Consider the following 230,686-nt stretch of genomic DNA (forward strand, 5'->3'; position numbering starts at 1 on the left):
TCATCGATATCAAAACCTACCGCCATTGCGGGTTGGTTTTGCAGGCTTTGCTTAATCTGCGCTACGGATACCCAATGCACAGCATGACGTTGAGCCAACTCTGCCACAGAAACGCCTGAATCAACTTGCTCAGGCATAAACATTTTTGCTTGTGCCATGCGGTTCAAACCAAAAGTGAGCACAATTGCACTGAATACTAGAGTAACTTTACGCATCGTTATTCCTTTTCTACATTAGTAGTAACGGTGAGAAATAGTAACCTTTCTTATCACATCAAAACGAGACGTACTGCACAAGGCGACAAATAAGATCTATCTCCCTAAGGAAGGGACATAATATGTCCCCTCTTAGAAAAATATCATGCAGTGATAAAGTTATTCCTGCAATATAGGCTGTATCTGGTTTTGTGGCTGTTCAATGACCGGCACATCCTGCCCAAAACCACGCAGCCCAACAACATGTACATGTTCCTGATTATTGAAAATCTTACGTACCAGTTTATAGGTTGTCCCTTTTTCTGGGCTGATATTTTCCGGCGCAGCAATAATTAACTGCATCTGTAGACGTTCACATAGCTCAAACAGCGTTGCAATGGATTTCGCATCCAATCGGGCAGCTTCGTCAAGGAACAGCAATCGGCATGGTGAAATATCTTTACCACGCAGACGACGTGATTCCTCTTCCCAACTTTGTACAACCATGACCAGAATAGACATCCCCGTACCAATCGCTTCTCCGGTAGAAAGTGCCCCACTTTCCGCTTTCAGCCAGCCATCCGAACCCCGGTTGACTTCAACCTCCAACTCAAGGTAATTGCGGTAATCCAGCAACTCTTCACCAATGGTCTGCGGCAGACGCTGCCCTATGTCGATTTGTGGGTTCAGACGCTGATAAAGTTTCGCCATCGCTTCTGAGAAGGTCAGTCTCTGGCTGTTGAACAGATCCTGATGCTGCTCCTGCTGCTCAGAAAGTACATCCAGCAAGAGGGAATGACTTTCACGCACATTCACATTCAAGCGCACGCTGCCAACCTGTCCAAAAGAAACCGCCTGCAACCCTTGATTAAGCATGCGAATGCGGTTTTGTTCACGTTGAATGGTTTTGCGAATGATATTCGCCACGCTTTTGGAGCTAATCGCCAGTTTCTGCTCACGCGAGGTTAATTCTTCAGTCAGACGAGCCAGCTCAATTTCCATCTGTTCAATAGCATCGACGGGATCATCCGTACGAATGATATCCTGCCGAATACGTTCGCGCAGATGTTGGTAAACCGCCACGAAAAATTGGATCTTACGCTCAGGACGCTTCGGATCTTCGGATAAACGCAACGCATCGCGCAGGTGTTCATTATCGGCCACCGCTAGACGCAATGCCCCCAGCGCCTTATCCGACATTGAACGCAGCTCATCACCATCCATATAAGCCAGCTCGCGGCGATGTAAGCGACGTTCAACGCCGCTGTCTTTCACCATGCGCATAACTGCACACCAGCCCGCCTTAGAAGAGACCACCTGCTCACGCTTCTGGTCATAATCACGCTCGGATTTGCGCAGTTTTTTCTGGAGGTTTTCCATTTCTGCCTCACAGAACGCGATCTGTTTCTCAAGCTGGTTAATGCGGGAACGGTTGGCATTCACAGCGGCGTGGAGCTGATCACGACGTTCACGGGCACGACTTTCGGCGTTGGCATCGGCCTGGACACCGATATCTTTCAACTCCTGCTCAAGTTCTTTCAACATATCTTGCTTAGTGTCATAAGAACTTTTCAGTGATGCCAATACTTGATTAAATTGCGCGCATTGTGCTTGCTGCTGACGCAATTGTTCACGCGCACGGCTACGATCAGATTCTGCGTGTTCAAGGCGTTGGCGCAGTTTGTCGTTCAGGTCGGCATTTTCGTTGAGCATACCGGCGGAGTCGCTATAGCTGAAATGCGCACGACGTTGCACAACTTCCGTCAAGGCAAAGGCTTGTTGTTTAGCCTGATTCTGGCTCTGTTTCGCTGCCTCATAATTCTTCTGCAACTGCTCATGTTGCTGTGGATCACTTTGCAAGACCGAAACCAAGGGTTCAAGTTTAGCCAAAGCATTGCCGTGTTGTTGCAGGAAACGCGCCGCTTCCTGAGCCGCACTCATTTCTTCTCGGACTGTTTCCACTCGATCAAGCAGGGTTTCATCCAACAAAATCGTCATTTGTGGAATCAGGCGATTCAGCACTGACAGGCTCTCTTTCACCTGAACCAGTTTCTGTTGGTGCTGTTGAGCCTGAGTTTCAAATTGCGATAACTCACGCTCCAGTTCAGTACGACGCTGACTCTGGCGACGAATTTCTGCTTCCGGATCATCATCAAATGCAACAGAAAGATGTTTCCCCACGAAACGGCTGAAAGCCTGATGCGCACGCTGAACTTTCTGCACATCAAACGAAAGTGTCGCATAGCGCTCTGCCAGTGTATCCCGCTCAAAACTGAGTGCTTCCAGACGACTTTCCCTTGCTGCCCGTCCAAATAGCGGAACCTCAGGATAACGGGAATAACGCCACTGGCGCTCGGATGATTTCACCAGAACGGCGTTTTCCTGCTCTTCAAAATGGAATACGCTGTCGTCAAAAGACTGCGGATCTCCCTCAATTAAATAGAGATCTTCCGGGCAATCTTCCAATGTTTCCAGATGTTGACGAACCAGTGAGAGATCAGGCACGACAATGCCGTGCCGCGCAGGGCCATAGAGTGCGGAGAAATAAGGTGCGTCATCAATGGTAATGTCATCATAAATTTCAGACAATAAAACACCACCAAAACGCTCTGCCAATGCAAGCAATCGGCTATCTTCGGCACCACTTGGTTGGTTCAGACACTCAATCTGTTTTTCCAGTTCACGTTTCTGTGCAGCAATATCATCACGCTCAACCGTAATTTCGCGTTCTTGTTCGAGCAATTGCTGCATATATTCAGTCACATCGTGACTATTTTCGAATGTTTCATTGCATTGTTCACTCAGCTGCTCCAGGGCTTCCTGGGCAGCCAACCATACAGGTGCCCGTGCTGTCAGCGCTTGAATTTTTTGCTTGAGCTGTTCAAGCTCCTGACGTATTTGAATACGACGTTCACCGCTTTCATTGGCACCCAGACTCAGTTCTTCCAATTGAGCTTCCAGCTCTCCCCGTAACGCCTCCAAGTCTTCTGGCTGATATTGCTGGTTATGGCGCTTACAGAATTCCTCCAGCAAACGCTCTGCATTTTGCTGACTGTTCAGGCGTTGTTCTAGCTCGGCCAACTGGATACGCAAAGGTTGGACGCGTTCAGTCAGATGACGCAGGGATGACCATTCACGCAATGCTTCACGAGCGGCTTGCCACGCTTCACTGCGGCTTACTTCACCCACAATATTTTTTACCAGTTGGTAAGCCTGTTCAAACTGGCTATGCGCCGCGTCAGCAACGCTCAATTTCTGTTCCAGTGCCAGTAACGTCTCTGTCGCTTGCTGCGCTTTAGCCTGATAGATTTCCTGCCATTTGTCGGCATTTTCTATCGACAGATCGGGAAGCTGGCAAAGTTCACGGGTACGCTCTAACGCTTGCAGTGCTTGCTGATATTGAATAGCGCGAGTTTGCTGTACATCCAAAGCTTGTTGATAGTCAGCAAGCTGGCTTTTCAGTTCATCAACTTCTTGTTCTGTCGCTTCAAATGTGGCTTCATATTCCGCCTGAAGATCTCTCGCCTCTTCGACAACTTCACTCTGTTCTTCCAGTCGGTAAGTTAGTTCTTCAACATCAGAGTGATAGCGATCAATTTTTTCCTGCTGGCGCATCGCCGTTTGAACCAGATTCAGGTGGTCACTGGCTGCCTGATAATCCATGTCTAAATCAGAAGATGCACCGCTTTGTTCTGCCAGTTCCCTCGCCATTTCAACATGGCGGTATTGTTCAGCAACCAGTTGACGACGGCTGCCAAATAACTCACTGCGCAAAGCCAGAGCTTCATCCAGATGAACGCGGCGTTCGTTGGCATGGCGCATATAGTCAGCAGACACATAAGCCGTAGCTTCTGTGATAAGGTGCTTGAAAAGATCACGGTCAGATTGGGTGACACGGATAGCTTCCAGCGTAATGCGGTTTTCACGCAATGCGGCTTCCATATCCTGAAATGCTTTTCTGACGCCGCTGTTTTCCGGTAACAAGTAATCACGCAATGAACGGGTAATCGCACTGGAGATTCCGCCATATAATGATGCTTCTATCAGGCGATAAAACTTGCTGCGGTCACTCGCTGAACGCAAACGTTTTGGGATCACGCCCAAATCAAACATCAGGGCGTGGTAATCTGTAATCGAGTTAAATTGCTTGAACTGAACGCCTTCCATCTCATCAAGGCGTTCCTTTAATTCATTTAACGGCAGAACCCGCGCCTGACGTTCGTTGATATTGTCAGTCAATAACTGTGTTGGCTGAATCGACGCAGGAACGCCCTGGATCATAAATGGCTTAATATCAACTTTTCGATCACGTCCTGCCACTTGTTGTAAACGGACTCCGGTGATGATCCGTTGATGGCGAGAGTTAACAACATCCAGCGTGGAGTAGCAAACACCTGCCCGTAACTTACCGTGCAACCCTTTATCACGTGAACCCGAGGTGGCCCCCGCTTCTGTCGTATTGCGGAAATGGAGCAGTGTTAAATCAGGGATTAATGCGGTCACAAACGCCGCCATTGTGGTTGATTTACCTGCACCATTACCGCCGGATAAGGTCGTCACAAGCTCGTCAAGATCAAACGTTCTGGCAAAAAAACCGTTCCAGTTAATTAACGTCAGTGAGCGAAATTTACCGCGTTCAATCATGACTGTTCACCCTCCGCACCTTCTGCTGAATGCCCTGATGCTTCTTCATGTTCATTATCTTCCTGCGATGCTTCCCTTTCTACTGGCATGGCTTCGCCATCACGGATCATGCGTAATTGTGCCTCGCGTGGGTCATCACCGCTGCGTACATCTGCCCCGAAGCGAAATACCGCTTCGGTAATCGTAAATTTATTGCTGTCGTTTTGCAGGAAATAAACCATACCCAGACGGCGTAAGCGGTTTAAGGCGGTGCGCGCTTTTTCCTGCAATTTCTGTTTGTCCAGATCTGAGCCTGTCGAGCGTTGATTCATTAATTTCATTAGCTTATTTTCATCTGCCAATGACAGTAATTCTTCGTACAGCTCCTGAAAGGTAAATATTCCCTGATTAGACAGGCGCTCCGGACTAAGGTAGAGGTAGCACAGGAGCTTACCTACCATCATATCTAATTCGGACAGCACAGATCGCGGGATCAGCGCCGTCGAACGGGGACGCAGATAGAAAAAACCTTCTGGTGCACGGATTAATTCGACGTTATAACGCGCATAAAACATTTCCAGCTCTTCCTGAAAATCCATCAAAAAAGCGTGGTTATCAAGATCATCCAGACTGATATGACGCCCTGCCCGCAGTTGGCTGTCTAATTCAGGGAAAAGTGGATTGGATAATGCCTGAGCCAGTTTCACTGGCATAAGTTGTTCAATATGTGTCGATGACATGTGCCTGTACCTTGGCTCCGTAATCATTAATCGCTAACCATTCCGCTGGCAAACCAGAGAAATCCGCTTCTGCAACGCCCAACCTGACGGCTTGATCCACCAAGATACGAGCCACATCAAAATGGCGTTTACGTGGATACTGGACAAGGTAGTCGCGCAGTACAGCCCCCAAATCCAGAGGAAGTTTTGCCTGTTGGTAAACTGCCAGCGCCTGCTCTACCATTTCAGCTAATTGTTCATTGATTTCACTAAACTCTTCATATTCCATTTCTGGCGGTAATTCTCCCATTACCTCTTCATTACGCAGAGTCAACTCTTCATCACGCATATCCAGAAAACGTTCTGCATTAGCAACAGTCAGAGTCCACGGGCTGTCAAAATAGTGTTGAATGGATTGACGAAGGCGCTGGGCAAAAATGCGGTTTTTATCCATATCAATAGCGGTTCGGATAAATTTGTGAACGTGGCGGTCATAACCTATCCACAGATCAATGGCTTGTTGCCCCCAACTGATAATGCGATCCAGTTTGCTTTGCAAGTCAAAAACCAGTTTATCCACCAACTCAGAGCCACCGCTGTCCATATTCGCAGCCTGGATGCGTAATAGATTAGCCTGCAATTTATCACCCGCAGCTTCTAACGTATCCTGAAGTTCCCGCAGTGTGCCGGAGGTTTCAGACAGTAGTTGTTCACAATTAGCGATAGCGGCCTGCCAATCCTGATTGAGTAGTGCAGCGATATCGGTTTTTACGCTGTGTTGCTGTTCATCCATCAAGCGCTGAGACATATCGATGCTGTCAAAAATTTCAGCGACAGAATATTTAAGAGGGGCAAAAACATTGCGATGCCAATGTAATTCATCCCCCCCTTCTTCGGCTGCCTCTGCGGCTCGGTGCAATTCGTTAGCAACGATAGATAACTGCATAGAAAGACGCAACGTGGAGAATTCACGCTGACGGATGTAATAATCACTGATACCAATTCCCAACGGTGTCAGGCGATAAATGGCATTGCCATCCGCCAATTCACTGGTAAAACGGTTAAGTAACTTCTGGCGAACCATATCGTTAATGGCATTATTCGCCCTGACAGATACGGCTTCCGAAGTCTGCTCAAAACCCTTGCACACTTCACGAAAGGCATCCACCAGCTCCCCTTCACTCATTTCACCATCAAGCCGTTCACTGTTTAATACGGCAATAGCCAGCAAAAAAGCCAGGCGTTCCGGGGGTAACGAAATTGAAAAATCATTTTTTCTGGCCCAGGACACAAGTTCAGGAACCGTCTGGGAATATTCACTCATAATTCGCTCTTTAAGGCAGGCTTGCGTGCCATCACATGAATGTAACGCCCCAGGCTGATATAGGGCTCCTGTCTGCAATAACGCTGTTCAAGTTCAAGCAACGCGGGAAAATCTGTGTCTTGTAATTGACGATTTTGCAGGTAATCGTGAAAAACTCTCACGCCTGTTTTACCTGTTATTTCCATCTTAAGTTCAGTTAGCCATTGATATACCTGTTCCGGTATTAATGGATGCTGTGGCGACAGAGAACGTTTCCGACGACGCTGGATATTAGGTGTCGCCAAATGAAAATTACCCAAGATAGCGTTACGCATGACCAGCCCATTAGCATTATAAAACATTAATGAAAGTGCACCACCGGGCGTTATTATCTCTTCCAATGTCTCTATTGCCCCTTTTTGGTCGGTGATCCACTCCAATACAGCATGAAATAAAATCAGATCAACGGGCTGTTCAATATGCTGGTGAATTTCCTGTACCGGGCTTTGGATAAATTGTATCTGATCGAGAAGACCCCGCTCTTCGGCGTTATGTTCCGCTCTCTGAATCATCTTTTTTGATAGATCACAAAGTATGACCTGATGTCCCAATTCGGCTAATTGGCAGGCCATATTACCTTCACCGCCCCCCGCATCCAAAATGCGCAAAGGCCGTTGAGGCAAATGATTCAGCAATTCGTTAATATCCTGCCAGACAACGGCCTGCCTGATTTTACCTTTGGTTGTGCCGTAAATATTACGCGAAAATTTGTCTGCAATATCATCGAAATTGCGATCCCGCATGAAAAGCTGCCCCACTTATAATCTAAGTTTAATTTATCTATTGAGTAATTATGCTATCTACTGCTATTTTAACTACTGCTATTTTAACTACTGTTATTTTGGCACAGTAATCATTTAATTAACTACTTTTAGCCTTAAATTTGCCATTGCGCGATTATCATTTAACCAATCCAAGGCCAATCAATGTTATTTCTGCTAAAAAAATATATCGGTTCGCTATTAATGCCTTTACCGCTGATTATTATCGTTTCTTTTGCCGCGCTGTTATTACTCTGGTTTACCCGCTGGCAAAAAACAGGAAAAACCATTTTATCACTCAGTTGGCTGGCATTACTTTTATTTAGTTTACAGCCTATCGCCGATAAATTCTTACTCCCTGTCGAGGGAAAATATGTTCAGCGCTATGAACCAGACACAACATCTATCACTCCCGTAAAATATATTGTGGTTCTTGGGGGCGGATTTACTTATAACCCCCAATGGGCTCCCAGCGCCAACCTTATCAATAACAGCTTGCCCAGAGTGACTGAGGGGATTCGGTTATATCATCTCAATCCTGGCGCTAAAATGATTTTTACTGGCGGTAAAGGTGTTAATACCATTAGCAGTGCCGAAGTTGCTGCTATGGTAGCACAATCTCTGGGAATTCCTGTAGAAGACACGATAGCACTAAAAAAACCCTTGGATACAGAAGAAGAGGCTGCTGAAGTTGAAAAAATCGTCGGGCAACAACCTTTCATTCTCGTCACTTCTGCCAATCATATGGAACGATCTCTCACGTTTTTTGCACAACGAGGTCTGCATCCAATGGCGGGTCCTGCCAATCAATTGGCTGTCACAACGCCTTTATATTCGTGGGAAAAATATCTTCCTTCTTCCTACTATTTATCACACACTGAGCGTGCCTGGTATGAGACATTAGGGCGCATCTGGCAGACTATTAAACCGGCAAGTCAGGATATGCGTATTGAACAATCAGAAGGCGCTCAGCAAAAAGGTGATGAGAAATAACATCAGAATTAGAAGCGAAGCGTGACGAAACGGGCAAGAAAAAAGAGAATGCGGTATAAACGTTAGGCATTCTCTTTTAAATCTCACCCGATTTCAGACAAGAAGGTCAGAGCGTGGCAAAAACTTTTCTGACGGTTTCCAGATCTTCCGGTGTATCAACACCCGCACCGGGCGCTTGCAGTGCTTTTGCCACATGGATCTTTTCACCGTACCAAAGCACTCTTAACTGTTCGAGCATTTCGATACTTTCCAATGGACTTGGTGCCCACTGAATATAGCGCCTAATAAACCCAGCCCGATACGCATAAATCCCAATATGGCGTAGGAAATACTCTCCAATCGTTTCTGTTGATTGCATAAAACGATCCCGTTCCCACGGGATCGTAGCGCGGGAAAAGTAGAGAGCATAACCTTGTGAATCCATCACAACTTTAACGGCATTAGGATTAAATGCCTCTTCGGCATCCTGGATCGGTACAGCAAGCGTTGCCATTCCTGCATCACTGCCAGCTAAATTATCAGCCACCTGCCTGATGATCTGTTCTGGAATAAGGGGTTCATCGCCCTGAACATTCACAATAATTTCGTCATCAGCAAATTGGTATTTATCGATAACCTCAGCCAGACGCTCCGTACCTGAATGGTGATTTTCACGTGTCATACAAGCCTCACCGCCTGCGGCGATCACTGCATCAAACACGTCTTGATTATCTGTCGCCACAATAACCCGATCAGCACCAGAACGGATAGCCCGTTCCATCACACGCACTATCATTGGCTTACCATGAATATCAGCCAATGGTTTTCCAGGTAAACGGGTTGAGGAAAAACGTGCCGGAATGATAACGGTAAACATAGGTTACTGGTTTTCCTCTGTCGGCAAGACACGTGCTTCATTTTCCAGCAACACAGGGATACCATCACGGAAAGGAAAAGCGAGACGATCAAACTTACAAATCAGTTCAAAGTTTTCTTTATCATAACTAAGTTTGCCATGACATAGCGGACAAGCAATGATTTCGAGTAAACGGTGATCCATATATCCCCCAAGTAACGGGCCTCAAATTTAATGTGGGTCAGAATACCACAAGCAATGTATCACCGTTAACTTTGTTGCTTTGTTTAATTTCCCTGATTTTCTTTAGTATGATGAGAATAGCCCAACATCATTAACGAATATTTAATTCTGGCAATAAAGCACAGATATCGTTCAATACCTTTTGCCCTTTTTCTTCTGGCAATTCAGCGTGTACAGGTAAATACCACCAGTTAGGTTGCGCAAATTGAAAACATTTAACCGCATCTTTTTCTGTCATCAATAAATTTTGATCACTCGTTGCCAGAGCCAATAATTGAGATTTTTCGTACGCCTGATGATCAGCAAAAGCGTGTGTTTTCTGTAATCTCGCCCCTAATTGCTGCAATGTTGCAAAAAAACGGGGGGGATGCCCGATCCCAGCCATCGCAATACCATTGGGAAGATCTGTCACTTTTCGCGTTTCACCAGTCAGTAAGTTAACCACCAAATCCCCCTTTAAGGTCATTGGCTTTTCACCCGCTTCCGGTGTCCCACCATTAACAATGATGGCATTGACACTATTTAAGCGCCCTGCCAATTCTCGCATAGGGCCAGCTGGCAACCAACAGCCATTACCAAAACGACGAACCCCATCAATCACCACAATCTCATAATCACGCTGCAAAGCATAATGTTGCAGGCCATCATCGGTAATGACGATATCAACCGGAGCATATGCCAGTAATGTCTGAATGGCTTCGGCTCGCTTTGGTGCTACCGCAACAGGCGCACCGGTACGACGGCGAATTAAAACCGGTTCATCTCCTGCTTGTGCCGTTGTCACTTCATCGGTAACCAGTAACGGATAATGTTCCGACTTCCCACCATAACCACGCGAAACAACACCAACCCGATAGCCTCTTTGCTGCAACTGTTCAACCAGCCAAATCACAACCGGGGTTTTGCCATTTCCCCCTGCTGTCAAGTTACCGACAACAACAACAGGCACCGGTGCCTTCCAGGAGCGACGCCATCCTCGCTTATAACTTAAACGACGCAAGCCACTTATCAGCCCATAAAGGGCTGATAATGGTAATAATACGATGTAAAGCCATGATCGGCCTGACCATATGCGTTCAATCATTGGCCAAATTGCATCCTGTGTAATTGTGCATATGCCCCATCATGTTGCACCAGAGTCGCATGGTCGCCCCTTTCTATGATATTCCCATCTTCAATGACGATAATTTCATCGGCATTTTCAATAGTAGAAAGACGGTGAGCAATGACCAATGAAGTTCTGTTTTTCTGCAATTCATCTAATGCAGCCTGAATTGCACGTTCAGATTCCGTATCTAATGCAGAGGTTGCTTCATCCAAAATTAAGATCGGAGAATCACGCAATAAAGCACGGGCAATCGCAATACGCTGACGCTGTCCTCCAGAAAGCAAAACGCCATTTTCACCAATCATAGTATCAAGGCCATTATCCATCTTTTTGATAAAGTCCATTGCATAAGCCATTTCTGCCGCCCGTTCTATCTCTTCACGGCTAAAGCATCCTTCACTGGCGTAAGCAATGTTATTGGCAACCGTATCATTGAATAAATGGACATTTTGCGATACCAGCGCGATTTGGTTACGCAGTGAAGCCAGGGTATATTCACGCAGGTCATGACCGTCTAATACTATCTCACCTTCATTTATGTCATAAAAGCGCGTCAGGAGATTGGCAATTGTCGATTTACCTGATCCTGAGCGCCCAACTAATGCAATCGTCTTTCCTGCCGGGATCGTCATTGAAATATTTTTCAACGCAGGATGATCCTTGGTGGGATAACAGAAGGTGACATTACGGAATTCAATGTTGCCTTTTGCCTTTTTAATTTCCAATTTACCTTCGTCTTTTTCCTGCTCCATATCCAGGATAGTAAATAAGGTCTGGCATGCCGCCATACCACGTTGGAATTGGGCATTAACGTTAGTTAAGGACTTTAATGGACGCATCAGGGCAATCATCGATGAGAATACAACGGTGATTTTCCCCGCAGTTAAGGCACCCATAATTTCAGGGAAACTGGCCGCATACAGGATAAATGCCAGTGCAAAAGAAGCAATAATCTGGATAATCGGATCTGAAATGGAATCAGCAGAAACCATCTTCATACCCTGCTGGCGCATATGATTACTGACTTTGTCAAAGCGTTTAGTTTCAACTTTTTGACCACCAAAAATTAAAACTTCTTTATGCCCTTTCAGCATCTGTTCCGCACTGGTTGTTACCATTCCCATGCTGCTTTGCATATTTTTACTGATATTACGAAAACGCACGGAAACAAGACGAATAACTCCCGCAACTATCGGCGCAATAACAATCAAAATAAGGGAGAGTTCCCAACTGTAATAGAACATCAGTATAAACAGGCCAATAATTGATGCTCCTTCCCTGACAACCGTCACTAAAGCACCGGAGGAAGAAGAGGCAACCTGTTCTGAATCGTATGTAATACGGGAAAGCAAAGTTCCCGTGGATTGCTGGTCAAAGAAGGAAACAGGCATTCCCATCATATGATTGAACAGGCGGCGACGCATCTGCATGACCACTTTGCCTGATACCCAAGAGAGACAATAACTCGATACAAAACCGGATATGCCACGCAACAACATCAATCCGATAACAACCAGTGGCATCCACTTCAATACGCTAATGTCTGCCTTGCCAAAACCCTCATCAAGCAAGGGCTTCAATAAGGAAAGCATCAATGTATCACCGGCAGCATTAATCACTAACGCAACCGCCGAAACTATCAGACCGATTTTAAAAGGAGTGACAATCGGCCACAATCGGCGAAAGGTCTGCCAGGTAGAAAGGTCTTTATCATTCATTATTGAGTTACCAAAACCAAAAGAAATAGCGGATCATTCTACTCATGATCGCCACGAATACCAAACCACTGATGATACCATCGTGACACTATTTGTTGTCGATAACCTTCTAATTTAATGTCATCACGATAAAAATAACCGGTTATCTGACCAGAAACGGCTGTGCTATGCCATTCAACTCCGGCATTTTTATAGCGTTGTTTCACTTTCACTGAAGGTAGCCTCCACGGGCTATAGCGTGCAACTGAAGCCAAAGCATATTGAGGCATAACTCTGCGTATAAATACCGAAGTAGAAGAGGTGTTACTCCCATGATGAGGTACTTGTAGTACTGTTGCATGTAGATGATTCTTCTCAAGCTCCAATAAGCGGTATTCGCCCTGCTTTTCTAAATCTCCTGTTAATAACAGACTGTATTTACCATCATCAATGCGGATCACGCAAGATTGATTATTGCCAACAATAGCTGACTTTTCTGGTGGCCAGAGAACGGCAAAATTTAACCCCTGCCATGTCCACCGTTCACCACGGATACAAGGCAAATGAGTCTGATTCAAGGAAGGGCTTCTAATTTGGATATCAGGATATTTTTCAAGTAGATATTCCATTCCTCCCGTATGATCCAAATGATCATGACTCAGGATTATCTGCCCTGGTGTTAAACGATGCCAACGTAAATAAGGTTCAATAACTTTTTCTGCCATGCTGCCCGTTTCCCAACGATTTCCTGTATCAAATACAATCGCTTCTCCTCCCTTGTCAATGACCACCGCTAATCCATGCCCCACATCCAGCATGGAAAAACGCCATTGATAATCATTGGAACGTTTGGAATAACACACAATAATACCAATGCAAACGCCCAACAACCATTTATAAGATCGCCACCAACCTAAGCGCCAAATCACAACAAAAAACCAGCCTACTAACGTAGTGACTATCGGATAGTGCCCTGTTTCAAACCATGAATATGTCAAAATAGGTAAGGGGGCCAAAGCAAATAAAATGCTGTAATCAACAAGCTGCCATAAAAACGGTTGGATAACCGGAAGAAAGAGACAAACTATCCCCAATATCACCAACGGAACAGATAAAAAAGAGATAATCGGAACAGCCCACAGATTAGCCACCAATGATGCAATATTAACGCTCTGAAATAACAAAAGCTGCAACGGCAACAACATTAGCAACATGCCCAGCTGCATATGCAATCCGCGCAGCCATGACCACTGCCAACCATGACGTATTTTTTCTGGCAAAGGCATCCAATAAAACCAAAATAACAGTGCCATCACCGCAGTAAATGAGAGCCAGAAACTGTCAGAAAGTATTGCCAAAGGATCGAAAAATAAAATAAGGGCGGCACTCCATAAAGCCCATTGCCATGAAAAACAATGCCTGCTTTTGCACCGTAAATAAATCCATAAAGTTAGCCCCAATATTGCCCGAATGGCTGGAATTCCCCAACCAGACAACCATCCATACAGCATTGCGGTTAACCAGCCCATGATCAATGGAAAGCGAAACCCAATCCATTTTGCCGGAAAGAAAAATTGCGTCATTCTTGCCAAACCCCAGCCAAATAAGCTGGCCATTGCAATATGCAGCCCTGAAATTGCCATCAAATGAGCAATACCTGTCTGCTGTAATAGCAAGCGAGTGGATTTATCCAACCACGTCCTTTCACCAAATGAGAGTGCTAATGCAATACCTGCCTGTTTTAATGGCTGAATTTCTGGTAACAACTTATTCATGAAACTTTGTCGAAGATTACAATTTGTATCGAGTGGTTTTGCCTCAATAATTTTTCCATTCAATGGCTGACGAATAGAAAGTGAATATCGTTGGCTATCAAAACTACCGTGGCTTAGTTGAGCATGAACAGGCCTGAGTTTCATTGTCATCTGCCACTTCTGACCAGCGCATAGCAACTCTTGAGAGTTCCATGATACTGATGCATATAAGGCAGGAATAATATATTTCCCATCACTCTTAATCAGCCTGATACGATAACGCGTCTTTTTATCATCTTCTTTCGTATTATTTTCCAACGATACACTATCAATCATAACGATTGCAGTACGGGACGTTTCGCTGAAATAAGTGATTTGTGCCAATATATGATGACCATGCCAACATCCGAAGATAAACGCCCATAATCCTAATGATATTAGTCGTATAATTTTATAAGGAAAAAATAATAAGCAACATGCAATGGTAACCAGATATTGGATGACTTTTTGTTGAGGAAGCTCTGCAAGGAATAATAAGGGAAAAATTCCCAATATAATGGCTAACGCAGCCAAATTTAGACTGATAAGTGGCGTCGGTTTTCGCCAAATGGCAAATAAATAGGTAAAAAGAGAAAATATTATCGGCTGCATCCATTATGCCTCTGTGCTGACATTCCATTCACGCAAGAGAGATTATGACATAGTCAATCTTACTGCCAGTTCGAGAAATGTTTCTGTGGAATCGCTTCGCAAATTAACGTTTAAACAGAAGAAACGATGCCAAAAAAATACGTCTATTCTCACAAAAACCAGAGAAACAAAATTTGGATATACAAAAAACGGCACCCTAGGGTGCCGTTAGTTTAATTAAGTAATAACTGATATCTTAGCTATCGCTATAGATATTCACGCGGTCACGTAACTCTTTACCGGGTTTAAAGTGGGGGACATATTTGCCGTCCAATTCCACTTTTTCACCTGTTTTGGGGTTACGCCCCACACGCGGAGCCCGGTAGTGAAGAGAAAAGCTGCCGAATCCGCGAACTTCAATACGTTCACCTGCGGCTAGTGTTTCTGCCATATGATCAAGCATTTCTTTCACTGCATCTTCAACGGCTTTGGCCGGCATGTGAGATTGCTGCTCTGCAAGTCTTTCGATTAATTCAGACTTGGTCATGGTACCTCCCTAAACTACCGTATTCGGGTAATATTCTCATTATAGAGAATATTACCCGTCGTTATTGACTTAGATTATTCGCCTTTAGCTGCTTTGAAAGCTTCAGCCATTGCGTTGTTAGCAAAGTTTGTGTCTTCTTGTTTGTTCACAGAAGCGATAGCGTCTTTTTCATCAGCTTCGTCTTTTGCACGAACAGACAGGTTGATTATGCGGTTTTTGCGATCAACGCCAACATATTTAGCTTCAACTTCATCGCCAACGTTCAGAACTTGAGTTGCATCTTCAATGCGGTCACGAGAAGCTTCTGATGCACGCAGGTAACCTTCAACGCCGTCAGCTAATTCAACTGTAGCACCTTTTGCGTCAACTGCAGTGACTTTACCAGTAACAATTGTACCTTTCTTGTTTACAGACAGGTAATTGTTGAATGGATCTTCTGCCAGTTGTTTGACACCCAGAGAGATACGCTCACGCTCTGCATCTACTTGCAGAACTACAGCAGCGATTTCGTCGCCTTTCTTGTATTCACGAACTGCTTCTTCACCTGCAACGTTCCAGGAGATGTCGGACAGGTGAACCAGACCGTCGATGCCGCCGTCCAGACCAATGAAGATACCAAAGTCAGTAATAGACTTGATCTTACCTTCAACGCGATCGTTCTTGTTGTGCGTTTCAGCAAATTGCTGCCAAGGGTTAGACTTGCACTGTTTCAGGCCCAGGGAGATACGACGACGTTCTTCGTCAATATCCAGAACCATAACTTCCACAACGTCACCCACGTTAACAACTTTGGATGGGTGGATGTTTTTGTTGGTCCAATCCATTTCTGAAACGTGTACCAGACCTTCAACGCCTTCTTCGATTTCAACGAAGCAGCCATAATCAGTCAGGTTAGTTACGCGACCAGTCAGTTTAGTACTTTCTGGATAACGTTTAGCGATTGCTACCCATGGATCTTCACCCAATTGTTTCAGACCCAGAGATACGCGAGTACGCTCACGGTCGAATTTCAGTACCTTAACTGTGATTTCATCGCCCACATTGACAATTTCGCTTGGATGTTTAACACGTTTCCAAGCCATATCAGTAATGTGCAGCAGGCCATCAACGCCGCCCAGATCAACGAATGCACCGTAGTCAGTCAGGTTCTTAACGATACCTTTAACTTCCATGCCTTCTTGCAGGTTTTCCAGCAGCTGATCGCGTTCTGCGCTGTTTTCAGATTCGATAACTGCACGACGAGAAACAACTACGTTGTTGCGTTTCTGATCCAGCTTGATGACTTTGAACTCAAGCTCTTTGCCTTCAAGGTGAGCAGTGTCACGAACTGGGCGAACGTCAACCAGTGAACCTGGCAGGAACGCACGGATACCGTTCAGTTCTACAGTGAAGCCACCTTTTACTTTGCCATTGATAATACCAGTGACAGTTTCAGCTTCTTCGTATGCTTTTTCCAGCATCAGCCATGCTTCGTGACGTTTCGCTTTCTCACGAGACAAGACAGTTTCACCGAAACCATCTTCCACCGCATCCAAAGCTACGTCGATTTCATCGCCAACTTGGATTTCCAGCTCACCTTGAGCATTTTTGAATTGTTCTACAGGAATTGCAGATTCTGATTTCAGGCCTGCGTCAACCAATACAACGTCTTTATCGATAGCAACCACGACACCACGGACGATGGCACCTGGACGAGTTTCGATAGTCTGTAGGGATTCTTCAAAGAGTTGAGCAAAAGATTCTGTCATGTTTATGATCTTCAAGATTCTTAATTAACGTCCATTTAGCGTCCCGCCGAATGGGGTTGTTTTACATACCTCGCAACTTTTTCTTTTTCCCTGTTACAAGGTGTTTTAGTGTACCAGAATATTTCACTACCAATACACCAGAATTCTATATACATCTTCTTGATACACTACTGCAATAGTGTACTTGAAAAATTAACAATTATGCGGATATTTCCAGCGCGTTTCTCGCATAAGCCAGTGCATTATCAATCACTTCTTCGATAGACATGCTGGTCGAGTCCAGGATTAATGCATCTTGTGCAGGCACTAAGGGTGCGACTGCCCGATTGCGATCACGATAATCCCGTTCTTGTATCTCGGACAAAAGATTTTCAAAGTTAACACTAAAACCTTTCTCCTGCAACTGTAACATACGTCTGCGGGCGCGTTCTTCTGCACTTGCATCAAGAAATATTTTCACCGGCGCATCAGGAAATACGACCGTTCCCATATCACGACCATCAGCTATCAGCCCAGGTGCAATGCGGAAGGCTCTCTGCCGACGTAAGAGTGCTTCACGGACACGTGGGAATGTTGCCGCCTGTGAAGCCGTATTTCCAACGGTTTCGGTACGGATTTCATTGCTGACATCTTCGCCTTCCAGAATGACCCGGAGTTTGCCATTTGCAGGTACAAAACGAACATCCAGGTTTGCAGCCAGAGGAACCATTGCGTCTTCAGACTGAATATCCACCTGATGATGGATGGCAGCCAAGGCCAATACACGATAAATGGCACCTGAATCAAGCAACTGCCAATTTAACGTTTCAGCCAATGCCTGACATAGTGTTCCCTTGCCAGCACCACTTGGCCCATCAACGGTTATTACTGGGGCTATCGCCGCCATCATTATCCTCCTTTTCGCATAACATTCGGATAACAGACAGATCATTTACCGAATGCAAAAAATTGCTCAATTAGCAAGCAATAAAACCTGTCCTATTATACGCGCTCAATAGATGAGAGAAACAGGGAAAGCCCGTTTATTTCTATCCCTACCGATTTTTGCTTCTCCATTTATTTTGCGTACTGGCTGAGTTTTTCAAGCTGATTGAAATAGTCTGGGAATGTCTTTGCTGTACAGCCTGGATCAAGGATAGTGACTGGCGTATCCGATAGAGCTACCAACGAAAAACACATCGCAATGCGATGATCATTATAGGTCTCAATTTCAGCATGATTAAATTTTTCTGGCGGAGAAATTCGAATATAATCATGTCCCTCTTCCACTTCGGCACCTATTTTTTTTAATTCAGTTGCCATTGCATTTAGCCGATCGGTTTCTTTTACCCGCCAATTGTAGATATTGCGGATAACAGTTTCTCCCTGTGCAAACAACGCGGTTGTCGCAATCGTCATTGCCGCATCAGGAATAGCATTCATATCCATATCAATGCCTGCCAATGTACCGCGTTCGCATTCGACAAAATCGTCCCCCCAACGAATCGTTGCCCCCATCTGTTCCAACACATTGGCAAATTTGGTATCCCCTTGCAGGCTATTTCTGCCAATGCCCGTGACACGAACGATCCCGCCTTTAATTGCCGCCGCAGCCAGAAAATAAGATGCCGATGAAGCATCGCCTTCTACCAGATACTGCCCCGGAGACAAATATTGCTGCCGGCCTTTAATGTGAAAAACCTGATATTGTTCATTGTCTACCGTTACACCAAAACTTTTCATCAGTGCCAATGTAATATCAATATAAGGTTTAGAAACCAAATCACCTTGTATGTGGATTTCCGTGTCGTTTTTTGCCAATGGCGCTGCCATCAACAAAGCGGTCAGAAACTGGCTGGAAACAGTGCCATCAACGGTCACTTTTCCACCTGAAAATCCCCCTTTGATATGTAAAGGTGGGTAATTTTCCTGTTCAAGATAATCAATTTCTGCCCCTCCTTGACGCAATGCATCGACCAAGTGACCAATTGGACGTTCTTTCATCCGCGGTTCACCGGTCAATACCACGCTTATGCCACTGTCTCCCAAACTGCTGTCCCCTAAACATAGAACCGCAGCCAATGGGCGCATTGCTGTACCCGCATTGCCCAGAAACAGTTCAATATCATTTTTGCCCGTCATGCACCCGCCAATGCCATCGACTTCACAGATAGTACGATCGGCAGAAAGGCGATAGGAAATACCCAATACAGCCAGAGCATTGAGCATGTAACGGATATCATCGCTGTCCAACAAATTGGTCAATCGGGTTGTTCCCTTAGCAAGAGCAGCGAGTAACAAAGCGCGGTTAGAAACGCTTTTAGAGCCAGGCAAGTTAATCGTTCCATTAATATGGGAAACAGGTTGTAACGTCAGGGATTGCATAATAGAGAGGAATCTCCAGAGGTGATTTTCGTTTTTAGGATAGATCGAGGATTTTGAGATCGGGAGGTTTTATCCCTCCCGACGATAAAAAATTATGCATTGCGGCGTTCAAAATCAGCCATAAATTCAACCAATGCGTTCACACCCTCATAAGGCATAGCGTTATAAATCGAAGCACGAGCGCCACCCGCAACTTTGTGCCCTTTCAATGCATGTAACCCGTGTGCATAGGCTTCCTCCAGAAACTGACCATCTAACGCTGGATTAGCCAGTTGGAAGGGGACATTCATGATAGAACGGTTTTGAGGAGCAACACGGTTGATATACAACTTGCTGTTATCAACGGCATGATAGAGGTGTTTCGCTTTAGCATGATTGCGTTTACTGATTTCTTGTAGCCCTCCCTGCTCTTTCAACCACTTAAATACCCTACCAGACAGATACCATGCAAATGTCGGCGGCGTGTTATACATAGAGTCGTATTGAACCTGCACAGTATAATCCAGAATGGATGGCGTATGCGGGTGTGCTTTACCCAGGAGATCTTCACGAATAATAACGACGGTAATCCCTGCTGGCCCGATATTTTTTTGTGCCCCGGCATAAACAACACCATAACGGCTAACATCAATAGGGGCAGAAAGGATGGTTGAAGAATAATCGGCTATGACAATTTTATCGTCACCAAAATCAGGCTCTTCAAAAATAGCAATGCCTTCAATCGTTTCATTAGGACAATAATGAATATAGGCAGCGTCACTGCTTAAGGCCCATTCACTCATTGGCTTCACACTTTTGACGCCGTCCGTTTCTGTTCTGATATCAATGATGTTTGGCGTGCAATATTTTTCTGCTTCTTGCGCTGAACATTCAGACCAGTAACCACTAACAATATAATCTGCTGTCGATTTATCACCCAGTAAATTCAGTGGTAATGCCGAAAATTGCCCACGAGCACCGCCGTGACAAAACAGCACCTTGTAATTCTCAGGTATTGCTAATAAATCTCGGAGATCTTTTTCTGCTTCTGCCGCAACAGCCACAAATTCTTTGCTGCGGTGACTAATTTCCATTACAGATGTTCCCAAGCCGTGCCAGTTGCAAAGTTCCTGTTCTGCACGTCGTAACACTTCTGCCGGCAACATAGCTGGGCCAGCGCTGAAATTATATACCTGACTCATTAACTTCACCCTATCAATGGATACAATAAAATCGGACGTATTGGTTTTATCATTCTCGCCCTGCCGCTGCAATAATTATTGAACATTTGTTACAAGAGACAGTATCACTTTCTGATAGACCCACTTATTATAAATAACGCAATGAATTATAAATAAAATAACAATCGCTCAGGAAAGACAATCTGGATAATATCAGCCTTATTTAATACCAAAGAATAAAAAGCCATTTATACCCATCCAACTTCAAGATGTGTGTTATATTTCCACGCGCAACGAGGAAATATAAAGCCTCGCGTCGTCTTGCGTATTACAACTTGAAGTTCATCGAGTATAAAAGATAATTTATCTAAAAAAATACGAATAAAAAAGAATATAAAAAGGCGCATTAAATGCGCCTTTTTATATCGTTAAATCAGGAATTAATACTGACTAAACATTTCCTGAATTTTTTCTACATCAGAAGTTTGCGTCAGAGCCAATTGCAGAAGAACGCGAGCTTTCTGTGGGTTCAAACGCTCTGAAGCCACAAAGCCATATTTGCTGTCGTTAACTTCAGCATTTTGGGTCGTGTAGCCGAAAGGAATACGGCTGGAACGAACAACAACAACACCCTCTTTAGCGGCTTTAGACAACGTGTCAAGAATAGATTTATAGATGTTACCGTTACCGACACCTGCGCTGATAATACCCTGATAGCCATTTTCAGCGAATGCTTTTGCTGGCAGATCAGAGGCGTTGGAGTAGTTATAAACAATACCTACTTTCGGCAACTTATCCAATTTGCTTACATCAAAAACGGCTTTATTTGCCTTTACTGAAGCCGCAGAATAATAGCGTACTTTGCCATTGTGAACGAAGCCCTGGGCGCCGGCATTCACAGCCTGAAACGCCTGAACTTCCGTTGTGCTCAGTTTACCGATATCACGGCCATGAATAACGGAATCATTCATCGCCAGCAGCACACCACGGTTTGCCGAATTTTTATCAGCAGCAACAACCACAGCGTTATACAGGTTCAACGGACCGTCAGCCCCCAGCGCGGTAGATGGACGCATTGCGCCAACCATCACAATAGGCTTCTGGCATTGGGTGGTCAGATCGAGGAAATACGCCGTTTCTTCCATGGTATCAGTACCGTGGGTGATCACAAACCCGTCGGTTTTGTCACAATCTGCATTGATTTTCTTCGCCAGAGTCAACCATACCTGATCGTTCATGTCCTGAGAACCGATGCTGACAACCTGCTCGCCTTTCAAATCAGCAATATTTTTAATTGCCGGTACAGCATTCAGCAGAGCATCAATGCCTACTTTACCCGCTGTATAATTAGATTGCGTTGCGGATTCACCACCCCCAGCAATTGTGCCCCCTGTTGCCAAAACAGTAACGTTTGGCAAAGCGAATGCAGAACCGCTAACTAAAGCCAGAAAACTGGCTATTGCTGTTATTTTAGTCTTTTTCATTATTCAACCTCTTGTAAAAAAGCCATTTTATTATGTAAACCAAGAATAAATAAACTCTAATTAACAATAATTTTTGGGAATTGATAGAGCGGATAAAAAAAACGCCGTATGATATGCGCCTTTAACATAATTTGAAGTGAACCACGATGACGCAAACCTATATCCCAGGCAAAGACGCCGCGTTAGAGGACTCCATTAATCGCTTTCAGCACAAACTGAAGTCCCTCGGTTTTAATATTGAAGAAGCCTCATGGCTGAATCCTGTCCCGAATGTTTGGTCAGTACATATCCGCGATCGTGACTGCCCGCTGTGCTTTACCAACGGCAAAGGGGCCAGCAAAAAAGCGGCATTGGCTTCTGCACTGGGAGAATATTTTGAGCGCTTGTCGACAAACTATTTCTTTGCTGATTTTTATCTGGGTAATACCGTTGCCAATGGCGAGTTTGTTCATTACCCAGATGAAAAATGGTTCCCGTTGCCAGAAGATGACTCTCTGCCAAAAGGTATCTTAGACGAACGCCTGCATCGTTTTTACAACCCAGATAACGCGCTCTGTGCCAGCCAGTTAGTGGATCTGCAATCGGGCAATGAAGAGCGGGGGATCTGTGCCCTGCCATTTACCCGCCAGTCAGATAATCAAACGATTTATATTCCAATGAATATTATCGGAAATCTGTATGTTTCAAACGGTATGTCAGCCGGCAATACCATGAACGAAGCACGTGTACAGGGATTATCTGAAGTATTCGAGCGCTATGTGAAAAATCGCATTATCGCAGAATGCATCAGCCTGCCTGAAATTCCACAAGATATTATGAATCGCTACCCAAGCGTCGTTGAATCAGTCAATAAGTTGCAGGAAGAAGGTTTCCCACTCTATTGTTACGATGCCTCGCTGGGTGGACAGTTCCCGGTCATTTGCGTCGTCCTGTTCAATCCTGATAATGGCACGTGTTTTGCCTCCTTTGGTGCCCATCCCGATTTTGGTGTTGCACTGGAGCGTACCGTCACAGAACTGTTGCAAGGCAGGAGCCTGAAAGATCTGGATGTCTTCACCCCACCAAGCTTTGATAATGAGGAAGTGTCTGAACATACTAATCTGGAAACGCATTTTATTGATTCAAGCGGTGTAATTAGTTGGGATCTATTCAAGCAAGATGCTGACTATGCGTTTGTTGACTGGAATTTCAGCGGAGCAACAGAAGAAGAGTTCGACACCCTGATGGAGATCTTCAATAAACTGGATGCTGAAGTTTATATTGCTGATTATGAACACCTTGACGTTTATGCCTGCCGCATTCTGGTGCCTGGTATGTCAGATATTTATCCGGTGGAAGATCTGCACATTGCCAATAACACTATGGGGAGCCATCTGCGCGACACCATTCTGGCATTGCCGGAGAGTCAATGGCAGCCAGAAGAATATCTGGCTCTCCTCGAACAGTTAGATGATGAAGGCTTGGATGACTTTACCCGTGTCCGTGAGTTATTGGGCATTGCAGTGGGTAAAGATAACGGTTGGAGCAACCTGCGTATCGGCGAATTGAAATCTATGCTGGCACTGGCTGGTAAAGATTTGGAGCAAGCTTTGATTTGGGTTGAGTGGACACAGGATTTCAATGCTTCTGTTTTCACCACTGAACGAGCTAACTATTATCGCTGCCTGCAAACGTTGTTACTGTTAACCCAAGAAGAAGATCGCCAACCAGATCAATATTATCAGGCATTTGTAAAAATGTACGGTCAGGGTACTGTTGATACTGCCTCTGCTGCCATTGCCGGAGAAAACAGCTTCTATGGTCTGTGGACTATTGATTTAGAATTAAAAGCATTGGCTGCCCATCAGGCATTATTAGATGCTTATGAGAAGTTGCAAAAAGCCAAACGTGAATTTTGGGCGAATAAATAACCCATCGCATGAGCGCTTATACGCGATAAACTTCAAGTTGCAATCCGCAAGACGACGCGAGGCCTTATATTTCCCCGCTGCACGGGGAAATATAACACGCATCTTGAAGTTGGATGGGTATATGACCATAAAAAGTAAAATACAATTTATTTTTAAATAACAAATAAATGACAATTTAACCTGTTATTTTACTTTTAATATCTAACAGGCCAAAACTGCTTATATAAAATATTTTTATAAATTTTAAAAAATATTTTCCTTTAAAAATCATATCATTAATCTTATATCACCACTTTTAGGCTGTCATATCTCATCAGACTTTCGGTCTAATATGATCCATATCAAATTCAGGTCAATCCCCGTTTGTTACTATCAACGCGTGCTATGATTAATTAAGGATAAAGAGAGTGTTAGGATGAAAACTGACAACCCTTTCAATTTATTTTCACCTGCTGTAATGGCACAAATCGCTGATGATATTGGTGTATATAAAGTCAATAAACATCCCGCAGTGACTTATTTATCGGCAATCATGGCAGGTGCATTTATTTCCATCGCTTTTGTTTTTTATATTACAGCAACAACAGGAACCTCTTCCATTCCCTATGGGGTAGCTAAATTAACGGGTGGGATCTGTTTTTCCCTTGGTTTGATGTTAGTGGTGATATGTGGCGTCGATCTCTTCACTTCCACTGTGTTGACGATCATTTCAAAAGCAACAGGACGTATTACCTGGTCTCAAATGTTCAAAAACTGGATTAACGTCTACATCGGTAATTTAATTGGCGCCCTGTTTTTCGTCGCTTTGGTCTGGTATTCCGGCCAATATACTGTCGCCAATGGTACTTGGGGGCTAAATGTATTACAAACAGCAGATCATAAAATGCATCACTCCTTTATTGAGGCTGTATGTCTGGGTATTTTAGCTAATCTGATGGTATGTCTTGCTGTCTGGATGAGCTATGCCGGACGCAGTCTGATCGATAAGTTATTCGCGTTGATCCTGCCAATCGGTATGTTTGTCGCCAGCGGTTTTGAGCACAGTATCGCTAACATGTTTTTAATTCCGTTCGGGATCATTATCAAAAACTTCGCCCCCGATGAATTTTGGCTGAAAACAGGGACAAGTCCTGAACGATTTCCACAACTTAATGTTTCAAGCTTTATTACCGATAACCTGATCCCTGTCACGATAGGTAACATTATTGGTGGGGCGGTATTGGTTGGGTTGACCTATTGGTTGATTTATTTACGTGGCGGCAAAAATCATTAATTCGCCTCCAAGTCAGATTTCTTAAAAATTCCACTGTTAAAAGGTAGAAGTATCATGTCCGAGTTAAACGAAAAATTCTCAGTAGCATGGCAAGGCTTTAACGAGGGTAGCTGGCAGAATGAAGTCAACGTCCGTGATTTCATTCAGAAAAACTATACCCCGTATGAAGGTAATGAATCATTCCTTGCGGGTGCCACAGAAGCGACAAAAGCTTTGTGGGAAAAAGTCATGGAAGGTATCAAAATCGAAAACCTCACCCATGCGCCGCTAGACTTTGATACTGACATTGCGTCTACAATTACCTCTCATGATGCGGGCTATATTGAAAAAGATCTGGAGCAAATCGTTGGTCTGCAAACCGAAGCGCCCCTGAAACGTGCCATTATTCCATTTGGTGGCATTAAAATGGTTGAAAGTTCTTGTAAAGCCTACAACCGTGAACTGGACCCAACACTGAAACAAATTTTCACTGAGTATCGTAAGACTCATAATCAGGGGGTATTTGATGTCTACACCCCTGATATCCTGAAATGCCGTAAATCTGGTGTATTGACTGGCTTGCCTGATGCCTATGGCCGTGGGCGCATCATCGGTGATTACCGTCGCGTTGCGTTGTATGGTATCGACTTTCTGCGTGATGAGAAATTTGCCCAATTCACTTCCCTACAGGAAAAACTGGAAAATGGCGAGGATTTGGAAGCAACCATTCGTCTGCGCGAAGAACTGGTTGAACAACATCGCGCACTTGGCCAAATCAAAGAGATGGCAGCGAAATATGGCTATGATATTGCCAATCCCGCTACCAATGCCCAACAAGCCGTGCAATGGACTTATTTCGCCTATCTGGCAGCCGTTAAATCCCAAAACGGGGCTGCAATGTCCTTTGGTCGTGTTTCCACCTTCCTGGATATCTACATCGAACGTGATATTCAGGCAGGTAAGTTGACTGAACAACAAGCCCAAGAACTGATCGACCATTTGGTCATGAAACTGCGTATGGTGCGTTTCCTGCGTACTCCAGAATATGATGAACTGTTCTCTGGTGACCCAATTTGGGCAACCGAATCACTGGCAGGTATGGGTTTGGATGGACGTACTCTGGTCACCAAAAACAGTTTCCGTTTCCTGCATACGCTATATACCATGGGACCATCCCCAGAGCCTAACATGACCATCCTGTGGTCTGAAAAACTGCCCATTGACTTTAAAAAGTTTGCAGCAAAAGTCTCAATCGATACTTCATCCCTGCAATACGAAAATGACGACCTGATGCGCCCTGATTTCAACAGCGATGATTACGCTATCGCGTGCTGTGTCAGCCCAATGGTGGTTGGTAAACAAATGCAGTTCTTTGGTGCCCGTGCAAACCTTGCAAAAACCATGCTATATGCCATCAACGGCGGTGTGGATGAAAAAATGAAAATACAGGTTGGCCCGAAAGAAGAGCCAATGAAAGACGCTGTGCTGGATTATGACAAGGTTATGGCACGGATGGATCATTTCATGGACTGGCTGGCAAAACAGTATGTCACTGCCCTGAATATCATCCACTATATGCATGATAAATACAGCTATGAAGCTTCATTAATGGCACTGCACGATCGTGATGTATACCGTACCATGGCATGTGGTATCGCCGGTCTCTCTGTTGCTGCTGACTCATTATCTGCCATTAAATATGCGAAAGTTTCCCCAATCCGCGATGAAGATGGTCTGGCAATTGATTTCAACATTGAAGGTGAATACCCACAATTCGGTAACAACGATCAGCGTGTCGATGATATCGCGTGTGATCTGGTTGAACGTTTCATGAAGAAAATTCAGACGCTGCAAACATATCGCAATGCTGTTCCAACTCAGTCTGTACTGACCATTACCTCAAACGTGGTTTATGGTAAGAAAACGGGGAATACCCCTGATGGACGTCGTGCTGGCGCACCATTTGGACCTGGTGCCAACCCAATGCACGGACGCGATCAAAAAGGGGCAGTTGCTTCATTGACTTCGGTCGCTAAACTGCCGTTTGCTTATGCCAAAGACGGTATTTCATACACTTTCTCTATCGTACCTAATGCACTGGGTAAAGATGACGATGTGCGTAAAGCAAATCTGGCGGGTCTGATGGATGGTTATTTCCATCACGAAGCAGATATCGAAGGTGGACAGCATTTAAACATTAACGTGATGAACCGTGAAATGCTGTTGGATGCCATGGAAAATCCTGAGAAATATCCGCAATTGACGATTCGCGTCTCGGGTTACGCTGTGCGGTTTAATTCTTTGACGAAAGAACAGCAACGAGATGTTATTACCCGTACATTTACTCAAACCATGTAATTATTAAAAATGACAGACAATAAAGGCACCCTAATACCTGGGTGCCTTTATTAGCTTGCTAGCTTTGGAGAAGTCCTTTTATGTCCGTACTTGGTCGTATCCACTCTTTTGAATCTTGCGGAACCGTAGATGGTCCCGGTATCCGCTTTATCGCGTTTTTCCAGGGTTGCCTTATGCGCTGCCTCTATTGCCATAACCGCGATACCTGGGATACCCATGGCGGAAAAACGGTAACAGTTGAAGAATTAATAAAAGAAGCTACGACCTATCGCCATTTTATGAATGCTTCGGGGGGTGGAGTTACCGCTTCCGGTGGTGAAGCCATTCTTCAGGCCGAATTTGTTCGTGACTGGTTCAGGGCTTGCCATGAAGAAGGCATTCACACTTGCCTGGATACCAATGGCTTTGTTCGCCGTTACGATCCGGTGATTGATGAACTACTGGATGCTACCGATCTGGTTATGCTGGATTTAAAACAACTTAATGATGATATTCACCAAAAATTAATTGGCGTGTCCAATCATCGAACCCTCGAATTTGCACGTTATCTGGCAAAACGCAATCAGAAAACCTGGGTCCGTTATGTGGTTGTTCCTGGTTGGTCTGATGATGATCAATCCGTTCATTTACTGGGTGAGTTTACCAAGGACATGAAAAATATTGAAAAAATAGAGTTATTACCTTACCACGAACTGGGTAAACATAAATGGATTGCTATGGGAGAAGACTATAAACTGGAAGGTGTCAAACCTCCTCCAAAAGAAACAATGGAGCGGGTAAAAGAAATTTTAAGAAGTTATGGGCACCACGTGATTTATTAGATTCATTTCCACTTACATTGTTTGTTCCCTCTATGAACGTTGCAAACTTTGATCATATCAGGCTGGATATACCTGATATGATCAAAGTAAACCTTAAATCAGAACAACCTACTCACAATGTGTAAAATATTTTATTCTAAAAACACACCATATCTGATGCCAAAGATAAAATCATTTACTTTATGTAAAGATAAATTAGGAAATTAAGTCAAAACGATATCAGCATAATTAACAAAAAAACCGCACATATTCATTATTACCGATAGAAACATCTCTTTCTCCACCGGCAAGGATTGAAATCAATACTTGTTGATTAATAATTTTTATATGATAATCCCTCTGTTTTCTATAACGATTTGCATCAATGAAATAGAAATAGAGAAAAATCAATTCAGTAATTGCTATTCAGCAAAATAAATCGGAAAAATATGGATACTCAAGATATGAATCTCAATTCAGGAGAGAATAGCGTCTCTCTGAGCAAGGAAAAGGATACATTCATTCCTGGTGGTCGGGCTGTAAGAGCTGGAACGGCAACAGAGTGGATTGGTAATGCTTGGGAAATGTTTAAAGCAAAGCCAATGAAATGGATACTGCTAACCTTAATCTATTTCGCTATAATGCTAGCCCTGCAGCAATTCATACCTACCATCAGTATTGTTGCTGCTCTGTTTAGTTCAGTATTTATTGCTGGATTTATTGCTGCCAGTGAAAAACAGCGAACAACCGGTGATTTTGACATAGAATTACTTTTCTATGGGTTTAAAAATAAGCTCGGTTCATTAGTTGCTGTTGGTGCGCTAGCCTTCGGCATAAATGTACTGGGTATCATTGCTGCTGTTATACTTGGAGGGACAAGCCTATTTCAAATATTTTGGGCAGGACAGGATCTAGACCCGATGCTAATAATGGGTGGTCTTTCTACTTTAACGCTGGCAATGCTGGTTGTGTTGTTCTTTAGCATCGTTGCCCTTGCGTTTAGCTGGTTTGCTCCTGCTCTGATTATCATTAATGATTTGAAATTTGGTGAAGCAATATCAATGAGCTTGAGTGCAGTAAAGAAAAATCTATTCGGTGGTTTTCTGTTCTTCTTACTGATGGGCATTCTGATGTTTATTTCTGCAATTCCACTTGGTTTAGGTTTGCTTGTTACTTTACCTATGTTTATGGCGACCTATTATACCACTTATCGCAGCATTTTTTATGCGCCAAAAAGCCAAGAGACAAAATCTCACTTAATCAATTAAATATTTTCCAATAGATATTGATATGTAAAAAGCGCTATTTTTAGCGCTTTTTTATTACTATTCAATGACATTTTTGTCCCAAACTTGGTATGCAGGTGCTGATGGGGATTATCTATGGTGTTATTAATTTAAGTCTTTTCATTCCTGATTTTGGCTTTCTCCTGTTTAATTTATTGGATCCGTTATTCTCTGCTGGAATTATTGCCATTTGTGAAACGCAAAGAATGACTGGTAAATTTAAGTCCGGGAGGTTATTCATTGCCTTCACGATAAATGTAGTGCTTTATTGGCAATCGGTATCATTGTTTGTGGAATAAAAATATTAGGAAATCTTATTTCTGTTCTGATAATTTTTACGCTCCCTCTGTTCTTAAGAATCCTATTCACAGTTCCATTGAGCCTGGCAACATCTTATATCTCCTGTCTCAGTGTTTTTTATAAAAAAGAAACTCAAAAAGATGATGTCACTGTGACAAGTTAGCTTATGATAGTACTCGTAAAAAAGCGCCATATTCGGCGCTTTTTTATTAAGAATAGATGATATTAACCAATATATTCCAATCCATTCATATAAGGACGCAATACTTCTGGGATTTCAATGCGGCCATCTGCTTGCTGATAGTTTTCCATCACAGCAACCAGGGTACGTCCTACCGCAAGACCAGAACCATTCAATGTATGTACCAACTGAGTTTTCTTGTCATCTTTACCACGGAAACGCGCTTGCATACGGCGAGCCTGAAAATCCCACATGTTAGAACAAGAGGAAATTTCACGGTAAGTATTTTGCGCCGGTAGCCAAACTTCCAAATCGTAAGTTTTTCTTGCGCTTGCCCCCATGTCACCCGTGCACAGCAACATTTTACGGTAAGGAAGATTCAGTAACTGTAATACTTTCTCAGCGTGCCCTGTTAATTCTTCCAGAGCTTCCATGGATTTTTCTGGATGAACAATTTGAACCAACTCAACTTTATCAAACTGGTGCATACGAATAAGGCCACGGGTATCACGGCCATAAGAACCGGCTTCAGAACGGAAGCAAGGTGTATGCGCCGTCATCTTCAATGGCAATACGCTTTCATCCAAAATTTCATCACGAACTAAGTTAGTGACCGGGACTTCCGCTGTTGGAATCAAAGCATAATGACTGCCAGATTCTTCTTCCAATGGTCTGGTATGGAACAGATCTTCACCAAATTTAGGTAACTGACCTGTACCATATAAAGAATCATGGTTAACCAGATAAGGAACGTAAGTTTCCAGATAACCATGCTGCTCTGTATGCAGATCCAGCATGAACTGGGCGATGGCACGGTGCAGACGAGCGATCTGCCCTTTCATAACGACAAAACGTGAGCCAGTTAATTTAACCGCAGCCGCAAAATCAAGGCCGCCTGTCAGTTCACCCAGAAATACATGGTCTTTGATTTCAAAGTCATATTGGCGTGGTTCACCCCAACGGCTAATTTCCAGGTTATCACTGTCATCTTTTCCGTCCGGACAAGAATCATCTGGGATATTCGGCATGCTTAATGCGATATTACGGATTTCAGCCTGCAACGTTTCCAGTTCAGCTTTTGCTGAATCCAATTTTTCTCCCAATTGATTCACTTCGTGACGCAGTGGTTCAATATCTTCACCACGGGCTTTCGCTGCACCAATAGCCTTCGATCGGGAATTACGTTCTGCTTGCAGGGTTTCAGTTTCAACTTGTAAAACTTTGCGGCGCTCTTCTAGTTTGCGCAGCATCTCCACATCAAGGGTATATCCCCTGCGAGCCAGTTTTTCGGCGACTGCGTCTAGCTCATTACGCAGTATATTTGGATCGAGCATGCTAGTCCTGTGCTTGTTGTTATTGAAAAATGGTTATTGAAGAATCGTCAAAAACTACAGCTTTTCGCTGTAATTTGGCATTGTTGGATATAAACCTTACCGTAACAGGAAAATTAACGATAGCGTTTTATTGGGCTATTTTGATCCTGTTCCATTAACCAGTTTAACTTTTCACCTATCTTACCCTCCAGCCCTCTGGCAGCCGGATAATAATAACGTGTTTGTGGCATTTCTGGCGGAAAATAGACTTCACCGGCGGCATACGCATTCGCTTCATCATGGGCGTAGCGATACTCTTCACCAAATCCAATTTCCTTCATCAGCTTAGTCGGGGCATTACGTAGATGGGCAGGAACGTCATAATCCGGTTTGTTTTGCGCATCCGCCATAGCTGCCTTGAATGCGGTATAAACAGCATTACTTTTCGGTGCACAAGCAAGATAAACAATTGCCTGTGCGATCGCCCTTTCTCCTTCAGCCGCTCCTACACGCGTAAAACAATCCCATGCAGCAATAGCGATCTGCATTGCGCGTGGATCAGCATTACCCACATCTTCAGAAGCAATTGCCAGTAACCGACGGGCAACATAAAGGGGATCACCGCCTGCGGTAATAATTCGGGCGTACCAGTAAAGAGCGGCATCAGGTGCTGAACCACGGATTGATTTATGCAAAGCAGAAATTAAATCGTAATATCGATCACCTTTATTATCAAACCTGGCACTTCTTTCTCCGCTCACTTCTTTCAATAATTCAGGCGTCAAAACCCGTTGCGCTTGCGCATTGCTTTCTGCCATGTCTGACATCATTTCCAGCAAATTCAGTGAGCGGCGTGCATCTCCTGCCACAAGCTCTGCTATCATCTGGCGAGTATTATCTGGTAATACGATATTTTGCCCGCCAATGCCATGCTCTGTATCATTAATGGCCTGAATAAGTACCTGTTCAATTTCTGCCTTCGAAAGTGATTTCAATAAATAGACACGAGTCCGTGACAACAAAGCTGAATTTAATTCGAAGGAGGGGTTTTCGGTAGTTGCACCAATAAATGTGATTGTACCGTCTTCAATATGGGGTAAAAACGCATCCTGCTGACTTTTATTAAATCGATGAACTTCATCAACAAATAAGATGGTTCTACGCCCTGAATTACGATTTTGTCGTGCTCTTTCTATGGCTTCACGAATTTCTTTTATGCCAGAAGTGACTGCTGAAATACGCTCAATATCAGCTTGCGCGTAATATCTAATAATTTCAGCCAGTGTTGTTTTTCCTGTTCCGGGCGGTCCCCATAAAATCATGGAATGAAGATGACCGGCTCGGATTGCTCGCGGCAAAGGTTTTCCTTCCGCCAGTAAGTGTTGCTGACCGATATATTGATCTAATGTGACTGGCCGCATTCTTGCGGCCAGTGGCTGAAATTCATTTTGTGAAAAATCGAGAGAAAGATTGTCCACTTAAACCTCACTGGCGTTGATCATCCAGCGTGACACCTTCCGGTACGGTAAATTTGAATTTCTCCGTATCCACGTTTACATTTTGCTGCCCTTTCAACTGGTAAGCACTCTTTTGCCCATCCTGTTCAACAGCAGTAAATTTTTGGATTGTTCCTTCTGGTGTCACAGTAATTGAAAAATGTTTTAAATTGCCATTGGCACGATGAGGCGTCAGCTCAAAGCTATTACCGTTTTGCATAACCTTGTACTGTTTCCAGTCGGCAGGATCATTGCGGGCAATCAGCATAAATGGCGTGTTTCCCGTTACTTCTTTTAACCAATTCGCCGTCACCTGTTCAACAAAAGGATTATAAAACCACAGCGTCTTACCATCAGAAACCAAAACACTCTCATCTGGTGATGTCATATGCCAGTTAAACAAATTAGGGCGTTTGATCCAAAGTTCTCCCTCTCCTTTTTGGACCGTTGAACCATCATTGCTAGTCACTGTTTGAGTAAAACTGGCATGAAAACTATTCACCTTTCCCAAGCGCCCTTGCAAATCCTGTGTCGCATCAGCCCAAGCAGAACCTATGCTCACCCCCATCATCAGGCAACCAATCAACATCAGTTTTTTCATGTGTGAGATACCTTCAATTCGTTTTATTATCAGCTATCAATTGCCGATACTGTTTACATTTCACAGCGATAATTAATGTTCATGGGGCGGAGGTGCCAAAACTTCACGATTGCCATTATGCCCAGGTGCACTCACTATCTGTTGTGCTTCCATTTGTTCGACAATCCGGGCTGCCCGGTTATATCCAATCCGGAATTGACGTTGCACGCCCGAAATAGAGACACGACGTTTTTCGACCACAAATTCAACCGCTTGATCAAACAGGGGATCTAGCTCTTCATCGCTATCAAATCCCATACTGCCTTCACCATCTTCTCCCCCTTTGACAATACTGTCTATATATTGAGGGCGGCCACGAGCTTTCCAGTCATTCACAACTTCATGCACTTCTTGATCGCGCACGAATGCACCATGAACACGTACAGGAATGGAAGAGTTTGGTGCCAAATAAAGCATATCCCCCATACCAAGCAATGATTCTGCACCACCTTGATCAAGAATGGTACGGGAATCTATTTTACTGGATACTGTAAATGCAATACGTGTCGGAATATTTGCCTTAATCAGTCCGGTGATAATATCAACAGAAGGGCGCTGAGTTGCCAATACTAAGTGGATACCTGCTGCCCGTGCTTTCTGAGCCAAGCGTGCAATTAATTCCTCCACCTTTTTCCCGACTGTCATCATTAAGTCGGCAAATTCATCAACCATAACAACAATATAAGGCTCTTTTTTCAGCATAGGATGCGTTGTATCCATACTGTCACCGGGTTTCCAGAACGGATCAGGGATCGGTCGCCCCATATTTTCAGCTTGCTTGATCTTGTCGTTATAGCCCGCAATATTGCGCACCCCCAAAGCTGACATCAACTTATAACGTCGCTCCATTTCATTTACACACCAACGCAATGCATTGGCTGCATCTTTCATATCGGTGACAACTTCAGTCAATAAATGTGGAATGCCCTCGTAAACCGATAACTCAAGCATTTTCGGGTCAATCATAATAAAGCGAACATCCTCTGGTTTCGCTTTATACAGAATGCTGAGGATCATCGCATTGACCCCTACCGATTTCCCCGAACCCGTCGTTCCTGCTACCAATAAGTGAGGCATCTTACCCAAATCAGCCACAACCGGCTGCCCTGCAATGTCTTTTCCTAAGACGATGGTTAACGGTGATGGGTTATCACGGAATTTCTCACAGTCCAAAACTTCCCGCAGATAAACTGTTTGGCGTTTTTTATTGGGTAATTCCAAACCAACATAAGGTCGTCCCGGAATAACTTCCACGATACGGACGGCTACCGCTGAAAGCGAACGCGCGAGGTCGCGTGATAAGTTAGAAATACGCGAAGCCTTCACTCCAGGAGCTAAATCCAATTCAAATCGTGTGATAACAGGCCCTGGAGAGAATCCAACAACATCCGCTTTAACGCGATAATCATTCAAACGCGCTTCAATTAAACGAGAAGTTTGCTCAAGCGCAAACATATCAACCGGTTCTTCTTCCGCTGGTGGTTCTGCCAAAAGATCCAAAGAAGGCATCGGCGTCGTTGGCTTTGGTAATGGCTGATCATTGCGCATCAAAAATGGATGGAACAGGCTATCTTGCTGCGGTTGCTGCGGTTGCTGCGGTTGCTGCGGTTGCTGCGGTTGCTGCGGTTGCTGCGGTTGCTGCGCAAAAATATGCTGATTTCTCGATTCGTGAGAATCAAGCGCCGTCGCTATATTTTTTTCCTGAGCTTGTTGATTCAGTGGCTCTGTTGGCATAAGTACAGATTCAGTAGGCGCAGGTTGATTTACTTGGTAACGTTCACGTTGCTGTTGCTTAAATGCTATCCGCAACGCTTCTTCCTGTGCTTTTTGTACGTCTATCGGCTGTTCGTTTACTATTTGTTCGTTTACTATTTGTTCGCCTATGATCTGGCGATCGGCGCTATTTTTCGTACACTCATCAGCTGCCGTTGGTTGCTTATGTATCAGCGTACTTGCTTCACGAGACGCTGACTCTCTGTTTCCTTCCTCAAAATCAACACCATAGCGCTCACGTTGCTGATAGAGGAATTGCTGACGCAACATGTCTTGCTGTTGGGCATCCATTCGCTGTTCATTAGCTTCTGCAACCAACTCATTCAGCCTCTCTTCTTCTTTTCGTTGCATGTGTTCTGCCAAGCGGTGAGAAGGCACTTTTATACCATACAATTCGCGACGGGTTGGGATCCTAACCGGATTAGGGCGTGGCATTTCAGGTCCAATACCTTGTTTAATCTGTGGATTCTTTACCACAATAGCAGAACTCGCAATATCCGCTGCCGTATTTTTCAAATGAACATGATCATTTGCAGGAAGAGTAAATGTCTCTGTTACATCATCTTGTGAATGCGTATTTGTGTCAGCAGAACTGTTTGTGGATAGATTTGAAATCGCCTGAGAAGAGTCATCGGATTGTGGATTGGTATCTGATTGGTCATCATCCGGTAATTCAAAAGAATAGCGAACCGGTTCCTGTTCCTGTTCCTGAAATTGATCCAATGCTGGAGAGGTTGGAGAAGCGGCTGTAGGCTGTAACGCTGAATCTGTATTAGCTAATTCGGTTAATGTTGGCGCTGTCAATAATACATCATCTTCATCTGCGTCTGGCATTTCAGTAGCAACCGCAGATTTAACGATTTCAGGTTTATCTGCTTGCTCTGCGGGTTTTTGTTCACTGGCTGAAAGTTCAGAACCTAACGTATTCTCTAAATTGTTTTCGTCATATTCAACATGATTACGGCCACGATTGACGACAAAACTCAGTGAATCCAGAATAACTGCACCAATTTTTTCTGCAATCGTAAGCCATGACCACCCTGTAAACAATGTGAATCCAACGATCCAAATACCAAGCAGGGCCAATGTTGCCCCCAGGGTGCTAAACCAGGGCAGAATCGCATTGCTGAATAAATTACCAATGACTCCGCCCGCAGCAAAGTCATTTAAATCATCAATATTGAGGGCAGCCAAACCACATGACGTCAGTATCAGGGCTAAAGCACCAATAACGCGTAATGCAAGTGTGAAGAAATCAATGTACTCTTGCCTATCTTTCTGACGGAAAGCATTCCAGCAACCTAACAACATAAAGGGCGGGACTGCATAGGCAAGAATACCAAATGCCGAGAATAGCGTGTCAGATAACCAGGCACCAACACTGCCCCCCCAATTGTGGACGGGTTCATGCCATGACGTCTGTGACCAACTGGGATCAGATGGATTGAAGCTGATAAGCGCTACCATCAAGTACACAGCACAGATAGCAATAACCAACAAAACGGCTTCCAGAAACCGGCGGCCACTACTTATCTTCTTTAATTTAACACGTTTGTCTTCTGTATATTCCTGGTTCAAGAAAGGCTCTCCAGGTTTTTCTGTTGATTAAACGGAACAACGCTGAGGGTAGCTCAGCGTTGAAACTGTATGCATAAACAGGAGTGTACCTAAGTTTTTCCTGTTTTGCATCTGTACATTTTAGATGAAAGTTTAGCGAGTCTTAATCACTAAACGATTACTCTGCTTCACCTCTTCCATTACAACATAAGTACGGGTGTCATTAACACCAGGAAGACGTAACAGAGTTTCTCCGAGCAATTTACGATATGCAGACATATCTGGCACGCGTGTTTTCAGCAAATAGTCAAAATCACCAGAAACTAAATGACACTCTTGGATTTCTTCTAGTTTCTGAACAGCGGTATTAAATTGTTCAAATACATCTGCTGCACCCCGGTTCAGCGTAATTTCAACAAATACCAGCAATGATGCATCCAAATAATGAGGATTCAGCAAAGCCGTATAGCCAGAGATAAAGCCCTGACGCTCTAAACGACGCACACGTTCCAAGCAAGGTGTGGGTGACAAACCAACTCTCTTGGATAACTCCACGTTAGAAATACGACCATCTTTTTGCAACTCGTTAAGGATATTACGATCTATACGATCAAGATCTTTTCCTGGACGCTTCTTATTATCTATCATCTTATTGCTCTCTCTTTAATATTCCTACACCTAAAACATTTTCCCTATCTCTTTCAATCGGTTGAGCTGGAAAAGATGTCTTCAAAGGTTAACGCTCAATCTGCAACCAAGGTTTAAGAACTACTACAACTCTAGAAACAATCTCCCAGAATACGATTCCCCAGACCATAATCTCCCAGAATTCGATTAATTATCCCTTTTGCCTTCCAAGTTGCTGCTATGTTAGCTGTGCTCACTCACCCCAATCACTCAGTTACTCATATATCAGCCACTCATCACTCATATTAGTTTCTATGCGCTTGAGGGTTTGTTCCCTTGCCGCCGCACGACAACTTGGATCCATTAGGAATACGACACGATTTACCAGAACATTGTCTCTCAGAAACATCATTTCCCAGAACACGGTTTCTTAAGATACCAGCTCCCAAAACACTAAGTTTTTCAGAAACAAATTAACGGCAATTTTTATATTCTATGAGAAAATCACCCATCCTAGTTTGTCTATTTTATAGAAACAATTGATTAGCAGGAGAGATAATTATCTCTTGCACTGATGTTTTCGCAAATGCACAGCCGATTGTCAAAGTAAATGAACAAAAATCAGAACAACCTGCCAAATAAATTTTCAGTAAATCGTTTCGATAGCTTGTTTTATGTCTCATATGTATAAATGATGTTCAATTCAGAAAGTTAAACAATCGTCTCTTACAATACGATTACATCATAGTTACTATCTATCGGTAAAATCGTTAATAACATGAATATTTTATCTGATAATTGCTTTTTTTAACTTATTATTTCTCCTACAATCCCCAAATCTGCAATATGCGATAATGGAAATGAGGTATTCATGAGCACAGCCAAACACAGTAAACTTATCATTCTTGGCTCAGGTCCTGCTGGCTATACCGCTGCGGTGTATGCAGCCCGCGCTAATCTAAATCCCGTCCTCATTACCGGGGTTGAAAAGGGCGGCCAATTGACCACCACGACTGAGGTTGAGAACTGGCCCGGAGATCCTGAAGGGCTGACTGGCCCTGGCTTGATGGAGCGCATGTTCCAACACGCCGAAAAATTTCAAACAGAAATCATTTCTGACCATATTCAGAAAGTTGATTTCTCAAACAGACCATTCCGCTTATTGGGTGATGATCAGGAATATACCTGTGATGCTTTAATCATCGCGACAGGAGCATCTGCCCGTTATCTCGGATTGCCTTCCGAGGAGGCTTTCAAAGGTCGTGGGGTATCTGCCTGTGCAACATGTGATGGATTTTTCTATCGCAAACAAAAGGTTGCTGTAGTCGGTGGAGGCAATACTGCCGTTGAAGAAGCACTGTATTTGGCAAACATTGCCTCTGAAGTACATTTGATTCACCGTCGTGATACTTTCCGTTCAGAGAAAATCCTGATTGACCGTATGATGGAAAAAGTGAAGAACGGCAACATTATTCTGCATACTGATCGTACGTTGGATGAAGTTCTGGGTGACGATATGGGGGTTACTGGCATCCGTATCCGCGACACGAAAAGTGATAATACCGAAGAACTGGATGTTACCGGCGTTTTCATCGCCATCGGCCATAGTCCAAACACAGGCATCTTTGATGGCCAGCTGGAACTGGAAAACGGCTATATCAAAGTCCAATCTGGCTTGCATGGTAATGCCACCCAGACTTCTATTCCTGGTATCTTTGCCGCTGGAGATGTGATGGATCATGTGTATCGCCAAGCTATCACCTCAGCAGGCACGGGCTGTATGGCTGCACTGGATGCTGAACGTTTCCTTGACGGGCTGGCAACTAAATAATCTATCTTTCCCAAAGCGCTATTCCGGTAGCGCTTTTTAACAGGTAACATACAGCTTGTTTTGATATTCCGTATCATCACCCGCTAATCAGAAATTTATCTTATGGACAAAACAAGACAATCTGAACTGGTTCGATGGCTGAAACAGCAAACTGCGCCTGCCCGTCGGTGGCTTCGTTTATCAATGTTCCTTGGCTTAATCAATGGATTGCTGATTATTTCTCAGGCCTGGCTCTTAGCGACAATCCTGCAAGCCCTGATTATGGATAATGTTCCCCGTGAAAACCTTATCGACCAATTCCTAATGTTGGCTGCTATTTTTGCATTACGAGCGATTGTCAATGCTGTTCGGGAGCGTGTCGGATTTATTTGTGGCAAAGTTGTACGCCAACATATTCGCAATATGGTACTGGATAAACTTGAACAACTAGGTCCACTGTGGGTTAAGGGGAAACCCGCCGGAAGTTGGGCAACCATTATCCTAGAGCAGATAGAAGACATGCAGGATTTCTACTCTCGCTATCTACCTCAAATTGCTCTTGCTACGATGATCCCTATCTTAATCCTGATTACTGTATTTCCAATTAATTGGGCCGCAGGATTGATTTTATTTGTAACCGCGCCATTGATTCCGCTATTTATGGCATTGGTGGGTTTAGGCGCCGCAGATGCTAATCGGCGCAATTTTGTTGCTCTCAGCCGATTAAGCGGTAATTTTCTCGATCGTTTACGGGGTTTGGAAACGTTGCGCCTGTTCCATCGAGGGGCAGCGGAAGTTGAACAAATCACCGAGTCAACAGAAAGTTTTCGCCGCAGAACGATGGAAGTTCTGCGCATGGCATTTTTATCTTCCGCGGTTTTAGAATTTTTTGCCGCAATTTCTATTGCCGTTGTTGCTGTTTATTTTGGTTTTTCCTATTTGGGAGAATTGCACTTTGGTAGCTATGGCGTAGGTGTTACGTTGTTTGCAGGTTTCCTCGCGTTAATCCTCGCACCCGAGTTTTTTCAACCACTGCGCGATTTAGGTACGTTTTATCACGCCAAAGCCCAGGCAATAGGGGCGGCAGAATCTCTCTTCACCTTACTTAGCAGCGATGGAGAACAGATCGCAAGGAGTGGCGAGCAAATACTATCAGATAAAGAACCCGTTACCATTGAGGCCTACGGACTGGAAATTATGTCCCACGATGGACATTGTCTTGCTGGCCCTTTGAATTTTACCATTGATAAGCGCCAACGGATTGCTCTGGTTGGAAAAAGTGGGGCGGGAAAAAGTTCATTAATCAATGTATTGCTGGGATTTTTACCTTATCATGGTTCCTTGAAAATCAATGGCATTGAGTTGCGTGAACTCAACCTCACCAAATGGCGTGAACGCTTAAGTTGGGTTGGGCAAAACCCACACCTGCCAGAACAGACACTGCTCGATAATATTCGTCTTGGTCAATATGACGCAACACAAGAGCAAATCAATGATGTGATGGAACAGGCTTATGTCAATGAGTTTATTAACGACCTTCCAGATGGTATTAATACGGTAATAGGTGACAATGCTGCTCGTCTGTCTGTCGGACAAGCCCAGCGTATTGCGCTAGCGCGAGCATTGTTAAATCCTTGCCAATTATTGCTATTGGATGAACCCGCCGCCAGCCTTGATGCCCATAGCGAACAGCGTGTGATGATGGCCTTAAATCAGGCCTCGCATCAACAAACCACATTACTGGTTACTCACTTGCTAGAAGAAACGCTGGCATATGACCAGATTTGGGTAATGGAAAATGGATTGCTTATAGAACAAGGTGATTATCAAACTTTAAGCCGGTCTCAGGGTGTATTTTCTCGTTTGTTATCTCACCGTAGTGTGGAGCTTTAATCATGCGTGTATTACTTCCATTTCTCGCGCTCTATCGCCGCCATTGGTTTCTCATCAGTTTAGGTATGCTATTGGCGATTGTGACGCTGCTAGCCAGTATTGGCTTGCTAACACTCTCGGGTTGGTTCCTTGCCGGCACAGCCCTGGCTGGGTTCGCTGGGTTATATACGTTTAACTATATGCTGCCTGCTGCCGGTGTTCGCGGTGCTGCCATTTTTCGTACTGCGGGTCGTTATGGTGAGCGGCTTGTCAGCCATGATGCAACATTACGGGTATTAGCTCATTTACGTGTTTTCGCGTTTCAAAAAATACTGCCTCTTTCTCCTGGAGGCATTGCTCGTTTTCGTCAAGGTGAATTGCTAAATAGGCTTGTTGCTGATGTCGAAACACTGGATCATTTGTATCTGCGAGTTATTTCCCCTGTTCTCGCTGCTTTCGTCGTCATTTTCGTTCTGACATTCGGCCTGAGCTTCCTTGATTTCACCCTCGCCTATACTATTGGCGGTATTATGTTAGGGTTGCTGCTGGTATTACCTTACGTGTTTTACCATGCAGGAAAACCTTATGGCAGAAACATGACTCAACAACGCGGTCAATATCGTACATTACTGACCAGCGCCTTGCAGGGGCAAGCTGAATTAAGTGTGTTTGGTGCCCTCAAACGCTTTCGTCAATCCATGACAGAGATTGAAAATGATTGGTTGAAAAACCAGCAAAAACAAGCCGGTTTAACCGGCCTTTCACAAGCTATCATGATTTTTTCCACCGGTATGACAGTGACGCTGATACTGTGGCTAGCGGCGGCAGGTGTGGGAGAAAATAGTCAGACGGGCGCATTAATCGCACTGTTTACATTTTGCACCCTTGCTGCGTTCGAAGCACTTGGCCCAGTCACCGTGGCATTCCAGCACATGGGGCAAGTCATTGCATCTGCGACTCGTGTTTCTCAGTTGATGAATCAAAAACCGGAAGTCACCTTTCCTTCTCATGGACCGCAAGCAAATAGCGATCTCAGCCTTGAAATAAAAAATGTTGATTTCACCTACCCGGGCCAGCCACAGTCAGTATTGAAAAATATCTCTCTATCCCTGACATCCGGCGAACATCTTGCTTTACTGGGAAAGACAGGGTGCGGAAAATCCACGCTTTTGCAATTATTGACGCGGGCCTGGGATGTCAATAGCGGTGAGATTCAACTCAATCAGCACCCGATCGCCCACTATGATGAGTCAACATTGCGTTCAATGATGTCTATCGTTCCCCAGCGGATACATGTTTTTAGTCATACTTTGCGTGAAAATCTCTTATTGGCAAAACCAGGTGCTGATGACGCTGAATTAACAACCGTACTGCAACAAGTAGGTTTAGGATACTTGTTAGACACTGATAAAAAGCTAAACTGTTGGATGGGAGAAGGTGGACGTCAGCTTTCCGGTGGAGAACAACGGCGCCTGGGTATTGCCAGAGCATTGTTGCACAATGCCCCTTTAATGTTGCTGGATGAGCCAACTGAAGGGCTTGATGCCGATACAGAACAGCAAATTCTGGCGCTGCTACACCGTAGTTGCCAGCACAAAACCTTGATTATCGTTACCCATCGACTCACAGGCTTACAATTCATGGATCGAATCTGCGTTATGGATGAAGGACGCATTATCGAGCAAGGTAAGCATGATGCGCTGCTGGCTCAACAAGGGCGTTACTATCAATTTTATCAGCGGCAACAATTTTATCAGCTACAGAGCTATCCTGAGCAAAGGTGATGCAACTGATGTCGATAGCTCAACTGGGTAACTCATATGAATTCCCCCATCCCACTAATGCGCTGGTTGAACCTAATGGTTTATTGGCATTTGGCGGAGATCTAAGTGCAGAACGTTTACGAGTAGCGTATCATGGGGGGATTTTTCCGTGGTATTCGCCTGATGAGCCGCCTTTATGGTGGTCTCCCGATCCCAGGGCCGTGTTAATTCCAGGAGAATTGCATATTGGCCGAACACTACGTCGATTTATTCACAAACATACTTACCAAATTACGGTAAACTATGCTTTTGATGAAGTGATATATCATTGCGCTCAACGACAAGAAGGCACCTGGATTGGGTCAGATGTTCAAAAAGGTTATCAAACCTTACATAAAGAAGGATTAGCCCATTCAATTGAAGTCTGGCATGACCATCAACTTGTGGGTGGTTTATACGGCGTTTGTGTCGGTACACTATTTTGTGGTGAATCGATGTTTAGTAAAATGGAGAATGCTTCCAAGTGTGCTTTTGTTGCATTCTATCACCATTTTTTACGTCATGGCGGCCAACTATTTGATTGTCAGGTGTTAAATCACCATACAGAATCATTGGGCGCTAAAAATATTCCGAGAGAAAAGTTTCTCCAGTATCTTTATCAATTAAGAAAGCAGTCATTGCAATCAGGCTGCTGGTCTGTACAAAAGCTGGTTTTATAATCATCTCTTAGAAAGAGATGCTGTTCATGGTGGGAATGTCACTAGCCATCATAGTATCGTAGGTAAAATGATGGCTTAAAATACGACATTCCTTTACATAGTGATGGTTTTTCGGCATTATCTTGCCGGTTAAAAACTATGGTTGTTACATTTAGAGGATTAGATGGCCAAAGAAGACACTAATTTTGAAATGCAAGGTACTGTTTTAGAAACACTGCCAAATACTGTGTTTCGCGTTGAATTAGACAACGGACACATTGTCACTGCTCATATCTCAGGAAAAATGCGCAAGAACTATATCCGCATCCTGACAGGAGACAAGGTTACAGTTGAGCTAACTACATATGATCCGGAAAAAGGACGCATTACTTTCCGTAGCCGCTGATTAAGATATCCTAGCACCACAGGTGATCGTATTTTTCAAAATTCACCTGTGGTGTAGCTGCTAATTTTTACTTTTTATCACCAGTCAGTTACCCGTTTCTATCACTGATACTATTTGTGCTTATTCCGTTTATATCGATATAGCATGTTACAATACAGCATCTTCTGATCTCTTTTTATTCGATTTTTGGGCACGCTTAAAATCGTATACCAATATCTGTTTAGCTTTATCAAGTTTAATCTTGACTGAGCCGCCACGCACCAAAGAGCCAAATAGTAACTCATTCGCCAGTGGTTTTTTGAGATTGTCCTGAATGACACGGGCCATAGGTCGTGCTCCCATCGCCTTATCATAACCTTTGTCACATAACCATTGGCGGGCTGCTGCACTGACTTCCAAAGAGACGCCTTTTTCATCCAATTGGGCTTGTAACTCGACAATAAATTTATCAACAACTTGCTGAATAACTTCAGGAGAGAGCGCATCAAACCAAATGATGCTATCAAGACGATTGCGGAATTCAGGTGTGAAAATCCGTTTTATCTCTTCCATACCATCCGGGCTATTATCCTGTTCAGTGAATCCAATGGATTTACGCTGTATTTCACGTACCCCTGCATTGGTTGTCATCACCAAAATAACGTTGCGGAAATCCGCCTTGCGGCCATTATTGTCAGTCAATGTACCATTGTCCATCACCTGTAACAGCAGGTTAAAGACATCAGGGTGGGCTTTTTCAATCTCATCCAGTAACAAAACAGAATGAGGATGCTTGATGATTGCATCGGTCAATAATCCTCCCTGATCATAACCAACATAACCCGGAGGAGCACCGATTAAACGACTGACAGTATGACGTTCCATATACTCTGACATATCAAATCGCAATAACTTGACATTCAAAACCTTGGCAAGTTGAACTGTGACTTCTGTTTTCCCCACTCCTGTTGGCCCTGCAAACAAGAAAGATCCTACTGGCTTATGATCTTGCCCCAATCCAGCACGGCTCATCCTAATGGCTTCCGTCAAAGCAGTAATCGCTTTTTCTTGACCAAAGACCAACATTTTCAAACGCTCATCCAGTGTCTTCAATACATCTTTATCACTGGCTGACACCGTTTTTTCTGGAATACGGGCTATGCGGGCAACAACAGTCTCAATATCGGCAACATTGATCGTCTTCTTACGGCGGCTAGCTGGCACTAATCTGGTCCTTGCACCAGCCTCATCAATAACATCAATGGCTTTATCCGGTAAATGACGATCGGTAATATACTTCACAGATAACTCGACTGCTGCCCGGATGGCCTTCGCTGTATAACGAACATCATGATGTACTTCATATTTAGCACGCAGCCCATTGATAATTTGTACCGTTTCTTCAGAAGAAGGTTCAAGAATGTCAATTTTTTGGAATCGACGAGCCAAGGCCCGATCTTTTTCAAAAATATTGCTGAATTCGTGGTACGTCGTTGAACCAATTACCCGTATACGCCCACTGGACAACAGCGGTTTAATGAGATTAGCTGCGTCCACCTGCCCACCCGATGCGGCACCTGCGCCAATAATAGTATGGATTTCGTCGATAAAGAGAATGCTTTTACTGTCCTGTTCCAATGTTTTTAACAAAGACTTGAAGCGCTTCTCAAAATCACCGCGATACTTTGTTCCCGCCAACAATGAGCCAATATCAAGAGAATAGATGGTACAATCCAGCATCACTTCGGGAACATTCTTTTGCACAATACACCATGCAAGCCCCTCAGCAATGGCCGTCTTACCCACACCCGATTCGCCAACAAGCAGAGAATTATTTTTGCGGCGACGACAGAGCACCTGAATAGTTCTCTCCAATTCACTCTGACGGCCGACAAGCGGATCAATTTGTCCTTTCTGTGCCAATTGATTCAGATTAGTCGTGAAATTTTCCAACCGATCTTCACTAATTACCGGCTCTTCCTGAACTGGATTGATACTGTGGTGAACATCATTATCTGATTCATCTTTGCGCGTTCCATGAGAGATAAAGTTCACAATATCCAAACGACTGACGTCGTACTTACGTAGTAAATAAGCAGCCTGGGATTCCTGTTCACTAAAAATAGCAACTAAGACGTTCGCCCCAGAAACCTCCGAGCGCCCCGAAGATTGAACATGAAATACCGCACGTTGCAAAACACGCTGAAAACTTAATGTAGGTTGTGTATCCCTGTCATCGTTTTCAGATAACAAGGGGGTGGTTTGTGCAATAAAACTTTCTAATTCTTGGCGTAACATCGCCAAATCGACTTTACAAGCCTCCAGTGCTTCTCGCGCTGATGTGTTACTTAACAACGCCAGCAACAGGTGCTCTACAGTCATAAATTCATGTCTGTTATCCCTTGCTTTGGCAAAAGCAATATTGAGACTAAGCTCCAGTTCTTGATTGAGCATAAGCACCTCCTCCTAAATTTCAATAAGCCAGATCAGACCTTTTCCAGCGTGCAAAGTAATGGATGCTCGTGCTCCTTAGCATACATGTTCACTTGCGCAGCTTTAGTTTCTGCGACCTCTGCCGTATAAATTCCGCAAACTGCTTTTCCTTTATAATGGACATCCAGCATTAGTTGCGTTGCTCGTTCAACATCATAAGAAAAGAACTTTTGCAATACGTCAACCACAAACTCCATAGGGGTATAATCGTCATTGTTAAGAATAACCTTATACATTGATGGTGGTTGTAGTTTTTGTTTTACATCATCCTCAATAAATTCTTCAACTTTCAAATCGTTATAAAACTCAGTCATTATTCTTCCGCTGGGTATTAACTGTCCGCTGGATTTTAGTACGAACTCATTCATTCTACTGCTATATATTTTATCACTTCATAAAGCACTCTGCTTACCCCTTCCTTGATTAGCAGAGCAGGATTTTGCCTAAAAATCGGATACCGTTATCTATATCAAACTTTAGTCATTTGAGACAACCTGACGTTGTTTATATGCTTGACGACGTAATGAATTTCACTACAGTATGTTTTATGAACACCGCTTTCTGTCTGGGCGTTTGTTCATATTTTAAAATTTTTAGTGACGCCTAAATCCGAAATCGTGATACGAGGGATAGAGAAGTATGGAAACAGGTACTGTTAAATGGTTCAATAATGCAAAGGGCTTTGGATTTATTTGCCCGGCCAGCGGTGGCGAGGATATATTTGCTCACTATTCAACCATTCAGATGGATGGTTATAGGACGCTGAAAGCGGGGCAAAAAGTGAACTTTAGCGTTCATCAAGGCCCCAAAGGTAACCATGCCAGCCTTATTGTACCTCTGGAAAATGGTTCAAAATCAAAAAATAGTGACCCGATAAATTCGTAATTTCCACGCCACAAATAGACAATAAGCTTATTTGTGGCGTGCTATTTTATTCCCTTGCCAGTGCTTCTATAGGATCGAGGTGAGCTGCATTTTTTGCCGGCAGGAAACCAAAGATTATCCCTATTGCCGTTGAACAACCAAATGCAATGATAAATGCAGTGAAGTTATAAACGAAATCCCAGTTCGGTAACATCAATTGCACCATAAAAGAAATGCTGTATGACAGAATAATCCCCAGTATCCCCCCTATTAAACAAACCAAAACAGCTTCAATAAGGAATTGCTGCATAATGTCACTGGTTCTGGCCCCTACTGCCATACGAATACCAATTTCCCTTGTACGCTCGGTAACTGATACCAACATGATATTCATGACACCAATTCCCCCGACAACCAAGGATATTACCGCAACTAACGTTAAAAATATTTGCATCGTCCGTGTTGTTTTATCCATTATTTTAATGGTTTTATTCATGTTATAAGTGTGAAAGTCTTTTTTACCATGACGGAATATCAGCAATTGATTAATTTTTTCTTCGGCTTCATTGGACGCATGGTCATCTTTCAACCTGACAGCAATCGAATTCAAGTAGTTTTGATTCATTAAACGGCTATTCATCGTACTGTAAGGCACCCAAACTTGTAAGGTATTACTGCTATAAAGACTTTGCCCATTAGCAATGACACCTATCACTGTCAAGGGCATATTTATTAACAGTAACTCTTTGCCTACCACATTACCCTGGTAAGGAAAGAACTTCTTACGTGTATTATCATCAATGATAACCACTTGAGACTGACGCTCAATCATGTCTGAAGTAAAAGGAATGCCTTGAGAAAATTTCATTGCATATACCTGAAAAAAATCACTTCCTACCCCCGATATTTGTGCTTTAGCATCCATATTGCCTTGACGCAAACGCCCCTCATTCATAAATTCGGGAGAAACAGCCTGAACATAGGGCTGAGATTTTATTGCTGGAATATCAGTAAGTTTCAGTGCCTGCATATCCAAAGCGTTATCACTGCCAAAATCTTTTCCTGGATAAATTGATATAGAGTTAGTTGCGATAGATTTAATATGTGATAACACCATCGATTTTGCCGCATCACCAATCACTACGATCGTTACAACAGAGGCAATGCCTATTATGATCCCAAGCATTGTCAGCAGAGTCCGTAGCTTATTCACATTCATGGCACGCCATGCCATCAATAACGCTTCATTAAAACGTCCCCAGATTTGTTGCACTGAAGAGGTTTTTACATTGACCGTTTTTGTCTCTACAGAAGAAGGGAGGGGTAATTTGGGGCGTTCAGAAGAGCGTACCTCACTCATGATACGCCCGTCTTTAATTTCAATCACCCTTTGTACCTGTGCAGCAATATTAGGATCGTGCGTAACAATAACAACCGTATGTCCTCGTTGACAGAGTTTCTTCAAGATATCCATCATTTCCTGGCCGGAAGTACTATCTAATGCTCCGGTCGGTTCGTCAGCAAGGATGACCTGACCGCCATTCATAAGTGCTCTGGCAATACTGACCCGTTGTTGCTGTCCTCCTGAAAGCTGGCTTGGTCGATAATCAATCCGATTTTCCAATCCAAGGCTTTTTAGCAATTCAATAGCCCGCTCACGACGTTGTATTTTGGAAACACCGGAATAAATCGCCGGAATTTCAACATTTTGCTCGGCGGTTAAATGAGTCAATAAATGGTAGCGCTGAAAAATGAACCCAAAATACTCCCTGCGTAACTCAGCCAATTGATCACTATCCAAATCAGCAATATTTCTTCCCGCGACCCAATATTCTCCACTGCTAGGTTTATCCAAGCAGCCAAGTATATTCATTAAAGTAGACTTACCTGAACCAGAAGCGCCGACAATAGCCACCATTTCTCCGGCTTGTATCGATAACGAAATATTATCCAGCACAGTGAGTTGCCCTTCTCCAGCAGGATAATTACGACTAACGCCTTTTAGTTCCAGTAATGTATCCATTATTACTCCTCTACACTACTATCACTGAGACTGGTGATCACACGTTCGTTTTCCTTCAAGCCAGAGAGCACCTGAACATTCACGTTATCAAAGGCTCCTATTGTGATTTTACGTTTTTCTGCTTTGCCATTATGCAAAACACTCACTTCATATTGCGTAGAAAGTACATGCTGAGTTGAAGACGTATATTGGTGAGAAGCTATCTCCAAAGCTGAAATTGGGATCATCAATACATTATGCAAAGTTTGAAGCGCTATTTTTACTTGCGCAGTCATCTGCAAACGCAGAATATGTTCGGGATTAGGTACTTCAAAGCGGGCATAGTAGAAAATGGCGTTATTCTCAACTTGTGGTGTTGGCAAGGTATCTTTCAGGACGCTGTGAAATAGCTTTCCTGGTGCCCCTAAGATGGTAAATGAGACTTTCTGTCCCGGCGCTAAATTGATGACATCAGCCTCCGATATTTCTGCATTAACAATCATAGTATCAAGATTTGCGAGGGTCAGGATAGTCGGTGCTTGCTGTGCAGCAATCACGGTTTGTCCCTGAAATGTTTTGATATCTGTCACAATGCCCGCGATTGGGGCAGTAATTCTGGTATATTGCAAATTCGTTTTTGCCGTATCAAGTTTGGCCTTATTTTGCTTAATTTGCGCCGCTAAATCGTCAATTCTGGCGGCCTTAAACTGCATATCTGTTATGCTGGAGTCCAATTCTTGCCGGGAAATTAAATGTAATTTAAACAAATGATTCAGGCGATTTACTTTGAGTTGTGCAAGTTTTAGTTCAGCCTGTGCGCCACGGAGATTAGCCTCCAGTGATTTTGCTGTTTCCTGAATTTCAGCCACAGTGTTTTTTGCTGTTTGTGGATCAATCAATGCCAATAATTGGCCTTGCTTAACTTTATCCCCCAATTTCACATAAAGCGCTTTCAACTGACCACTAACCTGAGCCCCTACGTCAACTTTACTGACCGCATCCAATTTACCCACCGCTAAGACACTTCTTTCGAAATCTCCCTTTATCACTGCACTCGTCTGATATGTGATAGGCTTCGGCAGGTAGAAGAAATAGAACCACACAGAAGCAATAGCTATGAGAACAAACCCAGCTCTGACCCAGCGATATTTGGCAAAAAGAAGTTTCATCAATAAATACCTACCATTAAAAGTATGTCATCTCATTTAATGACTTCATTTGAACTTTACTGTATAAACCATAAACAAACTCTATCAACGGGATATTTCTGATAAGAAAAATTTCTAATATCTCTTCTTAAAAAAAACCAACGTCAATAGCCAAAATGACGTTCAATTGACTTTCCCTCTCACCAGCCAAACAATCCTGGAAAATATCTCTTTTAAAGGTAATGGAATAGTCGCAACACCCTGTTCTACTGTGTCATTCCATATCGGATTCACTTAGTTTTATTTATAACATCCATTCTGTCAGAGATTAAAAATGCATTGAATTTCAGTATGTTTCTCTTTATCCTACTTGTTATTTTGGTGTAAATTTTTTGTTTCTGTCTGTTTTCTGGTTTTTGTGCTTAGTTTTCGTGATTAAGACGTGATTAAGATTAGATAAAAGACGTTTTTTATTGGATTAAGGATGAGGATCATGTATTCAGGATTAATAATTATTCTCCTGCCTTTGGCTCTGGGCTACCTTATTCATCTGAATGATAAATCGATGTTAACCTTCGTGCATAAGCTACTCAATGTCATGGTCTATATCATTCTCATTCTGATGGGTATCAGTCTGGCTATACTGGAAAATCTGAGCAGTCATTTACTTTCTATTTTGCTGTATGCAACAACATTTTTTCTATGCACCTTTATAATTAATATGCTGGCCCTCTTCCTCTTGGATATACGAGATCCATGGATTATTAATGCACATAAACAGGAAAAACCCCCTTCCAGATTACATATGGCGCTGGATTCCGTCAAATTATGTGGTGCATTAGTCTTGGGGTTTCTTATTGGATTAACAGACTGGTCAGGGTTTCACTTTTCTAGCCTAGCCAGCAAAATTGCCCTGATTTTTTTACTATTTCTCGTTGGGATTCAACTGCGTAATAACGGTATGAGCCTAAAGCAAACCCTGCTGAATCGCCGTGGTACGATTATTGCCATCGTGGTTGCCATAAGTTCTCTGTTGGGTGGCGTATTGGCTGCATTTTTGTTGGAATTACCAACCAAAACCGGCCTTGCCATTGCATCAGGATACGGTTGGTATTCCCTTTCCGGCATTTTAATTTCCGACGCTTACGGACCTATGCTTGGTAGCACCGCATTTTTCAATGACTTAGCTCGTGAATTGGCGTCCATCATGCTTATTCCCATGTTAATAAATCGCTATCGTTCAACCGCATTGGGTTTAACCGGAGCCGCTTCAATTGACTTTACCTTACCAATCTTACAACGCTGTGGTGGTGTAAATATCGTGCCCGCCGCTATCGTTCATGGTTTTATATTGAGTCTACTGACGCCTTTGTTCATCGCATTGTTTACTCAATGAAGGATTTACCCAATAAAAAAAGCAAAAAAAGATCTAAAAAATGCAGGCAATTTGATGAGTTAACTTACTAATTCGATTAAAATAACAATTTTATGCCGATGTTATTGCATAGTTATGCTTGCGGGATTAATATCGCATCAATCAATTAACTATTCATATTTTTCGCATGAGCATTCAATTAAAAAACATCAATTGTTTCTATGGCTCACAACAGGCTCTGTTCGATATCGATTTTGTATGTACATCGGGAGAAACAGTCGTGTTACTAGGCCCAAGTGGAGCTGGAAAGAGTTCTTTGCTGCGTGTCTTAAATTTACTCGAGCTGCCTCGTTCCGGATTACTCAATGTGGCAACGCACCAATTTGATTTCAAACAACAACCAAACCACAAAGAAATTCTCGCATTGCGCCAAAAAGTTGGCATGGTTTTCCAACAATACAATTTGTGGCCACACTTGACCGTGATGGATAATTTGATTGAAGCACCTTGCCGAGTATTGAAGCAATCTAAACAACATGCACGGGAAAAAGCGGCCAAACTCCTTTCCCGGCTTCGTTTGGGCGAATTCGCCAACCGTTTTCCACTGCACCTTTCCGGTGGGCAACAACAACGGGTTGCCATTGCACGTGCCTTAATGATGGAACCTCAGGTTCTCTTGTTTGATGAACCCACTGCTGCACTCGATCCTGAAATCACGTCTCAAGTTATTGACATTATTAAAGAGCTGGCAGAAACCGGGATCACCCAGGTTATAGTGACTCATGAAGTGGAATTTGCTCGCAAAACAGCAAGCCAAGTTGTATATATGGAACAAGGACACATTCTCGAAAAAGGAGATGTCACTCATTTTATGCATCCTCAAACAGAAGCCTTTGCTCACTATTTATCACATTGAAATACCATACTGGATCTATAAACTCGATAGATTTCAAGCTACGGTTTCCCTGTAAGGTAGCAGATTGAAAGATGAAGTAGATATATCGATAATCGATTATAAAACAAACATCAAAGCAGTTATCAACCATTAAGTTCATAAACAACAGGATATTGCTATGAAGAAATTATTGTTTGCAGCCTTATTGAGTGTAGTGACCTTGTCAGCAACCGCAACAGAAAAAGCAACACTCCGTTTTGCGACGGAAGCGACCTACCCTCCATTTGAATTTATTGATGCAAATAATCAGATTCAAGGATTCGACGTCGATTTGGCGAATGCCATATGTACAAAGCTCAACGCAGAATGTACATTCACCAACCAGGCTTTCGATAGCCTCATTCCCAGCTTAAAATTCCGCCGTGTTGATATTTTGATGGCGGGTATCGACATCACACCGGATCGGAAAAAACAAGTTGATTTCACCCAAACCTACTATGATAACTCTGCCATTTTCGTTGCTATCAAAGGGAAGTTTGCTCAAGTTGCCGATCTCAAAGGTAAACAAGTCGGTATCCAGAATGGCACTACACACCAGAAGTATTTGATGGAACAGCATAAGGAACTGAAAACCGTACCTTATGACAGCTACCAAAATGCCATTCTTGATTTAAAAAATGGCCGTATTGATGCGTTATTTGGTGATACTGCTGTCGTCAATGAATGGCTAAAAAAGAATCAAGAATTAAGCACAGTTGGTGATAAGGTGACAGACAAAAACTACTTTGGTATCGGTTTAGGCATTGCAGTTCGCAAAGGTAATACTGAGTTGCTGGACAAACTGAACAAAGCATTAACGGAAGTTAAACAAGACGGTACTTACGATACCCTCTACAAAAAATGGTTTAAACAATAAACTCAATCCTAATGAATGAACTTCTCTCTTTAATCCATGCCGCCGGTGTCACCGTCGGCCTTGCCATTTCCTCGCTTATCGTCGGTTTAGTTCTGGCAATGTTTTTTGCTGCATGGGAATCCATTCGCTGGAAATCTATTGCTTTTTTAGGCTCCTGCTGGGTTACCGTGATCAGGGGATTGCCTGAAATTTTAGTTGTTCTCTTCATCTATTTTGGCAGTTCCCAACTTCTCATTACGCTGTCGGACGGTTTTGATATCAATCTCATTGTTTGGCACTTTAGAATACAGATGGAAATTGACAACTTTGATGTCAGCCCTTTTCTGTGCGGTGTTATTGCCCTGTCTCTGCTCTATTCTGCTTATGCTTCACAAACACTGCGCGGAGCATTAAAAGCAGTTCCAATAGGGCAACGGGAAGCGGGCCAGGCTCTGGGATTAAGCCAAAGCCGCATCTTTTTTTCGCCTGATTATGCCTCAAATGTGGCGTCATGCCCTGCCAGGGCTTGGTAATCAATGGCTGGTTTTATTAAAAGATACGGCTCTGGTTTCATTAATCAGCGTTAATGATCTGATGTTACAAACAAAAAGCATCGCTACCCGAACTCAGGAGCCGTTCACATGGTATATGATTGTTGCTGTGATCTATCTGATAATCACCCTGATCAGCCAATTTATTCTCAAACAGCTTGAAATACGCGCCACCCATTTTGAACGGAGTGCTTCATGATGTTTGAATATATCAAGGAAATTTTACCCGGCTTGCAAACCAGCCTCAGTTTGACTTTCTCTGCATTGCTGGCTGCATTCATACTATCCATTGTCTTGACCATGATCCTGACAATGAAACTGCCTGTACTTTCTCAGTTGGTAAGAAGCTATATCACACTATTTACCGGAACCCCACTCCTCGTTCAGTTCTTCTTAATTTACTATGGGCCGGGGCAATTTCCATCGCTCAAAGAATATCCGTGGTTCTGGCAACTTATGTCAGAGCCGTGGCTATGTGCAATGGTTACACTTACATTGAATAGTGCAGCTTACTCAACCCAGCTATTTTACGGCGCTGTCAAAGCAATTCCTGCCGGACAATGGCAATCTTGCCAGGCCCTCGGTATGTCCAAAGTGCATTCTATGCGCATCTTGTTACCTTATGCTTTTAAGCGAGCACTTTCTTCCTATTCCAATGAAGTCGTGCTGATTTTCAAGAGCACTTCACTAGCCAGTACCATCACCTTATTAGACATCATGGGATATAGCCAGCTTCAATTTGGGCGTAGTTATGATGCAACAATATTTATTGCCGCAGGTATTATTTACCTCTGCATAAATGGTCTTCTGACACTGCTGATGCGTATAATTGAACAGCGAGCCTTATCATTTGAACATCGCAATTAATCAGCATTCATCCTTAATTATCTGATTTCCCCCTTCCTGCCCGTGGTAACTTATTGTTATCATGGAGTAATTAAGATATACCCATCCAACTTCAAGATGCGTATTATATTTCCCCGCGCAGCGGGGAAATATAAGGCCCCGCGTCGTCTTGCGGATTGCAACTTGAAGTTTATCGAGTATATAAGGTTGTTAGTTTACATTAAGAACTAACAGTGCCAATGCTTCATAATGTTCGGTATGAGGAAACATATCGAATAACTGTACTTTTTCTATTCGATATTGTTTAAGCAAAGTGATATCTTTTGCCATCGTCTGAGCATTACAGCTCGAATAGAGAACAAATTTAGGTGCCATCCGGCTAAGGTATTCGCATAGCTCTTTACCAATACCTCTTCTGGGAGGGTTTACCAGTACTAACTCAGGTATTTGTGATTTATCAAGGGCAAACTGAGTGGAATCCAATGCCTGAAAATCCACCTGCTCCAATCCCAGGCTTTTGGCAGAACTTTTCGCACAACTAATGGCTTCAGCACTGATCTCAATCCCTGTCAATCGGGTCTTTTTATCTGCACAATGCAGACCAAAACCGCCAGCACCGCAAAACAGATCCCACATACTGTTGATGTTTAATTCCCTAACCCAACGCCCCGCTGTTGCATACAGCTCTGAAGCAATATCTGGATTTGTCTGGAAAAAACTACGCGGGCGGATGTACAGCGGAATACCATTAAAAGTTTCCTGTAACATCTTACGTTCGGTAAAAATGATTTCCTTCTCACCTTCCAGAATTGCCATATGGGTTGGCTGAATATTAGCGGAAATCACAGTTGCTTGTGGCAATTGTTCCTTCAGCCAAGACAAAACCTGCTCTAATTGAGCCAGCTTTGTTTCCGAACGCAAGACAAAGCGCAGCATTATTTCGCCATTAGCACGACTTTCCGTCAGAAGAATATATTTTAATTCCCCTTTCCGGCGTTCAACGTTGTACGGAACTAAACCCGCTTTGGCGATAAATGTTTTTATGACTGCAAATACCGTCTGAAAGTATTTTGGATACAACGGACAGTCACAAAGATCCACCGTTCTGCCATCACGATGCAGCATACCAAGTAATGGACGCTCAACACTGCCACTGACTACCATCTTGGCTTTATTACGGAACTCACTTGTTTTGCTACTTACGGGTGGCAACCAATGTATTCCTGACCCTTCCTGTAAAAGTTGCTTTAAATGTTGTTGTTTATCAGATAATTGCTGTAAATAGGACTTATCGAGCCACTGGCAAGAGTGACAATGCCCCGCGGTATACTGCGCACATTGCATAGTAAAAACCATATCAAAAAAATATTAGTGCAAAGTAAATGTTGATGTTTTCGTTGAAATTAAGGATTCTTCAGCTTCTTCAATTTCCTCAACTTCCATCTCACTTTCCATATCATTATTGACATAGAGAAGGTTATTGCTGTGAATTTCAAAAATCACATTCGCAATTTGTTCTTCACCCTGCTGCATAAAATTGGAGAATTGTCTGAAAGTCATTCCAGCAGCAATAGGGAAAGCCTGACACACAATCAACTTAGGCAAGTTTTCATCCTGAACATCGATAAATGCCTTCACAGTAAGAGAGCAAGCATTAATCTGACTCAAATTAGCAACCAATGGAATTATCGCAGTTGGCCTGACTTCGGCCAAAGCAGAAAGCAATACTACATCACCCAACAGATCGATCTTGGCATCAAACAAGCCGTCAATATTCTGCATATGAGGCAAATGCAAGACTGTGCCTGAATCATTCTCAAAATAAGAGATCTTGAGCTGTTCAAGCCACGTGCACAAAATTGACAAATCGGGAATAACCATAGAATCCATCGAATTAACCTCATATGACCGAGAAGTTACACATGCTACCTAAGGGAACGTCCCAGCAAGCAGCCGTATGTACAATAATTAATCTATTTTGTTTTTTCATCATCAGTGACAATCTGATGGTTTTTATCTGCTTTCTTATAATCAATTCCTAAAAAGGAAGATTATAGACTGCACGCCAGATAATATGGATAGCTGCTGGTATCAAGCAACCGATACCCAATAAAATCATAGCAATGTGTGCTTCTGTCGTCATTAGTAAAGGTGATAAAAATATACTATCAGTTATTGACAAGTAAGCCAGAACCAACAGCCCCACGCCCAATATTTCCAATAAAATAACTAACTTAGGCATATCAGCCAATGAGCGCATCTCTTTTGATGGGTTCACTTTCATTCTTTAACCTGTTGCAGCCTAAAAATAGAATTTCTGTTACTTAATAAATCTCTGTCACCGGGTAAGTCTATCATACCTGAATCCCACTTATTGGCAGGACTAATTACAACAAAAGGCAATTCCTGCTTTTTTTTATTAATACATACAGGCATAGTAACTCTAGATGACATTCTATGAATGTTCATGATCATTACCACTAAGGAGTTTGTATGTACACTGTCATTTTTGGCCGCCCTGGTTGTCCTTACTGCGTTCGCGCCAAAGAACTCGCTGAAAAACTAAAAAAAGTGCGCGACGACTTTGATTATCGCTATGTCGATATCTGGGCTGAAAACATCACCAAAAACGACTTATCAAAAACGGTGGGCAAACCTGTTGAGACGGTTCCCCAGATCTTCATTGACGAGAAACATATCGGTGGCTGTACAGATTTTGAAGCTTATGCTAAAGACAATCTGAAACTGTACCAATAATCGAACCCAATAATTAGTTATAAAACCAGCCGTCAAAAAAAACCGCTATCCAGCCAGAAACCGTCCCTCTACTGGATAGCGGGTGCCTTAACCATATTGCCCTTCGAAAAAACTCCACCTTTTTGAAAAGATTTTGCGATTTTTTTCTCAAGGATGAGAACTTTCACATCATAATGCAGTCTTAATTATTGCCACTGCTTTTCTTTGATGTCCCCATATTGAGGAGCCCGATAGTCATCCACTTTGGTTAAAGACTATCGGGTTTTTTGTTAGTCACGAGTGACTTGCAAGATAGCGGTTATCTTCCATTATTATTACAATCCCTATATTATTTACTCATGCAACATCAACAAACATTAAATAAAATTACAAATCAATATAATTCGCTTTTTCATGTGAAATTATTATTGTTAACAATGAGTTAATAAAATAAAATCGCCCTGTGTATGTAAATATCTCGCTTGTGAGGCTGACTTTGCTAGAACAACTTAACCACATTTTGTTTACTTTTATCAATGCAACCCCAGATTCACCACCAGCAATGATCTCGCTTGCTATCTTTATAGCGAAATATTGCGTATTTATTTACCCTATCACATTGGTCATTTGCTGGCTTTGGGGAAAAGAAAGCGCCATCACATCTCAACGCATCGTTGTCAGTAAATATTGCATTGCTTTTGCCTTTGGCATGGCAACCTCCTATATCATCGGGGTAACCGTTCCACATGCCCGGCCATTTGTCGAAGGTGTTGGCTATCATTTTCTCTACCATGCTCCGACAGAATCTTTTCCCAGTAACCACGGCATAGCAGTCTTTACTTTTGCTCTGGCATTTATATTTTGGCACCGCGTTTGGTCAGGTTTATCTCTGATGGTCATCGCCTGTGCCATTGCCTGGTCTCGTGTCTATGTGGGCGTTCACTGGCCAATCGATATGATTGGGGCATTTTTAGTCAGCCTGTTGGGGTGTGCTTTTGCCCAAATATTTTGGGGCCAATACGGAGCGCATTTACAAAGCAAACTTACCCGACTCTACCAATTTTGCTGCGCATTTTTTATCAAAAAAGGGTGGGTAAAAAATTAATCAAATGTAAATATGCACTGGTCATATATCCAGGGCAAGCGGGTCTAAATTGACCAACGGGATTAACTGAGTGCATTCGGTACATAGAAATAGGATTGATAGCTGTTTGTGATTTATAATCAGCATCCTGTCAATGATAACCGTAGAAACTGCCATGCAAGCAACTACCCTCAGCAAGGCCTTTGGGCACCTCACTGATCCACGTGTTAGCCGAACGAAACAGTATGCCCTCATCGATATTCTGACCATCTCGATTTGTGCCGTGATCTGTGGTTGTGAAGGCTTCAATGCGATTGAAGAGTACGGTAAATCCAAAGAAGATTGACAGGGGATACTGGCACCGCCGACAAAGGATATCATAGAGGGTCTCTGGCGGTTAATGCAGTCCTGTTTGACAACCTCAATAAATCAATGGACACACCACAGGGCCAATTAGTTACTACTCTGACAGCCATCATCACCGATGAGCGAAACTTTTTTATCAACCTCCTGAACAGTTTCGATCCCCGGTACGCTGACGGCATGATGCAGGATGCATTAGGCTATATCTATTTTCTCCAGCGTCACCGGGCGACAAAATCTGTTACTGAGGTCACGATTAACGGACTGGCAAACACGGTTATTCCTGCCGGATTTCTGTAGCGCGGCGGCCAATTTTGCACTATTTAGCGGTATATTCTGCACTATTTAGCGGTATATTCTGCACTATTCTAAGTGAAAATTACCGCCCCATAATGCACAGTGCAGAATAAAACGCCTGATTAAAATTACGATGTTTTTATCAAAACACGCGGTATATTTAGATTGTTTTTTACCCATTAACGCCGATGTTCCTCCAAACTCACATTTTGCACATTTATTGAACTGAAAATTTGTTTAATTTCAACCCGTTCAATAGTCAATTACCCGTTTCTACTGCCCAAATCAACCCAGTGCGTAATTCTAGAAAACCTCCATTTATTGCAACTCAAATGGGGCATGTTTCATCACAAATGGTTCACAGTGTTTACGGTGCGTGGATGAGTGAAAATAGCGATGACCAAATTAAATTGCTAAATGAAAAACTCGCAATTGCCCCACATGTGCCCCAAGCAATTAATGAAAAATAAATATTTATTTTAAATCAATTGGTTAAACTTCTAAACCTGCATATTCATAATTTCGTGATAGGCACTCACCAGCTTATTCCTTACCTGGATACCCATTTGCAGGGAAATGCTCGATTTTTGCATATTCACCATAACATCATTTAGCTCCACACCAGGTACGCCCAGGGTGAAATCTTGTGCCTGCTTCGTCGCACTCAAGCGGTTTTGGTTTATTTTTTCCACTGCCGTCGTCAGTTGGCTGGCAAAACTGCCTTGTATTGGCATGGGTTTGGCAATGTTTGCTGCTTGGAACGCCTGAACCTGCATCTGTTGCAGTACACCTTCAATTGCCGGAATTGACATAAAAACCTCGCGTTAAATCACCCTATTGATTATGTGATTAAGTGCCATATTAGCCGTAGCCTGGTTGACAGTTTTCCACGACTGCCACCGTAACATAGCCTTTCTAAACTAAAGCGGGTAATTGAAGTAAAAATTCGAAGCTTATTGTGCCATTAAAAGAGGTGTGAACAGCGAATAATGATGGGATTAATAATAGGAAGAATCTTTTCGCTTGCGTATGGGGAGTCTGTTTTGTTACGCCACGCTTTTAGTATTCATGTTGACCAGCAAGGCAAGGATCGTCTATGAGTGCAGCAACAACCGACGTTGAAAACCAAAATAAAGGCTTCAACGCTATTATCAGCAGGATAAAAGCTGATCCAAAAGTTCCGTTATTAGTTGCTGGCTCTGCTGCCATCGCTATTGTTATCGCCCTGTTTCTCTGGTTGCGCAGCCCCGACTATCGGGTGCTTTACAGCAATCTGAGCGATAAGGATGGTGGCGAGATTGTTACGCAATTAACCCAAATGAATATCCCTTACCGTTTTGCCGAGAACGGCGCGGCGCTCATGATACCTACCGATAAGGTGCATGAAACACGTCTGAAACTGGCACAACAAGGATTGCCCAAAGGGGGCACTGCGGGTTTCGAACTCTTGGATAAAGAAAAATTCGGCATCAGCCAGTTCAGTGAGCAGGTCAATTACCAACGTGCGCTGGAAGGTGAGTTGGCTCGCACCGTGGAATCACTTGGCCCAGTCCAGAGCGCCCGTGTCCATCTGGCACTGCCTAAGCCGTCTTTGTTTGTTCGTGAACAAAAATCACCCTCAGCCTCGGTGACGGTAGGATTGCTGCAAGGCCGGGTGCTGGATGAAGGGCAAATCAATGCCATCGTGCATATGGTTTCCAGTAGTGTTGCCGGCTTACCGGCAAGCAATGTCACGATTGTGGATCAATCTGGGCGCTTACTGACACAAAGCGATGCAACCAGCCGTGATTTGAATACCACTCAGTTGAAATATACCCAAGAAGTGGAAAACCGTTTCCAACATCGAATTGAAACCATTCTGGCCCCTGTGGTTGGCCGTAGCAACGTTCATGCTCAGGTCACTGCACAAATTGATTTCTCCCGGCGCGAAGAAACAGCTGAAGAATATAAACCTAATCAGCCACCGAATCAGGCTGCTGTCCGTTCTAAGCAGAGCAGCACCAACGAGCAAAGCGGCGGGCCATTAGTCGGTGGCGTACCGGGTGCGTTGTCAAATCAGCCAAGTGCTGCCCCGAGTGCACCAATCGAAAAACCGAACGCAAATGCCAAAAACAACGGTGATGAAAAAACTGACCAACAGCGCAGTAACGCTAACAAAAACAATAGTTACGAGCGTATGTTAAGCAACAACCGCAATAACCGTTATGACGAAACCACTAACTATGAAGTAGATCGCACCATTCGTCATACCCAATTGCAGGCTGGCGCAGTGGAACGCCTTTCGGTTGCCGTTGTGGTCAACTATGCCACCGTGAAGGGAGAGAATGGCCCTGAAACACAAGCGCTGACACCAGAACAGCTATCACAAATCGAAGCATTGACGCGTGAAGTTATGGGCTTCTCTGCTGACCGTGGCGATAGCCTGAATGTGGTTAACACACCGTTCAATGACACCACCGAAGTGATAGAACCTTTGCCGTTCTGGCAGCACCCTGCCCTGCTGGAAAAACTGTTAGAAGCCGGTCGTTGGTTACTGTTGGTACTGGTTGCATGGCTACTGTGGCGTAAGATGGTCGTGCCACAAATCGCTAAAAAACGGGCTGCGGAAAAAGCGGCGCTGGAAGCACAAAAGAAACAACTGAAACAGCATACAGAAACCAATCCTGAATTGGACGAAAAAATGCGCCGTAACATGGCTCGCCAGCGGGTCAATGTTGAGCTTCAAAGCCAGCGTCTGCGCGAACTTGCAGAAAAAGATCCTCGCGTCGTCGCGCTGGTGATCCGTCAATGGATGAGTAACGAACAATGAGCCTGACAGGAACAGAAAGAAGTGCCGTCATGTTAATGACCCTGGGAGAAGATCAGGCGGCCGAGGTGTTCAAGCACCTGAATTCCCGCGAAGTACAACAACTGAGTGTTGCGATGGCGGGGATGAAACAAGTCTCCAATCAACAACTGGTTGAAGTGCTGGCAGAGTTTGAAGAAGATGCGGGACAATTTACAGCCCTCAGCATCAACGCCAACGACTATCTGCGCAACGTACTGATTAAGGCATTGGGGGAAGAGCGGGCTTCCAGCCTGCTTGAGGATATCCTGGAGTCCCGTGATACCACGACCGGCATCGAAACGCTTAACTTTATGGAGCCACAGATGGCAGCTGATATGATCCGCGATGAACATCCGCAGATCATTGCCACCATTCTGGTTCACCTGAGCCGGGGTCAGGCCGCTGATATCCTCGCCCTGTTTGATGACCGTCTGCGTAACGATGTCATGTTGCGTATCGCTACTTTTGGTGGTGTCCAACCCTCCGCGTTAGCGGAATTGACGGAAGTCCTGAATAACCTGCTGGATGGTCAGAACCTGAAACGCAGCAAGATGGGGGGTATTCGTACAGCGGCAGAAATCATCAACTTGATGAAAAGCCAGCAGGAAGAAGGTGTCATTGACGCCGTTCGTTCCTATGATAACGAACTGGCACAGAAGATCATTGATGAGATGTTCCTGTTCGAAAACCTTATCAGCGTGGACGATCGCAGTATCCAGCGTCTGTTGCAGGAGATTACCACCGATTCCTTGCTGGTGGCATTGAAAGGTTGCGATCAGGCATTGCGCGATCACTTCCTCAATAATATGTCGCAGCGGGCGGCTGAAATCATGCGCGATGATTTGGCAAATCGTGGCCCTGTGCGGATGTCTCAAGTGGAAGCTGAACAGAAAGCCATCCTGCTTGTTGTTCGTCGTCTGGCAGAAAGTGGCGAAATGATCCTAACCGGTGGTGATGATACCTATGTCTGATAAGTCGAATAATGGCAACTGGCGGCCGTGGCAGCCGGGCGAATTGACTCAGTGGGAAACTCTGCGAACAAAACTGGAACCCATAGATGAGAAACAACAGCCAAGCGAACAAGATCGGCTGCGGGAACAAGCAAGAATACTGGACGAGCTAAAAGAGCAGGCGCGTCATGCTGGTCATGCACAGGGTTTTGCAGAAGGCCAGATACAAGGCTATGAACAAGGGGTTCAGGAAGGCCGCCAAGCCGGACTGGAACAAGGTTTGCAGGAAACCAGACAACAACAGCAAGTTATTACTGATCAGTGGAAAACCTTGCTAACGGACTTTAGCCATTCACTGGATGGGTTGGATACCGTGATTGCTTCCCGCCTGATGCAACTTGCATTGACTGCGGCTCACCATATTCTGGGGCAACCTGCGGTTTGTGATGGTACCGCCCTGCTGAACCAAATCCGCGAATTTATCCAGCAAGAACCTATGTTCAGTGGCAAACCCCAATTGCGTATCCATCCACAAAACATCCCGCTGGTTGAACAGCAACTGGGGGAAGTTTTGGCGCTACACGGCTGGCGTTTAGTTGCGGATAACAAACTGCATCCGGGCGGCTGTAAAGTCAGCGCCGATGAAGGGGATATGGACGCCAGTTTAGCTACCCGCTGGCATGAAATGTGTCGTCTGGCAGCACCGGGAGAATTGTGATGACGGCAAGATTGGGTCGCTGGCTGGCAACGCTGGATTCCTTGGAGAAACGACTGGAAAAAACCCCCAAAGTGCGTCGCTACGGACGCCTGACCCGCGCCACAGGCTTGGTACTGGAAGCCATTGGCTTACATATGCCCCTCGGCGCTACCTGCCTGATCGAGCGCCAAAATGGCAACGCCATTGAAGAGGTTGAAAGTGAAGTCGTCGGCTTCAATGGCGAAAAACTGTTGCTGATGCCACTGGAAGAATTGGAAGGCATTGTGCCGGGCGCTCGCGTCTATGCCCGTTCTTATGGCGAAGAGGCGGGTGCCGGACGCCGTTTGCCTCTGGGAGCGGAATTACTCGGCAGGGTTCTGGATGGTGCAGGCCGGCCACTTGATGGTTTACCTGCCCCTGATACAGGTTATCGTGCCCCTTTGACAACGACGCCATTTAATCCCCTGCAAAGAACCCCTATCAGCAATGTATTGGACGTTGGCGTCCGTGCCATTAATGCCCTGCTGACCGTGGGCCGTGGGCAACGTATGGGATTATTTGCCGGCTCTGGCGTCGGTAAAAGTGTGCTGCTTGGTATGATGGCGCGTTATACCCAAGCCGATGTGATCGTGGTGGGATTAATTGGTGAGCGTGGCCGTGAAGTTAAAGACTTTATCGAAAATATTTTGGGTACGGAGGGATTATCCCGCTCAGTCGTTGTTGCCGCTCCCGCCGACGTTTCACCTTTGCTGAGGATGCAAGGTGCCGCTTATGCCACGCGCATCGCCGAAGATTTCCGCGACAGAGGCAAACATGTCTTGTTGATCATGGATTCCCTGACCCGTTACAGCATGGCACAGCGTGAAATTGCGCTGGCTATCGGCGAACCACCGGCAACTAAAGGTTATCCCCCGTCTGTATTTGCCAAGTTACCGGCACTGGTGGAAAGAGCCGGAAATGGTGTCAGTGATGGTGGCTCCATTACGGCATTTTACACCGTGTTGACAGAAGGTGATGACCAGCAAGATCCGATTGCCGATGCGGCGCGAGCCATTCTGGATGGTCATATCGTACTATCACGTTCACTGGCGGAATCGGGGCATTATCCTGCTATTGATATTGAGGCTTCTATCAGTCGTGCCATGACCGCGCTGATCGACAATACCCATTATCGGCGGGTACAACATTTCAAACAGTTACTTTCCAGCTATCAACGTAACCGAGATCTGATTAACGTCGGTGCATATGCTGCGGGCAGTGATCCCCTGCTTGACAGAGCGATTGAGCTTTATCCTCATATGTCCCAATTCCTGCAACAAAGCATTGACGAGCATAGCGAATACGATAAGGCCTGTACTGAGCTTCAACAATTATTGCCAACATAATATTTTACTCAGGGGAAATTAACAGAAAAATACTTTTGCCAAGAGGTATAACGTTTATCGATACGATGCCGATATAACTTTACTATTGATGTCATTCAGTAACGCGTCTGTTTGGTGATTAAAACGAGGAAATACATGCAACAACACTCCCCTCTCAAAACTTTGCGTGAACTTGCCCAGGATGCGGCAGAAAAAGCGGCATCGCAACTTGCACAGATTCGGCAAAGTCATCAACAAATGGAACAACAACTCACGGCGTTAATGAATTATCAGGATGAGTATCGTACCCGTCTGAATAACACACTTAGCAATGGTATGTCCTGCTCGACCTGGCAAAATTACCAGCAGTTTATGAAAACGCTGGAAATGGCCATTGAACAGCACAGATTACAACTCAATCAATGGAAAAAACGTCTTGAGCAAGCCATGTCACAATGGCAGGAAAAACAGCAACGCCTGAACGCCTTCGACACTCTGCAACAGCGGGCAGAGCATAATTTGAAGTTACACCAAAATCGCATGGAGCAAAAACAAATGGATGAGTACGCACAACGCGGTGCACAACGGAGAATGAAACAATGAACCTCACTCTTTTGCCTACTGATTTAAAACTCACAGACAAAGGTACGGATAAAAGTCAACCGACTCTGAATAATGCCGTGATCGGTCACCATTCTTCTCAATTTGGGCAACTTCTCAATGCAGAAACAGCCGCTATGCATAAGCCCATTACTCAGGCGGATAAAAATAGTCTGAAAGAGGAAAAATCCACTGCTGATAAAACAGCAGAAAACAACTGGCCGCAATTGGCCGTCGTGTCAGATAACAGTGTAGTCAAGGATAAATCACCGGTAGAAACAGCACCACAAGAAAACAGTGCCAAATTTGCTGTATTAAAAGATGAAGATCTCTTATCAGCCGAAGCATTAAGTGCGGCGATCCCCATCCAGCTTGCCGGGCTGCTTAACTCTGATCCCCATTCCGCGCTTCTTGCTGAAAACTCACAGGGTTTGATGGGCAATGGATCGTTAGAAAATACATTATTGGGGAATTCTTCATCAGAAGATGCCTTACTGAAAAATGAATGGCTGGATAGCGAAGGCAGCACGGTTGACACACTGTTGGACAGAAATACCGAAATTAGCCGGCTAACTGACACCAACCTTGCTGAACAATCTAAAGTCAGTGAACAAGATAAAGGCATTCAGCTTTCTGCTAAACAGGATATCCCCCTGAATACTAAGACAGAAGACTCTGCCAATCTTCAATCTGAATTGGCACCGCTGGCCGGACAAATCAGACAGGCCGCTAATCACTTTGCCACCCATAACAAAACCGAATCTGAACATACTCTTAAAAACACCGATTCAGGCAATAGCAAAGAGTCAAATCTGCTCCAGATGGCCAGTCAGGCCGGCCTTGCCTTAACAACCTCCACGACAGAAACAACGTCTATCGACTCACCGATGGTATTGGCAACCCCTTCCCTATTTTCAGTAGGGCAACACCCGACAGGGCAATTTCCGCTGAACAGTGCAACAACACCTTTATTAAATGCTCATCCTGGCAGTGAAGAGTGGCAACAACAACTCAATCAACATGTGCTGTTTTTTAATCGTAATGGATTGCAACAGGCTGAACTCCGCTTACATCCTCAAGAGCTGGGGGCGCTGCATATCCGTATGAACGTTGAAGACAATCAGGCTCACTTACATTTTGTTTCCGCCCATCAGAATGTTCGTGCGGCGCTGGAAGCCGCATTACCCGGATTACGCCATGCACTGGCTGAAAATGGCATTCAACTGGCGCAAAGCAGCATTAACAGCAATGCCCAGGGAAGCGGGCAGCAAGAGCACTTGGCTCATGATCATGCCAATAACCCGAACAGCCATTCCAATCCCCATGCTGAAACGCAAGCGTCTGGTTTAGTGGCCGCGACAGGGCGCACAGCCTCTCAGATATCAGCCATCAGGGTAACCCCTCAGCAACTCACCTCGATCCGAGGAGGCATTGATACTTTCGCCTGATTATTCACCTAAATATTAAGCCTAATTTCGTGAGGCATCGGAATAAAACGAAAATGGATCGATAACAAACGTGCGAGTTAATGGTTTTTTCCTCGTTTGTTCCAGCCATTGCCGGAACAAAGACGCGGGATAATTGATATCGATTTTGATGGATAGGGACTCCGCCACGGAATGAGCGGTGACTTATTTGCAACAGAAAACAGGAATTTATCTGTCCATGTCTGATTATAGCTACGAGCATAAACGCAAAAATCCAATTTGGATGATACTGTTAATACTGATTGCTGTTCTTGGTGTTGCCATCGGAGGGTATAGCTGGTGGGTAATGAACCAGTCAACCAACAACAGTACAGAAAAAACCAAGGTCATTGACGCCCCCGTATTTATGACTCTGGAACCATTTACCGTCAATTTGATCGACAACGAAGCGCATTTCGATCGTGTGCTGTACGTTGGCATCACATTGCGTTTGACTGACGAGAAAACCCGTCAGCGATTTCATGCATATCTGCCCGAAGTTCGTAGTCGTATGTTGCTGCTATTATCTCGTCAGAAAGCGGCTGATCTGGCAAAAGATGACGGTAAGATGCGTTTGGTAGCAGATATCAAACAGGCACTACACCCGACACTAATACCCGGTGAACCCGATCAGGAAATCACCGATGTGTTATTTACCACGTTTATTCTGCGATAATCACAATGAGCGACAATATTCTTTCACAAGCAGAGATCGATGCTCTGCTCAATGGTGACAGTGCCTCTGCGGATGACGCAGAACAAGCTGCGTCCCAAGAAAGTGAGGTTCGCCCTTACGATCCCAATACCCAACGCCGTGTTGTACGCGAGCGTTTGCAGTCACTGGAAATCATCAACGAACGTTTTGCCCGCCAGTTCAGGATGGGGTTGTTTAACATGCTGCGCCGTAGCCCGGATATTACGGTCGGCGCTATCAAAGTTCAGCCTTACCTCGAATTTGCCCGCAATTTGGCGGTGCCAACCAACCTCAATCTGGTTCACCTGAAACCATTGAGGGGCACTGCACTATTCGCTTTCGAGCCTAGCTTAGTTTATATCGCTGTTGATAACCTGTTTGGCGGGGATGGCCGTTTTCCAACCAAAGTGGAAGGTCGTGAATTTACCCATACCGAACAACGGATCATTAACTGGATGCTAAAACTGGCACTGGATGCCTATCGTGACGCCTGGGATTCCATCTTTAAACTTGAAGTGGAATACGTGCGTTCCGAGACGCAGGTGAAATTCACCAATATCACCACTTCACCGAATGACATCGTGGTGACCACCCCGTTCCAGGTAGAGATCGGGGCATTGACCGGGGAATTCAATATCTGTATTCCATTCGCCATGATCGAACCGCTGCGCGAGCGCCTGACCAATCCCCCTGTGGAAAATGTACGTCAGGAAGAGAGCCAGTGGCGTGAAAGTTTAGTGAAGCAAGTTCAACATTCAGAATTAGAGCTGGTGGCAAACTTTGTTGATATTCCTCTGCGGCTGTCAAAAATCCTTCAATTGAAAAGAGGCGATATCTTGCCGATTGAAAAACCTGAACGCCTGATCGTTCACGTTGATGGTGTGCCTGTGCTCACCAGTCAATATGGAACACTAAACGGGCAATATGCCCTGCGTGTTGAACACCTGATTAACCCTGTTTTAACTGCTCTGGATGAGGAAAAGCCCAATGAGTGATGCTAAACAACCTACAGATACCAGCTCGACTGAAGATATGTGGGCGGAAGCGCTGGAACAACAGGCCGCACAGCAAACCTCTGACGGCGGCGCATCAATATTTGAGAACCTGGAAGCGCAGGATGCGTTGGCCCAACTTTCCGATATTGATTTGATCATGGATATTCCGGTCAAGCTCTCTGTCGAGCTAGGCCGTACTAAAATGACCATCAAACAACTGTTGAGACTGTCACAAGGCTCAGTTGTTCCTCTTGATGGCCTGGCGGGAGAACCATTGGATATTCTGATTAATGGTTATTTGATCGCGCAGGGAGAAGTGGTTGTCGTATCGGATAAATACGGTATCCGTATTACAGATATCATCACGCCTTCTGAGCGTATGCGTCGCTTGAGTCGTTAACTATGATGGCGAACCAGCCCTCCGTTCATACTTCTTTTCAGCCTGGTGCGGCATCTGATGCTGCACCTGTTAACACCGCAGCCAGCCATGTTCATGTCAATACAATCAAACAGGTCCCTCTTTCGGCCAGCCAAACGCTGATGCAAGTCAGCAGTGCCCTGGGCGGCATTTTATTACTGATTTTCTTCATAACATGGCTCGTTCGCCGTTTGGGTTTTTCCCCTGCCAAAAGCAAAAATCATCGTTTGCTAAACGTTAAGGCAAGCTGCGCCCTTGGACCGAAAGAACGGGTCGTCGTGGTAGAAGTTGAGGATAACTGGCTGGTTTTGGGCGTCACATCCCAACAGATCAGTATGCTGCATCAAATGCCTGTACCACCTGACAACGTGGACAAGGAACCCGCGCTCAAGCCGCTGCCATTTGGACAGATGCTAAAAAAGATACTCCAGAAAAAACAAGAATAACAAGGACGATGATGAAAAATAGCGTTTTTATGACAGGCAAGAAATTGGTTTCACGGCTTTATCCCATGCGTTTGACGACGCTGTTTATGGTGCTCCTGCTGCCACTGTTCCCTATGAACGCGGCGGCTGAGTTTCCTGGTATCATCAGCCAGCCCTTAGCCAATGGTGGACAAAGTTGGTCATTGCCAGTCCAAACCCTGATTTTCATCACGGCACTGGGATTCATCCCAGCTGCCCTGCTAATGATGACCAGTTTTACCCGCATCATCATTGTACTGGGTTTGCTGCGCAATGCGCTGGGAACACCTTCTGCCCCGCCTAATCAGGTTATGTTGGGTTTGGCGTTGTTTATGACTTTTTTTTATCATGGCGCCGGTATTTGATAAAGTTTATCAAAACGCTTATCTGCCCTACAGCGAGGATAAAATCACGCTGGAAGTCGCACTGGATCAAGGTGCCAAACCCCTGCGCCAATTCATGTTACGCCAGACACGGGAAAATGATTTGGCACTGTTTGCCCGCTTGGCAGATCAGGGGGCATTTGAAACGGCGGATTCAGTTCCAATGCGCGTGCTCGTTCCCGCATTTATTACCAGTGAATTGAAAACCGCATTCCAGATTGGCTTTACGCTCTTCATTCCGTTCCTGATCATCGATCTGGTTGTTGCCAGTGTCTTGATGGCGTTGGGGATGATGATGGTTCCGCCCGCTACCATTTCATTGCCGTTCAAACTTATGCTGTTTGTTCTGGTCGATGGCTGGCAACTCTTGCTGGGTTCACTGGCACAAAGTTTTTATGTTTAATCAACAACTTTATATCTAACGTGAAATCTTATCGGAATAAAGATCAAAAAGCGGTTTAAGGAAATTATGACTCCAGAATCGGTAATGGCCCTCGGTGTTGAGGCGATGAAAGTGGCGTTAGCACTGGCCGCCCCTCCCCTTTTATCCGCCTTAATTAGTGGCTTAATCATCAGCTTATTACAGGCGGCAACTCAGGTAAACGAGATGACCTTATCGTTTATTCCAAAAATCCTGGCCGTCTTCGTGACTATCGTCACTGCCGGACCCTGGATGTTAAATTTATTGCTGGATTACATGCGCACGCTGTTTAGCAGTATTCCGGCTATCATCGGTTAATTATGATCCCGTTTGATAGTGAAACCCTTTCCCGCCTTGTCAGTGATTTTTTCTGGCCAATGGTGCGCCTGTTGGCCTTGTTCAGCACCGCCCCCATTTTCAGTGAAAAACAGATACCGATAAACGTTAAAATTGGCTTGGCCTTAGTGATCACAGCGTTACTCGTTCCAACCCTTCCCTCCCCGCAAATTCCGATTTTTTCTGTTGCCGGAATTTGGGTTTTGATACAACAAGTATTGATTGGTATGGCTCTGGGATTGACCATGCAGATCGCCTTTGCCGTAGTGCGTCATGCAGGTGAAGTACTCGGCTTACAAATGGGGCTTTCATTCGCCACTTTTTTTGATCCTACCGGTGGCCCGAATATGCCTATCTTAGCCCGCATCCTCAATATGATGATGATGTTGCTGTTCCTGGCTTTTGATGGGCATTTATGGCTATTATCAATTCTGGCCGATACATTTTATTCTATTCCCATTCAATCAACCCAATTGAATCCAAAGGGTTTCTTACTGCTATCCCAAAGTGCCAGCCTGATTTTTATCAATGGCATGATGCTGGCAATGCCAATGATTACCCTACTTCTGGTTCTGAATTTTTCTCTGGGCATGTTAAACCGCATGACACCCCAACTTTCTGTATTTGTGGTCGGTTTTCCATTAACGCTGACAGTGGGGATTTTCACGCTTTCCCTGTTATTTCCAACATTGGTGCCATTCACTGAGCGGTTATTTGGTGAAATGTTTGACCATTTGGCGATCATTATTCGTGAACTGGTACGGTAGCTGTTATTTTTCTGATAAACCCGTCAATCTGGCGGGATAACCTCTATCTTATCCTGATACTCCTCTTCAACCATCCGCTATAGCACCCGCATTCAACATTAACATTTAAGCTACAAAAAATATCGACACACGGTATTTATTTCAGTTAATTTAATTTCAAAATGTTACTATCAGGCGTGTATTTAGCATAAAAAACCACCAAATTGTCGATAATCAGTTCATTTTTACAAAAAAACAGTTACAGGCGGTGTTTAATTTACTTTCAAACGGATGCAACAAATAAAAATCAAATAACTACAAAGGAGTAATGAAAATGTTACACAAAAATTCTTCACAAACTTCTTCAGACGCTTGTCATAACCATTCTCTCTCCTTGTCTGCCTCTCCTCTTAGTTCTTATCCTCTTAGTTCTCCCCAGCAAGCCATCTGGTTTGATCAGGCTATTCATCCCAATTCTTCCAACTACAACCTCAGCATTTTTATCTGCATTGAAGGAGAATTGAATGAAGCATTATTTGCCCGTGCCTTTGAATCCGTTGTTTATTGTCATGACACTCTGAAGTTGCAGTTTCTCAACACCCACGCTTTACCCAGGCAAAAAGTGGTGCATTCTCTCCCGGTAGCTATAGATATACAGGATTTTTCATTGCATCCAGAGGCTGAAACCAAAGTAAAACAATACATGGATGACGAGTTCATGCATCCATTTCGCCTGAACGAGACACTGTGGCGTTCCAGATTATTGCGGATCAGCAATACCTGTCGGTACTGGCAATTTTGCTGTCATCATTTAGTCATTGATGGCACGGGTATGTTCATCCTCATCAACAAGGTTATCGATGCCTATAACCGCCTGATGAAAGGAGAAACCCTGAACAACTCCGCTCATTCTTATCTGGATTTTATTACGGATAACCTCAATTATCTTGCTTCCGAACACTACTCACACGATAGGCAATTTTGGTTGAAGCGCTATGAAAACCCGCCGCCTCCCTTGCTCCAGCCTGTCAATTGCACTAACACGACGGGCCATAAACAAATCAAACCCACGGCTGCCCAGTCTGTCATTTGGTCAATCGACCATGCTCTTTTTAAACGTATCGAAAACGTAGCGGGTGGGCAGGGATTGCCCTTCCTGCATTTCATGTATGCCATTCTGGCCTGCTATTTCACCCGAGTCACCGATGTCAATGAAATTGTCATTGGTGTTCCCGTGCACAACCGCAAAAATACGCGACAAAAGTACACGATGGGTATGTTCGCATCCGTGATCCCTATTGGTATCACCCTTTCACCGGAAGATACGTTTCGTGATGTCATGCGCAAAGCCGCAACCGAAATGAGTCTTTGCCATGAACATGACCGTTTTCCCATCGCAGAACTCAACCGACAAATACCCTCGCGGCAACAAGTCGGAAATGCGCGATTATTTGACGTGACTTTATCTCTCGAACCGTTTAAAGCTAATTTGCATATGGAAGGAGAAAACGTCAGCGCCAAACAGTTCGACCTGCGTTCCGGCACTCCCTATCCTCTTTGTGTCAGAATGAAGCAATACACAAACACCGCGCGCCCTGAAGATACCTATTCTCCGGTTTCCATTGAGTTCTATTTTTCTCCTGATTATCTGAGTATCCCGGAGGTTACGGCGCTCCGCTCTCGTCTTGCTGTCCTGCTTGACGCCGCCCTCACTTCTCTGGAGACCCCCTCTCTTGCGCAGACAAAAATAGTCAATCTGCCAATCCTGCCCGATATCGAACGCCAGCAGGTATTAAGGGATTTCAATGCCACTCAAACCGAGTTCCCGCAAGATACGCTGATTCATCAACTGTTCGAAGCACAAGTGCGACGCACACCCGATGCCACCGCCGTGGTTTTTGAAGAGCAATCTCTGAGCTACGATGAACTGAACAAACGCGCCAACCGTCTGGCGTATCATCTGATTGCTCTCGGTGTGCGTCCTGATGATCGGGTGGCAATTTGTATTGAACGTAGTCTGGAAATGGTGGTCGGTTTATTAGGTATCCTCAAGGCCGGTGGCGCTTTCGTTCCCCTTGACCCGACTTATCCGACCTCGCGGCTGGCCTATATGCTCAATGACTCAGCCCCCGTGGCGCTGATAACCCAAACAACGATGACAGGAATAGGGAACAGTCACCTGCCTGTCATTCTACTGGATATCCCAGACGATCCTGTTTTGGATGGAAGATCGGAAGAAAACCCAGAAGCCCCGTCATTAGGACTCACCTCCCGTCATCTGGCTTATGTTATCTATACCTCCGGCTCCACAGGGCAACCCAAAGGGGTTATGATCGAACATCGCAGTTTGTGTAACCTGATTACCACCCAGCAAGACCGACTCTCCATCACGTCAGACAGTCGGATCTTGCAGTTTGCCTCAAACAGTTTCGATGCCTGTATTTGGGAATTCGGCATGGCTCTACTGGCGGGCGGACGCCTTTACCTTGCCAGGCGGGAAAACCTGCTGCCGGGAACAACCCTGTCTCACTATTTAGAGACTCACACCATGACTCATGCCCTCTTGTCCCCCACGGCTCTGGCAACGATGGACTCGCTTCCGGCAACCCTGCAAACCTTAATGGTGGGAGGAGAAGCCTGTCCACCTACGCTGACCAAACGCTGGGCATCAGGACGACAGATGATCAATGCATATGGCCCGACGGAAGCCACTGTTTGTGCTACTCTTTGCCGATGTGAAAGTCAGGGAGATAATGCCCCGCCGATTGGTCGCCCCATCGCCAATACCCAGATCTATATCCTTGACAGGCACGGCCAACCCGTTCCGTGGGGAGTGGCAGGAGAAATATATATCGCGGGCGTCGGCGTTGCCCGTGGTTACCTGAACCGTCCCGAACTCACTGCCGAACGTTTCCTCATTAATCCGTTCTCTTCTGAGCACAATGCGCGTATGTACAAAAGCGGGGATCTGGGACGTTGGCTACCCGATGGCAAAATTGAGTATCTCGGCCGTAATGATTTCCAGATCAAACTGCGGGGTTTCCGCATTGAGCCGGGAGAGATCGAAGCAAGGCTGCGGCAATGCCACGGCGTACGTGAGGCTTTGGTACTGCCTTGTGAAAAATTACCTTGTGAAAACAGTCCGGTATCAAAACAGCTAATCGCCTACTTGTTACCGAAGACCGGTGTTGAACTGGAACCCATGACATTAAGGCAGCAACTCGCACAACACCTGGCTGAATACATGATACCCGGTGCCTTCGTGACACTCGACGCTTTCCCACTCACACCCAATGGCAAACTTGACCGTCAGGCTCTTCCCAAACCCGATCATACGGCAATTGTCACACGCAGTTACCAGACCCCCATAGGCGAAGCAGAAACTCTCCTGAGTCAAATTTGGCAAATGTTGCTCGGCGTGAAATATGTCAGCCGCTGCGATCACTTTTTCGAGCTTGGCGGGCACTCACTGACAGCCATTGGCCTGATCGAAAAACTTCGTGAATTGGGGTGGTCTCTTGACATTCAGAATGTATTCACCAAACCCGTATTGAAAGAGATGGCTAAAGCGCTACTGTCGGTGCAAAAAGATACCGTTCAAGGGAATACCGCGCAAGAAAATGCAACTGTGTTCACTGTACCACCTAATCTCATTCCAGAAGGTTGTACTGCCATTACCCCCGACATGTTGACTTTAGTTTCCCTGTCCCGGCACGAGATTAATGCCATCGCTGCGACTATTCCTGATGGTGCGGCCAATATTCAGGATATCTATCCTCTTGCACCGCTACAGGAAGGTATTTTGTTCCATCATCTGCTACAAAAACAAGGTGATACTTATCTGTTACGCGAGTTGCTTGCCTTCGACACCCGCGAACGGCTCGATATCTTTCTGGCAACCTTACAACGGGTCATTAACCGTCACGATATTCTGCACACGTCAATCTACTGGCAGGGGTTAGCACAACCTGTGCAGGTTGTCTGGCGACAGACATCTTTGAACATCAAGACATTCTTACCCGATGACGATCAGGATATTCCTCGCCAATTACTGGCGCGTACCGATCCCCATCACTACCGCCTTGATGTGAGTCAGGCACCACTATTTTCCGCTGACATCGCCTATGACCCGCATCAGGATGAGTGGTTACTGGTTTTATGCATCCATCATTTAGTCTGTGATCATATAACACTGGAACGTATCATTGATGAAATTGATCTATTATCACCCGACCATAGCGAAAAGGGATATCCTGACCATCGTCATTCTGTAAAATTACCCCCAATATTGCCTTATCGTCATTTTGTGGCCCAATGCCTGCATTGGCCGAAGTCAGATCATGAAGCCTATTTTCGTAAAATACTCTCTGACATAGATGCACCCACAGCGCCTTTCGGGATACTGGATATTCACAGTGAGGATAAGCAGATAACCGAGGCCAAACAGCCACTGGATGCGGCACTGTCCAGAGCTATTCGCACCCAAGCCCGTCGTCAGGGTGTCAGCCCCAGTATATTGTTTCATGTTGCTTTGGCGCTGGTGCTGGCAAAAACCAGTGGGCGCGACGATGTCGTCTTTGGTACGGTATTGTTGGGACGTATGCAGGGCAGTACCGGCATTGATCACATGATGGGGCTGCTTATCAATACGTTGCCCATTCGGATCGGACTGATAGATAATAGTGCACAGGCGATCGTTCAAGAAACCTACCTCAATTTGATGAACCTGCTGGAACATGAACAGGCAACACTGACACTGGCGCAACATTGCAGCCGCGTGTTACCCCCTTTGCCGCTCTTTAACACACTACTCAATTATCGTCATAGCCAGGCAGATATTACTCTGGCTAAATGGGAAGGTGTGCGTCTGCTGATGGAAGAAGAGAGGATCAATTATCCTATCGGTTTATTTGTTGATGATTGGGGCGATGGATTTAGTTTAGTTGCTCAAACCGTATCGGGCATCGATCCGATTCGGCTGATCGGCTATATGACCACTGCCCTGACGGGGCTACTCGAAGCGCTGGAAACCGCCCCCCACCAGCCAGTTTTGGCTATTCCGATTTTGCCCAATGCGGAACGTCAACAAGTGCTGGTGGATTTTAACGCGCTCCCATCTTCTCCAGACCTTGTATTCTCTCAAAATACAGCAACCGACGTCCCACAAGATGCATTTATTCACCAACTGTTTGAAAAGCAAGTACAGCAAAATCCCGATGCGATTGCTGTCATCTTTGAAGAGCAATCATTGAGTTATGTTGAACTGAACCGTCAAGCCAATTGTTTAGCGCATTATCTGATTGCCTTAGGTGTTCGCCCGGATGATCGTGTGGCGATTTGTTCTGAACGCAGTCCGGTTATGATGGTGGGATTACTCGCTATCCTTAAGGCCGGCGGGGCCTATGTTCCGCTCGACCCAAACTATCCAGCCGAACGACTGGCTTATATACTTGGAGATGCCGCTCCCGTTGCCTTGCTCACCCAAACTTTATTCACCCAAACAACGTTAATCAATCGCCTGACCAACGTCCCCATTGTGGATCTCAACCATCTTGCATTTCTTAGTGCCGACATGCCAGATAGCAACCCTGATCCTCAAGTGCTTGACCTAACCTCACGCCATCTGGCTTATGTGATTTATACCTCGGGTTCAACAGGCCTGCCTAAAGGGGTAATGAATGAACATCGCGGGGTTGTGAATGGTCTGCTCTGGTCACAGAAGACTTATCAATTAACCCCGCAGGATCGGGTCTTGCAGAAAACACCCTTTAGTTTTGATGTTTCCGTTTGGGAGCTATTCCCGCCCCTGATGTCTGGGGCACAATTAATTCTGGCTCGTCCCGATGGTCATAAAGATCCGCACTATTTACGGTCTGAGATAGAAAAACGCCAGATTACTCTTCTCTACTTCGTGCCTGCCATGCTACAGCAATTTGTCCATGCTATTCCTGCCGGTTGTTGTCCTTCCTTGCGTCATATTTTATGCAGTGGTGAAGAATTTCCTTATGCTTTACAGCAGAAATGTCTGTCTCATTTTGCTCACTGCCAGTTACACAATTTATATGGCCCGACTGAAGCTGCGATTCATGTCACCGCCTGGCAATGCGTGCCGGATCGTTATATCGGACGAGTACCGATTGGGAAACCCATCGCCAATATCCAAATTTATCTGCTTGATAGTCACAAAAAACCCGTGCCAATCGGTGTTACAGGGGAGCTTTACATTGGTGGGATCGGTGTTGCCCGAGGTTATCTGAACCTTCCAGAACTAACCGCAGAACGCTTCCTTGCTGATCCTTTTTCTTCAGATCCTGATGCCCGCCTCTACAAAAGTGGTGATCTGGCGCGTTGGTTGCCTGACGGTAATATTGAATACCTTGGTCGTAATGATTTTCAGGTCAAGATCCGGGGTTTTCGTATCGAACTTGGCGAAATTGAGACGACTCTGGCGCAATGTCACGGTGTACGGGAAGCGGTTGTAATTGTCCGAGAAGATATCCCGAATGAAAAGCGCCTGGTAGCTTATCTGCTCGCCGAACCCAATGCGACACTGGTGCCAGCAGAACTACGCCAGCAACTGGCGCAACACCTTGCCGAATATATGCTGCCCAGCGCCTTTGTCACGCTAGCGACTTTCCCGTTAACCCCTAACGGTAAACTCGACCGCCAGGCACTGCCAGAGCCAGATCAAACAGCACTCGCAACCCGCAATTACGCAGCACCCATCGGAGACATAGAAACAGCGCTGGCCGGCATTTGGCAACAATTGCTGAAACTGGAACAAGTCGGTCGTCATGATCATTTCTTTGAACTCGGTGGTCATTCTCTGCTCGCCATTCAGCTTGCCGCACGAATACGCCAGAAACTGGCGCGAGAATTGCATTTGCAGCAACTCTTTTCCCATCCTGTTCTGGCTGATTTGGCTGCCTTGCTCATCGACACGCCGGTCACAACCCACATCGTTATTCCCGCTACCGATCGCAATCAACCACTACCACTCTCTTTCTCCCAACAACGCTTGTGGTTCCTTACCAGACTCAACAGCAAAGCCAGTCTGGCCTATCATATCCCGATAATCCTGCATCTCAGCGGAGATCTCGATCATGCGGCGTTTACGTCTGCACTTGACCATCTCGTTAGCCGACATGAAAGTCTGCGAACCCGTTTTGTCCTGATTGATGACCAACCTTACCAACACATAGATAATGCCGATACGGGTTTTTCTCTGACCTGTCAGGATCTGCGCGGGCTAGACGAAATTTCTCGTATGGCCCGCATTCACGAATTAGCGGAACTTGAAACACAAATCCCATTCGATTTCGCTAATGAGCCAATGATTCGAGGTCATTTACTGCAACTGTCTGATAAAGAACATGTGCTGATCCTTACACAGCACCACATCATCACCGATGGCTGGTCAGTAGGGATATTGCTCCGCGAACTGAGTGCCCTCTACCGTACCGCACAAGGGAAGTGTGGCAATCCTTTGCCCCACCTTCCCATCCAGTATGCGGACTATGCCGTCTGGCAACAGAAATGGCTACAAGGTGATGTGCTTACTGCACAACGGGATTTCTGGCAGAAACAACTGCAAAACGCACCGACATTGCTGACTCTCCCTATTGATCATCCACGCCCGCCAGAACAAAGTTACACCGGCGCTCATGTGCCCGTGCACCTGAATGTTGATTTATTGTCGGCTCTCAAAGCGCTCGGACAACGGCAGGATGCCACATTATTTATGATGTTGCTTGCAGCCTGGAGCATCGTGCTGGCCCGTTTGAGTGGGCAGGATGATGTTGTCATTGGCACCCCCGTTGCCAATCGTTCATTGAGTGACCTTGAAGGCTTGATTGGCTTTTTTGTCAATACCCTGCCTTTACGCATCAAACTGGAACAGGCCAACCCGGTGGCCAATCTGCTTGCCCATGTTCGGGAACAGACGCTGGCAGCTTATGCACATCAAGACCTGCCTTTTGAACAATTGGTGGAAATCCTAAAACCCGAACGCAGCTTAAGCTACAACCCCATTTTTCAGGTTATGCTGGCCCTGAACAATACCCCCACTCAATCCCTTGAATTACCGGGTTTATCTGTCTCGAAGATAGCGCCGCCACACCGCAGCGCGTACTTTGACCTGACATTGTCACTGACCGAAAGCCGGGAGGGTCTCAGTGGTTATCTGGAATATGCATCAAGCCTGTTCGACCGGCCGACGGTTGAACGCATGGTGGGTTATCTCATCCATGTACTGACTGCCATGACAACGAATGAAACACAGACTATTGCCCGTCTGCCGGTGTTGTCCGTGGCAGAACGCCAACAATTATTGATTGATTTCAATGCCCCTCAAGCGGATTTTACGCATAATGCGCTGATTCACCAGCTGTTCGAAGCTCAGGTACAACGCACACCAGATGCTACGGCGGTGATCTTTGAAGAACAATCCTTGAGTTATGACGAACTGAACTGCCGGGCCAACCAACTGGCACATAGTTTGATGGCTTTTGGTGTACGCCCTGATGACCGCGTGGCCATTCAGGTTGAACGAGGTTTGGATATGATCATTGGTCTGTTCGGGATCTTAAAAGCAGGTGCCGGTTATATCCCGCTTGATCCAGAATATCCTGCCGAGCGGCTGATTTATCAGTTGTCAGACTGCAAGCCTGCCATATTGCTGACCCAGAAACATTTACAGACACGCTTACCAATACAAGGTATTCCTATCTGGCTGCTGGACGATGAAATTCATCAAAATAATCTGCAAAAACAGCCTGATTATAATCCTGACAGCCGGCAAACAGGCGTTCAGCCTCATCATTTGGCCTATATCATCTATACCTCCGGTTCAACCGGAAACCCCAAAGGCGTCATGCTGGAACATCGCAATGTTGTCAGCCTTATCCATGCTCATTGCCAGATCAGTGAACCTGGCTTGGGGGATCGTATTCTGCAATTTGTGACTTTCGCGTTTGACATTTCAGTGTCAGATATTTTTCCTACTCTGGCATCAGGTGCCACGCTGGTTCTGCGACCACCTCATATCAAAATACCGAATAGCACGTTTGTTAATTTTTTACGTGAACAGAAAGTAACGATCATCAATATACCGACGGCTTTCTGGCACCATTGGGCGCAAGAAATGAAAGCTGAACGTGTCGGTTTCAGCCCCTATATACGTACCGTTATTGTGGGGGGGGATAAAGTAGAATACCGTTATTTAGTGGATTGGCTGTCGTACCCGGAAACCCAATCTTGCCGCTGGTTCAACGCTTATGGTCCGACAGAAATCACCATCACGGCTACCGCTATGCAGATAGATAAAGAAATGGTGATAGATAACCAATGTACTCCGCCTATCACCAACAATATTCCGATTGGCCGACCACTGTCCAACACCCTTATTTATATTTTGGATGCCTCTGGTCAGCCAGCGCCGGTTGGCGTAAGTGGCGAAATCTATATCGGCGGAATGGGGGTCGCCCGGGGTTATTCCAACCAACCGGCGCTGACAGCCGAGAAATTTGTTGCCGATCCCTTTAGTGAACATCCCAACGCTCGCATGTATAAGACCGGAGATTTGGCTCGCTGGCGATCTGACGGCAATATTGAGTACCTCGGCCGCAATGATTTTCAGGTTAAGCTGCGCGGCTTCCGTATCGAGTTAGGAGAAATCGAAACCCGATTAATGCAATGCCGCGGTGTGCGTGAGGCTATCGTGCTTGCCCGCGAAGATAAGCTGGGTGATAAACGTCTGATTGCTTATCTGATCGCTGAACCGAATACCAAACTGATACCGACAGAACTGCGCCAGCAACTCGCACCACATCTCGCCGACTATATGCTGCCCAGCGCCTTTGTGACACTGCCTGCTTTTCCGTTAGCGCCTAATGGCAAGATTAACCGCCAAGCCCTACCGATGCCGGATCAGACATCCATTGCAACCCACACTTATGAAGAACCGCTCGGTGAAATGGAAATTGCGCTGGCTGAAATTTGGCAAGCATTATTAGGACTGAAAAAGGTTGGCCGTTATGATCATTTCTTTGAACTCGGTGGTCATTCTCTGATGGTTATCAACCTGATTGAGCGGTTGCGCAATCGAGGTTGGCACCTTGATATTCGTGCTGTATTTTCCACACCAACATTGGCGGAAATAGCGAAAATAATGCGGGCCATTCAAGATGATGAGGTCACTTTTACCCTCCCCCCCAATCTTATCCCTGATGACTGCACCGCCATCACTCCTGATATGCTGCCGCTGGTTTCGCTGACGCAACATGAGATTGATACCATCGCGGCGACTATTCCTCATGGTGTCAACAATATTCAGGATATCTATCCACTTGCATCATTACAGGAAGGTATGCTGTTTCATCATCTGCTGCAAACACAAGGGGATGTTTATCTGTTGCACCTTTTGCTTGCTTTCAACACCCGCGAGCGTCTTGATGCTTTTCTGGCTGCTTTGCAACAAGTTATTAATCGTCACGATATTTTACGCACTGCCATCTGCTGGCAGGGTTTAACACAGCCCGTACAGGTTGTCTGGCGCCAGGCTTCTCTGCGCATCAATACGTTTGTGCCAGATAACGATAAAGAAGATGTATCGTCTCAATTGCTGGCACAGACAGATCCATCCCAACACCGCCTCGATATCAGCCAGGCTCCACTATTCTCTGCTGATATTACCCATGATCCGAATCAGGGAGAGTGGTTGTTAGCGTTGTGTTGTCACCATATCCTCAATGACCACATATCGCTGAATATCATCATGGCTGAAATCAATGAACTTCTGCACTATCGTACTGAGCCATTACCGCCTGTATTACCGTACCGCCATTTTATCGCCCAATCCTTGTGTGTGCCGAAGCCCGATCACGAAGCCTATTTTCAGGAAATACTCGCTAGTGTGGATACGCCAACAACACCTTTCGGCATATTGGATGTTCACCGTGGGGACAGGCCCGTCACAGAGGTCATTAAGCCACTTAATGCAGCACTGACTAACGCTATTCGCAAACAGGCACGCCGTCAAAGTGTTAGCCCCGGTGTTCTGTTTCATGTTGCGTTGGCACAAGTTCTGGCAAAAATAAGTGGGCGAGATGATGTCGTCTTCGGGACAGTTTTGTCAGGACGGATGCAGAGCAGTGCCGATATTGAGCGAATTCTGGGAATGTTCATCAACACCCTGCCCGTGCGGATCACGCTGGCGGGGAACAGCACACAAGAAACCGTGCAAGCAACTTACCGCAGTTTGACGCAGTTACTTGAACATGAACAGGCACCACTGGCACTGGCTCAACGTTGCAGCGGTGTAGCACATCCTCTGCCGCTTTTTAATACACTCCTTAATTATCGCCATAGCCAATCGAATGCTATCAATACCCTATGGGAAGGTATACGTCTGGTAACCGGGCGAGAAAGGACTAACTATCCCATCTATCTGGCTGTCGATGATTTGGGTAAAAGTTTCCTGCTGACCGCTCAGGCCATATCAGGAATCGATCCGGCACGCCTGATTGCTGATGTAACGACTGCTTTAGCGGATCTGGTAAAAACATTGGAAACCGAACCCCAAAAACCAATCATGAACATTACGACCCTGTCTGCCACTGAGTGCCGGCCGCTACTGACTGATTTCAACGCTATTCAGGCGGGCTTACCGCAAGATACACTGACATCAGGACACTCTACTGTTGGAACAACTTCCGGTTACGAAGCGCCACGCGGTGATGTGGAAACTGCACTGGCTGAGATTTGGCAGAAATTGCTAAAACGGGAACGGGTCGGTCGTTATGACAATTTCTTTGCATTGGGAGGTCATTCATTGACAGCAATACAATTGTTGGCGCGTATGCGTGAACAAGACATGGAAATGCCATTAGCAACTTTGTTCACTCACCCTACACTGTGTGAACTGGCCGGGGCTATAAACCCAAATCGCTCAACGGTAGTGAGTCGCCTAAACTGATACTCTGGGCCAAAACGAAATTAAGTGGTTCCACTCCCCGTGGAGCCACTTTTCAATCAATCATCTAACAGGCAATGTTTGTGGCAAACTCAGTTAAAATTAGGTTGACCATTGGATGCATTTACCCCGCCATCTATCGGCAAGTTCACCCCATTAATGAAACTGGCATCTTCGCTGGCCAAAAATGCAATGGCTGCTGCCACTTCAGAAGGTTGGCCCGCCCTTTTTAACGGAATACGACTATCGAAATGCGCAAGGGTTTCATCATCAAAGCGGGCAACCATCGGAGTCAATACCAGGCTCGGGCAAACCGCATTGACACGGATCCCTTGTGAACCATGATCCAGCGCCATCGCACGGGTTAAATTCACGACAGCACCTTTTGCTGCACAATAGTGAGCGCCGCCCCAATCGCCCCCCAAGCCAGATACCGAGGCATTATTGACAATACACCCTTTGCTTTTCAGCAAATGAGGCAAAGCAGAATAGCTACAATTGAGTACACCATTGAGATTCGTAGCCAGTACTGCATTACCGTCTTCTTGTGAAGTACTCAATAAATCACCAACCACATATAACCCGGCGTTGTTCACCAGAATATCTATCCGGCCAAAATGCCTGACGGTTTCATCAACCATATTTTTAGCCGATTCCCGGTCCGCGACATCTGTCTGAATCACTAACGCTTTGCTCGAAGGCAACTCGCTCAGTACACGATTAAGCTTCTCTGTATCCCGCCCAGCTAACACCACAATGGCTCCCTCTTGTGAGAAACGCTTTGCTGTAGCCTCACCAATACCACTACCTGCACCAGTAATAATGACAACTTTATCCTCAAATCGAATCATTTTATTACCCTCATTGATATATATTCAAAGCTTACCGTGTAATATCAAACACCAGAGTCTTCCCTCAATAAACTTATATTCATTAGTTAATCACAATATAAAATATTACTTATTTAACGCGATGCTCGACTTTTAGGGTGAGTTGAAATGACATAGCCGCTCCTTTATAACTTTAAGTCGACAAACATAGAGAAATAAAGGAACAAAAGGCTATGTCACAAAAAGATTTTATCATTTGGGTGTTTTGTTGGGCAGGATCAGTGAAATTGTATGTTCCTTCAGTGTAGACACAATGACGTCAAAGCCATCAGGATCATTACTGATAGTGAACGCGCTTATTGTTGTACTGGCGGCGATATCCAATGAAGCTTTGGAAACATCAATGTCTACACAAAGTGGACTTGGCTGACTTATATTACCCTGCCTTGCAAATGCGTTATGGATAACAGACAACTGTTCGGGTTTCGAGTGGCTCAGTGTATGCGCCAATAGCTTTAAAACGGGCTTAAAACCCCAGGGCAACTCAGACTGCGTACACTGTGCCAAATCTAATCGTATTTATTTTAACCTACTTTTAAGATACAAGGGCCGCGTCAGTTTATCCACGGCGCTTAAGATCACTTGCAGGCGTAAATTTCGGTCACTCATCGGCACCACTCCGCTTCATTGCCCGGTAACGCCATTCCAGCAGCTCCGGCAGGGGCATGTCAGCGGTTACGGCAGGCGACCAGTGAAAGACGGTGGCAATGTCTGCCACCAGTTCATCAACGGTTAGTTGGTCTGGAAATCGGACTTCACCGACTTCGGCAGCAAAAAACTGACCACCTCGATACTCAGGTTAATCAGGTCGCCCGGTGACATCAGCAGCAAATCGCCTTTGGTCAACGCCGGCGCGGTGACGCGGGGTAACACCAGCATCATGGAGTCTACGTCCATCTCCATCAGGGCTTGCAGACGGGCACCGCGCAGGGCACCACTGTTAGGCTTGCGCACAATCACGTCCGTAATGGTGGTAGCACCCCGTATAATCGGCTCTTCCAGTGTGACGGAGGCCTGTTCAGGCAGGGCAACAGGGGTTTGTTCGGTCATGATAAAAGCTCCTCAGATGAAAAAGGTTAATATTTACAGGCCAATAGCACGGCGATGCGCTTCGAGACGGTCAACGCCGCCGACGATTTCCACCATATTTACGGTGTCGATTTCGACCAGCACTTCCCCGTCCCACGTCAGTTTAAAGTAAGTATTTTTGGCGCTGACCTTAGTCTGGGTGTTGTCACCCTGTTTGTAGCTGCCGTGGTCAAATTCGGAAAATCGCCCGCGCATGACGACCTCGATGGCAATCACTTCGCCGGTATCGTCACGCTGGAAAGAGCCATTGAAACGCAGGGCCACGCCATCGACTTTATCAATGCCCCACTGTTTGTAGAGCTGGGCGTCAACCCCGCCTAACGTAAATTCGGCATCCAGTGCGCCGTCATCCAGCCCCAAATCGACGTTCGCCGCGCCGGGCATTCCGCCGCCGCGATAGGCTTCGAGCTTGCGACCCAGTTTGGGTAACGTCAGTTCTTCGACAATCCCAACGTAATTGTTGCCGTCATTGAAGAGGTTTAAGTATTTCAGTTTGCGTGGTAATGCCATATGCAGCCCCTTAGCTGTTAATGCTGTTGGCGAAGTTCATCAGGTACTGGTCAGTAATGCGCTGGCGCAGCAGCAGGTTTTCCAGTGGCGGCACTGGGGTGTAGTTATAGTCGATATAGAGCTTGCCAGCTTTCAGGGTGTCCTTGCTGTTGGCGCTTTCGTCATACCAGCATTGGCCATCAATCAGGTAGCCGTTAGATTTGAGTTCACGCAGCTTGGCGTTGATGCCTTCGATAATGTCACGCACCAGCGAGGGCGTCAGTGGTTTATCGATAGCCCACATATGGGCCTCGGCCATCGTGTCAGCCAGCACCTGGGCGGTGCGGGTGTAGCTTTCAAACTGGAACAGCGGATCATCGGAGCAGGTGCGGGAACCCCAGAAACGAAATCCGTCTTTGCGGATCAGCGTGGTCACGTCGTTCTGGTTGAGCAGGTTGGCGTCGGTGGCGACGTCCTGTAAATCCCAGAAGACATCCGCTGAAATGCCGGTCACCCCATTGACGCCCACGTTGGACAGGGTTTTGTGCCAGCCGGTTTCCTCGTCGATTTTCGCCCGCAAGCCTAATGCCCGTGCTGTGGCATAAGCAACAGCTTCACGGCTGATCACGGTATCCCAGCTCAGGAAGTCCGGCCAAATCAGCATCAGCTCACGATACTTGAAGTTTTTACGATAGTTGATAACTTCTTCGATTTTTTTGCAGCCATAAGCGCTCACATACGCCATGGCTTTCAGTTTCTCGGCAATGCCGGCCAGCGCCTCGGCCACGGGCTGGGTATCGTGACCGGGCACACCGAGAATACGCGGCTTAACACCCAGCTGACCTTGTGCGGCCAATAACGCCTGCATGCCGGTTTTTTTTGCCCTCATCGGTGACGCGGCCAATGATATTGGATGTGGTTTCGGCTTCGGTTTCGCCCTGGGCGACACGCACCACTACGGTTACGGGTTTGGCCTGATCGGCAATCGCCCGCAAGGCATGGAATAGCGTTCCGGTTTCGCCGGCCTTGCCGCTGGCGGTAAGGACATCGGTTAACAAGACCGGAGTGTTTGGCGGCTGGGGCTGGCTCTCTATATGGCATGAGTCGCTTTATTGCGCCGGGCAGGGATTTTGATGCACGTATGGCCAATGTCCAGGCGCTCACCAATCTGGATAAAGGCGATACTCGCCTCCAGATGTTACGCGATCAAGCAAAGCAACTTGGCGCCAACACGGCATACACTGCTACCGATGCAGCGATGGGGCAAAAGTTTCTGGCGACTGCCGGCTTTACCCCTGAATCTATCAAAGCAGCCTTGCCCGGCATTTTGAATATGGCGCTGGCAGGTGAAGTCGATTTGGGTGAAGCCTCGGACATGGGGGCGAAAATTCTCTCACAGTTCAAACTGAACCCGGATCAGATGGACAGAGTTTCAGATGTCTTGACAGCAACATTCACCGGAGCAACCACCAATCTACAGGCACTCAGTGAAGCGATGCGAGAGGCTGGCTCACTGTCGTCACAATTGGGAATTAGTCTCGAAAGTACAGCAGCGATGTTAGGCGTGATGGCGGATAATGGATTAGAAGGCGGCATGGCCGGCACCGCTTTTCGTGGTGGGATAGCCAGAATGCTTGCCCCAACAGGGGCAGCTATGGATGCCATGACTGAGTTAGGCGTCAAAGTAAAAAAAATCCAATGGCGAACTACGTGACGCTGACGAAATTCTTAAAGATATGGCGATTAGTCTGCGCAAATATGACCCAACTAGCCAGCTGAGACTAAAAAAAAGATATCTTTGGCGAAGAAGCCATGATTGCCATGAGCGGACTAATGGATGGTGTGGCAAGTGGAAAATACGCCGAAAAAAAACGAAATAACGATAATGCCAAAGGTCGCGCAAAGAAAATTGCCGATACCAATACGGATAGTTGGGATGGCGATATCAAAAACATGACGTCTGCTTGGGAAGGCTTACGCATAGAAGTAAAAGAACAGGTAGATCCTGTACTACGTACTGTTACCCAAAGCATTACGGATGTTTTACGCAAGATAACAGCATGGACAAAAGCGCACCCTAATTTAGCTAAGGGATTGGCTCTGGGCGCGGCTGCAATTGGGATTGTAGTGACTGCTCTCGGCGCACTGGCTCTGGCAGCCGCAACAGTCATTGTGCCACTTGCTGCATTCCGGCTCAGTGTTTTTATGCTGACTCAGGGCGGTGGGTTATCTGCTCTATTACCATCACTCGGAAATGCTACGCGTGGTGTATCAGGTTTAGGAGGCATTTTTCGTAATGCCGGATCAGCCATTGTCATGCTAGGTAGTGGACTAAAAGGCTTAGCAACTGGCGGCTTTGGGATGCTTTTCAATGTGGTTCGGATGGGTTTTTCAGCAATGGCGGGCGGGTTTTCCCTGCTATTCAGTCCACTGGGTATATTGATTGCGGTGATTGTCGTCGCTGCTCTATTGATCTGGAAATACTGGGAACCCATCAAAGCATGGTTTGCAGGTTTTTTCGCTGGATTGATGGAAGCTATCGCCCCGGTACGTGACACGCTCGCCGCTGCCTTTGCGCCATTCGCCCCTATTTTTGATGCTATTGGTAATGCGATCAGTAAAGTCTGGGAATGGTTTAAATCCCTGTTTGAACCGGTGCAGGTTTCTTCTGAAGGACTAAAAGCCGCCACCGAAGCCGGCCAGACCTTCGGCCGACTGGTTGGCAAGGCCATTGCTGGTGTCGTAGATGTCATTGCAGCCGTCGCCAAGGGCGTGGGTTGGTTGCTGGAAAAACTGGGCATGATCCCGGATGCGACCAAAGCCGCCGCCGAAGCCGCTACCTTACAGGCGCAGTTATTTGCGGATAAAGCGATTAACCATGAGCGTATTGCCAAAAACCATGCACAGTTGATCGCCTTACTGGAAACACTGTCGTTAGTCTTACCCGTGGAAGCGGCGCATATACGCCAGACCCGGGATTTTATTATTGAGTTGGCCAAACAACGTGTTCAGGCCATTCAACTGGATCAACCGCCCGTCATGGAGTTCTGGGATATGTTTGATTACTTGCAGGATAATGAGCCGTATGGCGTGAACCACAGCAGCGAACCGGGCGTTTATGCCGTGAACTTTAACCATATTGCGCAGGTTGCCAGTGAACATCGCCAGTCAATGCTGCTGAATACCGATATTAAAAACCTGCTTAAGGCTGGAAGAATGCGTAAGTTTGTGGGTGTCAAAACAGTGAGAAGTATTGTGAACAACCAGTTTAACAGTGCACTGGCTACCGGGAGTACATTGAAGAAACCGGAAGTGATTAAGTGCTGGGTATTTCAGGAAAACAGTGAAAGCTAGTTTGTTGTCGATTCCCTCTCTATCGGCTGCCTTGTGCAGCCTTTCTTTTGCCTGTCAATAGTCCTCCAATTCATCAATTCATCAGCAATATTCTGAATAAGCGCAAAGTCAGTGAATCTGTCAATAACAGAGCCAAAATTGAGTGTTATTTGATCTCTTTTATAAATATTGAGAATTGATGGGGGGGTTCGGAAAACGGTTACAACGGTTACAAAATTAAAATAGTCTTATATCTTATTGATTATAAATGGAAATATAGAACTCTAAAAAGGTTACAAATGGGTTACTTTGCGGTTACGTGTAACCGTTCTGAAAGGTTACAAATTAAAAATGTAACTTATTGATTTATAAAGGTGTAACTTTTTTAACCCTGTTTTGTAACCCGTTGTAACCGAGAAAAGGTTACATTATAACTGTTTATTATCAGTAGGTTATAGGCTACTTTGGGGGGATGTAACCGTTGTAACCGTTTTCCGAAGGGGTGGGGGAAATCGGAAATCAAGATCAGGCATAACGTAGGTGTGAGCGTGTGATATGTCACGTTATTGATAAACCCGTTATTGCTTTTTATGACTTCACTGTTTGACTTCTATCTACAGTGGTACTAATATGACTTCATTATTTGAAGTCATGGCGTTTTGAAATATGGACAAACAAGTTTCAGCGCTTCGCAAGAAGCAACTACGCACATTAGAGCAAATTTTTAAAACGCCAGTGTCCGCTACGATCAAGTGGTCTGATATTGAATCACTTATCAAGGCGCTAGGCGGCGAAGTCAGTGAAGGACGCGGTTCGCGTTGCCGTTTCATTCTCAATGGACATATTGCCAAGTTTCATCGTCCCCACCCGTCACCCGATACAGACAAAGGCGCTATCGTCAGTTTGCGGGAATGGTTGGAAAGTATAGGAGTCATACCATCATGAATAAACAACCCACTAATGTTATGGAAATAGCCGGATCGCAGGCGATTATCAGTTATGTTCCTGAGATTGGTATGTTTCGTGGTAAATTTTTAGGTTTGTCGGGGTATTGTGATTTTGTTGCTGACAGTATTATCGGCTTACAAGCCGAAGGAAAGATATCGCTGGAAGAGTATTTGGAGGATTGCCGAGACGCCAATATCAATCCCTACCAGCAGCGTGAGAAAACTAAAACCTTTACTTTGCGTTATCCTGAGTCGTTTGGGGAGTGTTTAAATCAGGCGGCTGCCGGGCACCATGTTTCCGTTAACGCATTCATTCTGGAAACGCTGACGGAACGGTTGAGAAGCGAATAAAATCGCTTCACAATTTCTCACAACATTGCACAATTTTTCTTGACATACCAACCCCACACCAGGCCAGTACAGGCAAGGCTCCCCCGCCCCTGCACAACTGCACAAAAACACGCCCTTTTTGTGTGCGGGCGAGGCGGGGGAGCAAGCGCGAGCAAAGGGGTGGGATAGGCCTCTTTCCGGGCAGGGTGTGGAATAGTCGAAAGAGTGCCTTTATACCGCATGAGTAAAGCATTGCAGCGTGTTGTGTGAGTAGATGAGGGAGCAGGCGAAAGCAGAGGAAAAATCAACACAGCGCGATTGAGTGAGTGCTATCGGCTGTGCTGTTATCAGTGAGATAAGTCAGGCAGGTTATGGCTTACCCGTCAGGGCATCGAGCAGAGCATAAGGGGCGAAGCGCACCACTTCTTGCCCCGCCCATTCGTTGATCGCTTTCAGGCTTTCCATAATCGGATGCAGTTCATTAATGGCAAACACTTTCGCCGCTTTCTCCACATCACCGAAGTTACCACCGTTGGAGGGAGAAAAGCCCATCAGTTGCGGCGGGACGCGGTGCATGGCGAGCAAATCATCGCGGGTGGCTTCCTTCACATTGGTAAACTCATCTTTAGCGCTGATCTGGCTGAATGGCAGGATTTGCAGGCCGTCTTTCTTACCGTTGGCGGCATACACAAACAGGTTCTTGAATGCGCAATCGCGCCGGGATTTTTGCAGGGATGCTTTCAGGTTATCGACGCCTTTCGGGTCAGCCAGCGGATCAGTCAGGTAGACGATAACGCCCGCATGACTGCCGTTTTCGTAGTAGTTCATGCGGAACATGGTCGCGGAGCGGTTCAGGTTGGCCGACAGCAATCCCGCCAGATATTCCGGCAGGCCGTATATTTCCTGATGAATATCGGGATTCATCAGATGAAACAAGCTGTCTGGGTGAAATTCAAACTCTTTGTTCCAGCTTTCCACAAACCAATATCGCCCGGCTTTCTCGCCCCGGCGTGTATACTTGGCGGGTGAATGCCGGAGCGTTAACAGCCCGCCCAGCCGGTTGCTGCGCTTTTCCAGATAGGCATTGCCGAAGACCAGATAATCCAGCACATACGCCGCCATATCCTGCCGGGACAGTAACGGGTGCGGCAGAAAGCAACCCATGATCACATTGCGCTTAAAATACAGCGGCGACTGATGATAGACCGCCGATGAGAACGCCCGCGCCAGCCCGTAAAAATCAATCGGGGTTTCATACCAGCGGCCATTTTTGGCGCACTCCATACAGTCCAGTAAATCCCCGCCGGATGTCATCGGCGTCGGTGTGTCAAAAGTAAACGCCTCACATTGAACTGCATCGTCAGGCAGGTTCGCTCTGGGGTTGTTCATTGCGTCAGGTTGACTCTCAGCAGGCAGAAAGGTGCTCATAGTTAAAACTCCGTAACAAAAGACTGATATCCGCCCGAATCGCTGGCGATAGGCTCGCCATGCAGGACGTTCATAGTGGCCCACGCAATATCACCGTGATCCACACCGCGCGTCCGGTCGGCGTCATAGGTGACAATGCCGCCCTGCGTAATGACTTTCTTGATAGCCATAAACGAAGTCGCAACCTGCTGCATGCCGGCGTCATACTCGAACCGGCCGGAGCGGATCAGCATTTGCGCTTTCATAACCAGCATTCGTTTCAGCGGTGCGGAATATTTCAGTAAGGTGGCTGCCGGGAAAAATTTACACACCAGCTCGTGCACTGCTTCACCCGTCCCGCCCGTGCCATCTAGGGCAATGCCCAGCACATGATAACGTTCGGTCAGTTTGCGGATTTCCTCGGCCTGTTTCTCAAAAGCCATGCCCCGGAAACGCAACGCGTCAATCACCCGCCACTTGCCGCCACTGACGGCAGGCGGTGACATCACCACCAATCCCAGACCATCACCATTGCCGCCCGTACCCGTCGGATCAGCGCCGATATAGACGCCTTTATGCCCCAGCGGGCGTGGTGCGTAAGGCTTCCAGTCCGGCCAGACATCATCGTTATAGCCGTCAACCCCGCATTTAATCAGGTCGTTATAATCAAAGGCCCGTTCACCGGATTTCACAAAGATACAGCGATATAAGTTATCGAAGTCTGCCGGGCTGTTTTCACCTTTGATTTCCTCCAGATCGACCCGGTTTAGCCCCAGTTCGATAGCATCATGAATGGTGACAATCTGCCGCCAGATGTTATCGCCGCACAGTGTACCCGGTTGCAGGGTTTTATGGCTTAAATCGAAGGTGATTTGCTCTTTTTGAGGGCGGCTCTTATTGAAAAAATCCCCTGTCCAGAATGGGTAGGCTCCGTGCTCTTCGCTGGATGGGGTGGAAAAATAAGTGCGCCGTAGTCCGATTTGAGTCGCCATCCCTGCCGCCACTTTACGCAGGTTCATAAAATTGCTGACCCAGAAGAACTCATCAAAATAGAGATCCCCTGAGTAAGATTGTGCTGTCGCTGCTGACGTCCCGAGAAAATAGAGTGTCGCGCCATTGGACAGCATAATTTGGTCGCCGCCTTTAAGTTCTACGCCCACCTGACTGGCAACCATTTGAATGCATTTTTTGAACTCGTACGCCTGCTTGCGGCTGGCTGACAGAAATATCTGATTATTGCCGGTTTCCAGTGCCGTGATCAGGGCTTCGCGGGCAAAGTACCACGTCGCCCCAATCTGGCGTGATTTTAATATCATACGGTTACGGCGTTCTTTCTGTTTGTACCAGCGTTTCTGGTACTCAAACAGCGATTCATACACCATTGCCCGCAGTTCCGCGATTTGCTCTTCCGTAAAGTGATTTTTCGGTGTCTTGGCCTTTTTGGTGCTCTCTTTTTTCTCTTCATGGCGATCAAAGCGTTGTAACTGGCGGTAGAAAAAATCCAGTGTCTTGAAATCGTGCGGGGTCAGGGCGTCTTTTGCCTGCATCCTCAATATTTTCACATGCAGATCATCGCTTACCCGCTCTATCGGGTTGGTCATGCTCCCAATCATTAGATTGTTGTAGTAAACTCCCCACTTTTTATTACTGGTGAGATATGGCTAAAGTTGATGTGGTTTGTCGTTACTGTCACAAAGCGGAAGAGGTCAAAGGGCATGGAAAAGGAAGCAGCGGACATCAGCGTTATCACTGTTATGCCTGCCGTAAAACCTTTCAACTGAATTACACCTACCAAGCCTGCAAACCCGGAATGAAAGATCAGATTGTGGATATGGCTGCGAATAATGGCGGTATCAGAGACACCGCTCGTGTCCTGAAGGTGGGTATCAACACCGTTCTTCGTACCCTAAAAAACTCGAACCCAGACAGGTAACTACACTGCCGCTGGCCGCAAATAATATTCATATTATCTGCGAAATTGATGAACAATGGTCTTTTGTCGGTAACAAGAAGAATCAGCGCTGGCTTTGGTATGCCTGGGAACCGGAGCAAAAGCAAATAATCGCGCACGTATTGGGGGATCGCAGCAGGAAAACACTGAGCAAATTGCTGGCACTTCTGGCTCCTTTCGAAATTCAATTTTTCTGTACCGATAATTATGCCGTTTACGATTGCCTTTCTGAGGAAAAACACTTTAGAGGGAAGAAATTTACTCAACGTATCGAAAGAACCAATCTGACCTTACGTACTCGCATCAAGAGACTGAATCGGAAAACGATCTGTTATTCCAAATCCGAAGAAATGCATGACAAAGTGATAGGCACTTTCATTGAGCGTGAATACTATCTTCCAAAGGTTATCTAACTATTGGGTGCATGACCATAAAAAGTGGGGAGTTTACTACAACAATCTAATGATTGGGAGCATGACCGTATATTCTTTAACAAAATTTGCACTTTATTTTTCTTAATATTTAATCAACATTTCTATGAATATTTTTAACAATTTTCCTTTTCTATATAAATCTTGCAATTGCGAGAGTGATCACGGTACATTTCACTGAAAATAACTATATTTCCCCTACCAAAAGTCTGGGGTTAAGTTTTTTGGATGTAGTAGTAAAAACGTTTAGATAAACACCAACGCAATATCTGACAACTTATTATTCATATAAAAATCCAACTCGCACATTTAATTAATGTGCGGGTTTAGTAGTTTTTAAATTTTACTTTACCGCGTTATTTCGGAGATACTTATGGACTCATCTCAAGCAGGTTCGATAGCATCCTCTGCGTCCAGCAAAAGCAATCACACTACCTGGCGTAAATCAGACACAGTATGGATGCTGGGATTATATGGCACAGCGATTGGTGCCGGCGTTTTGTTTCTTCCCATCAATGCAGGTATTGGTGGTTTAATTCCACTCATTATCATGGCAATTCTTGCTCTTCCCATGACATTTTTTGCACACCGTGGAATGTGCCGTTTTGTTTTATCTGGTAAAAGCAGTGGTGATGATATCACCGGCGTGGTAGAAGAACATTTTGGTAAAGTTGCAGGCTTTCTGATCACCGTCCTCTATTTTTTTTGCTATTTATCCTATTCTGCTCGTGTACAGTGTTGCATTGACCAATACAGTAGAGAGCTTTCTTGTGCATCAACTACAGATAGATGCTCCACCACGTGCATTGCTGGCATTAGTATTGCTTCTGGGTGTGATGAGCATCATCCGTTTCGGTGAGAAAGCCATTGTTAAGGCCATGAGTATATTGGTATTCCCATTCGTCACCGTTTTGATGTTGTTGGCCTTATACTTAGTCCCTCACTGGAACACTACCATTTTTGATAGCCTGTCGCAGAATAGTATCATGTCTGCGACAAGCAATAATGGTCTGCTGCTTACCCTGTGGCTGGCAATCCCTGTTATGGTTTTCTCTTTTAACCATTCCCCAATTATCTCAGCATTCGCAGTTGCAAAACGTGAAGAATATGGTGAGCACGCAGAGAAAAAATGCTCACGCATTCTAGCCTATGCTCATATCATGATGGTGCTGACAGTTATGTTCTTTGTTTTCAGTTGCGTACTGAGTTTGTCACCAGAAAATTTGGCAGAAGCAAAAGCACAGAACATCACTATTCTGTCCTACCTGGCTAACCACTTCCGTGTACCAACTATTGAGTATATTGCGCCATTTATCGCATTTATTGCTATAACCAAATCTTTCCTCGGTCACTATCTGGGTGCCCGCGAAGGCTTTAACGGTATTGTGAACAAAGCAATGATTAACACACGTGGCAAGACTATTCAGCATAAAACGCTGAATCGTATCACTAGCCTCTTCATGCTACTCAGTGCCTGGCTCGTCGCTACACTTAACCCAAGCATCCTGAATATCATTGAGTCACTGGGTGGACCCGTTATTGCGATGATCCTATTTATCATGCCAATGTATGCAATCAAAAAAGTTCCAGCTATGCGCAAATATGCAGGTAAACCAAGCAATATTTTTGTTATTGTGACCGGTTCAATTGCTATTTCAGCGGCAATTTACTCAGTCATGTGATCTGTTTTCTTCGTTGGTAGCATCTAAAAAACGCCAAATGCCAGTCGATCTTTTGATGACTGGCATTTTTTTCATCTAGATGTTACCCGAAGATCGAATTAAACCAGCCGCTGACCGTTTTTACAACGAAATCCCACATACGTCCAAAGAAACCACTTTCTTCCACCGCTTCTTTAACGACCAGTGGGCGCTGGTCAATCATCTTATCATTCAGTAAAAAGTTCACCGTACCCACCACTTGATTCTGAGCTAATGGTGCCTCAAGTGAGGTATTATCCAGAGTAAAGCTCGCTTTCAAATTCCCTACTTGCCCACGGGGAACTATCACGGAAGCCTCTTTTTCTACTCCCAATGCGACTTCTGGACGAGTCCCGTACCATACTTTCTTCGTTACCAAAGTATCACTGGCCTTCAACGGTGTCGCTGATTCATAAAAACGAAATCCCCATGACAAAAGTTTTTCACTATCAGAAAAACGTACGCGATCACTAGGCGCACCCAATACCACTGAAATCAAACGCATTGGCCCTTCGGTTGCCGATGCAACAAGATTATAACCCGCGCCACTAGTGTGTCCGGTTTTGATACCATCCACATTTATTTTTTCATTCCACAACAGACGATTACGATTAGGCTGACGGATGTTGTTAAAAGTGAACACTTTTTCTTTATTCAGGGCGTATTCTTCCGGCACATCACGGATCATGGCCTGACTTAAAAGCGCCATATCATGGGCAGTACTATACTGCCCTGCTGCATCCAGACCATGCACTGTCTTGAAATGAGTGTTCGTCAATTTTAGTGTTTCTGAGTATTTATTCATCAAATCAACGAAAGCATCCTGACTGCCTGCAACATAATCTGCAAGTGCAATACTGGCGTCATTACCGGATTGGATAACAACACCGCGGTTCAGATCAATCACCTTCACCCTGTCACCCGGTTTCAAAAACATTAGCGATGAACCCTTAAGTATTGGATTCCCTGTAGCCCAGGCATCTTTACCAACCGTTACCCTATCTTCGGTGGAAATTTTCCCTGACTTGATCGCCTGTCCTACAACATAGCTGGTCATTATCTTCGTCAAGCTGGCAGGATCTAACCGCTCATCCGCGTTATTTGAGGCCAGGATTTTTCCACTGGCATAATCTATCAACACATAGGCTTTTGCATCAATTTCAGGTGTAGCGGGCTGTTCCATTGCATATACACTGATATTCGCCAACCAAAAAATACCCAAGCCAAAAGTAAAAGATTTAATTATCGGTATCTGCTGTCTTTTTTTCATCATCGCTCGCCCTTTTTCTCTGCTAAAACTCTATTAATATAGGATGTTATGAAAGAAGACTCCAACCCAATAACGTAAAGATTTTTCTGTTATTCAACAGGTTTTATTGTCATATTATCAATCATCGAAAAATGTACTGATCTTAAGGAGCAAATGATGCTGACAATTTGGGGCCGTAAAAATTCATCAAATGTGAAAAAAGTGCTTTGGTGTCTGGAAGAGCTAAATGTGCCGTATCAGCAAATTGATGTTGGTGGCAAATTTGGCAAACTCAACGATCCTGAATACCTGCGTATGAACCCCAATGCAGTTATTCCTTGTTTACAAGAAGACGATTTTATCTTATGGGAATCCAATGCAATTGTTCGTTACATTGCTGCAAAATTTGGTAAAGATAGCCTTTATCCCGCCGATCTCCAAGAAAGGGCCAGCGTTGAAAAATGGATGGATTGGGTAGGCTGCAACCTCTTCGCGCCTATAAAACAATTTGTAATCAGCTTCATTAGAACACCGGCAGATCAACGTGACCCTAAAATTATCGCCCAATCTGTAACTGAAATTGAAAAATGGCTAAAAATTGTCGATGACACCCTCAGCAATCAACAATACCTTGCCGGCGACAAATTTGGTATGGCTGATATCTCTCTGGCTCCGCTGGCTTACTTATGGTTAAACGTAGAAATAGAGCGCCCATCCCTGCCAAACTTAGAACGCTGGTATCAATTACTGACCGAAAGACCCGCTTTCAAAAAGATTGTTATGATAGAAATAAATTGAGATTTTACTTGTTATTTCATTAACTCATTGGCATCCTGCCGGGATCTGGAAACTGATATTCAAACCCTAGTTCCCGACAGATGCGGCTACCATCAACGATTTTCTCTATCTTACTTTCGATTTCTGCACTTTCTGACTGTAAAAACTCTGGCGGTATCAGATCGAGCTGGCGACTGGCTGATTGATAAAATTCAGCTCTTTTCGGGTGTATTGGTGCACACAAATTAAGAAGATGCCCACCTTCCGATCGTTGAATAAGCAGCTTAATGGCAGAAATAGCATCATCTTGATGTACCAAATTGACCGCACTTTCTCCTCCGCTGAGTGCCTTCTTTCCCGCGAGAAAACGCCCAGCATGGCGCTCATTCCCGACCAATCCGGCCAAACGTAAGATATCGACCGATGTATTGGGCAGTTGATGCAGCCAGTTTTCCAGCTCAACCAGTGCCTTGGCTGATTCAGTTTCGGGGGACACGGACTCATCTTCATTGAGATAACCAACCGATGAACCATAAACTGAAGTCGAACTGGTGAAAATAATTCGTGGAATCGAATACGAAAGCGCAGTATCAACAACCAGTTGTACTGCTTTTACATATCCCTTCCCCCCACCAGCAACACCACTAACAGGCAATGTCAAAACCAGTACATCAACAGACATCAGTTGATCAAGATCATCCGCATCGCAAACAATCTGAGGCTCTAAATTGAGCTGGTAACAATCTACGCCACACATACAAGCCGCTTCAACACCATCTGGTGTTGTTTTACTACCAACTACCTGCATTCCTCCGCTTTGGAGTGCTTGTGCCAATGGCATTCCTAACCACCCTAATCCAATAATGGAAACTTTTCTCACCCCATCCTCCCAAAAGCAATGCCATTTTGATTCTTAGGCCATTATATAACCACGGCTAACATTACTCATATATTCGTTTAATAGCAACCAAACACATTTTACTTTAAAAACAATATGTTATTAAGAAATGAATATCCTCTTTAAAATAAAGTTTGCTTTTTATACACAAAATCGTATAGGTTAAACAACAAGCAACCCATCCCTAGTCACAAACATAACGTTACGTACAGCCATTATTCAGTACAGCATATTTTTGTATAAAACTTTTTATAAAAAACAACTTTTTGTAAAAAACAACTTTGTAGAAAAAATAGAGAACGCGTATATATGAACCGTATTCAATTTAACCATCGCCACCATCATCATCCTGACTAGTCTTTCAGGCTGCTGTGTGCTGGAAGACATTTAACCCGTCTTCCGGTGGTACGAATACGATAAAAACCCTCGGAAGATTTTCCGGGGGTTTTTTGTTTCTGATTGTTAGGAATTAATTACTGACTGAATCTTGAGATAGGACAAAACATGCTAGATAAAACACGTTTACGTATAGCCATTCAAAAATCAGGCCGCCTGAGTGATGATTCCAGAACATTACTGGCAAGTTGCGGCATCAAAATTAACTTACAGCAACAACGCCTCATCGCGTTCGCTGAAAATATGCCTATCGACATTCTGCGTGTCCGTGATGATGATATTCCGGGCCTTGTGATGGATGGGGTTGTCGATCTGGGCATTATTGGGGAAAACGTGCTTGAAGAAGAGCTACTGACCCGCCAGGCACAAGGAGAAGATCCTCGCTATCTCATATTGCGCCGACTCGATTTTGGCGATTGTCGGCTTTCCCTAGCAATGCCTTTTGATTGCGATTATACCAATGTGGAATGCCTGCAAGATGCCCGTATCGCCACCTCTTACCCGCACTTATTGAAACGTTATTTAGACCAAAAAGGCATTCTCTTCAAATCTTGTCTTCTCAATGGTTCAGTCGAAGTTGCCCCCCGTGCCGGGCTTGCAGACGCTATCTGTGATTTAGTCTCCACAGGAGCCACGTTGGAAGCCAATGGTTTGCGGGAAGTTGAGGTTATTTATCGGTCAAAAGCCTGTTTGATTCAACGTGATGGCGAGATAGCAGAAGCCAAACAACAGCTTATTGACAAATTGATGCTCCGCATCCAAGGCGTCATTCAGGCACGAGAATCCAAATACATCATGCTGCATGCTCCCAACGACAAATTGGAAGAGATTATATCCCTGCTACCAGGCGCAGAACGTCCCACTATCTTGCCGCTGGCAGGGGCACAAAATCGCGTAGCCATGCATATGGTCAGTAGTGAAACTCTGTTCTGGGAAACGATGGAAAAACTCAAGGCATTAGGTGCCAGCTCTATTCTGGTTTTGCCCATTGAAAAAATGATGGAGTAACCTTGATGAACGCTAATTTTAACACCATCATTCGCTGGCAATCATGTACGCCAGAACAACAAAAAATATTGCTGACCCGTCCAGCTATTGCTGCGTCCGACGATATTGCCGGTACAGTAAAACAGATTCTGGCAACCGTAAAAACTCGCGGCGATCAAGCATTAAAAGAGTTCTGCCAACGTTTCGATAAAACCACTGTTGAAACCATCCAGATTTCTGCCAATGAGGTAAAGGCAGCGGTCACTCGCCTGACGCCTGAAATCAAGCAGGCGATGCAACAGGCTATGAATAATATCCGTCAATTCCACGAAGCACAAAAACCGGCAGAAGTTGATATCGAAACACTGCCAGGGGTTCGCTGCCAACAAGTGACGCGTCCAATAGATTCAGTTGGACTCTATATTCCCGGCGGCTCTGTTCCCCTGCCCTCAACGGTACTGATGTTAGGTACACCCGCCAACATTGCCGGTTGCCGTAACGTTATCTTGTGTTCCCCCCCTATTGCCGATGAAATACTCTATGCTGCACAACTATGTGGGATCAGCGAAATATTTCAAATCGGTGGTGCTCAGGCGATTGCCGCAATGGCATTCGGCACAGAATCCGTTGCCAAAGTTGACAAAATTTTTGGTCCCGGAAATGCATGGGTAACAGAGGCCAAACGTCAGGTCAGCCAACAGATTGACGGCACGGCAATCGATATGCCCGCAGGCCCGTCCGAAGTATTGGTTATTGCTGACAGCGGAGCCAATCCCGTATTTACGGCAGCAGACCTGCTTTCACAAGCAGAACACGGTCCCGATTCCCAAGTGATACTGCTAACTCCCGATGAAAATTTAGCTAAAAAAGTTATCCATGAAATTGAAACCCAACTCATCGCTTTGCCACGCCAGCAGATCGCAATCCAGGCCTTGCAAGCCAGCCGGATAATTATTACGCAAGATCTCGACCAGTGCGTCGCAATCAGCAACCTATATGGTCCAGAACACTTGATCCTCCAAACTCGTCAGCCTGAACAACTCCTTGAGCAGATTACCAACGCCGGTTCTATTTTTCTTGGTGACTGGTCGCCTGAATCCGCCGGAGATTATGCTTCCGGCACCAATCACGTTCTGCCTACCTATGGCTATACTTCAACCTATTCCAGTCTCGGCCTGGCTGATTTCCTGAAAAGAATGACCGTCCAGCGGATCACACCGCAAGGATTAAAAAAACTCGCCCCCACTATCGAAACACTGGCACAAGCAGAACAGCTTATCGGGCACAAAAATGCTATTACGTTACGTATGGCTGCTTTGAACGGAACAATCATGAGTACAGTTTTTGATATCAATTCATTGGCAAGAGAAAACGTTCGCAAATTAGTCCCTTATATGTCTGCCCGCCGTCTGGGTGGTTGTGGTGATATTTGGTTAAATGCGAATGAATACCCCATCGCACCTGATTTCCAACTCACCGAAAATACACTCAATCGCTATCCTGAATGCCAACCAACAACCGTCATTCAACGTTATGCCGATTATGCTGGCCTGCAACCGGAGCAAGTTCTTGTCAGCCGCGGAGCCGATGAATCTATCGAACTGCTGATCCGCGTTTTCTGCGAGCCAGGGCGCGATGCGGTCCTGTTTTGCCCACCAACCTATGGTATGTACAGTGTTAGCGCCGAAACCTTCGGCGTAGAACAGAAAAAAATTCCTGCCAGCGCCGACTGGCAACCAGATATTGCCGCTATCAAAAATAATCTGGATCGCGTCAAGCTTATCTATATCTGTAGCCCCAACAATCCGACAGGCAACCTGATTGATCCTGTGGCATTACGCCAGATCCTTGAATTAGCCCGTAACCGTGCCATTGTTGCTATTGATGAGGCCTACATCGAATTTTGCCCACAACACACAACGACCCATGCTACCACCCGTTGGCTACAAGACTATCCTCACTTAGTTATTTTGCGAACCCTCTCGAAAGCTTTTGCTTTGGCTGGATTACGTTGTGGATTTACGCTGGCCTCTGCCGATATCATCGCACTGATGCTAAAAGTGATTGCTCCTTATCCATTGGCGACGCCTGTTGCTGATATCGCGGCACAAGCACTCACTAAAGCAGGCATTGCAACAATGAGAAATCGTGTAGCAGAGATCGCCAACAATCGGGCTTATCTCCAGCAAGCCCTCAGTAAACTGGCGTTGGTTGAAAACGTATTTCCAAGCGAAACCAACTATATTTTGGTGAAATTTACCGATGCAGAGCTTGTATTTAAAACGCTATGGGAACAAGGGATCATCCTGCGTGACCAGCGTAAACAACCAGGATTAACGAATTGTCTGCGCATTACCGTCGGCAACCGGAATGAATGTGAACAGTTGGTTCGTGCCATTAGTGCGCTTTCCGACCAACCTTAACAAATCAAGGAAACAGAAAACCCATGAGTCAGAAAATGCTTTTTATTGACCGCGATGGAACATTAATCACCGAACCACTCAGTGATTATCAAGTTGATCGCCTTGATAAATTGGCTTTTGAAGCTGGAGTAATCCCTGCCTTACTCGCCCTGCAAAAGGCCGATTATAAATTAGTGATGATCACTAATCAGGACGGGTTAGGTACGGCTAGTTTTCCACAAGCGGATTTTGAGCCACCTCATGCCTTGATGATGCAGGTTTTCACTTCACAAGGTCTCCATTTTGAAGAGGTCCTGATTTGCCCACACAAACCACAAGATAACTGTCACTGCCGTAAACCCAAACTTGGGTTGGTACAAAAATATCTGGCAGACAATGTCATTGATACTGACAACAGTTATGTCATCGGCGATCGGGAAACCGATCTACAATTAGCCCAGAATATGGGGATCAGAGGCATTCGCTACCAGCCCGAATCACTGGGATGGTCGGTCATTTGCGAACAACTGATCCGTAAAGATCGCCATGCTCATGTCGAACGAAAAACCAAAGAAACCGCTATCGATATTGAAATTTGGCTGGATCGTGAAGGAGGAAGTCGCATCAATACGGGCGTTGGTTTTTTCGATCATATGTTAGATCAAATCGCAACTCACGGCGGCTTCCGCATGAATATCCAGGTCAAGGGTGATCTCTATATTGACGATCATCATACTGTTGAAGATACCGGTCTCGCACTGGGAGAAGCTTTAAAGCAGGCATTGGGGGATAAACGCGGCATTGCCAGATTTGGTTTTATGTTGCCAATGGATGAATGCCTTGCTCGCTGTGCTCTGGATATTTCCGGGCGCCCACATCTTGAATATAAAGCTGAATTTAAACACCAACGAGTTGGCGATTTGAGTACAGAAATGATCGAACATTTTTTCCGTTCTCTCTCTTACACAATGGGATGCACCTTACACTTGAAAACTAAAGGCAAAAATGATCACCATCGGGCAGAAAGCCTGTTTAAAGTCTTTGGCCGAACTTTACGCCAAGCTATTCGCGTAGAGGGCAAAATCTTACCAAGTTCCAAAGGTGTTTTATAGGAAAGGCGATAAAGGAAGCTATGATGAACGTTGTTATTCTAGATACAGGCTGCGCTAACCTCGCTTCTGTTACCTATGCCATCCGTCGGTTAGGTTATGAACCCACGGTGAGTTTAGACGCGGATATTGTTCAAACAGCCGATAAACTATTTCTGCCGGGGGTAGGTACGGCGACTGCCGCGATGAAACAACTTGAACAACGACAATTAATTCCCTTGATTAATGCTCTTACCCAGCCCGTATTAGGTATCTGTCTCGGTATGCAATTGCTGGCGCGTGTCAGTGAGGAAGGAGATAATATCCCTCTATTGCAGCTCATTGACGCACCAGTCAAAAAAATGATGACTGCAGATTTGCCATTGCCACATATGGGCTGGAATCAGGTGAAAGCGTTGACAGATAATCCACTGTTTCGCTCTATCGCAAATAATTCCCGTTTCTATTTTGTTCACAGTTATGCCCTGCCTGTCGGTGAATATACGACTGCCCAAACTGAATATGGCAATACATTTAGCAGCGCCATTGCAAAAAACAATTTCTTTGGTGTGCAATTCCACCCTGAACGTTCAGGGGCAGCAGGCGCACAATTATTAACAAACTTTTTGGAGATGTAAGCGCATGATTATACCCGCATTAGATTTAATTGATGGCAATGTGGTGCGTTTGCATCAGGGAAATTATAACCAACGCCGGGATTATGGCAGCTCTCCGCTCTCACGCTTACAGCAATATGAACAGGAAGGCGCTAAATTACTGCATTTAGTAGACTTGACGGGTGCCAAAGATCCTGCCAAACGCCAAATTACACTCTTAAAAGAGCTACTGGCAGGCGTTACTGTTCCCGTTCAAGTTGGCGGAGGTATTCGTTCAGAGGCAGATATAACAACCTTGCTTGAAGCAGGTGCAAGCCGGGTTGTCATTGGTTCCACGGCAATTACACAGCCTGAATTAATCAAACAATGGTTGCAAAACTACGGGGCAGAAGCCATTGTGCTGGCATTGGATGTTCGTATCAATGCAGATGGGGTAAAACAAGTCGCTGTTAGTGGTTGGCAAGAAAACAGCAACGCTACCCTTGAGTACGTCATTGAGCAGTATCTCCCTGTCGGACTCAAACATGTTTTATGCACCGATATTTCCCGCGACGGCACATTAAGCGGCTCCAATATTGCGCTCTATCAGGAAATCAGCCAGCAATATCCGCAAATCCAATTTCAGGCTTCCGGCGGCATTGGCAGTCTCACCGATATCTCTCCCCTGCCTGCTTCTGGTGTGACAGGAGTCATTGTCGGACGCGCACTACTGGAAGGAAAATTTACCCTAACGGAGGCTATCCAATGTTGGCAAAACGCATAATTCCATGTCTGGATGTCCGTGATGGACACGTCGTTAAAGGCGTACAATTCCGCAACCATGAGATTATTGGCGATATTGTTCCCCTCGCCCAGCGCTATGCTCAGGAAGGGGCGGATGAGTTGGTATTTTACGATATTACCGCCTCTTCCGATGGCCGGGTGGTAGATAAAAGCTGGGTGGCGAAAGTCGCTGAAGTTATCGATATCCCTTTCTGCGTAGCGGGTGGTATTAAAACCGTGGAAGAAGCAGGGCAAATTTTAGCATTCGGTGCAGATAAAATTTCCATCAACTCCCCAGCCTTGGCTGATCCAGACCTGATTAACCGTCTGGCTGATCGCTACGGTGTCCAATGTGTCGTCGTGGGCATTGATACGTGGTTTGATGAGGATACTCATCACTATCAGGTTTACCAATTTACCGGAGATGAAAGACGTACAGCTGCAACCCGTTGGCAGACATTGGATTGGATCAAAGAAGTGCAACAACGCGGCGCGGGTGAAATCGTCCTGAATATGATGAATCAGGATGGGGTTCGTAATGGCTATGATCTCACGCAACTGAAATTAGTGCGTGGTGTCTGTTCTGTACCATTAATTGCTTCTGGAGGGGCCGGAACACCAGAACATTTCCTTGATGCTTTCCGGCTTGCAAATGTTGATGGAGCTTTGGCTGCCTCTGTTTTTCACAAACAGATCATTAACATCAGTGAACTCAAACAATATCTTGCCACACAGGGCATCGAGGTTAGGACATGTTGACAACACAGCAATTAACAACACAAGAAATTGAGAAACTGGATTGGGAAAAAGTGGATAATCTGATGCCCGTCATCGTCCAACATGCCATCTCCGGAACCGTGTTAATGCTGGGCTATATGGATCAGGATGCACTGAATATCACGCTCAATTCTGGCAAAGTGACCTTTTTTTCCCGCACTAAACAACGATTGTGGACAAAAGGCGAAAGCTCCGGCCACTTCCTGAATCTGGTCGGTATCTATCCCGACTGTGATAACGATACTCTGCTAGCCCTGGTCGATCCTACTGGTCCTACCTGCCATAAAGGTAATGAGAGCTGTTTTGCTCCCGCACAAACCGAATGGGGCTTTCTCTATGAATTGGAACAATTACTGGCAAGCCGAAAAAATGCCTCAGCAGACAGTTCCTATACCGCTCGCTTATATGCCAGTGGCACAAAACGCATCGCCCAAAAAGTTGGCGAAGAAGGCGTCGAAACCGCATTAGCCGCTACAGTTAATGATCGGGAAGAATTAACCAACGAAGCCGCAGATTTGCTCTATCATCTGCTGGTTCTACTCCAGGATCAAAAACTCGATCTCAGTAGTATCATCCGTCAATTGCGGAAACGACATTCAGCCAAAAAGTAATTTCCGATGCAAGAATTGAGATTAACCGCCACTTCGTCAACAAACACATAAACGAAGTGGCTTTTACTCACTGGAGCTACATTGCTGCCTTAAAGATAGTAATGATTTCTTCATGTGACGCTTGAATTGGGTTAGTAAATCCGCAGGCATCTTTCAATGCATTGGTTGCCAGTATTGGTAAATCTTCCTCTTTTACGTTCAACGCTGACAAACCTGACGGAATATTCACATCTTTTGCCAATTCACTGATTGCCTGAATACAAGCCTTAGCCCCTTGAGCATCACTTAAAGCACCAACTTCAACGCCCATAGCCGCCGCAATCTCTTTCAGGCGTGTGGCAGAAACTTTTGCATTGAAGCGCTGCACGTGTGGCAGTAAGACCGCATTACAAACACCATGGGGCAAATCATAAAATCCCCCTAGCTGGTGTGCCATCGCATGGACATAGCCCAAGGACGCATTATTGAATGCCATACCTGCCAAAAACTGGGCATAAGCCATATTCTCACGCGCTTCCATGTCATTGCCATCTTCAACAGCACGACGCAGATAATGGCTGATCATGGTTACCGCTTTCAACGCGCAGGCATCAGTAATCGGGTTTGCCGCCGTAGAGACATAAGCCTCAATAGCATGAGTCAATGCATCCATCCCCGTCGCGGCAGTCAATCCTTTCGGCATCCCCGCCATCAATGTAGAATCATTAACTGACAAAATAGGCGTTACATTTTTATCCACAATTGCCATTTTGATATGACGCTCAACATCCGTAATAATACAAAAGCGTGTCATTTCAGAAGCCGTACCCGCAGTCGTATTGATGGCAATCAAAGGTAACTGTGGTTTAGCTGAACGATCGACGCCTTCATAATCACGAATGTCTCCACCATTAGCTGCCACCAACGCAATACCTTTTGCACAGTCATGCGGTGAACCACCACCTAAAGAGATCACACAATCACAGTTATGCTGGCGCAGAACCTGCAAACCTTCTCCAACATTAATCGTAGTCGGGTTTGGATTTGTACCATCATAAATTGCACTTTTTATTCCAACATCCGCCAGTAACGCCTGCACTTTTCCAACAACACCAATCTCGTTTAGCACGCGGTCAGTGACAATTAGAGCTTGTCCGTAGCCATAATTTTTTATTAATTCAACGGCTTCAGCCATACATCCCATACCGATTTTATTCACAGGCGGGATAAAGAAAGTTGATGCTGCCATTTGAAACTCCTTAGATTTTTCGGAAGTATTCCAAATATCAAGGTGAGAGAATTGATTTACAATGTGACACTGATCTCTCTCAGTAATTTTGATCAAAATCAATATTTGCCTATGCAGGAAGGAAAAAATAGGTATCAGTTTACCTTAAGTTTATACAGGAGAATATTTTGCTATAATTTAACCAGACGAAAATAGGTGACTATTATATGAATAATATTTTTGTTCTGGTAATAATCAGCCTTGCTATCCTCGTTACCGCGACATTTCTTTATCTTCATGATGCAGAGATAGCACATTGGTTGGAGAGATTTGCCCAACGATTGCTTAAGTGGCAACCTCCAGATTGATACTTTACTTTTACTTCACGTCATTCCACCAAAAAGGTGCTGAAAACTCAGCACCTTAACTTTGGCAATAGTTATATCTTATAAAGATATCTAATGATTAGTCCAACCACTCAGTATGGAAAACACCTTCTTTATCAGTACGCTTGTAAGTGTGCGCACCAAAATAATCACGCTGTGCCTGAATCAGGTTAGCCGGCAAGACAGCGGAACGATAGCTGTCATAATAAGAGATGGCAGCGGAGAATGTTGGCGTTGGGATACCATTCTGCACACCGTAAGAAACAACATCACGCAGCGCTTGCTGATATTCATCTGCGATTTGTTTGAAGTAAGGGGCTAAAAGCAGGTTAGCAATCGCTGGGTTTTCATTGTATGCATCGGTGATTTTTTGCAGGAATTGCGCACGAATAATACAGCCCGCACGGAAGATCTTGGCAATCTCGCCGTAGTTCAGATCCCAGTTGTGCTCATCTGAGGCGGCCTTCAACTGCTGAAACCCTTGCGCGTAAGAAACAATCTTACCCAGGTACAGGGCGCGACGGACTTTCTCAATAAACGCCGCCTTATCTCCGTTAAATGGCAGAACTTCCGGGCCTGACAATACCTTAGATGCGGCTACGCGCTGATCTTTCAGGGAAGAAATGTAGCGGGCAAAGACAGATTCGGTAATAAGTGTTACCGGAATACCCAGATCCAGCGAGCTTTGGCTGGTCCATTTACCCGTGCCTTTGTTGGCCGCTTCATCCAGAATCACATCAACCAAATATTTTCCGTCTTCATCTTGCTTACGGAAAATATCAGCAGTAATTTCGATCAAGTAGCTGCTTAGCTCCCCCTGATTCCAATCACTGAACACTTCAGCCAGCGCCTGATTGCTCAGGTCCAATGAATTTTTCAACAGAGAATAGGCTTCTGCAATCAATTGCATATCACCATATTCAATGCCATTGTGAACCATCTTCACATAATGGCCTGCACCATCTGCACCGATATAAGTCACACAAGGCTCACCATCAACTTGAGCAGCGATCTCTTTTAGAATGGGGGCCACCAACTCATAAGCTTCTTTCTGACCACCCGGCATAATTGAAGGGCCTTTCAATGCCCCTTCTTCACCACCAGAAACACCCGTGCCGATAAAATTAATGCCCTGAGCGGACAACTCACGGTTACGGCGAATAGTATCCTGAAAATAGGTGTTGCCGCCATCGATCAGAATGTCGCCCTTATCCAAATGTGGCATCAGTGATGCTATGGTTTTATCCGTAGCTTCACCCGCCTTAACCATCAACAGAATACGACGTGGCTTTTCCAGCGAACCGACAAACGCTTCAATGGAATAACTTGGAACTAATTTTTTCCCTGGATTTTCAGCAATAACTTCATCTGTTTTATCGCTGGAGCGGTTAAAAATAGAAACAGAGTAACCACGGCTTTCAATATTCAACGCCAGGTTGCGCCCCATTACCGCCATACCGACAACACCGATCTGCTGTTTGGACATGAATAACTCCCGTCTAATAATGACTGCCGCCCACCCAAGATGTCATACGTAATACCCTGTGTAATACATTCCGTATGCAACAAAACAGAGTGGGCAATTTGTTAATGAGGTCACATGTTAACTCAGGAATGGACATCGGCGGTAGTTATTGATGCAATCGATATCGTCATGACGTTTTTTTGCCGAAAAAATTTCCAACTGAGATAAATCAGCTATTGATATTTCGCATTTCAGTACGCATTATTTAATAGTCGGCAAGTGCCGACCCACTAAAAGGCAAAACGAATTATATGGAATGGATCGCTGATCCGACGATATGGGCAGGTCTGGCCACACTTATCGTTTTAGAAATTGTTCTCGGAATAGACAACTTAATATTCATTGCCATTCTGGCAGATAAACTACCTGAAAAAGAGAGAGACAAAGCTCGCCTGACAGGGCTTTCCTGCGCCCTTCTTATGAGGATATTGCTGCTATTTAGCTTATCCTGGCTCATTTCCCTGACAAATCCCCTGGTGATTTTATGGGAACATCCTTTCAGTGCCCGTGATTTAATTATGCTGACAGGAGGGATCTTCTTGCTGTTCAAAGCGACAATGGAATTAAATGAACGGTTAGAAGGAGAAATGCTGCATACCAGTCAACAACGCAAAGGGGCTAGCTTCTGGGCGGTTGTTGTGCAAATTATCGTCTTAGATGCCGTATTCTCTCTGGATTCTGTTATCACTGCTGTAGGAATGGTCAATCATATTGGTATCATGATGGCTGCGGTAACCATTGCCATGATCCTGATGATATGGGCCAGCAAGCCACTGACAAAATTTGTCAATGCGCACCCCACCATCGTGATCCTGTGTCTTAGTTTCTTGCTAATGATCGGCTTTAGCCTGGTTGCAGAAGGCTTTGGCTACCCGATTCCGAAAGGCTATCTCTATGCTGCCATCGGCTTCTCCATCATGATTGAGGCACTGAATCTGTTCGCTCAGTTCAATCGCCGTAAGTTCCTGAGCGCGTCCCGTTCCCTGCGCGAAAGAACCGCAGAAGCTGTTCTGCACATTTTAAATGGCAAACGTGAAAACGCTGCGTTGGATAACCATACTTCTGACCTGATTGCAGATCATGCAGATAATAACGAACTCTTTGAGCCTCAGGAACGCCAGATGATTGCCCGCGTTCTCAGCATGGCACAACGTACCGTCAGTAGCATCATGACTTCACGCCATGATGTGATTTATCTTGATGTCCATTCCCCTGCTGAAAAGTTAACCGCGCTACTGGAGCAAAAACCACACACGCGAATTGTGGTCACCGATGAACAGAGTGGTGACGAACCGCTTGGCGTTGTACATGTGATTGATATCCTTAATCAACAACTGATGCAAAATACTTTCGATTTAAGGAAGTTAGTTCAGCAACCGTTAATTTTCCCGGAATCGCTTTCTTTACTACAGGCGTTGGAACAATTCCGTAAGGCACAAACCCATTTTGCCTTTGTCGTCGATGAATTCGGTTCTGTCGAAGGGGTGGTTACCGTCACCGATGTGATGGAAACGATTACAGGTAATCTCCCTGTAGGTAGCGGAGAGCTCGACGCTCGCCATGATATTCAGGTTATGGAAGAAGGATATTGGATTGCCAATGGATTTATGCCCCTGGAAGATTTGGTGCTTTATGTGCCGCTGCCATTGGATGAAAAACGGGAATACCAAACACTGGCTGGCTTGTTGATGGAGCATTTGCAACGCATCCCACAACAAGGTGAGCAATTGAAGATTAGTGACTATCTGTTTGAAGCGCTGGAAATCACCAGTCATCGCATCAATAAAGTGAAAATTACTCCACTGACCGTTGAAGAAACGGCAGAAATATAACTCACGATATTAAAACGATATCACTACTGAGAAAAAACCATAAGTTCAGTAAATCAGGTGATCGCCGAAGCGATCACCTATTTTTTTATTCAGTAGACCTTCCAGCGCCTTAAGGTTTTCATTGTCGCTGTTATTTTCGAGCCAATCTTTGATCGATTTTTTGGCCTTCTGCTGTAATTCATCACGCAACATGGGTTCTACATTCAACGCATATTGCAGATTGTGCCAGTCACCATAAACCCGCAGTGGAATCTGTAACTGCGCCAAACGACGCACCAATTCGTTCTGCTTACCCCATCCATTGGTTAATTGCACCCATAATGAAACATCGGTGTTCTGTTTCAATAAATTGGCTGTCCCCTGACCTTGAATATTGAACATGCCTGAAGTTGCAGCAAGTTCACTGATTTTAACCTCACCGCGCTCCAATTGGGCTTTCACTGACATATTTTTAGCTTCGGTGAAATCATTTGTATTTGTAGGTTGGCTGACTTGATCTGTTGCCCGTGCAAAAGATTGTTGAATAAGCTGAGGAATATTCAATCCTTCCAGACGTGCGTTTTTTAGCTCGATACTCAAATCACCTTGCCAATAATGAGAAATAGCGTACTCATCGTAACCTTCTCCCAAAAGATCACCGTCAACATGAAGCTGGCCGCTGAATATCGATGGCAATGCCAATGCAGTTAACAAAGGTTGTATCTCAATTCCCTGTAAGAGTGGCTTTGTGTGTAGTTTTGCAGGAACAACCGTGGCATCAATTGAAGTCGGCAGCGCAAAATGCCCACCAAACACGTTGCCACTTAGTTTTGTGATTTCCGTCAGGCCACTGTTATTAATAGTTTGCAAGTCAAAATGGTCAATATCCATACCCTGATAAACGAATTTATCTGCCGTCAATGAGATATCAGCATCAAACCCTTGCAAAAAGGTAAGGTCATAGTTAGACAATGCCGAAACCGATGTTGCAATCACCGGTTTTAAGGAATTATTTTCAACCCGATAATCATACTTTGCCTGCGGCGTATTTTTCGGTAAGGCATCCCACCCCAACACGTTATCCAAATTGAATTTTGGCGAACTCAATTTGATAGCATATTGCGGTTTATCTTGCAAAACGGCAGTAATATTCCCTTTCAGCTCATTCCCATCATTCATCGTCAATGCCATTTTTTGCAATGCAATCGATTCAGGTGCAGCCTGATATTTCACTATGGCACTGCCCGTTCCCTGAATACCCGCCGATGGTAACCCCATTCCCTGTAATTGGTATTCAAAGGAATTCATGTCGGCCGATAGCTGCTGTGGATAATCAGAGATATCTACCGACGAATTGAGTTTAAGTGACAGCTCTTGCTGATTTTTATTGATTTTACTGCGCAGACTAAGTCTCACGTGATTTTGATCACTTCGTTCCAGCAATAAATTGAGATCACGGACATTTAATTGGGAATTTTTATTGGGTTGCCAGATCAGTAGGCCATCTACTAACCTGATTCTGGCAATGTCCAGTTTCCAATTCTGGCTGCCCGTGATGGCGGGATAATGAATATCACTTTCCGGCGCAATCGGGGCTTCTGGCTGCTTTTTCGGCTGACTATCCGGTGTGAATCGCAAAACAGCCCCTTTCAACATCACCTCTTTGACTGAGAGTTGATGAGACAGCAGTGGCAGCAACTCCACATCCAGACGCATATTTTCGGCCACAATAGTCGGTATCCTAGCATTCTCAGCAGTCAAAGAGATCTCACCGGTCAGAATGCTTAATTTGGGCCAAACATGCCAGCGCAAGTCATCCCGCAACACGAGCTGGTAGCCACTCTTCTTTTGTACTTGTTTGACTATATAGCCACGAAAATCATTTGGATTAACCAGCATAACCAATGCCATCAGGCCAGCCACAATGACTACCAACAAAATAATGAGTGTCGTCAACAACCTTTTCATGACTTCCCCAGTCTCATGTTCACAAGAAGACTATTTTCACCAGAAGGCTTTTACCAGAAAAGATTAATCCTCACTGATTCGGCTACCTACGGCTCCCTGCTGATTTTTATATTTAGCATCCTGACGTCGGTTATAAGGTCGTTCAGCAGAGCCAGAAAGCGGTTCAAAACTCAATGCACCTATTACCATACCAGGACGCAAGGCTAAAGGCAGTTTGCCTGAATTGTAGAATTCCAGGACAATTTGTCCCTGCCAGCCTGGATCAATACGATGCGCAGTAACATGAACCATCAAACCAAGACGAGCCAAAGATGAGCGACCATCCAACCAACCGACTAAATTATCAGGCAGTGTGACAGATTCCAGCGTTACTGCCAAAGCCAATTCGCCAGGATGGAGGAAAAAGGCTTCTCCCGCCGGCAACGTAATTTCATCGCTCATGACACGGTCAAGTGCCGCATTGACTTCTGCCTTAGGTCCACTCAAATCAATATAAGCGGCAGTATGACCACGAAAAACACGAAACTGATTCCCAAGGCGCACATCAGCCGTTGCCCCATTAATGCGTTCTACAGGGGGACGAGGGGTAATTACCAGCTTACCTTCATCTAGCCATTTAATAATGTCACGGTCACAGAGTCGCATTATTTCCTCTCAAATACGATGATACTGATGAATACCTGGATAACAGATTATTCGCAAAATTGGCCAATCTTGGCTTTTAAGATATCAATGGCCACGCGGTTTTTTCCACCACGAGGCACAATAATATCGGCATATTGTTTCGATGGCTCGATAAATTGCAGGTACATTGGACGCACCGTTCTCTTGTACTGCTCTATCACGGAATCCAATGAACGTCCGCGTTCATTCACATCACGTTTAATACGGCGCATCAGACAAATATCCAGTGGCGTATCGACAAAAATGGAAAAGTCCAGTTCTTGGCGTAAGCGCTTATCTGTTAATAGTAGGATACCTTCGAGGATAATAACTCTTTTCGGTTCAAAATGAATGGCTTCAGGTTTGCGGGTGTGCTCAACGTAGTCATATTGTGGCAATTCAATGGATTTTCCGGCTTTCAATGCCTGAAGATGCTCGAGTAGCAAATCGTGATCCATAGAATTTGGGTGATCATAATTAACTTTATGACGCTCTTCCATCGGGGTATCCGTTTGATCTTTATAATAACAATCTTCTGGAATAACGCCGATATTGTGATCACCAACCTGAGCCCGTAATTCTCGATAAAGTGTGCTGGAAATAAGGCTTTTGCCTGAGGCGGAGGCACCTGAAATACCTACGATTGTACACTTATGTGCTTCATCAGCCATACTAAAAATAACCTGGTTAAATAAAGAAAAAAATAAAGCGGGAATATGGTATTTGCTAACACCATGTTTGGCGGATTATAGGGAGTAAATGGCTTCTATTCCAGAGTAAACAGAATAAGTCTCGTTTTTTTCGATACGCTTCGCATAAAAATCCCGCAATTTTATGCCCTGATGGAAAATATTCTGCAAATAATTTTCACAAAAATGTGCAACCGGATCTCGGATGATAAGGTGTTATATTGCGGTAGAAAATAGAGAAAACATTGAGTACTGGTCAATGACTCTGTACCCATTGAGCCATTGACCAACTTTTTCTACTCAACCGCTCAACCGCTGTTACACACAGTTAAACTCATTAATCAAACTGCACGAAAAGAAATTTCAGTCGGGATTTTTTCGCCCTGCCAATACATCTTGGCAGAAATATTGGCAGCAATTTCACGATAAATATCGGCAAATTCACTGTCAGGCTGGCTGCTTACCGTCGGTTCACCCCGATCGAGATCTTCGCGCAGTGAAATATGCAGCGGGATCTGCCCCAGTAATTGGCAATGATATTTTTCTGCCAGTTTTGCCGCCCCACCCGTGCCGAAAATGGACTCATGATGGCCGCAGTTACTGCAAATGTGGATGCTCATATTCTCAACAACACCCAACACAGGCACATTGACTTTCTGAAACATGACGATGCCTTTCATCGCATCGATCAGGGCAATATCTTGTGGGGTTGTGATAACCAACGCGCCTGTCACCGGAATATTCTGGGACAAGGTTAGCTGGATATCGCCTGTTCCTGGCGGCATATCAATCACCAGATAATCCAGATCCGGCCACAGCGTATCTTGCAGCATCTGCATCAAGGCCTTGCTTGCCATCGGGCCACGCCATACCATCGCGTTATCATCGGTAACAAGGTAACCGATGGAGTTGGTTGCCATGCTGTGAACCATAATTGGTGCCATATGCTGTCCATCAGGGGAAGTCGGGCGCTCTTTGGCTGTACCAAGCATATTGGGAATGGATGGCCCATAAATATCTGCATCCAAAATGCCCACTTTTGCGCCTTCCTGTGCCAGCGCCAGCGCCAGATTCACCGCTGTGCTGGATTTCCCTACGCCGCCTTTCCCTGAACTGACTGCCACGATATTGCGCACGCCATTAACACCCGGCAGATTATTGGCACGACGCAATGTGCTGATATTGTGGGTTAATCGCCATTCAACGGATTTTGCTCCCGTCGCGGATTGCAAGCGTTGAGTGGTTTCTTTCTTTAATATTTCGAAGGCGCGTTTCCAGACAAACGGCATGGTTAATTCAATATGCAGTATCCCATCCAGCATAGTGCAATGGTGTAATGCTTTCAGGGCAATCAAATCTTGCTCTAAGGTCACATGTTTGAATGTTGCTAATATCTTTGCAACATGTTTTTTCAGCAGGTCAGGATTGGTCTGCTCCGGGGATTGTGAGTTCATCCCAGCTCCTTTTGATTTATCTTTCTCAAACCTAAAACTGTTCAGCCATCATAACAGAAGCTAACCACTTCGGATAAAGGTAACCCGTAAAAGTGACGAAGATCTCGCGTTACCCTAGCAGCAACGCGCCTTATCAGGTAACATCAAAAACCCTTTTCACTTTACGGAAGTCTGATCCTAACTATGTCTCAAGTCGCGAACAAATTATTGGTGACCTGTGCGTTACCTTATGCTAACGGTCCAATTCATCTCGGTCATATTCTGGAACACATTCAGGCTGATATTTGGGTTCGTTATCATCGAATGCGCGGCAAAGAGGTTCACTTTGTCTGTGCCGACGATGCCCACGGTACACCAATTATGCTGAAAGCACAGCAGAGTGGCATTTCTCCAGAAGAGATGATTGCCAAGGTGAGCCTAGAGCATCAGCAGGATTTTGCCGGTTTTGCCATCAGCTATGATAATTACCACTCTACGCACAGCGAAGAGAACAGAGTTCTTGCCTCCCAAATTTATCTGGAACTAAAAAAGAACGGTTACATTAAAAACCGGACAATTTCTCAATTATTTGATCCAGAAAAAAGTATGTTCCTGCCAGACCGTTTCGTCAAAGGTGCCTGCCCGAAATGTAAGGCAGAAGATCAGTACGGCGATAACTGTGAAGTTTGCGGAACCACCTATTCCCCAACGGAATTGCTTAATCCTCGTTCTGTTGTCTCCGGCGCAACACCAGAAATGCGTGATACAGAGCATTTCTTCTTCGATCTGCCTGCTTTCAGCGATATGCTGCAAAAATGGACGCGTTCCGGCACCTTGCAGGAGCAAGTGGCTAATAAAATGCAGGAGTGGTTCGAAGCGGGGCTGCAACAATGGGATATTACCCGTGATTCACCTTATTTTGGTTTTGAGATCCCCGATCAGCCCGGTAAATATTTCTATGTCTGGCTGGATGCCCCAATTGGTTATATGGGTTCGTTCCAGAATCTGTGTGATAAACGTGATGACCTGAATTTCGATGAGTTCTGGGCAAAAGATTCCAAAACCGATCTCTACCATTTTATTGGCAAAGACATCGTTTATTTCCACAGTCTGTTCTGGCCAGCCATGTTGGAAGGCTGTAACTACCGTAAGCCAACCAACCTGTTTGTCCACGGTTATATCACGGTTAACGGCACTAAGATGTCCAAGTCCCGTGGCACCTTCATCAAGGCCAGTACTTATCTGAAACACCTGGATGCAGACTGCCTGCGCTATTATTACGCGGCAAAACTCTCTTCCCGCATTGACGATATTGATCTGAATCTGGAAGATTTTGTTCAGCGTGTAAACAGCGATGTCGTTAACAAAGTGGTTAACCTTGCTTCACGCAATGCGGGCTTTATCAACAAGCGCTTTGGCGGCAAACTGGCGGAGCAACTCGCTGATCCTGCGCTATACCAGAAATTCGTCGATGCTGCACAGGGCATTGCAGACGATTTTACCAATCGTGAATTCGGCAAGGCGATCCGTGAAATGATGGCACTGGCCGATCTGGCTAACCGCTATGTTGATGAACAAGCCCCGTGGATTGTGGCGAAACAAGAAGGCCGTGATGCTGATCTGCAAGCAATCTGTTCAATGGGAATTAACCTGTTCCGCGTGCTGATGACTTACCTGAAACCTGTACTCCCGGCTTTGGCCACACGGGCAGAAGCCTTCCTGAATACTGAACTGACTTGGGATGGCATCCAGCAACCTTTGTTGAACCATGATGTTTCACCATTCAAGGCGCTGTTCAACCGCATCGAAATGGCGAAAATTGAAGCCATAGTTGCTGATTCAAAAGAGAGCATCGAGCCACAACAAACTGTAACAGGCCCGCTGGCAGATGATCCCATTCAGGACACCATTGCATTTGATGACTTTGCCAAGGTTGACCTGCGGATCGCCCTGATCAAACAGGCTGATTTTGTCGAAGGTTCAGATAAGTTACTGAAACTCACACTTGATCTCGGTGGTGAAACTCGCCAAGTCTTCTCTGGTATTCGTTCAGCCTATCCTGATCCCAAGGCGCTGGAAAACCGTCTGACAGTGATGGTTGCCAACCTTGCTCCACGCAAGATGCGCTTCGGTATTTCAGAAGGTATGGTGATGGCAGCAGGTCCTGGTGGAAAAGACATTTTCCTGTTAAGCCCAGACAGCGGTGCCCAACCCGGTATGCAGGTTAAATGATAGTGGCATATTTTTAATAAATATCATTAATTATCAATTAGATAACAAAGCGGGTTCCAAAAAAGACCCGCTTTTTAATGTGATGTATGGCACATTTATAATGTTAGTCGTATGATAAAAACCTCGTTATATTGAGGAATTATTGATTATGTCTTTCCAAAATGTGCTGATAACAGGTTGGCAATACCTGCGCGCATTCGCGTTGCTTTATTTGTGCCTGATCGTGGGGAATATCATTTCGGCACAACTTCCTTTCTCTCTCCCCGGCAGTATTATTGGCTTACTTCTCTTGTTTGGCTTACTCGCATCCCAAATTATTCCCTCACATTGGGTAAAACCAGGCTGTAGCCTGTTGATGAAACACATGACACTGCTCTTTTTGCCCATCGGGGTGGGGATCATGGATTATTACCCACAACTTAGCCAACAAATGCTCCCTATTCTCCTTTCTTGTATCGTTAGCACAGTGATTGTTATGGTCGTTGTTGCTTATAGTTCCCACTATATTCATCGTGAACGTGTCATTATCAGTGCTCGGCAAATGGAGACTAGCCAGACTGGTACTAAGCAGCAAGAACCCATCTCAACCCCCACAAATCCATCACAACCGTTATCACAAGAACCGGAAGAGAAAGAAAAATGTTAAGCCATATCTGGTGGTCACTACCATTAACTCTGATTGTATTTTACGGCGCTAAAAAACTGTCAGTACGACTCAAACTGCCGATATTTAATCCGTTACTGATCTCAATGGCCGTTATCATTCCTCTGCTGTTGCTGACGCATACTCCTTACAAACACTATTTTGCCGGCAGCCGGATACTGAACGATGTGCTGCAACCTGCCGTTGTTGCACTGGCTTTTCCGCTGTATGAACAGCTACATCAAATCCGTGCCCAGTGGAAATCTATTATTAGTATCTGTTTTGTCGGCAGCATTGTCGCCATGGTTACGGGGACTGCCATCGCATTATGGGCAGGGGCTACACCGCAAATTGCGGCCTCTGTGCTCCCCAAATCCGTGACGACCCCAATCGCTATGGCTGTAGCCGATTCCATTGGCGGTATTCCCGCCATTAGTGCAGCTTGTGTCATTATGGTAGGGATTTTGGGGGCTATCTTTGGTCACAATCTATTTAACGCCCTGAAAATAAAAACCCCGTCGGCACGAGGGTTGGCAATGGGTACAGCATCTCATGCGGTGGGAACGGCTCGCTGTGCAGAAATGGATTATATTGAAGGGGCATACAGCTCACTGGCCTTAATGACCTGCGGCATTATTACCTCACTGATTGCCCCTTTTCTATTTCCCGTATTGCTGCATCTGTTTGGCTAATCATTTTTTGGGTTACGGGTTACAAAATCGTAGCAAGAAAGTAAACAAATCCAACAAAATAGCAAAAATTTGATATAGGTTAATAAAATGATATCTTGTTTACACGAATTTCATTAATTATATGCTATTTATCACATTGCAAACCTGAACAGACGTCCTAGAATGACCTTCAATTAATTTGGAGATCATTCTATGCAAGTTCGTTTTCACGCTATCTGGGCAAAAATCACACCTGAACTGCAAAAAGCCCTCTTACCTTATATTGGCAATGACGATTTTCCCGCCATGCTGACCGCAGAGCAAGCGGCGTCAATTAAACAGCTCTGCGGATCAGACGATCAGGCGCTGGCATTAGCCTTATTACCACTTGCCGCAGCCTATTCCCGTGCGCCTATTTCCCATTTTTATGTTGGCGCAATTGTCCGGGGAGAAAGTGGCAATCTCTATTTCGGTGCCAATATGGAATTCGCTGGGGTTCCATTACAGCAAACTATCCATGCAGAACAATCCGCCATCACGCACGCCTGGTTGCGTGGTGAGAAAAAGTTGGTTGCCATCACCGTCAACTATTCACCTTGTGGCCATTGTCGACAATTTATGAATGAACTGAATAGTGGAACACAATTGGAAGTTTGCCTCCCCAGCCGGCCACCATTGACTCTGGCCGATTACCTGCCAGAAGCCTTTGGCCCGCGCGATTTAGCCGACACACCATTGTTGCTGGATGAGGTTAATCACGGCCATCAGTTAGCTAGCAGTGACGAATTGGTGCAGGCAGCACTGGATGCAGCGAACCGTAGCCATGCGCCTTATAGCCAATCCCATGCAGGCATTGCCCTACAAGATGAACAAGGGAAAGTTTATACCGGCCGTTATGCAGAAAATGCGGCATTCAACCCAAGCTTACCACCATTACAGGCAGCTCTGATTTTCATGAATATGGCAGATGGCGATTGTCAATCCATCAAGCGAGCCGTTTTGGTGGAAAGCGAAAATAGCCATTTATCACAATGGAATGCGACAGAATGCACATTAACGGCTCTCGGCTGTACAAAAGCAGAACGGTATACATTTTGAAATGTGTATCATCCAATAACATTTTATTAGCCAATTCTGTATGTTATCTCTCATTTTTGCTCATGATAATCATATCTAAGTAACATTTACTGTACTTATTGTTTTTATCTTCTTAGGATCTATAGCCGATTTTGTTATTGATAAGTTCAAAGAGTAAGCATCATGGAACTGGAACACGAAAGTAAACGTCCTCTCTATATTCCCTACGCTGGCCCTATCTTGTTGGAATTTCCTCTGCTGAATAAAGGCAGTGCCTTTACAGAAGAAGAACGTAGTCATTTCAATTTACACGGCTTATTGCCGCAGGCCGTTGAAACAATAGAAGAGCAGGCCGAACGCGCCTACCGCCAATATTGCGATTTCAAATACGATATCGATAGACACATTTATTTAAGGAATATTCAGGACACCAACGAAACGCTGTTCTATCGTCTCCTTGATGCCCACTTAAGCGAAATGATGCCTATTATCTACACGCCAACTGTTGGTGAAGCGTGTGAACACTTTTCTGATATTTACCGCCGTGCCCGTGGCTTGTTTATCTCCTACCCAAACCGGGCTTACATTGATGATATGCTGCAAAATGCCACCAAGCAGAATGTAAAAGTTATCGTTGTTACCGATGGTGAGCGCATTCTTGGTCTGGGTGATCAGGGGATCGGCGGCATGGGTATTCCTATCGGTAAACTGTCGCTGTATACCTCCTGTGGCGGGATCAGCCCTGCTTATACCCTGCCTGTGGTTCTGGATGTAGGAACCAATAACCCACAGCGCCTCAATGACCCTCTGTATATGGGCTGGCGTCATCCACGCATTACAGGCAAAGAGTACGATGAATTTGTCGATGAGTTTATTCAGGCTGTGAAACGTCGCTGGCCTAATGTACTGCTGCAATTTGAAGATTTTGCCCAGAACAACGCCATGCCGCTGTTGAACCGCTATCGCGATGAGCTTTGCTGCTTCAATGATGACATCCAGGGCACCGCAGCGGTTGCTTTAGGTAGCCTGATTGCCGCCAGCCGGGCCGCCGGCCGCCAGTTGAAAGACCAGACCGTGGCATTCCTCGGTGCCGGCTCTGCGGGCTGTGGTATTGCAGAGCAGATCATTGCCCAAATGAAATCTGAAGGATTGAGTGATGAACAAGCTCGTGCCCGCGTGTTTATGGTTGACCGCTTTGGCCTCCTCACTGACAAGCTGCCAAACTTACTGGATTTCCAAAGTGCATTGGTACAGAAAAGCACCGTCTTGCAATCGTGGGATATCACCCGCGATTCTCTCTCATTGATGGACGTGGTTCGCAATGCCAAACCTACGGTTCTGATTGGTGTTTCTGGTCAATCTGGTCTATTTACCGAAGGGATCATCCGTGAAATGCACAAACATTGTGAACGTCCTATCGTGATGCCGCTGTCCAACCCAACATCACGAGTGGAAGCTCGCCCGGAAGACATCATCAACTGGACGGAAGGCAAAGCATTGGTCGCTACAGGAAGTCCGTTTGCACCAGTAAAATATGACGGTCAGGAATATCCAATCGCACAATGCAACAACTCCTATATCTTCCCGGGGATCGGCTTAGGTGTTATCGCTGCCGGTGCCAAACGTGTTACCGATGATATGTTGATGGCGGCCAGCCGCGCATTAGCGGATTGTTCACCGCTGGCGCAAACAGGCTCAGGCCCATTGTTGCCACTGATTGATGACATCCAGGGTGTTTCCCGCAAAATAGCCAAAGAAGTAGCAAAAAAAGCCCAAATTCAAGGCGTAGCGATTGTTACATCGGAAGATGCGTTGGATGAAGCGATTGAGCGCAATTTCTGGAAACCAGAATATCGCGTGTATAAACGCACTTCATTCTGATATTGGTAATAAATAAGCCTGCTAATAATATTGGCAGGCTTGAAAAGTAATCAAATAATAATCTGGTCAGATAAATCATAAATAATGGCTTTATATTTTTTTAATTGAATCAATTTAGTGCCGATATGCCCCCCAAAACTTGCTTCGATATTTCAAGTCAAGTAGCCTTTACGGCATTGGCTCATCAGCACATATAAGGCAAACAAAAATCATGTGGAAGCGCTTGATTACGGGTTTCATTTTTATCATTGCGGTTCTTATACTGGCAGCCATTATGCTTGACCGTTGGGTTAGCTGGAAAACCGCTCCTTACATTTTTGATGATGTCAGGCAACTGCCTGAGCGAGAAGTCGGTATGGTACTCGGCACATCCAAATATTATAAAACCGGTACATATAACCAATATTATCTCTATCGGATCCAGGGCGCGGTTAACGCTTACAACAGCGGTAAAGTCAAATACCTGCTATTGAGCGGAGATAACGCCCAGCATAGTTATAATGAGCCAATTACCATGCGAAAGGATTTGATCAAGGCAGGAATTCCGGCCAGTAATATTGTGATGGATTTTGCCGGTTTCAGAACATTGGACTCAGTTGTCAGAACCCGTAAGGTCTTTGATACCAACGATTTTACTATCATCACTCAGCGCTTCCACTGCGAACGGGCCTTGTTTATCGCTATGCATTTTGGTATAGAAGCACAATGTTATGTGGTTCCCTCTCCCAAGAATATGATGACGATCCGTCTCAGGGAAGTATTGGCTCGTCTCGGTGCCTTGACTGATCTCTATATTTTAAAACGTGAACCGCGCTTTTTAGGCCCATTAATGCCTATCCCTGCGCCACATACCGTACCAACAGGAATTCAAGGTTACCCTGCGGTATCGCCAGCGGAGTTACAGGAATTAGAAAGAAAGCCACAAAGGAAATCAGAATAGATAAAAGTGGCAGTTTACCGACAAACTTATATCCCCGCCCGCATTGGGCGAGGGTTTACGGCGGATTTCTCTAAACCTTACCTGCCAATTTTGCTGTTAAGCTGCGCCAGAGCTTTTCCATCGGTCCCTGAGAATAACGTTTCAGCCACCAGCAAGCAAACCCAATATTCAATACCCAGATAAAGGGAATAAATGCCATTAACTCCAAACGGCTAAACTGCCCAAATAACTCAAAGCGATAAAAAAGTGTGGTGCAAATCAGTGTTTGCAACACGTAACTGCTCAGTGCCATTTTTCCGACCTGCCGGAGCCAAAACGTGATTTTCCAACGCGAAATGGCAGGCCAGAATCCATAAATTAATGCGATATAAGCCAACGCCAGCAACGGTGTTGCCAGTTCAGTAATGGTGTAACGGACAGTCCAGGATGCAAAATAACTGTAGGGATATAAGTATTGTATCGACAAAGCAATACCCTGAATTGCCATACCAGCCGGGATCAGGCATAGCGCCAAACGGCGGTAATGCTTATGGCTAAACTCCCCTTTCAACCAACCATTACGCAGTAACATCGCGCCACAAAGCATGACTCCGATTAATTGCCAGCCATATTGCACAATCACCACTATCATCGCCCCGCTTATCTGACGAATACGGTACTCTATGGCCAATAATCCACCATACATTTTCCAGTAGCTTTCATAAGAAATATCTTCCTGTGTAGGCTGCCAGAATGCATTATTTTCCCCTAAGGGAAACAGCCCCAGAAGGTAAAACATCATTACGCCGAATAAATAGAATGTCGCCGCTGTACCAAACAACTTTTGGCGGGTATTGATAAAACGCCATGCCAATAAGCCAACAACGCCATATAGCAACAAAATGTCACCATCCCATAGCAAAACTCCATGCAACAAACCAATAACAGCCAAAACCAGTAATCTGGAAATATTCCAGTCTCGTCCCCGCTGCCGAAGCAATTCGAGTGATGCTCCGAACAACAGCGTCAAGATGAACAGGAATTTTCCCTGAGTAAAGGTACTCAAGACAGACCATGTCATCACATCAGAGAACGAGACTGAATCTTTATAAAACAAATTCATGGACGCGGCATATGGCAAAGCAAAACTGGAAATGTTCAGCAACAATATTCCCAAAATGGCAACACCACGCACACTATCAAGTACTTCAATTCTCTGACACATTACCCCATTACAACTCTGTTTCATGATAATAGAAATTCATCATGATAAATGCAGATGACGCACGGCACGCAGGAATTCCTGCCGTGTATTCTGGCTGGTTTTAAATAACCCTCCCAGAGAAGTCGTCGTCGTCGTACTGGTCGCATCACGAATGCCGCGCGCTTTCACGCAATAATGAACAGCATCAATGGAAACAGCGACGTTATTTGTGCCAAGCAGAGTTTGTAATGCAATCAGGATCTGCTGTGTTAAGCGTTCCTGCACTTGTGGGCGCTGCGCAAAAAACTGGACAATGCGGTTAATCTTCGACAAACCAATGACCTTATCCTTAGGAATATAAGCAACCGTGGCTTTGCCATCAATAGTGACAAAATGGTGTTCACAAGTGCTGGTCATCGTAATATCACGCACTGTCACCATTTCATCCACTTTCATTTTATTTTCTATCAACGTAATTTTCGGGAAATTGTTATAGTCCAACCCTGAGAATATCTCATCCACATACATTTTGGCGATACGACCGGGCGTATCTGCCAGACTGTCATCACTCAAATCGAGATTTAACAGCTTCATAATTTCTGTCATGTGTGCCTTAATGCGTACCTTACGCACCTCTGGCTCCAAAGTTTGTTCACGCAATGGGGTTTCAAGACCACGCTCAGCCAGTGCCGAATGCACCAGTGCAGCTTCTGTACTTAAGGATGACATCAGTTTCTCCAGGGTAAATATTTTCGTTACTTGACGGGAAATCAGGGCGCTTATTTTACGCAGATATCAGCGAATGTAATACCACACAATATCGACTTTATTTATCTTGTTCTACGCATATACCAATCCAACTTCAAGATGCGTGTTATATTTCCCCGTGCAGCGGGGAGATATAAGGCTCTGCGCCGTCTTGCGGATTGCAACTTGAAGTTTATCGAGTATATATCGTATACGCGAGCGCATAACTATACCCGTACATCATCAATGCACCAAATCAGGATGGTTCACGATAGGTATTGGTGCGATAAAATACCAGTAAACCGGCAATGAGCAACCCAATAAATGCGATATACAAAGCAGGTTCTAATTTGCCTGTCAGCCATGTCGAAGTCGCGGATAACATTGGCCCTACCAATTGCCCCAGCGCATAGCCCGTGGTCAGCAATCCCGCCATATAACGGGCATGATTGGGCGCCAATTCACGGCCATACTGTAAAGCAAGCTGTACCACACACATAAATCCACCGCCTATCAGCAATGCCCCAATCATCAAACCACCAATGCCCGGTAATATTTCCACAATCAGGATGCCGAGTGCCTGGAGCCATAACGTAACCGCCAGACGGATTCGGGATGTTGATACATTACGCAACAAAATTCCCAGCATGATGCCAACGACCGACGCACCGCCAAATATTGGCCAGACAAATTGGGCAAACAAGCTATCAGGAAAACGCGCTGCCGCCATTTGGGAAAGAAACGTCGCAGGCAAAATATAGCCGAATCCAGCCAGGCTATAACACCACACCAATCGCTTGATTTCCGGTGTCAGGCTCAGTGTTTCGCCCGCCGTCTGTGGACGGTGCAATTCACCGCTGCGGGGCAGATAGCGACTGATGTAAACACTGAATAACAGCGCCAAAATACCATATAACATCCACGCACTGGCTGCGCTCATCTGCCAGGATTGGATGCCAATTGCCAGCATACCACTAATAAAAATCCCCACGCCTGTCCCTGAGAAAACGGCTGCACTCAACCCCGGACGACTCAATTTTGCCAATTCATCATTCGCCCATGCAGCTACCAATACCAACGTCCAACCACTGGCCCAACCTATAAAAAAGCGGGCAATACTATGCAATATCGGTCCATCCAACAAGGCAGAAAGCAGGGTGATAATGACGGCTCCCCACAAACCGCTCCACAAACGGTATTCCACAAAACGTTGCGCCCGCATGGCATCATAAGAACCCGCCAGATAGCCGAGGTAATTGAATGCGGCGACTATCCCCGCACTCGTTAATGTGAGTTGTGATTCAGCAATCATCAATGGCACTTGTGGGGTAAAAGTGAAGCGTCCTATTCCCATTGCAACAACCAAAGCGAGAAAACCGCTTAATGCAATCTGAACAGCTTGATAATTACGATGAAGAGATGTAACCGTTTGATTTTTCATAGTGATTAAAGAGTAATGAAATTAATTGTTTGGGGGCATTATTTAGTTATAACAAACCATAAATATAATATACATCTTTTCTTAACAACCCTCTCTGTGGCAGTCACCACTGCCTGTCATTCCCCATCAATGCAATCTTTGCCATAATGCATCCAATACAAGAATAAACACTTGTCCGCAATTTGCGGCATATAGGGAGTTTCTTATGGATCACTGTCATACCTCAGACTTAATCTCTCTTGAGCAAGCACTGGAAACATTACTGACACACACCGTTCCCCTCACTGCAACTCCTCTGATCACGACAGAAACTATTAACCTGACCGAATCTATGGGCAGAATTACCGCCACTGATATCGTTTCCCCGATCAACGTCCCCTCGTTTGATAACTCAGCAATGGATGGTTATGCGATTCGCCTGGCAGATCTTAACGAAAACCATATCTTACCCGTGGCAGGCAAAGCGCTGGCAGGTATGCCGTTTCAGCAGGAATGGCCGAACGGCAGTTGTATCCGCATTATGACCGGTGCTCTCATTCCTGCTGGTGCTGATGCCGTTGTGATGCAAGAACAAACGGAGGCTACCGAAATGGGAATTCGCTTCACCCATCCGGTAAAACCGGGGCAGAACATTCGCACCATTGGGGAAGATATCAGCCAAAATGCGGTGGTATTACCAAAAGGGATCAAGCTCTCCACAGCACAATTAGCGCTGATTGCTTCACTAGGCATTGCAACGGTTGATGTTGTCCGCAAGCTGAAAGTTGCCATTTTTTCTACCGGTGACGAGTTACAAGCCATCGGTGAACCCTTACAGGCAGGCCAAATTTACGATACCAACCGATTTGCTATTCGCCTGATGCTGGAAAAACTGGATTGTGAAATCATCGATCTTGGCGTAATCCGCGATGATCCTGAAGCCTTGCGCCGGGCCTTTATTGAAGCAGATAAACAAACTGATTTAGTGATCAGTAGCGGTGGCGTTTCTGTTGGTGAAGCGGATTACACCAAACAGATTTTAGACGAAACAGGAAAAATCAGTTTTTGGAAACTCGCCATCAAACCGGGTAAACCTTTCGCCTTCGGTAAATTGGAAAATGCCTGGTTCTGCGGCTTGCCTGGCAACCCGGTATCAGCCGTGCTCACGTTCTACCAATTGGTACAACCGTTGATTGCCCACCTATCGGGTTTTACTGCATGGCAATCACCTATGCGTCTCACGGCCAGGACGACGACACCTTTGAAAAAATCCCCCGGCAGGCTGGATTTCCAACGTGGTATTGCTTCACTTAATGAACAGGGTGAATTAGAAGTGCAAACTACGGGGCATCAAGGCTCCCATATATTTAGTTCATATAACTTCGGCAACTGTTTTATTGTGTTGGAACGGGAACGTGGGCATGTTGCTGCTGGTGAAACCGTGCAAATCGAGTTTTTTAACTATTTATTAAAAAATAAATAGTTAAAAAACCAATAACCGAAAAACCAATCATAAGAAGATAGTGAAAAATGGCGGTCGAACTTACTGATGAAGAAACCTTGCGTTATAACAGACAAATTGTCTTACGTGGTTTCGATTTCGACGGACAGGAAACATTAAAATCAGCCAACGTGTTGATAGTGGGTGCTGGCGGGCTGGGTTGCGCCGCTTCCCAGTATCTTGCGGCGGCGGGTATTGGGACAATGACCCTGCTGGATTTTGACACGGTTTCCCTTTCCAATCTGCAACGGCAGATCCTCCACCGCGATGAGCGCATTGGTATGGCAAAAGTGCATTCCGCCGCACAAACCCTGCGGGAGATCAATCCACACATCACTATCAATCCCATTGAAGGGCTGTTGGATGATCCGGCGTTAGATGAATTAATCAGCCAACATGAAATGGTGCTCGACTGTACAGATAATGTTGCCATTCGTGAACAACTCAATCGCCTCTGTTATGGGCGTAAGATAACATTGGTTTCGGGTGCTGCGATCCGCATGGAAGGCCAGCTTGCTGTCTTTACTTACCAACCGAAAACGCCCTGTTACCGTTGCCTGAGCCGCTTGTTTGGTGAAAACAGCCTGACTTGTGTTGAAGCAGGTGTCATGGCGCCATTGGTAGGAACTATCGGTTCATTGCAGGCAATGGAAACCATTAAGCTATTGACTCAATACGGGCAAACCTGTCACGGCAAAGTATTACTTTTTGATGCAATGACAATGCAATTTCGCCAAATAACATTGCTGCAAGATCCCTTATGTGAAGTTTGCCAGTCACAATGAATATGTCGTTGGAAACTTACTTCTGATAAAGAAACATCCAGCCCAATTAAGCCGGATGTTTCTCTTCCAATACAAAAAGCTTACCCGACAATCCCCTGACTTCTCAGATACTCATCATAAGTACCTTTAAAATCAATCACCTTGTCGGATTTAATTTCTAAAATACGGCTAGCCAATGAACTCACAAAAGCACGGTCATGGGAGACGAAAATCAGCGTTCCCTGGTAAAGTTCCAGCGCCAGGTTCAAAGATTCGATAGATTCCATATCCAGGTGGTTAGTTGGTTCATCCATCACCAGAATATTAGGCTTGTGCATCATCAGTTTGCCAAACAGCATCCGGCCTTGTTCACCACCGGAAAGCACACCCACTTTCTTCTTGATATCATCCTGCCCAAACAACAAGCGACCAAGAATACTGCGTACTGCCTGCTCATCATCGCCTTCGCGCTTCCATTGGCTCATCCACTCAAACACCGTCATATCACAGTTAAAATCACTGGCATGATCCTGTGCATAATAGCCAATCGTGCTATTTTCAGACCATTTAATGGTGCCGCTATTTGGCGTTTCCTCACTAATCAGTGTCTTCAGGAGGGTCGTTTTACCGATACCGTTTTCACCAATTACCGCCATCTTTTCGCCGACTTCTATCAGCATATTTAGATTTTTAAACAGTGGGTTGTTATCGTATCCCTTGGTCAATGCCTCCAACTCCAGCGCATTGCGGAACAGTTTTTTCTCTTGTTCAAAGCGGATATAAGGATTCTGACGGCTGGAAGCCTTCACCTCTTCCAACTGGATCTTATCAATCTGACGGGCACGGGAAGTCGCCTGTTTAGACTTGGAAGCATTAGCACTGAAACGGCTAACGAATGCCTGCAAGTCAGCAATTTGCGCCTTTTTCTTGGCATTATCGGCCAGCAGACGTTCACGCGCTTGCGTTGCAGCAATCATATACTCATCATAGTTGCCAGGGAACAAGCGCAGCTCGCCATAGTCCAGATCGGCCATATGTGTGCATACCGTATTCAGGAAATGACGGTCATGGGAAATGATGATCATCGTGCTGTTACGTTCGTTGAGCACTTGCTCCAACCAGCGGATAGTGTCGATATCCAGGTTGTTAGTTGGCTCATCGAGCAGCAAGACATCAGGATTGGAAAACAGGGCTTGTGCCAGCAATACGCGCAATTTCCAGCCCGGAGCCACTGCACTCATCAAGCCATAATGCTGTTCAACGGGAATGCCGACCCCCAACAACAATTCGCCGGCACGCGCTTCTGCACTGTAACCCTCCATCTCACCATAAGCGACTTCCAGATCTGCGACGCGATAGCCATCTTCTTCGCTCATTTCTGCCATCGCATAAATACGGTCACGCTCCTGTTTGACCTCCCACAGCTCCTTATGCCCCATGATGACGGTATCCAGCACGGTATATTCTTCGAAAGCAAACTGATCCTGACGCAACTTACCCAAACGCTCATTAGGATCAAGGCTGACATTACCGGAAGTTGGGGTTAAATCCCGGCCCAAGATTTTCATGAAAGTAGATTTGCCTGCCCCATTCGCCCCAATCAAACCATAGCGGTTACCGTTGCCGAATTTGACAGAAATATTTTCAAACAGTGGCTTACTGCCAAACTGCATAGTGATGTTGTTTGTACTTAACACAACTGTTGCTCTTAAAGTGGATAAAAAGGGAAATGTAAAATCGATAGCCGCGCATTATGCCACAACAGAAGAAAAGTATCGCCAGAATGCGTTACCCACGTTTAAAATCAGGCCATCACCTCATATAACACACTGAATATTAATCATTTTTTCATAAAATAAACTAATCTATTGGACAGAGAAATATAGAATAGCAACCGGTACTGTTATAAACTTTCCGATATTATTTTACAAATCAACAAATTGATATATCGGAAAAATACAATGCAAAAAGTAAGATGGGGTATTATAGGTTGTGGTGATGTAACAGAAGTAAAAAGTGGGCCTGCTTTTTATAAATTGGAGAATTCAGAATTAGTCGCCGTCATGCGGCGCAATGCAGATTTAGCAAGGCAATGGCAATTGTCCCTCCACGGGTGAATCTGCCGCCCGCACCAGTTGGGTTATGGATGAAGTATTAAAAGAATATCGGGCTACTGCAAATAATATTTCCTAAATAGCTTGGTGTTACTGTTTAAAAACATGAAGAGTAAACTAACTAATAAAATAACCATCAAAGTATAACTTTTGATGGTTTTAATATATATTCTTTTTATTCACAAGGTAATTACCATCGTTCTGCTGGCTTCTTGATATCCTTCCCTGATATAAAAACGTATCGCATCAACATTGTGGGATAATACACTCAGTTCAAGGTGTGAATAATGGTTTTCTTGCGCCCACTTTTTCATACCAGCCAGTAACTTCTGACCAACTCCAAGGTTTCTGGCATCCTGACTTACCATCAAGTCAAAAACATAACCATAAGTTCTCGGCACCAGGCAATTAAAAGGAGGGGTCTTTTGCTCCTGGGCAATAGCAAAACCTTTAATATTGCCATTCCCATCTTCCGCAACCAGTAAATGAAACTTATCGTTATTGATATTGGAAACAATAAAATCTCTGTCTTGTTCAGCCGCCTGCATTCTATCCGGCTGTAACGCCGCCATTTTATTCAACATGGCAATCAGGGGAGCATGGCCTGCTAACAAGCATACAACTGATAATACTGTTGAGTTATATCTGTTTCACTGCGAAGATGGCGACCTTAAATAACATGTTGTAACTGAGGTTTCTTTAAAATGTCTCTTTCCAAGCATCGGGCAGCTTCTTTTTCACTGCTTCCTGTGATTTTATTGTTACTGTCAATGACATCAATTCAAGCCGGAGCTTCACTGGCTAAAACAATATTTCCTGTCATTGGTGCACCCGGTGTCACAGCCCTGAGACTTGCATTAGGCACGATTATCCTATTTCTGATTTTTAAACCGTGGCGGTTAACGTTTCAGCGTTCTTCATTGCTCCCGCTTTTTGCCTACGGCATTTCTTTGGGGGCAATGAACTACCTGTTCTATATGTCCTTATCCCGAATTCCGCTCGGCATTGCCGTTGCACTTGAGTTTACCGGACCTTTAGCAGTAGCCATGTTTTCTTCCCGCCGTCCTCTGGATTTTCTCTGGATTGCCCTGGTTATTGCCGGGTTAAGCGTCCTGCTGCCAATCGGAAATAGTGTCAATACACTCGATCCTATCGGTATTTTGTACGCATTGGGAGCCGGTGTTTTTTGGGCGCTTTATATTATCTTTGGGCAACGTGCTGGAGCAGGCTATGGAGCCGCAACAGTTTCTATCGGTTCACTCATTGCTGCCTTTATCTTCTTCCCAATCGGGTTAATACAGACTGGCCCTGAACTCCTGTTCGATGCTTCTTTACTACCGATTGCCCTGGGGATCGCCATTTTATCCACCGCCTTTCCTTACACTCTGGAGATGATTGCCCTTACTCGTTTACCAGCCAAAACATTCGGGACATTAATGAGCCTTGAACCTGTATTGGGAGCATTATCAGGCATCATTTTTCTTAATGAACATTTGGCAATGAGTCAGTGGGTTGCCCTTTTCTGTATTATTTGTGCGTCCATAGGCTCCACTTCAACCATTAAGCGAAAAACTAAAATAGAAAAAGTAGAATAACGACTTTAAAAATACGGGGATGATTTATTGAAACCGGAGAAATATTTTTCTCCGGTTTTTTATTTTCATAAATTATCAAAATGTTACCGACCAACACAATAACTATCAATTCAATAGAGGTAATCAATATGACTTCCGACAGATGATCAACTAAATTTATTCTATCTAATGAGATAACTCATTACTCAGAATTAAGGAGATATTATTATGAATACCGCGAAATTACTCAAAACCCAACCTTCTGGCCTGATTTATACCCGAAACAATCTTGATGAAGGTATTAAACAGAGAACGATTACTACCTTAAATCATATGGTGAGCCAATTTATCGACCTATCCATGCTGACTAAACAGGCTCACTGGAATATGCGTGGCCGCAATTTCATTGCCATTCATGAAATGTTGGATAATTTTCGTAATGCCGTCACAGAACACCTTGATATATTTGCAGAACGAGCTGTTCAATTAGGAGGAACCGCGCTGGGCACGGTTCAGGAAGTGTATAAACGTACCACCCTGAAAAGCTACCCAACAGATATTCACGATGTACAGGATCATCTAAAGGTGCTGGCCGATCGCTATGCGATGGTTGCTAATGATATCCGTCAGGCGATCATTGATGCGGAAGATGAAGACACTGCGGATATGTTTACCGCGGCATCCCGTGATCTCGACAAATTTTTATGGTTTATCGAAGCAAATATTGAGCAATAAAATAAAAATATTATTCTTCATTAAGTTAAGGCCACATCCGTAATACCGCTCGCTTAAGAAAACTAAGATAAGTCATAATTGGTCTTAGACAAGCATCTGAGGCCAATTTTTTTATGTCTGAATTTTCTCGTGAACTCCAAGCCACTGCGGCCTTAAATTACCCGGGATCCATGGATGCCTTTAGTCAACACATTCCGATGGCATGGGTGACTGAAGCGGTTAAAGAAACGGGGCGAGCCACTGTGCGAAAACGTCGATTTCCCGCCGAACAAGCCGTCTGGTTAGTGCTGGGTATTGGGCTCATGAGAAATCGTTCGATCAATGATGTTTGTGACAAATTAGATCTGGCGTTTCCTGACGCGAAAGGGAAACTGCCGCCATTAGCGTCAAGCAGTCTTTCAAAAGCCAGACATCGTCTTGGTATTGAACCCTTGCGACACCTTTTTCATACCACGGCCACCGAATGGGAAAAAGAAGATACGGCTTATTCTGCCTGTGGACTGAAAATCTTCTGCGTGGATGGCACCCAGTTTAAGGTGCCCGAAACGGCTGATAATCAACAGCTGGGTTATGCCTCAGGCAAAGCCCCCTTTCCCTCTGTGCTGGCGGTGACCCTGATGTCCGCCCGGACACATCTTATCTCCGATGTGGCGTTTGGCCCCATCACCCAAAGTGAGATTAGCTACGCTCAGCGACTGGTGGGCTCTGCCCCCGAAAATACCCTGACGTTGTTTGATCGGGGCTTTCTCTCTGCGGAGTTATTTCAGGCCTGGCAAGGCACCGGCAAAAATACCCATTGGCTCACTCCGATAAAAAGCAAAATGCGTTATGACGTCATTCAGGAATACAGTCCTTATGACAAACTTATCGATATGCCGGTTTCTCCCCAAGCCCGGCAACTGCATCCTCACCTTGAAAAAACCTGGCGGGCGCGCCTCGTTCTGATCCCGGAACCGAAGGGAGAAATTAAAGGGTTTATTACCTCTATGGAATGTCCCGTGACGTATCCCCTCAAAGAGATCCTCACTGTGTACTGGGAACGATGGGAAACCGAAGAAGGCTATGGTGAGCTGAAACAAAGACAGCTCAATAATACCGCCCTCCTGAGAAGCCAGACACGGGCAGGTATCTATCAGGAGTTATGGGGCATCCTGATCGCCTACAATCTGGTTCGGCTGGAGATGAGCCGGATGGCAAAGGACTATCGTGTTGAACCGCTTCGGATCAGCTTTATCAATGCGTTACGACTGATACAGGATGAATTTTTATGGTGTTCAGGACGCAGCCCCGGCACGATCCCGCAAAAATTAAAAGCCCTCAGAGAAAGTGGCAAACGGCTTATTTTACCTCAAAAGCGAAAACGCCCATCGGTTCCAAGGCAAGTGCTCTGCAAAGCACCCTGTTACCCTTATAAAAAAAGAACCGCTCGTGCTTAAGCGAGCGGTATTAGGCCACATCCGTGGCCTTTTTAGCATCAATGTCCATTGTTGATGGAAAAAACATTAAAAAAAGCAGTTATACCCTTAAAAATCCCACAAACCTTTAAAAAAATTATTTTTCTCTCTATAATCCCTGTTTGATTCAAAAATAAACATGAGGATTCTATTAGATGGATAACGAAGTCAAAGATTCTAACGGCGCATTACTGGATGACGGCGACTCAGTGCAGGTTATCAAGGACTTGAAAGTTAAAGGCACCTCCAAGACACTGAAACGCGGCACACTGATCAAAAACATTCGCCTGACCCACCGTGAAGACGAGATTGAATGCAATGCCGATAAAATTAAGGGATTAGTCTTGAAAACCTGCTTCCTGAAAAAAGTAGATAAATAACGATTACAAATCCATTTTTGCTTAAAGGATAAATAATATTAACTATTATATTATTTATCCTTTTTATACCAATCCAACTTCAGTTTTGTTGAACAGTAATTTCAAGAGGTTGTAAGTTCAAGCCCAGGTTTTTAGTTTTGGACATATCCCGTCATTATTAAGGCACTGGTGTCTTCAATAGTGACGGGCATTAAGAGCAATATAGAATCTGGTTTTAGGATAAAAAATGAATTTACTTATTGAAGATGTATTGGAACATAAAGGCAAGATAAAACAATTTGCCTCAGGTAATAAAAATAAAATCATCAAATTGGAATATTGATACAGCGCAATTGAATAAATAACTCATCCTTGAGTTATTTATTTCTTTTCTGCTGGCACCTTTGGCCGTTCGATGGGAAATACCGGCAACGCATTCAATAAACGTGAACCATAACGTTTGGTGAATAACCGATTGTCATAAATCACTACATCACCATAACACTCATGGCTGCGAATTAGCCTCCCCACTTGTTGGATCAAGTTAAAAGAGGCACTCGGCAAACTCTGAACTTCAAATGGATAACGTTTTAAAGATTTCAACCATGCGCTTTCAGTAATAATCACCGGATTAGTTACGGGAGGGAATGCAATTTTATGGATATGGACTTGTGAAAGATAATCACCTTTTAGATCCAATCCTTCTGCAAATGACTGCAATCCAACCAAAACGCTGGTTTGCCCCTCATCAATTCGCTTGCAATGTGTTTCTACCAATCGATAACGAGGCTGATCACCTTGTACCAATAACACCAACCGCAAGTCTGTAACGAAAGTCAGGAACCCTTCCATTGCTCGTTGGCTGCTAAAAAGTACCAACATTCCCCGGTGTTTCCCTGCCATCACCTGAGAGCGAAAATAGCGCGACATTTCCTCGAGATGCTGCATTTCATTTTGAATGGTCGGTTCCTGTGTCATTTGAGGAATAACCAAACGCCCTTGTCGTACATGTTCAAAAGGCGATGACAGGCTGATAAAACGATCACCCTCATTTTCGTGTAATCCGGTAAGTTCCTGAATGCGGGAAAAGCTATTCAGTGAACACAACGTGGCCGATGTCACTATAATATGGGGGATAGTACGCCATAGTATCTGAGTTAATTGTTCGCTGACCCTAATGCCTGCACAATGAAGATAGAGATGTGATTGATTTTTCTCATAGCGTCGCGTTAACCATTTGGATATCGGCGCATGGGAAGATTCTTCTTGTGAAGCCAAACGCCACAGTTTTGTCATATTCTCAAAATAGCCTAATGTTCGGCTGGCTTGCAAAATAGCACGATGCAAACGGACAATATCTTGTCTGGCAGTCTGATCACCCAAATCATTCAAAATCGCTTCAGCCAAACCACGTAATCCATCAGTGAGTTTAAATAATTGCTGGCAACATAGCAGTAAACTCTCCGGTAACTTTCCCAGTTCGAACAGGTACTCTTCCGCTTCACCACGCTCAGGCAATAGCGCCTGTGTTATCTCCGCCAATTCCTTAAAGCATTCACGGATTGTTGCACAATGGGTCTGTAATCGGGGGATATTTGCCAAAGCAGGAGGTTTTGTCGGCCGACATTGAACCAGGTATTGTTCTACATGACGGACAAATGTATCTAACTGCCCATTAAACTGGAATAAGGTTATTTCCCCTTCAACTTCCAGTGCATCCCTTGCCACTTCGGGAATATGGTGCCCTTCATCCAGAACCAACAGCATATTTTTTGCCTCCGGTAAAACCGATCCACTTTCCAGCGCAGCCATAACCAAAGAGTGATTGGCAACGATGACATCTGCATCTTCAATTTCCCTGCGGGCAAGGAAAAATGGGCAACGATGGTAAAACTGGCAATTGCGGGCCAGGCAGTTCACTTTATCCGTACTGATTTTTGCCCATAGTGGGTCCGCCAGTGCCAGTTTATGGTGATCTCGTAAGCCATCCCAGGCAAACGTCGTATAATCACTGCGCAATCGGCGACATAATTCCCGCTCTTCACTGTTCGCAATTTCAGTCTGATCTTCGACCAGAAACATCAAATCAATCTGCTCGCCTTCCGCAGCACAAATGGCCTCCAAATTACGTGGACAGACATAACGCGCACGGCCAAAAGCGCCCGTAAATTTCAGGTCAGGAATAATCTTACGCAGCAGCGGCAAATCCTTGCTGTAAATTTGATCTTGTAAGGCAACATTGGCTGTACTGACTACCAATGGTTTCTGTTCTGCCCGACTGATGGCAATCCCGGGGAGCAGATATGACAACGTTTTCCCTACTCCCGTTGGCGCTTCAATCACCAAATGCCGCCCCTCTTCATCCGCCAATGTCTTTGCAACCTCGGCAATCATTTGGCGTTGCGGAGCGCGTGGAATGAAACCATCAATATGGGTAGATAATGATTTATACCACTGACTAATCTGACTTTTTACTGAACTAGAAAGTGCCATGAGTTTTACTGCTTAAAAATTGGAGAGCTATTTTTTTCATCATACTTCTGTCTTTACTATTTAAACGCATAAGCGCAATTTGGTAAGGAATAATTTTCCCATAGAACTGATCTCAAATCAGCTTTATATGATCATTCCTGCGAAGCGGTTTCCAGTCTTTTTACTCTCAATGCAAGAAAATCGGTTATCGCTTGTCTGGAATGCAGAAGCCGATATACTTTTGACTTTTTATAACCGTTATAACTCGTTATTAAAACCTTATTGGAGACAGAGATGAAAAAAATCCTGCTCATTATCATCATATTATTTTCCATCGGCTCAATTGGCGGGATCTTTCTGGCAGGGATGAATATATATACCCGCTCAACCACACCAGCCGAAGCACCACAACAGGCTCAGCAGGAAAATGCGCCAACAGGGCAGCAATAAATACATTGGCTTGTATCGTAACACCCGATGAGGAAGCTCATGAAAAATGAATATTTTGTCAGTTCACAATGGTTAAACGAACATCGCCATGATGAGAATATCGTTGTCGTTGATGCCAGTGCCCCAATGCCTACCCAATCCATCAATTATCACCAGCTTTGGTTAGAGAAACACATTCCGGGCGCACAATTTTTTGATCTGGATGAGGTCGCTAATCTACAAATCAACCTGCCTCACATGTTGCCGGAGCCGGAAACCTTTCGTCAGGCTGTTAGCAAAATGGGCATCAGTGAAAATCATCTGGTGATAATTTACGATCAAGGCAATATGTTTTCCGCCCCACGGGCATGGTGGACATTTAAAATTTTTGGGGCTCATCATATCCGTATTCTTGAAGGGGGCTTACAAGGCTGGCAGCAAGCCGGTTATCCAACCGAATCAGGTAAAGTTATTCGCTCTCCCGAAGTTTTCAATGTTCAGTTTGCCCCTGAAAAAGTCTGTTCTCAGGCACAGATCCTTGATGCTATCCGTAACAGTAACAATGTCGCGGTACAATTTGTCGATGCCAGGGCAGAAGACCGTTTTCAGGCAAAAGTGCCGGAACCCCGTCCAGGTCTGAGAATGGGGCACCTGCCCGGCGCTAAAAATGTTCCGTGGACAGCCCTGATTGATAATGGATGCTATAAGCCAGAAGAAGAAATTGCAGCAATATTCCGCAAACAGGGCATTGATTTAAGCCAACCCATAATTACCAGTTGTGGTTCTGGTATGACAGCCGCAATTTTAGTCCTGGGGCTTGATATGATTGGTCATAAAGAAGCGGGATTATACGATGGCTCCTGGGCTGAATGGGGCGCTGATGCTTCACTTCCATTAGAAAAATAGGTTATTGACAATAATAAAGAGCAAGAAAGAGCATCAAAATAATATGCCCTTTCTTGTACTCTTGGTTAGAAATTTTAGGGTATACAAACAGAACAATTGCTGTTATTTCCCGGCAGAATCCATTTAGCGAGGATTCCGGCGATCAGACCAAAGATAATCCATGACAGGATACCCATATACCAATCCAGGCTTACTTTTTTATCCCCTCAGATTTGGAATAAGAATATGATTAAAAAACTGAAATGCATTGTCTTCTGCCGCTATATCGTTTGGGAAATTTAGATTCGGAGATAAATACCGCAAGTGATAATATAGCCACTTACATAAACTAGAATTAGAAAATTCGCTTACTTCCCACAAACGTTTCATCATATTTATAGTGTTATCGTCAAATGCAGATGCGTCTAAGAGATGAAGTCTAGTGACAAGACGGAGACGATTAACAGTGCCAATAACAGCATTAGATAGATTACGATTACTTAATATGCTGGTGTCTATAAAGTGCAAATATAATACTTCAAAATCTTCATTTCCGATATTTAATAACTGGTTAGTTCCATTTTCTAATGGCATGATATTATCAATAATTTCTATCGTAGAGTTATCCCCTCTTGGGGTAAATAATTTCCTTCTCAGGTATTGCATCTGACTATTTTCAGGTAATCCATTAGTTTCTATCCCTACAGTATAAAAACCACTCCCTCTGGGATTTTCAACTTGCCTAATCCTATTTTCAGCTATGGCGTGCCTGAACACGGCTACATAGTCATTGCTTGAGCTTGCCATTGATCCGCTTGATGTTGCAGGAGGGGTGACCAGATTCATTTGCCTTGGCCCTCCACTACTGAACCGGCTGCCAAACGCTTCACTAAACTCACCTGACTGTTGGCCCAACCGCCTCATGCTGCGGCTAAGACCGCCAATGACACTGGTCCCCAGACTGAGCGCCCCCAGTCCCAGAGAAACCCAGCCGAGAATTGCCGAGACCCGGGGGTTGCTGTCTTCTGTGGCCGCACTGGCAATCCCGGTCACATCCGCGATAATCCCCGCGAGAATGGCGGCATCACCCGCCAGTGAGGCCCCACCGGTGGGGATAGCCATCGCCAGCCCAATCACCAGCCCGATGGCGCCGCCAATAATCCCAAAAATACTGCCCAGACTGAGATGCCCCGTCGGGTCAATATGATTGATCGGATCACCGAGGCAGTAGGCATACGGATTGAGTCCCCCGGCACCAAATGGACTCCAGCTATCAGGGGCATTAAAACGCATCAAAACAGGATGATAAGTCCGGTATCCATTGCCCAGATGATAGGCTCCTCCCACCGGATCACGGCGTTCGCCATTATACGCCGGAATAGCCGGGTTACCTTTCCCTTCGGCCTGCTGCCCGTAAGGGGAATAGCAATAGCGGGTTTCCGGGTCTTCTCCCTGCTGGCTCACCAGCACGCTGCCATGACCGTCAGTGCCCAATAAATGTGTACCGGTATCCATGATGGCTGCCACGGTTTCCCCCTGTGCCCGTAACAAACGGGTCACCGCACCGCTTTCGCGCAGAATTTCGGTCACGCGGGTGGCCCCCTGATAATAAAGCTCATGGGTTTTGTCTGTGCCGATTTGTTGTAGCGCCAGTCGGTTGCCCGCATCATAGGTATAGGCGCTGGTCAGGTCACCGGCGCTCACATTAACCAGCCGCCCTAATGCATCATAGGTTAAAGCCCGGCCCGCTTCATCCTGTCTCAGACGACCGGCCGCGTCATACGCTAAGCGGATCGTGGCCGGATAATCCGGGTGGGTATGGGTGACGGTAAGTAACTGACAGGGATCTGACGGGTTGTAGATAAACGTGGCTGTATCACTGCGGCCATCATCAAGGGTGGTGAGGCATGTCAGGATATTCCCCAAACGATCGTAGGTAAAACGCTGATGGGCTATGCTAAAACCATAGGCATCACGCGGAAGCTCTAACCCCGTACAGTCATATTCTGTCAGCCAGTTGCGGATCGGATCATAGGTGTAGGTTTCCTGACGTAGCAAACCGGCACTTTGTGAACGGGTGGTGCACGACGCCACCTGATCCCTGACCGTATACGTGTGTGCCAGAGTCAGCGTATCCGTTTCCGTCTGGATGTGGCGTGCCGTCTCACGCCCAAAATCATCCCAATCCAGCGTGGTGGTCAGGGTTTTACCACTGCGTTTGTCGTGAACGCACCAGCGCCTGACCCGGCTGGCCGCATCGTAGGTTAATACCACGTCCACATCAGGATCATAAGCCGCCACCGGACGGCCGGATTTATCAAAACTGATCCGACAGTTTTTCCCGGTAACATCCTGATAAGCGGTTAACCGACCCATAGGGGAATAAGTATAGGTCGCCGCCCGTGCCGCGCCCTTGTCATCAAAACGGAAGGTCTCCTGCTGCAAACGACCGGAAGCGGTATATTCCATACCGTGAGTGACCTGCTGTACAACACTGGCTGCTGTCATCATCCCGGTCCGGGGATCGTAGGTAAAATGCTGCTGTATCGCCCCCGCCTCCACCTGTGTCAGGGCATTGCCCAGCTGCGGTTCATAGTGATACTTCACCGTTTGCCCCAGCGGATCTGTCACCTCGCGGGGGCTGGGGCTATTCCCCTGATAGGACGAAGAGTAAGTGCGCCCCCTGCTGGTGACTTCAACCTGACGGTGCAGGCTGTCGAAGCGACGGCGCCCCAGCACCTCCCCATTCACTTCAATTTGCGTGACTAAATTGCCGGTCGTGAACGGCGCATAAGATTTTCGGATAACCGTGCCATCAGCGTGACTTATCGTCAATATCCGTCCCAATAAATCGTACGTGTATTCGGTCTTTTGCCCCAATTCGTCAACGCTGGCCCGTAACTGCCCCAGACCATCATAGTAGTAGTGTTGCTGGCGGTATTGTTTCCCCTGGCTGTCGTAGAGGGTGATCGTGACCGGCTGATGACGGTTATCATACACCACGGTACTGCGACTAAAATGCAATCCTTCCGCCTGTTGGGTTATCTGCGCAGTGCGGGTCACCGGATCATAATCCTGCCGGATGCTCTCACCCGTGTCCTGGATAATCCGGTGTAATTTTCCCCAGTCATCGTATTCAATATTCTGGCTGGACGAAACCAGCGCCATCTGACCGAAGGCATGGTCATGGTCATGGTCATGGTCATGGTCATGGTCATGGTCAGTCCAACCATGATTGTCAGTACCATCTTCCACAGGTAACCAGTCATACCGGATTTGAGTGACCACCCGCCCCCAACCATCCCGTTCAGCGTCAGATGCTAACCGCCAGCCCTGTTCTTCCCGCCCCTTTTCCCATATCTCCTTCTGGCAGACATGACCCAGCCCGTTAAAGCGGAGACTCACCTGATTGCCCCATACATCGGTTTTTGTGGTCGTCGCCGTCCCTGCCTTTTCAATGGCATAGGCATAATGTACCGTCTGGGCATAGTCGGTATGCGCATTACTGGTATACGTTGAGATACGTCCCAGCTCATCATAATCATAATGAGCCGTGCATTGCTGTGCATCCACGGCCTGCCATAACTTGCCGCTGACCTGCGACTGACGACTCTCGGTTGTCAGACTGAGCCGGTCATGGCCGACCCATTGGCCGGTTTTCACCAGCGCTTCACCCTGCAGGGTATAGCTGAAAATCTGGGAGCTTGTCCATGCCTTGCCGGCCGCAAGCGCCTCTCCCGACAGGGCATGCACCGTCTCGTCAATCCGCCGGATGCGCCCGTGGTCTGGAGAGCGGGTATCATTTACATAGTGGGTCTGTGTTTCATGCAGTAACTGAGGTTTATGCTGCTGTTCACTATACCAGCCCTGATAGGTGCAGGCGACGGCATGCGCACAGGGTGCGCCGGGAAGGGTCGGCAATACCTCATAGCGATAGACTGTCCGGTGAGTCGGAACATCCTCATACGTCCCTCCCGGCGAGGCCCTGCCCGGTGTCACGGTCCTGGATTTGACAAAACGCACGAAGCCCTGCGGGGACGCCGGGCAGCCCCCTTCTTCTCCCTCAGCCGGATAATAAACCCAGTCCGTGCGGGTGCCATCCGGCGCAATTTGCACGGTCGGGTTTCCCGCTTCATCAAACTCGGTCTGGATCACCTCCACATCCGGGGTGTCATTGAAGCTGACACGGGCTGTTTTCGGCAGCTGGAACTGCGGGGGCTGTTCTTCAAACGAACGGCCCTCCTGCGCATAATAGTCGGTCTCATGCACCCGCCTGCACCCATTTTGCTCCGTCGTTTCGGACACCAATAAATGGTATTTATTATACTTTCGGGTAATATGGCGTTGCGTGGTGCCGTTGTCCCAGCTTTCGGTCGAGCCATACCAGTAATGACTTAAGACACCGTAGAGAAAATCTTCATCATCATTCCAGCTCTCGTGACTCCCATAACCCAAAAAATTATACTCGGTATATTTATAGTGCTTAATGATTTCGGAACGTTGCTTTGTATGTTGCGTGTAGCGGGTGACATAAGGCAGAGGTGGCAATTTTGCCTCTTTGGGAAACTGATGGCCGTCAAAATCGTAATCCACAAATTCCGTGGCACCTGTCGGAGATGAAACCCGGGTTAAAAAATTGCTGTCTGAGTCATATTCCAGCGTCCAGATTAACCTGTGGTGACTCGTCTCATTGCTAATCTGAGTGACTTTGTCATTCTCAAAGCGTAATCGGATATCATAAGATTCCGATGATTCGGGCCAGACCGTAATACGGGTATAGAGAGCTGTTTTATACTCAATTTTTAACAGCACCCGCCTTTCGTCCGATACCGCAGCAAGACGGGGTATCGTCCCCGTTTTATAAATCCAGTCCAGTTTCAGGGCATGGCCCAGCGGGGTAAATATCTGTGTAGGCACTTTGAGGTGATAGGCATTTTTCGGCCCGGTCAACACTTCAACTGTACCCGATTTATGGATCACCCGGTAAACATTCTGAGTGACGTCCTTTTCAAACCGCACAACATCCTGCTTATACTGTTTCAGATAGACTTTGTCCGTGTATTCATCCACTTTATAGCGCTCACCGGTGGAGAGACTTAATAACCGTTGCCGGCGGTCATACTGGGTCAGCCCCAGGGAAAAACCAATACCCAGGCCAATATCTCCGGTATTAAGCGGGTTATACGACAGCGCTATCGTTTGAGTCGGCCCGAGGTGATTGTTGCCGGTTAACTGAGCAACCAGCATCGCATACGTAAACAGGCCGGTGCGGGGGTCGACACTGCCCATGGCCGCACTTTGAAAGTTGTGGGCATTTGAGAAAAAAATCATATGGCATTTTAGCGCCTCTCTTTTCTAGTTATAGAAAAATGTATTTCTCATTTCTTAATCAGAGGATGCTCAAGGAAAACTCACTACGGCGACTGACAAAATATTATATTCAGCCCTCCTGTAGGTGAAACGAATCTGCATTGTCCATGATAACTTTTAGAAAGACAGACTCATTACCATAGATATCACGGAATTTGAATTGTGGAATTTGGTCAGCCTCATCAACCCAAAAATCAGGTCTTGGGCTTTCAAAATAAAGCCTACTCAAACTAATAGCATCTGTGCGTGTTGTTGTGACTATCTTCTCTTGTGGGGTAGCTTCCCATTTAAAACTGGAAGTACCATGTGGGTCATCAAATTCTAAGACCTGATAAGCCGCGCCAGCTGTTCTCTCAGCATTATATGTCCCCCAAAGAAACCAAAGGTAAAGATTGTTACTTCTTGTATGATGGGTAAATCTTCGGTAATCATACTTAAGGGTATCTTCATCGTTTATAGTATTTCGAATTTCAACATCATGCACTGCATAGCCCTGACTTTTTTTAGGTAAGAGATAATAATTATTTTGAGTCCATTGCGGATATTGAAATGTAATTTGAGTATTCGTTCCAAATAAACTATATGTAGTTATGGTTTGTTTAACTCCATATGTGCCAGAGGTAACTGTTTCTTCAATTACTGGCTCCAGACTATCAGAATGATAAATAATTGGTTCATGGCCTGTAACAACAATATGTGATCCCTTATGATGATAATCATCTGATGAATATGTTTTCCCATCCAATGTAACTCTTGCCATTATTGTGATGATTTCACTTTTTTTTGTTTTCAGCCAATAAATTTTTTTCTGGGGTTTAGGCTCATCACTGATCGCGTCTCTTTCATATGATAAATTGGTATCTCTTGTTATGCTACGTCCTGGAAGATGGTGACGGTAATCGTTTTCCTCTGAGCTGTATTCCCACTCACCAGATAATTTTTTATCTGTTGTTTTATCAACTAATTCAATACTATCTAATTGTTCAGTAGATAAGGTTACCACCTCCTCATTATCAGTTGCAGCTTGTATATTAACAATGATACAAACTTGCATATTTCCATTAGCAAACAGATGAACCTCCCTTTCCCCACTAGATAATTCAAGATTAAATGTGGGTAAGCTCATAATTTTTTTTAAAAAAACATTGTGTTGTTGTGTACTCATTATAATTCCTCTTTGAGAAATAATAATAAAAAATTCATTATCCTTTTAAGGAACTCTTGATTTTTTACATTATGATATTAAAAATAATGGCGACATTTCATTGTTGAAATTCGACATATATAATATTACATCCAACACTAAAATATTTCCAGAATAAATCACAAAAATAACATTACATCAATTAAGTTACTTAAATAGCCAAATGGAAATTTAAATAAAAATGGCAACAAATTATTATTTAATAATATATTTTCCCATAAAATTATTTAATTATAAAAATTCATTAATACACTCGATAAACTTCAAGTTGCCATCCGCAAGACGACGCGAGGCCTTATATTTCCCCTCTGCGCGGGGAAATATAACACGCATATTGAAGTTGGCTTGGTATATATACCATTATGCGATATAGCGATGTGCCACTGGGGAAAATAATTACCGTTAAGAAAGTTGAGGCTCTAAATTGACAGGATATCGCATTAAATCTTTATCTGTGGCGAAAGCGATAGTATTGGCGATCTCAGTAGATGTTTTTAATGCCCTGATTTGCATAAATAATTCATCCGCTTCATGGTACTCTTTGCGCAAATACCCTAACCATTGCTTGATACGGGCAACGTGATAAAGCCCCGTATCACCCTGCTTTTCCAGATAAGTATATTTTTGCAGTAGCTTGAGTACGTCACTCCACGGCATCTTCGGTTCGTTATATTTAATGACACGGCTCAAGTTTGGCACATGCAGGGCACCACGGCCTACCATCACGGCATCACATCCTGTCGTCTTGATACACGCCTGAGCGCTTTGCCAGTCCCAAATCTCACCGTTGGCAATGACAGGAATAATAAGGCGACGCCGAATCTCGCCTATCGCCTTCCAGTTGATGCGTTCTGATTTATAGCCATCTTCCTTCGTTCGTCCATGCACAACCAGTTCGGTTACACCCGCTTGCTGGACGGCATCCGCAATCTCAAACTGACGTGACGCAGAATCCCATCCCAACCGTGCTTTTACCGTTACCGGCAAATGTGCAGGCACGGCTTCACGCATGGCTTTAGCTCCCTGATAAATCAGTTCAGGATCTTTTAATAAGCTAGCACCGCCACCACTGCCATTTACCGCCTTCGACGGGCAGCCACAGTTTAAATCGATACCCCATGATCCTAACTCAACCGCCCTGAATGCGTTTTCTGCCAACCATTCTGGATATTGCCCAAGAAGCTGGATCCTGACTAGTGTGCCCGATGGTGTCCGGCTCTGATGATGCAGTTCAGGGCACAACCGGTAAAAAAGACTTTACCGGTAGTAAGCTGTCAACCACACGCAGGAATTCAGTCATGCACAGGTCATAATCATTGATTTCACTCAACAATTCTCTAACCAAAGGATCCAGAACACCTTCCATCGGAGCCAGCAAAACGCGCATGGGTTATTTCCCCGAAGTTACGGCACGTGGTGTTTTGGTTGTGATTCGCTGACGACGCTGACCGCGAGGCTGTTCACTACGTGAATGGCCATCACGAGAGCCACTGCCCCAAGGACTATTTCCATGAGAGCCGTTACCATGAGAACCATGACTACTTCCATGAGAATTGCTACGAGAATCATTACCACGAGAACTGCTACTACGTGAACTGTTGTTACCACGTGAACTGTTGCCACGATCATTGCGCCCATTTTGGATGGGTTCAGCCTTGATGGAAGGATCTGGCTCATAACCCGAAATAGCAATGCGTGGAATCTCTCGCTTCAACAGGCGCTCAATATCTTTCAGGAGCTTGTGTTCATCAACACACACCAGCGATATTGCCTGCCCGGTAGCATCTGCACGCCCGGTACGGCCAATTCGATGGACATAATCTTCGGCAACATTTGGCAACTCATAGTTGACGACATGTGGCAATTGGTCAATATCCAATCCACGGGCAGCAATATCTGTTGCGACCAATGCGCGGATTTCCCCGGTCTTAAAATCAGATAGCGCACGGGTTCTTGCTCCCTGACTTTTGTTACCGTGGATCGCGGCAGCCGTCACACCATCTTTATTCAATTGTTCCGCCAGCCGGTTTGCACCATGTTTGGTACGCGTAAATACCAACACCTGTTGCCAGTTCTGGCTGCCAATCATGTAAGCGAGCAATTCACCCTTGCGCTTTTTGTCTACAAAATGGATGGATTGTTCAATCTGTTCAGAGGCCGAATTACGCCGGGCAACCTCTACACTTACCGGCTCTTTCAGCAACTTATTGGCAAGGCTCTTAATTTCATCAGAGAATGTTGCAGAAAAGAGCAGGTTCTGGCGTTTTGCTGGCAGTTTATTCAATACACGACGAATATCGTGAATGAAGCCCATGTCCAACATGCGATCAGCTTCATCTAAAACCAGCATTTCAACGTGGGAAAGATCCACTGCATTTTGATGCTCCAAATCCAGCAAACGCCCAGGTGTTGCGACCAGAATATCCACACCACCGCGCAGTTTCATCATTTGTGGATTAATGCTGACACCACCAAACACAACAAATGAACGTAATTTAAGATATTTACTGTAATTACGTACATTCTCCCCCACCTGAGCCGCCAACTCTCGGGTAGGCGTTAAAATCAGCGCTCTGACCGGACGGCGACCTTTCGCCTGCATCGGAGCTTCACTTAAGAGTTGCAGAATAGGCAAAGTAAATCCTGCGGTTTTTCCCGTTCCTGTCTGGGCACTGGCCAGAAGATCTTTGCCGGATAACACAACAGGGATAGCCTGCTGCTGAATGGGGGTAGGTTCCACGTAGCCTTGTTCTTCAACAGCACGCAAAATGTCAGCCTTCAAGCCGAGTGACTCAAAATTCATAAATAAGAAATACTCCAGACTTCACCATACCTGATATCAATTCAGGGGCAGTTTTATGGGAAGAAAATAGACGCGATAAAACGCAAGGAAATGACACAAACTGCAATGCACCACAATAATTAGGACGGATTATAACAGATATGTCTTTCCGCGCAGACCTAAAGAGACCAATAAATCAAACTAAAATTGGCTGAACCCCGTTAACCAAGGAAAGTTAGCAAAAACTGGAAGATTATTTTTTATCGGTGTCTATTAAAAAGACAATTTGTATCAACTTTACATCGATTTACTTTGGCTTTAAAGTTAATCATACGATTGATATATTCTTCGGTACTCCCGAAAACTCTTTGTCACAGGAAATATTTTGACATGGCAGCAAAGAAGGTCCAGACATTACGTGGTGAACACGCTAAACAACAACTTCTGACAGCAGCAATAGAAATTTTTGGCAAATCAGGTCTGGATGGTGCGACTACCCGCAACATTGCCCAACACGCACAGCAAAATATCGCAGCTATTGCATACTATTTCGGTTCCAAAGAAGGATTATACCTCGCCGTCGTGCAACATATTGCCGATAAGCTAAAATCAGAGTTTGCCCCTCTTATTGAAGCCATTGATCATTTTTTTGCTAAGACAACGAAACCCTATCAAAAAGACCAAATATTGGCATTTATTCATCAGGGAATGGTGAGCTATAACCGCCTGATTTTCGAGAAAAGCAGTATCAATATCAGTCGGATCATGTCCCATGAACAATTGACGCCAACAGAGGCTTACAGTGTCATGCATGAACAGGGATTGGCCCCAATTTATTCTCGCTTGAATAAACTGATCGCCAATTATATCGGTGCCGATGAACGCCAGATTTCAACCCAGATCCATACCCATGCCTTATTGGGTGAGATCCTCTCTTTCCGTCTGGCCAGGGAAGCCTTATTGCGCCAAACCGGATGGGACAATATTGGCACCAAAGAATACGAATTAATCAATCAGGTTTTATCTCAGCACATCAATTTATTGCTTGATGGGTTAAGAAAAAATCAAGAATACATACCCCATAGTTCTTAAGCAATGGCGTAACACACGAAGCCACCACTTGAAAGATAGCGGGTATAAATTGAACAAGGCATAAGGGATGGTATGAACAGTAAAAAGTTTGCTCTTGCCCTATTGGCACTTATTGTTGTTATCAGTGCTATTGTCGGTATCTACTATTATCAGGAACAAAATAGCAGGGAGTTAACCCTGTATGGCAATGTTGATGTCAGGACGGTTAACCTCAGTTTTCGGGTTGCAGGTAAATTGGCTGATCTACAGGCGGATGAAGGTGATGCCATAACCGTGGGCCAAATGATTGGTCGCCTTGATGATGCCCCCTTTATTAATGCCTTGAATCAAGCCAAAGCGGCTCGTGATGTCGCTTTGGCAAATCTTGCCAAAGCTGAAGCGGGTTATCGCAGCGAAGAAATCGCCCAGGTGCGGGCAGAAGTCAAGCAAAAAGAGTCTGCATTCCGTTTTGCCGATAGTTTCTTAAAACGCCAGCAAGGCTTGTGGCAAAGCAAAACCCTCTCAGCCAATGATCTGGAAAATGCCAGAACCGGACGCAATCAGGCACTGGCGGCTTATCAGGCAGCAAAAGATAAACTGCGTCAATTCGAAACAGGCTATCGCACAGAAGAAATTGCAGCAGCAAAAGCCCAACTGACTCAGGCAGAAGCGGCTGTAGCACAAGCTGAACTCAATCTAAAAGATACTCAACTCACTTCTCCATCGGCAGGGATGATCCTGACCAGAGCCATTGAACCAGGCACCATGCTGGCGGCGGGCAACACGGTTTTTACCCTGTCATTGACTAATCCCGTTTGGATCAGGGCATATATTGATGAACCCAACCTCAATCAGGCTATCGCCGGGCGCGAAGTCCTGATTTATACCGATGGCCGGAAAAACCAGCCCTATCATGGCAAAATCGGTTTTGTTTCCCCAACCGCCGAGTTTACCCCCAAAAATGTCGAAACACCTGATTTAAGAACGGACTTAGTTTATCGCCTGCGCATTATTGTCCTTGATCCCGATGAGGGACTGAAACAAGGTATGCCTGTTACCTTACGTTTTGTCGATTCAAATTTAACTGAAACAAATCAGTAAGGCGATAACATGACCAGTTCAGCCTATACGATAAAACTGAACGGTGTGGAGAAAACTTTTCCCGGCCTGGGCGTTCCTGCTGTCTCGCACCTGCAAGTAGAAATTCAGGGCGGATCAGTGACGGGTCTTGTCGGTCCAGATGGGGCTGGAAAAACCACGCTGATAAGAATGTTGGCCGGATTATTGACGCCTGATAGCGGCAATATTGAAATCATGGGGCTTGATCCCATCAAGGACAGTGTTCAAGTCCGTTCTGAACTCGGTTACATGCCGCAGAAATTTGGCTTATATGAAGATTTAACTGTCATGGAAAATCTCACTTTATATGCCGATCTGCGTGGTGTACTTGGCGAAGCGCGCACAACAACCTTTCAGAAATTACTCACCTTCACGGACTTAACCCGTTTTACCGGACGGTTAGCAGGGAAATTGTCCGGTGGCATGAAACAAAAACTGGGGCTGGCTTGTACCTTATTGGGCAGCCCGAAGGTTTTGCTGCTGGATGAGCCTGGTGTGGGCGTTGATCCCATCGCTCGCCGTGAGTTATGGCAAATGGTTCATGAACTCGCTTCCGACGGCATGTTGATCTTATGGAGCACCTCTTATCTGGATGAAGCCGAGTTATGTCGTGATGTTTTGCTGATGAACCGAGGTGAGCTGCTCTATCGCGGCCAGCCACAAGACTTAACCCGCAAGATTGCGGGTCGATCTTTTTTGCTTGATGTCAAACAAGATGCACGGCGTAAAATGTTGCAGCATGCCCTCACCTTGCCGCAAGTGACTGATGGAGTGATTCAGGGAAAATATGTTCGCTTGATCTTAAAAGAAGAAGCGGATAAAAATGCTTTACTCCAACAAATAGGGGGACATGAAGCCCATCTCTTCGAGGCCGAACCCCGTTTTGAAGATGCATTTATCGATTTATTGGGTGGTGGCCCGTCCCATCGTTCCGAATTAGCGGAAATAATGCCGCAAATTCCGCCAGACCCAACCGAAACCGTGATAGAGGCCCGTAACCTGACTAAAAAATTTGGCGATTTTGCGGCGACTGACCAGGTCGATTTTCAGGTGAAACGCGGGGAAATATTTGGTTTATTGGGACCCAATGGTGCCGGAAAATCGACTACCTTCAAAATGATGTGTGGTTTGATGATCCCCTCTTCAGGCAAAGCATTAGTTCTGGATATGGATTTAAAAACCGGCTCAGGCAAGGCTCGTGAGCGCCTTGGCTATATGGCGCAAAAATTCTCACTTTATGGCAACCTGACGGTTGAGCAAAATCTCAAGTTTTTTTCTGGTGTTTACGGTCTGAAAGGGCGCCATCAACAAGAAAAGATGTCCGGCATGATCCATGCTTTCAATCTTAAGCCAATCCTGCATCAAAAGACGGATAGCCTGCCGCTCGGATTTAAGCAACGGCTGGCCCTTTCCTGCGCATTGATGCACGAACCTGATATTCTTTTTTTGGATGAACCGACTTCAGGTGTTGACCCACTGACCCGCCGCGAATTTTGGCTACATATCAACGGTATGGTAGACAAAGGGGTAACCGTGATGGTGACCACTCACTTTATGGAAGAAGCAGAATATTGTGATCGTATCGGGCTGGTATTTAGAGGCAAATTGATCGCAGCCGGAACGCCCGATGAACTGAAACAACGGGTTGCCACGGATACGCTCCCTAACCCTTCTATGGAGGATGCTTTTATCGATCTCGTATTGAACTACGATAAGGAGCCGCAATGAGTCATCCTGAACATACCACACCCCGCAAGGCGGTCAGTTTCTCATGGCGCCGATTGAAAGCGCTCTGTATCAAGGAGACTAAGCAGATTATCCGTGACCCTAGCAGTGCGTTGATTGCCGTAGTTATCCCTCTGATGTTACTCTTTATTTTTGGTTACGGCATTAACCTGGATTCCAGCAAACTTCGCCTCGGTATTCTCATGGAGCAACAGAGTGAAGACGCCAGAGAATTAGTGCATGTATTTACGGGATCGCCCTATATTGATGCCACCATCAGCGACAACCGCCCACTCTTAATCAAAAAAATGCAGGAAAACCAAATCCGCGGCATTATCGTCATCCCGGTCAACTTTGATACCCAGCTTGCCCGCACTGGCAGCCACGCTCCGATTCAGGTGATTACTGATGGCAGTGAACCCAATACCGCTAATTTTGTGCAGGGCTATACCAAAGGCATCTGGCAAACCTGGTTACAACAACGAGGACAAAATCGTGGGGTTTCAACGATCCCCTTGATAGATACACAAATCCGCTATTGGTTTAATCCCGCCGCCATTAGCCGGCATTTCCTTATTCCCGGGGCTGTTTCAATTATTATGACCGTTGTAGGCGCAATTCTTACCTCGCTCGTAGTTGCCCGTGAATGGGAGCGCGGAACCATGGAAGCCCTGCTTTCAACTCAGGTTACCCGCACCGAATTGCTGCTCGCCAAATTGTTGCCTTATCAAATGCTGGGTTCTTTTGTCATGGTACTCTGCATGCTATTTACGGTGTTTGTTCTGGGGGTTCCCTATCGCGGCTCACTCTGGATACTGGCATTAGTCTCCAGCCTTTATCTCGCTACCGCTTTGGGTATGGGATTACTGATTTCCACCCTGACACGTAATCAGTTCAATGCGGCGATGATTTCTCTCAATGTGGCTTTTTTGCCTGCCATTATGTTGTCTGGTTTCGTTTTCGAGATAGACAGTATGCCTGCGCTTATTCAGGCTTCGACTTATGTCATACCGGCACGTTACTTCGTCAGCAGCCTGCAAACGCTCTTTCTGGCTGGGAACATTGGCACTGTATTGATGACAAACCTGCTCCTGTTGATTGCCAGTTCCATCGTCTTTATCGGCCTGACCGCGTGGAAAACGCGCCGGCATCTGGATTAAAAAGGAAAGAGCATGTTTTATCGTCTGTATACACTCATCATGAAAGAGTTGCAGTCTCTTCTGAGAGAGCCGCAAACACGGAACATTTTGATTTTGACCGTGATTATACAAATGATCCTGTTTCCGTGGGCAGCAACGCTGGAAGTCAAAAATGCCACGATTGCCATTTATAATGAGGATAAAGGACAGGCATCGATTGAATTAACCCAACGGCTGGCAAAATCGAAAGCATTTCCTGATGTTCTTTTGCTAACCAGCTCGCAACAGATCCGCCCGACGCTGGATAACCGCAAGGCACTATTGCTGGTGCACTTTCCACAACATTTCAGTGCTGATCTCGCCAATCATAAACCGACATCAATTCAGGTTTTGTTGGATGGGCGTAATTCAAACAGCGCTCAAATTGCAGCCAACTATATCCAACAAATTGTGATGAATTACCAGAAACAACTGTTGGGAAATACCGCTAACTTTAATAACAGCGAGCTTATTGTGCGTAACTGGTATAACGCCAATTTGGATTATAAGTGGTTCGTCGTGCCATCGCTGGTTGCCATGATTACCACGATTGGTGTTCTCATTGTCACCGCGTTGTCAGTCGCCCGTGAGCGGGAACAAGGCACGCTGGATCAGTTGCTGGTTTCCCCACTGGCAACCTGGCAAATTTTCCTTGGCAAAGCAATTCCGGCATTGGTTGTGGCGACGATGCAAGCAAGCATTGTTTTGCTGATTGGCACGCTGTTCTATCAAATTCCTTTCGCGGGTTCATTGCTGCTATTTTATGGCTGTATGCTGATTTATGGGTTGTCTCTGGTGGGTTTCGGTTTGCTGATTTCGGCTGTCTGTTCCACCCAGCAACAAGCGTTTATTGGTGTCTTTGTATTTATGATGCCCGCTATTTTGCTTTCCGGTTATATTTCTCCGGTCGAGAATATGCCCGTTTGGTTACAAAACATCACCTGGATTAACCCGATCCGCCATTTTACTGATATCACCAAGCAAATTTATTTGAAAGGGGCTGATTTATTCGTTATCTGGCCTAATTTATGGCCTTTATTGGTGATTACTGTAACAACTGGGGGGATCGCTTATCGGCTGTTTCGCAGTAAGATTGCCTGATAAATTTAAAGCTGTGAAAAAACACCTGATTGAATTGTCTGTCATTAAGCGTGGGATAATTTTCTCTTCTGCTTTTTAATGAAAATTAAAATAGTGTTTATTATATCCCTGCCAGTTATTACTTTACTTTTTTTTCTAATGAGTGTTAATTGTTTTTATAAAATCATAAGAAAACTGGCTTCTATACTCGATAAACTTCAAGTTGCAATCCGCAATACGACGCAAGGCCTTATATTTCCCCGCGCTACGGGGAAATATAACACGCATCTTGAAGTTGGGTTGGTATATATTTTAGATAGTTCAAATTGTAATAATACCTGAGAATAAAATATGACGAAACGTAATTATTTGTCGAGTCAAACACTGACCGATAATGTTGAAGTAATTGGTTGTATTCCTCGTGATAATGGACGTTATTCCACTTGGTTGAAGTCTACAATATTTCATCCTCAAGGAAGGCATGACATTTTTGCTAAGGATGCTCCTGATAGCTTTAGGGCTAAGAGTCTTAAGGCGCAATTTGCAGCTAATGCTTATCTTTCTATGTCCAGTGAAGGGGGCGCTTTACAAATCTGGAAAGATGGACTCTCTCCAGAAGAATTTGATGCGATGCGGGGTGATAGTTATGGGATTGAGCCTTCTTGGCCTGGTGAACCAGCACGCGAGATACAACCAGTCGCAGGGGATCTTTTAATCTTTAATTCTCGTTGCATGCACTCTGTGACTGCGGGTATCGATGATCTGCGTTTGAGCCTGTCTTGTTTTATAGGCCATCGTGGAACAGAAAATTCATTGTCATTCTGGAGTTGATATGCTGTCTAACTATTGGGGGGAATTTCTGGGACTGGCAGTGATTCATTTCTTGGCCGTCGTTGCCCCAGGCCCAGATTTTGCGGTAACTATACGGCAGAGTGTAAGATTCGGACGTTGGGCAGGAATATGTACGGCAGTAGGTATTGGCGCGGGGATATCAATACATGTCATCTATACACTGGTGGGAATTAGTGCGTTAATGCATGCCACTCCGTGGTTGATGGAAATGGCAAAACTCGTTGGTGCAATTTATATCATGTGGCTTGGTATCAAATTTATCAGGAGTAAGCCTGCTAATTTGGATACCTTAGAGAGTGAAGAAAGTATTTTGGTCCCACAGAGCAGATGGAAAGCATTTCTGATGGGGTTTATGACAAATGCCCTTAATCCTAAAGCGACATTGTTCTTTTTGGCAGTTTTCACAACCGTGGTAAGCAGTAATACACCCACTCTGATACAAGTCTTCTATGGTGTTTGGATGTGTGTCGCCAATGCCGTATGGTTTATATTGGTTAGTATCATTTTCTCAAATGTATTGATTCGTAATAAATTCATACAGAAAGGCTATTGGTTTGAACGAGTCATGGGAGTCGTGCTGATTGGGTTCGCTATCCGGTTGTTATTTATGTCTGTATGATTTTCCCAAAACCGACCACTACAAATTCATTTTCATTGTTTGATTTGATGTGAAATGATCATAAAAAACCCTGACAAAGCAGGGTTTTTTATCAGAAAATCATTTAATCGATCAGTGATTAGCGGCGATCACCCAAAATACGCAACAGCATTAAGAACAGGTTAATGAAGTCCAGATACAGAGTCAGGGCGCCCGTGATCGAATATCTGCGCAGGTTTTCTTTATCGTTAACATCCAGATGTTCACCCATTTCTTTCAGTTTTTGAGTATCGTATGCCGTCAAACCAGCAAAAATCACAACACCGATATAGGTGATTACCCACATCAATGCCGAGTTTTTCAGCCAGATGTTTAACAAAGAAGCCAGAACGATACCGATTAGCCCCATAAACAGGAAGCTACCCAGACCACTCAGACTACGTTTGGTGGTATAACCATAAACGCTCAATGCACCGAACATACCCGCTGAAACGACAAATGTGCTGGCAATAGAGCCAGTAGTGTAAGCCAAAAAGATACTGGAAAGTGTCAAGCCCGTTAGCATGGAGTACAGCATAAACAGCCCTGTCGCCAATGCGCCACTCATTTTATGCACCAAACCAGACAGCACAAAGACTAATGCAAGCTGTGCGATGATTAAGCCATAAAAAACAATGGAGCTACTGAAAATGGCGAATAAAATTTCAGGGGTATTTGCCACATACCATGCAACAAATGCGGTTAACAGCAAGCCACAAGTCATCCAACCGTAGACTTGTGCCATATATGTTTGTATACCAGAACCAGTTTTCTGGACAATCGAATCATTAGAACGTTGATATCGATCCATGATGATTACCTTTTCATGACAGTGTTGAGAGATTAAGAATGTTTAAAAATAAACAATCTATTCAAAAGTTATACATTAGCATAGAACATTAATAAAACCATCCGCCAATTAATGGCAATTTCAGTGACATATTATTTAGTTGTCTAGTTTTCGAGATAGTCTGCAGAACGATCTACCAAACGCTGTTTTTCCAGCGACTTACCGCATCCTGGTCACTTTGTCTTGCCTCTACCCAGCGCTCGCCCTCTACAAGTGATTCCTTTTTCCAGAATGGGGCTTTAGTCTTTAGATAATCCATAATGAATTCAGCCGCCATAAAAGCCATATTGCGGTGAGAGCTGGTGACACCAACAAATACAATCTCATCCCCTGGGGATAATTCACCAATGCGATGAATAATGCTGACGCGTTGCAAAGGCCAACGTTGGCGGGCTTCGTCAACAATTTTTTGCAACATCTTTTCTGTCATACCAGCATAATGCTCTAATGTCAGCGCCTTAACACTATCTCCCAAATTATGGTTGCGAACTTTTCCGGTAAAAGTCACCACTGCGCCATCTTCATCACATTGTGAAAGCCATTGATATTCTTCCCCAACACTGAATGTCTCTTGTTGGACACTGATCCGCGTATTTTCCATTTTACCCCCCGGTAACCGGCGGGAAAAAAGCCACTTCATCACCATCCTTCAAAGCATGTTCAGCATGGACAAAAGATTGATTGACGGCAGACAACACCTTGCCTGCTTCCAGTGCCAGTGCCCATCGTTCTCCCTTTTCAGTCAGTGCATGACGAAGATGTGTTACAGTTGGATAATCATTAGGCAGTTCAAGTGAATCCGTTCCCACCAGTTCGCGGACTTGAGCAAAAAAAAAGTACCTTTATCATACCTCCACCTTAAAATTTCCTGATTTGCCACCCCTTTTTTCTAACAAACGCACAGGCCCGATGGCCATATCTTTTTGTACCGCTTTGCACATGTCATAAATGGTCAAAGCAGCCACGGATACCGCTGTCAAAGCCTCCATTTCTACACCTGTTTTCCCCGTCAAACGGCAGCAGGATTCAATTCTGACCCGGTTGTGCTCTGTTTGTGCTTCCAGTTGAACTTCCACTTTACTCAGCAGCAGCGGATGGCAAAGCGGGATCAATTCCCACGTCCGTTTTGCCGCCTGAATACCGGCAATACGGGCGGTCGCAAACACATCCCCTTTGTGGTGATCACCCGCAATAATCATGGCTAAGGTTTCAGCCTGCATTTCAACAAAGGCTTCTGCCCGTGCTTCACGCACTGTTTCTGATTTGGCAGAAATATCCACCATATGAGCTTCACCCGACGTATTGAGATGGGTTAATTGAGACATTTAACGCTCCTGAAAAACGGCTTTCGAAAAATAAATCTGGCAGCCAAACTAACCGCCAATAAAAGAAAGATTCGGGGTGATCCCGCTATCCCCTTGATGTAAAAAGTGAGTTTCACGCTTATGACGTAATCCGCCTTGAATACGGAGTTTAAGAGCATCCAGTGATGCATCATCAGACAATAAATCACGTAATGGAATGCCCTGTTCACCAAACAAGCACAAGTGAAGATTGCCAATTGCAGATACTCTCAGGCGATTGCAGCTTTGGCAAAAATCTTTTTCATACGGCATGATGAGTCCAATTTCTCCCTGATAATCGGGATGACGAAAAACCTGAGCCGGCCCATCACTACGCGCCCGTTGCTGTTGCTGCCACCCTTGTTGTAACAGTTGGCGGCGGATCACGTCTCCTGAAAGATGATGACGATGAAAAATGTCCCTGCCTTCTCCCGTTTCCATCAGTTCAATAAAACGCAGCTGGATAGGACGATGTTTAATCCAATCAAGAAAGGCAGGCAAGTTGGTATCATTCACATTCTTCATCAGCACGACATTAACTTTCACTGTGTTGAACCCCGCCTCAAAAGCCGCGTCAATGCCACTCATGATCTGGAAAAACTTATCTTGCCCGGTAATGGCGTAAAATTGGCGGGGATCTAAACTATCAATACTCACGTTAATCGCTGTCAGGCCAGCCGATTTCCATTGTGAGATATCCCTCTCCATACGGTAACCGTTAGTTGTGACTGCAATTTTTTTGATTTGTGGATTTTCATGAACCGCTGCAATAATGTCGCAGAAATCACGGCGCATGGTGGGTTCTCCCCCTGTCAGGCGGATTTTTTCTGTGCCGAGTTCAGCAAATGCCCGGCTAATGCGACGAATTTCTGGCAGGGAAAGGAATGATTTAGGGCCGTGAGGCCGATATCCATCAGGCAAACAATAGGTGCAACGGAAGTTACACACATCAGTAATAGACAATCTCAAATAATAGAACTTGCGCGAGAATGAATCTACAAGTTGTTCCACAATAACACCTTCCAGGTATGGGAGATGCCGGCATTTCTACCTGACATCCTGGTGACTCAGGAGTCACGGCCAGAGCATCATATCAATGTGATATCCATTTGATAGAACAGCGACTTAGACACAGAGGCCAGGAGTTAATATCAATTAAATTTTATATGAACCTAAAATAAAAAGCTAATTCCTGATTCGACATATATCTTATTATACAACGAGTTAACTAACCGCGATAACATCAGCTCCCTACGGTATTTCCAGCCTGTCATTCGCAATGATTGCATAAAATCACCTCAATGTCTGAAAGCATTATATTTTGTGATAAATTACATGCGATTTATTAAAGCCCCTATGTTTAGCCAGTAACAGGAATCCTATGCGAAATCGCACATTAGCTGATTTGGATCGCGTTGTCGCCCTCGGCGGCGGTCATGGACTTGGACGCGTTATGTCTTCCCTTTCTTCCCTCGGAGCACGCCTGACAGGCATTGTCACGACAACGGACAATGGGGGGTCAACTGGCAGAATACGACGTTCGGAAGGCGGGATTGCGTGGGGAGATATGCGCAATTGCCTCAATCAGTTAATCACGGAACCGACTATTGCTTCTGCCATGTTTGAATATCGATTCAGTGGCAATGGCGAATTATCTGGGCACAATTTAGGCAACCTGATGTTGAAAGCTCTGGATCATTTAAGTGTCCGTCCTCTTGAGGCGATTAACCTGCTCCGCAATCTACTGAAAGTCAATGCACAGTTGATTCCGATGTCAGAGCAGTCGGTTGATTTAATGGCTGTCGATGATCAAGGCAATACTGTGTATGGTGAAGTAAATATCGATCAGCTCAATTGTATACCACGAGAGTTATTGCTTTACCCTCACGTTAATGCCACTAAAGAAGCACTGGATGCCATTGAGCAGGCCGATTTGATTCTGATTGGCCCGGGCAGTTTTTTCACCAGCCTGATGCCATTGTTGCTATTGGAAGATTTGACACAATCCTTGCGGCGCAGTAATGCAAACCTGATTTATATCGGTAACTTAGGAAAAGAACTCAGCCATGCTGCTGCCAGTCTATCGTTAAAAGATAAACTGACCATCATGGAAAATAAGATAGGCCGCAAAATGATCAGTGCGCTTATTGTCGGCCCGCGTACCGATATCAGCCCTTTCAGTGGCCGCATTGTGACACAACAGGTTCTGGAAGCACAGGATATCCCTTACCGCCACGACCGTGAACTATTGCGTCAGGCAATTGAGGATACCCTGCAAAAATTGGGGTAGTTATTTCTGGTTAAGTTTAAGTATCTATAAAATGGAGAGTGCGACATTCACTCTCCATCTAAAATTAATTCCGTATATCACCAGCCCATAGCGATTCCTTGCAAAAACAATTTTCAGGAATTGGTAATAAATTGCGCCCGCAATGCCTGAACCTGGTCACGAATATTGGCGGCTTGTTCAAATTCGAGATCCCGTGCATGTTGGTACATTTTCTCTTCCAGTTCACCGATTTTTCTTTCCAGTTCTTTCGCTGACAGGTTGCGGTAATCCTCTGCACCCAAGGTAACTTTACTTTTTCCTTTGGCTTTCCCTTTGCCATTAACCGGTTGACCAATTTTCAGGATGTCACCAATTTTTTTCTTTAAACCTTGCGGTACAATGCCATGTTCCTGGTTAAATGCCTGTTGTTTGGCCCGACGGCGTTCTGTTTCTCCAATCGCTCTTGCCATCGAATCTGTAATTTTGTCACCATATAAAATGGCCTTACCATGCAAGTTACGTGCTGCACGGCCGATGGTCTGGATCAGGGAGCGTTCTGAACGAAGGAAACCTTCTTTATCTGCATCCAAAATCGCCACCAGAGAAACTTCCGGCATATCCAGGCCTTCACGCAATAAGTTAATGCCGACCAAAACATCAAATTCACCGAGACGAAGATCACGGATAATTTCCACTCGCTCTACGGTATCAATGTCGGAATGGAGATAACGCACTCGCTCGCCATGTTCTTCCAAATACTCAGTTAAGTCCTCCGCCATCCGTTTGGTTAAAGTTGTGACCAGCACACGCTCATTTTTTACTGCACGGATACGGATTTCAGACAACAGATCATCCACTTGAGTTGCCACAGGACGGACTTCAACTTCTGGGTCAATCAGCCCCGTTGGACGCACAACTTGTTCAACAACTTCATGACCGGATTTTTCCAATTCATATTTACCGGGAGTAGCTGAAACGTAAATAGTCTGCGGTGCCAAGGCCTCGAATTCCTCAAACCGCAATGGACGGTTATCCAGCGCTGACGGCAAACGGAAGCCATATTCCACCAAGGTTTCCTTGCGGGAGCGATCCCCTCGGTACATCCCGCCAATCTGTGGGATAGTCACGTGGGATTCATCCACCACCAACAACCCCTCTGCCGGCAGGTAGTCAAACAGCGTTGGCGGGGGTTCACCGGCAGAACGTCCAGACAGATAACGGGAGTAGTTTTCAATACCAGAGCAGTAGCCCAGTTCATTCATCATTTCGAGATCGAATTGGGTTCGCTGGGTGACACGCTGTTCTTCCAATAACTTGTCTGACGCCAACAGGAGCTTGCGCCGTTGTTCCAACTCAATCTTGATCTCCTCCATCGCCTGGAGGATACGTTCACGCGGTGTAACATAGTGGGTCTTGGGATAGATGGTATAACGCGGCACATGGTATTCTACCTGTCCCGTCAGCGGATCAAACAGGGAAAGGCGTTCGACTTCATCATCAAACAATTCTACACGCAAAGCGCACTCATCCGATTCGGCGGGGAAAATATCAATGACTTCACCACGTACCCGAAATGTTCCGCGCTGAAATGCCTGATCATTGCGGGTATATTGCAGTTCCGCTAAACGACGCAAGATGCCACGCTGGTCAATTAACATACCCTCAGTTAAATGAAGCATCATTTTCAAATAACTATCAGGATCACCTAAACCGTAAATCGCGGAGACAGAAGCTACCACTACGACATCACGGCGTTCCAGCAAGGCTTTCGTTGCCGACAGGCGCATCTGCTCGATATGTTCATTCACTGAAGCGTCTTTTTCGATAAAGGTATCAGAACTGGGTACATAGGCTTCTGGTTGGTAATAATCATAATAGGAAACAAAATACTCCACGGCATTCTCAGGGAAAAATGCTTTCATTTCGCCATAAAGCTGTGCCGCCAATGTCTTATTCGGGGCGAGGATCATAGTGGGGCGATTTAAGTTTGCGATAACGTTAGCAATCGTAAAAGTTTTACCCGATCCCGTTACCCCCAGAAGCGTCTGGTGAGCCAGCCCATCTTCCAACCCTTCCTGTAATTGTCTGATGGCCGATGGCTGATCGCCTCCCGGCTTAAAATCAGAATATAACTTGAATACCTTGCTCGTTTCTTTGCTCATTTTCCCCACGCCATCCATACATCGACAAAATTCTTTTTATCATACTGGATAAAAAACCAGCTTCAAGTAGTTGGCAAAATAATGTTATTGCCCGGATGTTATTAATCTTATGGTATTAACCTTTATTTAACATCAAGGATGACTATTTTTATCCCCAGCTAATAATCTGGCTTGTTTCTATTTTTGTATTAACAACTGAAATGATAAAGCACTGAATAGCAAAGGGATGGAAAAAGGAATTGATTTTATTTAACGCATTGATTTTAATTATAAAAAAATCCAAGTAGAGAATAACAGCAAATCTGTCGCAAGCCGCGTATTGCCTTGCACGAGGATACTTTTCTAAAACTAATACACAAGGTTATCCACAGGAATAGTGGATAACTCAGCAAAACCTATTAAGTATGGGCAGTTGCAGAGTTATCCCCACTGATAAATTTTTTCAATAGTGGAATATTTTTATGCTGCTTTGAGATTGATTCACGCTATTTGTTGATCAAAAATGGCTCAATCGTTGTTGAAGTAAAACATCTTCTACGCAAGAACAGCGATTAAAGAACCGCAGTCAGCAGCAATTCTAGCTAACCCACAGTAAACAATTAGTTAACCAAATAATCAATAGTCATATATTTTCCTATGTGATTTTTATCACATGATTCACTCAGATGAGGAATAATTCCCAGTAAAGGTGCAGGGATCATGCGCTCCAGTGTCGCCAGATAAGCAGCCTGACGTTTGCCGGCTGGCTCAATTTCATTGGCAACCCAGCCCGCCAGTTTTAGCCCCGCATACTGAATAGCCTTTGCGGTTAATACCGCATGGTTGATACAACCCAATTTAACCCCGACGGTTAAAATTACCGGCAAATTCTCCTGAATCACCCAATCAGCAAAAGTCGTATTTTCCGATAAGGGCGTGTACCATCCTCCTGCGCCCTCAATCAAAATCCAGTCAGATTTTTTTGCCAGTGCTGCCAGGCCCTTTGATAAAACAGAAAAATCGATTGGCTGATTAAGTTCTGCACTGACAATGTGCGGCGATGTCGGTTCTACAAATACCAGCGGATTCACTTCCTGATAAGTGAGTGGCACCGTACTATTACGCTGCAAGGCCCGTGCATCACCATTACGTATTCCTTCAGTCGTCACTTCACTGCCAGATGCCACAGGTTTATAACCGGCAGTTAAATATCCCTTTTTATTAGCCGCTTGCAGCAAAGCACAACTCACCACCGTTTTACCTACTGCGGTATCGGTTCCTGTCAGAAAATATTTATTTGTCACAATAAATGACTCCAAAAGCAATCTGATAGCTTAATGGGTACTCCCCATTGTGCCGTGGATAGGCTTCTGCAAGGGTATTGAGACGTTTTCTCGTCATTAATCCCTGCCGGCGGCCGTAATGAAGATGTGTTGCACCGATCCCTTTTAGCGAATTCAGTAAGGGCAACAATTGTGGATAGCGTTGGTCATATTGCCGGTGAATCATTTTATGTCGATAGGGCTGGCAGACCCGGGTCATTGTTTGCAGGGGCAGAAAGTGATTAATATGCCGATAATCATCCACCCGCGCCCACGCGGTTGCCAACTCATTCAGCGAACCCTGTGCCAGCGTGGAAAAGACGATAAGACCACCAGGACGGGTAACACGATAGAATTCGCGCAATGCACAGGGCAAATCATTACACCATTGTACCGCCAGATTACTGAAACAGAGGTCAACACTGTTATCCGCTAATCCCAAATGTTCGATATCCCCTTGCAAATAATAATCAGCAACTTGCTGCCCTTTTGCATGTCCCAACATACCGGAAGCCAGATCCAGTGCGATAACTTGTTTACCCTGCTGTTTCCAGCGAGCACTAAAGAAACCGGTTCCGCACCCCGCATCCAATATCCGCATACCGATATCTTCCGCTTGTGCCAACTCCATTAAATACTCACCGGTTTGCTGTTGCAATTTAGCCACCGTGTCATATTTGGCAGCCGCACGGCCAAAAGCACCGGCAATCGCTTGCTTGTCAACAGATTTAACAACCAGATCCATGCAGTGCCTCCAGTAATACCTCAATGTCGTGCCGGGTATGGCTTGCGGTCAATGTAATACGCAATCGTGCACTGTCAGAGGGAACCGTGGGGGGAAGTATCGCTTTAACCCACACTTTTTTTTGCTTAAGCCCATGAGACAGTGCGGTACAACACGCATTATCACGAACAATTAACGGCTGGATGGCCGTTTCTGAATTCATCAAGGCAAAAGGCAGATGCTGTGCTTCGCGGCGAAAGTAACGAATGTTGTCTCGCAACCGCTGACGCAATTCATCCCCAGCCTTAACTTGCCTTACTGCTTCGGAAAGTGCCACTGCCTGTGCAGGGGGCATTGAGGTACTGTAAATCAGATGCCTTGCATATTGGAGCAGGTATTCTGCGGTTTGCTCATCACATAAAATTGCGGCACCACTCAATCCGAATGCTTTACCAAAGGTGACAATCAGAATCTCCGGTTTAACTTTTTGCAGCCAGCAACTGCCGCGCCCTTCATCACCGTGAATGCCGATGCCGTGAGCATCATCCACCATCAGCCAGCTTGCCGTAGATTTCGCTTGCTGCGCTATAGCGTCAAGTGGGGCACAATCGCCATCCATGCTAAAAACACCTTCCGTTATCACCAGCGTTTTACCGGGACATGCTTTTGCCAAATGTTGCTGCAAAGATCCGATATCATTGTGCAGAAAACGTCGAAGTTGTGCGGGAGAGTGCATTGCTGCTTCGAGCAACGACGCATGGCTCAGGCGATCGGCAATAATGCGATCTTCCCTTGCCATCAACGCCGCGATCACGCCTTGATTAGCGGTATAGCCGGAAATGAAAAGCAAAGCACGAGAGTATCCCAGCCACTCAGCCAATTGTTGTTCCAGAGTATGATGCGCGACGGTGTAACCGGTAATATGCCCTGAACCTCCACTGCCGACGCCATATTGTTGGGCACCTTGTTGCCAGGCCGCAATAATCTGCGGATGTTGGCTCAACCCGAGGTAATCGTTACCGGAAAAATTAAGATAGTGACCATCCGAAGTGGCTAATAACCGTCCATCAGATCCGTGATGGACTTGCCTGTTCCGCCATAGCGGGGTGCCCCGACGCTCGGCCAAACGGCGGAAGAAAAAGTCTGACCAGCTCATCATATTGCCGCATTATAGAATTGTTCGTTATCCGCATTATGAATAATGGCTTCCGTCAAATTCTGCTGTTGTTGATTGTCACCAAATATCGTTTTTGTCTGTTGAGGATTGATGCCCAAACGGCGGAACAGTTGCAGATCTTTATCTTCATCCGGGTTTGGGGTCGTCAGCAATTTACAGCCGTAGAAAATGGAGTTAGCTCCTGCCATAAAACACATGGCCTGGGTTTGTTCATTCATCTGTTCACGCCCTGCGGATAAGCGGACATGAGATTTTGGCATCATGATCCGCGCCACCGCAATAGTACGAATAAAGTCAAAAGGATCGACATCTTCATTATCTGCCAGTGGCGTTCCTTGTACTTTTACCAGCATATTGATCGGAACACTTTCCGGCGGCTTTGGTAAATTAGCCAATTGCACCAATAATGCTGCCCGATCACGAATTTGCTCGCCCAAACCAACGATACCGCCGGAACAAACTTTAATTCCCGCATTTCGGACATGACCCAACGTCTCCAATCTGTCCTGATAACGGCGGGTAGTGATGATATTGCCGTAAAATTCTGGCGAGGTGTCTAAGTTATGGTTGTAATAATCCAGACCCGCCTCTGCCAGACGCTGTGCCTGAGAGGGGTTCAGCATGCCTAGCGTCATGCAGGTTTCCATCCCTAGCTCTTTGACTTCCCTGACCATTTTCTCCAAATACGGCATATCACGTTCATGCGGGTTTTTCCAGGCCGCTCCCATGCAGAAACGGGTTGAACCGGCATTTTTCGCTTTGCGGGCTGATTCAATGACTTTTCCCACTTCCATCAACCGCTCTTTTTCCAGACCCGTTTTATAACGGGAACTTTGTGGGCAGTATTTACAGTCTTCTGGGCAAGCCCCCGTCTTTATCGAAAGCAGGGTACTGACCTGTACTTGTTGTGGATCAAAATGTTCACGGTGTATCTGTTGTGCCTGAAATAATAATTCAAAAAAAAGGCTTATCAAACAGCTCTTGTGCTTGTTTGACTGTCCATTGTTGACGTTCGCTCACAATAACATCTCCGATGTAAAAAACGTTGTCAGTTTAAATAATGGCGTTATCATGTCAACCAAAATGAAACAAAAAAGGTTTACATCAAAGTGATTATGACCCCCTCCGATCTTGAATTTGATCAGCGCCATATTTGGCATCCGTATACCTCAATGACACATCCACTTCCCACTTATCCTGTCGTCTCCGCGACAGGTGTGGAGCTGGTTTTATCAGACGGTCGTACATTGATTGATGGTATGTCTTCATGGTGGGCCGCTATCCACGGTTATCACCATCCTGTTCTCAATGAGGCGGCAAAATTACAGATCGATAAGATGTCCCATGTTATGTTTGGCGGCATAACCCATCCTCCTGCGGTTGCACTGTGCAGACAATTGGTGGCGATGACACCGGATACTTTGGAGTGTGTTTTTCTGGCGGATTCAGGATCTGTCGCCGTCGAAGTCGCCCTGAAAATGGCATTGCAATACTGGCAGGCCAAAGGGAAAAAACGCCATCGTTTCCTGACCCTGCGTCAGGGTTATCATGGCGACACTTTTGGCGCCATGTCGGTTTGCGATCCAGACAACTCCATGCATAATCTGTACAAAGGCTATCTCCCCAATCATCTGTTTGCTGATGCTCCGCAATGCCAGTTTGGTGATGAATGGCAGTCGGAAGATATTGATTCTTTGAAACGATTATTACTGCAATATCATGATGAAATTGCTGCCGTGATTTTAGAACCTATTGTTCAGGGGGCTGGTGGGATGCGGATTTACCATCCTGAATACCTACGCCAGGTTCGTCAGCTTTGTGATGAATATCAGCTTTTATTAATTGCCGATGAAATTGCTACCGGATTCGGGCGAACCGGCAAGTTATTCGCCTGTGAACACGCACAGATCGAACCCGATATATTGTGCTTAGGCAAGGCATTGACGGGAGGATATATGACATTATCTGCAACCCTGACTACCCGTCATGTTGCTGAAACAATCAGCCAAAGTGAAGCAGGCTGTTTTATGCATGGCCCTACGTTTATGGGCAATCCTCTGGCTTGTGCCGTCGCCAGTGCCAGCCTGAAATTGCTTGCTGATACCCCGTGGCAACAGCGTATTCAATCCATTGAAACTCAATTAAAAACAGAATTATTTCCCCTCAAATCACACCGATTAGTCAAAGATGTTCGGGTGTTAGGCGCGATAGGTGTGGTTGAAATGGAACAGCCCGTCAATGTCGCTTCATTGCAACGCCATTTTGTCCGACATGGGGTGTGGATCAGGCCATTTGGCCGGTTAATTTACCTGATGCCACCTTATATTATTCAACCAGAACAACTGTCAAAACTGACAAATGCAATTACGGGTGCAATAAATTAAAGAAGAATATACTCGATAAACTTCAAGTTGCAATCCGCAAAACGACGCGGGGAAATATAACACGCATCTTGAAGTGGGAATGATATAAACGATAATCACTGACAAATATTAATGACCAAAACAGAGGCTATTGCGTCACTTAAAAAGAAATTATTTGGTATATTCATGACGTAATCACACTCATTTAAACAAAGAGGAAAATATCATGAATAGAGAAAACTTGATCACATCTTACAATGAAGAAATGCAAGATGTATTTGAACTGTCCAGAAATAAATATGAACAAGAAATTTTACATTACGAAACTCTGGCAAAAGAAAAGCCTGAATTAGCCCATTTGTTTGCAGAAAATGTCAAACCAGATTCATTAACCAGTCCTGCCCTGCAACAAACAGAATTTGTCAGTGGGTATTTTAACATTAACACATATTATCAATATGGTAGCTATCCTTTTATCCAGCTATCATCTAACTCTGCCATCATTGGACATCAACCCAATACAGGGAAAAAAACCAATTTTAATGGCTATATTCAGGGAGGGTATAATACACCTCTGTTGAATTTTAATAATATTCATCTTGGCGGTGTCGTAAAATACCCTTATTCCATTATCAACGCCCCATTAAATATTCAACTTTATATTTACCCAAGAAATATTATATTACGTCTTTTAAAAGGAAATGTTTATTTGGGGGATTTATATTCCGTCCAACAAAATCACATATTAATCACATATCCTATTGTTTTATCTGGTGTCGGATCTTTTAATTTGATCCAACATCAATAAGTTATATACTCGATAAACTTCAAGTTGCAATCCGCCTGACAATGCGAGGCCTTATATTTCCTCGTTAATCGGGGAAATATAACACGCATCTTGAAGTTGGATTGGTATATTCAGTTATTAACTTAGCGTCAATTTTTTAGCACAAGGAATAGCTTCCAGTCACAGAGTCATGTGACTGGAAGTTGAATAACTCACAATGCTAATACGGTAACCCACATCGGGCCTTTGCCAACCGGATAACGCGCCAGTTGCGTTAATTCCCCCGAATATTTATCAATACGTGATACAGAAATCTGATCTGATTTCTGGCCTGCTGCAATCAGGAAATGACCACTGTGATCGATGGCAAAACCACGAGGCTGAGTTTCTGTCGGATAATGTCCGGCTAATGTCAGGTGATAGCCATCTTCTGACACGCGGAAATGGCTGATCAGGCTCTCTGAACGTTCACTGGTATAAAGGTGTCGGCCATCCGGTGTAATGTGAATATCTGCCGACCAACGAACATTGGAAAAATCAGTCGGTAGCGAATCAACTGATTGCACAATACGATATTTTTCCCATTTACGCAGAACATCGACCGTTGAATCCAACTCATTAATGCCGTAGATAGCCTGTTTTTTCGGATGGAATGCCATATGGCGTGGCCCCGCACCCGCTGCTGTTGTCATTTCATCTGTCCGGCTCTCAGTCAGATAACCCTGCTCATCCAGATTGAAAATACGGATATGATCTTCTTTCAGGCATGGAACCAGCAATTGACGGTTTTCCCAATCAATATTGGCAGAATGCGGCGTTTGCAGCCCTTCGACAATTTGGTTTGGTGCTTTAACAGTTCCATTTTCATCAATAAGGTGGACGCTTAAGTTATTAAAGCTATAGGAAGCAGAAAATAAAAAACGCCCTGCTCTGTCAGTGGATATATGGGTCGGGCTACCCGGCAATGGTGCAATGGCCTGCTGTTCAAGACATCCATCTTCCCCAATTGCATAAGTGACAATACTAAATTGCGGACGAATTCCTGCATATAAGTGTTTGCCGGCAGGGTTGACAGCCATTGGCTGTACTTCACCCGGCACAGTGACGGTCTGGAGAAGTGCAAGTTCTCCTGCCACATTCAGCGACCATACGTGAATTTGTCGGCTACTTGGGCTAGCTGTATAAACCACCTGTTTCATGTTCTCTCCTTAATACTTCATTGCCATTTTATTGATCTGTAAAGACTCTTAAAAAACGTTAACTGCTAAACTGCCCATATGACGATTTAACTCTGTTCAACTGACGTATAATATTTCGGTTATATCATAAACAACTCAGAGGCCAACTCATGTCGTATCGCGTTATCGCGCTGGATCTCGATGGAACACTGCTCGATCCACAAAAACGTATTCTGCCAGAATCACTGGCAGCCTTAAATGAAGCCCGCCAGTCAGGTATCAACGTTTTGATTGTCACTGGACGTCATCATGTCGCCATCCATCCTTTCTATCAGGCATTGCAACTCGATACGCCTGCTATCTGCTGCAATGGGACTTATTCCTATGATTATCATGCTAAGAAAGTATTGGACTCTAATCCGCTCTCCGTTCAAGAAGCCTCTCAAGCACTTTCCTATCTGCAAGACACGGAGATTCAGCATCTGATGTATGTTGATGATGCCATTTTATATCAATTTCCTCACACTGTAGTCCGAACCCTTGCATGGTCGGATTCTCTGCCTGAACACCAACGTCCTAATGTCCAGCAAACAGAGAGTTTTCACGATGCAATCCACAATGTGAATGCGATTTGGAAGTTTGCTACCAGCTCATCCAATTTAGTAAAACTGCGTGAGATTAGTGAACAAATTGAGGAAAATGTTGGCCTTGAGTGTGAATGGTCATGGTTTGATCAGGTAGATATCGCCAAGAAAGGCAATAGCAAAGGCATACGGTTACAACACTGGGTGGAATCGCAAGGCATGAGCATGAACGATGTGATTGCTTTTGGTGATAATTATAATGATCTCAGTATGCTGGAGAACGTTGGTTTGGGTGTCGCTATGGGTAATGCCGTCGATGCCGTTAAAGAACGGGCAGATATTGTTACACGGGATAATACTCAACCCGGCATTGCGGAAGTTCTGAGAAAATACGTACTGTAATTCAATTCAACGGGAGCAAATCAGTCCACTGCTCTGCTCCCTATATAATGTCCTACCTCTTTATAGGTGACGATGTAACGAAACACTTTTTATCTGTGCATATAGCCATTGCCCTGCCCGCAAATTAAGCTCTTCCCGCGCCCACGGCGTAATTCTTGCCCACAGGCTATGTTCACTCAGTGCTAATTTGACATCAACCTGACCATTATCTTCGGAAAGCTCAATAATTTTGACTTGCAAGGTGTTACGGATGCTGCTGGCTTTTGGTGGCGCCAAGACCAACGAAACATCAGATGCATCAATGCGGATACGCAGATCAGTTCCCGGAGAAACATTAACTTGTGGCAACCAAAGAAGTTTGTCAGCCACCGCGACGGCCGTCATTTGATAACGTTGATGATGTTCCATCACAGAAACTTTTAGTATGCTACCCAAACTCTCTTTTTGCAGCCACGGACGCAGTGCACTGCTCGACCAGACCTCTTCCAGAGTGCCTGTCGCCCTGATTTTTCCGTTGTCCATGACAATAATATTCTCTGCCAAACGTAAAATTTCGTCCAAACTGTGGCTGACATAGAGGATCGGGATTTTGACGTCTTCGGACAACTTTTCAAGATAAGGTAATAACTCGCGTTTACGTGGTAAATCTAATGATGCCAGCGGTTCATCCATAAGCAGGATTTCAGGTGCAGTCAATAATGCACGGCCAATTGCTATTCTCTGTCTTTCTCCACCAGATAATGTGCTGGGGAAACGTGATAGCAAATGTTCAATGCCCAACAGGTCAATGATGCTGTCAAACTGGGGTTTCATCTCTGGTGCCATGCCATATTGTAAGTTTCCCTTCACGCGATAATGCGGGAAAAGGCGCGCATCCTGAAAAACATAACCAATTCGGCGCTTCTCTGGTGGCACAAAGATATTTTGTTCTGTATCCACTAAGGTCACGCCGTTTAAAACAAGGCGGCCTTTTTGTGGACGGCTCAATCCCGCAATTACATTGATCAGTGAGGTTTTTCCTGCCCCCGAAAGACCAAATAGGGCAGTAATGTTTTCTGTTGGCAAAGTGGTATCCACCTGCATGTGCAGCGCCCCAAAACGCTGCTCAAAATCCAGTTCTAACATGCGGTCCCCAAACGTTTTCTGCCCCAACGTGTCAGCCATTCAGAAAGCATCAATGAAACCAAAGCCAGCACAATAGCAATGACGCACAAACGGGCGGCGGCGGTTTCAGCGCCGGGCGTTTCTATCAAGGTATACATGGCAAGGGGAATGGTTCGGGTTTCCCCCGGAATATTGGAAACAAAGGTAATGGTGGCACCAAACTCGCCTAGCGAACGGGCGAACGCCAATACTATGCCAACAATGATGCCGGGCAATGACAACGGCAGGGTAATGGTGAAAAAGACTTTAAGCGGACCTGCGCCCAAAGTACGGGCAGCCTGTTCCAGACGCCGATCAATGCTCTCCAATGACAACCGAATGGCCCTGACCATCAGCGGAAAAGCCACCACAGCCGAAGCTAATGCCGCACCGGTCCAATTAAACGCAAAACTGATACCCAACCAGTCATAAAGAAATTCACCAATAACTCCACGCCGCCCCATGCTGATAAGTAATAGATATCCCACCACCACTGGCGGTAATACCAGTGGCAGATGAATAATGCTGTCAAGCAGGGATTTACCAACAAACTGGCAACGAGCCAGCATCCATGCCATTAAGATCCCAAATGGCAAACTGAATAGCACAGCAATCACTGAGATTTTTAAGCTCAGTAAAATTGCCTGCCATTCATATTCACTTAACATCTCCAAAAGATCCGTTCCTACAGTGGACTAAAGCCGTAACGTTTAAAAATGACAGCGGCTTCAGGGGTTTTAAGATAATCATAAAAATCTCGAACTGCCTGTTTTTCATGACCTTTGACTATTGCCATCGGATATTCCACCGGTTTATGGCTTTCAGGTGGGAAAACACCCACAATTTTCACCTTATTGCTGGCAACGGCATCAGAACCATAAACAATGCCCAGCGGGGCTTCGCCGCGTTCGACCAACGCCATACCACTACGTACATTGTTAGTACGCGCCATCAATGGATTAACCGTATCCCATGCATTTAAATATTGCAGCGATTCTTTGGCATAAATACCAACGGGTACATGATCAGGATCGCCAACCGCTAATCGCCCTCCCGCCAGCAAAGACTGCCATTTTGTTTCCCGGTTGATCTCAACTTGATTCAAATGACTCTCTTTAGGCGCAATCAGGACAAGCTGGTTACCCAACAAGGTATGACGGGTATTCTCAGCAATGGATTGTCTGTCAGTAGCATAATTCATCCACTGCTGATCGGCAGAAAGAAACATATCCGCCGTAGCTCCCTGCGCTATCTGGCGAGCCAGTGTTGATGATGAAGCATAAGAGGCAACAATATCGCCCCGTTGCTCTTTTTTATACTGTGCTGCAATCTCATCCAATGCATTGGTTAATGAAGCTGCTGCAAAAACCGTCACCTTATCAGCTGCCCAGACATTTCCAGCAAGCGCAAAAGAAACGACTGCCCCTGTCAGCAACGGATAAACTTTATTTTTCATTTTATACTCACCTAAGATCATCAATATGGTGCGTTGCATATAACAAGATATAACGTTAAATGAAAACGCTATTCTGAGATTAATCGGCAAGTTGTGAGCCAGTTTTAGCTTTTATGTTGATCTCAATGCAAAAGTTACAGATGAACAGTTGCATATAAAGAAAAGGCAGGAATTGATGATTACCCGGGTAACCGGGTAATAGAAATTACAAAGCTCAAGACTAACGACTGGTATTTTCCGTTTTGGAGATACAATTGAACAATTCTCCAAGCCCGTAAATCAACGCCAAAATAGCCGCCATCATCACGGGGACCATGATCAGCGCAAATCCCATACTTTTAAGCAATTCAAACATGCTAACCTCATATCCTGAGTGACTAACAAATTAACTGTGTCATATCTGAATCTGACATAACACAAACGTTAATTGGGTTATTCTATACCAATCCAACTTCAAGATGCGTGTTATATTTCCCTGCACAGCGGGGAAATATAAGGACTCGCGTCGTCTTGCGGATTGTAACTTGAAGTTTATCGAGTATAGACAATAAAACAGTAACAGTAACCGACGAAACGTGCGATTCTTAAGGTTCTGTTGTAAACACGCTCAAATAGTTACCCTAAATAAATCACTATGCAAGCCCAAATATTGTTAACACTAAAATTGCAACAACGCCTGTTCGCTGATCCCCGACGAATTGCGTTACTTAAGCAAATTAAAATCACGGGTTCTATCAGCCAAGGCACAAAACAGGCAGGGATCAGCGATAAAAGCGCCGTGGATAACCTTAACTAAAGATCATCTCTCTTCTGCTTCATTCGATAATACCCTCTCCGGCCAGATAAGCCATATTGAAACAGGAGCAGAATACAGTGAAATTATTCTGACACTTGATGACGGTGAATCCCTTTGCGCTACGCTACCTAATCAGGAAGTGGCACGTTTGCCGCTCCAGCCCTATGATGCTGTTATTGCACTTTTCGATGCTGATAAAGTGATTATTGCCACCTTATGCTAAATCAATTGCAAATGTGATTAACCCTCAATGAATAACAAACAGCTACACATTGACATTGAACATTATTCCGCTTATTTCTGGTGATCCTTTAATTAATGTTGCTTAAAAAGGAAGAAGAATGTCTGAATTGCAAATAACGCAAAGTCGTTTCCGTTTAAGTGACACCCGTACCCTACGGCTACCGTCACTGAAAATGATTTCTGGGGAAAGTTGGGCTTTTGTTGGCGCAAATGGCAGTGGAAAATCTTCATTGGCGCGTGCACTGTCGGGTGAATTAATCCAACTGGCAGGTGACCGTCATTGTTCGTTTCGCACACCAATACGTCTGTCTTTCGAACAATTACAAAAACTGATTGATAAAGAGTGGCAACGCAACAATACCGATTTGCTCAGTATAGGCGAAGAGGATACGGGACGCACTGCCGCAGACATCATTCAACTTCATCATAAAGATAATGAATTGTGTCTTGAATTAAGCGAATATTTTGGTATCAAGGATCTGCTCTCACGACGATTCAAATACCTTTCAACCGGGGAAGTTCGTAAAGTTTTGCTATGTCAGGCATTAATGGTAAACCCGGACTTGCTTATCCTTGATGAACCTTTTGATGGCTTAGACAGTTATGCTCGAGATCAACTTGCCCAATTATTAAATTCTCTGGCTGCGAAAGGCATTACTTTAGTTTTAATCTTAACCCGATTCCATGAAATTCCTGATTTTGTCGAACAAGTCGGTGTACTGGCGGATTGTCACCTGACGCTGGCCGGAAAGAAAGAACGCATTTTGGCAGAATCTCTCGTGGCACAGTTAGCACACAGTGAAGGGCTGAAAAATATTCGTCTTCCCGACAGCGATGAATACCGCACGGATGGACAACTTCCCGCTGATCAACCGTTAGTGTCAATGCGTGATGTTATAGTCCAATACAATGATAAACCCATTTTGCACGGCTTAAGCTGGCAAGTGAACCCTAATGAACACTGGCAAATCATCGGTGAAAATGGCGCCGGAAAATCGACACTTCTTAACCTGATTACGGGCGATCACCCGCAAGGTTACAGCAATGAGTTAATATTATTTGGCCGACAACGGGGAAGTGGTGAAACAATTTGGGACATCAAACGCCATATTGGTTATGTCAGTAACAGTATTCATCTGGAGTATCGTGTCAGTACCAGCGTTCGCAATGTTATTCTATCGGGTTTCTTCGATTCAATAGGACTTTATCAGGCCGTTTCAGACCGACAGCAACAGTTAGCCGATGAATGGCTGGATTTATTGGGGTTATCGGGAGCAACAGCAACCAGCCCGTTTCATAGTCTGTCATGGGGGCAACAGCGGCTGGTTTTGATTGCCCGCGCGCTGGTGAAGCATCCTGCTTTATTGATCCTGGATGAACCTTTGCAAGGGCTTGATCCTCTAAACCGCCAGTTAGTCCAGCGCTTCATTGATATCATGATTACTCATGGTGATACGCAGCTTCTGTTTGTCTCTCATCATCAAGAAGATGCGCCACAGTGCATTACCCATCGCCTGCGATTTATTCCTGACGGTGATATTTATCGGTATGAAACTGAAAATATTTCCTTAGGATCGCTGTAATCTTCATTCTTCGCTCAACATATTACTGTGATCCCTCTCTTGATGGAGAGGGGTTCCTATTACCGTTCGATTTAATCACTCTTTAATAAAATCAAGTCATATTTTTTTGATATTTTTTATGATTATTTTTGAATTTTTTAACTATTACTATAAAATCACCGTCCATTTTTAGACTATTTCATTGGTTTTTTTAAAGATAATAGGGAATTATATGGCTTGGGCATTACTTGCCATTGCATTGGCTCTTTTAGAAAGTCGCCAGAAAATTGCTTTTTTCGTCGCGCTCTTCGCAATCATTGCTGGGATCAGCACTAACGTGCTTACCTATCCTGCTATCATCACGCTGACAGTGATGGCTCTTTTAGGTATGGCATATATTTATTGCCAAAAAAACAGCAAAAAACATTTTGTCCCCAAAATAGTCATAGAGTTGTTGTTGCTCATCGGTGGTATTTTATTGTTTGTGCATTACATTCCAGGATTCCATAATCTCAAGTATCTGGATAAAGTGCAGGCAGGCCCATTCAGCGCACCTTTTTCAATGTATTTCAACTTTGACAAGGCGCTGCTGCCATTTATTCTAATATGCTGTATGCCGACTTTGTTCATCCGAAAACCGTTGGTTGATGCACCTGCTCACGGATGGGCATTATTGATCGCCGCTATTCCAGCGTTATTATGGCTTGCAACCGTATCAGGCGGTTTATCTGTTGAACTTCATTTACCGAATTGGTTCCCTGCCTTTGTGATTGCTAATCTTTTCTTTGTCTCTTTGGCTGAAGAAGCGCTGTTTCGTGGCTATATTCAGCAGAAGCTCAGTCAATGGATGAATCCTTACTTAGCCCTTGTCATGACCTCCCTGCTGTTTGGTGCTGCCCATTTTGCTGGTGGCGGTTTGCTGATGATTTTTGCTACGCTGGCAGGGTTAATTTATGGCCTGACCTGGCTGTGGAGTGGGCGTTTATGGGTGGCTGTTGCTTTCCATTTTTCACTCAATTTGATGCATCTGCTATTTTTTACCTACCCAATAAAATCCGTAATCATGCATTAAACTGAATTCCATTTGATCTGAATTGCCTCCCTCTATTCGGGGACAGTTCAGATCATAAACTGCCTGCTATCTCCTTCCTTCCAGATATATAATCGCCGTAATTATCATCAAACATGATTTTAAACAGGAGATACGAGACTATTGTTTGCCGTTTTAGCCTGTCGCGCCCTATAATGCCCGCAGCGATCTTTTCATTTTGTATTAAAAAGTACTGATAGGAGTTTAAGCTATGGCTGTAACTAAACTGGTTCTTGTAAGGCACGGAGAAAGCGAGTGGAACAAAGAGAACCGTTTTACTGGCTGGACTGACGTTGAATTGTCCGACAAAGGCCGCTCGGAAGCACAACAAGCAGGTCTTCTACTGAAAGAAGAAGGTTTCACTTTTGATGTCGCCTACACTTCTGTTCTAAAACGTGCTATTCACACTTTGTGGAACATTCTGGATCAGGTTGATCAGCAATGGCTGCCAGTTGAAAAAAGCTGGAAACTGAATGAACGTCACTACGGCGCATTACAAGGTCTGGATAAAGCAGAAACCGCAGCCAAATACGGCGATGATCAAGTTAAATTGTGGCGTCGTGGCTTCGCTATTACACCTCCTGATTTGACCAAAGATGATGAACGTTACCCCGGCCATGATCCTCGTTACGCCAGCCTGAACCCCGAAGAGCTGCCTGTTACTGAAAGCCTTGCTACTACGATTGAACGTGTTATTCCTTATTGGGAAGAAGTTATCAAGCCACGCGTAGAAAAAGGCGAAAAAGTCATTATCGCCGCTCACGGTAACTCCCTGCGTGCATTGGTGAAGTATCTGGATAATATGAGTGAAGAAGAAATTCTTGAACTGAATATTCCAACTGCTGTACCACTGGTTTATGAGTTTGATGAGAACATGAAGCCTATCAAACACTACTATCTGGGCAACGCTGATGAAATCGCCGCAAAAGCGGCGGCCGTTGCAAATCAGGGTAAAGCGAAGTAATCCTCAAAGGTTACATAAAAAGAATGTTAAAAGCCGGACTGATGTCCGGCTTTTTATGCCATTTTTGCGATAAATTAGCTTCTGCGACGCTGAACGGCCTGAGACAACTGACGCAGTAACATTTCGGTATCTTCCCAACCAATACAGCCGTCGGTCACACTTTGACCATAAACTAAAGGTTTACCATTCTCTAAGCTTTGGCTTCCTTCAACCAAGTGACTTTCAACCATAACACCCATGATCTCATTCTCACCCCCCGCAATCTGACCGCAGACATCAACACCGACATCCATTTGTCTTTTGAACTGCTTCGCGCTATTTGCATGACTGAAATCAATCATCACGCGGGGAGGCAAACCCGCTTTTTTCAGCCCTTCTTTAACGGCACTGACATGTTCGGCACTGTAATTAGGCTCTTTGCCACCACGCAGAATAATATGGCAATCTTGGTTGCCTATTGTATTCACAATTGCGGAGTGACCCCATTTCGTGACAGACAAGAAACAGTGCGATGAACTCGCTGAATTAATCGCATCGATAGCGACTTTAATTGTTCCATCTGTGCCATTTTTGAAACCAACTGGACAGGATAACCCCGATGCCAATTCGCGATGAATTTGAGACTCCGTTGTACGTGCCCCTATCGCGCCCCAGCTCATGAGATCGGCTAAATACTGAGGAGTAATCATATCCAGGAATTCACCTGCCGCAGGTAGTCCCATATTATTAATATCGAGCAATAATTTACGGGCAGTACGTAATCCGCCATTGATATTAAAACTGCAATCCATGCCTGGATCGTTAATCAACCCTTTCCAGCCGATAGTTGTACGGGGCTTTTCAAAGTAAACCCGCATGATAATTTCCAAATCGGCTTTCAATTTCTCACGTAATTTACTCAAACGCTCTGCATATTCTAATGCCGCTTGTGGATCATGAATTGAACATGGACCAATCACTACCAATAGACGATCATCTTCACCCATTAAAATATTATGAATAGATTCACGTGCATTACGAACAGTAATAGCACTTTCTTCTGTCGCCGGAAATTTTTCGAGTAATGCAACTGGTGGCAATAATTCCGTTATTTTTCTTATTTTTATATCGTCATTCTGGTAATTCATTATCCTTTCACCTAATACGTTTACAGTTATTTAAAATAATTTTGTGATCTCAATCTAACTGTTAGGCGTTGTTCTGTAAATAATCTTTGTGAGTAAAAATAGAATACTTTTTTATGGAAAATGCTATTGAAAGTAAAAGTGATGTTAATTCAAATAAATAGATAAATAAGAAGAGAATGTTTTGTAGAAAAATATCAAATAACAGGCCATAGAACGTTCATTATCTATGGCCGATGATCGCGTTTAATTTACACTTTCTTTTGGATGTTATCCGCTTGTTTCGCTGCCTTGTTCCACAGATGAGCGCCATTCAATGCAATACCTGTCAAAATAATATATTGCAGCGACATCGCCAAAACGCCTTGATAGTAATAAATCACGACACTGATAACATCAATGATGACCCAAATCAGCCAATTCTCTACATGCTTACGCGTCATCAGTATCATTGCCACAATGGATAATACTGTCATCACTGAATCCCAGAATGGGAAAGCATCAGGCTGTAAATAAGGCATGATGATATTAAAGCCCATACCCTGTAGGCCGAGCACTACCACTTTTGCCATATAACCAAATATTTGATCGATATTAAATGTCATGATTAATATGGCAAAGATGGAAACCGCAGCAAAAACAGCCATCTGTTTAGGGTTGAGCCACCGAATTTTAAGCTCTATTTGTTTTTGCTCATTGACTCGGCTCCATGCATACCAACCATAGATATTAGCCGCGAAGAAAAAGATTTGTAGAATGAGGCTAGCGTAGAGTTGAATTTGAAAGAAGATGACAGCGAATAGTGAGACATTAATTAATCCAAACAGGTAATTAATGATTTTTTCCTGACTAGCGAGCCAAATACATAACAGCCCTGCTATCGTACCAATTGCTTCAATATATGAAAGGTTATAGCCACCCGTTCCTAGAGGTATATGCACTAATATGTTATCAATGTTGAAAAAATCCATACTTTCTTATCCTTACCATAAATAATGTTTAGTATATCAATACAACAAACATGAAATGACGAGATAATCAGGCTATTTTGCGCTTTGTTGTTTTACATACTAAACAAGATAGCGAATTTAAGAAAAAAAGTCTTTAATTATTTTAACGATTTAAAAACGATAAGGAAAAAATGTGAAGTCAGTAATCAACTTATTAAGTTATCTGCTGCGATCAATTGATTAAAAGTCAATTGCTCTGCCGACTGAGCTAACAATTTATCTAAGGTGTGTTGAGATAATCATTTAGATGGTGGGTCGTGCAGGATTCGAACCTGCGACCAATTGATTAAAAGTCAACTGCTCTACCGACTGAGCTAACGACCCATCTAAGGAGTACTTGAGGTGAGAGTTTAGATGGTGGGTCGTGCAGGATTCGAACCTGCGACCAATTGATTAAAAGTCAACTGCTCTACCGACTGAGCTAACGACCCATCTAAATCTGCTTGGCAGTTATCCTTGCCAACGGCGGCATATATTACTGATTTCTCAGCATGACGCAACGTTTATTTTAGAAAACTTGTTTAAATGCTTATTTAGCAGTCAATTATCCCCCAAAAGACCAATATCTGACCTTTCGGGGATAATTATTACATTCCGGAAAGCTTTTTCTCGGCCATTTTGGCTGCATTAGTACCAGGATATTGCTTAACCACCTGCTGATAAACCGCTTTTGCTTTATCCTTTTGCCCTTTTTCCTGCATGATTAAACCCACTTTATACAGGGAATCGCTGCCTTTTGGTGACTTGGGATAGTCTTTCACGACAGTGGCAAAATAGTAAGCGGCATCGTCTTTCTTGCCTTTATTGTAATTCAACTGCCCTAACCAATAATTGGCATTCGGCAAATACTTAGACTTGGGATAGGATTTGGCAAAATTTTGAAATGCTACAATCGCTTTATCATATTCTTTGGTGTTGATAGCCAAGGAAACGGCGGCATCGTAATCACTTTTTTCACTTCCTGTACTCGTCGACGCAGCAGATTGTTTATTCCCAGCAGATGCCGAAGACGCAGCATTACGATTTTCTGGCGCTGAACTCTCTGCACTGGATGGATCCGTGATTTTATCCAATTGCAGATAAAGATCTTTTTGCCGCTCAACGATCTGATTTAATTGATACTGGTTTTCCTGAATTTGACCACGGAGTGTATCAATATCACGTTGAGAATCAGAAAGCTGTTGCTGGAGCTGGGTTAATAATTGACTATGAGCGTCAGAAATACGCTCTAATTGGGAGAGGCGCTCATCTGTGGAACCTGAGCCGACATTACTGATTGGCGCTCGGGCGGTAGCGGCCCAAGGAGCCGCTACGCCAACCAATAACGACAGACCCAACATATAACGTCTGAAGTTACTGTTCATGCATTACTCTTAGTATACGATCACAGCGCGACGATTTTTCGCATATGCTGCTTCGTCATGGCCAAGTACAGCTGGTTTTTCTTTACCGTAAGAAACGATAGCAAGCTGATCAGCGGAAACACCTTTGCCTTGCAGATACATTTTCACTGCGTTCGCACGACGCTCACCCAGAGCAATATTGTACTCTGGAGTACCACGCTCGTCCGCGTGACCTTCGATAGTCACTTTAACAGATGGGTTAGTACGCAGGAAGGCCGCGTGTGCATCCAACATTTGAGCAAATTCGCTGTTGATGTCGTACTTATCGAAACCGAAGTATACGATGTTGTTGTTTTGCAGCTCTTGCATCTGCTGACGTGCTAATTCTTCCGCAGACAGAGTCTTAGAAGAATTATCAACAGTGCTTACACCAGACTGATCATTATTGCCAGTTTTGTTAGAACTACACGCTGCTACGGCCATGATTGGTAAAGCTAACATCAGCCCTTTTAGCACTTTGTTCAGTTGCATCTCTTTGATCCTTTTATAGTTTGCTATACATATTATTATGCATCACAGATACGGCGACCAGGCAGGGGATTTTACCTGTCCATCGGTAGCCGGAAGACGCGCTTTGAAACGCCCATCAGTCGAAACTAGCTGCAATACAGTTCCCCACCCTTGAGTGGAGCTATAAATCACCATAGTGCCATTAGGTGCGATGCTCGGCGTTTCATCCAGAAACGTATCCGTCAAGACTTGGACAGATCCCGTTGCCAGATCCTGTTTGGCGATATGCTGACTGCCACTCGCTGAGCTAACCATCACAATAAAACTACCGTCAGGGCTAACATCTGCATCTTGGTTTTGTGGTCCTTCCCAAGTTAGGCGTTGTGGAGCACCGCCATTAATATCGATTTTATACAATTGTGGACGTCCACCCTGATCTGAGGTATAGACCAGCGTCTGGCTATCCGGCATCCAGCTTGGTTCAGTATTATTACTGCGGCCATCAGTGATCTGACGGATTTGACCAGACGCTAAATCCATCACATAAAGATTCAAACTACCGGTTTTAGATAATGCAAAGGCAAGCTTAGTCCCATCTGGAGAAAATGCGGGTGCTCCGTTATGACGCGGAAATGAAGCTACCTGACGTACTGCACCTGTTGCCAGGGTTTGAATAATCAGTGAGGAACGACCACCTTCAAATGTCACATAGGCAAGTTTGGCAGCATCTGGCGACCAGGCAGGTGACATCAATGGATCCGGTGAGCTATGTACGGTAAATTGATTATAACCGTCATAATCAGAAACACGCAGTTCATTTCGATACTTACCCGCACTGTTATTTTTAACGACATAAGCTATACGGGTAGTAAATGCACCTCTAATACCTGTCAGTTTTTCAAATACCTGATTACTGGCTGTGTGTGCCGAGAAACGTAACCATTTCTTTTCAACTGTGAATTGTTCTTGTGCCAATACCGTTCCTGGTGCACCAGCAACGTCAACAAGCTGATAGGAAACCAGAAATTTACCATCAGCACTGGGTTGAATATGTCCAACAACAACTGAATCGATCCCCAACGCAGCCCATGCGGCAGGCGTTACCTCTGATGCAGTCGTCGGTTGTTGCGGCATACGAGCAGAATCAATCGGATTAAATTTTCCACTGTTTCTCAAATCCGCAGCAATAATTGAACCAATATTTTCAGGTGATTCACCTGCCCCAGTCCATTTAAATGGGACAACCCCAATAGAACGGGCAGAATCAACACCCTGTGTAATTTCAATGCGAACCTCTGCATGAGCAAGTGCGGCCCACATTACCAGAAAGCCCAATATGACTTTAAACATCTGTTTAAAAGTTTGCTTCATCATCTCTCCCTTATCGCGATCTTTTATCTGCCGCAATAATCCGCCGGATTCTAACAAACGCCAACAAACAAAACTAGATACCTAAATAAAATCTAATAATTTTGTTTGTACATATAAATTATTCGAAAGTTTGCTTAGAGCATAACGATTATCTACCAAACATTTAACTTACTGCGGTTTAAATTCTAGTGTGAAACTCTTAAAATATTCATAAACCTCTTTGCTTGGTGGAGGCGGCATTTTTTTTGCCAAATTTGCGGCAGTAATTGCGGCTCGGCATAATGCCGGATCACCCGCCCCCGCTTTGATATCAATCAGTAATCCATCTGACGCCAGTTTTATGTTTAAATCACAAGTACGGCCGATATACAGGCTTGGATCACGAAAATTCTGCTGGATTGCAGCCTGAATCTGTCCCTTGTAATTGTTGATATCAGAATCCGAAGGACCGCTTTTCTTACCGCCACCTTTTCCTGCCGCAGTCGCTCCCCCCTGCTTAGGGGTATTAGACGTTAATCCACCTAACAGATCATTAACCGTTTGAGCTTGCTTTGCGGCTTCTGCCTTGGCTTTTGCTTTAGCCTCTGCTTCTGCTTTAGCCACTGCTTCTGCCTTCGCCTTAGCTTCGGCTTCCGTTTTAGCTTTTGCCTCAGCCGCCGCTTTACGTTTTGCCGCCTCTTCCGCTTCTTTCTTCGCCTGAGCTTCCGCTTTCTGGCGGGCTTCCGCTTGCTCTTTTAGAATTCGTTCTTTTTCTGCCAGTGCTTTTGCCGCCGCTTCTTCTGCCTGCTTTTGATCTTCGCGCGCTTTAGCGGCAGCAACCTCAGACTGTTTTTTCTGCGCTTCAGCTTCCTGCAATGCTTTAATTCGCTCTTCTTCAGCCGCTTTCAAGCGTTCCTGCTCTTCCGCCTGCTTTGCCCGCAACTCAGCCGCCTGTTGTTCAGCTTTTTTCTTCCGCTGTTGTTCAGCTAACTTTGCATTGGCCTGTTGCTGTTGCTGCTGATTATATTGCTGAACGACCGCATTCGGATCAACCATAACAGCATCAATGACAGTACCACTCTGTCCACCGCCGCCCATTTCTGTTTTTTGCACCCAAGAACCCCAAATCAGAAATCCGATCAGGATAATGTGCAATATTACCGAAATGATAATGGCCCGATTCAGCCTATTATTTTGCTCGCTTGTCTTTCCCACGCTCGACATCCAGAAACTTTAAGTAACAACCGCTGTCAGGCGCCGATAGGCTGGGTCATTAAGCCCACCGATTTTACACCTGCCTGACGAAGCATATTCAACGCCTTGATAATTTCATCATAAGGAACTTCCTTAGAACCACCAATCAGGAAAATTGTTTTCGGATTGGCCTTCATCACGGTTTGCGCTTCTGCAACGATTTGCTGTTCAGGTAATAATTCCAAACGTTCCTGGTTAACAACCATGTTGTACTGTCCTACCCCAGAAACTTCCACAATGACCGGCGGATTATCAGTGCTGGAAACTGTCTTTGAATCCACCGAATCAGGTAAATCGACTTCTACGCTTTGCGTGATAATCGGTGCTGTTGCCATGAAAATAAGCAGTAATACCAGCAACACGTCCAGCAAGGGGACGATATTGATCTCGGATTTTAGCTCACGTCTGCGACTACGAGTGTGCGCCATTCGCTGATTTCCCCTTACGATTTATTACGACTTATTAGTATTGGAAGCAAAAGCCTGACGATGCAGGATAGCCAGGAATTCTTCCATAAAGTTATCGTAAACTTGTTCTAGTTTGTTAACCCGCTGGTTCAGGCGGTTATAGGCCATCACCGCAGGAATGGCCGCAAACAGGCCGATAGCTGTTGCAATCAAAGCTTCAGCAATCCCCGGCGCAACCATTTGCAGGGTTGCCTGTTTAACCGCTCCCAACGCAATAAAGGCATGCATGATCCCCCAAACCGTACCAAACAACCCAATATAAGGGCTGATAGAACCTACCGTACCCAGAAATGGAATATGATTTTCCAATACTTCCAATTCACGATTTAGTGAAATCCGCATGGCACGGGAGGTTCCTGTGATAACAGCTTCCGGAACAGGGTTATTTGCCTGATGTAAACGAGCAAATTCTTTAAACCCGGAATGGAATATCTGCTCAGTGCCACTTAACGAATCACGGCGTGACTGACTTTCTTTGTAAAGGCGAGATAATTCAATACCAGACCAAAATTTATCTTCAAATGCTTCTGCCTCACGGCTTGCGGCATTCAGGATTTTTGTTCGTTGAATAATGATTGCCCAAGAGACGATAGAAAAGCCAATCAGAATCAGCATGATCAGCTGCACTAAGAAACCTGCCTTAAGAAATAAATCAAGGATGTTCATGTCAGTCACTGCTTAAACTCCGCGACAATAGACTTTGGAAGCGCAATCGGCTTCATTTGAGATGAATTCACGTAGACAACAAGGCATTCTGCACTGCTGACAACTACGCGATTACAATCAACAATTCGTTGAATAAATGTCAGAGAAGCACCACGGATATTCGTAACTTCGCTTTCAACAAACAGTTGGTCATCCAGTTTTGCTGGTTTCCGGTAGTCAATCGTCATACGACTAACAACAAAGCCAACTTGTTCATCTAGCATAGTCTGTTGCTGGAAACCTTTTTCCCGCAACATCTCTGTACGAGCTCTTTCGTAAAAACCCAAATACCGAGCGTGATAAACCACACCACTAGCATCTGTGTCTTCGTAGTAAACACGGATAGGCCAACGGAATAACATATTACTCATATAATCCTAATTAGGCGAATTGACGCTGTCACTATACTTAAGACAATAGCGCTTTGGAATGACCTGTCAGTAAAAAAAATTTATAGGCCGATGGCCTATAAAATTACAATTAGTTTACTTAAAGAAATGATATAAGCCAAAAAGAAGAATGAAAAATGCAGGTAACGGATGAAAAAATAATCGCCAAATAATACGGTTAGGATAAAAACCAACACCAAAAGTAACGCCAGAACAAACTGCCCAGATCAATAAAATACCTTGCCATATTTGTAGTGAACTGGTATTGGCGGCAAAACGTACAGGGTTCCAAAACACGCATGCAGCAAGTGTTAAAGCGATAATGAGGATAAGAGCCCTCACCAGGCTCTTATCCATAAGTTGGTAGCATTTATCAGCCAACATTATTTTTTGTCACTCTCAGAAGCGTTCTGTGATTCGCTATGCTCAAGTGCCAAAGCAGCAATGATAGCAAAGCTACAAGCTAAGAGCGTTCCGAGAATCCAAGCAAAATACCACATGCCTATGCTCCTTAGTACAGTGAGTGTTTGTTGTTATCAATGTAGTTCTTATCCAAACGCCCGAAGGTTTTGTAATAACACCAAATGGTGTAAGACAGAACAATAGGAACGAAGATAAGTGCAACAACGAACATAATTTGCAACGTCCACTGACTGGATGTCGCATCCCACATAGTCAGGCTGACATTCGGGTCAATGCTTGACGGCATCACGAACGGGAACATAGCAATCCCTGAAGTCAGGATAATGCAAGCCACTGTCAGTGATGAAAACAAGAATGCCCAGGCACCTTTATTCATCCAGGTAGCCAGCATAGTCAGCAAAGGAAGAAGCACACCCAGCACAGGTATTGCCCACAGAATCGGATAGTGATTGAAGTTGATCAGCCATGCACCAGCCTGCTGGATAACTTCTTTATGTAACGGATTCGATGCGCCATTCACATCCAGCCCACCCGTGACAACATAACCATCAATGCCATAAATCAGCCATATCCCAGCCAACAGGAATGCAATTGCCGTTATCGCTGCACAAACATGGGTTGCGGTACGGGAACGCAGGTGCAGCTCGCCTGTTGTACGCATTTGCAGATACGTTGCGCCTTGCGTCACAATCATCATCAGGCTAATCACCCCAGCCAGCAAGCCGTAGGGATTCAGCAATCCAAAGAATGAACCTTCATAGGAGACACGCAGGTAAGAATCAACCGCCAGCGGTACGCCTTGCAGCAAGTTACCAAATGCCACCCCGATAACCAATGCAGGTACGAAGCTACCAATAGTCAGCCCCCAATCCCACATATTACGCCATTTTCTGTTTTCCAGTTTCGAACGGTAATCAAAGCCAACCGGACGGAAAAACAGGGCTGCCAAGACCAGAATCATTGCCACATAGAAACCAGAGAAAGCGGCGGCATATACCATCGGCCATGCGGCAAACAGGGCACCACCCGCAGTAATTAACCAAACCTGGTTACCATCCCAGTGCGGGGCAACTGAGTTAATCATGATACGGCGTTCAGTATCATTTTTACCAATGATCCGCAGCAGGACACCTACTCCCATATCGAAACCATCAGTCACTGTGAAACCGATCAGTAACACACCAATCAGCAGCCACCATATAAATCGTAATACATCATAATCAAGCATAAGTGGACTCCTGCTTACTCAATATTATTCGCTGAAGACGCGGTTTTTTGTTCAAAATGGTAACGACCGGTCTTAAGGCTGCTTGGGCCAAGACGGGCAAATTTGAACATCAAGAACATCTCTGCGATCAAGAACAAAGTGTACAGACCACAAATCAGCACCATTGAGAAAATCAGATCGCCGACACTGCGTGTTGACGCCGCGACAGCCGTTGGCAACACTTCACCAATCGCCCACGGCTGACGGCCATATTCTGCGACAAACCAACCGGCCTCAACGGCAATCCAGGGCAATGGAATGCTGAACAGTGCAGCACGCAGCAGCCACTTATGTTGACCGATACGGTTACGGAGAACGCTCAGGAACGACAGACCGATAACCAGCAGCATAATAAAGCCCGCAGCAACCATGATACGGAATGCAAAGTAGAGCGGTGCTACGCGTGGGATAGAGTCTTTCGCCGCGGCTTTAATTTGCACTTCTGTTGCATCAGTTACGTTTTGGGTATAACGCTTTACGAGCATGCCATAGCCGAGATCTTTCTTACTTTCATTGAATGCACTGCGAACACTTGGATCAACATTACCTGCACGCAGTTCTTCCAGTAATTGATAGGCCTTAATACCGTTACGGATACGCTGCTCATGCTGGCTCATCAAATCACGCAGACCAACGACCGGTGTATCTGTAGAGCGGGTAGCAATCAGACCTAAAACGTAAGGAATTTGGATGGAATATTTATTTTCCATTTTGTCCTGATCAGGAAGGCCAATCAACGTGAATGAAGCCGGAGGTGGCTGGGTTTCCCACTCTGCTTCAATAGCTGCCAATTTGGTTTTCTGCACGTCCCCCATTTCATATCCAGATTCATCACCCAGAACAATGACGGACAGTACCGCAGCCATACCAAAACTTGCTGCAATAGCAAAAGAACGTTTGGCAAACCCTAAGTCGCGCCCTTTGAGCAGATAGTAAGAACTGATACCCAGTACAAAAACGGCACCTGTGACATAACCGGCTGCAACAGTGTGAACAAATTTCACCTGAGCAACTGGGTTAAGTACCAGTTCGCTGAAGCTCACCATTTCCATGCGCATGGTTTCGAAGTTAAAGTCAGACGCAATCGGGTTTTGCATCCAACCATTCGCAATCAGAATCCACAATGCAGAGAAGTTAGAGCCTAATGCAACCAGCCAGGTAACCGCCAAGTGTTGTTTCTTACTCAATCGATCCCACCCGAAGAAAAACAGACCAACGAATGTGGATTCGAGGAAGAATGCCATCAGACCTTCGATGGCCAGAGGCGCACCGAAAATATCACCAACATAATGTGAGAAATATGACCAGTTGGTTCCGAACTGGAACTCCATGGTCAAGCCCGTTGCGACACCCAAGGCAAAGTTAATACCAAATAACTTACCCCAGAATTTTGTCATATCTTTATAGATTTGTTTGCCAGAAAGGACATATACCGTTTCCATGATCGCAAGCAAAAACGCCATACCAAGCGTTAATGGGACGAACAGAAAATGGTACATAGCAGTTAAGGCAAACTGTAATCGTGACAGTTCGACAATATCAAACATCTTGACTCCTTGCTCCTAGCAGGAAGACACCGACTTGCGGCAACCCGACTTCGTAAAACGAAAGTCTCGTAACTACCAGCAATAAATGCCTCAAACACAACAATGAATTATTACAAAATCAAAAAATCAATAGATACCACAATGATATTACGCCTATATTCACATACAATAAATATCTTTTACGTGACTCAGCTTAGAATTCTGAATATAGATCAACAATATCATACATTCTCAGATTAATACCTATATATACTAGATCAATTTAATCAAGTTTAGCGAATACAATCCATAGTAATAAATTGATTTTAGTCAATTTTTTCTTATTTTGTTAATCTTTACAGCTATTATTTCATTATGGTTTACTTGATGTTAATAAGTTGTTATTTGCAATGGACTGTAATTTATTTTTTGCTGTAAAATGCATTAGAAAATTAACTTTTCCTTTTCATTCTTTAAAGAATATATTTTTTCGATATTTCCAATTTAATTAATAAAATAAATAGATTTTACTAAAATCCAGTTCAATTAAATTGAAAAACAACTGATCTTATAAATGAACTAACCTATTGTTAATATTATAAAATAAAATAAAAGGCTACCCTAAAGTAGCCTTTTTCTATAAAAAAGAGTTTATTTTATGCTGCTTATGCCAATAACGCTTTTACAGCATCGCCAATGTCTGCCAGGCTACGCACCGTCTTCACACCTGCAGCTTCCAGAGCAGCAAATTTCTCGTCTGCTGTCCCTTTACCCCCTGCGATAATCGCTCCGGCATGGCCCATCCGCTTACCTTTCGGTGCAGTTACACCCGCAATATAAGCAACAACCGGTTTAGTCACATGTTCTTTGATATAAGCCGCAGCTTCTTCTTCGGCTGTACCACCAATTTCACCAATCATGACAATCGCTTCTGTCTGTGGATCTTGCTGGAACAGTTGCAGAATATCAATGAAGTTCGAACCCGGGATCGGGTCACCACCGATACCAACACAGGTAGATTGCCCTAAACCAGCATCTGTGGTCTGTTTAACCGCTTCATAAGTCAGTGTGCCTGAACGGGAAACAATGCCCACTTTACCTGACTTATGAATATGACCAGGCATAATGCCAATCTTACACTCATCAGGTGTAATGACACCCGGACAGTTAGGACCAATCATACGAACACCAGCTTGATCCAGTTTTTCCTTAACGGTCAACATATCGAGTGTTGGGATGCCTTCTGTAATAGTGATGATCAGTTCAATCCCCGCATCAATCGCTTCCAAAATGGAGTCTTTACAGAATGGGGCCGGAACGTAAATTACAGAAGCGGTTGCCCCCGTGGCTTCAACGGCTTCACGTACGGTGTTGAATACAGGTAATCCTAAATGCTCAGTGCCACCTTTACCCGGTGTTACGCCACCCACCATTTGAGTACCGTAGGCTATCGCCTGTTCGGAGTGAAAAGTACCCTGGCTACCAGTAAAACCCTGACAAATCACTTTGGTGTTTTTATCGATTAAAATAGACATTATTTATTCTCCGCTGCTGCGACTGCCTGTTTAGCTGCGTCTGTCAAACTGGTCGCTGCAATGATGTTCAAACCGCTATCCGCCAGTTTTTTAGCACCCAGTTCAGCATTGTTTCCTTCCAGACGAACGACTACTGGTACGTTAACTCCCACTTCTTCCACCGCACCAATAATGCCGTCAGCGATCAAATCACAGCGAACGATACCACCAAAGATATTAACTAAAACGGCCTTAACATTTTCATCTGACAAGATGATCTTGAATGCTTCGGTAACACGCTCTTTTGTTGCACCACCACCTACATCAAGGAAATTTGCCGGTGCACCACCGTGCAGTTTGACTATGTCCATCGTTCCCATTGCCAGACCTGCACCATTCACCATACAACCAATATTGCCATCCAGTGCAACATAGTTCAGTTCCCACTGTGCAGCCTGAGCTTCACGCAGATCTTCCTGTGAAGGATCGTGCATTTCACGCAGTTCAGCCTGACGGAACATCGCATTACCATCAGCGCTCAATTTTCCATCCAAACAAACCAGATCACCTTGCGTTGTGATCACCAGAGGGTTGATTTCAACTAATGCCAAATCACGCTCTAAGAACAGGTTAGCCAATCCCAAGAAAATCTTGGTGAATTGACCAACTTGTTTACCCGTCAAACCAAGTTTGAATGCCAATTCACGGCCTTGATACGGCATAGGGCCAGAGAGTGGGTCGATAATGGCTTTATGAATGAGTTCGGGCGTTTCTTCCGCCACTTTTTCTATTTCGACGCCACCTTCAGTAGAAGCCATGAACACTACACGTCGTGTACCGCGGTCAACAACAGCCCCGAGATACAGCTCCTTGGCAATATCAGTTGCCCCTTCCACCAAGATCTGATGAACAGGTTGCCCCTGCGCATCTGTCTGGTAAGTTACCAGTCGTTTACCCAGCCATTGTTCAGCAAAAGTGCGGATATCTTCCTTACTGTTGACGACTTTCACGCCACCAGCCTTACCGCGGCCACCTGCATGAACCTGACATTTAACGACCCAAGGGCCTGAACCAATCTTGGATGCTGCTTCTTCTGCTTCGCGCGGTGTGGTACAAGCATAGCCAGCAGGTGCTGGTAAACCATACCGTGCAAAAAGTTGTTTTGCCTGATACTCGTGTAAATTCATGATGTTCTATCCATAATTTAATTTAAGAAAGGTAAATTACCTTCTATTTTGTTGCTCTGGATATGACCAGCCCCAAGGGGGCTGGCCTGCATATATTTTTACATCAGCGTCGTACTACTTCAGACTTGGCGGAGTTAACACTCTCCGCCGATAGTGATGCTATACATCCAGCAACAAACGTGTTGGATCTTCCAGCATTTCTTTGATGGTCACCAGGAAGCCGACTGACTCACGACCGTCAATCAGACGGTGGTCATAGGACAGTGCCAGGTACATCATCGGAAGGATCTCAACCTGACCATTTACTGCCATTGGACGATCTTTAATGGCATGCATACCAAGGATCGCGCTTTGTGGTGGGTTAATGATCGGGGTGGACATCAGGGAACCGAAAACACCACCGTTGGTAATGGTGAAATTACCGCCTGTGAGTTCTTCAACCGTCAGTTTACCGTCGCGGCCTTTGATAGCCAGCTCTTTGATGCTTTTCTCAATGTCAGCCATGTTCAATGCATCTGCATCGCGCAATACGGGTGTAACCAGACCACGTGGTGTAGATACAGCAATACTGATATCAAAATAGTTATGGTAAACCACATCTGTGCCATCAATGGAAGCGTTCACTTCTGGATAGCGTTTCAACGCTTCAACAACCGCTTTCACATAGAAAGACATGAAGCCCAGACGTACACCATGGCGTTTTTCAAATGCATCGCCATATTGCTTGCGCAATTCCTGAATTGGCTTCATGTTGACTTCATTGAAAGTCGTCAGCATTGCCGTATTGTTCTTCGCTTCAAGCAAACGTTCTGCAACACGCTTACGCAAACGCGTCATTGGAACACGTTTTTCACTGCGGTGTGGCAATAAGGATGGCTGTTCAGCAGATGCAGCAGGCTTATCACTCTCTTTTTTATTCGCAGCGACATATTTTTCGATATCTTCACGGACAATGCGGCCACCAACGCCACTGCCTTTAATGGCAGCAGGATCTAAATCATGCTCTGCAATCAGACGACGAACAGCAGGGCTTAGTGCATCGTTGCTTTCTTCTTCCAAAGATGCAGTCTGACGCTGCGCTGGCGTTGCCTCTGTTTTGGCTTTAACTTCGGCAGGTATCCCCGTGCTGTCACCTAAACGGATACGACCTAACAGTTGTTTGGACAGAACAGTGGCGCCCTCTTCTTCCAAAATGGCTTCCAAAACACCTGCTTCACTTGCTGGCACTTCCAGAACAACTTTATCCGTTTCAATCTCAACCAGCACTTCATCACGCTCTATGGTGTCACCGGGTTTTTTATGCCACGTTGCCACAGTGGCATCTGCAACAGATTCAGGAAGGTCTGGAACCAGAATTTCTACGCTACTCATTTTCTATCCTTAATTTATTCAACGTTCAGTGCGTCATTAACCAGTGCTTGCTGTTGCTGCTGGTGAACAGACGGATATCCCACCGCCGGGGAAGCAGATGCCGGACGACCTGCATAACGTAAAGACGCCCCAAATGGGATCGCTTCACGGAAATTATGTTGACTGCAATACCAAGCCCCTTGGTTCAGCGGCTCTTCCTGACACCAGACGAAATCATGAACATGGGCATACTGCTCAAGTTGAGCTTGCAGCTGCTGACGAGGGAATGGATACAGCTGTTCAATACGCACAATAGCAACATCGGTCTGTTCATTCTTACGACGCTGTTCCAGCAGATCGTAATAAATTTTGCCGGAACAAAGCACAACGCGCTTGATACCTTTTGGATCCAAAGCGTCAATTTCACCAATGACTGGCTCAAATTTACCATTCGCTAATTCATCCAGAGTAGACACTGCCAGTGGATGACGCAGTAACGATTTCGGTGACATAACGATGAGCGGACGGCGCATACCACGCAGAGCCTGACGACGCAGCATGTGATAAACCTGAGCGGGAGTCGATGGTACGCAAACCTGCATGTTTTGTTCAGCACACAGTTGCAGATAACGTTCCAGACGTGCCGATGAGTGCTCTGGTCCCTGCCCTTCATAACCATGTGGCAGCAGCATAACCAAGCCACACATACGGCCCCATTTCTGTTCACCAGAGCTGATAAATTGGTCAATCACAACCTGAGCCACGTTGGCAAAGTCACCAAATTGGGCTTCCCAAATCGTCAGGACACGAGGTTCAGTGGTTGCATAACCGTATTCAAATGCCAGTACAGCTTCTTCTGAAAGGACAGAATCCCATACATTAAATACACCCTGTCCATTGTGGACATTCGCCAAAGGGACATAAACAGAAGCATTGTTTTGGTTATGAATAACAGCATGACGGTGGAAGAAAGTACCACGTCCCGCATCTTCACCAGAGATACGGACCGGAATGCCTTCATCAACCAAGGTCGCGTAAGCCAGTGTTTCCGCAGCCCCCCAGTCAAACAACTTATTGCCATTCGCCATTTCTGCACGGTCGCCATAGATTTTCGCAACACGTGAGTGCATTACCACTTCGGCAGGAACAGTACTGATGCTTTTGCCAAGATCTTGCAGACGTTTCATATCCATCTTATGTGGATACTCTTCATCCCATTCGTGGTTCAGGTAGGGTTCCCATGTGAATGAGTGCAGCCCCATTGGACGCCATTCATCGACAACACATTCACCATGATCCAGTGCATCACGATACAGATTCACCATCTCAGTCACGTCATTGGCTTCCAGCAAACCTTCCGCGACCAGCTTATCTGCGTAGATTTTACGTGCTGTTGGTTGTTTTTTGATTTGCTGGTACATCAGTGGCTGAGTTGCACTTGGCTCATCAGCTTCGTTATGACCGTGGCGACGGTAACAGACCAGATCGATCATAACATCACTTTTGAAGGTATTACGGAAGTCAAGCGCCAGACGTGTGACGAATGCAACAGCTTCCGGATCATCTGCATTAACGTGGAAAATCGGGGCCTGAACCATTTTCACAATATCAGTACAATATTGTGTTGAACGGGCGTCTTTCGGGTTAGAAGTGGTGAAGCCGATCTGGTTGTTCACTACGATACGAACCGTACCGCCAACTTCATAACCGCGCGCCTGAGACATGTTCAACGTTTCCTGCACAATCCCCTGCCCTATGACTGCGGCATCACCGTGGATAGTCACAGGCAGAACCATATTACTGCGACCTTCATCAAGACGATCACGGCGGGCACGTACAGAGCCGATAACAACAGGGCTGACAATCTCAAGGTGAGAGGGGTTAAAGGCCAGAGCCAAATGCACCAAACCACCTTCGGTTTCAAAATCAGACGAAAAACCTTGATGGTATTTTACGTCGCCAGTGCCCAGATGCTCTTTGTGTTTACCCGCAAATTCGTCGAACAGATCTACCGGTTTTTTACCCAAGAGATTGACCAACACGTTAAGGCGACCACGATGAGCCATTCCCAAGACCACTTCACGGGTACTTTGTTTACCTGCGTGACGGATCAGCTCTTTTAACATAGGGATAAGTGCGTCGCCACCTTCCAGAGAGAAACGTTTCGCCCCTGGGAATTTAGCACCTAAATAGCGTTCCAAACCTTCTGCGGATGTTAATTCTTTCAGGAAACGACGCTTTTCTTCTGCACTAAACTGTGAACTTACTGCCACTGACTCCAGACGTTGCTGGATCCAACGTTTTTCTTCCGTATTGGTGATATGCATATATTCCGCACCAATTGAACCGCAATAAATGCGTTTCAGTGCGTCATACAGATCAGCCAATTTCATGGTTTCTTTACCAATGGCAAAAGAACCAACATTAAACGTTTCTTCAAAATCCGCTTTTGTTAAATTATGGAAAGCAGGATCAATATCAGGTACAGGTTCCTGTTTCCATAATCCCAATGGATCAAGGTTTGCATGTTGGTGTCCGCGGAAGCGGAATGCATTGATGAGCTGCAAAACTTTGACTTGTTTTGCATCCATTGCTGGATCGCTGACTGAAGTGTGATAACGTGTGGCATCTTTTGCCAGACGACGGAAATAATCGCGTGTCTGTGAGTGAAGTTGCTCGCCGCTAAGTCCTGCTTCCGGTAATTGTTGGAAAATTTCTCTCCAACTTTCATCAACAGAATGAGGATCGGTTATATAGTCTTCATAGATTTGCTCTATATAAGACTGGTTTGCACCAGCCAGAAAGCTTGAGTCCAGCCAGTCCTTCATTGCGCCGTTCTGCATTGTGATCCCTTAAGCTTTAAAAGCTTTAGTTTTCGCCGTGGTTAACAAATACCGCTTAATTAGCGGTGTTGATAAAAGGTTCATTTGGACGTGCTTAATGCATGTTCTTCTATGGGTTTTCCTACCCTTCAAGGAACCTTTAAAAACCGAATATCAGTTTTTAAAGATCCCTTTATTTAGAAACATACTTCGTCTTTAGCAGCAGGCAATTTATCATTTTTCATTCTTTAATGCCCTCCACTGATTTGATATTTATTTCAAAATTGTGGAGGGCAACATTATATGCACTATTTACACACTATTTATGTGTTATTTATACACAAATTTTTATTTTGCTATGCGCTATGTTTCAGCAACATAGATTTAATATGACCAATCGCTTTTGTCGGATTCAATCCCTTAGGACATACGTTGACGCAATTCATAATGCCGTGGCAACGGAAAACACTGAATGCATCATTCAGGTTATCCAATCGTGAACTTGTTTCAGTATCACGGCTATCAATCAGGAAACGGTATGCCGCTAAAAGACCGGCTGGGCCGATAAATTTATCTGGATTCCACCAGAATGATGGGCAAGACGTTGAGCAACAGGCACATAAGATACATTCATACAAACCATCCAGCTTTTCACGCTGTACTGGTGATTGCAGGTGCTCACGCGCGGGTGGATTTTTGCCATCATTAATCAGATAAGGGCGGATTTTCTCATACTGCGCGTAGAACTGCCCCATATCAACAACCAAATCACGAACTACAGGCAAACCAGGCAATGGGCGAATAACAATTTTTTTATTGCCACGACGCAATGCTGAAATGGATGTAATACATGCCAAGCCGTTTTTACCGTTCATATTCACGCCATCAGAGCCACAAACCCCTTCACGGCAAGAACGGCGGAATGACAAGGTTGGATCTTGCTCTTTTAGCTGGATGAGCGCATCCAGCAGCATCATATCGCGCCCTTCCTCTGCTTCCAATGTGTAGTCCTGCATACGAGGCACATCATCGACATCTGGATTATAACGATAAATGGAAAATTCAAGTTTCATAATCTATTTCTCCGCAACTGGAACATCAGCAATGCAATTAGTAAGAACGCACTTTCGGCGGGAATGCTTCACGCAGCGTTGGCTGCATATTCACTTCACGACGAGTCATGCTCTCAGTTTGCGGTAAGTACAGGCTATGGCACAGCCAGTTAGCATCATCACGCTCTGGATAGTCAAAGCGGCTATGGGCACCACGACTTTCTGTACGGAAGTTCGCAGCAACCGCAGTTGAATAAGCTGTTTCCATCAGGTTATCCAATTCCAAACATTCAATACGTTGGGTATTGAATTCTGATGAAGTATCATCCAGACGCGCATTTTTCAGACGTTCGCGGATCACTTTCAGCTCTTCCAGACCTCTTGCCATCGCATCACCTTCACGGAATACCGAGAAATTATGCTGCATACAAGCTTGCAATGCTTTGCGGATTTCTACTGGATCTTCACCTGAGCGGGTATTATTCCAACGGTTCAGACGTTGAAGAGCTGCATCGACATCAGATTCGCTGGCATCACGGCTCGTACCCTGCTCCATCAGGCATTCTTTCAAATGTAAGCCTGCGGAACGACCAAATACCACCAGGTCAAGCAGTGAGTTCCCCCCCAGGCGGTTCGCGCCGTGAACAGATACGCAAGCAATTTCACCCACAGCAAACAGGCCAGGGATTACCACATCTTCGCCTTTTTCATTGACTGTCAGCGCCTGACCCGTAATCTTAGTGGGAATCCCCCCCATCATATAGTGACAGGTTGGGATAACAGGGATCGGCTCTTTTACTGGATCGACATGGGCGAAAGTACGGGATAATTCAAGGATACCTGGCAGGCGGGATTCCAACACGTCTTTACCCAGATGATCCAGTTTCAGTTTGACATGCGGACCCCATGGGCCTTCACAGCCGCGGCCTTCACGGATTTCGATCATCATAGAACGTGCGACTACATCACGACCAGCAAGGTCTTTAGCATTTGGCGCATAACGCTCCATAAAGCGTTCACCATCTTTATTTAGCAGGTAACCACCTTCACCACGACAACCTTCTGTAACCAGAACCCCCGCGCCAGCAATACCCGTTGGGTGGAATTGCCACATTTCCATATCCTGAACAGGCACACCTGCACGCAACGCCATCCCCACACCATCACCGGTGTTGATATGCGCATTAGTTGTGGATTGGAAAATACGACCGGCCCCCCCCGTTGCCAGAATAGTCGCCTTCGCTTTGAAATAGACCACTTCACCCGTTTCGATACAAATCGCGGTACAACCGACAACGGCACCATCCTGATTTTTAACCAAATCTAGCGAGTACCATTCAGAGAAAATAGTCGTGTGGTTTTTTAAATTCTGCTGATACAGAGTATGCAATAAGGCGTGACCGGTTCGGTCGGCAGCAGCGGCAGTACGAGCGGCCTGCTCACCACCAAAATTTCTGGATTGCCCACCAAATGGGCGTTGGTAAATACGGCCATCATCCAGACGGGAAAATGGCAACCCCATGTGCTCCAGTTCCAAAATAGCTTCTGGGCCAGTCTTACACATATACTCAATGGCATCCTGGTCACCAATATAATCGGAGCCTTTCACCGTATCATACATGTGCCATTCCCAGTTATCGTCATGGGTATTGCCCAAAGCAACTGTGATCCCACCCTGTGCTGAAACTGTGTGGGAACGGGTTGGGAATACCTTGGAAATCAACGCACAAGATAAACCCATTTGTGAAATTTGCAGTGCCGCACGCATACCTGCGCCACCAGCACCAATCACGACAGCGTCAAACTCTCTTACCGGTAGTTTCATTTATGCACCCCACACCACAATTGTTCCGTAAATCAAATAAGTTAACAGCGCTACGATAATCACCAGTTGCAAAACCAGACGCAGTGCGAGCGGTTTGACATAATCTGTCAGTACCTGCCACATTCCAATCCACGCATGAACCAGAATGGAAAGCAGAGTCAACACGGTGAATACTTTAGTGAGGGATGAAGAAAAGAAACCTCGCCAGACTTCATAGGTAATATCCGATGTTGTTGCGACAAAACCGACGAGATAGAGGACATACAAAACAATAATAATTGCGGATGCGCGCAATAGCAGCCAATCCTGAATACCTGTACGACCCAAAGCGGATGCGTTGCTTACCATAATAACACCCCAGCCAGAATAGACAGAATAACCGCGATTGCTATTGCTACTTTGGCAGATGCACTACCGGTAGCGAGATTTTCTTCCAGGAAACCAAAATCCATCAACACATGGCGAATACCTCCACTGATGTGGTAAGCCAGCGCCGTCAATATCCCCCACAGGATAAATTTGGCGAAGAAGCCAGTCATGATTTCAGATGCTTGCAGGAAGCCTTCTTGCGACGACAGAGACATCCCCAATAACCACAGTAGAATGCCAACTGCGATAAAGGTAATGACGCCTGAGATACGGTGCAAGATCGACGCTATCGCGGAGACGGGTTGGTTAATCGTCCGCAGATCAAGGTTGACAGGTCTTTGTTTTTTCACAATTTTGCCCACAAAGCTTTTTTTTATTTTCCATCCTCCGGTCCTGGGCGGGAATCAGACAGCGCGAAGAGGATACAAAGACACAACATAATTAACTTAAACAATCCCTACTGTTCATCAAAAGTTGTGATTTGGTTACGCTGGGTGCTCCTGCATCAGGATAATCCGGAGACCTCACGGAAGTATAAGTACTTCACATTGTTATTACAATTGCCACACAATATGATTATTAACATTTAGCTTGAACAGTGAGAAAGATCACGCTTCAAACATTTTTCATAAAACCAACAATCTTGTTTGACAAAGATTAAACATTTATCTTACATATATGTCGTTATATATTATTTGCCATCATTTTAGATGCAAAATTAATCTTAACGAAAAATAAAAGTTATGTAGAAGTATCATATAAGCACAAAATGATAACATTTTATGTCAATAATACTTTAAACATAACTTCCAAAAACTTTTTAACAACCTGAAAACCATTGTCGTCCGTAATGAGATTTCAGCGTTAAATGTGATACCAGCCTGATGTTAAATTCTCTCCGGTAGCACAATGCCTTCGGCACAGTATAAATTGCGCCTATCTGGTTGTTAGGGGTTATAAAAATAAGCGCTAAGGAGATATAAATGGCTGATAAAAAGGCTACGTTGAACATAAATGGTTCAGCTGCTATCGAACTAGACGTACTAACGCCGACCCTAGGTTCTGAAGTGATTGACGTTCGTACCCTCGGCTCAAAAGGCTTCTATACTTATGACCCAGGTTTTACTTCCACTGCCTCCTGTGAGTCGAAAATCACCTATATTGATGGCAATGAAGGCATTTTGCTACACCGTGGTTTTCCCATCGATCAGCTTGCAACGGAATCGACCTACCTGGAAGTCTGTTACATTCTGCTATATGGCGAACCCCCTACTCCCGAAGAATACGAAAAATTTAAAACTACGGTGACTCGCCATACTATGATCCATGAACAGATCACCCGTCTGTTCCATGGTTTCCGCCGTGATTCCCATCCGATGGCTGTACTTTGTGGTGTTACAGGCGCACTGGCGGCCTTCTATCATGATGCTCTGGATGTCCATAATCCTCGCCACCGTGAAATCACGGCTTACCGCCTGCTGTCCAAAATGCCAACTGTTGCGGCAATGTGTTACAAATATTCCCTTGGACAACCTTTCGTTTATCCACGCAACGATCTGTCTTATGCTGCTAACTTCCTGCACATGATGTTCTCAACACCGTGTGAGGAATATAAAGTTAATCCAGTATTAGAACGCGCTATGGATCGCATTTTCATTCTGCATGCAGATCATGAACAAAATGCGTCAACGTCAACAGTACGTACTGCGGGTTCTTCTGGTGCCAACCCATTTGCTTGTATCGCTGCGGGTATTGCATCCCTGTGGGGACCAGCACATGGTGGAGCAAATGAAGCCTGCTTACGGATGCTGGAAGAGATCCAAACAGTCGAACACATTCCTGAATTCATTGCTCGCGCCAAAGACAAAAATGACTCTTTCCGCCTGATGGGCTTTGGTCACCGTGTTTACAAAAACTACGATCCTCGCGCGACAGTGATGCGTGAAACCTGCCATGAAGTACTGAATGAGCTTGGTCTGAATGACAGTCTGCTGGAAGTGGCAATGGAATTAGAACGCATTGCCTTGCATGACCCCTATTTCATTGAGAAAAAACTGTATCCAAACGTTGATTTCTATTCAGGCATTATCCTGAAAGCTATGGGTATTCCGTCGACCATGTTCACCGTGATTTTTGCTATTGCCCGTACGATTGGCTGGATTGCCCACTGGAATGAAATGCACGATGAAGGTTTGAGGATCGCCCGTCCACGCCAGCTTTATACTGGTCACACGCAACGCGATTTCAAGAGTCAGCTGAAAATTAATTGAATCAATAACACTATTCATATCCGGTCAGATTCCGGCATATTTTGAATAGCGTATTTCTGCACCTCTTATGTCAGTTTTTATTCTGATATCAGGGGTGTAGTTTTGTTTTATCTCTTTGAACCCGCCATATATTCCCGTGGCGGTCTCCCCATGATTTTGCGAAAAAATGTCACAAATGCACTATCATTAGCAAAACCGAGTTCCTGTGCAACATAGGATAATGTTTTATTCTGTGCCAATAACTCTATCGCCTTTACCAATCGCCATTGCTGCCGCCACTGTTGATAGTTCATTCCTGTCTCACGCTGAAATATCCGGGTAATGGTTTTCTCACTGGCGCCAATATAAGTAGCCAGTATGTGTAATGGTGATGGCAATTGATCAAATGACAAATGGGCTAAACGCCGATCAAAAGGTAGCGGCAATAAGGTGGGTTCCCTACGTGCCTCACGGATCTCATCAAAAAATAGTGCTAACAAATTTGCTCCTTTTCCCTGATACCAATCAGAATCCAAAGAAGATGTCGCTATACGCTCCAAAAGGGCCTGTAATAGTGGCGTGGCTTCTAATACTTCACTTTGCGTCGAAACAGAGAATGCCAAGTAACTAGAATTTAAATAAATAGAACGATAACCTACCGAGCCATGCATTTCTGCCCGATGTCGTATCCTGGGGGGTATCCATGCCACTCTGGTTGGAGGCAGAACAGACATTTGGTTTGCCAGTGTGATCTTGATACAGCCCCGCTGGGTAAACAGCAATTGCCCCATATCATGTTGATGAAAACCAGAATCGTGTTGCCCCATCTCTGCTGCGATCCCGATCACAGGCATATCCAAGCTATCAGGATCAAAATAATCACTTTGTTGCAACCACGCCATGTTGATTCCTTCTGATTTAATGTCCGATTACATAAACAAATAGTCTTTATTATCATAAAGAGACAGTAACCATACTGCTAACCTTTCACGCCATGACTTATCAGCAAAAGAAAAAAATCATGCAAACTAAACCATCACTTTGGCTCGCTATTGCCTTGATGATGTTCCCGCAGATCGTAGAAACCATCTATAGTCCCGCATTAACCAATATTGCTGCTGGGTTTTCCGTCAACTCAGAGCAAGCTGGCCAGACATTATCACTCTACTTTTTTGCTTTTGCCCTTGGTGTTGTCGTATGGGGACGTATGTGTGATGTCATTGGCAGACGCCCAACCATGATTGCTGGTCTATCACTCTATGGTCTCGCTTCCCTGCTGGCATTATTGACACAACAATTTTGGTTATTACTCGTTGCCCGAATGCTATCTGCTTTCGGAGCCGCCGTTGGCTCTGTCGGCACACAAACCATTATGCGTGATACTTATCGTGGGGAAGAGTTAGCGCGGGTTCTTTCCATCATGGGAATTGCCTTAGCAATCAGTCCTGCTATTGGTATGTTCAGTGGTTCAACATTGAACTATTTTGCTGGCTATAAGGCCGTCTTTGCTGGGTTAATTATTCTGGCGGTTATCCTGATCTGTTGGTCTATTACCCGGTTACCAGAAACCCGGCCAACTGACGTAACAAAAGTGGCTTTATTCAGCACAGTCATTATGATGCTTAAAGATATTTCAATTTGGAGAAATGCGTTTTTGATCGCACTTTTTAATCTTTGTTTATTCAGCTATTACCAATTAGCGCCATTTCGTTTCCAACACTTTGGATTATCCCCGAAAATATTTGGTTATACTGGCTTGTTATTAACTTTCGGCGTTGCATTAGGCGCACTATTAAACAAATATCTATTAAAGCAACACTGGATATCAACCCAATTAGTTACCCTTGCCTCATTAATCAGTTTATTCAGTGGGATCGGGGTATACCTGCTCGAAAATAGCTGGCTCTTTATTTTTCCAATATTGGGAATAGTTATCGCTTATGGACTGGCGATCCCGAATATTTTAGCTACTGCATTAACTGACTATTCAGACAGGCTAGGTACAGCGGGTGCTTTACTTGGGCTGTTTTACTATTTGCTGCTGGGACTTGGTTTGGCATTGGCAGGCTGGGGGCAGGCATTAGGCCGCGTATTAATATGTTGTGGGATCGCAATGATGATTTTATCTCTCTTGCAAGATAAAAAGTCCCAATTGCCAAAATGGCAATAAAATCCTGGGGCTATACCAATCCAACTTCAGAATGCGCGTTATATTTCCCCGTGCTGCGGGGAAATATAACGCCTCGCGTCGTCTTACGGATTGCAACTTGAGGTTTATCGAGTATATATAAGTTACTAAAAAATCAAGCCGGATTAGGAATATCGATAAAAATCACATCCAACCCATAATTATTCGCCAACCATTCACCGAGCGCTTTGATACCATAGCGCTCTGTCGCATGGTGCCCTGCCGCAAAAAAATGCAGCCCCATTTCACGGGCAACATGGATAGTTTTTTCCGATACCTCTCCTGTCACAAAAGCATCAACGCCAAACTCAGCCGCCTGTTCAATAAAACCCTGGCCGCCGCCTGTGCACCATGCCAGTGTGCGGATCTCTTCCGGTGCATTATCCCCACAATGCAGGACCTTTCTCTCCAGGCTTTTTTCGAGACGTTCAGTCAATTCTGCCGGCGTAACAGGCTGCTCAAAAACACCATGAGGAAGAAGGGGATCAATCTCGCCGATAACCTTTACACCCATCTGACGTGCCAATTGGATATTGTTACCCAAAGCAGGATGGGCATCTAACGGAAGATGATAGCCATACAGGTTGATATCATTGCAAAGCAGTGTTTGCAAACGGCGACGCTTCATGCCACGGATAACCGGAGATTCATTCTTCCAAAAGTATCCATGATGAACGATGACAGCATCTGCCTCAAGACGAACAGCTTCATCCAATAGTGCCTGACAAGCTGTCACGCCTGTAATAACCCGTTGAACATGGGAGCGGCCTTCCACCTGTAATCCATTGGGAGCGTAATCTTGAAATTCACGGATCTTCAATTCCGTATTGAGCGCATGCTCCAATTCAACATTGTTCATCACATTCCCCCTGTCACTTAGCATTTTCTTCATCATAAAAGACATACCTGCCATGGATTAAGTCAAAATAGATTGGTTATAAATCCAATATAAAACAAAACACCTTGCCAGCATAAACCGACAAGGTGCCAAGATACTATAGTTCAAATGCTATATTCAAAATGCCCGGTTAGGCTACATCGTCATGCAATTTTAGTGATTTCGGTATCTGACGCCGTTTCCGAACTTTCCAGCCATACTGGCTTATCACTGGTTTTTAACCATACTTTATGAAGATAGCTATAAAAGCGGGCACGGTCATGACGAAACAGCATAACAGGAAACGCAATGACACCCAGTGATATAGCGCCAATACGTCGCAAGAGAATCTGATGCCAAGAGTATGCACGATAAATAGACATTGATACCCCTCATGGGCTTGCCCTTGTAATATGCCTAAAATTTTATCCGATAAAATGAAAACTGACTACTCATCCGACCACTTTTTAGTGATATAAATTACCTTTTTTCTCTGATTTCGTAATTTAATTACAAAATTATACTTAAACAGAAACAAAACAAACAAATTGAAAACAAAAAATTAACTCAACATAGTTTGCTACACTTGCCTTATCGTTGAATTCCAAAGATCATTTATACTTTTTTTACGCTTTCAGAGACCCTTTTAATAACTTACTTGTATGGTATTTCTATGCTGTAACTGACTATTTCTTGAAGAAATAAGCAAGGAGATACACCACCATGAATATCTATCTGATCCTTGGCATTTTTCTGGTGACGCTATTACTGGGCTACCTAATTTATGCGTTATTGAATGCGGAGGATTTCTAAATGGCAGTATCCGCTTTTTTACTGATTGCCAGTTTCCTGCTCATACTATTTCTATTGGCCAAACCGCTTGGTATCCTGATTGCCAGACTCGTCGAAGGAGAGCTGCCTCCCTGGCTAACCAAAACAGAAACCTTCTTATGGCGTTGTTGTGGCCTGCAAAAACCGGGCAGCAATGTTAAAGAAATGAACTGGTGGCAATATGCTCTCACTATCCTCATATTCAATATAGCCGGGCTATTACTCCTGTTTACGCTGCTGATAAATCAAGGTCACCTGCCACTGAATCCACAACATTTTGTTGGCATGAGATGGGATCTGGCACTGAATACCGCGCTCAGTTTTATCACTAATACCAATTGGCAAGCTTATAGCGGAGAAAATACCCTCAGTTACCTGAGCCAAATGGCCGGATTAACTGTTCAGAATTTTCTGTCTGCGGCAACGGGCATTGCCGTGGCTTTTGCCTTAATGCGGGCGTTTTCCCGTCAAGGCACTAAAACAGTGGGAAATGCGTGGATAGACATTACACGCATCACGGTATATCTCTTACTTCCGCTTGCGATCATTGTGTCTTTATTCTTTGTCAGTCAAGGCGTTATTCAAAACTTTTCTCCCTATGTCCTCATCCATTCCCTTGAAGGACAACAACAATGGCTTCCTATGGGACCCGTTGCTTCCCAAGAGTCCATAAAACTTTTGGGAACCAATGGCGGCGGATTTTTTGGTGCCAACTCAGCTCATCCATTTGAAAACCCAACTGCACTCAGTAACTTTGTTCAGGTTCTGGCTATTTTTTTGATCCCCAGCGCCTTATGTTTCGCATTCGGTCTGGTTGTTGGCGACAACCGTCAGGGATATGCCCTGCTGTGGGTAATGAGTATTATTTTCATTATTGCCACCGGCGTGGTGATGTCTGCCGAAATCGCAGGCAATGCCCATCTCATCCATCCCAATATCGGTAACCACTTTAATATGGAAGGCAAAGAAGCCCGCTTTGGTATCCTTGCCTCTTCTCTCTATAGTGTTGTGACGACAGCCGCTTCCTGTGGGGCCGTAAATGCAATGCATGACTCCTTTACCGCACTGGGTGGCATGATACCGCTCTGGTTAATGCAAATTGGTGAAATTATATTCGGGGGCGCAGGTTCCGGGCTTTATGGCATATTGCTGTTCGTTCTGCTTGCCGTATTTATCGCAGGCTTAATGATTGGCCGGGCACCAGAATACTTAGGCAAAAAAATCGATGTCTATGACATGAAAATGGTCGCACTCTCGATTTTAATCACACCTTCGCTGGTTTTATTAGGTACTGCTTTAGCAATTTCAATCGATGCAGGTCGCAGCGCTATCGCCAATCCCGGCGCTCATGGTTTCACCGAAGTACTTTATGCTTTCTCATCCGCAGCCAACAACAACGGAAGTGCTTTTGCCGGACTCAACGCCAACAATGTTTTTTACAACCTGTTGTTGGGAATAGTCATGTTTCTTGGACGCTTTGGCATCATTCTGCCTGTTCTGGCAATCGCGGGTTCCATGGTTAACAAAAAACGCCAGCCGATTAGCAGTGGCACCTTACCGACCCACGGCTCGCTCTTCATCGGATTATTGATTCTGGTCATTTTACTGATTGGTGCTCTGACGTTTATTCCTGCTCTGGCTCTTGGTCCTATTGCAGAACATCTACAACTTTGGCCGTGAGGTTGAGCGAGTGAGGTAACGCATGAAAAACAAACAACAAGTACTATTTGAACCCACTTTAATTCGCCATGCCCTGATCGATTCGTTAAAAAAATGCCATCCGGCTCAACAATGGCGCAATCCGGTCATGTTCGTTGTCTATGTGGGAAGTTGTCTGACCACCGCCTTATGGATAGGCCTATTAGTGGGACAATTGACAGGCAGCGCACTCTTTACCGGCACTATTGCCCTCTGGTTATGGTTTACTGTCCTGTTTGCCAACTTTGCGGAGGCACTGGCCGAAGGGCGTAGCAAAGCTCAAGCCGCCAGTCTGAAAGGCGTAAAAAGAACCAGTTTGGCAACCAAACTGGCCTCCCCCAACCGTGAGGCAACAAAAGAAAAAGTCACTTCTGACACTTTACGCAAAGGCGATATTGTGCTGGTGGAAGCCGGAGAAATTGTTCCTTGTGATGGTGAAGTTCTTGAAGGAGGAGCTTCCGTTGATGAAAGTGCTATTACAGGAGAATCGGCCCCCGTTATCCGCGAATCCGGCGGCGATTTTTCCTCTGTCACCGGAGGGACGCGGGTTTTATCAGATTGGTTAATCGTCGAATGCACAGTCAACCCGGGAGAAACCTTTTTAGACAGGATGATCTCAATGGTTGAAGGTGCCAGACGACGTAAAACACCCAATGAAATCGCTCTCACCATTCTGCTCACGGCACTAACCATTATTTTTCTGCTGGTTTGTGTAAGTTTGCTGCCTTTTTCCTTGTTCAGTGTTCAGGCTAACCAATCTGGCGCACCGATTACACTTACTGTTTTGATTGCCTTACTGGTTTGCCTGATCCCCACCACCATTGGCGGGTTACTGTCAGCTATTGGCGTTGCGGGTATGAGCCGGATGTTGGGAGCCAACGTTATTGCTACCAGCGGACGAGCCATTGAAGCCGCTGGGGATGTCGATGTTTTGCTACTCGATAAAACGGGCACTATCACGCTAGGAAATCGTCAAGCATCCCAATTTTTACCCGCATCGGGCGTAACGGAACGGCAATTGTCTGATGCGGCTCAACTCTCTTCTCTCGCAGATGAAACACCGGAAGGGCGCAGTATCGTGATTTTAGCAAAACAACGTTTCAATATGCGTGAACGTGATCTGCGAGAATTAAACGCGACATTTGTCCCCTTTTCCGCAATGACGCGCATGAGTGGTGTCAATATGGGTAATCGTATGATCCGCAAAGGCGCTGTCGATGCGATTCGTCGCCATATTGAAGCTAATCATAGCCATTTCCCGGATGTGATTGACCAATTGGTACAACACGTTGCGCATAAGGGGGAGACCCCCTTGGTTGTTGCTGAGAACCAGCAGGTTTTGGGTGTTGTTGCCTTAAAAGATATTGTGAAAGGCGGGATTAAAGAGCGCTTTAGTGAAATGCGCAAAATGGGGATCAAGACGGTCATGATCACGGGTGACAATCATCTCACTGCCGCTGCAATTGCTGCCGAAGCAGGCGTTGATGACTTTCTGGCAGAAGCCACTCCCGAAGCGAAACTCGCCCTTATCCGCCAATATCAATCCGAAGGGCGTCTGGTTGCCATGACGGGTGATGGTACAAACGATGCGCCAGCGCTGGCACAAGCAGATGTTGCCGTTGCCATGAATTCAGGCACACAGGCGGCGAAAGAGGCAGGCAATATGGTCGACCTGGATTCCAATCCCACCAAGTTGATCGAAGTTGTCCATATTGGCAAGCAGATGCTAATGACCCGTGGTGCTTTAACCACATTCAGTATTGCCAATGATATTGCTAAATATTTTGCCATCATTCCCGCTGCCTTTTCAGTGACGTACCCACAACTTAATGTGTTAAACATCATGCACCTGCATTCTCCAGAATCTGCGGTACTGTCTGCGGTTATCTTCAATGCGATAATTATCATCTTTTTACTGCCATTGGCCCTAAAAGGCGTCAGTTACCGCCCAATGAATGCATTGTCACTCCTGCGCCGGAATCTATGGGTATATGGGCTTGGTGGCCTGCTTGTGCCTTTTGTAGGTATCAAGCTTATTGACATATTGCTTACTGCCTTAATGTTTAACTAACGATCTTTTAACGACAGCGTATTTAAAAACCGGTGCATCAAATAAGGTGATGAAAAATGATCTGGTTACGTTCTTCCATTGTTCTGCTGGCATTTCTTAGCTTAATCACGGGAATTGCCTATCCATTACTGGTGACGGGAATAGCAGAATTTTTATTCCCCTATCAAGCTAAAGGATCGCTAATAGCGCAGAATGGCAAACGGGTTGGCTCCGAATTAATTGGTCAAAATTTTACCAAAGCCATCTATTTTCATGGGCGGCCTTCCATGACAGCTGAAAAACCGTACAACACCCTGTCATCCGGAGGCAGTAATCTCGCAATAACCAACCCTGTATTGAACAGCAAAATACATCAAAACATTATCCGGGTACGCTTATTTAACCATCCCGGAAACTATCCAATCCCTGTTGATTTAATCATGGCATCGGGTAGCGGACTCGATCCCCATATATCCCCAGAGGCGGCTGAATTCCAGGCTCAACGTGTGGCGATAGCCCGTCACATGCCACTTACCGTTATCCATAAGCTGATTGAGCAACACATTCAATATCCCCTGCTGGAATATATGGGGCAACCCATCGTCAATGTACTGGCACTGAATCTGGCGTTAGATAACCTGAACCCAAAAGGCAGATCAGAATATGGAACACAATGAACCGCCGCGTCCTGATCCTGATGAATTGCTGACACTGGCAAACGAAAAACCCCGCGGCAAACTAAAAATATTTTTCGGTGCTTGTGCGGGTGTCGGCAAAACATATGCCATGCTGCAAGAAGCTCAACGCCTGCTGGCGCAGGGTTTAGATATCATTGTCGGTGTTGTTGAAACTCATGATCGACAAGAAACCGCAGCCTTACTGAAAGGGTTGCCCCGATTACCTCCCAAATATTTCCACCATAATGCTCGCCGGATAGCCGCATTTGATATTGATGCCGCCCTTGCCCGCCATCCGGCCATTATTTTGATGGACGAACTGGCATTCAGTAACCCGAAAGGTTGTCGCCATCCGAAGCGCTGGCAAGATGTCGAAGAATTATTGGAAGCTGGCATTGATGTACTGACGACCGTCAATGTGCAACATTTGGAAAGTTTAAATGATGTTGTCGGCGGCATTACCGGTATTCGCGTTCGGGAAACCGTTCCTGATCATATTTTTGATCAGGCCGATGATGTTGTTCTGGTCGATCTGCCGCCAGATGATCTGCGCCAACGGCTCAATGATGGCAAGGTTTATATTTCAGGTCAGGCTGAGCGTGCCATTGAACATTTTTTCCGCAAAGGGAACCTGATTGCCCTGCGTGAATTGGCATTGCGTCGCACGGCAGATCGCGTAGATGACCAAATGCGCGCTTTTCGTGATACCCGAGGAAAAGAACCCGTATGGCATACGCAAGAGAATTTACTGCTGTGTATTGGCTACAACGCCGGCAATGAAAAACTGGTTCGAAAAGCAGCCCGCCTGGCAGCAAAACTCAACTGTAGCTGGCATGCCGTTTACGTTGAAACCCCCAGGCTACATCGATTGCCCGAAAGCAAACGACGTACCATTTTACAAGCCTTAAAACTGGCACAAGATCTGGGCGCTGAAACCGCAACACTCTCTGATTCCGATGAAGAAAAAGCCATCCTGCGCTACGCCAGAGAGCATAATCTGGGTAAAATCCTGATTGGTCGCTATTACAATTCACAGGTAAATTTCTTTGGCTTTAAATGGCATCGTGACTTTTCAGAGCGTCTGGGAAAACTCGGTCCTGATTTGGATTTGATTATTGTTGCGTTGGAAAATAAAAAAAACAGAGACAAAGAGCCAAAAGATAACCGAACATTTAATAATAAATGGCGAGTCCCGATTCAGGGTTTTTTGATGGCTACCGTACTCTGCGCCCTCATTACCCTCTTTTCCCGAACTTTCTTGCTGACCCTCGATAAAGCCAACCTGGTCGCACTCTATCTGCTCGGCGTTGTCATTATTGCGCTGTTTTATGGCCGCTGGCCATCTGTCTTTGCGGCTTTTGTCAATGTCATCAGTTTTGATCTTTTCTTTGTCCAGCCACGTTGGTCATTGGAAGTCAAAAACATACAATATCTGCTCACATTAGCTGTAATGCTGATTGTCGGAGCCGTTGTTGGCAACCTCACTTCAGGTATACGTTATCAAGCCAGAGTAGCCCGTTATCGCGAACAACGCACACGACACCTGTATGAAATAACGCGTACACTGAGCAAAGCGCTGAACGAAGAAGACGTAGCCCGTATCAGCTATCACTTTCTATCCAACAGCTTTCAGGCAAAAACAGGTCTGCTGCTGCCAGATAGCAACCAGCATTTATATCAAGTGAAATCCACTAATGGTGGTCAGATGCAGGTCGATGAAGCGATCGCCAAATGGTGTTTTGAGAAAAAACAGCCTGCCGGCGCAGGGACGGATACATTACCGGGAGTCCCTTATCAATTACTGCCTATCGCTACGCCCTCGCAGGTTTTTGCCGTTCTTGCTATTGAATCTCCTAACCAGCGCCAGTTACTGGTACCGGAACAACAACGGCTATTACAAATCTTCACGGGACTCATTGCCAATGCGCTGGAACGCTTGTACCTTACCCGCAGTGCAGAATCCGCCAGGTTAGAAACTGAGCGGGAACAACTGCGTAATTCATTACTGGCAGCACTATCTCACGACTTACTTACGCCATTAACCGTACTATTCGGGCAGGCTGAAATACTGATGTTGGATTTATCGACAGAAAGTTCGCCCCATACCCAACAAGTTAACCAAATTCGCCAGCAAATTCTCAGCCTTTCACGACTGGTCAATAACCTGCTTGATATGGCACGACTACAATCAGGGGGCATTCAGCTTAATCTTGAATGGTATCCATTGGAAAAAATTGTCGGCAGTGCCTTGCGTGCTCTGGAACATACCCTCAATCGCTATACTGTAGCACTTTCTTTACCTGACGCTTTATTGCTGCATTGTGATGCCGTCTTACTGGAACGTGTTTTTATCAATTTGCTGGAAAATGCCATTAAATACACTAACGGACAAACCCTCTTAGGCATAAAAGCCACAATCGAGGAAAAACCTGATCAAAAACAGGTGCATATTGAAATCTGGAATGCAGGCTCAGGCAATCCATCAGGGCAAGAAAAACTGATTTTTAATAAATTCTCACGCGCCAACAAAGACACCGCCATATCCGGTGTCGGGTTAGGTTTGGCAATCTGCCGATCCATTATTGAAATCCACGGCGGAAAAATATGGGCGGCTAACAATAAAAAAGGGGGGGACAGTTTTCATTTTCTTCTACCGTTAGAAGACTCGGCAAAAATTGAAAATGCCCCCAGAGAAATATGAGTATGGTTAACGTGAATACAGCCAATGTCTGTTCGGTTAAAACCATGTATTGCTCACATCAAAAATAACCCCATTTTTTGCCGGTTTTTACTCTTTCCTGCGCACAGGCAAACCTGTTCCACGCATTCCTGCCTGCGGCAGAACCAACACGGCTGCCGACCATGCAGGCATGGTTACCTCACCATTTTCTGTTATTTGTATTCCCGCCGCTAAAGATGTTTCACCTAATTCACGTTGAATAGCGTTTAATTTCAATCCGTTGATATTAAGATCTTTGACAGTCACAGGCCAAGGTGCAGCGTTAATAACGATGACCACACCATCAAATCTTCGGTCATAATCACGTGCGGTCGTGTTACCATCATCAATCGTCATCACCAATAAACCCATTTTCTGATGAGGGCCAACATTGGCAAAATCGACCCGTTGCCTGACAGCCTCACCATCACCAAGTGTCATCAATGGTGAAAATTGACGTAACCGCAATAGCTCCTGATAAAAGGCCATCATTTGTAATAATTCAATTTGACCCGGTTTTTCTGCCTGATTTTTTACCCGATTAATCAGTGGATAATTTTGGCCGTCGTTATCACGTTCAGGTAGCCCCACATCATAGTTATTGTCTTTATAGTCATAACTAACTCGATTAAACCAATCGCCTGCGTCATAAGAATCACGGGTAAATGATTTTGAACGCAATAACTCTGAACCCTGTTGATCGAAAGCCAGGCCTTGCCCAAGAAATACCGTTGCAAGAGAGAGCGCCTGCATCCGAACCCGTGTCATTAAATCGGCTTCCTGGGCGGCTTTATAGCTAATAATATCCCACAATGTTTGATTGTCGTGCTTAGATACATAATTTAGTACTTCAGTAGGATCTGACGCATAACCCGCAGCAGTACCCTTATAATCAATTTCTCTGCCGGTTTTCACATTTCCATCTTTATCGATCATGACGAAATCAGCCAAATTGCCAGCCATGCCAAGACGTACCAGATCCCATAAATGACGAGCCTTATCCGCATCTAAGCCAGAAATTTCGTTCGGCAATATTCCGGCACCATTTCCTACGCCCTGATGACGGCGAATACTGTCAGCAACATCAAAAGGCCCACCTCCACGTACCGCATCTCGCAATCGGTCAGAGAAGGTTCCAATGCCACTTCCCTTAAGATTAACTTGTGATGCGATTTCAAATCGATCATCCTGCCCAGAATGCCAGCCCTCGCCGAAAAAGTAGATCGATGGATTAATCGCCCGTACTTTTTCCAGTGCCGATATAATTTGCGCTTTGGGGTGATAACCCATTAAATCGAATCGAAATGCATCTACCTTATAATCTTTAACCCAGGTCACCAGCGAGTCTTCAATCAGTTTGGCAAACATACGACGTTCAGGCGCAGTGTCAGCACAACAGGTATTATTTTCTACATTGCCGGTTATTTCATCTAAACGGTGGTAATACCCAGGCACGATCTTATCCAACACCGATGTCCGGGACGCAGGGCCTGCCGCATCGGTATGGTTGTAGACAACATCCATGATCACATTCATCCCTAATTGCTGTTTGATAGCCTGTATCATGGAGCGAAACTCTTTTATACGACCGGAACCTTCTGGATCAGTAGCATAAGAGCCTTCCGGTACTGAATAGTGAAACGGATCGTAGCCCCAATTATAGGAATCCGTCTTGGCCACCATCGTATTTAATTCTTGTACCTGCGGATTATTGATATTGTCATCACGCTGCAACTGCTGCAAAACTTCCCGTACAGTCAATGATCTGTGGCAATAACCCGCAAAACGGCTATTTTTCACCATAGGATTGACCCGACATAGACGTTTAAAAGAGTGATCAAGATCAGCCACCTGATGACTAAATTCGTTAATGGAAGCGTTATCGAACACAGGCAATAACTCCATATGAGTCATTCCCGCCCGGCTCAACGCTTTAAGGTGTTTGAACATATCGCTGTTCTTGTCGGTCAGTGCCAGGTATTTACCGCGCCAATCTGCGGGTATCGTACTATCTGTAACAGAAAGATCACGGATATGCGCTTCATAGATGGTCATGCGGGCAATATCCGTTGGTGTATTTTGCGGGTGTGGCGTCAACAGGCTATCCCAATTTTGTGGTTTCAGTGACGCATCATCCAAATTGACGATCTGGCTATATTCTGAATTGGTAGACAGGCTATAAGAATAGGGATCGGTCACTTCATAACGTTCCACATGACGGGAAGAGGGATGGTAGACCTTTAAGGCATAACGATAGTAAGCGCCAATCAATTCCTTGTTACCCTGCCATGACCAGGAGCCACTCGCAACATCACGCGCCATCGAATGATTAGCGACAATTTGTTTATCTTGATTATAAATAATCAAGCCAACCGCTTGGGCCGTCGGTGCCCACAAACGGAAAATCACGCCTTTTTTGTTTATCTGCGCCCCATATTCCAGGTTATCCGCCGCATCGGCGAAACGCTCATCCAATACACCCGCCGTTTGTACCTGAGTTGCCGATATTAGCAAACCTTGCTCATCGGCGGCCAAAGCGACCAAATCTCCGGTCAAAAGGAGATCAATATCTGTTCCCTCTGGCAGACGGAATGCTGCCCATTTTGCCAGATGAGGAAACTTTCTTGCCATCTCTTGACTTAAGTTCGTCGGTGTTAACGTCAGATATTTATCGGTAAAATAACCTTGCTCATTGGACGCTACTTTATTGTTGTGACTGTAATATAAGCGAACAATAGGTTGGCCCGCCCCACCTGGCCATAATAATGTTTGTCGATCAATCCAATGTGCAGAGGCCTGAGAAATTTCTGGTTCAGAATGACAACGATAGATTTGTTCACTGCCAGATATTTTCGTCAAACTATGTGCCATCATTTCCTCCTGGGTTTTGAACGAATGATTTTTATTTTGTATACAGCTATCCTGTACGCAACTTGTCAGTGATAAAATAAATAGGCTGCTAAATACAATAAGATAAACCTTTCTCCAAAAGACAGATTTCATAGCCAAACCTTTTTAATAGAAAGATTACATTAACCATTTTATTTTTTAATAAGATGAAAATAATGATTAGACATTGTATTAGATAAACTCACCTCATCCTTTATTAATAAATATCAGGAGTAGATTAAAGGATGAGCTATCTTCTGTGATATTAATTAATTGTGCTTTCATATAATTAAAAGTCACGGCAATTTGAAAAATAAAGCGCATAAATATTTTTAGCATTTTAATCGAATTATGCATATTCAGATCAACAAATTTAGCCTATGATGCATTCCTCTGGTACCACTCGTTAATATCAAACACAGGGTTAATTGAATATGAGTACATGGCTGATTTATGCCTTACTCTCCGCGCTAACGGCAGCGCTGGTCGCTATCTTTGGCAAAATTGGGTTGCAAAATTTGGATGCCAATACGGCAACCGCCATTCGTGCCGTCATTATGGCACTGTTTTTGGTAGGCGTTGTCGTTGTACAGGGAAAATTGAATCTTATCAGCGAAATTGTCGCCAATCGCAAGGCATTTATGTTTATTCTGTTAAGTGGTATTGCCGGCGCCCTCTCCTGGTTATTCTATTTTCTGGCGATCAAACATGGCAATGTGTCCCAGGTTGCTCCTATCGATAAATTGAGCGTGGTATTTGCCGTCATTCTGGCCGTCATTCTATTTGGTGAGAACGTTTCGCTGGTGGCATCTGCGGGTATCGTGCTGATTACCCTCGGTGCTTTGATGGTCGCTTTGGGATAAAAACAAAGAAGCCGCAGCAACTGCTACGGCTTGTATTTTTGCCAGCCAGAACCTGCCAGAAATAGAAACCCGTTAACCCGCAGTAAATACCTGATTGACGATTTCCTGGGCTTCATGTTCAATTTTTTCACGATGCTCCGCACCAAGGAAACTTTCGCAATAGATTTTATAGGCCTCTTCCGTACCAGAAGGACGGGCGGCAAACCAACCATTATCACTCATTACTTTCAAGCCACCAATGGAAGCGCCATTCCCCGATGCAGTGGTCAAACGAGCGGTAATCGGATCACCTGCCAATCTATCGGCCTTAACCATTTCCGGTGATAACTTGGACAATAATGCTTTTTGCTGATGAGTCGCCGGAGCCTGAATACGGCTATAGCTCGGAGTGCCAAATTTGGCCGCCAGTTTGTTGTAACGTTGCTGCGGGTTCTCACCGGTCATTGCCGTCATTTCAGCCGCCAACAAACAAAGAATGATGCCATCTTTATCGGTTGACCACGGAGTGCCATCAAAGCGCAGGAAAGATGCTCCGGCACTTTCTTCTCCACCAAAGCCTAACTCGCCTTTATATAACCCATCCACAAACCATTTAAAACCGACGGGAACTTCTACTAATTCACGCCCCAGATCAGCGACAACACGATCAATCATGGCGCTGGAAACCAGTGTCTTGCCCACGGCAATATTTTTCGGCCATTGTGGACGATGACGGAATAAATAATCAACAGCCGTTGCTAAATAGTGGTTAGGGTTCATCAACCCCGCCGGCGTGATAATCCCATGACGGTCATAGTCAGGATCATTGGCAAAGGCTAAATCAAATTTACCACGCAGCTCCAGTAACCCCGCCATTGCCCAACGGGATGAGCAATCCATACGGATCACGCCGTCATGATCCAGTGTCATAAAGCGAAATGTCTGATCGACCTTATCATTAACCAGAGTCAGATCGAGATTGTAATATTCTCCAATCCGCTGCCAATAGGCAATCCCAGAACCGCCCAGTGGATCAATACCAATCTTTAAGCCTGCTTGCTGGATAGCCGCCATATCCACAACGTCACCGAGTCCAGTGACATAAGGTTCAATCAAATCACGGGGATGCAGATAGCCACTTTTTAAGGCCTGTTCATAAGAGACACGCTGGATGCCACTAAGTGCCGTTTCCAGTAATTCATTGGCGCGCCGTTCAATGATGGCCGTCAGATCGGTATCAGCTGGCCCGCCGTTAGGGGGATTATATTTAATACCCCCGTCTTCTGGCGGGTTATGGGATGGCGTGATCACGATACCATCAGCCAAATTTTTTCCCTGACGGTTATGGCATAAGATGGCATGGGAAATGGCAGGCGTCGGTGTAAATCCATTATTTTCCTGCACAATGACATCCACGCCATTCGCCGTTAACACCTCCAATACGGAGATAAATGCGGCTTCTGAAAGCGCGTGGGTATCTTTACCCACATAACATGGCCCTGTAATTCCATGTTGCGAACGCATTTCCACAATGGCCTGCGAAATAGCCAGAATATGCGCTTCGTTAAAACTATTGCGGCCAGCACTACCACGATGGCCGGAAGTACCAAACTTGACCTTATGGGCCGGATTTTCAGAATGGGGTTGTAAGGTGTAATACTGTGAAGTGAGTTGAGCGATATTGATTAAATCATGCTGCCGGGCGAGCTGCCCTGCTCTTGGATGAATGGCCACTTTATTATTTCTCCTGGGAGACCGCACTGACTTACCGCCAGCGCAGTACTAATAAACTAAGCGATTGTATTAGTAGTAGAGCAACTAACTGAATTAAATAGTGCCACACACTTTCTCAATCAAATTTGCCGGAAACTTCATATCCTGCATAATATGTTCGATCATGCTGCGTTTACGGTCAGTATTGGTATTGGTGATCACCCAAAAAGGCGTACCGGGAATATGGCGTGGCTTCGTTTGCTTACCGCTAGCCAACAAAGTGTGTTCATCACCGGCGAAATAGGTACGGGTACGGCCATGCATCGCTTCTGTTGCGTTGGAAAAGCTTTCGCTGTTCAAACTATACACTGTAGACAAGATCAGCATAAAGCGTTCAACCGATTTTTTCTTTTCAGCGTACTCATCCGAAAGTAATAATTCACGAATAACGCGAACAGCATCACGGGAACGGGCAACTGGGGTTTTAACAACAGGTGCAGGATCGTTGGCAGGCTCTGTCTTTTGTACTGGCTGCCCGGCGTCTAACTTCAATATGCGCCGTAAAATATCAGATGCACTTTCACCGATATGCAGAGTTTGGCTTGCAATAAAGCGGTAAAGTTCTTCATCAACTTCTATCGTTTTCATTTCTATCCAGTACTGTTCTTAATGAAAAAATTATCTTGAGATTATAAGATATAATGCCACAAAACAAAACAATTAAACTTTCAATAACTTAAAGTGATTCTTTTTAAAATTGACAATCTTTAGGCAAGCGACTTTCCTTTAAAATAAATCAATTAGTTACAACTCGTTCATCCTATTGAGTTTGTCACAGCTCACGTATCATGATATTAAGCATCTCAATATTAAACATTGGATAAATGGTATTAAATTCAGGCAAATCATGAAGTCAAATTGTCAATTAAATTATCATCTTCACACTGTAGAAAACCTGCAATCTTCAACCCCCGTTGTCTTGATTCATGGGCTTTTTGGAGATTTAAACAATTTGGGCGTATTGGGGCGTGATCTACAGCAACATTATCCGGTGATCCAAATTGATGTACGTAACCACGGTATTTCACCCCGTATGGAAAATATGGATTATCGTGATATGGCGCGGGACGTCCTGGCACTGCTTGATGAACTCACCGTGTCCAAAGCCATTATTATCGGGCATTCCATGGGGGGCAAAATCGCCATGACCATGACGGCCATTGCGCCGGAACGGATTGAAAAGATCGTCGTGATTGATATGGCCCCCGTCGCTTACCCGATTCGCCGCCATGACCGCATTTTTGCAGCATTGAACAAAGTCACGGCTGCCGGTGTACAAACCCGACAGGCCGCGGCAGATATTATGCGTCAGGATATTCGGGAAGAGGGCGTTATTCCGTTTTTATTGAAATCATTCCGTCAAGGGGAATGGCAATTCAACCTGCCTGTTTTGCAAAAAGAATATGAAAAGATTATCGGTTGGGAGACTATTCCGGCATGGCACGAACCCGCCCTGTTTATCCGTGGTGGAAATTCAGATTACATTACAGAAGAATATCGGGAAGATATTATCAGCCAATTCCCACAAGCAACAGCATGGGTTGTCGCAGGTTGCGGGCATTGGGTGCATGCAGAAAAACCAGAAGCTGTACTCCGGGCTATTCATCGTTTTTTAGGCACAAAATAATGACGAATATCAACCCATTGGAATATGGGTTGATAAAAAAATGATCAATATAAAAATAATTATATCCAATTTATTACTGGCACTTTAATATACAAAAAAGAAAAACCGTCAGCCATTATTACACCAATATTAAATAATATATACCAATCCAACTTCAATATGCATGTTATATTCTGCCGCACAGCGGGGAAATATAAGACCTCGCGTCACTTTGCGGATTGCAACTTGCAGTTTATCAAGTATATCCTACAGATAAATAAAACATCTTAATTTTAATTAAGGAGATAATTATGAAAGATAACATCTTATATAATCCTATTGCTCATCTCTACGAAGATTTTTCAGACTCCAGTGCTCAAATAAAAATAGTCACTCGTACCCTCCTCAATCTGGCAGGAGATGTAAAAGGAAAATCGGTGTTAGATTTAGGATGTGGATATGGCTTATTTAGCCGGGAATTCAGAAATCGTGGCGCTGCAAAAGTGATTGGTGTTGATATATCAGATAAGATGATAGAAATTGCTAAACACAAGTCGCAACAATATAACGATGGTATAGAATATCATATCAGGGATGTCAGCAAAATGGAGTCATTCGGCAAATTTGACCTGATAGTTGCCGCCTGGTTATTTTGTCATGCGGAATCACTGGAACAACTTGAAAATATGTTTCGTGTAATTGCAGATCATCTTAAACCTTCCGGTAAACTCATCGCTTATACATTTGAACCTGATTATCGTTTAGAAAAAGGAAACTATGAAAATTATTGCATAAAGGTTCTCAGTGAAGAACCTGTGAAAGATACAACTCTTGTGAGGGCTGAATTTCTGACTACCCCACCCAGCCCTTTTACTATGCATCGTTGGAGCCGTGAACAATATAAAAATGCCATCACTAAGGCGGGATTAAAATTCGAGTGGCATAAACCCATGCTATTGGAAAGTGATATTGAGCGTTATCCCCCCGGTTTTTGGGATGATTTCCAAAGAAATTGCATTGATGCAGCCTTTGTTTGCCAATTATAATAAAATAATCCCCCATAACTATTTTATGGGGGATTATTTTATGAAATAGTTTTTTAACGACCAAACTCATAAACTCACAAAAACTTCCATAACACAAATGATATAACTTACTGATATTATTATGATGGCATTTTTATTATGCCCTACTTTATTTTTATATTCCGTTATTTAATAGTTATATATCCGATAAACTTCAAGTTTCAATCCGCAAGATGACGCGAGGCCTTATATTTCCCCGCTGCGCGGGGAAATATAATACGCATCCTGAAGTTGGATTGGCATATCCCCTGAAAACCCTCACGATAAAATCACTTAATTTTACCGCGTAACCTTCGCGTAAAAAACAACCCTATTTATTATCCTTATTAATAAAAATCATTATAATAATATACTTTCGTATAAGATTTTTTGTGATTGAAAAACGAATAATTTTCTGATTAATAATATTATTGAAATAATAAGGTAACTTATATTTCTTTTATTTTTATTCTAATTTAAATAATTATATAATAAATGAGATCTCTATGAACATTTTAAATAATAACACAGCAATTTCTAACGACACATCAGCAGCGTTACACTTACTTAATCAAACAATGGGGTATTCTTATCAAGCCGCACTTCGTGCTGCCGCAGTTCTTGGGGTAGCCGATCATTTGAACAACGGGCCAAAAACAGTGCATGAACTCGCCAAAACTGTCGGAGCCCAAGAGCAACAACTACACCGAGTTCTGCGGTTGCTTGCCACACGGAATATCTTTCATGAAACCGAAGAAAATCAGTTTTCACTCACACCAGCCGCAGCGTTCCTGCGCAAAGACACACACCACTCCCTCCGAGCCGCAGTATTGATGCTGACTGACAGGACATTTTGGCAACCTCTTGGTGAGATTGTAGAAAGTGTCCGCGGCAATCCCGCCTTTAAACACCTCTACGGACTGCCTTTCTTTGATTATTGGGCGCAGACGGACACACCGGCTGATGATTTTCACGCCGGTATGTCGTCAATGTCTAAAGTGGAAAATTTGTTCCTGGTGAACAGTTATGACTTCCCGAAAAATGCGACAGTTGTCGATATCGCTGGCGGATTTGGTGGCCTGTTATTAAGCGTATTACAGGCCAATACAACTCTGCGAGGGATCCTTTTCGACCAATCACACGTACTGACCAGACATCAACTTGACGCACTGGGTGACGATACGCGTTGGGCGATTGCTTCTGGCGACTTTTTCGAGTCATGTCCTCAGGGCGATATCTATCTGCTCAAGTACATTATGCACGACTGGCCTGATGAACAATGTATACGCATCCTACGCAACTGCCGACAAGCGATGTCCCCTGACGGCCGGGTACTGATAATGGATCCCGTAATCCCTAATGGCAATGTTTCGCACGCAGGTAAGGAAATGGATCTCCTCTGCATGGGGATCTACGAAGGGGGGCGCGAGCGTACAGAGGATGAGCTACGACAATTGCTGGCTAACGCAGATTTAAAACTCAATCGCGTCATTGATACCGGCTGTTATATTTCGATTGTCGAAGCCATTGCAAAATGAATGCCTTCACTTAAGTCAGCCGGATAAAACGTCCTTAATTTCAATATAGTTAAAATATAGGAAATAATGATGTCTTTTCAAAAAAGAAGTCTTGCGATTGTCGGAGGCGGGGCTGCGGGTGTGGCAACATTCATCGCAGCAGTGCAACATCGTGTGGCACAAGCCATTTATATTATTGAACCCGGGCCTGTTGGTCCCGGTATGGCCTTTTTCAATTTGGATGACGATATACTCTGCAATACCTCGGTTGATACCATGTCCGTCGTGGCCGGTAACCCTCTGGATTTTCTGGATTATCTGCATAAACGTGGGCATATCGTTACACCGGAATCTTTTGTACCACGGCAATGGGTCGGAAATTATCTGAATGAAAGGTTCCTGGAATTTAACTCTGTCGCTCACAAGGCCGGTATTGGTGTTTTCCATATTCCTCATTTATTCAGGCAATTGAAGATAAATTCACACCGCTGTTATACGCTTTGGCACGGTGACGTTCTGACGCCTCAATCGCTGGAAGTGACCGATGTCATTTTCTGTACAGGCTTCGGCTCTTCTCGTATCCCTGAGGTATTGAAACCCCACCTGACTCATCCAACTTTTATTCACTGCCCCTACCCAGAGCAGGATATGTTAGCCAGAATTCCCTCGCAATCGCAGGTATTGGTTATCGGCAGTAAACTCTCAGCCATCGATGCTGCTATTCTTCTCTGCCGTGAAGGCCATCGCGTCACCATGACGTCGCCATCAGGAGATATACCCGCTGTGCGTTCACGGTTTATGCGAAGTTCAGGAACCTTCTTTGAGCATGAAAACATAATGTCAATAATGACCCGTAAGGGGAATCTATCGAACCATTTTTTTCCTGATTCATTGAAACATGCCTACCTGAAATATTTCTACCGCGCACTCGACAAATACACAAAAATACCCTGGCGAGAGCAGTTTTCTAATGCCAATAGTTATCGGGAACGTCTGCGTGAAGAAATCGCTATTGCCGAGCAAGGAAAGAGTCAATGGCAAGATATGATAGTCAATTTCATGGATGTCATTAATGAAGTACATTTAAATGATAAAACCTATTTCGACGGTTCATTTCATCCCAACGTCGAAAAAATGCTTCATCGATATATCACCGCCATTGCTTTACCCAATGCACGAAAACTTCTGCACTATATGGACAGAGGTTCTCTGAACATTCAGCAGGGAGAAATTCTAAATGTTGTTATAGAGGAAGGAGAAGCCAATTCCTGGTTAGTCAACTTAGAGCAGGATTATCAAACGTTTGATGCTATTGTTGCGGCTGTTGGTTATCACCAACCTGACTTTGTCATTGACGAGGATGGGAAACTTGAGATCGACACGCACGGCCAGCGTTCAGAACGCGCCATATCGATATCATCAGAAATGATTGCCATCCACCCTGATCTTAAGGAAAAGGAAAGTATTTGGTTTGTCGGAACGCCTGCGCATAAGCGGTTATGGGTGCCCAATGCCCTCGTCGTGGTAGCGAATATTGCAACCAGGGTGATTAAGAATATGTTACAAACAGATGTTCAAGCCCTATCTGCTGTTGGTAACCACGAAAAAGAGCTAGAAATCAGCACATAATTTTAATCCGCAATTAAAGTCAATGCCAATAACACATTAATTGAATAATGGCCCACATTCATACATGGGCCATTTTGTTAACTAAGTTCAGTGAATAAAACTATCAGGCTAGTTTAGATTTCCCGTTGAGGGTATCAGACCAAGCCGTTATGACGGTTGATTTCGATTTACTATCAAGCGCATCAATAAAGCCGCTATCTCCCATAGTCGGCGCGAATCCACTCATGGCCTGCACCAGAGAATCGACTGCATTGGCAGAGAGTAACGTATATTCACGCTCGCCCTGTGCATCTTTATCCCCCATTTGGGTGATGATATCCGCACGGTTACCCTTGAAGTAATCATTAAAAGTCACAGAACCCAATGCCTCAAACTGCTCCTGTGCCGAGGTATCTTTGATATTACGCTGAGTCAACAGAACCAAATCGTAGCCGCTGCGCTGGAACCACAGGTTTTGCCAATTGATGTCGTTGAACATAATCTTGTCGCCTTGCTTGATATCTTCAACCACGTTATCAATCACATTACCGTTGACCACAAAGCTATTTACGCCCGTGCCGCCTTTGAAGCGGTTTTGATATCCGCCCAGTACCAACAGATCATCGCCATCGCCGCCGTTAAGCTGGCTGAACTTAGATACCACATCGGCAATCAGGTGATCGTTACCTGTACCCCCATTGATAACAGCGTGATAACCCATCAGTTTGATAGCATTGTCACCTTCCTTGCCATCGATCCGGTTACCGTTGCCGAAGACCGTCGCAAAGTCGTTCCCTTCGCCCAAATCAACCTGGTTGTTATTGCCAATGGCGACAACATAATCCTGATCTTCCCCTGCATCAATGCGGTTAAAGTTGCCGGAAGCCACGATATAATCACGTCCCTTACCGCCATCAATCACGCCACCTTCACCGAAGACAAAGGTCTGATCATCGCCACTTCCCATATAGGCGTAGTTAATCCGTCCAGCCAATACAGCCACATCGTTACCTGCACCGCCAAACATCATGTTTTCACGCCCCATCAGAACACCCATATCATTACCTTCACCCCCCGTGAAGATATTCGAGGTGCCTACGGAATAGAAGACGTCATCACCACGGCCGCCCCAGAAGTTGTTGTTATCGCCCAGATAGGCACCGAGATCTTTGCCGTCACCCCCCCAGTTAAAGTTGTAGTTACCCAAAGAGGCGTGGATGTCACCATCGCCTTGCAAATGACCACTCTTACGCAGGAAATCGAAGGTTTTATCCTGCATGTTTAGCAAATCGGCTGTCAGGTTCTCTTTCAGGTTAGTGACCAGCGATTTCATCTCAGCCTGCTTATCCCGGTTAAACAGCGTGGCAAACAGGTTTGGCAGGTTCAGGTTTGGCAGGTTCAGGGATGGCAGGTTCAGGGATGTCAACCCAAAGGCGCGATCTGCTTGAGACTCTGCCATTTCTGGTGCTGATTTATCCCCTTCACTGATAGAGATATGCCCTTCCTGACTCTCATCAGGGGCTTTGGCTTTCAGACCGTGGCTTTCCGCAAAAGATTTCACGCCCTCAACCCCCAATTTCAGACTGGCTTTCAGGCTATCAAGGAGTTTTTCTGGATCAGTGAAGGTTTGCAGTTGATCGCCACTGAATTCACCGATGATTTCCAGCATTTCACGCAGAATGGCAACGCCATCAACAGGCTGGCCTGAGCGGGAGACAATAGCGCCTTTCGCGGTATAATCCACGCCAAAGATATCCGCCAGCGTGGTATCCGCGCTGACACCTGCCAGATTGCCCAGCAATTTATTTTTGAGCTGACGTGGCAAGTCCGTTGGGCTAAAGGTAAAGGTGGTTTTTGCCATACCCGTTGAGGTATATTCCTGCGTCATTAAGCCAAACAGCGATCCCAGGTTGGTATCCAGAATCGACTGGATATTGTCACCGAACATCAAGTTCCAGTTACCCGTCGTAACCTGAATATCAGCACCTTGTCCACCCACGGCAAAGTTGAAAGCCAGTTTTTCATTCGCTTGACGGAATTTATCTGCCCGACTGACTGTCCCCATTTCTGGGGTATTACCCTTTCCACCCAGCCATTGGTTGTATTTTTTGTTCAGTGTGCTTTCGAGATCATTTTTCAGGCCACGGCTGCTACGTTCATTTTGTGAGTCGAGATCCGTCAGGGTTTTATAATCCACACTGCTGGTCAAATCGAGACCAGACAGATCACTGACATATTTCTTCGCACTTTCCAGTGTCCATTGCTGGTTTTGGGTCGCTGGCCAATCTGGTGAGTTAAACTTTCCGGCAATGTTTTGCAGGACACCCGAAATACGGGCTGCACCATCAAATGGGTTAACCAACGGTGGGGTTGGAATGGATTTTTCCAGCATGACGATCAGATCATTACTGCGTCCCATGTTGAAACTGATGTTGCGGTTGCCGACAAACAGTTGTGCCCCCTCAAGTGCCTGATAACCGGCAATATCAACGCTGTGCTTGCTGTCACCATTGCCAATGTGAACCATCACATTGTTATCACCGAAGGCCAGAGACTTAAAGCCACCTGTACCAACCTTGATGCCTACGTTAGTCGTGCCCCAGTTAATCGCCGTAAACTCACCATCACCCGCCTGCACCTGAATATTGCCGGAATAGCTCAGTTGGTTATTGGATGATGCCGCCGCTGAAGGGTTATCCACCGTATTGCGTTGTTTTGGTGCATGGAATGTCTCTGCATTATCCGCAATCGCGCCTTGCGCTTTTGCATCCACATCTGCCTGACCGACGCGGGACAAGTTGATGTCACTTTCAGCGATACCACGACGAACGCGTTCGGAGTGGCTTTCCACTTCACCCTTGTCATTCCACCCCAACACGAGCTTATTATCCGTGAGCTTGTGAACCCACTGTTCTTGCGCATCTTTCGTGTATTTACGGCCAATACTGTCTACCGCAACTTCACTGCTGCGTGCCGATATGGTGGTTTGGATACCCTGCTCATCCAGTGCTGAAATAAAGCGACGGGCAAAACCATCCCGTTTGTCATCACTGATCAAGGAACAACTGACAAGGCTGATATGATCAGGCATGCCAACCTGTTTGAAATCAGTACTGAACTGTTTCAGTTTCAGGGCCAGTTCATCCGCACTGTAACCGCTGACGCGCGTGTGGTTTTGTAGCGATTTTTCACGCCCATGCCCCACAATCTGCCAGCGTAATTTGCCGGACTGTAATTTATCGGCCAAGACAGCCGGATCACCATACACCACGCGGTATTGACCATGAGCATCAAGCTGAACAACCACAGTGGAATCCGGGTGCTTACCGGCCAGATCCGCAGCAGCTTGCGCAACCGTAGGATCATTTTCAGTCTGGATAATGATCTGCCCGGCAAAGCGGCTGTCGCTATTTTCAGGCTGTGGTTTGACCTCAATATTTCCCCAAGAATTGACGTCCTGATTATTCACATGAATATGACTTTCCAGCGCGTCATCACCTAATGGTTTTTTCACGCCATGAGTTGCATCAGTCTCGGTCGGTTTCTTGATTGGGGTATCATCAAACACGGGCAGTGCTAAGATGTCCCGCATCGTGAATTTATCAGCCCATCTTGGACGATAAGTTGCCAAAACTTCACCATCGATCACCACCGTACGCTTGAAGATAGTTTCCCCTGCCGCATTTTTTGGCAATCCGTAACCTTGTGCCATATTCAGGCCGGACTCACCGAAGAAACGCGTCAGGTAGGCGCCAAATTTCTCCGCCGACGAAAACTCAACAATCCCTACGTTTGGATCATAGAAACCATAAACACGATTTTCACCACTGCCTTTCGCCCACGCTGCCATTGCGTGATCCGGGCCATCCAGCTCAAGCAGCACGGATTTACCTTCTGTATTGCCAGCGGTAATTTTCTGGACGACGCCATCGACTGTCAGTGCTTTCGTGTCTTCCAGTTTCTCTTTCCATACCTTGATGGAAGTATCTGTCATTGGGTTCCTGGCATGGAGTGCCGCCAGCGATCCCAACAATTTATTCGCGTTGGCTTGTTCAGTGGCAGAATACAGGTCTGGATTATTGAGTACCGCTGCCGCAGAATACATTTTTTCCAGCAATTGACGGGCAACACCTTCCTGACCCTCATTTTCAAGTTGTTTCGCCACCAGGACCAATTTCGACAACGGGTCACAACGTCCGCCAAAACCATCATTTGACAGATTCAACAAGAACAATTGTGGTGCCTGTTGTTCACTTGCTTTCGTGTCAGCAATACCCGTTGACGTGATATCACGGAACAGACGATTGAACTTCTCAGCTTTTGGCTGGAAGCCGATTTTCAAAGCGCGGCTTTCAATTTCCCAAGCCAAAGCCCCTTTTTGTTCCGGACTCCAGTTACCTTTAACCAGCAAATTCACCAGTTGCTTGATATTCATATCTGGACGGAAACCCTCCACCACCTGCTGTGCATGGCCTTGCTGGTAACCCGTCAGGAAATCTTTTGTTGCACGGATATCCTTTGTCGTTATGCCTGCATCATTCTGTGGTTTCAGTGATTCTTGGTAACGTTTCAGGTCATCCTTAACGCCTTTGAGAACCTCTGATTCGTCAGCTTGGGGTTTCACATCAAACGGATCAGTCGCAACCTGCCCTGTATTTGGCTGTTGGGTAATCTTCTCTGCCGATGCTTTGAGTATAAATGTGCCATTTTTCGAATGAGCAACCACTTTGTCGATATTCGACCGCACAAGGTGTGCCACCTGCTTGAAATTGTGACCTTCAACTTCAACCCGTATTTTCTCACCTTTCTTGGTCGTCACTTCCAACGTCACGGCATCGTTACCATAATCAACTACACGTCCCGTTACGTTTGCGCCCAGCTTAAAGGGCTTACCCTGCTCTTTCAGCGCCCGCAATACGTACTGTTGTTCACCGGCACGTGCCTGTTTCCAGACTCCGTCATACTGGGTAATGGTGCCATCTTCAAACGTATTGTAGTTAACATAGAAACTTTGATTTTCCTCTCTGCTATCTATGTAATTATAGCCAAATAGAGATCGATATCCCGTTATCACTCCCTTATGGAAAGAGTCCATAAAGTGTTCAAAATCGCTATAGTTATCGAATGATTTGATGCCAGCGTTAGGATCATAAAATGACCAGACAGTTTGATCTTCCCCT

The 230,686-nt window shown here is 45.1% G+C and carries 184 protein-coding genes, 2 tRNA genes, 13 pseudogenes, 1 riboswitch and 1 other annotated feature (2 of these 201 running past the window's edge); of the genes and pseudogenes, 97 read left to right on the forward strand and 102 right to left on the reverse strand.

Annotated elements, in window-relative coordinates:
• From aphA to cmoM, 5 genes are all read right to left on the reverse strand, one after another.
• Positions 1–215, reverse strand: the 5' end (the start) of a protein-coding gene (aphA, locus tag PXH59_RS07970; protein ID WP_285811138.1) for an acid phosphatase AphA. It extends 499 nt beyond the left edge of the window; 215 of the gene's 714 nt are visible here — the first part of the coding sequence; its start codon is at positions 213–215; its stop codon lies off the left edge, out of view.
• A gap of 159 nt (positions 216–374) precedes the next feature.
• Positions 375–4,838, reverse strand: a complete 4,464-nt coding sequence (mukB, locus tag PXH59_RS07975; protein ID WP_285811140.1) for a chromosome partition protein MukB — start codon at positions 4,836–4,838, stop codon at positions 375–377.
• Entirely contained in the window at positions 4,835–5,557 is a 723-nt protein-coding gene (gene mukE, locus PXH59_RS07980) for a chromosome partition protein MukE (RefSeq protein WP_285811142.1), read from the reverse strand. Before mukE ends, mukB begins: the two co-directional genes overlap by 4 nt.
• Positions 5,538–6,860: a chromosome partition protein MukF gene (mukF, locus tag PXH59_RS07985; RefSeq protein ID WP_285811143.1), complete on the reverse strand. Its 1,323-nt coding sequence runs from the start codon at positions 6,858–6,860 to the stop codon at positions 5,538–5,540. Before mukF ends, mukE begins: the two co-directional genes overlap by 20 nt.
• Complete coding sequence (gene cmoM / locus PXH59_RS07990) at positions 6,857–7,642, reverse strand: tRNA uridine 5-oxyacetic acid(34) methyltransferase CmoM (protein WP_285811146.1); 786 nt, start codon at positions 7,640–7,642, stop codon at positions 6,857–6,859. The genes mukF and cmoM overlap by 4 nt, the downstream gene beginning before the upstream one ends.
• A 183-nt stretch (positions 7,643–7,825) precedes the next feature.
• On the opposite strand from cmoM, the gene elyC reads away from it, so the two are divergent.
• Entirely contained in the window at positions 7,826–8,653 is an 828-nt protein-coding gene (elyC, locus tag PXH59_RS07995) for an envelope biogenesis factor ElyC (protein WP_285811147.1), read from the forward strand.
• A 106-nt stretch (positions 8,654–8,759) separates the two neighbouring features.
• Here elyC and kdsB read toward each other — a convergent pair whose 3' ends face one another.
• The 11 genes from kdsB to ansB all read right to left on the reverse strand — a co-directional run bounded on the left by kdsB (position 8,760) and on the right by ansB (position 22,223).
• Positions 8,760–9,509, reverse strand: coding sequence for a 3-deoxy-manno-octulosonate cytidylyltransferase (gene kdsB / locus PXH59_RS08000; RefSeq protein ID WP_285811149.1), 750 nt, complete (start codon positions 9,507–9,509; stop codon positions 8,760–8,762).
• Between the two features lie 3 nt (positions 9,510–9,512).
• On the reverse strand, positions 9,513–9,692 hold the full coding sequence (locus tag PXH59_RS08005; RefSeq protein ID WP_099133267.1) for a Trm112 family protein: 180 nt from the start codon (positions 9,690–9,692) through the stop codon (positions 9,513–9,515).
• Between the two features lie 130 nt (positions 9,693–9,822).
• Positions 9,823–10,815: a tetraacyldisaccharide 4'-kinase gene (gene lpxK, locus PXH59_RS08010; protein WP_285811150.1), complete on the reverse strand. Its 993-nt coding sequence runs from the start codon at positions 10,813–10,815 to the stop codon at positions 9,823–9,825.
• Positions 10,812–12,560: a lipid A ABC transporter ATP-binding protein/permease MsbA gene (gene msbA / locus PXH59_RS08015; RefSeq protein WP_285811685.1), complete on the reverse strand. Its 1,749-nt coding sequence runs from the start codon at positions 12,558–12,560 to the stop codon at positions 10,812–10,814. The genes lpxK and msbA overlap by 4 nt, the downstream gene beginning before the upstream one ends.
• Before the next feature lie 35 nt (positions 12,561–12,595).
• Entirely contained in the window at positions 12,596–14,941 is a 2,346-nt protein-coding gene (locus PXH59_RS08020) for a ComEC family protein (RefSeq protein ID WP_285811151.1), read from the reverse strand.
• Positions 14,942–15,176: 235 nt separating this feature from the next.
• Positions 15,177–15,467 carry an integration host factor subunit beta gene (gene ihfB / locus PXH59_RS08025; protein ID WP_047767557.1) on the reverse strand — a complete coding sequence of 97 codons (291 nt, stop codon included), beginning with the start codon at positions 15,465–15,467 and terminating at the stop codon, positions 15,177–15,179.
• 74 nt (positions 15,468–15,541) lie between these two features.
• Positions 15,542–17,215, reverse strand: coding sequence for a 30S ribosomal protein S1 (gene rpsA, locus PXH59_RS08030; protein ID WP_285811153.1), 1,674 nt, complete (start codon positions 17,213–17,215; stop codon positions 15,542–15,544).
• A gap of 199 nt (positions 17,216–17,414) precedes the next feature.
• On the reverse strand, positions 17,415–18,101 hold the full coding sequence (gene cmk, locus PXH59_RS08035) for a (d)CMP kinase (protein WP_285811155.1): 687 nt from the start codon (positions 18,099–18,101) through the stop codon (positions 17,415–17,417).
• Between the two features lie 170 nt (positions 18,102–18,271).
• The gene (aroA, locus tag PXH59_RS08040) at positions 18,272–19,579 is read right to left on the reverse strand and encodes a 3-phosphoshikimate 1-carboxyvinyltransferase (RefSeq protein WP_285811157.1); all 1,308 of its coding nucleotides are present in this window, start codon (positions 19,577–19,579) and stop codon (positions 18,272–18,274) included.
• Positions 19,580–19,671: 92 nt separating this feature from the next.
• Positions 19,672–20,760, reverse strand: coding sequence for a 3-phosphoserine/phosphohydroxythreonine transaminase (gene serC / locus PXH59_RS08045; protein WP_285811160.1), 1,089 nt, complete (start codon positions 20,758–20,760; stop codon positions 19,672–19,674).
• 419 nt (positions 20,761–21,179) lie between these two features.
• Positions 21,180–22,223 carry an L-asparaginase 2 gene (gene ansB, locus PXH59_RS08050; RefSeq protein ID WP_047767547.1) on the reverse strand — a complete coding sequence of 348 codons (1,044 nt, stop codon included), beginning with the start codon at positions 22,221–22,223 and terminating at the stop codon, positions 21,180–21,182.
• Between the two features lie 146 nt (positions 22,224–22,369).
• Here ansB and ycaO point away from each other — a divergent pair, with 146 nt between their 5' ends.
• The 5 genes from ycaO (at position 22,370) to PXH59_RS08075 (ending at position 29,811) form a co-directional block, all read left to right on the forward strand.
• Positions 22,370–24,133 carry a 30S ribosomal protein S12 methylthiotransferase accessory factor YcaO gene (gene ycaO / locus PXH59_RS08055; protein WP_285811162.1) on the forward strand — a complete coding sequence of 588 codons (1,764 nt, stop codon included), beginning with the start codon at positions 22,370–22,372 and terminating at the stop codon, positions 24,131–24,133.
• Between the two features lie 415 nt (positions 24,134–24,548).
• Positions 24,549–25,406 carry a formate transporter FocA gene (gene focA, locus PXH59_RS08060; protein ID WP_047767543.1) on the forward strand — a complete coding sequence of 286 codons (858 nt, stop codon included), beginning with the start codon at positions 24,549–24,551 and terminating at the stop codon, positions 25,404–25,406.
• Between the two features lie 54 nt (positions 25,407–25,460).
• Positions 25,461–27,743: a formate C-acetyltransferase gene (gene pflB, locus PXH59_RS08065; protein ID WP_285811164.1), complete on the forward strand. Its 2,283-nt coding sequence runs from the start codon at positions 25,461–25,463 to the stop codon at positions 27,741–27,743.
• 80 nt (positions 27,744–27,823) lie between these two features.
• Positions 27,824–28,564, forward strand: coding sequence for a pyruvate formate lyase 1-activating protein (gene pflA / locus PXH59_RS08070; protein ID WP_047767539.1), 741 nt, complete (start codon positions 27,824–27,826; stop codon positions 28,562–28,564).
• A gap of 428 nt (positions 28,565–28,992) precedes the next feature.
• Complete coding sequence (locus tag PXH59_RS08075) at positions 28,993–29,811, forward strand: BPSS1780 family membrane protein (protein ID WP_285811166.1); 819 nt, start codon at positions 28,993–28,995, stop codon at positions 29,809–29,811.
• A gap of 543 nt (positions 29,812–30,354) precedes the next feature.
• On the opposite strand, the gene serS is transcribed toward PXH59_RS08075, so the two are convergent.
• The 5 genes from serS to lrp form a co-directional block, all read right to left on the reverse strand.
• A complete protein-coding gene (serS, locus tag PXH59_RS08080; protein WP_047767533.1) occupies positions 30,355–31,644 on the reverse strand; it encodes a serine--tRNA ligase in 1,290 nt (429 codons plus the stop codon).
• A 113-nt stretch (positions 31,645–31,757) separates the two neighbouring features.
• A complete protein-coding gene (locus PXH59_RS08085) occupies positions 31,758–33,101 on the reverse strand; it encodes a replication-associated recombination protein A (protein ID WP_285811168.1) in 1,344 nt (447 codons plus the stop codon).
• Between the two features lie 7 nt (positions 33,102–33,108).
• Positions 33,109–33,720 carry an outer membrane lipoprotein periplasmic chaperone LolA gene (lolA, locus tag PXH59_RS08090; protein WP_285811169.1) on the reverse strand — a complete coding sequence of 204 codons (612 nt, stop codon included), beginning with the start codon at positions 33,718–33,720 and terminating at the stop codon, positions 33,109–33,111.
• 72 nt (positions 33,721–33,792) lie between these two features.
• Complete coding sequence (locus PXH59_RS08095; RefSeq protein WP_285811171.1) at positions 33,793–37,110, reverse strand: DNA translocase FtsK 4TM domain-containing protein; 3,318 nt, start codon at positions 37,108–37,110, stop codon at positions 33,793–33,795.
• A 132-nt stretch (positions 37,111–37,242) separates the two neighbouring features.
• Complete coding sequence (gene lrp / locus PXH59_RS08100) at positions 37,243–37,737, reverse strand: leucine-responsive transcriptional regulator Lrp (protein WP_004256338.1); 495 nt, start codon at positions 37,735–37,737, stop codon at positions 37,243–37,245.
• Between the two features lie 850 nt (positions 37,738–38,587).
• On the opposite strand from lrp, the gene trxB reads away from it, so the two are divergent.
• From trxB to infA, 5 genes are all read left to right on the forward strand, one after another.
• Positions 38,588–39,547: a thioredoxin-disulfide reductase gene (gene trxB / locus PXH59_RS08105; RefSeq protein ID WP_285811174.1), complete on the forward strand. Its 960-nt coding sequence runs from the start codon at positions 38,588–38,590 to the stop codon at positions 39,545–39,547.
• 102 nt (positions 39,548–39,649) lie between these two features.
• Positions 39,650–41,419, forward strand: a complete 1,770-nt coding sequence (gene cydD, locus PXH59_RS08110) for a heme ABC transporter permease/ATP-binding protein CydD (protein ID WP_285811175.1) — start codon at positions 39,650–39,652, stop codon at positions 41,417–41,419.
• 2 nt (positions 41,420–41,421) lie between these two features.
• Positions 41,422–43,182: a heme ABC transporter ATP-binding protein/permease CydC gene (gene cydC / locus PXH59_RS08115; RefSeq protein ID WP_285811177.1), complete on the forward strand. Its 1,761-nt coding sequence runs from the start codon at positions 41,422–41,424 to the stop codon at positions 43,180–43,182.
• A gap of 8 nt (positions 43,183–43,190) precedes the next feature.
• Positions 43,191–43,880 (forward strand): leucyl/phenylalanyl-tRNA--protein transferase, encoded by a 690-nt coding sequence (aat, locus tag PXH59_RS08120; RefSeq protein ID WP_285811179.1) that lies wholly within the window; start codon positions 43,191–43,193, stop codon positions 43,878–43,880.
• Positions 43,881–44,043: 163 nt separating this feature from the next.
• Positions 44,044–44,265, forward strand: coding sequence for a translation initiation factor IF-1 (gene infA, locus PXH59_RS08125; protein ID WP_047767507.1), 222 nt, complete (start codon positions 44,044–44,046; stop codon positions 44,263–44,265).
• Between the two features lie 147 nt (positions 44,266–44,412).
• Here infA and clpA read toward each other — a convergent pair whose 3' ends face one another.
• A complete protein-coding gene (gene clpA, locus PXH59_RS08130; protein ID WP_285811181.1) occupies positions 44,413–46,698 on the reverse strand; it encodes an ATP-dependent Clp protease ATP-binding subunit ClpA in 2,286 nt (761 codons plus the stop codon).
• A gap of 32 nt (positions 46,699–46,730) precedes the next feature.
• A complete protein-coding gene (gene clpS, locus PXH59_RS08135) occupies positions 46,731–47,051 on the reverse strand; it encodes an ATP-dependent Clp protease adapter ClpS (RefSeq protein WP_047767503.1) in 321 nt (106 codons plus the stop codon).
• A 325-nt stretch (positions 47,052–47,376) separates the two neighbouring features.
• Here clpS and cspD point away from each other — a divergent pair, with 325 nt between their 5' ends.
• A complete protein-coding gene (gene cspD / locus PXH59_RS08140; protein WP_047767501.1) occupies positions 47,377–47,622 on the forward strand; it encodes a cold shock-like protein CspD in 246 nt (81 codons plus the stop codon).
• Positions 47,623–47,668: 46 nt separating this feature from the next.
• Here the strand turns inward: cspD and macB are convergent, their stop codons facing one another.
• Positions 47,669–49,624: a macrolide ABC transporter ATP-binding protein/permease MacB gene (gene macB / locus PXH59_RS08145; protein WP_285811186.1), complete on the reverse strand. Its 1,956-nt coding sequence runs from the start codon at positions 49,622–49,624 to the stop codon at positions 47,669–47,671.
• Between the two features lie 2 nt (positions 49,625–49,626).
• The gene (macA, locus tag PXH59_RS08150; RefSeq protein WP_285811188.1) at positions 49,627–50,772 is read right to left on the reverse strand and encodes a macrolide transporter subunit MacA; all 1,146 of its coding nucleotides are present in this window, start codon (positions 50,770–50,772) and stop codon (positions 49,627–49,629) included.
• A gap of 472 nt (positions 50,773–51,244) precedes the next feature.
• Here macA and PXH59_RS08155 point away from each other — a divergent pair, with 472 nt between their 5' ends.
• From PXH59_RS08155 to artM, 5 genes and pseudogenes are all read left to right on the forward strand, one after another.
• Positions 51,245–52,147 carry a LysO family transporter gene (locus PXH59_RS08155; RefSeq protein ID WP_047767495.1) on the forward strand — a complete coding sequence of 301 codons (903 nt, stop codon included), beginning with the start codon at positions 51,245–51,247 and terminating at the stop codon, positions 52,145–52,147.
• A 166-nt stretch (positions 52,148–52,313) separates the two neighbouring features.
• Entirely contained in the window at positions 52,314–53,042 is a 729-nt protein-coding gene (artP, locus tag PXH59_RS08160) for an arginine ABC transporter ATP-binding protein ArtP (RefSeq protein ID WP_285811191.1), read from the forward strand.
• Between the two features lie 157 nt (positions 53,043–53,199).
• Positions 53,200–53,937 (forward strand): arginine ABC transporter substrate-binding protein, encoded by a 738-nt coding sequence (gene artJ, locus PXH59_RS08165; protein ID WP_285811193.1) that lies wholly within the window; start codon positions 53,200–53,202, stop codon positions 53,935–53,937.
• A gap of 11 nt (positions 53,938–53,948) precedes the next feature.
• A pseudogene (artQ, locus tag PXH59_RS08170) lies at positions 53,949–54,666 on the forward strand (arginine ABC transporter permease ArtQ).
• On the forward strand, positions 54,666–55,334 hold the full coding sequence (gene artM, locus PXH59_RS08175; protein WP_285811687.1) for an arginine ABC transporter permease ArtM: 669 nt from the start codon (positions 54,666–54,668) through the stop codon (positions 55,332–55,334). Before artQ ends, artM begins: the two are co-directional and overlap by 1 nt.
• Positions 55,335–55,523: 189 nt before the next feature.
• On the opposite strand, the gene rlmC is transcribed toward artM, so the two are convergent.
• The 4 genes from rlmC to PXH59_RS08195 form a co-directional block, all read right to left on the reverse strand.
• A complete protein-coding gene (gene rlmC / locus PXH59_RS08180) occupies positions 55,524–56,657 on the reverse strand; it encodes a 23S rRNA (uracil(747)-C(5))-methyltransferase RlmC (protein ID WP_285811195.1) in 1,134 nt (377 codons plus the stop codon).
• A 24-nt stretch (positions 56,658–56,681) separates the two neighbouring features.
• The gene (locus PXH59_RS08185) at positions 56,682–57,203 is read right to left on the reverse strand and encodes a type III secretion system chaperone family protein (protein ID WP_047767485.1); all 522 of its coding nucleotides are present in this window, start codon (positions 57,201–57,203) and stop codon (positions 56,682–56,684) included.
• Between the two features lie 148 nt (positions 57,204–57,351).
• Positions 57,352–57,597, reverse strand: a complete 246-nt coding sequence (locus PXH59_RS08190) for a YbjC family protein (protein WP_285811199.1) — start codon at positions 57,595–57,597, stop codon at positions 57,352–57,354.
• Positions 57,594–57,782 carry a hypothetical protein gene (locus PXH59_RS08195; protein ID WP_285811201.1) on the reverse strand — a complete coding sequence of 63 codons (189 nt, stop codon included), beginning with the start codon at positions 57,780–57,782 and terminating at the stop codon, positions 57,594–57,596. Before PXH59_RS08195 ends, PXH59_RS08190 begins: the two co-directional genes overlap by 4 nt.
• A gap of 24 nt (positions 57,783–57,806) precedes the next feature.
• Between PXH59_RS08195 and PXH59_RS08200 the strand changes: the two genes are divergently transcribed.
• The 5 genes from PXH59_RS08200 (at position 57,807) to PXH59_RS08220 (ending at position 60,263) form a co-directional block, all read left to right on the forward strand.
• The gene (locus tag PXH59_RS08200; RefSeq protein ID WP_285811203.1) at positions 57,807–58,070 is read left to right on the forward strand and encodes a GrxA family glutaredoxin; all 264 of its coding nucleotides are present in this window, start codon (positions 57,807–57,809) and stop codon (positions 58,068–58,070) included.
• Positions 58,071–58,545: 475 nt separating this feature from the next.
• A complete protein-coding gene (gene ybjG, locus PXH59_RS08205) occupies positions 58,546–59,154 on the forward strand; it encodes an undecaprenyl-diphosphate phosphatase (RefSeq protein WP_047767596.1) in 609 nt (202 codons plus the stop codon).
• Positions 59,155–59,287: 133 nt separating this feature from the next.
• On the forward strand, positions 59,288–59,479 hold the full coding sequence (locus tag PXH59_RS08210; protein WP_434223352.1) for a transposase family protein: 192 nt from the start codon (positions 59,288–59,290) through the stop codon (positions 59,477–59,479).
• Entirely contained in the window at positions 59,476–59,796 is a 321-nt protein-coding gene (locus PXH59_RS08215; protein ID WP_285811207.1) for a baseplate J/gp47 family protein, read from the forward strand. The genes PXH59_RS08210 and PXH59_RS08215 overlap by 4 nt, the downstream gene beginning before the upstream one ends.
• A gap of 230 nt (positions 59,797–60,026) precedes the next feature.
• Positions 60,027–60,263 carry a hypothetical protein gene (locus tag PXH59_RS08220; RefSeq protein ID WP_285811209.1) on the forward strand — a complete coding sequence of 79 codons (237 nt, stop codon included), beginning with the start codon at positions 60,027–60,029 and terminating at the stop codon, positions 60,261–60,263.
• A gap of 30 nt (positions 60,264–60,293) precedes the next feature.
• Here the strand turns inward: PXH59_RS08220 and fliE are convergent, their stop codons facing one another.
• Positions 60,294–60,605 (reverse strand): flagellar hook-basal body complex protein FliE, encoded by a 312-nt coding sequence (fliE, locus tag PXH59_RS08225; protein ID WP_047767890.1) that lies wholly within the window; start codon positions 60,603–60,605, stop codon positions 60,294–60,296.
• A 284-nt stretch (positions 60,606–60,889) separates the two neighbouring features.
• On the opposite strand from fliE, the gene fliF reads away from it, so the two are divergent.
• The 15 genes and pseudogenes from fliF to PXH59_RS08295 all read left to right on the forward strand — a co-directional run.
• Entirely contained in the window at positions 60,890–62,602 is a 1,713-nt protein-coding gene (gene fliF, locus PXH59_RS08230) for a flagellar basal-body MS-ring/collar protein FliF (RefSeq protein WP_285811212.1), read from the forward strand.
• The gene (gene fliG, locus PXH59_RS08235) at positions 62,599–63,591 is read left to right on the forward strand and encodes a flagellar motor switch protein FliG (RefSeq protein WP_047767894.1); all 993 of its coding nucleotides are present in this window, start codon (positions 62,599–62,601) and stop codon (positions 63,589–63,591) included. The genes fliF and fliG overlap by 4 nt, the downstream gene beginning before the upstream one ends.
• Positions 63,584–64,288 carry a flagellar assembly protein FliH gene (fliH, locus tag PXH59_RS08240; protein ID WP_285811215.1) on the forward strand — a complete coding sequence of 235 codons (705 nt, stop codon included), beginning with the start codon at positions 63,584–63,586 and terminating at the stop codon, positions 64,286–64,288. The genes fliG and fliH overlap by 8 nt, the downstream gene beginning before the upstream one ends.
• Complete coding sequence (gene fliI, locus PXH59_RS08245; protein ID WP_285811217.1) at positions 64,288–65,652, forward strand: flagellar protein export ATPase FliI; 1,365 nt, start codon at positions 64,288–64,290, stop codon at positions 65,650–65,652. Before fliH ends, fliI begins: the two co-directional genes overlap by 1 nt.
• Positions 65,653–65,787: 135 nt before the next feature.
• Positions 65,788–66,234 (forward strand): flagellar export protein FliJ, encoded by a 447-nt coding sequence (gene fliJ, locus PXH59_RS08250; protein WP_285811219.1) that lies wholly within the window; start codon positions 65,788–65,790, stop codon positions 66,232–66,234.
• Positions 66,231–67,679: a flagellar hook-length control protein FliK gene (locus PXH59_RS08255; RefSeq protein ID WP_285811221.1), complete on the forward strand. Its 1,449-nt coding sequence runs from the start codon at positions 66,231–66,233 to the stop codon at positions 67,677–67,679. The genes fliJ and PXH59_RS08255 overlap by 4 nt, the downstream gene beginning before the upstream one ends.
• Before the next feature lie 217 nt (positions 67,680–67,896).
• On the forward strand, positions 67,897–68,373 hold the full coding sequence (gene fliL / locus PXH59_RS08260; protein ID WP_285811224.1) for a flagellar basal body-associated protein FliL: 477 nt from the start codon (positions 67,897–67,899) through the stop codon (positions 68,371–68,373).
• Between the two features lie 5 nt (positions 68,374–68,378).
• Complete coding sequence (gene fliM / locus PXH59_RS08265) at positions 68,379–69,386, forward strand: flagellar motor switch protein FliM (RefSeq protein ID WP_285811226.1); 1,008 nt, start codon at positions 68,379–68,381, stop codon at positions 69,384–69,386.
• On the forward strand, positions 69,379–69,786 hold the full coding sequence (gene fliN / locus PXH59_RS08270) for a flagellar motor switch protein FliN (protein ID WP_047767905.1): 408 nt from the start codon (positions 69,379–69,381) through the stop codon (positions 69,784–69,786). The genes fliM and fliN overlap by 8 nt, the downstream gene beginning before the upstream one ends.
• 2 nt (positions 69,787–69,788) lie before the next feature.
• Entirely contained in the window at positions 69,789–70,250 is a 462-nt protein-coding gene (gene fliO / locus PXH59_RS08275) for a flagellar biosynthetic protein FliO (protein ID WP_434223353.1), read from the forward strand.
• A 65-nt stretch (positions 70,251–70,315) separates the two neighbouring features.
• Positions 70,316–71,054: pseudogene (gene fliP, locus PXH59_RS08280) on the forward strand (flagellar type III secretion system pore protein FliP).
• A gap of 66 nt (positions 71,055–71,120) precedes the next feature.
• A complete protein-coding gene (gene fliQ, locus PXH59_RS08285; RefSeq protein ID WP_047767907.1) occupies positions 71,121–71,390 on the forward strand; it encodes a flagellar biosynthesis protein FliQ in 270 nt (89 codons plus the stop codon).
• Positions 71,391–71,392: 2 nt separating this feature from the next.
• Positions 71,393–72,175 (forward strand): flagellar biosynthetic protein FliR, encoded by a 783-nt coding sequence (gene fliR, locus PXH59_RS08290; RefSeq protein WP_285811230.1) that lies wholly within the window; start codon positions 71,393–71,395, stop codon positions 72,173–72,175.
• 313 nt (positions 72,176–72,488) lie between these two features.
• Positions 72,489–73,844: pseudogene (locus PXH59_RS20240) on the forward strand (condensation domain-containing protein); the annotation flags it as partial.
• A 111-nt stretch (positions 73,845–73,955) separates the two neighbouring features.
• Positions 73,956–84,089: pseudogene (locus PXH59_RS08295) on the forward strand (non-ribosomal peptide synthetase); the annotation flags it as partial.
• Positions 84,090–84,217: 128 nt separating this feature from the next.
• Here PXH59_RS08295 and budC read toward each other — a convergent pair.
• From budC to PXH59_RS08330, 6 genes and pseudogenes are all read right to left on the reverse strand, one after another.
• Positions 84,218–84,976: a meso-2,3-butanediol dehydrogenase gene (gene budC / locus PXH59_RS08300; protein ID WP_200897742.1), complete on the reverse strand. Its 759-nt coding sequence runs from the start codon at positions 84,974–84,976 to the stop codon at positions 84,218–84,220.
• Between the two features lie 240 nt (positions 84,977–85,216).
• Positions 85,217–85,390, reverse strand: a pseudogene (locus PXH59_RS20245) (IS110 family transposase); the annotation flags it as partial.
• A gap of 226 nt (positions 85,391–85,616) precedes the next feature.
• Positions 85,617–85,733, reverse strand: coding sequence for a GpE family phage tail protein (locus PXH59_RS08315; RefSeq protein ID WP_072161182.1), 117 nt, complete (start codon positions 85,731–85,733; stop codon positions 85,617–85,619).
• Positions 85,734–85,747: 14 nt separating this feature from the next.
• Positions 85,748–86,065 (reverse strand): phage tail assembly protein, encoded by a 318-nt coding sequence (locus tag PXH59_RS08320; RefSeq protein WP_285811034.1) that lies wholly within the window; start codon positions 86,063–86,065, stop codon positions 85,748–85,750.
• 33 nt (positions 86,066–86,098) lie between these two features.
• Complete coding sequence (locus tag PXH59_RS08325; RefSeq protein WP_285811033.1) at positions 86,099–86,614, reverse strand: phage major tail tube protein; 516 nt, start codon at positions 86,612–86,614, stop codon at positions 86,099–86,101.
• 10 nt (positions 86,615–86,624) lie between these two features.
• Positions 86,625–87,669: pseudogene (locus tag PXH59_RS08330) on the reverse strand (phage tail sheath protein); the annotation flags it as partial.
• A gap of 23 nt (positions 87,670–87,692) precedes the next feature.
• On the opposite strand from PXH59_RS08330, the gene PXH59_RS08335 reads away from it, so the two are divergent.
• The 4 genes from PXH59_RS08335 (at position 87,693) to PXH59_RS08350 (ending at position 91,224) form a co-directional block, all read left to right on the forward strand.
• Complete coding sequence (locus PXH59_RS08335) at positions 87,693–88,307, forward strand: phage tail tape measure protein (RefSeq protein ID WP_434223371.1); 615 nt, start codon at positions 87,693–87,695, stop codon at positions 88,305–88,307.
• A gap of 80 nt (positions 88,308–88,387) precedes the next feature.
• Entirely contained in the window at positions 88,388–89,947 is a 1,560-nt protein-coding gene (locus tag PXH59_RS08340) for a phage tail tape measure protein (protein WP_434223372.1), read from the forward strand.
• A gap of 645 nt (positions 89,948–90,592) precedes the next feature.
• Positions 90,593–90,871: a type II toxin-antitoxin system HicA family toxin gene (locus PXH59_RS08345; RefSeq protein ID WP_285811244.1), complete on the forward strand. Its 279-nt coding sequence runs from the start codon at positions 90,593–90,595 to the stop codon at positions 90,869–90,871.
• Entirely contained in the window at positions 90,868–91,224 is a 357-nt protein-coding gene (locus tag PXH59_RS08350; protein WP_285811246.1) for a type II toxin-antitoxin system HicB family antitoxin, read from the forward strand. The genes PXH59_RS08345 and PXH59_RS08350 overlap by 4 nt, the downstream gene beginning before the upstream one ends.
• A 348-nt stretch (positions 91,225–91,572) precedes the next feature.
• Here PXH59_RS08350 and PXH59_RS08355 read toward each other — a convergent pair whose 3' ends face one another.
• Both PXH59_RS08355 and PXH59_RS08360 read right to left on the reverse strand, forming a co-directional pair.
• On the reverse strand, positions 91,573–92,592 hold the full coding sequence (locus PXH59_RS08355) for a phage portal protein (protein WP_285811689.1): 1,020 nt from the start codon (positions 92,590–92,592) through the stop codon (positions 91,573–91,575).
• Between the two features lie 41 nt (positions 92,593–92,633).
• Positions 92,634–94,211 carry a terminase large subunit domain-containing protein gene (locus PXH59_RS08360; protein WP_285811248.1) on the reverse strand — a complete coding sequence of 526 codons (1,578 nt, stop codon included), beginning with the start codon at positions 94,209–94,211 and terminating at the stop codon, positions 92,634–92,636.
• A 56-nt stretch (positions 94,212–94,267) separates the two neighbouring features.
• On the opposite strand from PXH59_RS08360, the gene PXH59_RS08365 reads away from it, so the two are divergent.
• A protein-coding gene (locus tag PXH59_RS08365) for an IS1 family transposase (RefSeq protein ID WP_285808308.1) occupies positions 94,268–94,974 on the forward strand; the annotation gives its coding sequence in 2 pieces (ribosomal slippage) (positions 94,268–94,517 and positions 94,517–94,974; 708 coding nt in all).
• A 391-nt stretch (positions 94,975–95,365) separates the two neighbouring features.
• A pseudogene (locus tag PXH59_RS08370) lies at positions 95,366–96,674 on the forward strand (HAAAP family serine/threonine permease).
• A gap of 82 nt (positions 96,675–96,756) precedes the next feature.
• On the opposite strand, the gene PXH59_RS08375 reads toward PXH59_RS08370, so the two are convergent.
• Positions 96,757–97,965, reverse strand: coding sequence for a serine hydrolase (locus PXH59_RS08375; RefSeq protein WP_285811250.1), 1,209 nt, complete (start codon positions 97,963–97,965; stop codon positions 96,757–96,759).
• 153 nt (positions 97,966–98,118) lie between these two features.
• On the opposite strand from PXH59_RS08375, the gene PXH59_RS08380 reads away from it, so the two are divergent.
• A complete protein-coding gene (locus PXH59_RS08380; RefSeq protein ID WP_285811691.1) occupies positions 98,119–98,739 on the forward strand; it encodes a glutathione S-transferase family protein in 621 nt (206 codons plus the stop codon).
• 19 nt (positions 98,740–98,758) lie between these two features.
• Here the strand turns inward: PXH59_RS08380 and PXH59_RS08385 are convergent, their stop codons facing one another.
• Entirely contained in the window at positions 98,759–99,598 is an 840-nt protein-coding gene (locus tag PXH59_RS08385; RefSeq protein ID WP_285811252.1) for an SDR family oxidoreductase, read from the reverse strand.
• A 327-nt stretch (positions 99,599–99,925) separates the two neighbouring features.
• Between PXH59_RS08385 and hisL the strand changes: the two genes are divergently transcribed.
• The 9 genes and pseudogenes from hisL (at position 99,926) to hisIE (ending at position 107,256) form a co-directional block, all read left to right on the forward strand.
• Positions 99,926–99,973, forward strand: a complete 48-nt coding sequence (gene hisL / locus PXH59_RS08390) for a his operon leader peptide (RefSeq protein ID WP_285811693.1) — start codon at positions 99,926–99,928, stop codon at positions 99,971–99,973.
• Positions 99,949–100,070: a sequence feature (His leader region), on the forward strand. Its footprint overlaps the gene before it by 25 nt.
• Before the next feature lie 50 nt (positions 100,071–100,120).
• Complete coding sequence (gene hisG / locus PXH59_RS08395) at positions 100,121–101,020, forward strand: ATP phosphoribosyltransferase (RefSeq protein WP_047766980.1); 900 nt, start codon at positions 100,121–100,123, stop codon at positions 101,018–101,020.
• A 5-nt stretch (positions 101,021–101,025) separates the two neighbouring features.
• Positions 101,026–102,330 (forward strand): annotated as a pseudogene (gene hisD, locus PXH59_RS08400) (histidinol dehydrogenase); the annotation flags it as partial.
• On the forward strand, positions 102,331–103,422 hold the full coding sequence (hisC, locus tag PXH59_RS08405) for a histidinol-phosphate transaminase (protein WP_434223373.1): 1,092 nt from the start codon (positions 102,331–102,333) through the stop codon (positions 103,420–103,422).
• Between the two features lie 23 nt (positions 103,423–103,445).
• Positions 103,446–104,513 (forward strand): bifunctional histidinol-phosphatase/imidazoleglycerol-phosphate dehydratase HisB, encoded by a 1,068-nt coding sequence (hisB, locus tag PXH59_RS08410; protein ID WP_285811258.1) that lies wholly within the window; start codon positions 103,446–103,448, stop codon positions 104,511–104,513.
• A 23-nt stretch (positions 104,514–104,536) separates the two neighbouring features.
• On the forward strand, positions 104,537–105,127 hold the full coding sequence (gene hisH / locus PXH59_RS08415; RefSeq protein WP_285811696.1) for an imidazole glycerol phosphate synthase subunit HisH: 591 nt from the start codon (positions 104,537–104,539) through the stop codon (positions 105,125–105,127).
• 4 nt (positions 105,128–105,131) lie between these two features.
• On the forward strand, positions 105,132–105,869 hold the full coding sequence (gene hisA / locus PXH59_RS08420) for a 1-(5-phosphoribosyl)-5-[(5-phosphoribosylamino)methylideneamino]imidazole-4-carboxamide isomerase (protein WP_285811260.1): 738 nt from the start codon (positions 105,132–105,134) through the stop codon (positions 105,867–105,869).
• A complete protein-coding gene (gene hisF, locus PXH59_RS08425) occupies positions 105,851–106,627 on the forward strand; it encodes an imidazole glycerol phosphate synthase subunit HisF (protein ID WP_285811262.1) in 777 nt (258 codons plus the stop codon). The genes hisA and hisF overlap by 19 nt, the downstream gene beginning before the upstream one ends.
• Positions 106,621–107,256 (forward strand): bifunctional phosphoribosyl-AMP cyclohydrolase/phosphoribosyl-ATP diphosphatase HisIE, encoded by a 636-nt coding sequence (gene hisIE / locus PXH59_RS08430; RefSeq protein WP_285811264.1) that lies wholly within the window; start codon positions 106,621–106,623, stop codon positions 107,254–107,256. Before hisF ends, hisIE begins: the two co-directional genes overlap by 7 nt.
• A 76-nt stretch (positions 107,257–107,332) precedes the next feature.
• Here the strand turns inward: hisIE and yiaY are convergent, their stop codons facing one another.
• Positions 107,333–108,484, reverse strand: coding sequence for an L-threonine dehydrogenase (gene yiaY / locus PXH59_RS08435; protein ID WP_047766968.1), 1,152 nt, complete (start codon positions 108,482–108,484; stop codon positions 107,333–107,335).
• 444 nt (positions 108,485–108,928) lie between these two features.
• Positions 108,929–110,335 (reverse strand): NADP-dependent phosphogluconate dehydrogenase, encoded by a 1,407-nt coding sequence (gene gnd / locus PXH59_RS08440; protein WP_285811267.1) that lies wholly within the window; start codon positions 110,333–110,335, stop codon positions 108,929–108,931.
• Positions 110,336–110,625: 290 nt separating this feature from the next.
• Between gnd and PXH59_RS08445 the strand changes: the two genes are divergently transcribed.
• Entirely contained in the window at positions 110,626–112,206 is a 1,581-nt protein-coding gene (locus PXH59_RS08445) for a TerC family protein (RefSeq protein WP_285811270.1), read from the forward strand.
• A gap of 45 nt (positions 112,207–112,251) precedes the next feature.
• On the opposite strand, the gene asmA is transcribed toward PXH59_RS08445, so the two are convergent.
• The 4 genes from asmA to apbC all read right to left on the reverse strand — a co-directional run bounded on the left by asmA (position 112,252) and on the right by apbC (position 116,959).
• A complete protein-coding gene (gene asmA, locus PXH59_RS08450; protein WP_285811272.1) occupies positions 112,252–114,153 on the reverse strand; it encodes an outer membrane assembly protein AsmA in 1,902 nt (633 codons plus the stop codon).
• A gap of 63 nt (positions 114,154–114,216) precedes the next feature.
• Entirely contained in the window at positions 114,217–114,798 is a 582-nt protein-coding gene (gene dcd / locus PXH59_RS08455) for a dCTP deaminase (RefSeq protein ID WP_047766961.1), read from the reverse strand.
• Between the two features lie 47 nt (positions 114,799–114,845).
• Positions 114,846–115,487 (reverse strand): uridine kinase, encoded by a 642-nt coding sequence (gene udk / locus PXH59_RS08460; protein ID WP_047766959.1) that lies wholly within the window; start codon positions 115,485–115,487, stop codon positions 114,846–114,848.
• Positions 115,488–115,846: 359 nt separating this feature from the next.
• Positions 115,847–116,959, reverse strand: coding sequence for an iron-sulfur cluster carrier protein ApbC (gene apbC / locus PXH59_RS08465; protein ID WP_285811273.1), 1,113 nt, complete (start codon positions 116,957–116,959; stop codon positions 115,847–115,849).
• A 183-nt stretch (positions 116,960–117,142) separates the two neighbouring features.
• Here apbC and metG point away from each other — a divergent pair, with 183 nt between their 5' ends.
• The 6 genes from metG to sanA all read left to right on the forward strand — a co-directional run bounded on the left by metG (position 117,143) and on the right by sanA (position 124,382).
• The gene (gene metG, locus PXH59_RS08470; RefSeq protein ID WP_285811274.1) at positions 117,143–119,170 is read left to right on the forward strand and encodes a methionine--tRNA ligase; all 2,028 of its coding nucleotides are present in this window, start codon (positions 117,143–117,145) and stop codon (positions 119,168–119,170) included.
• A 148-nt stretch (positions 119,171–119,318) separates the two neighbouring features.
• Entirely contained in the window at positions 119,319–119,816 is a 498-nt protein-coding gene (locus tag PXH59_RS08475; RefSeq protein ID WP_285811276.1) for a CidA/LrgA family protein, read from the forward strand.
• A complete protein-coding gene (locus tag PXH59_RS08480) occupies positions 119,810–120,505 on the forward strand; it encodes a CidB/LrgB family autolysis modulator (RefSeq protein WP_285811278.1) in 696 nt (231 codons plus the stop codon). Before PXH59_RS08475 ends, PXH59_RS08480 begins: the two co-directional genes overlap by 7 nt.
• Before the next feature lie 192 nt (positions 120,506–120,697).
• A complete protein-coding gene (cdd, locus tag PXH59_RS08485) occupies positions 120,698–121,582 on the forward strand; it encodes a cytidine deaminase (protein WP_285811280.1) in 885 nt (294 codons plus the stop codon).
• 162 nt (positions 121,583–121,744) lie between these two features.
• A complete protein-coding gene (locus PXH59_RS08490) occupies positions 121,745–123,442 on the forward strand; it encodes an NAD-dependent malic enzyme (protein WP_285811282.1) in 1,698 nt (565 codons plus the stop codon).
• Between the two features lie 211 nt (positions 123,443–123,653).
• Positions 123,654–124,382 carry an outer membrane permeability protein SanA gene (gene sanA / locus PXH59_RS08495; protein ID WP_285811283.1) on the forward strand — a complete coding sequence of 243 codons (729 nt, stop codon included), beginning with the start codon at positions 123,654–123,656 and terminating at the stop codon, positions 124,380–124,382.
• 70 nt (positions 124,383–124,452) lie between these two features.
• Here the strand turns inward: sanA and yeiB are convergent, their stop codons facing one another.
• The 3 genes from yeiB to PXH59_RS08510 all read right to left on the reverse strand — a co-directional run bounded on the left by yeiB (position 124,453) and on the right by PXH59_RS08510 (position 127,753).
• Positions 124,453–125,586, reverse strand: a complete 1,134-nt coding sequence (gene yeiB, locus PXH59_RS08500; protein ID WP_285811284.1) for a DUF418 domain-containing protein YeiB — start codon at positions 125,584–125,586, stop codon at positions 124,453–124,455.
• A gap of 39 nt (positions 125,587–125,625) precedes the next feature.
• Complete coding sequence (gene folE / locus PXH59_RS08505) at positions 125,626–126,294, reverse strand: GTP cyclohydrolase I FolE (protein WP_047766941.1); 669 nt, start codon at positions 126,292–126,294, stop codon at positions 125,626–125,628.
• Positions 126,295–126,568: 274 nt separating this feature from the next.
• Positions 126,569–127,753 carry a YbfB/YjiJ family MFS transporter gene (locus PXH59_RS08510; protein ID WP_285811287.1) on the reverse strand — a complete coding sequence of 395 codons (1,185 nt, stop codon included), beginning with the start codon at positions 127,751–127,753 and terminating at the stop codon, positions 126,569–126,571.
• A gap of 205 nt (positions 127,754–127,958) precedes the next feature.
• Here PXH59_RS08510 and moeA point away from each other — a divergent pair, with 205 nt between their 5' ends.
• Both moeA and moeB read left to right on the forward strand, forming a co-directional pair.
• On the forward strand, positions 127,959–129,215 hold the full coding sequence (moeA, locus tag PXH59_RS08515; protein ID WP_285811296.1) for a molybdopterin molybdotransferase MoeA: 1,257 nt from the start codon (positions 127,959–127,961) through the stop codon (positions 129,213–129,215).
• Between the two features lie 47 nt (positions 129,216–129,262).
• Positions 129,263–130,018 (forward strand): molybdopterin-synthase adenylyltransferase MoeB, encoded by a 756-nt coding sequence (moeB, locus tag PXH59_RS08520; protein WP_285811299.1) that lies wholly within the window; start codon positions 129,263–129,265, stop codon positions 130,016–130,018.
• Between the two features lie 80 nt (positions 130,019–130,098).
• Here moeB and PXH59_RS08525 read toward each other — a convergent pair whose 3' ends face one another.
• Positions 130,099–131,694, reverse strand: coding sequence for an ABC-F family ATPase (locus PXH59_RS08525; RefSeq protein ID WP_285811300.1), 1,596 nt, complete (start codon positions 131,692–131,694; stop codon positions 130,099–130,101).
• Between the two features lie 264 nt (positions 131,695–131,958).
• Here PXH59_RS08525 and PXH59_RS08530 point away from each other — a divergent pair, with 264 nt between their 5' ends.
• Entirely contained in the window at positions 131,959–132,114 is a 156-nt protein-coding gene (locus PXH59_RS08530) for a hypothetical protein (protein ID WP_235428274.1), read from the forward strand.
• 176 nt (positions 132,115–132,290) lie between these two features.
• Here PXH59_RS08530 and PXH59_RS08535 read toward each other — a convergent pair whose 3' ends face one another.
• Positions 132,291–132,725, reverse strand: a complete 435-nt coding sequence (locus tag PXH59_RS08535) for a GNAT family N-acetyltransferase (protein ID WP_285811303.1) — start codon at positions 132,723–132,725, stop codon at positions 132,291–132,293.
• Between the two features lie 90 nt (positions 132,726–132,815).
• Between PXH59_RS08535 and rhtA the strand changes: the two genes are divergently transcribed.
• From rhtA to PXH59_RS08555, 4 genes are all read left to right on the forward strand, one after another.
• Positions 132,816–133,706, forward strand: a complete 891-nt coding sequence (gene rhtA / locus PXH59_RS08540) for a threonine/homoserine exporter RhtA (RefSeq protein ID WP_285811304.1) — start codon at positions 132,816–132,818, stop codon at positions 133,704–133,706.
• A 207-nt stretch (positions 133,707–133,913) separates the two neighbouring features.
• The gene (gene dps, locus PXH59_RS08545; RefSeq protein WP_285811306.1) at positions 133,914–134,420 is read left to right on the forward strand and encodes a DNA starvation/stationary phase protection protein Dps; all 507 of its coding nucleotides are present in this window, start codon (positions 133,914–133,916) and stop codon (positions 134,418–134,420) included.
• Between the two features lie 113 nt (positions 134,421–134,533).
• Positions 134,534–135,856 carry an IS4 family transposase gene (locus PXH59_RS08550; protein WP_285810434.1) on the forward strand — a complete coding sequence of 441 codons (1,323 nt, stop codon included), beginning with the start codon at positions 134,534–134,536 and terminating at the stop codon, positions 135,854–135,856.
• Positions 135,857–136,029: 173 nt separating this feature from the next.
• Positions 136,030–136,254 carry an alkylphosphonate utilization protein gene (locus PXH59_RS08555; RefSeq protein ID WP_047766925.1) on the forward strand — a complete coding sequence of 75 codons (225 nt, stop codon included), beginning with the start codon at positions 136,030–136,032 and terminating at the stop codon, positions 136,252–136,254.
• 360 nt (positions 136,255–136,614) lie between these two features.
• Here the strand turns inward: PXH59_RS08555 and dinG are convergent, their stop codons facing one another.
• Positions 136,615–138,726, reverse strand: coding sequence for an ATP-dependent DNA helicase DinG (gene dinG, locus PXH59_RS08560; RefSeq protein WP_285811308.1), 2,112 nt, complete (start codon positions 138,724–138,726; stop codon positions 136,615–136,617).
• A gap of 273 nt (positions 138,727–138,999) precedes the next feature.
• On the opposite strand from dinG, the gene PXH59_RS08565 reads away from it, so the two are divergent.
• Together PXH59_RS08565 and sseA are read left to right on the forward strand one after the other, a co-directional pair.
• Positions 139,000–139,155, forward strand: coding sequence for a hypothetical protein (locus PXH59_RS08565; protein WP_167400583.1), 156 nt, complete (start codon positions 139,000–139,002; stop codon positions 139,153–139,155).
• Positions 139,156–139,194: 39 nt separating this feature from the next.
• Complete coding sequence (gene sseA / locus PXH59_RS08570; RefSeq protein ID WP_285811311.1) at positions 139,195–140,040, forward strand: 3-mercaptopyruvate sulfurtransferase; 846 nt, start codon at positions 139,195–139,197, stop codon at positions 140,038–140,040.
• A 101-nt stretch (positions 140,041–140,141) separates the two neighbouring features.
• Here the strand turns inward: sseA and PXH59_RS08575 are convergent.
• The 5 genes and pseudogenes from PXH59_RS08575 to rhlE all read right to left on the reverse strand — a co-directional run.
• Positions 140,142–140,216 (reverse strand): annotated as a pseudogene (locus PXH59_RS08575) (GlsB/YeaQ/YmgE family stress response membrane protein); the annotation flags it as partial.
• A gap of 22 nt (positions 140,217–140,238) precedes the next feature.
• Positions 140,239–145,308, reverse strand: a complete 5,070-nt coding sequence (locus PXH59_RS08580) for an RHS repeat domain-containing protein (RefSeq protein ID WP_285811313.1) — start codon at positions 145,306–145,308, stop codon at positions 140,239–140,241.
• 151 nt (positions 145,309–145,459) lie between these two features.
• On the reverse strand, positions 145,460–146,554 hold the full coding sequence (locus PXH59_RS08585) for a hypothetical protein (protein WP_047766917.1): 1,095 nt from the start codon (positions 146,552–146,554) through the stop codon (positions 145,460–145,462).
• A 441-nt stretch (positions 146,555–146,995) separates the two neighbouring features.
• Positions 146,996–147,980: pseudogene (gene dusC, locus PXH59_RS08590) on the reverse strand (tRNA dihydrouridine(16) synthase DusC).
• Positions 147,981–147,983: 3 nt separating this feature from the next.
• Positions 147,984–149,396 carry an ATP-dependent RNA helicase RhlE gene (gene rhlE / locus PXH59_RS08595; protein ID WP_285811316.1) on the reverse strand — a complete coding sequence of 471 codons (1,413 nt, stop codon included), beginning with the start codon at positions 149,394–149,396 and terminating at the stop codon, positions 147,984–147,986.
• Positions 149,397–149,765: 369 nt separating this feature from the next.
• On the opposite strand from rhlE, the gene PXH59_RS08600 reads away from it, so the two are divergent.
• The 7 genes from PXH59_RS08600 to PXH59_RS08630 all read left to right on the forward strand — a co-directional run bounded on the left by PXH59_RS08600 (position 149,766) and on the right by PXH59_RS08630 (position 157,019).
• Complete coding sequence (locus PXH59_RS08600) at positions 149,766–150,467, forward strand: transcriptional regulator (RefSeq protein ID WP_285811318.1); 702 nt, start codon at positions 149,766–149,768, stop codon at positions 150,465–150,467.
• Between the two features lie 72 nt (positions 150,468–150,539).
• Complete coding sequence (gene hlyD / locus PXH59_RS08605; RefSeq protein WP_285811319.1) at positions 150,540–151,547, forward strand: secretion protein HlyD; 1,008 nt, start codon at positions 150,540–150,542, stop codon at positions 151,545–151,547.
• 9 nt (positions 151,548–151,556) lie between these two features.
• The gene (locus tag PXH59_RS08610) at positions 151,557–153,293 is read left to right on the forward strand and encodes an ATP-binding cassette domain-containing protein (protein ID WP_285811321.1); all 1,737 of its coding nucleotides are present in this window, start codon (positions 151,557–151,559) and stop codon (positions 153,291–153,293) included.
• A complete protein-coding gene (locus PXH59_RS08615; RefSeq protein WP_285811323.1) occupies positions 153,290–154,450 on the forward strand; it encodes an ABC transporter permease in 1,161 nt (386 codons plus the stop codon). Before PXH59_RS08610 ends, PXH59_RS08615 begins: the two co-directional genes overlap by 4 nt.
• A gap of 12 nt (positions 154,451–154,462) precedes the next feature.
• The gene (locus PXH59_RS08620; RefSeq protein ID WP_285811325.1) at positions 154,463–155,569 is read left to right on the forward strand and encodes an ABC transporter permease; all 1,107 of its coding nucleotides are present in this window, start codon (positions 154,463–154,465) and stop codon (positions 155,567–155,569) included.
• 330 nt (positions 155,570–155,899) lie between these two features.
• The gene (locus PXH59_RS08625) at positions 155,900–156,379 is read left to right on the forward strand and encodes a 2OG-Fe(II) oxygenase (protein ID WP_285811327.1); all 480 of its coding nucleotides are present in this window, start codon (positions 155,900–155,902) and stop codon (positions 156,377–156,379) included.
• A gap of 1 nt (position 156,380) precedes the next feature.
• The gene (locus PXH59_RS08630) at positions 156,381–157,019 is read left to right on the forward strand and encodes a LysE family translocator (protein ID WP_285811328.1); all 639 of its coding nucleotides are present in this window, start codon (positions 156,381–156,383) and stop codon (positions 157,017–157,019) included.
• A gap of 118 nt (positions 157,020–157,137) precedes the next feature.
• Here the strand turns inward: PXH59_RS08630 and PXH59_RS08635 are convergent, their stop codons facing one another.
• From PXH59_RS08635 to moaA, 5 genes and pseudogenes are all read right to left on the reverse strand, one after another.
• Entirely contained in the window at positions 157,138–157,848 is a 711-nt protein-coding gene (locus PXH59_RS08635) for a Bax inhibitor-1/YccA family protein (protein WP_285811329.1), read from the reverse strand.
• A 172-nt stretch (positions 157,849–158,020) separates the two neighbouring features.
• Positions 158,021–158,488 (reverse strand): molybdopterin synthase catalytic subunit MoaE, encoded by a 468-nt coding sequence (gene moaE / locus PXH59_RS08640; RefSeq protein WP_285811330.1) that lies wholly within the window; start codon positions 158,486–158,488, stop codon positions 158,021–158,023.
• 1 nt (position 158,489) lies between these two features.
• Positions 158,490–158,736: pseudogene (gene moaD / locus PXH59_RS08645) on the reverse strand (molybdopterin synthase sulfur carrier subunit).
• Positions 158,733–159,212: a cyclic pyranopterin monophosphate synthase MoaC gene (gene moaC / locus PXH59_RS08650; RefSeq protein WP_047770241.1), complete on the reverse strand. Its 480-nt coding sequence runs from the start codon at positions 159,210–159,212 to the stop codon at positions 158,733–158,735. Before moaC ends, moaD begins: the two are co-directional and overlap by 4 nt.
• Positions 159,213–159,260: 48 nt before the next feature.
• Positions 159,261–160,244, reverse strand: a complete 984-nt coding sequence (moaA, locus tag PXH59_RS08655) for a GTP 3',8-cyclase MoaA (RefSeq protein ID WP_285811699.1) — start codon at positions 160,242–160,244, stop codon at positions 159,261–159,263.
• Positions 160,231–160,387: riboswitch (molybdenum cofactor riboswitch) on the reverse strand. (Overlaps the previous gene by 14 nt.)
• 224 nt (positions 160,388–160,611) lie before the next feature.
• On the opposite strand from moaA, the gene yvcK reads away from it, so the two are divergent.
• Positions 160,612–161,520 carry a uridine diphosphate-N-acetylglucosamine-binding protein YvcK gene (gene yvcK / locus PXH59_RS08660; protein ID WP_285811331.1) on the forward strand — a complete coding sequence of 303 codons (909 nt, stop codon included), beginning with the start codon at positions 160,612–160,614 and terminating at the stop codon, positions 161,518–161,520.
• 113 nt (positions 161,521–161,633) lie between these two features.
• On the opposite strand, the gene uvrB is transcribed toward yvcK, so the two are convergent.
• The 5 genes and pseudogenes from uvrB to bioB form a co-directional block, all read right to left on the reverse strand.
• Entirely contained in the window at positions 161,634–163,661 is a 2,028-nt protein-coding gene (gene uvrB / locus PXH59_RS08665) for an excinuclease ABC subunit UvrB (RefSeq protein WP_285811332.1), read from the reverse strand.
• 599 nt (positions 163,662–164,260) lie between these two features.
• Entirely contained in the window at positions 164,261–164,944 is a 684-nt protein-coding gene (gene bioD, locus PXH59_RS08670; RefSeq protein WP_285811333.1) for a dethiobiotin synthase, read from the reverse strand.
• A complete protein-coding gene (bioC, locus tag PXH59_RS08675) occupies positions 164,934–165,707 on the reverse strand; it encodes a malonyl-ACP O-methyltransferase BioC (RefSeq protein WP_285811334.1) in 774 nt (257 codons plus the stop codon). The genes bioD and bioC overlap by 11 nt, the downstream gene beginning before the upstream one ends.
• Positions 165,691–166,842, reverse strand: a complete 1,152-nt coding sequence (bioF, locus tag PXH59_RS08680; protein ID WP_285811336.1) for an 8-amino-7-oxononanoate synthase — start codon at positions 166,840–166,842, stop codon at positions 165,691–165,693. The genes bioC and bioF overlap by 17 nt, the downstream gene beginning before the upstream one ends.
• Positions 166,842–167,883, reverse strand: a pseudogene (bioB, locus tag PXH59_RS08685) (biotin synthase BioB). The gene bioF and the pseudogene bioB overlap by 1 nt, the downstream one beginning before the upstream one ends.
• A gap of 95 nt (positions 167,884–167,978) precedes the next feature.
• On the opposite strand from bioB, the gene bioA reads away from it, so the two are divergent.
• Complete coding sequence (gene bioA, locus PXH59_RS08690) at positions 167,979–169,247, forward strand: adenosylmethionine--8-amino-7-oxononanoate transaminase (RefSeq protein WP_285811700.1); 1,269 nt, start codon at positions 167,979–167,981, stop codon at positions 169,245–169,247.
• Positions 169,248–169,452: 205 nt separating this feature from the next.
• Positions 169,453–170,034, forward strand: coding sequence for a hypothetical protein (locus PXH59_RS08695; RefSeq protein WP_285811337.1), 582 nt, complete (start codon positions 169,453–169,455; stop codon positions 170,032–170,034).
• Between the two features lie 191 nt (positions 170,035–170,225).
• Here PXH59_RS08695 and pgl read toward each other — a convergent pair whose 3' ends face one another.
• Positions 170,226–171,212, reverse strand: coding sequence for a 6-phosphogluconolactonase (gene pgl, locus PXH59_RS08700; RefSeq protein ID WP_285811339.1), 987 nt, complete (start codon positions 171,210–171,212; stop codon positions 170,226–170,228).
• A 149-nt stretch (positions 171,213–171,361) separates the two neighbouring features.
• Here pgl and PXH59_RS08705 point away from each other — a divergent pair, with 149 nt between their 5' ends.
• Positions 171,362–172,177 carry a pyridoxal phosphatase gene (locus PXH59_RS08705; protein ID WP_285811340.1) on the forward strand — a complete coding sequence of 272 codons (816 nt, stop codon included), beginning with the start codon at positions 171,362–171,364 and terminating at the stop codon, positions 172,175–172,177.
• Positions 172,178–172,237: 60 nt separating this feature from the next.
• Here the strand turns inward: PXH59_RS08705 and modC are convergent, their stop codons facing one another.
• From modC to PXH59_RS08725, 4 genes are all read right to left on the reverse strand, one after another.
• Positions 172,238–173,302 (reverse strand): molybdenum ABC transporter ATP-binding protein ModC, encoded by a 1,065-nt coding sequence (gene modC, locus PXH59_RS08710; RefSeq protein ID WP_285811341.1) that lies wholly within the window; start codon positions 173,300–173,302, stop codon positions 172,238–172,240.
• Positions 173,296–173,988 (reverse strand): molybdate ABC transporter permease subunit, encoded by a 693-nt coding sequence (modB, locus tag PXH59_RS08715; protein WP_285811342.1) that lies wholly within the window; start codon positions 173,986–173,988, stop codon positions 173,296–173,298. Before modB ends, modC begins: the two co-directional genes overlap by 7 nt.
• Before the next feature lie 17 nt (positions 173,989–174,005).
• Positions 174,006–174,776 (reverse strand): molybdate ABC transporter substrate-binding protein, encoded by a 771-nt coding sequence (gene modA / locus PXH59_RS08720; RefSeq protein ID WP_285811343.1) that lies wholly within the window; start codon positions 174,774–174,776, stop codon positions 174,006–174,008.
• Between the two features lie 220 nt (positions 174,777–174,996).
• Positions 174,997–175,131, reverse strand: coding sequence for an AcrZ family multidrug efflux pump-associated protein (locus PXH59_RS08725; protein WP_047770265.1), 135 nt, complete (start codon positions 175,129–175,131; stop codon positions 174,997–174,999).
• 279 nt (positions 175,132–175,410) lie between these two features.
• Between PXH59_RS08725 and PXH59_RS20250 the strand changes: the two are divergent.
• From PXH59_RS20250 to gpmA, 5 genes and pseudogenes are all read left to right on the forward strand, one after another.
• A pseudogene (locus PXH59_RS20250) lies at positions 175,411–175,569 on the forward strand (molybdenum-dependent transcriptional regulator); the annotation flags it as partial.
• Positions 175,570–175,627: 58 nt separating this feature from the next.
• Positions 175,628–175,795 carry a TOBE domain-containing protein gene (locus PXH59_RS20255; protein WP_434223374.1) on the forward strand — a complete coding sequence of 56 codons (168 nt, stop codon included), beginning with the start codon at positions 175,628–175,630 and terminating at the stop codon, positions 175,793–175,795.
• A gap of 118 nt (positions 175,796–175,913) precedes the next feature.
• The gene (gene modF / locus PXH59_RS08735; protein WP_285811345.1) at positions 175,914–177,398 is read left to right on the forward strand and encodes a molybdate ABC transporter ATP-binding protein ModF; all 1,485 of its coding nucleotides are present in this window, start codon (positions 175,914–175,916) and stop codon (positions 177,396–177,398) included.
• Positions 177,399–177,609: 211 nt separating this feature from the next.
• Positions 177,610–178,449 (forward strand): CPBP family intramembrane glutamic endopeptidase, encoded by an 840-nt coding sequence (locus tag PXH59_RS08740; RefSeq protein ID WP_047770268.1) that lies wholly within the window; start codon positions 177,610–177,612, stop codon positions 178,447–178,449.
• A 229-nt stretch (positions 178,450–178,678) separates the two neighbouring features.
• Positions 178,679–179,431 carry a 2,3-diphosphoglycerate-dependent phosphoglycerate mutase gene (gene gpmA, locus PXH59_RS08745; RefSeq protein WP_047770273.1) on the forward strand — a complete coding sequence of 251 codons (753 nt, stop codon included), beginning with the start codon at positions 178,679–178,681 and terminating at the stop codon, positions 179,429–179,431.
• 74 nt (positions 179,432–179,505) lie between these two features.
• Here the strand turns inward: gpmA and aroG are convergent, their stop codons facing one another.
• The 23 genes from aroG to sdhC form a co-directional block, all read right to left on the reverse strand.
• The gene (gene aroG / locus PXH59_RS08750; RefSeq protein WP_047770275.1) at positions 179,506–180,558 is read right to left on the reverse strand and encodes a 3-deoxy-7-phosphoheptulonate synthase AroG; all 1,053 of its coding nucleotides are present in this window, start codon (positions 180,556–180,558) and stop codon (positions 179,506–179,508) included.
• Positions 180,559–180,806: 248 nt separating this feature from the next.
• Positions 180,807–181,526 carry a nicotinamide riboside transporter PnuC gene (pnuC, locus tag PXH59_RS08755; protein ID WP_285811346.1) on the reverse strand — a complete coding sequence of 240 codons (720 nt, stop codon included), beginning with the start codon at positions 181,524–181,526 and terminating at the stop codon, positions 180,807–180,809.
• Positions 181,527–181,813: 287 nt separating this feature from the next.
• Positions 181,814–181,889, reverse strand: a tRNA-Lys gene (locus PXH59_RS08760).
• A 31-nt stretch (positions 181,890–181,920) separates the two neighbouring features.
• A tRNA-Lys gene (locus PXH59_RS08765) sits at positions 181,921–181,996 on the reverse strand.
• Positions 181,997–182,152: 156 nt separating this feature from the next.
• Complete coding sequence (gene cpoB, locus PXH59_RS08770; protein WP_047770279.1) at positions 182,153–182,929, reverse strand: cell division protein CpoB; 777 nt, start codon at positions 182,927–182,929, stop codon at positions 182,153–182,155.
• A gap of 9 nt (positions 182,930–182,938) precedes the next feature.
• Complete coding sequence (pal, locus tag PXH59_RS08775) at positions 182,939–183,439, reverse strand: peptidoglycan-associated lipoprotein Pal (protein WP_047770281.1); 501 nt, start codon at positions 183,437–183,439, stop codon at positions 182,939–182,941.
• Between the two features lie 42 nt (positions 183,440–183,481).
• Entirely contained in the window at positions 183,482–184,768 is a 1,287-nt protein-coding gene (gene tolB / locus PXH59_RS08780; RefSeq protein ID WP_434223375.1) for a Tol-Pal system beta propeller repeat protein TolB, read from the reverse strand.
• 189 nt (positions 184,769–184,957) lie between these two features.
• Positions 184,958–185,983, reverse strand: coding sequence for a cell envelope integrity protein TolA (gene tolA, locus PXH59_RS08785; protein ID WP_285811350.1), 1,026 nt, complete (start codon positions 185,981–185,983; stop codon positions 184,958–184,960).
• A 35-nt stretch (positions 185,984–186,018) separates the two neighbouring features.
• Entirely contained in the window at positions 186,019–186,450 is a 432-nt protein-coding gene (tolR, locus tag PXH59_RS08790; protein WP_285811352.1) for a colicin uptake protein TolR, read from the reverse strand.
• Between the two features lie 24 nt (positions 186,451–186,474).
• On the reverse strand, positions 186,475–187,164 hold the full coding sequence (gene tolQ, locus PXH59_RS08795) for a Tol-Pal system protein TolQ (protein ID WP_047770290.1): 690 nt from the start codon (positions 187,162–187,164) through the stop codon (positions 186,475–186,477).
• Positions 187,161–187,565 (reverse strand): tol-pal system-associated acyl-CoA thioesterase, encoded by a 405-nt coding sequence (gene ybgC / locus PXH59_RS08800; protein WP_285811355.1) that lies wholly within the window; start codon positions 187,563–187,565, stop codon positions 187,161–187,163. Before ybgC ends, tolQ begins: the two co-directional genes overlap by 4 nt.
• Positions 187,566–187,679: 114 nt before the next feature.
• Positions 187,680–187,967 carry a cyd operon protein YbgE gene (gene ybgE / locus PXH59_RS08805; RefSeq protein ID WP_285811356.1) on the reverse strand — a complete coding sequence of 96 codons (288 nt, stop codon included), beginning with the start codon at positions 187,965–187,967 and terminating at the stop codon, positions 187,680–187,682.
• Positions 187,967–188,083, reverse strand: a complete 117-nt coding sequence (gene cydX, locus PXH59_RS08810) for a cytochrome bd-I oxidase subunit CydX (RefSeq protein WP_072059785.1) — start codon at positions 188,081–188,083, stop codon at positions 187,967–187,969. The genes ybgE and cydX overlap by 1 nt, the downstream gene beginning before the upstream one ends.
• A gap of 11 nt (positions 188,084–188,094) precedes the next feature.
• Complete coding sequence (gene cydB / locus PXH59_RS08815) at positions 188,095–189,234, reverse strand: cytochrome d ubiquinol oxidase subunit II (protein WP_047770296.1); 1,140 nt, start codon at positions 189,232–189,234, stop codon at positions 188,095–188,097.
• Positions 189,235–189,248: 14 nt separating this feature from the next.
• Positions 189,249–190,820 carry a cytochrome ubiquinol oxidase subunit I gene (gene cydA / locus PXH59_RS08820; protein WP_285811358.1) on the reverse strand — a complete coding sequence of 524 codons (1,572 nt, stop codon included), beginning with the start codon at positions 190,818–190,820 and terminating at the stop codon, positions 189,249–189,251.
• Positions 190,821–191,464: 644 nt separating this feature from the next.
• The gene (sucD, locus tag PXH59_RS08825; protein WP_047770300.1) at positions 191,465–192,334 is read right to left on the reverse strand and encodes a succinate--CoA ligase subunit alpha; all 870 of its coding nucleotides are present in this window, start codon (positions 192,332–192,334) and stop codon (positions 191,465–191,467) included.
• On the reverse strand, positions 192,334–193,500 hold the full coding sequence (sucC, locus tag PXH59_RS08830; protein ID WP_047770301.1) for an ADP-forming succinate--CoA ligase subunit beta: 1,167 nt from the start codon (positions 193,498–193,500) through the stop codon (positions 192,334–192,336). The genes sucD and sucC overlap by 1 nt, the downstream gene beginning before the upstream one ends.
• 159 nt (positions 193,501–193,659) lie before the next feature.
• Positions 193,660–194,871: a 2-oxoglutarate dehydrogenase complex dihydrolipoyllysine-residue succinyltransferase gene (gene odhB, locus PXH59_RS08835; protein WP_047770302.1), complete on the reverse strand. Its 1,212-nt coding sequence runs from the start codon at positions 194,869–194,871 to the stop codon at positions 193,660–193,662.
• A 14-nt stretch (positions 194,872–194,885) separates the two neighbouring features.
• Positions 194,886–197,693 (reverse strand): 2-oxoglutarate dehydrogenase E1 component, encoded by a 2,808-nt coding sequence (gene sucA, locus PXH59_RS08840; protein WP_047770303.1) that lies wholly within the window; start codon positions 197,691–197,693, stop codon positions 194,886–194,888.
• Positions 197,694–198,028: 335 nt separating this feature from the next.
• Positions 198,029–198,745, reverse strand: coding sequence for a succinate dehydrogenase iron-sulfur subunit (locus PXH59_RS08845; RefSeq protein WP_047770304.1), 717 nt, complete (start codon positions 198,743–198,745; stop codon positions 198,029–198,031).
• A gap of 37 nt (positions 198,746–198,782) precedes the next feature.
• Entirely contained in the window at positions 198,783–200,549 is a 1,767-nt protein-coding gene (gene sdhA / locus PXH59_RS08850; protein ID WP_285811364.1) for a succinate dehydrogenase flavoprotein subunit, read from the reverse strand.
• Positions 200,550–200,897, reverse strand: a complete 348-nt coding sequence (gene sdhD / locus PXH59_RS08855) for a succinate dehydrogenase membrane anchor subunit (protein ID WP_047770308.1) — start codon at positions 200,895–200,897, stop codon at positions 200,550–200,552. It abuts the gene before it with no gap.
• Entirely contained in the window at positions 200,891–201,280 is a 390-nt protein-coding gene (gene sdhC, locus PXH59_RS08860) for a succinate dehydrogenase cytochrome b556 subunit (RefSeq protein WP_047770311.1), read from the reverse strand. Before sdhC ends, sdhD begins: the two co-directional genes overlap by 7 nt.
• A gap of 621 nt (positions 201,281–201,901) precedes the next feature.
• On the opposite strand from sdhC, the gene PXH59_RS08865 reads away from it, so the two are divergent.
• Positions 201,902–203,188 (forward strand): citrate synthase, encoded by a 1,287-nt coding sequence (locus PXH59_RS08865; RefSeq protein ID WP_047770313.1) that lies wholly within the window; start codon positions 201,902–201,904, stop codon positions 203,186–203,188.
• A 107-nt stretch (positions 203,189–203,295) separates the two neighbouring features.
• Here PXH59_RS08865 and PXH59_RS08870 read toward each other — a convergent pair whose 3' ends face one another.
• The gene (locus PXH59_RS08870) at positions 203,296–204,069 is read right to left on the reverse strand and encodes an AraC family transcriptional regulator (RefSeq protein ID WP_285811366.1); all 774 of its coding nucleotides are present in this window, start codon (positions 204,067–204,069) and stop codon (positions 203,296–203,298) included.
• A 119-nt stretch (positions 204,070–204,188) separates the two neighbouring features.
• Here PXH59_RS08870 and PXH59_RS08875 point away from each other — a divergent pair, with 119 nt between their 5' ends.
• A complete protein-coding gene (locus PXH59_RS08875; RefSeq protein ID WP_047770316.1) occupies positions 204,189–205,337 on the forward strand; it encodes a multidrug effflux MFS transporter in 1,149 nt (382 codons plus the stop codon).
• A 133-nt stretch (positions 205,338–205,470) separates the two neighbouring features.
• Here PXH59_RS08875 and PXH59_RS08880 read toward each other — a convergent pair whose 3' ends face one another.
• Positions 205,471–206,214, reverse strand: a complete 744-nt coding sequence (locus PXH59_RS08880; RefSeq protein WP_285811704.1) for a type 2 GTP cyclohydrolase I — start codon at positions 206,212–206,214, stop codon at positions 205,471–205,473.
• A 182-nt stretch (positions 206,215–206,396) separates the two neighbouring features.
• Complete coding sequence (locus tag PXH59_RS08885) at positions 206,397–206,615, reverse strand: YbfA family protein (protein WP_047770320.1); 219 nt, start codon at positions 206,613–206,615, stop codon at positions 206,397–206,399.
• Between the two features lie 340 nt (positions 206,616–206,955).
• Here PXH59_RS08885 and kdpF point away from each other — a divergent pair, with 340 nt between their 5' ends.
• Genes kdpF through kdpD form a run of 5 tightly spaced genes read left to right on the forward strand, consistent with a single transcriptional unit; the run spans position 206,956 to position 214,189 of the window.
• The gene (gene kdpF, locus PXH59_RS08890; RefSeq protein WP_072059786.1) at positions 206,956–207,045 is read left to right on the forward strand and encodes a K(+)-transporting ATPase subunit F; all 90 of its coding nucleotides are present in this window, start codon (positions 206,956–206,958) and stop codon (positions 207,043–207,045) included.
• Entirely contained in the window at positions 207,046–208,743 is a 1,698-nt protein-coding gene (gene kdpA, locus PXH59_RS08895; protein ID WP_047770322.1) for a potassium-transporting ATPase subunit KdpA, read from the forward strand. It abuts the gene before it with no gap.
• 22 nt (positions 208,744–208,765) lie between these two features.
• Positions 208,766–210,832: a potassium-transporting ATPase subunit KdpB gene (kdpB, locus tag PXH59_RS08900; protein WP_285811370.1), complete on the forward strand. Its 2,067-nt coding sequence runs from the start codon at positions 208,766–208,768 to the stop codon at positions 210,830–210,832.
• A 56-nt stretch (positions 210,833–210,888) separates the two neighbouring features.
• Positions 210,889–211,488, forward strand: a complete 600-nt coding sequence (gene kdpC / locus PXH59_RS08905) for a potassium-transporting ATPase subunit KdpC (protein WP_285811371.1) — start codon at positions 210,889–210,891, stop codon at positions 211,486–211,488.
• Positions 211,475–214,189: a two-component system sensor histidine kinase KdpD gene (gene kdpD / locus PXH59_RS08910; RefSeq protein WP_285811372.1), complete on the forward strand. Its 2,715-nt coding sequence runs from the start codon at positions 211,475–211,477 to the stop codon at positions 214,187–214,189. Before kdpC ends, kdpD begins: the two co-directional genes overlap by 14 nt.
• Before the next feature lie 87 nt (positions 214,190–214,276).
• Here kdpD and pulA read toward each other — a convergent pair whose 3' ends face one another.
• Positions 214,277–217,078: a pullulanase-type alpha-1,6-glucosidase gene (gene pulA / locus PXH59_RS08915; RefSeq protein ID WP_285811373.1), complete on the reverse strand. Its 2,802-nt coding sequence runs from the start codon at positions 217,076–217,078 to the stop codon at positions 214,277–214,279.
• A 452-nt stretch (positions 217,079–217,530) separates the two neighbouring features.
• On the opposite strand from pulA, the gene PXH59_RS08920 reads away from it, so the two are divergent.
• Positions 217,531–217,959, forward strand: a complete 429-nt coding sequence (locus tag PXH59_RS08920; RefSeq protein ID WP_047770332.1) for an EamA family transporter — start codon at positions 217,531–217,533, stop codon at positions 217,957–217,959.
• A gap of 72 nt (positions 217,960–218,031) precedes the next feature.
• Here the strand turns inward: PXH59_RS08920 and pgm are convergent, their stop codons facing one another.
• Together pgm and seqA are read right to left on the reverse strand one after the other, a co-directional pair.
• On the reverse strand, positions 218,032–219,672 hold the full coding sequence (gene pgm, locus PXH59_RS08925; RefSeq protein WP_285811374.1) for a phosphoglucomutase (alpha-D-glucose-1,6-bisphosphate-dependent): 1,641 nt from the start codon (positions 219,670–219,672) through the stop codon (positions 218,032–218,034).
• 93 nt (positions 219,673–219,765) lie between these two features.
• Entirely contained in the window at positions 219,766–220,299 is a 534-nt protein-coding gene (seqA, locus tag PXH59_RS08930) for a replication initiation negative regulator SeqA (RefSeq protein ID WP_285811375.1), read from the reverse strand.
• Between the two features lie 259 nt (positions 220,300–220,558).
• On the opposite strand from seqA, the gene ybfF reads away from it, so the two are divergent.
• The 4 genes from ybfF to PXH59_RS08950 all read left to right on the forward strand — a co-directional run bounded on the left by ybfF (position 220,559) and on the right by PXH59_RS08950 (position 225,527).
• The gene (gene ybfF / locus PXH59_RS08935) at positions 220,559–221,338 is read left to right on the forward strand and encodes an esterase (protein WP_285811376.1); all 780 of its coding nucleotides are present in this window, start codon (positions 220,559–220,561) and stop codon (positions 221,336–221,338) included.
• Between the two features lie 290 nt (positions 221,339–221,628).
• Positions 221,629–222,363 (forward strand): class I SAM-dependent DNA methyltransferase, encoded by a 735-nt coding sequence (locus tag PXH59_RS08940; protein ID WP_047770340.1) that lies wholly within the window; start codon positions 221,629–221,631, stop codon positions 222,361–222,363.
• A gap of 524 nt (positions 222,364–222,887) precedes the next feature.
• Positions 222,888–223,919, forward strand: coding sequence for a methyltransferase (locus PXH59_RS08945; protein WP_047770342.1), 1,032 nt, complete (start codon positions 222,888–222,890; stop codon positions 223,917–223,919).
• A 69-nt stretch (positions 223,920–223,988) separates the two neighbouring features.
• Positions 223,989–225,527, forward strand: coding sequence for an FAD/NAD(P)-binding protein (locus PXH59_RS08950; RefSeq protein WP_072059787.1), 1,539 nt, complete (start codon positions 223,989–223,991; stop codon positions 225,525–225,527).
• A 103-nt stretch (positions 225,528–225,630) separates the two neighbouring features.
• Here PXH59_RS08950 and PXH59_RS08955 read toward each other — a convergent pair whose 3' ends face one another.
• Positions 225,631–230,686: the 3' portion of an alpha/beta fold hydrolase gene (locus PXH59_RS08955; RefSeq protein WP_434223354.1), read on the reverse strand. It continues 1,283 nt past the right edge of the window; 5,056 of the gene's 6,339 nt are visible here — the last part of the coding sequence; the start codon falls outside the window, past its right edge — the gene reads right to left on this strand; it ends in the stop codon at positions 225,631–225,633.

The sequence above is a fragment of the Xenorhabdus bakwenae genome (assembly GCF_030272115.1).
In the GTDB taxonomy this organism is placed as follows: Bacteria; Pseudomonadota; Gammaproteobacteria; order Enterobacterales; family Enterobacteriaceae; genus Xenorhabdus; species Xenorhabdus bakwenae.

What these genes read in the sequence shown, in the direction of transcription:
- hisG (WP_047766980.1), top strand. Translation starts at nt 100,121, where the DNA reads ATGCTAGATAAAACACGTTTACGTATAGCCATTCAAAAATCAGGCCGC.
- modC (WP_285811341.1), bottom strand. Translation starts at nt 173,302, where the DNA reads ATGTTAGAACTGGATTTTGAGCAGCGTTTTGGGGCGCTGCACATGCAG.
- PXH59_RS08940 (WP_047770340.1), top strand. Translation starts at nt 221,629, where the DNA reads ATGAAAGATAACATCTTATATAATCCTATTGCTCATCTCTACGAAGAT.
- kdpD (WP_285811372.1), top strand. Translation starts at nt 211,475, where the DNA reads ATGGAACACAATGAACCGCCGCGTCCTGATCCTGATGAATTGCTGACA.
- PXH59_RS08360 (WP_285811248.1), bottom strand. Translation starts at nt 94,211, where the DNA reads ATGACCAACCCGATAGAGCGGGTAAGCGATGATCTGCATGTGAAAATA.
- sucD (WP_047770300.1), bottom strand. Translation starts at nt 192,334, where the DNA reads ATGTCTATTTTAATCGATAAAAACACCAAAGTGATTTGTCAGGGTTTT.
- PXH59_RS08555 (WP_047766925.1), top strand. Translation starts at nt 136,030, where the DNA reads ATGGATAACGAAGTCAAAGATTCTAACGGCGCATTACTGGATGACGGC.
- PXH59_RS08350 (WP_285811246.1), top strand. Translation starts at nt 90,868, where the DNA reads ATGAATAAACAACCCACTAATGTTATGGAAATAGCCGGATCGCAGGCG.
- cmoM (WP_285811146.1), bottom strand. Translation starts at nt 7,642, where the DNA reads ATGCGGGATCGCAATTTCGATGATATTGCAGACAAATTTTCGCGTAAT.
- moeA (WP_285811296.1), top strand. Translation starts at nt 127,959, where the DNA reads ATGGATCACTGTCATACCTCAGACTTAATCTCTCTTGAGCAAGCACTG.
- bioF (WP_285811336.1), bottom strand. Translation starts at nt 166,842, where the DNA reads ATGAGCTGGTCAGACTTTTTCTTCCGCCGTTTGGCCGAGCGTCGGGGC.
- moaE (WP_285811330.1), bottom strand. Translation starts at nt 158,488, where the DNA reads ATGGAAAATACGCGGATCAGTGTCCAACAAGAGACATTCAGTGTTGGG.
- PXH59_RS08630 (WP_285811328.1), top strand. Translation starts at nt 156,381, where the DNA reads ATGCTGTCTAACTATTGGGGGGAATTTCTGGGACTGGCAGTGATTCAT.
- PXH59_RS08005 (WP_099133267.1), bottom strand. Translation starts at nt 9,692, where the DNA reads ATGGATCACCGTTTACTCGAAATCATTGCTTGTCCGCTATGTCATGGC.
- macB (WP_285811186.1), bottom strand. Translation starts at nt 49,624, where the DNA reads ATGGATACATTACTGGAACTAAAAGGCGTTAGTCGTAATTATCCTGCT.
- PXH59_RS08255 (WP_285811221.1), top strand. Translation starts at nt 66,231, where the DNA reads ATGAACCTCACTCTTTTGCCTACTGATTTAAAACTCACAGACAAAGGT.
- cydX (WP_072059785.1), bottom strand. Translation starts at nt 188,083, where the DNA reads ATGTGGTATTTTGCTTGGATTCTCGGAACGCTCTTAGCTTGTAGCTTT.
- pulA (WP_285811373.1), bottom strand. Translation starts at nt 217,078, where the DNA reads ATGGCACATAGTTTGACGAAAATATCTGGCAGTGAACAAATCTATCGT.
- PXH59_RS08945 (WP_047770342.1), top strand. Translation starts at nt 222,888, where the DNA reads ATGAACATTTTAAATAATAACACAGCAATTTCTAACGACACATCAGCA.
- pgl (WP_285811339.1), bottom strand. Translation starts at nt 171,212, where the DNA reads ATGAAACAGGTGGTTTATACAGCTAGCCCAAGTAGCCGACAAATTCAC.
- fliH (WP_285811215.1), top strand. Translation starts at nt 63,584, where the DNA reads ATGTCTGATAAGTCGAATAATGGCAACTGGCGGCCGTGGCAGCCGGGC.
- PXH59_RS08380 (WP_285811691.1), top strand. Translation starts at nt 98,119, where the DNA reads ATGCTGACAATTTGGGGCCGTAAAAATTCATCAAATGTGAAAAAAGTG.
- PXH59_RS08845 (WP_047770304.1), bottom strand. Translation starts at nt 198,745, where the DNA reads ATGAAACTTGAATTTTCCATTTATCGTTATAATCCAGATGTCGATGAT.
- yvcK (WP_285811331.1), top strand. Translation starts at nt 160,612, where the DNA reads ATGCGAAATCGCACATTAGCTGATTTGGATCGCGTTGTCGCCCTCGGC.
- elyC (WP_285811147.1), top strand. Translation starts at nt 7,826, where the DNA reads ATGTTATTTCTGCTAAAAAAATATATCGGTTCGCTATTAATGCCTTTA.
- modF (WP_285811345.1), top strand. Translation starts at nt 175,914, where the DNA reads ATGTCTGAATTGCAAATAACGCAAAGTCGTTTCCGTTTAAGTGACACC.
- PXH59_RS08625 (WP_285811327.1), top strand. Translation starts at nt 155,900, where the DNA reads ATGACGAAACGTAATTATTTGTCGAGTCAAACACTGACCGATAATGTT.
- sseA (WP_285811311.1), top strand. Translation starts at nt 139,195, where the DNA reads ATGAAAAATGAATATTTTGTCAGTTCACAATGGTTAAACGAACATCGC.
- cydD (WP_285811175.1), top strand. Translation starts at nt 39,650, where the DNA reads ATGGACAAAACAAGACAATCTGAACTGGTTCGATGGCTGAAACAGCAA.
- PXH59_RS08580 (WP_285811313.1), bottom strand. Translation starts at nt 145,308, where the DNA reads ATGGGCAGTGTCGACCCCCGCACCGGCCTGTTTACGTATGCGATGCTG.
- PXH59_RS08880 (WP_285811704.1), bottom strand. Translation starts at nt 206,214, where the DNA reads ATGAACAATGTTGAATTGGAGCATGCGCTCAATACGGAATTGAAGATC.
- rhlE (WP_285811316.1), bottom strand. Translation starts at nt 149,396, where the DNA reads ATGAATTTTGAGTCACTCGGCTTGAAGGCTGACATTTTGCGTGCTGTT.
- PXH59_RS08740 (WP_047770268.1), top strand. Translation starts at nt 177,610, where the DNA reads ATGGCTTGGGCATTACTTGCCATTGCATTGGCTCTTTTAGAAAGTCGC.
- pflB (WP_285811164.1), top strand. Translation starts at nt 25,461, where the DNA reads ATGTCCGAGTTAAACGAAAAATTCTCAGTAGCATGGCAAGGCTTTAAC.
- PXH59_RS08695 (WP_285811337.1), top strand. Translation starts at nt 169,453, where the DNA reads ATGAATAGAGAAAACTTGATCACATCTTACAATGAAGAAATGCAAGAT.
- PXH59_RS08200 (WP_285811203.1), top strand. Translation starts at nt 57,807, where the DNA reads ATGTACACTGTCATTTTTGGCCGCCCTGGTTGTCCTTACTGCGTTCGC.
- PXH59_RS08585 (WP_047766917.1), bottom strand. Translation starts at nt 146,554, where the DNA reads ATGAGTACACAACAACACAATGTTTTTTTAAAAAAAATTATGAGCTTA.
- budC (WP_200897742.1), bottom strand. Translation starts at nt 84,976, where the DNA reads ATGATTCGATTTGAGGATAAAGTTGTCATTATTACTGGTGCAGGTAGT.
- hisB (WP_285811258.1), top strand. Translation starts at nt 103,446, where the DNA reads ATGAGTCAGAAAATGCTTTTTATTGACCGCGATGGAACATTAATCACC.
- fliR (WP_285811230.1), top strand. Translation starts at nt 71,393, where the DNA reads ATGATCCCGTTTGATAGTGAAACCCTTTCCCGCCTTGTCAGTGATTTT.
- asmA (WP_285811272.1), bottom strand. Translation starts at nt 114,153, where the DNA reads ATGAAAAGGTTGTTGACGACACTCATTATTTTGTTGGTAGTCATTGTG.
- cydC (WP_285811177.1), top strand. Translation starts at nt 41,422, where the DNA reads ATGCGTGTATTACTTCCATTTCTCGCGCTCTATCGCCGCCATTGGTTT.
- serC (WP_285811160.1), bottom strand. Translation starts at nt 20,760, where the DNA reads ATGAGTCAGGTATATAATTTCAGCGCTGGCCCAGCTATGTTGCCGGCA.
- hisF (WP_285811262.1), top strand. Translation starts at nt 105,851, where the DNA reads ATGTTGGCAAAACGCATAATTCCATGTCTGGATGTCCGTGATGGACAC.
- sucA (WP_047770303.1), bottom strand. Translation starts at nt 197,693, where the DNA reads ATGCAGAACGGCGCAATGAAGGACTGGCTGGACTCAAGCTTTCTGGCT.
- PXH59_RS08610 (WP_285811321.1), top strand. Translation starts at nt 151,557, where the DNA reads ATGACCAGTTCAGCCTATACGATAAAACTGAACGGTGTGGAGAAAACT.
- aroG (WP_047770275.1), bottom strand. Translation starts at nt 180,558, where the DNA reads ATGAATTACCAGAATGACGATATAAAAATAAGAAAAATAACGGAATTA.
- PXH59_RS08530 (WP_235428274.1), top strand. Translation starts at nt 131,959, where the DNA reads ATGCAAAAAGTAAGATGGGGTATTATAGGTTGTGGTGATGTAACAGAA.
- kdsB (WP_285811149.1), bottom strand. Translation starts at nt 9,509, where the DNA reads ATGTTTACCGTTATCATTCCGGCACGTTTTTCCTCAACCCGTTTACCT.
- pflA (WP_047767539.1), top strand. Translation starts at nt 27,824, where the DNA reads ATGTCCGTACTTGGTCGTATCCACTCTTTTGAATCTTGCGGAACCGTA.
- artJ (WP_285811193.1), top strand. Translation starts at nt 53,200, where the DNA reads ATGAAGAAATTATTGTTTGCAGCCTTATTGAGTGTAGTGACCTTGTCA.
- PXH59_RS08950 (WP_072059787.1), top strand. Translation starts at nt 223,989, where the DNA reads ATGTCTTTTCAAAAAAGAAGTCTTGCGATTGTCGGAGGCGGGGCTGCG.
- PXH59_RS08635 (WP_285811329.1), bottom strand. Translation starts at nt 157,848, where the DNA reads ATGGATCGATATCAACGTTCTAATGATTCGATTGTCCAGAAAACTGGT.
- PXH59_RS08195 (WP_285811201.1), bottom strand. Translation starts at nt 57,782, where the DNA reads ATGAACATTCATAGAATGTCATCTAGAGTTACTATGCCTGTATGTATT.
- modA (WP_285811343.1), bottom strand. Translation starts at nt 174,776, where the DNA reads ATGAAAAATAAAGTTTATCCGTTGCTGACAGGGGCAGTCGTTTCTTTT.
- PXH59_RS08550 (WP_285810434.1), top strand. Translation starts at nt 134,534, where the DNA reads ATGTCTGAATTTTCTCGTGAACTCCAAGCCACTGCGGCCTTAAATTAC.
- PXH59_RS08355 (WP_285811689.1), bottom strand. Translation starts at nt 92,592, where the DNA reads ATGAACAACCCCAGAGCGAACCTGCCTGACGATGCAGTTCAATGTGAG.
- macA (WP_285811188.1), bottom strand. Translation starts at nt 50,772, where the DNA reads ATGAAACTTCTTTTTGCCAAATATCGCTGGGTCAGAGCTGGGTTTGTT.
- moeB (WP_285811299.1), top strand. Translation starts at nt 129,263, where the DNA reads ATGGCGGTCGAACTTACTGATGAAGAAACCTTGCGTTATAACAGACAA.
- PXH59_RS08075 (WP_285811166.1), top strand. Translation starts at nt 28,993, where the DNA reads ATGGATACTCAAGATATGAATCTCAATTCAGGAGAGAATAGCGTCTCT.
- cspD (WP_047767501.1), top strand. Translation starts at nt 47,377, where the DNA reads ATGGAAACAGGTACTGTTAAATGGTTCAATAATGCAAAGGGCTTTGGA.
- artM (WP_285811687.1), top strand. Translation starts at nt 54,666, where the DNA reads ATGTTTGAATATATCAAGGAAATTTTACCCGGCTTGCAAACCAGCCTC.
- rhtA (WP_285811304.1), top strand. Translation starts at nt 132,816, where the DNA reads ATGTCTCTTTCCAAGCATCGGGCAGCTTCTTTTTCACTGCTTCCTGTG.
- PXH59_RS08490 (WP_285811282.1), top strand. Translation starts at nt 121,745, where the DNA reads ATGGAACTGGAACACGAAAGTAAACGTCCTCTCTATATTCCCTACGCT.
- cydB (WP_047770296.1), bottom strand. Translation starts at nt 189,234, where the DNA reads ATGCTTGATTATGATGTATTACGATTTATATGGTGGCTGCTGATTGGT.
- sdhD (WP_047770308.1), bottom strand. Translation starts at nt 200,897, where the DNA reads ATGGTAAGCAACGCATCCGCTTTGGGTCGTACAGGTATTCAGGATTGG.
- PXH59_RS08475 (WP_285811276.1), top strand. Translation starts at nt 119,319, where the DNA reads ATGTCTTTCCAAAATGTGCTGATAACAGGTTGGCAATACCTGCGCGCA.
- PXH59_RS08510 (WP_285811287.1), bottom strand. Translation starts at nt 127,753, where the DNA reads ATGAAAAATCAAACGGTTACATCTCTTCATCGTAATTATCAAGCTGTT.
- PXH59_RS08445 (WP_285811270.1), top strand. Translation starts at nt 110,626, where the DNA reads ATGGAATGGATCGCTGATCCGACGATATGGGCAGGTCTGGCCACACTT.
- infA (WP_047767507.1), top strand. Translation starts at nt 44,044, where the DNA reads ATGGCCAAAGAAGACACTAATTTTGAAATGCAAGGTACTGTTTTAGAA.
- kdpA (WP_047770322.1), top strand. Translation starts at nt 207,046, where the DNA reads ATGGCAGTATCCGCTTTTTTACTGATTGCCAGTTTCCTGCTCATACTA.
- pal (WP_047770281.1), bottom strand. Translation starts at nt 183,439, where the DNA reads ATGCAACTGAACAAAGTGCTAAAAGGGCTGATGTTAGCTTTACCAATC.
- moaC (WP_047770241.1), bottom strand. Translation starts at nt 159,212, where the DNA reads ATGTCTCAATTAACCCATCTCAATACGTCGGGTGAAGCTCATATGGTG.
- PXH59_RS08320 (WP_285811034.1), bottom strand. Translation starts at nt 86,065, where the DNA reads ATGACCGAACAAACCCCTGTTGCCCTGCCTGAACAGGCCTCCGTCACA.
- fliI (WP_285811217.1), top strand. Translation starts at nt 64,288, where the DNA reads ATGACGGCAAGATTGGGTCGCTGGCTGGCAACGCTGGATTCCTTGGAG.
- sdhA (WP_285811364.1), bottom strand. Translation starts at nt 200,549, where the DNA reads ATGAAACTACCGGTAAGAGAGTTTGACGCTGTCGTGATTGGTGCTGGT.
- ybfF (WP_285811376.1), top strand. Translation starts at nt 220,559, where the DNA reads ATGAAGTCAAATTGTCAATTAAATTATCATCTTCACACTGTAGAAAAC.
- fliN (WP_047767905.1), top strand. Translation starts at nt 69,379, where the DNA reads ATGAGTGATGCTAAACAACCTACAGATACCAGCTCGACTGAAGATATG.
- hisC (WP_434223373.1), top strand. Translation starts at nt 102,331, where the DNA reads ATGAGTACAGTTTTTGATATCAATTCATTGGCAAGAGAAAACGTTCGC.
- hisH (WP_285811696.1), top strand. Translation starts at nt 104,537, where the DNA reads ATGAACGTTGTTATTCTAGATACAGGCTGCGCTAACCTCGCTTCTGTT.
- pnuC (WP_285811346.1), bottom strand. Translation starts at nt 181,526, where the DNA reads ATGGATTTTTTCAACATTGATAACATATTAGTGCATATACCTCTAGGA.
- kdpF (WP_072059786.1), top strand. Translation starts at nt 206,956, where the DNA reads ATGAATATCTATCTGATCCTTGGCATTTTTCTGGTGACGCTATTACTG.
- PXH59_RS08620 (WP_285811325.1), top strand. Translation starts at nt 154,463, where the DNA reads ATGTTTTATCGTCTGTATACACTCATCATGAAAGAGTTGCAGTCTCTT.
- mukF (WP_285811143.1), bottom strand. Translation starts at nt 6,860, where the DNA reads ATGAGTGAATATTCCCAGACGGTTCCTGAACTTGTGTCCTGGGCCAGA.
- sanA (WP_285811283.1), top strand. Translation starts at nt 123,654, where the DNA reads ATGTGGAAGCGCTTGATTACGGGTTTCATTTTTATCATTGCGGTTCTT.
- apbC (WP_285811273.1), bottom strand. Translation starts at nt 116,959, where the DNA reads ATGAACTCACAATCCCCGGAGCAGACCAATCCTGACCTGCTGAAAAAA.
- yiaY (WP_047766968.1), bottom strand. Translation starts at nt 108,484, where the DNA reads ATGGCAGCATCAACTTTCTTTATCCCGCCTGTGAATAAAATCGGTATG.
- focA (WP_047767543.1), top strand. Translation starts at nt 24,549, where the DNA reads ATGAAAACTGACAACCCTTTCAATTTATTTTCACCTGCTGTAATGGCA.
- dcd (WP_047766961.1), bottom strand. Translation starts at nt 114,798, where the DNA reads ATGCGACTCTGTGACCGTGACATTATTAAATGGCTAGATGAAGGTAAG.
- PXH59_RS08615 (WP_285811323.1), top strand. Translation starts at nt 153,290, where the DNA reads ATGAGTCATCCTGAACATACCACACCCCGCAAGGCGGTCAGTTTCTCA.
- PXH59_RS08335 (WP_434223371.1), top strand. Translation starts at nt 87,693, where the DNA reads ATGAGTCGCTTTATTGCGCCGGGCAGGGATTTTGATGCACGTATGGCC.
- dinG (WP_285811308.1), bottom strand. Translation starts at nt 138,726, where the DNA reads ATGGCACTTTCTAGTTCAGTAAAAAGTCAGATTAGTCAGTGGTATAAA.
- dps (WP_285811306.1), top strand. Translation starts at nt 133,914, where the DNA reads ATGAATACCGCGAAATTACTCAAAACCCAACCTTCTGGCCTGATTTAT.
- PXH59_RS08190 (WP_285811199.1), bottom strand. Translation starts at nt 57,597, where the DNA reads ATGAAAGTGAACCCATCAAAAGAGATGCGCTCATTGGCTGATATGCCT.
- kdpB (WP_285811370.1), top strand. Translation starts at nt 208,766, where the DNA reads ATGAAAAACAAACAACAAGTACTATTTGAACCCACTTTAATTCGCCAT.
- seqA (WP_285811375.1), bottom strand. Translation starts at nt 220,299, where the DNA reads ATGAAAACGATAGAAGTTGATGAAGAACTTTACCGCTTTATTGCAAGC.
- ihfB (WP_047767557.1), bottom strand. Translation starts at nt 15,467, where the DNA reads ATGACCAAGTCTGAATTAATCGAAAGACTTGCAGAGCAGCAATCTCAC.
- fliO (WP_434223353.1), top strand. Translation starts at nt 69,789, where the DNA reads ATGATGGCGAACCAGCCCTCCGTTCATACTTCTTTTCAGCCTGGTGCG.
- udk (WP_047766959.1), bottom strand. Translation starts at nt 115,487, where the DNA reads ATGGCTGATGAAGCACATAAGTGTACAATCGTAGGTATTTCAGGTGCC.
- cmk (WP_285811155.1), bottom strand. Translation starts at nt 18,101, where the DNA reads ATGGCGGCGATAGCCCCAGTAATAACCGTTGATGGGCCAAGTGGTGCT.
- PXH59_RS08865 (WP_047770313.1), top strand. Translation starts at nt 201,902, where the DNA reads ATGGCTGATAAAAAGGCTACGTTGAACATAAATGGTTCAGCTGCTATC.
- aroA (WP_285811157.1), bottom strand. Translation starts at nt 19,579, where the DNA reads ATGCAATCCCTGACGTTACAACCTGTTTCCCATATTAATGGAACGATT.
- artP (WP_285811191.1), top strand. Translation starts at nt 52,314, where the DNA reads ATGAGCATTCAATTAAAAAACATCAATTGTTTCTATGGCTCACAACAG.
- yeiB (WP_285811284.1), bottom strand. Translation starts at nt 125,586, where the DNA reads ATGTGTCAGAGAATTGAAGTACTTGATAGTGTGCGTGGTGTTGCCATT.
- rpsA (WP_285811153.1), bottom strand. Translation starts at nt 17,215, where the DNA reads ATGACAGAATCTTTTGCTCAACTCTTTGAAGAATCCCTACAGACTATC.
- hlyD (WP_285811319.1), top strand. Translation starts at nt 150,540, where the DNA reads ATGAACAGTAAAAAGTTTGCTCTTGCCCTATTGGCACTTATTGTTGTT.
- PXH59_RS08920 (WP_047770332.1), top strand. Translation starts at nt 217,531, where the DNA reads ATGAGTACATGGCTGATTTATGCCTTACTCTCCGCGCTAACGGCAGCG.
- trxB (WP_285811174.1), top strand. Translation starts at nt 38,588, where the DNA reads ATGAGCACAGCCAAACACAGTAAACTTATCATTCTTGGCTCAGGTCCT.
- mukE (WP_285811142.1), bottom strand. Translation starts at nt 5,557, where the DNA reads ATGTCATCGACACATATTGAACAACTTATGCCAGTGAAACTGGCTCAG.
- cdd (WP_285811280.1), top strand. Translation starts at nt 120,698, where the DNA reads ATGCAAGTTCGTTTTCACGCTATCTGGGCAAAAATCACACCTGAACTG.
- hisIE (WP_285811264.1), top strand. Translation starts at nt 106,621, where the DNA reads ATGTTGACAACACAGCAATTAACAACACAAGAAATTGAGAAACTGGAT.
- fliM (WP_285811226.1), top strand. Translation starts at nt 68,379, where the DNA reads ATGAGCGACAATATTCTTTCACAAGCAGAGATCGATGCTCTGCTCAAT.
- PXH59_RS08870 (WP_285811366.1), bottom strand. Translation starts at nt 204,069, where the DNA reads ATGGCGTGGTTGCAACAAAGTGATTATTTTGATCCTGATAGCTTGGAT.
- hisA (WP_285811260.1), top strand. Translation starts at nt 105,132, where the DNA reads ATGATTATACCCGCATTAGATTTAATTGATGGCAATGTGGTGCGTTTG.
- gnd (WP_285811267.1), bottom strand. Translation starts at nt 110,335, where the DNA reads ATGTCCAAACAGCAGATCGGTGTTGTCGGTATGGCGGTAATGGGGCGC.
- ycaO (WP_285811162.1), top strand. Translation starts at nt 22,370, where the DNA reads ATGACGCAAACCTATATCCCAGGCAAAGACGCCGCGTTAGAGGACTCC.
- rlmC (WP_285811195.1), bottom strand. Translation starts at nt 56,657, where the DNA reads ATGCAATGTGCGCAGTATACCGCGGGGCATTGTCACTCTTGCCAGTGG.
- PXH59_RS08210 (WP_434223352.1), top strand. Translation starts at nt 59,288, where the DNA reads ATGATAACCGTAGAAACTGCCATGCAAGCAACTACCCTCAGCAAGGCC.
- clpA (WP_285811181.1), bottom strand. Translation starts at nt 46,698, where the DNA reads ATGCTCAATCAAGAACTGGAGCTTAGTCTCAATATTGCTTTTGCCAAA.
- PXH59_RS08155 (WP_047767495.1), top strand. Translation starts at nt 51,245, where the DNA reads ATGTATTCAGGATTAATAATTATTCTCCTGCCTTTGGCTCTGGGCTAC.
- fliJ (WP_285811219.1), top strand. Translation starts at nt 65,788, where the DNA reads ATGCAACAACACTCCCCTCTCAAAACTTTGCGTGAACTTGCCCAGGAT.
- tolB (WP_434223375.1), bottom strand. Translation starts at nt 184,768, where the DNA reads ATGTTTAAAGTCATATTGGGCTTTCTGGTAATGTGGGCCGCACTTGCT.
- uvrB (WP_285811332.1), bottom strand. Translation starts at nt 163,661, where the DNA reads ATGAGCAAAGAAACGAGCAAGGTATTCAAGTTATATTCTGATTTTAAG.
- fliQ (WP_047767907.1), top strand. Translation starts at nt 71,121, where the DNA reads ATGACTCCAGAATCGGTAATGGCCCTCGGTGTTGAGGCGATGAAAGTG.
- fliE (WP_047767890.1), bottom strand. Translation starts at nt 60,605, where the DNA reads ATGTCAATTCCGGCAATTGAAGGTGTACTGCAACAGATGCAGGTTCAG.
- lolA (WP_285811169.1), bottom strand. Translation starts at nt 33,720, where the DNA reads ATGAAAAAACTGATGTTGATTGGTTGCCTGATGATGGGGGTGAGCATA.
- PXH59_RS08600 (WP_285811318.1), top strand. Translation starts at nt 149,766, where the DNA reads ATGGCAGCAAAGAAGGTCCAGACATTACGTGGTGAACACGCTAAACAA.
- PXH59_RS08885 (WP_047770320.1), bottom strand. Translation starts at nt 206,615, where the DNA reads ATGTCTATTTATCGTGCATACTCTTGGCATCAGATTCTCTTGCGACGT.
- tolR (WP_285811352.1), bottom strand. Translation starts at nt 186,450, where the DNA reads ATGGCGCACACTCGTAGTCGCAGACGTGAGCTAAAATCCGAGATCAAT.
- ansB (WP_047767547.1), bottom strand. Translation starts at nt 22,223, where the DNA reads ATGAAAAAGACTAAAATAACAGCAATAGCCAGTTTTCTGGCTTTAGTT.
- cydA (WP_285811358.1), bottom strand. Translation starts at nt 190,820, where the DNA reads ATGTTTGATATTGTCGAACTGTCACGATTACAGTTTGCCTTAACTGCT.
- mukB (WP_285811140.1), bottom strand. Translation starts at nt 4,838, where the DNA reads ATGATTGAACGCGGTAAATTTCGCTCACTGACGTTAATTAACTGGAAC.
- PXH59_RS08375 (WP_285811250.1), bottom strand. Translation starts at nt 97,965, where the DNA reads ATGATGAAAAAAAGACAGCAGATACCGATAATTAAATCTTTTACTTTT.
- PXH59_RS08020 (WP_285811151.1), bottom strand. Translation starts at nt 14,941, where the DNA reads ATGCAGCCGATAATATTTTCTCTTTTTACCTATTTATTTGCCATTTGG.
- bioC (WP_285811334.1), bottom strand. Translation starts at nt 165,707, where the DNA reads ATGGATCTGGTTGTTAAATCTGTTGACAAGCAAGCGATTGCCGGTGCT.
- kdpC (WP_285811371.1), top strand. Translation starts at nt 210,889, where the DNA reads ATGATCTGGTTACGTTCTTCCATTGTTCTGCTGGCATTTCTTAGCTTA.
- PXH59_RS08725 (WP_047770265.1), bottom strand. Translation starts at nt 175,131, where the DNA reads ATGTTTGAATTGCTTAAAAGTATGGGATTTGCGCTGATCATGGTCCCC.
- lpxK (WP_285811150.1), bottom strand. Translation starts at nt 10,815, where the DNA reads ATGATTGAACGCATATGGTCAGGCCGATCATGGCTTTACATCGTATTA.
- fliG (WP_047767894.1), top strand. Translation starts at nt 62,599, where the DNA reads ATGAGCCTGACAGGAACAGAAAGAAGTGCCGTCATGTTAATGACCCTG.
- cpoB (WP_047770279.1), bottom strand. Translation starts at nt 182,929, where the DNA reads ATGAACAGTAACTTCAGACGTTATATGTTGGGTCTGTCGTTATTGGTT.
- fliL (WP_285811224.1), top strand. Translation starts at nt 67,897, where the DNA reads ATGTCTGATTATAGCTACGAGCATAAACGCAAAAATCCAATTTGGATG.
- fliF (WP_285811212.1), top strand. Translation starts at nt 60,890, where the DNA reads ATGAGTGCAGCAACAACCGACGTTGAAAACCAAAATAAAGGCTTCAAC.
- ybgE (WP_285811356.1), bottom strand. Translation starts at nt 187,967, where the DNA reads ATGTTGGCTGATAAATGCTACCAACTTATGGATAAGAGCCTGGTGAGG.
- lrp (WP_004256338.1), bottom strand. Translation starts at nt 37,737, where the DNA reads ATGATAGATAATAAGAAGCGTCCAGGAAAAGATCTTGATCGTATAGAT.
- PXH59_RS08875 (WP_047770316.1), top strand. Translation starts at nt 204,189, where the DNA reads ATGCAAACTAAACCATCACTTTGGCTCGCTATTGCCTTGATGATGTTC.
- PXH59_RS08325 (WP_285811033.1), bottom strand. Translation starts at nt 86,614, where the DNA reads ATGGCATTACCACGCAAACTGAAATACTTAAACCTCTTCAATGACGGC.
- metG (WP_285811274.1), top strand. Translation starts at nt 117,143, where the DNA reads ATGTCTCAAGTCGCGAACAAATTATTGGTGACCTGTGCGTTACCTTAT.
- modB (WP_285811342.1), bottom strand. Translation starts at nt 173,988, where the DNA reads ATGTTAAGTGAATATGAATGGCAGGCAATTTTACTGAGCTTAAAAATC.
- PXH59_RS08480 (WP_285811278.1), top strand. Translation starts at nt 119,810, where the DNA reads ATGTTAAGCCATATCTGGTGGTCACTACCATTAACTCTGATTGTATTT.
- PXH59_RS08705 (WP_285811340.1), top strand. Translation starts at nt 171,362, where the DNA reads ATGTCGTATCGCGTTATCGCGCTGGATCTCGATGGAACACTGCTCGAT.
- clpS (WP_047767503.1), bottom strand. Translation starts at nt 47,051, where the DNA reads ATGACTGAGTTTTATAACGATTTGAAAGTTGAAGAATTTATTGAGGAT.
- odhB (WP_047770302.1), bottom strand. Translation starts at nt 194,871, where the DNA reads ATGAGTAGCGTAGAAATTCTGGTTCCAGACCTTCCTGAATCTGTTGCA.
- serS (WP_047767533.1), bottom strand. Translation starts at nt 31,644, where the DNA reads ATGCTCGATCCAAATATACTGCGTAATGAGCTAGACGCAGTCGCCGAA.
- PXH59_RS08565 (WP_167400583.1), top strand. Translation starts at nt 139,000, where the DNA reads ATGAAAAAAATCCTGCTCATTATCATCATATTATTTTCCATCGGCTCA.
- PXH59_RS08345 (WP_285811244.1), top strand. Translation starts at nt 90,593, where the DNA reads ATGGACAAACAAGTTTCAGCGCTTCGCAAGAAGCAACTACGCACATTA.
- ybgC (WP_285811355.1), bottom strand. Translation starts at nt 187,565, where the DNA reads ATGAGTAATATGTTATTCCGTTGGCCTATCCGTGTTTACTACGAAGAC.
- folE (WP_047766941.1), bottom strand. Translation starts at nt 126,294, where the DNA reads ATGTCATCCTTAAGTACAGAAGCTGCACTGGTGCATTCGGCACTGGCT.
- bioA (WP_285811700.1), top strand. Translation starts at nt 167,979, where the DNA reads ATGACCCCCTCCGATCTTGAATTTGATCAGCGCCATATTTGGCATCCG.
- sucC (WP_047770301.1), bottom strand. Translation starts at nt 193,500, where the DNA reads ATGAATTTACACGAGTATCAGGCAAAACAACTTTTTGCACGGTATGGT.
- aat (WP_285811179.1), top strand. Translation starts at nt 43,191, where the DNA reads ATGTCGATAGCTCAACTGGGTAACTCATATGAATTCCCCCATCCCACT.
- PXH59_RS08185 (WP_047767485.1), bottom strand. Translation starts at nt 57,203, where the DNA reads ATGGATTCTATGGTTATTCCCGATTTGTCAATTTTGTGCACGTGGCTT.
- gpmA (WP_047770273.1), top strand. Translation starts at nt 178,679, where the DNA reads ATGGCTGTAACTAAACTGGTTCTTGTAAGGCACGGAGAAAGCGAGTGG.